This window comes from Prolixibacteraceae bacterium (genome assembly GCA_019856515.1).
GTDB lineage: Bacteria > Bacteroidota > Bacteroidia > Bacteroidales > Prolixibacteraceae > Halosquirtibacter > Halosquirtibacter xylanolyticus.
The window spans coordinates 2,076,171-2,306,856 of sequence record CP082230.1 but is presented as its reverse complement, the minus strand read 5'-3'; the positions used below and the strand labels follow the sequence as shown (position 1 = coordinate 2,306,856).

The window sequence follows — 230,686 nt, the reverse complement described above, 5'->3', positions numbered from 1 at the left end:
ACACAACTCCTATATTATGGGATGATGCTTTTGAGAAAGGAATTCATAATCCAGATTACTTAATTCAGTGGTGGAGATTTGGTTTGATTGCTTGGTGGAAGACATTGGAGATGCCTATGGATCAAAAGCTGTTGAAGCTCGATCAACCATTTATACTATCTCCTGGTAACTATACTTATTTTGATATGTCGAACACACCAAAAGACCCTGGAGCACGTTGGGGAGGGGCTATTTCTGTTGCTCAAATATATGCATGGGAGCCACTGCTTGATCTAACCAACTATGATCCATCAAAGAGAAGTTTAGTGAAGGGAATTATTTGTGCTGTATGGAGTGAGAAAATCCGAAATATGGATACGTTTGAAGAGCGTGTTTACCCACGATTGGCGGTGATGAGTGAGAAGTGTTGGGCGACAGATGGTAATACTAATGATAAGTTATCATGGGAAGATTATCGTGATCATGTGTTGTCGAAGCAGTTGAAGCGTTATGACGTGATTGGTGTTAACTATTGGAGTAAAGGAGCACCTGATAAACTGAAGCAGTTAAAGTCAGCCAAGAAAGTAGGAAAGAAATAGATGGTTGCTGGATACTAACTGGCTATTAAATTGTGATATGAGCTATGTTTTTGTGTTTTAGGTTGTTTGTGCTTCGTTGAAGAGTGTGGCTGTAGGTAAAACGATGCTTCTATTCTTTGCTTTGTCAAAACAAAACATCTTCACAAGATCTTATTGTTCGTCTTAAAATTCAATTGGTATTCATCGTATTGATGGCTATAAGAGATAGTGGATAGTCATTTTAAGTTGATATTTTATTGCAGAGAAGAGTGTGAGATATCATTCTTCTTTGCACATTTGTAGTCCTCCATTGAGGATGGAATAGTGTAAAAATAGATTGAGTACATATAAATAGAAAAAACTATCTAGTAGATGATGAAGGATATAATTTTAGATCATCTTAAGCAATCAAAGGTGCCAAGTTCGATTGCTTCTATGTTATCGAGCATTGGTAATGTTGAAGAGGTTAGAACTAAGAGTGTGATTGTTGAGATCGGAGCGATGTGTAACCGTATCTTCTTTGTTCTTGAGGGAGGTTTAGTATCACAATATTTGACCGAAAGTGGCAGTTATAAGACCGTGAATTTCTATCTCGGCAATCTTCAGTCATTTGTAACTATTCCTAACTCTTATTTTTTACATGAGAAATCATCTTTCCGGTTGAAGGCGATAACACAATCGCAAGTTGTTTCCTTCGAAAAAGAGGTGTTAGATCAATTGGTTGCTGAATCATCGGAGTTTAGGGATTGGTATCAGAAAAAGATTATCCATACCCTTGTTGAGGAGTATTCTTCTAAGTCAAACATCATTACGATGAGTAGTAAAGAGATGTATCAGTACTTGTTGCGTGAACAACCTGAAGTGATAAGAAGTGTTCCATCAACTTATATTGCTCAGTATTTAGGAATATCACGCGAGCATTTAAGTAGAATGAGAAAAGAAATTGGTTGAAGGTGTTTTGTTAGCATTTATCACACTTTTTGATTTGTGTACCCTGTACTTTTGAATTGTTGTTTTATTAAAAAGATAAGTATATGGGAAATACAAAGAAAATATTCTTGGACTATGATATCCAAAAAGGGACACACCGATCGGCAGAGGAGGAGTGGTCTATCCACAATACACTTTCGCCTAATTTTACGGAGTGGCACTATTGGACTTGTATCATGGAAGGCAGTAATGGAGATCGCTTTTTCTTCTTCTTTTGTGATTTCAATATGGATAGTGATGTGATGAAAGGGTATATCCAAGAACTTGATCCGAGTTTCGATCCTCCAGAAGATCAGTTGGTGTTTATGGGACAGACTTTATTGTCTAATTATAGTCGTGATCACTATTTTAGTGATGTAGATATTGCTATTATGGACCCTAAAGATGCCTTTGATAAAACCAACAATACCAAACACTTCAAGAGTAATCGATATCAAGCCGAGTTGACTTATAAGGATGGACAAGTGGTGATAAAAGCCAAAGGTCCAAATTATGATGTTGAGTTATTTGCTACTGGGGCCGATAAGGTGATGTGGGCTAAAGATAATTTAGGTAAAGAGGGCTTTATAAGACAAGGAGCGGAGGATGATAGAAGTTTCTACTACTCATTGCCTGATCTACCTTTCCATGGTAAATTATCATACACCATTGATGGCGAATCCCTGTCTACTGAGGTGACAGGTCGTGGATGGATTGATAAGCAGTGGGGTGACTTTAGAACGAAAGCATGGGAGTGGTCGTCTATGCGCTTTGCTGATGGAGATCGTATCAACCTATATAATTTTGAAGGGGGATATCAAGTGGGTACCTACCAAAAGCATAATGGAGAGTGTGAATATTTCGATAACTTCACCGTTTTTCAAAAAGGTTATGCTAAGACTCCAGATAATGTGTGGTTTTCGCATGGATGGGAGTACGAACTTCCTGTCAAAGGTAAAGTTTATTGTGTGGAACCGTTAAGTGATAAGAATATTATGATTGCTCCAGGTAACTCTTTCTTTGAAGGTCTAGGTAAGTTGATGGATAAAGAGGGAAATCAAGTGGGATGGTGTGTCAACGAATCTATGGATGTAAGGGTGATGGAGAATGAGCCAGGAGGAAGATTTCAGAATAATAAACCATAGTGTGCTGCATGTGTTAACGACGTGTAGTTTCATTGGATCGATCTAATTATAGTCTTCATTAATACACATATAATCCTTATGTTGCCTAAGAATATTAGCAACATATTAATTGCCATTTTCTTTAGGATCAGATAACTCTGGCCTTAGAAAATGGCTTTGTTTTATTATTATGATTTTTCTCTATGGAGTCATAATTAAATGAGTCTTTATCTTACTTATAGGCAACACCTAAGTATCTTTTAAAATGATTTTTAGCTATGTTTAGGACCTTAGTACATGACAAAAAATAAGAGAAGGAGGTAATAATTGTGAGCTAAAATAAAAACTCGGATATTTAGAGATGTCATCCTCCTTCAGGGCTTGTTCATAAAATTTATACGGCAATGAACTTGTTTGTTTTTCTCTTAATTTATTTAGATTATTGTCTTTATTTATTCTCGTTAATCCACTGCATGTGAACAATATAATGATAGACATCGATTTTTGTATTCCATGGTTTAGGGACTTGAAATTATCTTCTCCAAAATTGACATCTCTTATTCGATTCATTACTTCGATTTTCCAATGATTCCTTATGCCCCTGCAATTTCAGCTATATCTCCATTATAATTCGTGATATAATATCGTAACTCATTACTGTGTTTACCGGTACTCATAGTACAACTTGACCTTGTTACTTTAATCATCTTACAGATGCCGCTTTTTGATCATCTTGGATGTAGCATCTCTGTATTATAGTGTAGATTTCATAATCTCTTTGATCTATTCTACCATGAGATTTATCGATTTCAGACAACACATCATCGGTAATAAGATGTTGTGAAGTATGTACTAAATATTCTTTCAGATGCTTCTGATTTGCTTTTATCTGTGTCAAATAAAAACGATTATTTTGTTCGATGTCAGATAATAATCCAGCAGAGTTATGCATGGCATTCAGACTAATTATCGCGGTATTCGGCATCTCCTTTATAGCCCCCTTGATAACCTCTTCTTTACTCTTTTTTGTTCCATCATAGTAACCTAAAAGTTGTTGTTTCTTTGTCAAGTGAGATAAAGCATAAACAATGCTCAGCCCTCTAGTGTTTTTTGCATTTAAATCAATGCTTCCTCTTAATTCTTTTCCATCAACAGCATACCATTCAGACGAATCCTGTTTACTCGTATGTATTGATGAGAAGAAGTTGAGATCTAACGAAGACAAGATTCTAGATAGTTGAACTCGACTAATACAATCATCAATATCCTTCTGAACAAACACATATATTCTCGTAGTTACGTACCATAATTACGATGAATCTTACTCATGTTTAGATGGCCATAGCTTCTCAAAATAGAGATCACTAGAAGTATCATTACAAAGTTTAACTCATGCATACGTCCAGAGTTACTTCTTGTATCATTAAGATTTATTTGTAGGTCGTGGTAAATTTAGTCTAATTCTGTCGTTTGAAAGGTCGTCATTCATGCTTTATATCTGTTTTTAGTAATCCTAATATAATATGAATTAGCAACCTTTTATTATGTCTGTATTTTATTAACATGTCCTGATTAATGTATTAAATTTTTGTTATGTATTTAGCAATATTATGATCTTTAATGGTTTGATTACGCACTATTAAATGGATGTTTTAAGAATGAATTAGATGTTTGTTCGCTGTCTTTATTAGAATGATTTATTGTTTTTTGACAACCTATGCAAATAGAGTGCAGTAGAGTATTATATCTTAGAAGACTGAAATGTGTTGATATAAAGTTGTATATGTGAATTTGTGATAATATATCAACTGAAATATGTTTTATTTTGTAAATGTATTTTCATTTTTATTATTATTAAATGTTGTTTTTTGTGATAAAAACAATAAATTCGTAACAATGACAATGATATATAAATTATGTAATATTTGTCTTAGGGTAGTGCATGTCTTGAGTCTATGTTTATTGTTATGTTTGATAATATCACGATAGTTATTGGATGTACCATGTTATATGATTTTGTTCATGATTGGATTAAATCTAAAAATCAGGATGTCTTTTTTATTAAATAGAGGGTTTCTATTTAATTGTGAGTAAATAAAATATCTAATACCAAGTGTCAATATTATAAGTGTAATGACAGTGTAACGTCAATAGATTATTTAATATAGTTTAGTTATATAGTCACGTCTTATTAATGTTTACTTTAATAGTAGTTTCAAAGAATATAAATTAAGTAATAGTTATGGCAATTAATTTATCAAAAGGACAAAGAGTTTCTTTAGACAAAGGGTTAAAGAGTATTTCAGTTGGTTTGGGTTGGGATCCTAATCAAGCTACTGGAGATGATTTTGATCTTGATGCATCAACATTTATGTTAGGAGCATCTGGAAAAATACCAACAGAAGAATATTTTGTATTCTATAATAATAGATTTTCTCCTGATGGATCGGTTGAAGGTGCCGAAGACGACACTACTGGTGGTGCCTCTGATGGTGATGATGATGAAGAGATTAAGGTTGATTTGACTAAGGTGAGTAGTGAAATAACAGAGATAGTATTTGTTGTTACGATTCACGACCACATAGCTAGAAAACAGAATTTTGGACAAGTAGGAAATTCGTATATCCGTATTGTTGATAATAATACGAATGAAGAGATTATGAAGTATGAGCTGGATGAAGATTTTTCAACAGAAGCATCAGTTGAATTTGGTCGACTTTATCGTCGAGGTGCAGAGTGGAAATTTGAAGCAATGGGACGAGGGTATGAGACTGGATTACAGTTTTTTGTAGATAAATATGTTTAGGTCTAATTAGATGTCTTTATTTAATAATTGAATGATATAACTCTTTGGAATAGACTCTTAAATTATGACTTAACAATGTTATTTGTAGTGAGTTGTAACGATATAAAAGATTCATATAATTAATATGTGTGCAAATTCATATTGTTATACGGATAATTATTTTCTATTCCATGGTTCTAAACGTGTTTAATGAATAATTCAGTGTCACTTTAATATTTTATACATATGGCAATAAATTTAGTAAAAGGTCAAAAAATTGATCTTAGAAAGAAAGATACAGGAACAGTATTATCTCAAGTTTGTGTTGGACTTAATTGGGGTGTAATCGAAAAAGAGGTCGAAGTAAGAGAAGGTGGATTTCTTGGTTTTGGAGGTACTCCTGTAATGAAGAAAAAAGTGATAGAGGTTGATCTTGACGCAAGTTGTTTGATGTTGAATTCAAATAAAGAAATCTTAGATGTTGTCTATTATGGACAACTAAAATCAACTGTTGGTGGGGTTACACACAGTGGAGACGATTTGACTGGAGATCTTGATGGTGATGATGGATTAGATAATGAAATCATCACAGTAGATTTTAAGAAAGTTCCTGCTCATGTTGACCAGATTATCTTTTTCTTAAACAGTTACAAGAAGCAAGATTTTGCTGATATTCCTTTCGCTACCATTCGTCTTTATGAGGGAACACCAGATAGAGTAAATACTATACATGCGATATACGATGTTGCTAATGGAAAAGAATTTGCTGGTAAGATTTCTATGGTTATGGGGAAATTCTATCGTAGAAATGGAGAGTGGAAATTTAGTGCTATTGGAGATCCAACCACTGATAGAGATCTAAAACAGACAATAACTACGATATTGACGAAATACGCATAATTAAAATATATGTCTGTGTACATTAAAAGAGTCGATTCTTGAAGATAAAGTTATTGATCTCAGCGATGCGATTAATGGAAATGTAAACCATTATTCATGGGTCGAGATATATGCGTGGGCTTTGTGACTCTCTTTTAGAATATACATAAAGTTCAGGTGAAATTTATCTATAAGAGTTGGCTTCGCTATTAGATACGATTAAACTAATGGCTGTGTCGGTACCTTAGAGTTTAAACTTTTGGTTGCATTATAAGGCTAAAACAAAGGTTTACCAAAAAGTGTAAAATCAGTTAATTAAATAGTTATGAGACGACTTCCAGTTTATTTACTTATTGATGTGTCGTATTCTATGGATGGAGAGCCATTAAGGGCAGTTCAACATGGGGTAGAAACATTGTCGTCAAGGTTATGTCGTAATCCACATGCCTTAGAGACAGCCTATTTAAGTGTCCTTACTTTTGCTAACGATGTACAAGTCGATGTTGAGTTGACCGAATTAGCATTGTTTCAATCTCCTACTTTAAAGACACGTGGAATGACGTCTTTAGGGTTAGGATTAAAAGAATTAAGTCTTCAGATTAAAAATGAGGTTAAGTTGTCAACAAGGGACCAAAAGGGGGATTGGAAACCTCTTATCTTTATTATGACAGATGGATCTCCAACAGATGATTGGAAGCGAGGACTTGTCGATTTTAAACAAGTAAGCAGTGGTGTGGTCGTTGCTTGTGCTGCAGGAGAGGGAGCAAATATTGATGTGTTAAAAGAGATAACTCCAAATGTAGTTAAACTCACCACGTTAGATGAAGGCACCATTGGAGAGTTCTTCAAATGGGTCTCATCTTCAATCGAAGTTTCAAGTACAAAAATTGAGACCACAGGAGAGGAAATGAATGACTTATTTGAATTACCACCACCGCCACAGGGTATTGATCTTGTTAAACATTAATTTAAAATGAGGAAGTTACCAGTATATTTGTTATTAGATGTTTCCGGCTCTATGTTTGGAGAACCGTTGGATGCCGTTAAAAGTGGAGTAAATATGATGGTCTCTACTCTTAGACAAGATCCGTATGCATTGGAAACTGCACATATAAGTGTGATAACATTTAATCATAGTGCAGAACAAGTAGTGCCACTAACGGAGCTTGTTATGTTTCAAGAACCAATGTTGACGGCAAGTGGTCAAACTTCATTTGGTGAAGCATTGACTCTGTTGAGTGACTGTGTAAAAGGGGATGTAAAGAAGACTACATCAAGTCAGAAAGGAGATTGGAAGCCATTAGTGTTTATTATGACTGATGGTTTACCAACCGATGATTGGCATAAAGGGTTGAAACGATTCCAAGAGCAGACATATGGAATGGTGGTAGCTTGTGCAGCAGGAGAACATGCTGATACTACTATTTTGAAGCAGGTAACTAATAATGTGGTCTCCATTGATAAAGCTGATACTGCATCTATTCAAGCTTTTTTTAAGTGGGTTTCTACTTCCATATCTGTTAGTAGTATGAGGGTTGAGAATGAGAGCAACGAGACCACTACTATTCTTGAACTACCGCCACCACCAGATGAGGTTAATATTGTTTTATAATTTTTATATCAATACTACTTTGAAATAAATAATAGCTGTTCGGTATAACCTATCCTCATTTCAAAATAGTATTGGTATTCGTGGGGAAATATCTCCTATCGGAGAAAAGAGAAATGATTAAACGAATTTCGAGGTATAATATAAGATGAGAAGATTACCAGTTTATTTATTGCTAGATACCTCTGGATCTATGACAGGTGAACCTATCCAGTCAGTAAATGTCGGGCTACAGTCTTTAATGACTTCATTGAGATCTGATCCCCATGCGTTAGATACAGTCTACATTAGTATCATTACTTTTGATAAAGAAGTACATGAGTTTTTGCCATTGACTGAACTTTCGTCAGTACAACTAGAGGAGGTTACATGTCCTAAATCAGGGCCAACATTTTTAGGCGAAGCACTCGAGATGGTGTTGAATAAGATGAAAAGAGAAGTGATTCTTTCTTCTAATGAACAGAAGGGAGATTGGATGCCTTTATTATTTATTATGACTGATGGAAAGCCATCTGATTTGATGAAGTTTAAAGAGATGGCTACCGAAATGCGGGCTGCTAATTTTGGAAGTATAATTGCTTGTGGTGCTGGTCCAAAGGCAAAGGAGGAGTATTTAAGAATGATAACTGATAACATAACTATGTTGGACCATATGGATAGTGCATCATTTGAGGCTTATTTCAGGTGGGTTTCAGAAGTTGTGAATCAGGGAAGTAAAAGTGCTGGTGTTTCAGAGGAGCTCATGTTACCACCTGCACCACCTGAATTAAATATTGTAATTTAATTATATTTTCTAGTATGAGGAAGCTACCTGTATTTTTTCTAGTAGACTTATCAGAGTCTATGATAGGTGAACCAATTGATTTGGTTTATAAAGGGATGGAGAGGCTATTGCGTAGTTTAAAGAAGAATCCCTATGCGTTAGAGACTGTTTGGATTGAAGTGATCGGTTTTGCTGGTAAAGGAAAGATTTTGGAGCCATATGAAGAACTACCGCTCTATTATCCACCAGATTTCCCTATTGGTGGTGGTACTTCTTTAGGAGCTGGATTAGACCTTTTGATGCAAGAGATTGATTGCCATGTAAAAAGAAGTACTTATCAGTCAAAAGGAGATTGGAAGCCTTTGGTGTTCCTATTTACTGATGGTCAACCGACAGATGATTATAAGATTTCGTTATCTAAATGGCAGGAGTTCTATAAAAATAGATGCCACACATTGGTAGCGACTCTCGGTAAGTCTGTATCAAATGAACTTCTTAGCCCCTTAGCTGATCAAGCTATTTTGTTAGATGGAGAACAGGATAAATGTTTCGAAAGTTATTTTAAATGGTTAACTGATTCGATTATCAATTCTAGTATTCAGGTCTCAGAAGGTATCGAGCCTAAAACAAATGTTGATAATATAGGACAGGGACTATCTAAAATAGATTTGAGTAAACATGACCATGAAGATGCCATTATTGATGACAACTATACAGTCATTTTAGGTGCATGCCAAAAGACAGAAGAGAAGTATTTGATTAAATACAAGCGAGGTGTTGAGATTCTAGATGGAGACGTTGACTCCTTCGATAAGGTATATCGCCTAAATGGAGTTCATCGTCTTGACTATGATAGTTATAAAGCATTATCAGGATCTGCTTCAAAAAGTAGTTTAGATACGAAGTATCTACGAGGTCTTCCTTCCTGTCCATATTGTTATAGTGCTCATGCATTTGCAATGTGTCAATGTGGTGGTGTCTTTTGTGTGGATACCGATACCGAGGAACAGAAATGTGCATGGTGTGGAACAATTGCAGTCTATGGAGTGTCAGAAGAGAGTTTTAAAGTTGATAGACGACAAGGTTAATGGAAAAAAGTGATTTATTAAATAGTCTCTGTCTTGAGATCCAAAATATAGAATCAGATCTTACAGTTATGCAAGATCAAATGAATTCCATGACTTCAAAGCTTGGAGGAATAAAAAAGGTATTTACACTGATAAAAGAGGAAGACGAAAGAATGGCTAAAGAGATTACAAAGGATTCCAAAAAGGTTATACAGTTGAAAAACGGTAAAGCAAATATGCCTTATAAAGAAATTGTTGATCTTGAGGCATTCGGTATTCCCAAAGATGCATTAATTGATTTTAATGGTATCCCACAATTGTCATGGAATAAAGATGATACCTGTTTTGAAGGTGACTTAATATTGCCAGGAGATTATAAAGGGACTTTAATTTATCAAGAGAATTTGAATAGCCGAGAGTTTACTCGTGATGTTCATATCCTTATTAATGCAGATCCGAGAACTTTGTGGGTTGATAAAGATCCACCTTTAGAAGGTCCATATTATAAAACCAATAAAGATTACTTGTCCAAGATTTTTAATAATCGAAGATTATTAGGTGCTTCTGTACGTGGGAAATCACATGCACAACGAGGAACGTTTAGAGATGATGATTTTAGTATTCAAACATGGGATAATGGATGGATATTACAGGTTGTTAGTGATGGTGCTGGATCGGCTATATATAGTAGAGAGGGATCACGAATGGCTTGTCAGTCTGTGGTTGACAATATCTCCACTGACGAAAATAGGGAGAAGATCCAGAGAATAGAAGATCTGATTGTGTCATTGAATTCTCCAATAGAATCTAATATTCAAAGAGAAAATGATGGGATTGATCTGAATAGGAGATCAGAAATTTGTTCTGATCAAAGTATGGTAGTTGAAAATACACTTGCAAAAGATTCTATTGATCAGTCTATTATATCAGAATTTGTAGCTGATCAGTATGATATAGTGGAAGGCGCACTTGTGGAAGGTGATACTGATCAAACAGAGGTAATAAAAGATACACTTACTGAAGATTATATTAGTCAAAATAAGATTGCGGTTGATCTACCTGAAGAGACTATCGTAGATACTGAGGAAATAAAACGTAAGAAGTTGTCTACTCTTATTCATGAATTGACTGTTCAAGCAGCTTTCAGTTCATTAAAAAAAATTGAAACATTCGCAAAAGAAAATAATAAGACTACAATAAAGAATTTTTCGTCAACATTATTGTTTACCCTGAGTAAAGAATTTGATTTTGGAACTGCAGTAATTAGTTTCTCTATTGGTGACGGTGCAATTGGAGTGGTGACAGAAAAAGAAGGAAAACTTTTAATGAAACCTGACGGAGGAGAATACTCAGGACAGACTTATTTTATTACTAGTAAAGAGTTATTTCAGAATAAGGATATCTATGATCGTTCTAAGTTTTGGTTGTTTAAAGATCGTGTGAAATCACTAATGTTGATGACAGATGGTATTTCTGATCCTAAGTTTGGAACAGAAAAAAACTTAGAGGACTCAAATTATTGGATGAAGTTATGGGGTGAATTAGAGCCCGTAATAAAGCAAGATCCACTAAATAAAGAGGATGTATTTGAGTGGTTAGAATTCTACGAAGTAGGAGAATATGATGATCGAACGCTAGTAATTCTATATTAACATGTCAATAAAATCAACATTAAGCCATAAAGGAATAAAGATTGAATGGGAGGATAAAATCATTGGTTCTGGAACCATGAAAGATGTCTATTTTAGCCCTGATAAGAGTTATGTGGTAGGATTTTTTAGATCAAAGCTAGATGCAAGTTCTAAAGATAGATTAGAAGCGATTGTAGGAGTTTATAAGGATAAGATTATAGATGGTCCTCATGGAGAGTATTGGTCAAAGTTGTTATGTTGGCCTTATGACATTGTGGAGTATAATGGAAAAACTGGAATTGTTGTTCCCGCATATCGAAAGGAGTTTTTCTTTAAATATGGTTCTTTTAATAATGACCTATTAGGTATCAAAGGACAGGAAAAGAATGGTAAATGGTTTGCTTCTGCAAAAAATCAAAATAGATTTCTTCATGAGAATGAGAAAGGTGATTTACTTAGTTATCTAAGAATATCGATTCTTTTAAGTCGATCAATGAAGCGATTACATGCCGCAGGATTAGCCCATTCGGATCTCTCATATAATAATGTTTTAATTGATCCTGAGGGAAAGAACGCTTGTATTATTGATATTGATGGCTTGGTTGTTCCAGGAAAGTATGCACCAGATGTTATTGGAACGCCCGATTTCGTAGCACCAGAAGTGATCATGACAAAAATGCTTGCTATCGATAATCCTAATCGAAAACTCCCAACTATATTGACTGATAGATATGCATTATCAGTATTGATATATATGTATCTGTTGTTTAGACACCCACTAAAAGGTGGAAAAATTAATGATCCTGATCCCTCGAAGGATGATGAACTTTCTATGGGAGCAAAGGCTCTATTTATTGAACATCATACTGATCGAAGTAATCGACCAAATCTTAATGATGTTCATCCAGCAGAATTACCTTATATCGATGTTAATAAGTTACCTTATACTATTCTTGGAGATTATCTAAAAGAGTTATTTGATAGAGCATTTATTGATGGAATACACCATCCCAATAAACGTCCTACTGCAGATGAATGGGAAGCAGCGTTGGTGAAAACAGTAGATCTATTACAGCCATGTCATAATCCCAAATGTAGTCATAAATGGTTTGTGTTTGATAATAAGATGTCGCCGCGATGTCCTTATTGTAATACATCTTATACTGAAGCGTTGCCTATCCTTAATTTCTTTTCAACACGAGAGAAAGGAAAATTTCTTAATGACAATGCAAGATTAATGGTGTATCATAACCAATATTTATATAGGTGGCATACCAATAGGTTGGTTCATCCCAATGAAAGATTAACAGATGAAGATAAGCAGCCTGTAGGTTATTTTGTAAAACATCAAGGAAAGTGGGTTTTAGTAAACCAAAGTCTACCAGAATTATATGATGTAACAAACAAGATAGTAATACCTATTGGAAAGCATGTGGTATTAGAAGACAACAACCAGTTGTTGTTAGAGAAGAGCAATGGTGGAAGGTTAGCACATATTCAAATGGTAAATAATTAGAATGTTATGATTAAAATAGGGTTGTTTTTATTGATTATAGGGTTATTCTTTTATCAAAAAGTAAGTTCGCATGCGAACCTATTAGATAGTCCATATGATAAGATTTATAAGGTTCTTGATACAGTTTTTGATTTATTGACTAGACCCTTTATGAATATAAATCCAATAAATATAGGAAGAGGTGTGAAATTAGATGTTGCTCCGTTTATTGTTCTAATTATTTTATTGGGTTTTATGATATTGGTATCTAGAGGATACATGAATTACACAAGATTTTAAACTAAGTTAATATAAAAAGGTATGATTGAATCAATTTTTGATAATTGGATTGGTGGATTTTCTTTGATGATAATAATGTCTGTTGTCATTGCAAAAGCGTGTGATATATTTGAACTTGCAGCCGATTATTTGGGTCGTAACATGGCTGATGGAGTAAAAGGAGCTACGATAAATGCTATCGGATCTTCTATGCCTGAGATGTTAACAACTGTCTTTTTCTTGATTTTTTACACTAAAACAGATATTGCGGAAGGTTTTGCTGCATCAGTAGGAGGAGATACTGGGTCTGCGATATTTAATAGCATTGTTATTCCAATGCTTGTAATTGGGATGGTCATTTCAACTATTGTAGGAGTAAAGGGTGTTAAGGTTGCGAAGAAAGTTATCTTAAGAGATGGTTTGTTTCTAATCGGTGCAGAAATCTTGCTTTTGGTATTATTATCGAGTGACTATATTACAATGTGGCATGGATGGGCTTTTACGGTTTTCTATATTGTCTATTTGACTTATACATTGATGTCTATGAGTAAAGAAGAGATGAATGGAGATGGAGAAGAAGAGGAGGAAGACGATGAAGAAGAAGGAGATTCATGGTATGAAAAATTCCTATTTAAAACAGATAAGGAACGTACAGTTAAGGCATGGTTCCTATTGTTGTTTGCGACAAGTTTTATTGCTTTAGGTTCTGCTGGATTAGTAAAAGGGACAGAGTTTATTGCTTCAGATTTTGGAATTAATCCATTGTTTATTTCTTTTATCCTTGTCGCAGCAGCGAGTAGTGTTCCCGATACGATAATATCTTTGAAAGATGCTAAAAAAGGGAATTATGATGATGCACTCTCTAATGTATTAGGTTCAAATATATTCGATATAACTATCAGTATGGGATTGCCTTTGGCTATATACCTTATGATTACTGGAACACCAATACCATTTAAGGATGCTGGTGCAACATTAATCGATATACGAATAATGCTTCTTGTTGTAACGATAATAACTATGTTGGTTTTTTATGTTTGTAAAGAACTGAAATGGAAACAGGTAACTATATTGGCTACGATATACTTCTTTTTTATTGTATATTCGCTTTCAGCTGGAGCTTATCTAGAGGGAGTGCATAATCCTCTTTCAGATACTGCAGGAGCTTTTATTGAGTTTCTTAATAAATCAGGTGGAATTGCAGAGGCACTACGTAACATAGCGAATAGTATTACTGGAGGATGGCATTAGTATCATGCATTAGTTGTATTATTAATACTACTTAATAAAATATCGATTTATTTCACCATAAATTGTTATAAAATATTATTCTGTTGAGGTCTATCATCTTCTCGTTTTTATTGATTCGGGAAAGATAGACCTTTTCTTATTGAATAAAGTGACACTACTGTGTGAAATAATTTCCATAGTTCAGTTTTTATTCTATTTCTCATATCTTTTTTTTGGGGAGTAATAAGAGTGGTAGTATAAAGAATATGGCGATTATGGAGAAGATCAGTCCTCCTATGGTTCCCAAGGCAAAAGAGTACCAAAAGGCTTCGTCTTTTTGAAACAGAAGAAATGGAACCAATCCGAGTACTGTGGATAGTATGGTTAAAAGGATGGGAGATATTTTATAATGCACGGCTTTCATGTAGTGCTGGGTTGTATTTTGTATTGGAGTCTTTCGTTGGAAGCTATTAAAGTCGTTGACAATGTATAGTGCTGCATTGACAGCAATACCACATAGCATGATAAAGGATGCATAACCTCCATAGTCGCATGGGAACTCAAGGGTTCCAAACATAAAGAATACTCCAGTGAAGCTTAGTGGGAGCACCATCAATATTTGTAATGGTTGTTTGATGGATTCGAGAAGGGTGGCACAGATGATAAAGATAATAAATAGCGCTATCGCAAGCCATAGTAGTACATTATCCTTTTCGTACCATCGGTCATGATAGTATTTGAAGTCTACAGAGAATCCCATAGGCATTTCACGTCGTAGAAGAGACATCTCGTTCTCTATCACTCGTTCCATCGTTTTGTCACTTCCCTTAAAAGAGAAGTTAATGAATAGGAGGTACTGCTGCTCTTTTTTAAGGATAGGAAAGACAATATTTCCTTCCTCCATATGTGCTAACTCTTTTAAATAGGTCGTACGAAAAGCGCCATCTACTTGCTGGTGCATAAGGTCCCACATGGAGTAGTTCTGGTATTGGTCAGAGAACATTTCTATATGGTTGGTTGATAACCATGGTGAGATGAGATAGATATTCTCGGTACGTGTATGTTCTACCATCGCCTTGTAGAGTTGAGATGGCGAGATTCCATTCTGTTGAAGTTTCGCTGTATTGATCTTTAGTTTCCTTCCCTCTTTAAGTACCACTCCCCATCCTGTCTCTCCTTTGATCTCTGGGGCTTGTACTCTTGATTGCTTCAGCAGCTGTGCTTGAAGTTTTTGTGCATAGCGATAGAGCTTTTCATAGTCGTAGCCATGTAACTCTAACACTTGGTCATCTATTTTTCCTGAGCGAGCATTGTAGTATGCTTTTCCTACCCCAAAGATATTCCAATCGACACCACCTGTTACGACTCCAAATATATCCATATCCCTTTTGACTTCGAAAGGGAGGGCGCTTCTCTCCCCTTTGGGAGTGAAATAGATCTCTATTTGAAACTCATCGGGGTTGTATAGGGTGGTGATGAATTTACGTATCTCATGATATTTGGCGAGATGTTGTTCTATTCGACGAGCGATTTGATCTAACTGTTCGAAGGTGCCACCTTCGCGATTCTTGCATATAACCATGAGTTTGGTCTCTTCCATTTTGCGATCGCCTTGAGAACTATTGATGGCTTCATGAAACTGATATAGCGTTCCGCCAACTCGTGCTTCGATGGTGTTACGGTGGCGTTTATAGTAATCGCTTCCAATAGTAAAATCGAACAGTGGTTTAAGGGGATGGTTTTCGTCGATCTCTTCTGGGATAAGGTATAGCGGAATGCCGAAAGCCCATACCATGAGTAGTAGTGGTATGGCACGATAGCGACGCATCCAGTATAAAAGCCATAGGTAACGATGACTCCATCGAATTTGACGTCGTTGTTTGCCCATCTTCTTGGCTTTGGGTCTCTCTTTGAGGGGAAAGCGATGCATCAATGCAGGGATGAGATATAGGGCAATCAACAGCGAAAGAGATAGATGGATGATCACCACCCAAGCAAAGTCTTTGAGGATTAACTGTAGCTGTTCTGACTGAAAGAATACTACCGATAAGGCACCAATTGTGGTTAGAGTGGCTGCTAGGATTGCCCAAAATACTCTTATCCCTCCTTTGTGTCTTAGGTGGTCGATCATTACAATGGTGTTGTCAATCACCATTCCTAAAGAGATGGTAAGCCCTGCTAATGCATACATATGCACTTCAATGTTGAAGAGCCAATAGAGCCCAATGGCAATGAATATGTTGACTAGTAGCGTAATGATCACATATACCACATACCTGCCACTACGGGTGACCCATAAGACGAAGAGAAGAAGTAGGACCAGAGAGAGAAGGGTGCGATAGATCATCGTGGTGATCGCTACTTTTAAGGGTTTGGCTGCATTATGTGTTATTTCGAGTTCCCATCCTTGTGGTAGTTGTTGGCTTAAAAAAGACACTTTATTGAAGATGTGTTTGGCTAGGTCTAGTTGGTTGACTCCCTCTTCAGGAAGGATATTAAAGGATAGCACCTGTTTGCCATCGACTCGGATGATCTGTTGCTTCTGCTTGGGTGTTTGATAGATGTCGGCCACCTCTTTGAGCATAATAGTTTGTCTATTGGGAAGAAGTAGGGGTAGGTTTTCCAATGCATTATGAGCACTGTTTTTAGCATGTAACCAGACCTGTAGCGTCTGATGGTCTTTGGTCTCTATGGTTCCTATTTGGTTACTCTGTAAGTGGGTTTGTATGGCCTTCCTAATATCCTTGGGTTGTATGTCTAATAGTCTGCATTTATGGCTATTGAAAACGATATTCCACTGCTGCTGTTCTTTTCCATATGTGTTCACGGATTGTACGCCAGTGATCATTCCTATTTGTGGAATGACACGCTTTTCGAGATAGTAAACCATCTTCTCTATGGGGGCTTGTGCTTTGAGTTGATAACGAACGATAGGGTCGCTCTGTTTCATTCCCCCAATATAGAGGTTTGGAAATGAAACCCCTGAGGGAAGGGTGTGGTAGATACGTCGAATCACTGATAGGGCTTCGAATTGGAACATCTCTAGATCGGTTCCCTTTTTAAGTGACAAGGTGATATAACCTCCTCCTTCTTGCGTTCTTGATGAGATCTTCTTTACTCCATGTAAGGTGGCCAACCCAGACTCCAGTTTAGAGGTTACTTCTGTTTCGATTGATTTAGCGGTGGCATTGGCCCAATAGAAAGATACGGAGACTCTCTTCGAGGTTCTTGACGGATTAAGACGTAGGTCGATTTTGCTGCTTAATACCAATCCTAGTAAAGCCGCAATCCCAAAGAGGAGTATGATGGAGAAATTTGATCGTATCTTCATGTTACTTTTGTGTCGAGTGTCCTTTGGATGTAAAGGTTAATGTGGTACGTTGAAGCTTGGTCATGCCTACAAAAAGAAGCGGAACGATAAAGAGGCTCACTAGGGTACCTAAGGTCATTCCCCCTATCACTGCGAGAGCTAATGGTATCTGTAGGTCGTTTCCAATGCCATCACCAAAAAGGAATGGGGTCATCGCTAAGATGGTGGTGAGACTGGTCATTACAATGGATTTAAAACGACGTTGTCCTCCCACTAATAGTGCTTTGTATAGTGACATCTTTTGTTGGATCATCAATTGCTGTATGGTGTCAATTTTAAGGATGGAGTCGTTGATGATAATTCCACTCATCACCACCATTCCAATCAGAGACATCAGGTTGATGGATTGTCCAAAGAGTTTTAACATAAGCATCACTCCAAAGAGATCGATAGGGACTTCTAACAAGACGATGAAAGGCAGAAGGAACGACTCGAACTGAATGGACATAATAAGATAGAGAAGGAGTAAGGATACGATGAAAACCCCCATTAGCTCTTTTACCATCGCTTCTCTTTCCCATATATCTCCGCCATAAACGAGCTCTACCTGATCAACTTCGTCTACTATTTTATGAAGAGATAAGATGCGTTTGTCGGCCTCTTTTGAGTTTGCTACATCGTAGATATCTAGCGGATAATACGTTCCTATGGTTCCTCCTTCGATATGTTTGAGACGCTTTGTCGGCACAAGTTTTGCAAACTGAGATAGGGCTACCTTATCGCCATTGGCATTGGGTACTTCTATCTGTGTTAGAAAGTTTGATGCATGTTGGACAGGGCTCTTTACTACGATAGGCAGTCGTGTGACCCCATCGGTAAGGTGTAAGATTGTCTCTTGTCCTAAACTTCTTTTTAATACTTTGGCTACTGCTTCGGGTGATATTTGCCATGCATTCATCTTTGGTGTCTCTATCTCTATTTGGTAGATCTCTTTCATAGATAGGTCAGGAATGGAGTCTATTGCGTTCGATTGACGTAGCTTTTCCCATAGCTTCTGTAATGGAGCTACTTGTGCCATGTCATCCAGCAGAAATTGCGCCTGTAGTGGTGCTTTCTGCTTTCCCATAAAGAGGGTGAGGAAGTTTTCTGAAGCGCTGAAAGTGATGTTTGCTTCTGGGTGTTGTTTAAAGATTTTCTGTTGAATATGGGCCTCTATCTCTCTTAACTGGTCGCTGTTCTCTGCCGAAAGATAGATCATGGCATCTCCTACCTCTGTCTGGTCGCCTTGGAACATGACGAAATCCTGTGTGCCTAAATAGCCTACTGACATGGTCGGTTTGGGGGTGAGGTTGTCTAGAAGTGCGTGGACACGTAGTCGATTCTCTTTAAGGGTAATGGGACGGTTCCATGATATTTTTACCCCTATCTCGTTTTGAGAAATGGTGGGCATCACCTGTTTTGGAAGTGTTCGAGCCATCCATAGTGCTGCAACCATCATGAGGAAAGAGAGGGCTGTCATCCTTCTGCTGTGACGTAAACAGTAGACCATCCCCTTCTCATAAAGATGAATAAGGTGTTTGACCCATCGGTTCTCTGTAAAGTCGACCTGTTGCTTCCGAATGAATGTGATGCGATAGGCCATGGGGAGAAAGGTGACGGATACCAAGAGGGAGACTCCTAGCCCGATGGTGATGGCCATGGCTTGATCGTAGAATAGTGCGCCTGATATTCCACTGAGGAAGATGAGAGGGATGAAAACAGCACAGGTGGTCAGAGCAGAGCTCAGCATGGGTTTAAACACTTCGGATGCCCCTTCGATACAAGCATGGTCTAATGAGGTTCCTCGCTCTCGATGTTGGGTGATGTTGTCCATCACGATGATGGCATTATCAATCATCATCCCTACCCCTAATATTAGTCCCGAGATGGAGATCAGGTTCATGGTGATTCCTAGAAAATAGAAGCCCATAAAGCAGATGATAAGGCTCACGGGAATGGTGAGGGTCATCAGTAGGGATACACGGTAGTCTTTCATAAAGAAAAACATGATAAGGATCGCTAGTAGGGCTCCAATAAATAGACTCTGTTTTAAGTTATCAATGGCAAATGCCAAGAGGGTGGTCTGATCCCTGGTGATGGTAAACGAGAGTTCTGGATATCCTTTTTGTAAATCGACGATTACTTCGTTTAGAGCCGTTTTAAGGTCCTCAAATCTTGCTTCGGACTTCTGGATCACTGCAAGTGATATTGCGCTTCTATGCCCCTCTATTACCTCTCCCTGATGTGGTTTCATCTCTTCCTTGATGTTGACTAGCCTAGTGAGGGGTATCGATCGACCTCCTTGGGTAAACATCAGTTGGTTAAGATCTTCAGGCGTTTGGATGCTACCATTATAGTTGATATAGAACTCATAAGCTCCATCTACTACTCTGAGATCGTTGCAACGTATCTGCGATTGACGCATGAACTGTTCTAATGCTTCGATGGTAATATGGTGTGCTGTCAGTGCTTTATGGTTGGGCCGTATGGTGATTTGTGAGGTGATCATTCCCGTGTGGTCTATCATCGCCACTTCGGGGATCTGCTCTAAACGACGAAGTACGACGGCTTGGGTAAATTTAGATAGGTTGAGGAAGGTCTGATTATCTTCTCCTTTTTTGGATGTGATCTGTATATAGCATGTTGGCAGGTCTGTAACACTGGCTTTCATCACCTGTGGACGCTCCATCTCTTTGGGAAGAGAGGAGAGGGTACGATCAATCTTTTCATGGGTGGCGATAAAGGCCCTGTCAATATCCGTCCCGTAGTAGAAGCGTAACGATAGTACAGCAGAGCCATCCCGACTATCACTGTGGATCTCTTTCAAATGGGGTAGTTGCATTAGGCTACTCCTTAAGGGACTAGTGGCTTGTTGCTCTATGACCGAGGCACTTACATTGGGCTGGTTTACTCGCACCGTAATTTGTGGAATATGCACTTTGGGAAGCATGGCTATGGGGAGCTTGAGAAATGCAACGATCCCAAGTATGGTCAGCGATAGGAATATCATCCCTATAGCGATGGGACGACGTACGATTTCTTTATGCATAAGAAGTGGTGTGTGGCTATTGTTTTAATTCAATGACTTTCTCTAATACGATGTCAGAGTGATGGGCAAGGTTAACACAATTAGAGACAATGAGTGAGTCGCCCTGTTCAACGCCTTTGGAGATGTTGAGGGAGTTGGCATTCTCTCCGATGATATCAATATATTTCCAATGGGCTTCGGGGCCCTTCTTGATGAATACAATACGTTTGCCACCACGGCGAAGTACGGCCTCTTTGGGAAGGACAATCTGGTTTGGTATCGTGTGGTATACCTCTACCATGGCATGCATCCCATCCATGATAGTCTGGTTGTTTTGTGGCATTATTTCCCCCGTTAAAGAGATAAAGCCATAAGTGTCTACTTTAGGGGTAATATGGAGTAACTTCCCATGTAAGGTGTCTTGTGTTGATAGCATCACCACATGAAGGGCATCTCCTTTATGAAGTTTCGGGAGGTCACTTTCGAGGATCTTAAAGGTCACCTCGTATGCTTTGTTTGGGATATATTCGAACATCTTTGTGCCCATCTCGACCTCTTGGAGGTTGGGGCTTATCTCTTGAGATATCTGTCCGTCGAATGGGGCACGGATTTGTAGTGACTCTTTTTCTCTTCGACATATATCAAACTGCTTCTGGGCTTCCAAAAGTCCTACTTGTAGTGCGATAGAGTGTCTCTGGGCTTCCAATGTTTGAGCCTCGTCTTTCATCCCCACCAATCCCATCATCTTGTTTTTATACTCCAGACTACATCGGTCTACTTGCAGTTTTGCTTTGTCATAACGATCGATGGCCTGTGGACTTGTTATTTCTGCGATGATAGCCCCTTTGCTTATGGTGGAGCCAATGGTTTGATGGTAGTGAATCGTTCCTTTCGAGGGCGCTGAAATGGTGATCTTCTCAGATGCATATACGACACCTTGGTAAGAGAAAGTCTCATGAAATGATTGCCTTTTTAGAATGGTTACATCCACAGGCACTGCCACTTCTCTTTCAACCTCTTGGGATGTCGTATTCATGTTCACGCTTTGTTTGTCTCTACATCCAATAAGTCCCAATAGGGTAATCATGAGTAAGGTGTATCGCTTCATAGTGCTTATGGTTTATATCATTATTGGGATCGAATGTATAGAGTATCTGGAGCAGATGCGCCACTATGTTTAATCAGACATCTCTTTTGTAACTTCGATTGATCTTCTCTGGTTATGGTCAAAGTAATGGTGGCTCTTTGGTGGGGAACCACTGGCTTTGTATCCCATTGAGGATCTACACATCCACATGAAGAGATCAAACGATAGATACGAATAGGTGTCCTCCCTCTGTTTTCTAATAAGAGCTCTATTTGGAACTTATTAGAGAGCTTCTCCGTGGGAATACTTATGGTTTGACTCGATCCTATATATCCTGAAAATGTTCCTCCCGAGTCTATGGGCGTCGGAGAAGAACATTGTGTTAATAAATATATAAAAAATATGCTAACTATCCATCTCATAAGGCAGATATTGTATCGATAATGGCATTATAACGAGTGATACAGTCAGGGTCTAATAGCGGATCTCCCGTCATAACGATCTTATTGCTCGGATCAACAAGGAATACACGCTTAGACTCATCGGGAGTAAAGAGTTGATTACTCTCTTCAAATATAAAGTTCCGATCCCATACCAGTTCACCTTCTACCTTCACTTGAGCATACATCTTGTTCCTAAAATAGAGTGAATCACCTGGTTGAATATTTAAGATATGAATCACATCCATCTTATCAATCCCATGAAGTCTACTAAAAAGCTTCTGGTCTACAAGGTTTAGTTTGCCATATATACATTTAGGACAAGTCGCATCATGAATGGTAATCATACGATATTTGCCCTTCTGTAAGCTGTCAGGAATATCACGTATCACCATTTGATTGAAGATCAATTTCAGCTCTTTGTCGAAATGAATCTGTTTACCAATAAAAGGATCTTTGGGTTTATGATGGCAAGAAATCAAGATCGTGCAAAAGGTCCTTAGAAGGAGAATATATTTGGTAGGTTTCATTGTTGTTAATTATAGATGTATAGTTGTGAAAGCAATGTCATTTTTACGTCTGTATAATAGGATTCTTTTTTTATCAGGAAGAGGAATTGCATTATAGAAATTTGAAGATGTTTTTAATGTCTTTATGTAATTACCGTTCATATCTAAGCATAAAAGTTGATTGAACCCAACTTCTTCAATTATACCTCTACTATTTTTCATATAACCATCTCCATAAAAGGATGGAATAAATAATTTATTATTTATTCCAATTGGTCGTCCATAGTATCTTTTGTGTTTGTTTTTTTTCAATTTCACCTCTCCTTGGATATGTTTTATTAAATTTCCTTTAATGTCATATATAGAAACAAGGTTATAATTGAAGTAAGTAATAATTATTCTGTTCTTATATGATGCAAAATAACATTGTAATTTATTGTTGTCTATCTCATTGGGTAGAGAGATCATTTTCTTATAAGTTCCTGTGTAAAGATTTCCTTTGTTTATATTTACTTCAAAATTTGAACTTGACCCTATTCTAGCTTGTACTCCTACATATAGTGAATCAGAAAGCATCCTGTAGAAATATGGATAATCTTTGATGTCTTTTTGATGTAGAAGTTCTAATGGTAAGTAGTTTTGATTTTTTATAGCCTTGACAACATCATAATAGTACACAATGTTTTTGCTGTGATCTTGCATTATAAACCCATGTTTGTATGGAATGACTTTATAGTAATACGATATCTCTCCAGGGCCTTCTCCTTTTTTTCCTGTTGCACCGAGTTTCTTGAAGTTATTTATATCATAGATTAATAATCCATTGTCCGTACATTCAGTATCGTTAATAATAAGGTATTTATCATGCAAATTGTTTATAAGATAGGTGTTTCCTATCTGCTCCTTATTAAGAGGTTTAACAGGTGTCTCTTTCATTATAGATATTTTGTTCTTAAGTTGATTAAGATAAATTACCCGTTCGTTCTTTTTACAACTTGTATAAACAAAAAAAAGTGTAATAATAAAAAGAAAGGTTTTACTATTCTTCATAGAATTGGTTTATTATTTAATGTTAGAGAGAATATGAAGGCTAGATTGTTTTAAATAAATATTGATAATACGTAGAACAACCTAGTCATATACTATTTTATTCGGCCTCAATCCCTACACGAATGCCGCCACATTCGCATGCTCCAGGATCATGGTGACATCCATTTGGACATCGTGTGTTATGAATTTCATCACCCGGTCCTGCAATTGCATTTACATAGCCAAAGATTCCTCCTGTTGCAAGGATACAAATCAATAATAATTTTTTCATATTGGCTATTTTGTGATTAATAATATAACATTAAATGTTAAGATATGTTTTCCGTTGTTTATGTGCAAGTTTTGTGTGTTTTATTTGGACTGGAATTATTTTGTATGGGTTGATTCTAAATGATTAAGTTCCTGTTTTGTATATGCCTATTGCTTTAATTTTGTTGATTTGTTTTATTGTGTAATATCCTTAAATTGTTTTATTGTGTGGGCTGTTTCCTCAGAATATATAGGTTTGTATAATCGATTGTGGTAAATGGCATTTCACTTTTGTATATACAGAATAGATGAGGTAATGTATACTTTTAGGACAAGTCGCATCATGAATGGTGATGATACGATATTTGCCCTTCTGTAAGCTGTCAGGAATATCACGTATCACCAATTGATTGAAGATCAGCTTTAGCTCTTTGTCGAAATGAATCTGTTTACCAATAAAAGGATCCTTGGGTTTATGATGGCAAGAGATGGCGATCGTGCAAAACGTCCATAGAAAGAGTATAAACTTGGTAGGTTTCATAGTTGTAAATTATAGGTTAGCGTAGTCGATAGTAGTGAATGGAGTATTACTCTTAGGGCTATATAGAAGCAACTGGTGTTTGGTTGGTAGAATAGTGCATAACTCAAAATATTCTTTAGTCTCAAATGTGTTGATGTAGTTTCCATCGATGTCAAAATGAAGAATTTTATTATATCCTTTGAAATCCCATCTACCTCTTTTGTCTTTAAACTTGGATACTTCAGGGTTATATGGGATATAGATATCCTTGCCATCCGTTTGTGCAAAGCTAAAATGCGTTTTCTTCCTGTCCTTTGTTATTTTATGAGAGCCATAAATCTGTTTGATCTCCTTGCCTTGGGTATCATATATTGAAAAAAGATGATAGTAATGGTAGTTTAAGAATATTCTATTATTACTGGCAGAGAAGAAATACTGAACATTATGATTGTCTATTTCTTCTGGAATCGTTATAATATTATTGATAGAGTCATTAAATAGATTCCCTTTTCCGATCGTTATTTCATAAGGGGGGCTCTCATAATTATTTAACTGATATTTAACACGTGAATTCAAGCGACAAATGCAACTTTTCTATCAAGTTTTAGCTTATTATACATTTCAATAGGCTTATGATATCCATATCTCTTACGAGGTCTATTATTAAGCTTAGCTTGTATCCAGTCTATTTCCTTTTGTGTTAAGTTCTCAAAAGAGCTTCCTTTAGGTATATACTGTCTAATCAATCCATTTAGATTCTCATTTGCACCTCTTTCCCAAGAATGATATGGATGAGCAAAGTAGAAGTCCACCTTTAGTGATTCTGCAATATGCTTATGCTCATAGAACTCTCTTCCATTATCAGATGTAATGGTGTGTATTAGATCTTTAAAGGGGGTTAATACATCAATAGTTTGCTTTGCAAGAGCTTTGGCATTCTTTCCATTTAATAACCTTATCCAGCACAGCCCTGTAGACCTGTCGTTAATAGTGAGAATTGCCCCTTTCCGGTTCTTTCCAATAATTGTGTCTATTTCTAAGTCTCCAAAGCGTTGTTTCTCTTCCACAATTTTAGGACGCTGGTCTATACTTACGCGACCTTCCATTTTGCCCCGAAATTCGTTCTTTGCACCTCTTCTGGAGTATTTCTTATGTTTGCGTCTCAATGACTTATAAATCTCTCCACCTGCAATCTTATCCTCCCAGATATAGGTGTATATCGTTTCATGTGACACACAAGAAATCCCTTTTAATTTACTTCTGCCATTAATCTGTTCTGGACTCAAGCCTTTCTCCAAGTAATGTTTAATATAGTCTTTCATCGCTCCATCTAATACAATCTGCTTTCGCTTGTTACGATGTCTTTCTCTACATAAAGCTTCTGCATAGATCGCACAATAACATCCAGTTTCTGGATTACTATTCCTTTTTACTTCCCTACTTATTACTGACTTGTTTTTGTTGATTGCAGAGCCTATCGATTCGAAACTAGCTCCTGTTGCAAGCATCAATTCAATTAAGTATCTTTGTTTTATTACGAGTTGTCCCATTTGCATTATTTCTTGGAGGATTTATCTGTAAATATTTGATGGACAAACTTAGTATAAAGGAGGAGAAATCCTCCTTTTTGTTTCTTCAATATTTACACACAAATAACACTCATAGTTATAATATTGTGTTGCATTTATGATTTGAATGCAAGACATATTACATTGTAATTCTTATACTAAAAAAGTGATCTTTATAAATATGAACTACAAGAATATCACTAACGATTCATTATTTGATGACGTTTTTAGGCTAGAGAAGCTTCAAGAAATGGGAGATCCTTTATATCGTTTAAATCAGGTTATCGATTGGGAGTTATTTCTCCCCATCTTAGAAAAGGTATATGAAAAAGATCGCAAAAGTAATGCTGGTGCTCCAGCTTACTGTCCTATTATGATGTTTAAGATTTTGATACTACAATGCTATTATAATCTTAGTGATTTTCAAACAGAATATCAGATTATTGATAGGCATTCATTTAGTCAATTCTTAGGTTTAGTTCGGAGTAGTTCTATACCAGACGAAAAAACAATTTGGCGATTTAGAGAAAGACTTTCAGTTCTAGATTTAGAAAGAGAACTTTTTGAACAGTTTCATCATGTATTAAATAATGAGGGTTTGCTTGTTTCTGAAGGTAAAATTGTTGATGCTAGTTTTGTGGAAGTTCCAAGACAAAGAAATAGCAAAAAAGAGAATGAATATATCAAAGAAAACAACTGTGCTCCAAAGGAATGGCATTCAAATAAGAATAAACTTCGTCAGAAAGATGTAAATGCACGTTGGGCGAAAAAACGTAATGAAAAACATTTTGGCTATAAGAATCATATCAAAATAGACAGTGATAGTAAATTGATTACAGATTATACTTCTTCAAGTGCTGAAGTTCATGACTCAAAAGCATTAGATTTACTCATTGGAGATGATACAGATCAAGATTGTAAATTCTATGCTGATAGTGCTTATACAGGAGAACGATGTGATAAGCTTATAGACGAAAGTAAAATGGAGAATAATGTAAATGAGAAAGGAGTAAGAAATAAACCTTTAACTGACCAGCAAAAGGAAAATAATAAAGAAAAATCAAAAACAAGAGCAAGAGTTGAGCACGTGTTTGGTTTTATGGAAAATAGTATGGGAAATTTGCAAATGAAGTGTATTGGATTTGAAAGATCAAGTACAATTATTGGGCTAATTAACCTCACATACAACTTGTTGGCTCTTTCCGAAACTTAGTGGGTATGCTACATGTTTAATTTCTATATAATAACTTCTAAAATAAGACATCATGTACGATTTATTAGCCTCAGCCTTACATATTGAATCTCCCTATTTTATTGATGGTATTAACTTAGACAAGGAATCCCAACGTTTAGATGTTTATATCGATTTTAAGAGAGGTTCTCGTTTTAGTCACAATGGAGAGGATAACCTACAGGTGCATGATACACGAAAGAAAACATGGCAGCATTTAAGCTTCTTTGAGTATAAGTGTTATTTAACTGCACGTGTTCCCCGTGTTATAAAGGGAGATGGTAATGTTGCTATTCTTGATATGCCTTGGGAAGGTGAACTACCTGGTTTTACACTGTTGTTTGAAGCATTATTAATGTCCTTAATTTCTTATATGCCAGTTCATCAGGTTGCACAAATGACAGGTGTTTATGATGATAAGCTATGGAAGTTGGCAACTTTGTATGTCGATACAGCAAAGGCCGAAGAAGACCATTCTGATATTGAGATGATAGGGGTTGATGAGACTTCTTGTAAAAAAGGGCATAATTATGTTACTTTGTTTGTAGACCTAAAAGAACGCAAGACAGTACATGTTACTGAAGGAAAAGGGGCAGAAACTATTGCTTCTTTTTGTAAGGTTATTCCACATTATCACGACCAAAATAAAGTGATCAAATCAAGTAAAATAAGTCATGTCAGTTGTGATATGTCTCCTTCATTCATTAGTGGCATAGCAACACACCTTCCAGATGCTTCCATTACATTTGACAAGTTTCATATTATGAAGATAATCAATGAAGCAGTAGATAAGGTTAGACGATCTGAAGCAAAAGATGAAGAGTGTCTAAAGGGGAACAGGTATTTATTCTTAAAGAACAAGACAAACTTCACCTTAAAGCAACAGCAAGCCTTTAAGGATCTTTCTATATCAAACAGTAAATTAAAGAGTTTCAGAGCACTCCGAATACGTGAAAGCTTTCAGGATATTTACACATACGCTAACACGGCAGAAGAGTTTGTGTGCTTATTAAAACAATGGTATTATTGGGCAACTCACTCTAGGATGGAGCCTATCATCAAGGCTGCCAATACAATTAAAAGACATTGGGATGGCGTTGTGCAATGGATGGAAACAAAGATAAATAATGGAATATTAGAAGGTCTTAATTCTGTGGTTCAAACAGTAAAAAGAAGAGCTAAAGGATTTAGGGACACTAAAAATTTCATCACAATGATATATCTTGTTACGGGTAAATTAGATTTTAGAAAGGTGAATAAGCATTGTTCTTTTTAATATGATTACCCATCAAATCTTGGAAAGAGCCAACTTGTTTAGGTATGAACAAATTATAAGATTAAAGTTAATGGTAAAATAACTGTGTCTACACTTTAAATACTGAAATGTAATACACTGATTATCAATAATTAAAAATACACACTATTATATGTGAGGTTTCCCAAATTTACCGAACATATAGGATCAAACAAAAAAACTAATTTTGAGAGGTTCCCATAAGTACTATTGGACGTAGCCTTCATAATAACACCGATATAATTGCTTTCATTTAGCATCTTGTAATGAAAAGGGAATATCTTTTTGTTTGTATACTGCGTTATTTCTTGAGGAAGATAGTGTTTTTCCTCAATTGCGTTATTAATGTCATAGTAGTAATAGAGACGTTTACTATTGTCTTGCATAATAAAACCATTTTCATATGGAACGGTTAAACTATAAAAAGAAATCTCTCCAGGTCCTTCTCCTAGTTTTCCTGTGACTCCTAGTGGTTTAAAGTTATCGATGTTATAGATATACAACCCCTTATCTCGTGCATCTATATCTGTAATAACAAGGTATTTGTCTTTTATATTGTCAATAAAAAAAGGATGCCCTAAAGGTTCTTTGTTTAATACCTCGACTGGAGTTTGTTTCACATTTATAACTTTTTGTTCAATATCACAAAGGTAAAGTGTGATGTTGTCATTGTTTGAATTGCAGGAGATTAGAATAAGCAAAAATAGGAGTGATAGATATTTCATAATCCTAAAGATGTGGTTTAAGATATTTGTATTTGATTAATGATTATAGATTAGTATAATCTATAGTGGTAAATGGTGTTTCACTTTTAGGACTATACAGAAGTAGTTGATGCTTGGTTGGAAGAATGGTGCATATTTTAAAATATCCTTCGGTTTCCAAAGTGTTGATATAATTGCCATTGATATCGAAGTGAAGAATTTTATTATATCCTCGGGTTCTTATCCGGCCTCTTTTGTCTTTGTATTTAGAATCGTCTAGGTTAAACGGAATGTAGATATCTTTACCATCCGTTTGAGGAATACTGAAATAGTTTTTCATTATATTCTTAGAAATATTATTATTTCCATAAATGTGTTTAGGGGGGCTCTCATAATTATTTAACTGATATTTAACATATTACATTGTAATTCTTATACTAAAAAAGTGATCTTTATAAATATGAACTACAAGAATATCACTAACGATTCATTATTTGATGACGTTTTTAGGCTAGAGAAGCTTCAAGAAATGGGAGATCCTTTATATCGTTTAAATCAGGTTATCGATTGGGAGTTATTTCTCCCCATCTTAGAAAAGGTATATGAAAAAGATCGCAAAAGTAATGCTGGTGCTCCAGCTTACTGTCCTATTATGATGTTTAAGATTTTGATACTACAACGCTATTATAATCTTAGTGATTTTCAAACAGAATATCAGATTATTGATAGGCATTCATTTAGTCAATTCTTAGGTTTAGTTCGGAGTAGTTCTATACCAGACGAAAAAACAATTTGGCGATTTAGAGAAAGACTTTCAGTTCTAGATTTAGAAAGAGAACTTTTTGAACAGTTTCATCATGTATTAAATAATGAGGGTTTGCTTGTTTCTGAAGGTAAAATTGTTGATGCTAGTTTTGTGGAAGTTCCAAGACAAAGAAATAGCAAAAAAGAGAATGAATATATCAAAGAAAACAACTGTGCTCCAAAGGAATGGCATTCAAATAAGAATAAACTTCGTCAGAAAGATGTAAATGCACGTTGGGCGAAAAAACGTAATGAAAAACATTTTGGCTATAAGAATCATATCAAAATAGACAGTGATAGTAAATTGATTACAGATTATACTTCTTCAAGTGCTGAAGTTCATGACTCAAAAGCATTAGATTTACTCATTGGAGATGATACAGATCAAGATTGTAAATTCTATGCTGATAGTGCTTATACAGGAGAACGATGTGATAAGCTTATAGACGAAAGTAAAATGGAGAATAATGTAAATGAGAAAGGAGTAAGAAATAAACCTTTAACTGACCAGCAAAAGGAAAATAATAAAGAAAAATCAAAAACAAGAGCAAGAGTTGAGCATGTGTTTGGTTTTATGGAAAATAGTATGGGAAATTTGCAAATGAGGTGTATTGGATTTGAAAGATCAAGTACAATTATTGGGCTAATCAACCTCACATACAACTTGTTTAGGTATGAACAAATTATAAGATTAAAGTTAATGGTAAAATAACTGTGTCTACACTTTAAATAATGAAATGTAATGCACTGATTATCAATAATTAAAAATACACACTATTATATGTGAGGTTTCTCAAATTTACCGAACATATAGGATCAAACAAAAAAACTAATTTTGAGAGGTTCCCTTTAATGATTTCCCCATGATTATTATATACGGAAAAAATATTATAGTGTTGGTAGCTCATCATTATTCTGTTTTTGCTTGCAGTGAAAAAATATTGCAAGTTGTGATTATCTACGTTTTTTGGTAAATCAATAAGATGTTCTATCGAATCGTTAAATATGTTTCCTTTGGCAATTTCTATTTCAAAGGTGCTTTGAGAAGTAATGGTTGCAACTGCTCCTATATAATCACTGTCATTTGTCATTTTTAGAGTAAATGGGAAATGCTTTTTATTAGGATATTTTGTTACCTCAGTTGGGAGATAATCTGATTCTATTTTAATCTGTGGAATATTAAAATAATAGAATAGATGTTTACTGCCATCTTTCATTAAAAAACCATCCTTATATGCTATTGGATTAAGGTAATATGATATTTCACCTGGTCCTTCTCCAAGTTTTCCTGTCCTATCAATAAGATTAAAGTTATTAATGTCATATATATATAATCCTTTATCCGCAGCTTCAACATCTTTGATTACAAGATATCTATTGTCAATATTCTTAATAGAAAAAGGATGTCCTAAAGGTTCTTTGTTTAATACCTCGACAGGAGCTTGTTTCACAGTAATAATGTCTTGTTCAATATCACAAAGGTAAAGTGTGATGTTGTCATTGTTCGAATTGCAGGAGATTAGAATAAGCAAAAATAGGAGTGATAGATATTTCATAATCATAAAGATGAGGTTTAAGATATTTGTATTTGATTAATGATTATAGATTAGTATAATCTATAGTGGTAAATGGTGTTTCACTTTTAGAACTATACAGAAGTAGTTGATGCTTGGTTGGAAGAATAGTGCATAACTCAAAATATTCTTTAGTCTCCAGTGTGTTGATGTAGTTTCCATCGATGTCAAAATGAAGAATTTTATTATATCCTTTGGAATCCCATCTACCTCTTTTGTCTTTAAACATGGATACTTCAGGGTTATATGGGATATAGATATCCTTGCCATCCGTTTGAGCAAAACTAAAATGCGTTTTCTTCCTATCCTTTGTTATTTTATGAGAGCCATAAATCTGTTTGATCTCCTTGCCTTGGGTATCATATATTGAAAAAAGATGATAGTAATGGTAGTTTAAAAATATACGATTGTTACTAGCAGAAAAGAAGAACTGTAAGTTATGATTGTCTATCTCTTTTGGGATATCTATAAGATTTTTTATTGAGTCATTAAATATATTTCCCTCTGCCACTTCAATTTCATATGTGCTATTTGAGGTAATGTGCCCTATCATTCCAACGTATGTACTATCAGAAGTCATCTTAAAATAAAATGGGAATAGCTTTGTATTGATAAACTTTGTTACGCTATAGGGAAGATATTCTAGGTTGTCTTTTATTTTTGTGATATCATAGTAATAGTATTGATACTTACCACTATCTTTCATCAAGAAGCCATTTTTATATTCACATGGTTGGTGGTAATATGAAATCTCACCAGGTCCTTCTCCTAGTTTTCCTGTGACTCCTAGTGGTTTAAAGTTATCGATGTTATAGATATACAACCCCTTATCTCGTGCATCTATATCTGTAATAACAAGGTATTTGTCTTTTATATTGTTAATAAAAAAAGGATGTCCTAAAGGTTCTTTGTTTAATACCTCGACAGGAGTTTGTTTCACAGTAATAATGTCTTGTTCAATATCACAAAGGTAAAGTGTGATGTTGTCTTTGTTCGAATTGCAGGAGATTAGAATAAGCAAAAATAGGAGTGATAGATATTTCATAATCCTAAAGATGTGGTTTAAGATATTTGTATTTGATTAATAATTATAGATTAGTATAATCTATAGTGGTAAATGGCATTTCACTTTTAGGACTATACAGAAGTAACTGATGCTTGGTTGGAAGAATGGTGCATAACTCAAAATATTCTTTAGTCTCCAGTGTGTTGATGTAGTTTCCATCGATGTCAAAATGAAGAATTTTATTATATCCTTTGAAATCCCATCTACCTCTTTTGTCTTTAATCATGGATACTTCAGGGTTATATGGGATATAGATATCCTTGCCATCCGTTTGTGCAAAGCTAAAATGCGTTTTCTTCCTGTCCTTTGTTATTTTATGAGAGCCATAAATCTGTTTGATCTCCTTGCCTTGGGTATCATATATTGAAAAAAGATGATAGTAATGGTAATTTAAGAATATTCTATTATTACTGGCAGAAAAGAAGAACTGTAAGTTATGATTGTCTATCTCTTGTGGGATATCTATAAGATGTTTTATAGAGTCATTAAATATATTTCCCTCTGCCACTTCAATTTCATATGTGCTATATGAGGTGATATGCCCTACCATTCCAACGTATGTACTATCAGATATCATGCTATAATGAAATGGAAATAACTTCTTATTTCTATACTTTGTTATTTCTTCAGGAAGATAGTTATTATTACGAATCGCTTTGTTTAAATCGTAATAATAGTATAGTAACTTGCTGTTATCCTGCATTATAATGCCGTTCTTGTATGGTGTCAATTCACTATAAAATGATATCTCTCCAGGTCCTTCGCCTAATTTGCCTGTGACTCCTAAGGGTTTTAAACTATTAATGTCATATATATATAATCCCTTATCTCGACTAGCCATATCTGTAATGAGAATATATTTGTCTTTGATATTGTCAATAAAAAAAGGATGTCCTAAAGGTTCGTTGTTAAGAATATCAACAGGCGTTTGTTTTACAGTAACAATGTCTTGTTCAATATCACACAGGTAAACAATATCCTCTACCTTGCTAGTTGAGCAAGATATGATTGATAAGGAAAATAGTAATAATAGATAGTGCTTCATAATTTATTTGTAGTGTGTTTATTGATTTAGTTTTCTTTTATTTAGGGATCATGAGAAGTGGTCAAATATTATAGATGTAGATTGTTTGTATAAATATGTAGTATCTATTCAAACAACTTTCAAAGTTTTGTCTTTTGTTATTCAAATTATTCCTGAGTCCATATCGACAAGTGTCAAAATGCATTTTATCTAGAATTAGGTAAAACTAGTGTCGATTGTTAATTCCAGTGTAATTTATATTTCGTAAACAAAAAACATTCTTCGGAATGGATTCATTTCTACTTATTCGCCATAAACAAAACCTTTCTCAGGCATTGTTAGAAGAGTGCTGCTATATGAAATCGTTGTTGGTACATACTCTTCATATGGACGTTCCTCTCCTCACATACACGATCCACTACTTGTTAGACAACCATTTTCACAATTATCATAATGCACCTCATCACCAGGTCCTGCAATTGCATTTACATATCCAAAAACTTCTCCTGTTGTAAGAATGCAAAGCAATAGTTATTTTTTCATTTAAGTTATTGATTAATTAACAAAAGTTAATTAATGTAAATGTATCGATTTGTATTGATTGATGCAATAGTTTGATGTGGAATTTTGTTCTAAAGTTGTGTTTTGATAGTTGAAATGGTGTAAAATGAATCAATTTATTATTGAGTGTTCAAGAGTACAAAACTTATTTGTTTCTAATTATAGCTTAGTGTAATCTATAGTGGTAAATGGCATTTCACTTTTGGCCATACTAAAGCAGTTGATGCTTGGTAGGATGAGTGGTGCATAGCTCAAGATATTCATTGGTCTCCAGTGGGTTGATGTTGTTACCATCGAAGTCAAAATGAAGAATTTAATGGCTCTTTCCGATATTTGGTGGATAACCATATGGCGTTGCAACCTAATCATCAATACAACGCTATATTCTCCAATCAAATTACGATAAACAGACCATCATTTATTGTAGGTATAATTTTTTTGACCCCGTAGCGATAATGTTTTCATCAAAAACAACATGACCACATATCATGATGGTTTCATAACGCTTTGGCATCTCCAAACTGATAGCATGACAATAGAATATTCATCTATTTAACATTTTTGATGAAGGAACTATCAATGAAGTATCCTTGAAGTATCAACAAACTACGAAGGAAACCCTATCTAAAATGTCGGTTATTTCTTAAAGTAGAAGCACTTTTCCGATCCAAGTTATCATAAGAACCGTAAACTACCTTAATGGGGTAATTCATGGTCTTTATGCCCCCCTTAGGAACACGCAGCTTCTGCTCGTCAACAGAATCTATTGCAATCACACTCCTGTATTCTCAATGCCACATATCGCCTTCACCAAAACAGCTAACATAGAAGAATTTAGATGCCTATGAAATCAGTGCTATGATTGGACAAGATATTCAAGATTGAAGAAGATAACGAATCATTCAAATATTATCCTAAAGGATACAACCTGCGAGATGATGACGTCTTAGATAAATAGAGATTCCTAAAGAACTCATTAAAGCCAGCTTCTCCTGAATAACATGCTACTATTCCATGCTTTTTCTTGGATATCATTCCAAGTACACTCGAAATTCCCTCACCCAAAATGGGAAATCGATGAATGAACTTCGAGTGAACTTTGAATGAACTTCGAGCCATCTCAGGAGAAAGGCAGGAGCAAGTAGCTTGTTGTTCAGAGCAAGGTGAGTTTCCATTATTGAGTAACATGCCGGTACATATGGTTGCAAAACTTATTGGTATAATATGATATGATGATCAATTATGGCCCTAAGTGTGTTGAAAAGACAGGGGCAACGGAAGATTATCAATGAGGCAGTAGATCGCCTAAGAGGTGAAGAGTCCAAAGACGAAGGATGTCTTAAAGGGCATCGATACTTATTCTTGAAGAACAAGAATAACTTTACACAAAAACAGCAACAGAATCTTAAGTGTCTTACGATATCAAATAGTAAGCTGAGAAGCTTTAGAGCTCTTCGTATAAAGGAAAACTGACAATTTTATCACAGTGATATACTTAGTTACGGACACGTTAGATTTTCGAAAGGTGAATAAGCATTGTTCTATTTAATATGGTTACCCACCAAATCTCGGAAAGAGCCAATTTTATTATATCCTTTGGAATTTGTTTTGTGTCATTGCCACGTTTTTTTTATTTAAATAGAGCTATGCAAGTATGCAATAGAAACTGCTTCCTCCAAATAGAGGATATGTATTCATCATCACAATGAGACAACATTCATACATATCTACATATCATGCTTTACAAAATCACACCTTATGGTATGTCGTTTCAAAGGAGTTCGTAATATGCGACCTTTTGTCCATAGTCTTTTTCTGAGTGTTTTGTTGAAAATTCACTCCCACAGAGCAGGAGTGATTGATTCATAGATTATAGAGAAAATTCAGTGGTAGTAAATGGATTGTCACTATTGGCTCTGTAGAGTATTATCTCTTTCTTGTTTGGAAGAACCACATATTGATCAAACGCATGGTCTGTTTTTAGTGTTTTATGGTAAGCTCCATTTTTATCGAAACAGAGGATTGTGTTGTAACCTTCATACTGCATTTTACCCATCTTATTCTTTTTATATATTGCAGCGGTTTGATGATCGACAAACAGATCGTTTGGAGTAAATTGAGCATGACGAAAATAGCAATGTGTTTCTCTTTTCTTCAGTGTCTTCTCTCCTTTGATAGTACGAATAAGCTCTCCGTTGGTATTGTATATTGCCAAGAAGTCATAAGGCGTGTAAGCAACACTAATTCGATCATCTCCTTTTTCGACATAACACAGGAGTTTCGATGGGTCCATGGATGTCTGGATGCCACTAATCTCGTTATAGTGAGGAGTAAAGATGTCACATCTCTCTTTGGTTATATCACCTTTTACTAAGTTAACCTCTAAAGCACCTTGCACTGTTTCGGACATACCTAACTGTGTGCCTATATACTGATCACCTTCTGTGATACGAAGTGAGGATAAGAACGTTTTCAATGGGCCATAGGTTACTGGTAGATAGTTACTATCTGCGATGGCCTCTTTTACATCGTAATAGTAGATCACCTTTTTGGCATAGTCTGTCATTAAAAAACCGTCATTAAAGGGAATCAGCTCACTATAGTTTGATATCTCTTGAGGTCCTTCCCCTTTTATTCCTGTTTGCCCTAAAACGGTGAAATTCTCTATGTCAAGAATTTGTATTCCACGATCGGTTGCAGCCCTATCAACCAATATTAGATACTTTGAGTTGATGAGTTTCATTTGATATAGTCTAGTTATATCGATATCGTTCAATGTCTTGTTTGGAATAGATTTAATCTCTACCAATTTGATTTCGACATCATTTAGAGCGTAGTTTTTAGTTAATACCTTTTTGTTCGTACAGCTCGTAATTACTGTCATTACAATAGCAGCCAATAGTAGTTTACTTTTCATCATTGGAATTGGAATTAAGCTTGTTTGTACATGTGAATATATGTCAATTATTGTGCCATATTTCTATGTTTTAAACCTCTTTCAATTACGAAAGACTTAAATAAAAAAGAGGCCAACATAAAGTGGCCTCTTCCGATGATTAGTATGTTGACTTTGTCAACTATAAATTATTTTAATGTCGTCCCAATCTTTTGACTGTACTGCGGGTTTACTTTTAGGATAATACTCTTCTCTTTCATGAATTTTAATGCCTTCTGTTGGTGGCTATTGAGTTTATTATCATGACCAGCATTGGCCACAGCCCATATTTGGTGGATATATTCATTTACCGCAGTAATTTTATCATATTTACCTCCCTCTTCTTTATTTTGTGTTTCGGTTTCATATGTTCCTGCAGTAATATCCGCGTCCATTGCTTCTCGTAACAGTTTTCCTTTGGTGAATTTAAAACTATCGTCAGATCGACTAAGTGCTTCTGTCATCGTATGGTATGTCTCTTCCCATAGCGCATTGAAAGGTTCTGGTCTCCATGTTGAAGATGAGAGTTTGTCAAATGTCCACCCTTTTCCTGTATAAGAGGCTAAATAAGACCATTTGTCTGTCTGCATGCTCATGGTATAGTATTTACTCTCTACAAATCTTGATCTAGATATTTTATTTACGAAGTTTTCTGATCCAATACAAAAAAGCATATGAGTTTTCAGTGCCTCAGATAGTTCATTTTTATCACTATCAATCACCCCGTCTTCATCTTGATCAAGGTAATTGCTGAACAGTTTTATTGTATGTTCCCATATCTCTTTGGAACTAGCACCTTCTGAATTTGTAGGCGTCTCATTACTTGCTACAATGTAGAAGCCATTGATTTCATGTATATAACTACATGTCTGTTTCAGATATTCATCTAGGTTTTTTGCCGATGAGGTATCATCACTCTTCTTACACCCTGTAGTGAATGCAAGGAGAAGTACAAATGTTAATAATTTTGTATTCATCCGTTGTAATTTAAAAAGGTTTAAGAATTAATGGTTGTTATACTATAGTTAGTCTTAAGATGACTGTGGATAATTACATGGTAAGGCGTAAAAATGTCAATTGTTAACTAATGTAGTCTTTTTGAAAAGGTGAGATATCAACATCGAATGATTACGATAGACCTAAATGGAGGGATTCTTCTTAAAGATTAACTTTTTAGAGAAGAGGAAGTTGATGGCATAAAAAAGGGTTTCTGTTTGAAACAGAAACCCTTCGTAGCGAGAGGCGGGCTTGAACCGCCGACCTCAGGATTATGAATCCTGCGCTCTAACCAGCTGAGCTACCTCGCCATTGCGGATGCAAATATATCTCTTTTTTTATTTCTGACAATAGTTCACATGAAAAAAGTCAGATTAAAATAGAAAGAGTTGTTTTAATGAAGTGTGATTAAGATATTTATTAGTTCAAAGAAATAACATGTTACATAAAGCGTCAGTTTATGTGTAACTTTTGCCTTATTTTTTTAAGTTTACCGAAAATGAAGAAAACAATCTTTGCTTAATTTTATAGAGCGTAACTTAAACTAAAATTTATGACAATACAAAACCTTAGAGAGAAGATCGTTTTAGAGTACCCTATCAAGGCTTCTTTAACCTCACTTTACTATTCACTATCCAATCCATCTGGGTTAGAGAGTTGGTTTGCTGATCGTGTGGATGGATATGATGACTATTTTATGTTCTATTGGGATGGAGATCAACAACGTGCCGATAATATTGAAATAGAGTCAAATGAATTTATTCGTTGGCAATGGAATGATAGAGAGGGGGATGACGAATATTTAGAGTTTCGACTAGTTCGTGAAGAAGTTGGAGGTGGAATGCTTTTAGTGGTTACTGATTTTGTGGATAATGACGAAATTGAGGATGCTACTTTGTTGTGGAATGAACAGGTAAAAATGTTGAAACGCAAACTAGGGTGTTCTTAAAGTCGTATTGCTTCGCTTTTTCTTTAAAATATTGATAACTTTGTGTGTCATTTCCTTCATAATTGAAGGAAGTGACTGATGATAAGAGTGCATATTTTTTAGATTAAAGGATATTTAATGAAGCGATTACACCGTTATTTGTTGCAAGAGTTCGTAGGGCCATTTGTAATGACCTTCTTTATCTGCTCTTTTGTATTGTTCATGCAGTTTATGTGGAGATACCTAGAGGATATTGTTGGGAAAGGACTAGAGTGGCCTGTCTTAGTTGAGATTGTGACATATATATTTCTTAGTATGGTTCCCATGTCATTACCATTGGCCATGCTGATTGCCTCGATTATGACCCTTGGCAATATGGGAGAGAGAAATGAACTGTTGGCCATGAAAGCTGCAGGTATTTCTCAAATCAATATCTTCAAACCTCTCATTCTTATATCGATAGTTATATCTATTGGAGCCTTCTCCTTCAGTAATTATGCACTTCCTGTTGTCAATCGTAAGCTATCTATTCTTCTCTATAGTGTCAAACAGACCAAACCAGAGCTATTGGTGAAGCCAGGTGCATTTACCAACAATATTCCGGGGTATCGTATTAAAGTAAAGGATAAGAGAGAGAATGGAGCCCTGATTGATGTGATGATCTATGATCACTCCAAGAGAGGTGGAAATGTAAATATTACTTTAGCTGACTCAGCCTATATGGGGCTCACTGAAGATAAGCTCAATATGCGATTGACGCTTTTTAATGGAGAGACTTACGAAGAGAAGAAGCCTGAAAGCCGAAAGGATAGAGAGAATAAGCCATTTACTACCATGAAGTTTGCTAAGCAGACCTATTTGATTCCTCTGGATGGAATGCAATTTCAGCGTAAAGATGAGAACTTATTCAAGAACAGCTACCACTCTTTGCCGATGGATAAGTTGGAATATATGGCCGACTCCATTTATATTAAGGCCAACGACTGGGCACGAGACAAAACCGTTCGTCTCAACCTTATATCTCCCTTAGTTCGTAGTTTGGCTTATGTAAACTATCCAGATACCGTGAAACTGCGGGTAGATAAACCTGTGTTTCAATTGGATTCTGTATTAGTTAACGATAGCATATTGAATAGAGCAGAGCTAAGAGTACAGAAGATGGTGATGAATAGAGCGATAGAAGATGTACGTTCGAATCAACGTTCACTATTACGCTCACAAGAAGAGATTACAGGGATGAAAGTGTTAGGGAATAAGTATATTATTCAGTGGCACAACAAGATTGTGCTCTCTGTAGCATGTCTACTATTCTTCTTAATCGGTGCCCCACTAGGGTCGATCATCCGAAAAGGAGGAATGGGACTTCCACTAGTCATATCCATTATTCTATTTATTATCTATTATATCATTGGTACAACACTTAAAAAAGCTGCACAGGCAGGGAATATGCCTATATGGGAGGCGATGTGGTTGAGCACATTCATCTATTTGCCAGCAGGTTTATTGTTAACCTATGTTTCAGCGAATGATTCTTCACGTTTTAATTTTTCGTTGATATTTAAGCCAATCATAAACATATTTAAGAAACGGGTGTTAAAGTCTAAGAAAACATCTGAAGATTCAAAAGAAGCGTAAGAGTTGTCTATAATCAAACAGATATGCCCTATCGTTTGGATAGAGTAAAAGGCTGTTTGAACCATTAAATATTGCGTCGTAAAATGACGTCTATCGTAAAAAAGAGTGAAGTAATGAGTGAAGCTAAAACAGATAATATGAACCCTCAAGGGGGAGTGTTAAATACCATAGAGGAAGCATTACAAGACATCCGAGATGGTAAACTAGTCATCGTAGTAGATGATGAGGATCGCGAAAACGAAGGGGACTTCATTGGGGCAGCAGATAAGATTACCCCAGAGATGGTTAATTTCATGGCAACACATGGTCGTGGATTAATCTGTGTCTCTCTTACTGAAGAGCGTTGTGAGGAGTTAGAGTTAGAGATGATGGTAGGAAAAAATTCATCTCATTACGATACGCCTTTTACGATCTCTGTGGATAAGATTGGAGATGGTTGTACTACGGGTATTTCTGCTCATGATAGAGCAAAAACCATTCAGGCACTTGTAGATCCAAAGACGGACCCGGCTGTATTGGGGCGACCAGGTCATATCTTTCCTTTAAGAGCGAAAGAGCGTGGTGTGTTAAGACGAAGCGGACATACGGAAGCTTCATGTGACCTAGCTCGTTTGGCAGGCCTTTATCCTTCGGGTGTATTGGTTGAGATCATGAACGAGGACGGTTCGATGGCGCGCCTTCCGCAACTACTGGAAATTAGTAAGAAGTTCAATATAAAGATTATCTCTATCGAAGATCTTATCTCTTATCGTCTAGAGCGTGAGAGTTTGATCGAAAGAGGTGATGAGGTACAGATGCCAACCAAAGATGGTCATTTCCGCCTCATTCCATTCCGCCAAAAATCTAATGGTGTCGAGCATATCGCTTTGATCAAAGGAGAGTGGGACGAGAAAGAGCCAGTCCTTGTACGTGTACATTCATCATGTGCTACAGGCGATATTTTTGGATCTATGCGTTGTGAATGTGGAGAACAGCTTCACAAAGCCATGGCTATGATCGAAGAAGAAGGTAAAGGAGCCGTTGTCTATATGCAACAAGAGGGGCGTGGTATCGGTCTGATGAACAAGATCAAAGCTTATAAACTTCAAGAAGAGGGCTTAGATACTGTAGATGCCAATGTTCATCTAGGTTTCGATCCTGACGAAAGAGATTATGGTGTAGGAGCACAAATCCTACGTAGTTTAGGAGTGAAGAATATGCGTTTGATGACCAACAACCCAATTAAGCGTGTAGGCTTAGAGGGATACGGTTTGAAGGTGCAGGAGACGGTATCTATTGAAATAGAGCCTAACGAATTCAATGCCTTCTACATGCAGACTAAAAAAGACCGTATGGGGCACGTGCTCGAAAAGGTCGAGCCTAAAGAGAAGAAATAGTTCACCGAAAATAATAGAAAGGCATCTCTTCGGAAATGCCTTTTTTCACTTTAAACGAATAGACTATGCTATTTGATGATAAGCCTTTACAAGATCCTTTGGTCGAAGGAGTCGATTACTACAAGAGTGAGCATGGATATCGTGTTATGACAGAGACTTTTTTAATCAAGAAAGGATACTGTTGTGGTAATGGATGTAAACATTGTCCATATGATCCCACGGCGACCAAAGGAAATATGAATCTTCGTGACGATCTTAAAGGTCAGAATCAATAGTGTTTAAAGAAATAAGTATAGCGATGAATGCAAAAGATATAAGAATTGTTTTTATGGGTACGCCTGGCTTCGCCGTAGAGAGCTTAAAAGCTTTGGTCGAAGGGGGTTACAATGTGGTTGCTGTGGTTACAGTCCCTGATAAACCTGCCGGTAGAGGACAGAAAGTACGCATGTCCGAGGTGAAGCAATATGCCGTAGAGCAAGGGCTTCCAACCCTTCAGCCCGAAAAGCTTAAAGAGCCAACATTTGTTGAAGAACTTGCTTCTTATAAAGCCGACCTACAGATTGTTGTTGCCTTCAGAATGTTACCTGAGATCGTGTGGAACATGCCTGCAATGGGAACATTTAATCTACATGGATCACTGCTACCAAACTACCGTGGTGCTGCTCCATTAAACTGGGCGATTATCAACGGGGACAAACAGACAGGAGTAACCACTTTCTTGTTGAAGCATCAAATCGATACAGGGAACCTTCTTTTCCAAGAGGCCATCGATATCGATCTGTATGATAACATTGGGACCATCCATGATAAGCTCATGGTGATCGGAGCAAACCTTGTTTGTAAGACCGTAGATGCATTGGCCGAAGGGAATGTTACACCTATCGATCAAGATAAATTGATTGCAGAAGGTGCGGTGTCACATCATGCTCCTAAGATATTTAAAGCCGATTGTCAAGTCAATTCAGATCTATCGGTGATGGACTTCCACAATAAGGTAAGAGGTCTATCTCCTTATCCAGCAGCTTGGATTGAGATGACTGATGGCGAGAAGAAGCATACCGCAAAGCTTTTTGCTACAAAACCTTCTATCGAACCACATCACGACACTGTCGGTACGGTAGTGATAGACAAGGATATGCTACGTGTGGCATTGAAAGATGGATATGTATGGTTCGAAGAGATGCAGCTTGCAGGAAAGAAACGTATGAAAACATCCCAGTTTATCAATGGTTTCCGTATTGAGAATCAATTGATGCTATCTTAGTAGTAATACCCATTGGTATAACATAAAAGTTATAGGCGAATTATTACATGAAATGATATGTAGACAAAAGGGCAAATGTTTCAAACATTTGCCCTTTTACTTGCGATATAAGATCTCAGAGTTATCTTTTGGGTGCTTTTCCTCTAAGATAGACTGTATCTCCTACATTAGGTTGACGACCACTTCGCATACGGTTGCGTCTATAAAGTGCTTTTAGACGAATTCCATACTGCTGTGCAATATCATGCATATTCTCGCCCTCTTTCACCGTATGGGTATCGAATCCTTTGGCTGCCTTTCCTTTCTTTCTCTCTAGATAGATATTTCTGTTAGCCTTAGGTCTATCGGATTTATGTACATCATTATAATTGTATATCTCCCAATCTTTCAAACCGTATTTCTGTGCCAACGATAGGTAAGTATCCCCTTCAACAGCTACGATCACACGACTCTTATTGTTCTCCACAATACGGTTCTTATTGCCGATAGTGAACTTAAACGACCCCGAACCTTTGTCGAAAGGCGAAGGCTTATGACTATTGAACTCTTTCTGATAGAACTGGTCGTATTGTGCTAAATTATTCTCCTCGATAATCTTTATCAGTAGCTTAGGGTAATGAGGATTGGTTGCATATCCAGCTTTCTTTAGCCCTTTAGCCCATTTTTTATAATCGGTAATCTTATGCGTATATAGATTTTGGTAACGCTTGGATTGAAGAAAAACAGAGTGGTCTTTATAAGAGTGCTCTACACTCTTATATTTACGAAAACACTCATTCCTTTTATCATCATCTAAGCGTAGAGAAGGTCCTTTCCATGAGGAGTGACATTTCACACCAAAGTGATTCTTTCCCACTACAGCCAAATAACTGTTTCCATCTCCAGACTCTAGAATTCCTTGTGCCAATGTGATACTTGCAGGGATATGATAGAGGTTCATCTCCTTAATCGCAATTTCACGATACGTTTCAATATACTCTTTACGAGTCAATTTACGTTTTGGTTTAAAGTTCTTGCTCTTATCAGCCCAAGCCTGATGGAATGAACCCATTAAAAGGCATAAAGTGAAAAATAATAGGGATAATCTTCTCATCTTTTGATCAATATATGAATGAAAATCTGTTGTTGTCGCTCCTTAAAGAGTCATAATTGTATTGGGATAAAGTATCAATATCCATACCAATCATCTATTTAAAGGTTAAAAATAAAGAGAAATAATTATAAAAGTCAATCTTTTCATAATTATTCTTTTCAATTCTATTCCCCTTAGGTAGTCTCTTTTGTTTCATAACAGGGGGTGTTTGTGTGTCTAATGAAAATAAGCGATTAGAGGGATTCATCTATTATACCATCTGTTATACTTCGCTTTCACCAACAAAGATCAATCTTGAGTAAGGCTACGATCTTCTCTTCGGCTTCGCATAAAGAAGATATCTACTAAATATTAAAACTTCTCCATCAACAGTCGTTGGATCTAGTGCTATACAGATAGAAAGGGATCGGTGGAAACAAAAAAAGAAGACCCTTCGTCGAATCTTCTTTTCTTATCCCAATTGCTACAACTATCACTGTGCAATATAAGGTGATACTTGCGCTGCTCCTTGGGTTATAAAATTGGTGATATCCACTCCCGCTATATCTTTGTAATATAGTGTTGAACTACCTTTACCTTGTCCTGTGATCTTCTCAATGGCATAGACGTTCGCCGATGAAGTTCCATTTAATTGGATATCCACAACTCTTGATTGTGCTGCTATGGCATCAATCGTCGTACTTCCGTCTGCTTCGAAAAGACATTGGTTCATAAAGTATGTCACATAGATTTTATCTCCTTCTACTTTCCAAGAGCCATCTTCAAGTGTCACACTTGTTCCAACATAGGTGTATCTATTATCGACAAGTAAGGTCGTCTCATTTACTCTTGTACCTCTCTGAGAGGAGAAGGTTTGTGGCTCTGTCAGTACTTCAGAATAAGTAGTTATTGTAAGCTCCGAACCACCTTTGGTCTTACACATCAAATTCGCTACTTCTATATTTTTAAGAGTGAGACTGCTGTGACCCTCTGTCACGACGATGAGACCTGGTTGCTTTAGCTCTCCATCAAAAACAGCTGTCTGATCTGATTTCAATTTAATCTCCGAGATATTTACAGGTGTACTCACTGTAATATGAATTTGATCTTTTAGGCTAATCTCTTTTGATGCTTTTAGTGTTAATGTTCCATCTTTGGAAACTACAGACACCTCAGCTTTTAGATTATCTGGAGCCTCCACCATCACTTTATATGTGGACGTGGATGATTTCTTCTGATTACCATTGACAAAATCGATATTCAATGGACCATCGACCAATATATTCTGATAATCCGCTACGTAGTAAGTCGTATCAGGAGTTGTGTCATTATCAGAACTACATGAGAAAAAAAGAGCCATAGTGGCTGCTATTGCTGTACTTTTTAAAATTGCTTCTACCATTATTACTTCAATTTGAATATTAAATTGTGATAGAGGATAATGGTGTACTACTAGGTTGGATTGTTGCAGTAGCAAATATATGACACTTGATATAATATTAGACTTTTTAAATGTTAAATAATTATGAATATGTATGTGTCTTAATTTTGTATATTACATGAATGGAGTGTTTTTAGTTCAACTACCCTAATGGTGTGAACGAATATCTTTCGTGGTGTGGCATTGAAAATGCCTTGGAGGGTTTTATGAAAAGAAAAAAGACCACCCTTAATAAAAAGGGCAGCCTTTAAGTAAATAAAAAACAATTAGAATCTTATTCGGATCATTTATTTAGAAACAATTTCTACTTCATTTTCTAAAAATGAAGATAAGTGCATCACTTTCTTCTCTACACCATTATACATAAGGCCTCCATTAATCTGCATGATACATCCAGGACAATCCGTAATTACGATGTCAGCTTGGGTCTCCTCAATGTGCTCAATCTTCTTATTTAAGATACCATTAGAAATTGGTGCGAAATCAAGAGAGTATGTTCCTCCGAACCCACAACAAACATTAGTGTCTGTAAGAGGCTTGAATTGCTTTCCTAAAATATTCTTAAGTAGTCCCTCTGCACTATAATCCATCGATCTTGTATTATGACAAGGTGTATGGTAAGTTACAGTACGACCGCCTTTAACTTTAAATTTCAAATTCAGTTGCTCTAAGAATTGTCCCATCTGCATCAACTTATCGCCAATCTGTTTAGATAATTTATAGCGATCAGGATCTTCTCTGGTGAAATCCAAGAACTCGTGCTTGATAGCACCACCACAAGTAGGGCAAACCACCAAGAATGCATCATAATCAGCAGGAGATTTCATCTCATCTAAATTCTGCTCGATCATCTTTCTTGCATCCTCTGGATCACCAGCAGCAATAGCTGGTACACCACAACATACCGAACGCGATGGGATATCTACTTGAACTCCATGCTTATGCAATAATCTTGTCATGGCCATACCAATCTCTGGATAGAAATACTCTACCGCACATCCAGGATAGAAGAACACCTTCTTCTTTGGGTTTGCCAATGGCTTGATCTCGTTCTGATACATCTTCGTGAACGATTTCTTCGAAAGGGCAGGGAAATGACGGAAGTCTTTCTCCCCGTTCAACAATGGAACCGAAGCAATAACCTTCTCTTTGTTGAACTTATTTGTCTTGGTCATTGGGAACTGGAATGTAGACCCTAAACCAACCAAGCTCTTCATCGTGTCAGGCTTAGCCACAACACTCTTGAAAACCTTCTTCTTAACACTGTTAATACCATATTTCTGTCCCACTACCATCTTCAGGTTCGAAATCATCTTCTGCAAGTCGATTCCTGATGGACAGTTAAATGAACATGCACGACAACCGATACACATCTTCAAGATATCTTTTGCATCGGCATCCCCTTGGTAAAGAGCCGTTAGAATCAGTCCAATAGATCCGATATAACGGTCACCATATACGTGTCCTCCAACCATCTCATATGCTGGACAGATGTTTGCACAACTACCACAACGGATACACTTCAATGCCTCCTTAAACTCAGGATGCTCAAAGAAAGCCAAACGTCCATTATCTAGGAATACGTAGTGGGTCTCTTTCGTTCCTGATTCATTCTTATGAGAAGGATTTTGTCCTTTAATCCATGTTACATACGATGTGATATTCTGTCCTGTCGCACTCTTTGGAAGCACCTTAACGATATCCATCGCTTCAGAGAAGTTATCACAAAGCTTTTCATACCCAACCAAAACAATATGTACTGGAGGAACTGTCGAAGATAGTCTTGCATTTCCTTCGTTGGTTACCAATCCAATAGTACCGGTCTCTGCAACTGCGATATTCGCACCAGTCATACCAACACCAGCAGTGAAATAATCATCACGTAGGTATTGACGTGCAATCTCCACCATCCCTTTGATATCATCTGGATCTACAGGCTTACCTGTATATTCAGAGAATAGTTTCGCTACCTGCTGACGTGTCTTATGAATTGCTGGCATCACCATATGCGATGGATGCTCATTACCGATTTGAAGAATCCACTCCCCAAGATCAGTCTCAATAGGGTTCAATCCTTTTGCCTCTAAACGGTGGTTTAATTGGATCTCCTCCGATGTCATTGACTTACTCTTCACCATCGACTTGGCATTGTGCTTCTTCATCACCTCAGCAATGTAGTTACACGCATCTTCCCCAGTTCTAGCTTGGTAAACAGTAGCGCCACTCTTTTCGACATTCTCTTTAAAGCGGTGGAACTGCTCCATCACCTTATTTATATCTCTGTCTTTAAGGTCGTATACACGCTTTCTTAGCGCTTCGAAGTCTAGATCTTTGTATACGTTAGCCTTTGATTGTTTGTACGATGATGCGAAATTCTTAAGATTTGCATGTAGGACATCATCTTTGATTTTGGTACGGATTTTATCATGGATGCTCATGGTAGAAAGTTTTTATAGGTCTGAAACAATGAAGATAGTAAGTTCTCTTGGGCCGTGTGCGCCAACAGTCAACACACGCTCGATGTCTGCCGTACGGCTAGGACCCGAAATGAATGCGATATAACCACCCTGATTTTTGGTGTTCTCTGCCATGAAATCAACAATATCATGACTACATTCTACGATGCTCGACGCCTTGACAATCACATACAGATGCTCCGCTACACAGGTTGCTGTACGAACTTGTTCATTGCTACATTCCAATACTACCGTACCTGTATCGGCGATGGCATGATTTACTTCAACCAAAGCTTCATCAACCCCCTCTTTACCGATATAATGTTGATCGTATTGTTGTAGTATCTCTGATGAGATAAATTTAAAGTTGTGTGCTTCTTTTTCTGAAAGAAGTTGCTCCTTGCTTATAACCTTAACAGCAGCAGTTACGGCAATAGCCGACTGTGTGAAACGGTCAATAATGGAATTTCCTTTACTTGTCATGATATAATTCCCCCATTATTTCGTTAGTCAAAAAATGCCTCGCTTCGTAGAATTCCCCCCCTACATTGAAACGATGATTTAGTGATGTTTTATGTGTTCTAATTTCTACTTGCGATTTATGCAAATATTTTGATAAAAAATAAATGTTGCACAATATGTTTTTCTCTTTATGTTTGTAAGTATCTGAAAAACAGTGTGGTGTATTTGTGTGTTTCGCTCTTGTTTATTATTAGTCTAAGAACTGTTTTAGATAAAGGGAAGATAATCGTGTTATAAAATATGCTCGACAACATGTTTTAGCCTTTCATCGCCTTAGTCTTTCAATGTTTTTAGAGTTAGATTAAGATTTAACTAAAATAAGAAGAACTTCAATACAAAACATATTTTAACTGATAGCGAGTGTTTATAAATCTGTTTTTCTCTTTCCAACCTACACTTTAATCACTCTATTCTATTTTATTTTATGATCATTTTAATCTCGATTCTACTTTAAGTATGGGATACCTCCCCCTTTCCTTTGACTCACCTTCGACCTTCCTTCGACTCTCCTTCGACTCTCCTTCGACTTTTGCTCATATATTGTTCACATATTGGTCATATATCGCTCACCCTTCCTCCACATTTAGTGTGACAAAACCATAACCAATATATGACCATTGGATATGCAATATGTGACCAATAGTCGAAGGAGAGTCGAAGGAGGGTCGAAGATGGGGCCTGTCAAGGTCGGAGAGTGGTATTTTTTGCTGTCCATTTAATGGATGGTGTAGTGCTTTTGTAACCTTTTGTTTGTGGAGAATGTTTTTTGTCTAAACAGCGTGGTGCATGATAGTGTCGGGATAAACTCTACTGGTATGTTTATCCCGACACTATTGGCAAGAGACTGCATAAGTTTGTTTCACAGAAGTATGCCTCTCTACTATTTGTCATTTTGGTATAATTATCCTCTCTTGTTATGATTTGATCATAACATATCTTTATTGATGATACCTTTGGCTTGGAAGGCTGCAAAGGTTATCTTTTTTCGATCGGTAGAAAAGTTTTTGATATCGTAACGATCATCTGGAGATACATTCACGGCAAAAAAGTAGGTGTTATCCGTGGTTTTTAGTCGCCCTACAAACCAACCGTTATTATGGTTGTTATCTATTGACCAACCTGTTTTTCCACTAAGCACAATCTCTTCGTTCTTTTGCATCACCATAATCTGCCTCACTAATGATTGTGATCGAGAAGAGAAAGGAAGTTGGCTGTCGTAAAGCTTTCTCAAAAGAGCAATTTGTTGAAACGGCGTGATTCTTGATTTTCCGTTAAGCCAAAAATGATCAATGGTCGATTCGTTGATATCCATTTTCCCATAATGTGCCTCTTTCACGTAGTGGTTCATTCGTTCTACGCCAATTTCTCTTGCGATCTTTTGATAGCATGGTACGCATGAATATTTAAATGCGTCACGAAATAGAAGGTCTTGTTCCCATACTTTAAGATATCGCTTTTCTCCATCCCACTTTATCACAGTGCTGTCATTTCTCACCACACCTGTCTCAAAAGCGATCAGTGAGTTGATTATTTTGAAAGTTGATGCAGGTAATTGCCCTTTTTTTGCTTTAACAAAATCATTAGAATAAAACAGATCCTTGTCTGTGTCGTAGATCAAGATAGCACCATCTAGATTAGCCAATGTGATAATCTCTTTAAATGCATCTACAGTTTCCCATCGATGTGTTGTCATGTTCGAGTAGATCTCTCTCTTCACACTGCAATTGGTAAAGGTTATGATGGTAATAATAATCGTTACGAATCGTTTCATTCTAATATAACATTGAAATTTTTAATCTAGATCCATTAAATGAGGTGCATCTATCTATACAAAACACACTCCATGCGTGCAAAGTTCATGCAGCTTAGCTTGGTGTAACTCCTTTTCTATTATAATGTTTGGATGGTGTCCATTTGATAAATAGCTCTTTAATGGTAACTATTTTGGTTGTAACGGTTCTCTCCAAAATTGTTTCCACCAAACCCCTCATCATCATAACTGTTCCGACTACTGGAATGGGAAGACGACTCTTCGTCTTTCTCAATAAGTATTGGTAGAAATGGTAGGGTAAAGAGTAGGGTAAATAGGATTGGAGCAAACATCCAACAGAGCCACGACGATAGTAGTAGTAGTAGGATCATCGATACTCGAATGACAATACCTAATCGTGAGGCAGTTGTCGCTGCCATCTGGTGTTCAAAATAATCGACTAGGAAATCACGAAAGCGTGCATATAAGAATAGTATGATAAGGAAAGCAAACAGCGCTATCAACAGACGAATTAATGGGTGGAACACATCAATTAGATTCATGAATTTGATGGTGGAGATAAATCCCAGATATAGACACATGGCCACCAACTCGACCTCCAAGAATCGTGTGATACTTACTCTAATCTTTGTGAATATCTGTTTGATCATATCCGCTACTTATATCTAATCTTATGATATTACGAAATTACAATTTTTATTGTAAAAAGAGGATAGAGATTAATTGTAAATGTGACTGATTGGAAAATAATTGAAGAGATGTAAACAGTTAGATCGTCTATCTTATTAAATTGTTTTATATGTTTTACTGGTGTGTAAATCATTGGTGTATAGTGTTTTAGTTTTGTGTGGATGATCGGCCTATATAGGTGAACAATGTCATGTTAGATATTGTTGGGGGTATATGAAATATTAATATCTAGCTATATGGTACAATCAAAAAAAATTATAGGTGGGGTAATGGTTTTATCTTCCCTTATATTGGGTTCGTGTGGTGGTAGACAAACAAAGACATCAGAAACTGTACGTCCAAATATTCTACTTCTCGTTGGGGATGATATGGGTTTCTCTGATATCGGCCCTTTTGGTAGTGAGGTAAATACTCCACAATTGAATACATTGGCTGAACAAGGAATAAAATTCACAAATTTTCATGCCACGCCCGTTTGTTCAGTCTCAAGATCTCAAATCTTAACAGGGTGTAATAATATTGAGGTTGGTCTAGGAGCATTTGATTATACAGTGTATCCTCCAGCAGAAGGTAAAAAAGGATATGAGGGATACTTGACACGTAATACCGTGACAATAGCAGAGTTGTTAAGAGATGCTGGTTATCACACCTATACTGTAGGAAAATGGCATTTAGGTGGGGTGCATGGTGGAGGACATGGTCCACACGAATGGGGATTTGAAAGATCATATGGAATATATGTTGGAGGTTCAAACCATTGGAATCAGCAAGTAATGCTTCCTGATGCTAAAGATCCAGAAACTGCATCATATATTTCGAAAGGCAAAATACCTCCAATTGCCGAGGAGAAGTTTTTTGAGGATGGAAAATCGGTTGTTCGTCCAAATGGTGTTTATTCAAATATTCTTTATACAGGTAAAATGTTAGAGTATTTGAAGAGTAATGAGTTGGATAATAAGCCTTTCTTTGCATATGTAGCATTCACAACAGCCCACCTTCCTATTCAGGCTCCTCAAGATAAGATTGACAAGTATTATAGCTTCTATTTAAGAACTGGATATGAAAACCTTAAGAAAAAACGATTCGAGATGCTGAAAAAACATGGTGTAATATCGTATGATACACCATATCCAGATCCTGCATTGAATCCTTTGTTAAAAAGATGGAAAGATCTTCCTGAACATACTAAGAAGATACAGGCTCGTATTATGGCTACCTATTCGGCGATGATTGAAGATCAGGATGAGTCAATAGGTCGACTTATCGATTATCTGAAAGCCAGTGGGAAATATGATAATACTTTGATTGTTTATATTACGGACAATGGTCCTGAGGGAACAGATTTGAGAGGAGTATTGAGTAATCCTTTAATGAAAGCATGGGTTGAGAAGAACTATAGTTCTAATTTAGATGATGTTGGGAAAGGGAATACTAACTGGCAAATAGGAATGAATTGGGCAAATGTAGCCACTGGAACACTTCAATGGTGGAAGGCTTTTGTTGCTGAAGGAGGAATACGTGTGCCAATGATTATTAAGCAACCAAAATGGGACACCCCACTTCGTAAAAATGAAGCTACAGCTAAGATGTCATCAATCAAAGATATTCCAATCACCATATTGGACTATGCGGGAGTAGAGGTTCCAAAGACAATGTATAAAGATCGAAAGATTGTAGCGCCAACGGGCGTGTCTATGAGAGGATTTTTAGAGAAGAAGAGAGATTATGTGAGAAGTGATGAAGAGTGGGTTGCTTTTGAATTGTTTGGAAATATGTATGTGATGAAGAGTAATATGAAAGCACGCATGATAAGAAAAGGAATGTGGGGAGATGGGCAATGGCATCTTTATAATATTGAAAAAGATCCCGGTGAGACAACTCCTTTGGAAGAGCAATACCCCGAGATGCTTGATGAGCTTAAGGCAATATATGCGTCTTATGCAAAACAACATGATATCATTTCGGTGGAGCAAGATTGGAATCCGTGGAGCGCATTAGGTCATTAAGTGAAAAACATTATCAGTTAAGGTCCTCTTTTAGATCATAGAGTGTTATTGTAAAGTCATCTTTACTATCATTGGGAGATTTGTCATTTCTTTTTGATAGTAGAGGTGACTTTTTTATTGTTTATTCATTGTTTATTCATAAAATGGGTGTTTTATGCAGTTTTTACAGAATAAAGTGGCATATTTGATGAATAAGCCAGAAGGTGGATGAATGGATATTCATTGTGACGATGCTTTTGGTGAAAGTGTAAACAAAACCTCATGACTTCATGTTGTTAGTTTAGGGCGTTAAAGTCTTGACATGGATGAGGTGTTTGATAATTGGATAGGAACCACTAGATACGATAGATATGAAACTTTGGGATAAAGGGGGGCAAGTGGATGCCCAGATAGAGAATTTTACGGTTGGGATGGATAGAGAGTTAGACCATCAATTGGCCAAATATGATGTGTTGGGATCTATTGCCCATATCACGATGTTAGAGTCTATCGATCTGTTGGAAAAAGAGGAGCTTCTTCTTTTGGTGGAGGAGTTGCGTCGTATATATCACGAGATAGAGGAGGGTAATTTTAAGATAGAGGAGGGCGTTGAGGATGTTCACTCTCAGGTGGAGCTTATTTTGACGGAGCGTTTAGGCGATCTAGGGAAGAAGATTCATAGTGGTCGTTCGAGGAATGATCAAGTGTTGGTGGATTTGAAGTTGTTCTTTAGGGATAAGATACGTGAAGTGGTAGGGGATGTTGTGGAGTTGTTCTTAAGCTTGATGAAGCGTGCGGATAAGCATAAGGGGGTTTTGATTCCTGGATATACGCATCTGCAGGTGGCGATGCCTTCGTCTTTTGGTCTTTGGTTTGGTGCGTATGCTGAGAGTTTGATTGATGATGTGATCTCTTTGCAGTCGGCCTATAAGATTTCGAATCAGAATCCTCTGGGTAGTGCTGCGGGCTATGGTTCGTCGTTTCCATTGAATCGTCAGATGACTACCGACCTACTTCGTTTTGAGTCGATGAACTATAATGTGGTGTATGCACAGATGGGAAGAGGTCGTGTGGAGAAGAATGTGGCTTTCGGATTGGCTAATGTGGCTTCGACATTGTCGAAGATGGCGATGGATGTCTGTCTGTATATGAGTCAAAACTTTGATTTTCTGACCCTACCCGATGCTTTGACTACAGGGTCGAGTATTATGCCTCATAAGAAGAATCCGGATGTTTTTGAACTGTTGCGTTCTCATTGTAATCGTATTCAAGGGTTGCCAAACCAGATTACATTGATGATGAATAATTTGCCTAGTGGCTATTTTAGAGATCTACAATTGATTAAAGAGGAGATTCTGCCTGCTATCGACGACTTGCAAGAGTGTATTCATATTGCGCAGTATGCAATTGATAATTTGAAGATCAAAGATCATATTATTGAAGATCCGAAGTATCGTTTGGTGTTTAGCGTGGAGGAGGTAAATAAGCGTGTGTTAGATGGCGTGCCTTTTAGGGATGCATATAAGCAGGTGGGGCAAGAGATCGAAGCTGGACAGTTTGAGACTGATTTGCAGGTTCACCATACCCATGAGGGAAGTATCGGTAATTTATGTCTAGCCCAAGTGAAGTTAAAGATGCAACATATGATTGATCAGTTCAACTTTGAGAAGCTCGATGAGATGAAAGAGGATCTGATTGGGGAGTAAATAGTAATGTTGTTTATTGTTGGCCTTCATATATAGCCACGGATTCCCACTGATCTGGTTGATGCGCACAGGATGGGACAACCGCTGGGAACGCCGAGCTCCAGCTCGGCATCGTGTGTCAACCTACTATAGGGCAATATGCTCGTGATGCAATCTGTCTATGCTGCAACATTCCCTGAAAGGGAAATAGAACATAGCCCAGTGCGAAGCGCTGGGTATAGGTAATATAATTACAAGGAGGGCTGTAAGTCCGACCCCATCATTTTGTCAACATAGTACGCAGATGAATACTAAGGTTGTCGCTCTCTTGTGGCACGATGCCGAGCTGGAGCTCGGCGTTCCCAGCGGTTGAGGTATCCCTCTCGTGCCAATTCATTGGCACAAACTAAGCCGTATTGGATGTATAATGGATGACGCGTATGAAATATACCACGAAGGATAATATAGCCACGGATTGGATGGATTCCCACGGATATGATTGAAGTGCAAGAATGGGACAACCGCTGGGAACGCCGAGCTCCAGCTCGGCATCGTGTGTCAACCCTACTATAGGGCAATATGCTCGTGATGCAACCTACGCAGATAAATACTAAGGTTGTGGCTCTCTTGTGGCCCGATGCCGAGCAGGAGCTCGGCGTTCCCAGCGGTTGAGGTATCCCTCTCGTGCCAATGAATTGGCACAAACTAAGCCGTATTGGATGTGGATAGTAAGTAGTTTGCCGACGTTGAGAATGTGGTTTGCGTATTGATAGTATTAAGATAGTGAGTAGGGAACACCCTACTTGAGCTTGATTTTATGTGTCAATATTCAGAAGTTCGAATGCTATAAATTCTTTTTTTGTTTGGTGCTTTAGAAGATGGCTTTATGGTATTGGGTTATTTTACTCCACTGAAGGTTATAGTAGAATTCTGGGTAATAAGTGTTTGGGTCTACAGGGATATAGCAGTTAATACCATGTAGGTTATCAAGCGAAAGGTTCTCTTGGAACTTATCTGTATGGTCATGGAAGAGGATAAAGGAAGAGAGAGTTGACTTCATCTGAGTTGCAGCTTTTGTTCCGTAGTTCTTCTCTATCATATCGATTAGATCATAACAGTCCGCTTGTTTATGAAGTTTTTGGACATTTGCTGCTTTGACTTTCGTGTTTGGATGGTTGGTTATGATTTGTTGCATGGCAGTTTGAACCATATTGATGTTATTAAGATTATATAGTGCAATGCTTGCTGATTGCATCTTTCCCTCTTTTTGTTTGTAGTGTTTGATGTAAGTTTTACAAACCTCTTTCAATCGTTTCTCTACTGTTTGTTGTGTGTTGAGAAGGATAGGTAGTATCTTTTGGTAAGGCATTCCCGTGGTTAGAATGTCTGTAGGAGAAGCGATGAGGTAATCGGTATTGTTTTGTAGTTCTGAAGCCACTTCTACGCTTCCCATCAAGCAGGCATCGAAAAGAATATATTTAAATTTGGTTGGCAATGCTGTTGCGAGATCATGGATCTCCATAGTAGATTGCTTGTCCACACCAAATGATTTGGTTTTGGGTTTTGGGGCAGGAAACCAAGAGGTGCCATGTGACCATAAGATCAATCCATACTGCTGGGATGGATATCTCTCGATCACCTCTTTGAGTACCTGATGGAGGGTATGGCTATCCGCCGAGTTTTGATCGGGATATTGTTTAACTACTTGTCGGTGGATAGCCGTACCATTCTTTTTGTTGAGCTCCATAAGGTAGGAGCTTTTATCCCCCTTATCCATAAAAACGACCACCTTCTGATCCTCCTTTATGCCTTCTACCATATCATATACATTCAACAGCGCATTGCCTTTGAGGTCATTATCTGCTGCCATATAGATCACTAATGTCTCGCTGGATTGTGGGGTAAGGCTATCTGATTGCTTGCAGCTGAAGCATATAAAAGCTAGGATAACAGGTAGGAGGTGTTTCATCTTTGTTTTAATTAAATATTTTTAAGAAGAATAGATGTCTCAAAATGGTAATGAGGTATTTATTTCCTATTACTTTTTGAGTGCATTGTACAGTTTATTGTTTGTCCTTTTTATAATATAATTTCATGTCAGTTCTGTAAACAGCCCTAGGGTCTTCGAGATTCGTGAGTTCGGCAGTCATGTCTACTATAATTGTGTCATTTTTGAATTGAATTGAATTAAAGGTGTCACTCTTATTTCCTTTTGTTGTAATGTTTGTCTTAAAAAGAAGGCTTTGATCTTTAGATCGATTGCATTCTTTACTATTTATATTCCAATATTCATAATTTAGAGTAACATTATTTGGGTATTCGATATGGTCGACAACAGCTTTAGGTATTTTATAAGTAAAAAATGTATTGCCACTATTGTAAATAAAAAGTTTAAACTGAGGAGAACTGGAATCGAAGCCTAATCCGTATCCTGAAGATTCAAATTCCGTAAGAAGATCTTCAAATTTTCCATTCTTATTAATATCGATTTTTTCTGAAGACTCCCATGCTACCATCTTGTAGTCCCCAAGAATATAGTTTGGTATATTATTTAGATCTTCATTTGTTTTACAAGAGGTGAAAAGAATTAAACAACCAATTATTTTAAATAAATATTTCATAAGTAATAAGTTTTAAAAAAGTAGAACAATTGAAGTTGTGTTCAATTGTTCTAACTGTTATTATTTTAGTCCATATATCTGGATGGGTTATCATTACATGCAGGAGGCTCTTCACCTGGAGCAACTAAAACCATTGGCCTACCATTAGGAGAGCACATTCCGTTGTTTGGATTGGCAAAAGGAGATCCTGGATTTGTGAACCCTGGAGGTAGATTAATTTTAGGTTTATTACTAGTGATTGTTGTCGAGCTTTTGCGATTATTGTTGCTGGTTGAGGATTTAGTTTTTGGTTTCTGATTTGTTGCCATTGGTGCAATTGCAACTTTTAATTCAGTTCCAAACGCAAGATGTTTAATAGGGTAATATCTTTTTCCGTCTGATGTTTCTATTGGTGCTTCTTTAGGATTCATTAATATTACTTCATCATGAAAGTATAGATCCTTATACCCTACATAGTCCGATTTATCTGTTGAATATATCTTTGTGGAAGTTGAAGTTTGTCTTGTATTTTCATTAGAATATGCTGCACTTAGGTTTACAGACCCTACCATATCCACAGACTCTTCCTTACCCGGAGACCCTACCTTACCCGCAGCGGTTACAGAAAATTTGTTTGTCGTTGTGTAAGTTGATTTTATTTCTCTTTCAATTCTATCACCACTATCTTCTTCATAGATATTAATATTAATGTTCTTAGATTCAGTAAATGGGTCCCAATAGTCTAACCTGTTTGCTAATCCCATTTTGACCCATTTGGGCTTAATGTACTCCATCTTTACAGTGTAATATTCTCTACTGCTTCGGAATAAACCTGGGGTTAATCTGTCAATATGAACATGTGAAATGTCGAATGCATCTCTTATATCTATAGCGTAAACTTCACTCGCTACTGTACTTACTTTTCCTCCTTTAAGCTTTCCTATCTCAAATCGAAATTCATATACGCCACCTTTCCATAAACGGTCATAAAGATCTTGTCCCCTAAACTTTTCGCCTCTTACAACGATCCTGTCACTTGTGCCTACACCTGTATCATTCATTCCATTTATAGATGGATCATTATTTTCTTTTGTATGCATTGAAAAGGCTTTTAATCCAGCTTTTGTGATTTGTATTGCATAAATACGTTCTCGAATTTTAGTATTTAAATCTTTATGCTCAAAAAAACGATGGTCCTTATCTAGATTGTAGTACATATACTCTCGATGGCTTAGACCATCTACATTTTCATTGTATGCTTTGATAAGTCTAGGGTCAATATCACTTTCTTCTAGATAGAAATAAGGATTATACGCAGTCCAATGTTTATTATCTTTGTAAGTTGGTTCTACCCAAACTCTAGATTTTGTTGAGGTATTTAGTGTTGGGTCAAATTGTCCATATTTAAAATCATATCTGGCTTCAGAAGACTTTGTGGCTGGAGATTTTAAAATAACTCTATCGCTGTTTTTTACAATAAGCACAGGAAAAATAGGTATCTCTTTATGAGGAATATAACTAACTGAATCTCCATTGCTAAAAACAGAGTTACTTAGATTTCCTATATCTGGAATTACTCCAATGTTATTATCAGAGATATTCCATTTTTCTGCACTCATTCCACCTACAAATTCAAGATTTGGGAGTAGAATATTGATTAGTGGAGCACTTTTTTCGATTTGATCCAGTGAGTTTACATCTTCTGCATATACATCCAAAGCTTGTTTGAAGGTGATCCCCTCTTTTACTTCTTGATTCTTTACTTTACCATAAAGAATATCATAGTCACAATCGAACTGTTTCAGTGCTTCTTTTTGGATGAAGCTTCTTACTGCTTCATCGTTGTACACTGCTTTTGAAAGAATCTGAGCGAATTTTGTTTGTGCTTCGCTCTGTGAAATAGTAGGCAAGATTTCAAAAGCACTTGCATCTACCGTATTACTTGTTGCATCCAAGGCTTCTTGTTGGCATGACATCATACCCCCCCCTAATACAATAAGTGAAATGATTAATTTTTTCATTGTAAAAATAGTTAATATTTGTCTTGTAATATTAAGCTATATATAATTGTGTTGTGTTGTTTATTTATAAATTAACATTTGATTTTTCATATGCTAATAGGTGCTTAATTGTCGTATTTATTATTTTGATTCGGTAATATTGGGCTATTGCTTGTGGTAATTATTCGTTTTTATGAATTTTGCTATGTCATTTTGAGGTTTATAGCGTGTTTATGTTTTAAATTGAATTTAAAAAGATGTATATGTTTATTGTTTCGTAGGGGTGTGTTCAGAGGTAGATTATATGTAGTCTTTCTTATTTAATAGTTTTTAACACTGTTTTTGCTCTTAAAGTGAAGGGGGATAGAAATATAGCCACGGATTGGACGGATTCCCACGGATATGATTGAAGTGCAAGAATGGGACAACTGCTGGGAACGCAGCGCTCCAGCTCGGCATCGTGTGTCAACTCTACTATGGCGCAATATGCTCGTGATGCAATCTGTCTATGCTGCAACATTCCCTGAAAGGGAAATAGAACATAGCCCAGTGCGAAGCGCTGGGTATAGGTAATATAATTACAAGGAGGGCTGTAAGTCCGACCCCATCATTTTGTCAACATAGTATGCAGGTGAATACTAAGGTTGTGGCTCTCTTGTGGCACGATGCCGAGCAGGAGCTCGGCGTTCCCAGCGGTTGAGGTATCCCTTTCGTGCCAATGAATTGGCACAAACTAAGCCGTATTGGATGTGGAATGGATGACGCGTATGAAATATACCACGAAGGGAAATATAGCCACGGATTAGACGGATTATCACTGATCTGGTTGAAGTGCAAGAATGGGACAACCGCTGGGAACGCCGAGCTCCAGCTCGGCATCGTGTGTCAACCCTACTATCGAGCAACATGCTCGTGATGCAATCTGTCTATGCTGCAACATTCCCTGAAAGGGAAATAGAACTTAGCCCAGTGCGAAGCGCTGGGTATAGGTAATATAATTACAAGGAGGGCTGTAAGTCCGACCCCATCATTTTGTCAACATAGTACGCAGATGAATACTATGGTTGTGGCTCTCTTGTGGTACGATGCCGAGCAGGATCTCGGCGTTCCCATCGGTTTAGGTATCCCTTTCGTGCCAATAAATTGGCACAAACTAAGCCGTATTGTGTAAAATGAGGTTTTTAATGGAGGCCAATGATTGTATAAACGATAAGGTAGGAGTGCTTTGTTATTTTATACTGTTTGGGATAACCACTTGTTGATAAACAGATCCCCCTGTTCGGTCATCATTGACTCGGGATGAAATTGGACTCCTGTGATGGCAAAGGTGTGGTGTTCGATGGCCATGATACGTCCTGTTGGGTCGGCGGCTGTGATGTGTAGTGGCATGGCTTCTGGGATGGAATCGATAAACCATGAGTGGTAAAGTCCGACAATAGATGGACTTGGTAGGGATAGTTTGGGATGGGTGGTGCTGTCCCATATTATTTCTCGCTGTTGTCCGTGGACTACCTGTTTTAGTTGAGACAGTTTTGCCCCATAGAAGGCTCCGATGGCTTGATGTCCTAGACATACTCCTAGGATAACTTTGGTATCTTCAAATGCTTCTAGTATTTCGAACATCATGGGATGGTCTTTCGGAAGACTTGGGCCAGGAGAGAAGATAATATGACTAAATGGAGCCACGTCGTCGAGGGTCACATCTTTATGTGATATAACGATAACCTCTTCTGTTTGGATCTCGGCTTCTTCTACAAGTTGTCTGAGATTATATGTAAACGAATCGTCGTTGTCAATAATTAGCACACGCACCATCTATAGTTTCTTTTTCTTTGTTTGGATACAAAAATAGGAAAAGGGAAGATAGGATGAAAAACCTTTGGAGGTAAATTCACTCGGTTGTCTGAGAAGTGGATATAGAAAAGGTTGTCTTATCGAAATAAGACAACCTAAGAATAAAGAAAGTGAGGTAAGTTTTTGTTTACCTCTAAGTAAAATATAATAATTATTGAATGGTCTTGATAAAGTCATTGATACTCTTTGCAAATAGGGCTGGTTCATGAAACATCATATAGTGTCCAGATGCTGGAAATACGATATTTGTGATCTGATTTGCATCTACGACCCCTTCTACCTCTTTCTTTTGAGAAGCAGAAACTGCAAAGTCATACTTTCCCCATAGGGTAAGTATAGGCTTGGCAAATGCAGATACTTTCTGTGTGTTGTCTGTTTTAAGTATTTCGTTGAATAGTACTGAGTTGCTTAGGTATCCTCTTTGGTTAATAGCAAAGTCTTTGTGGTTATCTACCTTGATTAACACTTCAGGGATGTATTGTGTTACTTGGTAAGCAAGTGCGTTGGCATTGGTTTTGTTTGATTTGATTTGAGAGATCACTGTTTCCCAGTATTTGGTGTTCTCTTTTTTTGCCACACGAGTTTCTGCCTCTTTTAATACGTCAGCTTTGGTTTGTTCCATCAATGTTGTTCCATTGGTTACACCCCCAGCATCGATCCATGCAACAATTTTGTCTTTATGAGCTGCATCTTTTAGGTAAGAAGAAGTTAGCATTCCTCCCCAACTGTGTCCTAATAGAACAATTTTTTTACCTGGATAACGATCCTTTAATTGGTCGATCACTTTGTCTAGATCGTCAACATATTGTGCAATGGTAAAGTGTTTTTTGTCATCAGATCCTTTGGATGCACCTGAGGCTCTTTGTTGCCAATAGGCTACCATATGGTTTTTTTCGATGGCTTTGAATCCATCTCCTCCTTTGTATGTGCGGAAGTCTAAAACGTCAGATCCAGGGCCTCCGTGAACAGGTAGAAGGATGAAGTCGGAGTTCTCTTTTCCATGAATCCATACAGGCATGGTTTCAGCAGCATTCGTCACTTCGAATGTGGCTTTTGGGTATACTTTCTCAGCCGTTTTGTCTCCGCCCCCACATGCAACAAGCAGTGTGAGTGATATGATAGATAGTAAATAGCTAATCTTTTTCATTGTCGTCTATTTTGATATTTTAAATTAGAGAAACACTCTTCGATGCATGGAGTGTTATGGTTCTTTGTCTTAATAAGTCTGTTTTTGTTCGGAATGATTACATGTGGTTGAAAAAATGTGGAATGAGATGGTTGTTTGTTCTGGAAAGAGTATGATATAATCGGTATTGTTCGGGAGACGAAATGTGCTGTTGTTTGGAGCGTGTGATCTTTTGTTTGTTTAGATAAAAAGGTCTAATTTCGTGATGAAATGAAATTGTTATTTTGTTGGAGATATCATGTTTTTTATGATTGTTTATAATTCTCATCAATATTGAATTGGTCCATTAACCATGAATACAGATCTTATAGATAAGATGAATCGCCTGGGTGCGAGTAGAACGCCTTTTTTCTTTATGATAGACTATAAGGGGGAAGCGGGGGAGGTAACTCCATTGGATGCATTGGATCAAACTTCTGTTAAGTTTGATTTTAATGGCGTGAGCAATGGAACCTCGAAGCAAGAGCCTCTTGATGTTGTCTTGAATGCTAGCCCCGCATCGTTAGCTTCGTTTTCTAAGGCTTTTACTGTTGTGAGAGATGGCCTTCTGTATGGCGACTCGTTTTTGACTAATCTGACTATGAAGAGCCCCATAACACTTTCGGTGGATTTGGAGCGTCTGTATCATGGTGTACAGGCAAAGTATCGGTTGTTTGTAGCGAATAGGTTCCTCTGTTTCTCGCCAGAGAAATTTGTGGAGATACGAGGTCAGAAGATCTCCTCTTTTCCGATGAAAGGAACTATTGATGCTACCATTCCACATGCGGAAGAGATCATTATGAATGATGAGAAAGAGAGGTCGGAACATTTTACAATTGTCGACTTGATACGTAACGATCTAAGTAGTGTGGCAGATCATGTGAGAGTGAAGAAGTTTCGTTATGTGGATCGTGTGAAGACGCAAAATGGAGCTCTGCTACAAGTGAGTTCGCATATCGAAGGGGAGTTGCCCGAAGATTATCATGCCCATCTGGGGGATATCTTTAATAAGCTATTGCCTGCAGGTTCGATTACTGGAGCACCTAAGAAAAAGACCTGTGAAATTATTGCTGAAGCGGAACCCTCGGAGAGAGGGTTTTATACTGGAGTTGCTGGAGTATATGATGGAGCGCATCTTGACTCAATGGTGATGATACGTTTTATTGCACAGGAGGAGGATCGCTACTTTTTTCATAGTGGTGGTGGTGTGACTGCAATGAGTGATATGGAGGGAGAGTATGACGAATTAATAAAGAAGATATATGTGCCAATTTATTGAGACGATGTCTTTGAGTAATGGAGTGGTGGAGTATGTCGAATCTCATCAAGCACGTCTAGATCGTACGATGCATCACTTCTATCCTGCCTATCGTATTGATCTTTTGGATGTGTTGTCTTCTGTTGATTTGCCCAAGGATGGAGTGTATCGATTGACTGTCGCGTATGCAGAAAAGGTGGTCTCTATACAGTGGGTTCCGTATCAAATAAGAGATATCGAACGTTTTGTCTGTGTTGAGGCTGGTGAGATCATGTATGATTTTAAGTATAGAAATCGTGATGATTTTCAGCGTATCTCTGCTTTGTTAGGTGCGAATGAGGAGGCCGTGATTGTTCAAAACGGTATGGTGACCGATACTACTTATACCAATCTTGTTTTTTATAGAGATGGGGTATGGTGGACACCTAAGCAGTGTTTGTTGAAGGGAACACAGAGGCAGAGACTCTTAGATGATGGGGTGATTCACGAGACGGATATACCCGTTGCCTCGTTATCGCACTATACCCACTTTCGTATTATTAATGCGATGATGGGGTGGGAGAGTGCTCCTATGTATACTATTGATTTGATTCGAGTGTAGGTTGGATCTATTTTTGAGGGGATAACGTGTTTTTGTATCCGTTGATCTGAACGGATGTCTTGTGCTATTTAAATGGTTGAACCTCGCATGTTCTATTTGAGATATATTCAATAGAGACTACTCAAGGACGATCTCTTTTACAATCTCTGCTTTTAGATGGTTGTTTATGTTGCGCATGATGTGGTTGCGCATCATGTAGATGTCGTGTTTGATGATGGAACTGTCGACTTTGATGTGAAGCACTCCGCTCTTCATATATAGCTTTTGTGTGCGTTCCATGATGTTGGGTCCCATGATTTTTTGCCATGCCGCCAGTGCTTCTACTTCTTTTAGTTTGTCATTTAGAGGAGATCTCTCTAAATATTTCTCCAATACTTTACCAATGGGCTGGGGTGGATATTTGCGGTATTTCATGCTTTGGGATCGATTTCGGAAACTTCTCCTTGGTTTAACTGGAATATTTTATATTCGGCACCTTTACGATGAAAAATTTGATCAATATGCTCACGGTTGGTGTCAGAGATGAATATCTGTCCGAAATCATCTTTCGAAACTAGATCGATGATCTGTTCAACACGTTGGGCATCTAATTTATCAAAAATATCATCCAATACCAAGATTGGTGTTGCTTGGCTTAAATGTTTCATGAAATCGAATTGGGCAAACTTAAGAGAGATCAAGAAACTTTTGTTCTGTCCTTGTGAACCTATCTTTTTCATTAGATAGTCGCCTAGTTTTAGTTCTAAATCGTCTTTGTGTGGTCCCATAGTGGTGTAGCCCATCGCCAAATCTTTTTGACGACTCTCTTTTAAGAGCTGTTCGTATGGCGTGTGGTGCATTGACGATTTATATACTAAGTCTACTTGCTCTTGGCCTTTGCATATAAATTGGTAGTGCTGTTGGAAGATCGGAAGAAAGGTGTCGATGAAACTTGCCCTTGATTCGTAAATTCGCGTTCCGTAGTGAATGAGCTGTTGGTCGTATATAATTAGTGTCTCTTCGTCGAAATAGCGTTCGCTGGCAAATTGTTTCAATAGCTGATTGCGTTGAAGTAGTGTGCGATTGTAGGCAATTAGATCTTGAAGGAATGCTTTGTTGTACTGTGAGATGACTCCATCCATGAATTTACGACGAGCTTCACTACCTCCTTGGATCAGGTTTTGATCGGATGGTGAGATGATCACCAGTGGGAACAAACCGATGTGTTCGGAAAGCTTTTGATACTCTTTGTCGTCGCGTTTGAACTTCTTCTTTTGTCCTGATTTGTAACCACAGTAAAGGACCTCTTCTTCGCCATTTCGATCGTAAGCTCCCTGTAGCATGAAGAAGGCTTCATCGTGCTTTACGTTCTGCTTGTCAGAACTAGAGAAGTAGCTTTTGCAAAAAGAGAGGTAGTATATCGTGTCCAATATGTTGGTCTTACCCATCCCATTGTTTCCAATAAAACAGTTGAATTTGGCAGAGAAATCCAAGTCGGTTTGACCGATATTTTTGTAGTTAATTACAGAAAGATTCTTGAGATGCATGGGGTGTCTGATCCTTATTTCCTATTTTTACTTGCATAATTGCAAACAAAAGTATTAATTTTATAGCTGTGGAACCTAAATTAATGGTATTATTTGAGAGGATAGATTCTTTTTTTTCTTCAAAAAACATGCTACTTGTGAGATAATCACAATGAAATGTAGGTGTTTTTTATTGAAAAAAAATTATTTTTGCCTTTAATACAAAAGTAAGTTAACGCAAAATAGAATAATAAAATATAATATGAGCAAGCACGATCAAACGGATCAGGTGGATGAGAAATTTCACGAGATTGAAGAGAGCCTAAACTCTGCCGAAGTTTTTATGGAAAAGAATAGCAAGAAATTGACTATGGGCTTTGGAGCCTTATTTCTTCTTGCTGTAGTGATTATCGGATATTTCAAATACTATAAAGCACCTCGTGAAGAGAAAGCACGTGTTGAGGTATTTGTAGCACAAAATAACTTTGAGCGTGATTCATTCGATATTGCATTGAATGGCGATGGCAGTGGTAATAGTGGTTTCCTTGATATCATTGATAACTATGGTGGAACACCAACTGCAAATATGGCAAACTATTATGCTGGTATCTCTTATTTACAATTAGGTAAATATGAAGATGCGATCAAATATTTGTCAGATTTCTCTACGGATGATCGTATGCTTAAGCCTATCGCTATTGGAGCACAGGGAGATGCATATGCTCAATTGGATAATACAACTAAAGCTGTTGAAATGTATGTGAAAGCAGCTAATAGTGTGAAGAACGATATGACCACACCACTTTATCTTTTCAAAGCGGCTAAGCTTAGCGAAATGAATGGAGATAAAGCAAACGCGGTGAAGTATCTTGAGATTGTTAAGAAAGACTATCCTAAGAGTAACGAAGCACGTGTGGTAAATAAATATATCGAGCGTTTGAAATAATAGAGTTTTTACTCTCTTTTAAATAAAGAAAATCCTTCCCGTCGGAAGGATTTTTTTTATTTTTGTATATCACTATTATTAATTATCATGGCTACAAAAAACTTATCAGAGTACGATTTTGATGCAGTACCTGCTGCAAAAGGAATGAAAATAGGGCTAGTGGTAGCAGAATGGAACTACCATATCACCGGTAATATGGCGCAAGGAGCAAAAGACACTTTGGTGAAACATGGTGTTGCAGAGGAAGATGTGATAGTGAAGCATGTTCCAGGAACTTTTGAGTTGCCATTGGGAGGTCAGTGGATGGCTGAATATACAGATGTGGATGCTATTGTGCTGATCGGATGTGTAATTCAAGGTCAGACACGGCATTTTGACTTTGTGTGTGATGGTGCGACTAAAGGTGCTACAGATCTAAATCTTAAATATAATAAACCATTTATTTTTTGTGTATTGACCGATAATACGGAACAGCAGAGCTTAGATCGTTCTGGAGGTAGATTGGGTAATAAAGGAGATGAAGCGGCTATTGCTGCTATTAAAATGGTGGATCTAAAAAGACAGTTCTAATACCATATCGATCTCTATTCTACGTTGATAATTTTGTGTGGATTCGTTGGGATCTATTCTTTGTCATGTAGTGTATATAAATTGAACAAGAAGGAGTTTTCATTTTGTAATGGATGCTCCTTTTTTTATGCCTAAGTGTGAAGGTGTTGTTATGAAAATATAATACTATTTTGTGTTATACAAATTATGTCAAATGATATTTTAAGGATATGGATTGTGCTGCGTGATGTTGTTGTTTGATGGATTTTTTATTTGTGATTTTGTTTGGTTAATGTTTGTTTTAGAGGTGATTAATAGTTAAATTAGGATTCAGATTTAATTAATCGCCTTAGATATGCAACGCTTTTCCCTTACAAGAGTTATTCTTTTGATTGTTTCGCTGTGCTTTTATTGGAGTTCTTTTGGTTTCAATGAATTTAGTTTCCAAGAGATGCTTTCTGATACTGTTGTGTGTGTGAATTGTGGTGATAATGATGATTTTGATGGAGATGGAGTTCTCAATAAAACGGACTTAGATGATGATAACGATGGTATATTAGATGAATACGAATCGTTTGAAGAGATTAAAACTTTTAATAATGGGGGCTTTGAAGAATATTCCGTAAGCCCTAGGAATCTTGCTTTTATTCATGTTGGTGAGGGGGATAATGGGTTGGGATGGCAAACTACCGATAGCAAGAACGAGATTGAGGCATGGAGTAGTGGTTATGAGCGGGTAAATGCTTTTGAGGGAGATAAATTTGTAGAGCTAAATGCCAATAGTGCTTCTCGGTTGTTTCAAGTATTTAAGGTTAAGCCAGGGGAGTTGATTTATTATAGGGTGTCGCATAGAGCTAGAAGATATAATTGGAGACAATCGAAGGAGGATGTCATGGATATTTATATCTTTTCTGATGATCCTACTGATCCTGATAGCCCTAACAGGAAAGTTGATCCTGGAGTTGAACCAATTCGTACTGTTAGTACAACAGATAAATGGCATACATATACTGGACATTATCGTGTTCCAGAAAATACATCCTATGTACAGCTTGGGTTTATGGCGCGATCAACTGCATCAGGAAATGCCTCTGTGGGTAACTTTATCGATGATGTCGCTTTTTATAGGGAGCCAGATTCTGATGGGGATGGTTATCCAGATAGATTAGATCGAGATGCAGATGGAGATAAATGTTGGGACTGTAAAGAGTTAGGGTTTGTCGATTCTGATAATGATGGTGTCCCTGATGAGGGTAGGCCAATTGATGTTGATACTGAAGGTCGATTGATGATTTATGATGGGTGGTTTAATTGGCATCTTTTTGATTATTCAGTAAGTAGATTAAGGCCACAGGTTGATGTAGCTGTGGCGACAGAATTAGACTGTTTTAAGAAGTATGCAGTCAAAGATTTGGTGAGTTATAATGCGCTATATTGTGATGACTATCATTTTACTCCGGATTCAATCTCTAATAACGACTTTTCAAATGACGGTTGTGTAAACCATCCGGAAAAAAAGGTGACTGTTTCAAGGATACTACCCTGTGGTAGAGAGTTTTCAATTCCTTTTAATCTATTATTGTATTTGAGAGATTGTGTGCCTCCAGATTTTCGTGTGACAAACTATGAGAAGCTTGATCTTTGTCATGCTGTAGGGGAAGGTTTAGATGTTAATCCTGGTGATTATGTTACGGGATTACATGATAATTGTGACCAAAATAGTCGTCTTGAATCTGTACTTCGTGTGGTAGATAAGAAGAGTAATGCTATTGAAATATTTCACCCTTCTGATGATGGTAAATATCATCTGAAAGTTGAAGAACGAGACCGAAATAAAGATTATGATTTCTATTTAAGTTTTATTGATTCTAGTGGTAATGGTTCAGAGTTTAAAAAGATCTGTTGGTATCATGTGGTTGCACCTTTAAAACCATTAATGATAAAGTGGAAGTGAGAATGATCATGTATAATTAATTGGTAAAATGTGTTATGTTAATTATGTAAATTATTACTTTTGTGCAATAATGTCGTACATAAAATATTTATACGATGAATCGTACAACTACTATCTCACTACTCTTTACATTTTACATTCTTTGTTGTACTTCTGTTGTATTGGCACAGGTGGCCGGATCACAGGATTACGATAATGACGGAGTTATTAACTCCATTGACTTAGACGATGATAACGACGGTATTCTTGATGAATTTGAGGATATGTGTGGTTTAGAAACCTTCAGAAATGGAGATTTCGAGAATTATCGTGGTGTTGTTCCTAATAATAATTGGAGAGCGATAAGAGAAAATATTGCCTTGTATCAATGGCAGACTACTGCTAGTGACCATATGATAGAGGTTTGGGACAATGGTTTTACGGGAGTTCCTTCGTATGACGGAGAGACTTTTGTTGAGTTAAATGCAAATCAAAGTTCTAGACTTTTTCAAGTCTTTGCTGTTCGTCCGGGAGAGTTACTAACATGGAAAGTGGCACATAGAGGGCGTTCGGGGATAGATTGGATGAATATCTATATATATCCAGAGTCAAATCCTAATCGACCAACAAAAGGACGCTTGCCGTCTTCTGCAATACAGAGAAGTGTCTCTACTGGAAAAAATGGATGGAGTTTGTATGAGGGAACATATCAGGTTCCTAAAGGTGTTTCAAATATCCAATTAGGTTTTGAGTCGATAAGTACTGCAGGTAGAGATAATACGGTTGGTAACTTTATTGACGGTGTAGGTTTCTTTCGTGAATGTGATACAGATAAGGATGGATTGCCTGATCGATTAGATAATGATTCAGATAATGATGGATGTAATGATGTAATTGAGGCTGGCTATCCCGATCCTGATAATGACGGTATGCCTGGACGAGGATCACAATCTGTTGATGCTAAAGGTCGTTTGAGGAATCATGATTATTCAAGAGATAATTTGACGCCTAATATTGATTTGCCGGCATTAAGCTATGATATGGTTAATAAAACGGGTTTGGATGTTCGTTGGATTACATCTAATCGTCAGACTTATGGCGATTGTGAGAATATTGAGGCATCTCCGGATGTGATCCACTTCAATGCTAATGAGTGTGGAACGGTAAGAAAGAGCGTTACGCTTACTCGTATCCTGTCTAATGGTGCAAGATTTGAAAGAAATGCCACTTTAACTTTCAATATAAGAGATCGAATAAAGCCTGATGTGCAATTAAAGACAACACACAATTTCAAAGTCTTCGATAAATGTGATACTGAAGTTCCCTCAACTCCTTTGAATCTTCAAAGAATGCTTCAGTATGCTAGAGATAACTTTACCACTTCTAATCGTCTGACATATTGGATTCAATTACAGTCTTTAGATTATTTGATAATAAAGAACTGGACAAATATTAATGCATCTAATTGGACTGTGGATGCAAATTGGAATAACTATCGTATCTATTTAAAGGTTCAAGATGAAGCAGGCAATGATTCAAGGTCGTTGTACTATGGTACAGTCCGAATCTACCGTGCTCCAGATAGTGTTACGATAAGTGAATTAAAGTAATATGTTAAAGATGTTTAAGTTTAAAACTATATTAACATAAATAATGGTTTATGTCGTTATAAGTGAAGTATTAACGTAGTTTATCTTTCACTTATTAAAATGAACCAAAAAGGCTTAAAAAGATTAAGAGATTTTTTGGTTATTGTTGGACTTATTATTTCGGTAATAAGTGGACCACCGGCAATGGCTAAAAAGGCGAGAAAGGAGTATCCATCTGTGTTCAATTGGGGAGCAGTGAAACATGGACGAGATTCGCTAACTTATAGCGTAGATAATTGTTGTCCCCAATTTTTAAATAATAAGATTGTTATCCCTGTCACTCTGATGGCTATGGGAGGGTATATGTGGACGCAACGTAATCAGGTAAAGACGATGCGCGATACATATTTGAATGGATATTCGTACCATATTGATGATTACATGCAGTATGTACCAGGTGTTTTGGTATATGGACTGAATGCTGTCGGAGTTAAGGGACACCACACGGTAAGTAGGGCATCATTATCATTAGGGATGAGTTTAGTGATCATGGGGGCTACAGTGAATATATTGAAATATTCTGTAGCTGAACCACGCCCAGATGGGTCAGCAAACAACTCTTTTCCATCAGGACATACTGCTATGGCTTTTACTATGGCGACATTCCTTCATAAAGAGTATGGAGTATATCGAAGTCCTATTTATAGTATGGTGGGATTTGCTTTGGCTGGTGCTACAGGGATATACCGTGTGTTGAATAATAAACATTGGGTGTCTGATGTGATGTTTGGAGCTGGTATTGGTATCTTGAGTACTGAAGCTGGATATGCGCTTACACAATGTATGATGGGGGACAAAGGAACACGTTCTATAGAGAACCGTAAGACGACACGTTATAGAACCGATAAGCCTCATTTTACGAGGATATATATTGGTCGAACGATGCCTCTTGGAGATCTTAGTGATCAATATTCTCCTGAAATACATGCTAGTCATGGTGTTGAATTTGGAATGAAGGCGGGCTACTTTATTACCCCACACTGGGGTATTGGAGGAGAGATCAATGCAACATCATTCTGGACACATGCAAGGAAGGATTTGCTTAATGCTAGTCCTGGTTTAATGGGTAGTGCTTCTGCTTTGATTGGACCTGCATATAGTACTATGGTAGGGAATTATTGGCGTGTAGATGCCGATTTACTTGGAGGATATTGGTTGGGAGCCAAGAACAAGATTACTTCACTTGATCCAGATGCATCTGTAAATGGAGTACCGTTAACTGTTACTTGGACTCCTAAGTCATCATTTACATGCAGTACTTCGTTTGCTATACACCGGATGCTTGGTTCAAATTTTGGTATTGGAGCATACGGACGTTATGCGATTGCGCAACCCACTTTTTCAATGGAATATAATCATCCAGTAGATGACCCTGATGAGATAGGAGATTTTAACTGGCAACAGTGGAGTGTTGGTTTATCTCTGACAGGTTATTTGTGGTAATGGCAGTTTAGTCTATCAACATAAATATATAAAAGTGTCAATATGTCATTGTCTGATGAGACAATGTATGTTTTGGCACTTTTTTACGTCTAAAATGTCGTGTTTCATTTTTGGCACAACATTTGATTTGACCCTATGCAGAGTTTTTAATAGAAAAAATCGTATAACTATATATTATTCGCACTATGCAAGGAAAAATTGGAGTTACTAGCGAGAATTTATTCCCGATTATTAAGAAGTTCTTATACTCGGATCATGATATCTTTTTAAGAGAGATTGTATCCAATGCTGTGGATGCTACACAGAAACTAAAAACATTGGCTTCTGTTGGACAGTATAATGGAAATACAGAAAATCTTAAAGTTCGTGTGTCTATCGACAAAGAGGCACAGACATTGACTATTTCAGATAATGGTATTGGACTTACTTCCGAGGAGATGGATAAGTATCTTAATCAGATCGCTTTCTCTGGAGCAACCGAGTTCTTAGAAAAATATAAAGATGATGCCAATGCAATTATTGGACACTTTGGATTAGGTTTCTATTCATCTTTTATGGTTTCATCGAAAGTAGATGTAATTTCTCTTTCTCACAAAGAGGGTTCAACTGCAGCTAAATGGAGCTGTTCTGGATCTCCTGAGTATACTATAGAAGATACAACGAGAGCTGGTGTAGGTACGGATGTCGTGATGCATATCAACGAAGAGTCGAAAGAGTTCTTAGAAGAGGCACGTATACAGAACCTACTTGATAAATATTGTAAATTCCTTCCAATAGAGATTGTTTTTGGAGAGAAGAAAGAGTGGAAAGATGGTAAAGAGGAGTCTACTGGAGAAGAGAATGTCATTAATGACACACATCCTGCTTGGACAAAGAAACCTGCCGACCTAAAAGAAGAGGACTATACCAAGTTTTATCGTCAGCTATATCCAATGGGGGAGGATCCAATGTTCCATATCCATTTGAATGTAGACTACCCATTTAATTTAACAGGTGTTCTTTATTTCCCACGTTTAAAAAATAACGTAGAGATTCAAAAGAATAAGATTCAGTTGTACTGTAACCAAGTATTCGTTACAGACCATGTTGAAGGAATTGTTCCAGAGTTCTTGACTCTACTTCATGGGGTGATTGATTCTCCAGATATTCCATTGAACGTATCACGTTCTTACCTTCAGAGTGACTCTAATGTAAAGAAGATTTCTAGTCATATTACTAAGAAAGTAGCAGATCGTTTACATGAAATCTTCAAGAACCAAAGAGAAGACTTCGAAGCGAAATGGGATGATTTGAAGATTTTCATTGAGTATGGAATGTTGAGTGAAGAGAAGTTCTATGATAGAGCAATGAAATTCTATTTGTTAAAGAATACGGATGGAAAAGCATTCACATGGGAAGAGTATGAGAATATCATCAAAGAGAACCAAACAGATAAGGATAATAAGATGGTTTACCTGTATGCTACAGATCAAACAGAGCAATACTCATTCATTGAAGCTGCCAAAGCCAAAGGATATGATGTATTGTTGATGGACGATATGTTAGCTACACATATGTTGAACAAATTAGAGCAGAAGTTTCCTGAAAAACGATTTGTTCGTGTTGATTCGAATGTAGCTGATAAACTCATCGAGAAAGAGAATGAAAATAAGCAAGAGCTTACGGCTGAGGAGAAAGGTGAATTAAGCCCTATCTTTGAAGTGGTTACTCCATCAGAACAAGGTGACTTTATGATCGATTTTGAAGATCTAGGGGAAGATGCTCAACCGATGGTTATCACACAAAATGAGTTTATGCGTCGTATGAAAGATATGTCATCTATGCAGCCAGGCATGAATATGTATGGTGATATGACTGATCGTTATAATCTTGTTGTAAATATTGCTCACCCGTTAGTGAAGCAGGTGTTCGAACAAAAAGATAGTATACTAGGGGCTGATCTAGAGAGATTTGCTGCTGAGATACAGAGTAAAAAATCAGAGGTAGAGAGTCTTAATAAGCTGAAAGAAGGTAAGAAAGAGGAGGAAGTATCTCAAGAAGAGAAAGACCAAATGACGGAATTAAACAACGATCTATCTAAGTTAGAACAAGATCGTCGTATTAAGCTTCAATCGTTCGGTAAAGACTCTGCTCTAGCTAAACAACTTGTTGACTTAGCACTTCTAGCGAACAACATGTTAAAAGGAAAAGCACTTAATGAATTTGTTCAACGAAGTGTACGAATGATTAAGTAAGCTTCGATATAAGATTTCTATTTAAGAGGTATAATAAAGGGGGGAGGCTATGTCTCTCCCTTTTTTGTTTTTTTTATCTTTTTTACCCCTTGGTCACTTTCTTCGGCTTCTAACTCTCCATTTTATTCTGTAGATTCGTTACATTCTTCCAGTCCCTTGGAAAACATACATTAATCATTATAATTATGAAAGTAAGAATCGCTTCCTTCATGTTAGCTTTGCTGGGTGTCACTTTTTTTATACCTAAAGCAAAGGCAAACATAATTAAAACAAGTAGTCGTATTATGACCTATAATATTCGCTACGATAACCCTAACGATGGAGAACAGTCGTGGAGCCACCGCAAAGACGGTATATTAGCCCTTATAAAATACCATGATCCACAAATACTTTGTGTGCAAGAAGCACTAAACAGTCAAGTAAAAGATCTTAAGTCTGGGCTTGATCACTACGGTTTTGTTGGGGTTGGGCGTGATGACGGTCAAGAGAATGGCGAATATGCTGGTATCTTCTACGATAAAGACAAATATAGCCGGGTGGAGGATGGACACTTTTGGTTGTCTGCCACATCGAATAAAGCATCTATAGGATGGGATGCTGCTTGTATTCGTATCTGTACATGGGTAAAACTCCGTGATAAGATGACACGAAAGCTTCTTGTTGTTTTCAATACACATTTCGATCATGTAGGTAAAAAAGCACAGAGTGAATCGGCGAAACTAATTGTAAGCAAAATCAGAGAACTTACCGAACAAGGTAAATATAGCTACGTGCTTACAGGGGACTTTAATATGGAGCCTCAGGCGAACGCAATACAATATTTGTCAAAGAAGTATGACGATGCAAAGAAAGTCTCTTATACTAAGCCATATGGCCCTAATGGGACTTTTAATCGTTTCGATTTCAATCATCCTCTGGATAGCCGTATCGACTATATTTTTGTCAAAGAAGGATTAGAAGTCGAACACTATGCAGTTCTATCAGATTCCAAAGATCTTCACTACTATTCAGATCATCTGCCCGTAGTTATTGATTTACGTTACTAAATAGTCATATTATATTTGGATTGAACTATAGCGTATCATGACTATGTCATATTGAAATTATACACAAAAATAGAGGTGTTATTTTCATATGATAATATGTTTCAGGTCGTTGTAGGTGAGGTGTGATGATGTAAAATAGATCTTTAATTGGAATAATAAAGACATAACAAAGGGGTGCCGATATGGTACCCCTTTGTTTTTAGCAGTGAATCTATATACAATATTACCGTTTCATCCCCCACTGATCAAAAAGCGTCTGTGCTGCCGATCTTAGATCATATGCTATCTTGGGATTATCTGAAATACGACTCTTGTCCTGATAGTACCCCATAACCTTTTTACGCAAAGTAGGTGTGTCAAGATTTAGTGCAAGAATAGTGTTGAATAGATGACAAAACTGATATTGATTGCCATCGATATCAAAAAGATGTATCAATGCATCCATACTCTCTTTTTCATAACCAAGAGGGTAGAGAGCCTCAATCGCTGCTACCTTTACATCAAAGCTTGGATCTTTTAGTAAAGTCAAAGCCTTTGTGGTAATCTTCTTGTCATCTCGTTTGTTAAATATCATTCCGTTTAATCCCCAGTATCTTATTGAAGGATTACTCGCATTAAACATTCTTAGTAATTTATCATTTCTGACATTAGGGGTCATCGCCTTTTCTGCTGCCGTAATAATTTCCTTATTCTTTATATTTCGAACATAATCATAACCATCACAATTTTCATTATAAGACATCAACTCCCCTTCAGGTATAAATCCAGTATCATGGGTTCTGATCATCCATTCGTGATTCACTTTTCTCATACGCTTAAGCACCTCTTGATATTGTGGGTTATCAGCCAAATTGTCTACTTCCCAAGGGTCTCTCTCCACATCATAAAGCTCTTCTATTGGACGAGGTTCCCAGAAGGCAGATTGTACTTTGTTACATCTTCCAGCCAAATATTCTCTCTCCCAAGAGCGTGTCGATGGTGCCTTCCATAGATAGTTTAAGTGTTGTCCAGAAATTTTGTATGGCATAAAATTACGAATGTAACGATATCTCTTATCTCTCACAGCACGAACTAAGTCATACTTCTCATCCATACGTCCTCGATACATATGAACATACGTTTTGGGTTTTAAAGCACCCTTTCCCATAAACGCTTTCCCTTGCATATAATTAGGGATCTTAACGCCACATAAAGAGAGCATTGTTGGTGCTAGATCCACAAAACTCACTAATCTATCCGTATGTTTTCCAACACCCCAGGGGTTTAGATGTGCATACTTTGGAGGGAAATAGGCAATCATTGGCACCTTTGTTCCTGTCTCATACAAGAAACGTTTTGAACGTGGCAACACACCTCCGTGGTCCGAATAGTATATTACTATGGTATTATCTGCTTCTCCATCTTTCTCTAGTTCAGCCAATATCTCGCCGACCTGTCTATCCATCTCGGTGATCTTATCATAGAATTGGGCCCAGTCATGACGAACAGCTTTGGTGTCTGGATGATATGGTGGGACCACCATCTTCTTAGGATCATGTTGTAGTTTCTCCATAGGTATTGAGTCGTGAATACAACTCTCATGGCTAACCACCAAATTCTTTATATGAAAGAAAGGTTGTCCTTTTGCTCTATTACGATAGGATGCTTTAGGTGACGAATCATTCCACACTCTTAGTTCATTCGAGGTGTTATAATCTTCTTTCTTATTATTAGTGCAGTAGTACCCCTCCTTACGAAGGTAGATAGGGAACCCTTTCACGAAAAGAGGCATGGGATGGTTACTTCTCATATGTTCCGTCCCCATTGAAGTCGAGTACATTCCCGTAATGATTGTATTACGTGCAGGTGCACACACAGGAGCATTAGCAAAAGCATTATTAAAAATAACACCCTTTGACGCCAAACGATCTAAGTTAGGAGTCGTTGCATTCTTATCCCCATAACAGCCTAAATAAGCGCTATTATCCTCACTCGTAATCCAGAGTATATTAGGTTGTTCCTTCTTATTGTCTTTTTTCTTAGATGTACAAGAAAAAAGAGTCATCACACCTGTAATAATCATTACAGAGGCCTTGATCTGTTTAAAATGTCTCATTGATTTAGTCGTATTATAGGTTTTTCAATTGGTAGAGAATCTCGTAATTAGAGAGATTCTCGTATATGAACGGTGGTTGGAATCGTTGTGCGCCCTTTAACATCGTTGACGATATAACTAGCCGCGACAGTACCCATTTTTTCGAAATCAGTACTAATCACAGTGATGCCGTTGCCAATAAATTGTTTCATGGGGGTTTCGTTATAGGATACGACTCCTACATCTTCTCCTAAAACAAATTTCTTCTCTTTAGCAATCGATAATAATGTAGCCAGATCGATATCTTCAAAAACAATATAAGCCGTATTTGCTTCTAATTTAAACTGGTGCATATCATTGGTCTCTTCAAAATGTAAACCATGTTGGTTGCAGAAGAGCTTAATATGATTAACAGTCTCATATGGGTGGTAGGTATAGCTAGGATAGATACAATGAATGGCCTTATATTTTGCAAATAGGTGTTTAATCTCCTGCATACATTGAGATGCAGATACCCCAAAATCTTGATTCAAAACATTACTTGTATGACCTGTTTGTGTATCCCAATCAATGAACGTTAACTTGTTCGAATCCAACTGAGAGGTTATAGTCCTTACACTCGGATGGTCAAAATTCATAATCACATATTTACTATATTGACCTGCTGCATTCGAGATGATAGTTTCAAAAGTATCAATATTATAGTGATGAAAATGAACATCGACAATATAGTCACTTGGTAGAGACTTAATAATCGCACCATAAAGCACCTCTTTATATGCTTTAAATGTATCCAAAAATAGAAATACACGCTTTTGCTCTTTTGCTACAAAATAGCCTTTATTCGGAATCGACTCGATTACACCTCGATCTTTTAACTCTGCATAAGCCTTAAAAACCGTATCTCTAGACAACGAAGAACTCTTAATAATGCTATTCACCGATGGCAGAGCATCTCCCGCTTTTAACTCTCCTGATTGGATGGCAGACGCAACAGCATGAACCAGTTGTTTGTATCTTAAGATTGTAGAATTGGGGTCTAATGTAAAATTAAAATCACTCATTGTTATCTCATTTTATTTATGGATTAATGCAAATTTAGAATAATCTTCAATAAGAACAGATTATCTTGTCGATATTTTGAAGACCCAGAAATAAATAATATAGTTGTGTAACAGTGTATTTCAACGTATATACAACAAAAAAGAGGGCATAATGATTATGCCCTCCCAAACAACATTAATTGTTTCGTTTTAGTGTATAATTAATTTGCTTTTGTCTATAACTTGCGAAGATTTCATTATTGTGATATTGTAAATACCTACATTTAAATCATTCGTGTTTATAACAAATCGATTGCTGGTAATTTGTTGTTGACTTATTATCTTACCATCCATCGTTGAAATCTGTAAAATCATTGATGGTTCTACATCAAAGTTTAAATGTGCATTGCATATATCACCTTGCTTTACCGGATTCGGGTAGATGCTTAGAACCTGACCTTTAGCTGTGTTATTCTGACCGAATTCTATTTTTAACGGATTAGTCAATGACCCAACAACTTTGTCATTTTCATAAGAAATGGTCTGTTCTGAAAGATATGTCTTTCCTGTGATTTGATCCGTTAGTTCAAAGATAACATTACTAACTTGATTGTCATCAGCCTTTAGCATATAGAACTGGTACTTACTAGTCAATTCGTCTTTGATGTCAAAGAAGTTACGCCCAATAATTTTTCCATCTATTATTGCATCCACAATATAATCATCTGAGTTAAGTAATTTCCCATTTAGATAACTTTGCCCCACAACTGTCATCGTATTTCTAACATTAGATTGGATAACTTCTTCAGATGTAATAGATGCAGACTTGGTCATTGCAATGGTTTCATCAAGTAAATTAGAGTCATATATCTCGTATCCTTTTCCTGGTTCAATCATCGTTACACTACCTCTCCAAGATGATTTGTCCGTTCTTAAAGACGAAAAATCATCTTCATGTCTAATAACCACACCACCTAATAAAGGACTTTTGTTAATAGCATCTTCAATACTCATACTATTAACTTTATGTACTGCCACCCAGTTAAATAGAGTGTTATCATATGATGATGTTGACAAAGCATACGATTCATTATTTATAGCTCCCTGAACTTGAATAATATCATTGTTAGGAACATATATCTTATAAGCCTTATCTGGACTTATTGTGTATACTTGTCCAGACCATGAATCCAGGTCTGCACTATAAGTACTAAAACCATCATTGATATGTTTAATTTGTGCTCCATCTTGTGTGATATCACCTAAAACATAAGGCAATTGAAGATTCGATGGAGTAACATTAAACGATACAAAGTTCCATCCACTATACAATCTAATATATTGGATTGCTTGGTCTGCATGTAAAACGATAGGGGTATCCGCGCTTCCTAGTAAACTATTGTCATTAAATGTTTCAGTCTCCTTCGCGGTGTACATTATACCTTCGGAATCGTCCCACATTTGGAATGTTATTGTGCCTCCGTTCTGTACATCAGACTCTACGGTGATATAAGAACAGTATTCATTAGCATTCGTATCATAGTATAATGAAGAGCTTCCAACTACCTGTCCATCTATATAAGCTGTAACATAGTCTCGTTCATCCTCTGATAGAGGTATATTTGCTGTATTCGACGGAGTAAACTGTGAAAAGATGTGCATCTGATACGCTTTAGATTCAGCAGTAACCATCTCTGGTCTATCTGATTTTACGATTAAACGTAAGTCGATACTTTTATTATAGCTCTTGTCATTCTCATCAATTTGTACTGTAATGATACCTGTAAGAATCCCTGATGGGATGTTGCTATCAATATCAAATTGAATAGGGAAATTTCCATTGGCACCTACAACACCTTCTGAAATAATTGGTGTAATATATTTACTCAAGGAGTTTGCAATAACCTTAAACGATGCACTTTCTGAACTATTATTAATTAAGACTGGAGTTAGACTTGCCTGTTCATTTTTAATGATAATTGCAACGAGACTATTTTCTTTCCACCTAACAAGAGATCTGTCAAGTGTAATGTCAAAGCTTTTATCATCCGTTAGTAGGTGTCCATTTATATCAGAGATATTTCCTGATTGAGCTGTTATTCTGTATGAAAACCCTTCATATTGATCAGCATTTGGAATCGTTAAATAAGCTCTATTTTGAATGATATCAGCATCTTCATACGATGTGTTGATAACGGTAGATTTGTCGTAACTTAGTTTTTCCACTTTGAATTGTGCAGAAGCTAGCTCTTTCGTGAAAGTAACCTCCATTAGTGGATCTCTTAGCCATCCATTGTCGACATTTGTCCCTACAATCACAAACTCATTGTGATCAATAACGCCTGGTACCACATTCGAGTAGTTTCTTATTTTTAGATCATTGCAATAAGTCGCAGCCCTCAATAGATAATTACCACCATCTAATGTGCTTACATCTACAGAGATGTGTTTTCTAGGGAAATCACCAATGGCATCTCCCATATAGGTCTTTAGACTACTCCAGTTGTTGTCACCAACTTTCTTATATTCAATTTCAATATAGCTCATCTCCTGTGAATTAGGATCAAACCCCGTCAATGTAATTGGAATCTGATTGTCCACATAACTGTTCACAATCCAATTGTCTGCTGGAGATTCTATATAGATAGGATCACAGTTCGACTCCCAACTTGCTGTAAGTTCTACACTCGAAGCATCAGGGGTTGATTTGCCTAGTTCGGACATAATAGAGGCGCGAAGATCTTCTGTTTTGTAAACATCAGTCATGCAGTTCGGTGTTGCAACCAACTTAATATCTAACGATCTTGTGTTTGGTCCAGGAATAACCTCTACTGTAACATCTTTGGTCTCCCCAAAAGGAATATCTATTGAATATGTATTTGCCAATCCAAATACTTTTTTTCCACCAACTTTTATTGTCGCACCTGAATCTTGACCTTCTAGTACGTTTATAGAATAAATACGCCCCTCCTCACTTTGGCTATCGTTATTTAACCTCACAGTGTATACAGCACTCTTTCCTTCTGGAAGGTTAGCAAGAGCAACATCTCCAAGTGCACTCATTTTTATTCGGTCTCTAGCTTGAGTAAATGGTTCGTTTGGACAGCTACTCGTACCTGATACCGTTTGGAATACATAGGTCTTATATTTAGGATCTTCGGTTACATTGATCGTGAAATAGTCACCAGCACTACTGTCTCCAAGGTGGAATCCTGTTGTAAGGTTCTCTACTTTGGTGTTTAGCTCATTGGTTTCTTTTGAACTATCATTGACATATAGGGCATTGACTTCTATTTTCGCAAGGTCCATTAATGGGTTTACTCCTGTGAATAGAGCACCAACTTTGGTTTCAACTTCCCAGTGGTATGCCGAATTCCTAGTCGTAGAAGTACTTTTATCTCTAGAATAGTCGTAGTTGTTCCCTCCACTGAATGTAAGATTCGAAATACTACTTTCATTTTCACCTAATGCTTCTCCACCAACAAAGATACGTCTTTGATTGTCAGATATCACTTTTGTCCAGTTTGCTTTAGATGCAGTGAATATCCCTTCGTTAGTAATTAACTTACTCTCTTGGTCAGTGATGCTTAGGTTTTGACTTACTTTCTCTTTCAACTGAGCAATGTTCTCTAGCATTGCATCTAGTGCCGGGATAACTTTGGTCTTCACATGATATACACTAAGAATATATCTTGTTTTGAACCCTGGCGATACAGTAAAACTATTTTCGGTAGTCGGCTCGTTTACGCCATCGTAACCAAGTCTTTTACTTTTAGAGTAAACAAAGTTAAGGGCTGAACCAATGATAACGTCTGCATCTTCCCCTGTACCTGTTAGGTCATTTGTTGTAGAGATAGATTCATTGAAGGTCGTAGTATAGATATCTTCATTTTCAGTGATGAACCCTTCCTTGTGTGCAATATCGGCCTGAACACCAATACCTATATTCATCACTGGAGTTGGTATCGCGAATTGGAATAGGTTATGACTGTCGATGCCGTTAAGATTTGCACCCTTAAATACAGTACCAGTAGTAAGGCTCATCCCTTTTTGAATGAAGGCGTAACTTTCGTCTCCAGGAGGGTCATGGAGGATGAATTCAGGTAATGCTAGTTCATTTGTAATGAATGTCGGTTCTAGTACTTTTTCTCCCAATATCAGACTCCATTTTTCCGTAGAGATAACATCCTCATAGTCTTTAATAATAGCTGTAAGACTAACATTCTTTTGATAACCATGAGGCTCATCCCATGGTCCGTTGATATTTGCGTTCCCAGCTGTTATGGTGTAATTATATGTGCCATCTAAAATGGTATATTCCTTTTGTTGCTTGTCTGAGATAACATCATTAACCAATAGTTTCGCTTCTTCAACACCACACTGGTGAGCCATGATACGGTAATAATCATACTTCTCATTCAGTTTTACTTTTACGTTATATTCTTCCCCTTGCTCCATGGTGAAGATATCTTCATTGAAGGTCTCTCCTTCAAATTGAACTTGGTGTGAACCTGCTGGGGTGTCCCATGCTGTCGATTCTAGAGTCATAACAATTTCTTGACGATATCTAAAATCAGCTCTTACAGCAAGCGTATCAGTGATCTCCTCTCTTACTCTTGTCTCACCTGTTTTCTCATTGATAACATCTACACTCTGCACTTTTACTGTATCGCGTTGCGTTAAATCAATGTCAATTTCATTAAACGAATCAATAATATTTTGTTTTACACTATTGAAATTGTCTAAATCTAATTGAGTAGCACCACTATTAGTGATCCTAAGATCTACCACTTTAGCTTTATAATAGGTTGCAGGAAGATTAAAGACAGCAGTCCCACTATTATCAATGGTGACAGTTTGTTCTCCACATATATTTCCCAATGCATCTGCCCTTAACAGCTGTACATCTACTTCATCAGCAATAGGATTCTCACAACCACTCAAAACCGATAGTGTCAGCTCATCTGTCTGCTGATCATGGAAAATAAATGGATTGTCATCGTTATTGGTATCTTTAGCAAGATCTAGGTCAATCACTTGATCAAATTGGTGGTTCTTGTAATTTATACCAATGGTATTCTTTAAACTTGGATTAGGAGCCTGAATGATATATTCAAAAGATCCATCCGCTTTAGTTTGTGTATCAGTCTTCTCGCCATTAAATTCAACAAAAGCTCCTTCTATAGGACACCCATCTACCATAACTCGTCCATACACAGGTAAAGATGAGTAGTCTTGAAATAAAATATCATCCTGTTTATTGTCTTCAATAGATAAAGTCCTAGTAACTGTAATGGGGCTAATATTTGAGTCTTTTTTATCTGTTGAAATAATAAACTCAGTTTCTTCGTTATAATAGACCTCATCAACATAGAAATACCCTTCTTTATCTGTATCTACAACTTTAGCAACATCTAAATTATATAAGTTGTCTCCTGGCAAATAAATGAAAGATGCTGTACCTTTCGCTTTATATCTTACCGAAAGTCCTTTATCGCCAATCTTGTTGATATAGTTTGCTTGTATATGGTGAAACCCTGCAGTTAAGTGAATAACCTTCGTAGGGGATCCAGTATAAATAGTTCCCACAGTGACCTCTACTCCATCAATTTTTAATACAGCGGCATCATCAATATATCCAAAACCAAAGTAATATTCCCCTTCTTCTTCTATCAATAACCATGATTCCAGTATTGCACCTTGTGCAGATGAACCTATTATACTTGAGTTAAAAGAGGTTATTACTCCTTCTGATGAAGGTGTCAAACCATCAAGTGTCCTCGCTTTAGCAACGAGGTCTCCACTTACACTCCCAATGTTAGTATATTTCCTATATTTCACAGTATTAGGTATACCTGTCATAATTTTGACTGGTACTCCAGGTACCCCTTTTTCACTTTCGGCAATCTTAACGTGACCACTCAATACTCCATTGGGATTAATAACGCCACTTGAACTTAGTACTTGTTTCTCTGTTAGGTCATTCATCGCTCGTATTCGGAGATCATAAGGATTTCCTGGGACCATATTGAATGTAGGAGTCCAATCATATTGATCTGTTGTTGCAGATAGCTCTTCAACAAGCGACCAACTTGTGGCTCCTTCTGGCTTATACTCAAGTCGTATTATATTATGATTTGATGTGTAATTTACATCCCATTTTAAGGACATTGAAGTACGTCGTGTGTCTACTTCAAAATTATCGATCATACCTTCCACTACTATTTCCTGACTTACCCATGAGGAAGTACTTGAAGGACAACTGTTAAATCTTGTATTTCCATTTGTACCATTCGTTTGACTATATCCTCCAGGAAAATGAGTGCAGACTTCATATTTATAACGAGCAGATGGTCTAATATCTCTTGAATCTGTATAACTTGTAGTACCTCCATTAAGTTCAATGGTTGATGTCGACCCACTATTAAGATCCGTACGTTTTATTTTAATTTTGTACTTATCTGTGGGAACATCAGTTGCATTACTCCACCTGACTAAAATAGTATTGTTGCTCTTTTGAAATAGAAGTGCAAAGTTGTACGGTTCTTTTAACGGAGCTGTTCTCATTCCGATGGATTTCATACTCCATGTCGCACAATGTCCGTAATCGGCTTTGTATTTACCTCCAATAGATATCCCTCCATTAGGGTATACTTTTACTCTTACAGTTCTTTCTCCCCAACCATTTTCTAATGGTCCTACTTCATACCAATTACTATTGAACGCTTGTAATGGTTGATTTTTTAAATTACCGCATTCATAAAAACGACTTGATAGCTCCATTTTATAAACAATCTCATAGTCATTGTGAGATTCTAATCTCGTTAAATTGACAGGGTGAGATTGGGAATAACTTTGAGCTAATGATGTTATAGGGTAGATAAAATACCCAATAACAAACAATGAGGCTCGCATTAAAAGCATGAACCTCTTAAATGATAGACATTTTTGCATAATTTACAATTTTAGTTGATTCGTTCAACTATTAGTTTTAGTGAACATTCTTAACAACCTCTTGACATTTTATTGCAAGTATATCCTTGGGGGAAAGAGATACTAATTTCGTAATAAAACGTGTCAATAACTTTCAAAATGTTATTAAAAATAGGAACGCAAGCTAATTATTGTATTTATATCAAATATTGCATATGTTAACTATTGTGATTGTGTATCAACGATTGTTAGTGTTGTTTGCATAGTGCAAATATCTTGTAATGCAATGATAATGGGAGGGGTTCCTGTTATAAAATAGATGGTTTGTATATAATCTGTGGCTTGTATGAATTAACATAATATATGGTTGCCTCTATATATTATAATATTTGTTTGATATTTTATGTGTAAATAAGTGAATTTTATACTCTATTATTAAGAGTTATATGAGATGAAATATGAGGATCTATGTGTCAAATGATCACATAAAGGTATTGGTAATATGTTAATCTGAAAGTGTGTGGTAGTTTATTGTTGGGATGTGAATACGTTGATGTGGATTTTATAGTAATAAAACAGAGGAAGTGATATTCATGAAAAGAATATAAAATAGATATGTCTATGCGGTGTACAAAACAAAGAGCTACCATTTTTGCAAATGATAGCTCTTAAGAAAAATGTATCTCTCTTTGTTTTTATGCTACTTAGTCTCGTTTACTCTTTTTTTTTGTGTAATCATAGCATGTGCAGCAGCCAATCTTGCAATAGGGACACGATAAGGTGAACAACTTACATAGTCCATTCCTACTGTGTTACAGAACATCACCGAACTTGGTTCTCCACCATGTTCTCCACAAATACCTACCTTTAAGTTTGGTTTAGTACTGCGTCCTTTCTCTGTTCCCATACGAACCAATTGACCTACACCTTCTTGATCAAGCACTTCAAAAGGATCATTCTTCAAAAGACCTTTCTCTAAATATATCGGTAAGAACTTACTTACATCATCTCTTGAATACCCAAAAGTCATCTGAGTTAAGTCGTTCGTTCCAAATGAGAAGAAATCAGCCACTTCAGCCACTTTATCAGCTGTAAGTGCCGCACGAGGAATTTCAATCATCGTACCGACCTGATAGTCGACCTCCATTCCACTCTCTTCAAACACCTTCTTTGCAGTAGCATGAATGATGTCTACCTGCATCTCAAGCTCCTTGACCGTACCAATAAGAGGTACCATTATTTCAGGACGAGCATCCACTCCCTCCTTCTTCAGCTGAATGGTAGCCTCAATAATTGCGCGCGCTTGCATCTCTGTAATCTCAGGATAAGTATTACCCAAACGGCAACCTCTATGTCCCAACATCGGATTAAACTCTTCCAAATTATGTATTGTATTCTGGATCTCTTCCATGGTAATACCTAACTCTTCCGAAAGCTCTCTCTGCTGTGCCTCTTGGTGAGGAACAAACTCATGTAGAGGTGGGTCCAGTAGACGGATAGTCACTCCATACCCCTCCATGGCTTTAAGAATTCCTTCAAAATCCTCTCTCTGGAAAGGAAGCAACTTATTGAGAGCCTTACAGCGACCCTCTACATCTTTTGCTAAGATCATCTCACGCATCACCTTAATACGCTCCCCATCAAAAAACATATGCTCCGTACGACATAATCCAATTCCTTGTGCGCCAAAATCTCTTGCTATCTGTGCATCCCTTGGGCTATCGGCATTGGTTCTCACCTTCATCTCCGAATACTTATCTGACATTGCCATTAAGCGAGCGAAATTGCCATCCACAGTAGGAGCCTTGGTAGCCACCATACCTTTATAAACTAAACCAGTCGATCCATCGATAGAGATCCACTCTCCCTCTTTCATTTCACAACCTTCTGCTTTAAAGCTACGATTCTTATAGTTGATATGAATATCTCCTGCTCCCGAAATACAACACTTCCCCATACCTCTTGCCACTACAGCCGCATGCGATGTCATACCTCCTCTAGCAGTCAAGATACCTTGTGCCAAATGCATCCCTTCTAAATCCTCTGGAGATGTTTCTATACGTACTAAGATCGCTTTCTCATATTTCGCAACCTCATCAGCAAAGAAAACCACCTGACCTGTAGCAGCACCTGGTGAAGCTGGTAGACCTTTACCTATTTGTTCAGCTTTCGCCACCGCCTCTTGTTTAAACACAGGGTGAAGCAGCTCATCTAGTTTTGCTGGATCCACGGACATGACAGCCTCTTTCTCTGTGATCTTTCCTTCGTCCATCAAATCCAATGCGATCTTCACCATTGCTGGTCCTGTTCGCTTACCATTTCTTGTCTGAAGAATCCACAGTTTACCCTCTTGAATAGTAAACTCTAAATCTTGCATATCACAATAATGGTCTTCCAAACGCTGTTGAACAGCATCCAGTTCATTGTAAATCTTCGGCATAGCCTCTTCTAGCGAAGGGTATTGGCTTGCACGTGTTGCTTCGTCAACCTCTTGTAACTCTGCCCAACGTTGCGATCCAATCTTAGTGATCTGTTGTGGTGTACGTGTTCCTGCTACCACATCTTCTCCTTGAGCATTTACCAAATACTCTCCATTAAACAGGTTCTCTCCAGTTGCTGCATCACGAGTAAATGCCACCCCTGTTGCAGAGTTATCTCCCATATTACCGAATACCATCGCTTGGATATTTACCGCTGTACCCCATTCAGCAGGGAACTGATGTAAACGACGATAAAGAATGGCTCTATCGTTCATCCAACTTTTAAATACAGCCTCAATAGCACCCTTAAGTTGCTGCCATGGATCGGTAGGGAAATGTTCACCTAAACGTTGATAAATAGCCTCTTTAAAAGCAGTCACCAAAGCCTTTAGGTCGTCTGTCGTAAGATCGTTATCACACGACACTTGTTTCTCCTCTTTCTTTGCCTCTATAATCTCTTCAAAAGGATCGATATCCTCTTTCGATTCAGGCTTTAATCCCATTACCACATCTCCATACATTTGTATGAATCGACGGTATGAATCCCAAGCAAAACGTTCGTTTCCTGTCTTCTTTGCAAGACCTTCAACGGCTTGATCATTTAATCCTAAGTTAAGGATTGTGTCCATCATTCCTGGCATAGATACTCTTGCGCCTGATCGTACTGACACAAGACAAGGGTTCTCTTTATCGCCAAAGATGGTGTGTGTTAGTTGTTCTATATGGTGGATTGATTTCTCAAGATCACTCCAAATCATCTGCATGGTCTCTTCGGAGCCTCTCTCCGTAAAAAGCGTACATACATCTGTTGTGATCGTTACCCCTGGTGGAACAGGAACTCCGATTCGGTTCATTTCAGCGAGATTCGCACCTTTTCCACCTAAAAGGTCTCGCATGCTGGCTTTGCCCTCAGCCTCTCCATTTCCGAATGTATAAAAGAATTTTTTCATAACTCAAAGGGTTTTTAGACGACCCTCAGCTCAGCCACCGCGCACACTTATCACCAGTAATTATTCCTCATTGGGCTTTTGAGTTGGATCGCTTGGATTATTTAGTTTTATAAAATTACAATGCTTTAATAATAATAGGCTCTCTTTTAATGTGTTGTTAAATAGGTTTTTATATGTTTTTTAGCTACAAAATATTAGAAAATATTTCATATCTTAAGACAACTATTGCCTATCAACAATGCAAGAGGATCTCAATCCTCTTGCACTATTAATCATAGTTTATATCTCTGTAAAGTCTTCTTTGGGGGCATTACAAATTGGACACACCCACTCTCCACTGAGCTCATCAAAGGTGTGTTCGTGTTCTGGATCGTCTTCGTCATAGATATACCCACACACTTCACAACGCATCTTACGGCCACTAGCTTTTTTCTCCTCTTGCTCTTTTGCCGCCTCTTCCATCTTTTTCTTCTTCTCTGGATCAATATGGGTCGGTGAATTCTTAGGTGAGAAACCATGCTTCATCTTCTGATACATATCATAAGTCAGTGGCGATACTTCCGTATTCGAAAGAGCATAGTCTTCAATCGATCCGATAAACATGATATGTGTTCCAATATCTATTGCTTTATCCACATGACACAAAAACCATGCACAACAGTTCTCCGTCACAATAGGAACACCATTCTCGATGGTATGTTCCACCTTGTCAAACTTATCAATCACATCGCTATGATTATAACCATAAGTGGTAATCTGTTCTGGACTCAATGCTTCTGTCATCACCGAAATAGCAAATCTCTGACTCTCCTTTATCTGACGTGTGGTGTCATTGTCCTTGTTACTACAAACGGCAAATAGTGGAGGATATGCCGAAACTTGAAAAACACAATTAGCCAAATAGGCCGATTTCTTCGTGTCATACGACGACGAAACAATATATATACCGTAAGAGGGCTTCATATAAGCCTCTACTATCTGGCTCTCTTGGTCTTTGGGGAGTGCACTTAGCTTCTTCCAACTCATAAGGCTGCAAATTTTAATAATGTGGATCTATCATTATAAAAACAATTAACCCTATCGTTAAGTTCACCTCATCCACGTTTTTTATTGGAATTATTGGAACTTATTGTAATCTCCTCCATCGAGCAATGAAAATGATACTATTCATCTTACGTTTATTACTATAATCGAACACGCTTCTCATATTTATGGATACAATTCAATGATTTCGTATATATAATAGTATGAGCAGATATTGTACATTTATTGAAATGAGTCTCAATATGTGCATTGTGTGTTTTGGTAATAACATATTGATATATAGTGTTTAAGGTTCTTGTTTCTTATCTGCACCTCAGAAATATAAGACATATGTGAAAGTCTAATATCATCTATTTTAAGGTTAATATATTGGCTTGTGATATATCTATTAAAAATCGATATATATCTGAACATCCCTAGATTCTTTATATCATACATTTGCAGTAGAGAGATTTCTATATCGCTTTATAGATTGTTTTAGTAAACCTCGATGGTGGGAGTAATCACATAAGCTAGAGCAGATAACTTAATGTAACAACAAAACGAAAGTTTATCTCATCCATCTAAATGGTTTACTTATTTCAACTTTTAGTTGATTGAGATTATATGTTTTTATTGGTGCTTGTAAGGGTTTTATTGCTCTTCTTGCATGAGTCGTCCTTTTAGTGTTCGCTAATTGGATATGGTTTTTTTAGTTAAGTTTAGAAGTAGTCACCGTATATCTCAGGATATACGGTGATTTTAAAATGATTGATTTAGCGACCGAACCCAATACCCAAAAGATCCTATATTATAGAGTTCAAATTGGTATAACACACCCGCAACAACAATATGAGAAACAAAATAATAATAGTTGTCTTTATTCTTTTTCATGTGACGCTATACGCTAACGCCCAAAAGAGCACAAGAGTATTCTATGTGCAGCTAGAGAAAGGAAAAGAAATTGCAGCTCACCCTATAAAGGAGTACCCTCAAAAAACATTTCAGGAGAAACCATTAAGATTAACCTATATCCTGACATAGAGATGCAGACCATACAAGGTATGGGGGCATCTTTTAATGAGATTGGAGGAGTAGCCATAATGTCTCTTTTAAAGAGTAAGCAGTGAAAATGTGCACCAAAGCAGTTGTCCCTCCGAATTCAGTAGTAGTGTTGGAGATAAATAAGTGATGTTGTTTTCTCTTTATAGATCGATGAAATAGCGTTATGAGGGGATTATGAATAACACTATTTGTATGGTAATATTGATCTGTATCATAGATTGACAAGGCTATTTCGAAAGAGATAGCCTTATTTCGTATACTATCAATGGGAATACCGTGGTCTCTCAACATAAAATCTATCACTATGAACGAGTGAATAGAGCACTTCTGGCCACGGCTATTTTCATCGTATTGTTATCTGTACTATGACCTGTCTTTGTTCAATGAGCACTTTGTGGTGCCCAAAAGAAAAGTTGTTATTAAATAAGAATATAATATATAGTTTTTTTTGTGGCGTTCTTTTTCGAATGGGGGATGATCCACTAAAAAACATGAACTAATCGAGAGCCATAAATGTGTCTTGAATTGGTGTTGTAATAACTTAAATATTAAGTTAAAGTGTGTGTGTTGAGATGTCTATAAAAAAGCTTTTGTCATCCATAATGACCAAACTCATAATAAATAAATATACATTCAGTATTGATGTATAAATCTTATGTTATATAATATAGTAACGACTTTGTAACGATGGTTTTTCTTAAAAAAAATACCACAAAATATAAACCTTTTTCTGCTTCAAACTGCAATAATTATAAGAGTATTAAAATGAGTGCATATCGTGTCAAATATTAATCAAATGTGTTATGATAAGTACTATTTGTATTACTGAATTGTATTTAGATGTTAAATATTGTGGTCGATTAATAACAATAGAATTATAATGGGCAGGTCTCAAATTATGTGCTATTAATACTCCTGTATCATGGGCCGTTATGATAGATGTAGGGATAAGGATATCGTAACCAATCATTCTTGATCAAGGGGGTAGCATAAGAGATCTGTGCGTAACAAAATGAACAACTTATGAGTTTAAACACAAAAGAATTGAATTGTAGAGCCTATTTTCTACTCCTCTTCCTCTGCGTAATGCTGATTCCAGCAATCGGAAAGGGACAATCAACAAAGTATGTCTCACCAACAGGAAATGATGTTGCAGGAGCTGGAACAAAAACCAACCCTTTCAAAACAATCAAGTATGCTATTAATAATGCAGACAGCAAAGTAGGCAGTGGTGATACATTGTTTATCATGGGAGGAAACTATCATGAAGAGCTTTTAATCGAGAATATTACTTCATCAGAAGCTGCACCTTTGGTCATTAAAAATTACCAAAACCAAGAAGTGATCATCGATGGTTCTGTTCCAGTGGAACAAGTAGCTGACGGGGCTTGGGAAAAGCATGATGGTGAAATCTATCGCATCAAGCTAACTAAAGATACATGGCAAATTTTTGTTGATCGTAAATGGACTATGTTGGCTCGTTGGCCTAACGGTTTATTTAGTGACGATCAAGCATGGAACCGTGATAATTGGGCGAGGGGAGTTCCAAAAACGGCTTCTATTAAGTCCGAAATGGTTGGGGGTAAATCTGTAAGAACAGGAACTGAGTATATCGATCCAGCAACGGCACACCAACTTTCGGATCTTCCATTCGATATCAAAGGTGCCATGGGGGTTCTAAATATCTGTAATTTCTTTACGTATGCACGTGAGATTACCAGCCATAAAACAGGAGACAATTTCTTCGAATATGATGCTAATAGCTATAAATGGATACAGAATGTTGCCTTAAAACCTGTTCATCACTACCTTTTCTTTGATTCTAAATATGAATTTATTGATCAACCAGGAGAGTGGTACTACGACCCAACGACCAAATACCTTTATCTTTGGGCTCCTGATGGTGGTGTTCCAACAAACGTTTCTGTACGTACAATAAACACAGCATTAACAATAAAAGAGTCCTCACACGTAAAGATCGAAGGGGTTAACTTCTTCTCTGCGGGTGTCTATGCTTTAAAGACTCCTAACGTAACGATCGAAAACTGTACTTTCAATTACCCTTGCTTCAACCAACGTACATTGAAAAAAATGGGCGAAGAAAATGGAATCTATTTCAATCGTTGTGATCATGCTTCAGTAGTTAATTGTGAAATTGCTTACACTGATGGTTTGGCAACGAAATTCCTTTGGAGTAAACACTGTAAGATGGAGAACTGTCTTCTTCATGACTTAGACTACTCTGCTGCACATCATTTGGGAAATTCAGGGTTTGTATGGTTCAAAAGAAGTCCAAATGCCATCTTCCGTAGAAACGAAGTATACAGAACAGGTCCTTCAGAAGGGGTAATGATCGATGCAAACACGCTTGTTGAATTAAATAAAATTCATGATATACACCCACTACAACACGATGGTGCGATGGTTCACATGATGAAAGGTGGAATCAACAATGACGTAAGAAACAATTGGTTCTACAACAACACCAAGCGTAGTATTCGTATGCAAGACGGTGCAAGAGATAAACTAGAAAGAGGACAGGGGCCTGGATTGGTTCGCAACAATGTGACCTTTAATATTAAAGAAGATCTTTCTATGATCTTAAAAGGGGATGAGAAAACTGTTTATAATAATCTAAGTCTTACTCGAATTTGGTTTGCTGATAAATCGAAACTGACGCCTGAGGTTTCAGGTATCCATCTACACTCTAAAAGTGCAAACAACGCTTCGAATGGTGGAATTGATGCCAGGGGTGGTGATCATAAAGCTAATTGGGATGGAGCTATCGCTGGTGGTGTATCTGATGTAAAAGCACAGGTGTGTGATTGGGATAACTTTGATTTTAGACCTCGTTTAGATGGCGATTTTCTCGATACTGGATTAGATGTTAGTGAGGAGTTGAAGAAGATCAACCCCAAGTATAAGTTCTCATTCAATGGATTCAAACCAGATATCGGAGCATATGAGTGGGGAGACGAGAACTACTGGATTGCAGGTCGTCAACTCAAGCAGACTTCAACTCCAATTCCTGCCGACAAAGGAAACACAAACCATACAACGGTTGACCTAATGTGGTTAAAAGGATACAAATCCACGGTTACGGATATCTACTTTGGAAACTCACAGGCTAGTGTTGCTGCTGCAAATGTTTCATCGTCTTCATACAAAGGTCGTGTGGATAACAACATGTATCATCCAAGAAATCTAGTAAAAGGACAAACCTACTACTGGAGAGCTGATGGTGTAGTGGATGGTAAAATTGTCAAAGGAGAAGTGTGGAGCTTTACTGCAGGCGAAAATGCCAATATTGCGAAAAATGCTTTGTCTGTAACAGTAACAGAAGTGGTGGATGCAGGCCATGTGTTAGAAGGAGTGAAAGTTACAGTGGCCAACATATCTACTTATACCGATATACTTGGTAAAGGAAATATCACCAACCTTGAAGACAATCAGTATGTTGTATCCCTAAGCAAAGACGGGTATAAAACAAAAACAATCACACTAAATATTCATGAAAACAAAGTGATTCGTGAGTCTCTAGAAAAAGATACATCAGCAGATGCTCATGATGCCCTTGTAGATCATTCCGTAAGAATATATCCTATCCCAGCAAACGATTTTATCCATATTCAAGTGCCAGCTAGAGGTGTGGTATACCAGATCATCTCTTCTCATGGAATGGTGGTTTCTGAAGGTAAAATTATCGACACATTTACAAGAGCCGATATCTCATCTTTGGCTTCGGGAAGCTATATCATGAGATTAAAACATGAAGATGGAACAAGTGTGACAAAACATTTCTTGAAAAAGTAAAAATATACGGAATCGATGAAGATATACTGTACTAAACACACTCGCAGTAACGATTCAAATCAATCCGTTCAAACCGAAAACTAACCCTATTAAAGAGAGTTTTAGTTCCTATGATTTCTTTAGGTCAATAGTCCATATTAGCGTGTTCCACGATATAATATGACTATTGGCCTTGTTTTTAGTTTATGCTCTTGAAATGGCATAACTTCTATTTCACATGAGATGTTCGAATCGGAAGCACCATAAGCTTCTATCTCCAAAACATCCAACATCTTTATTCTATCGAATATTACTCTTCCACCGTCTTTAAAAGATCTAATGTGGCGGCATAAAGCGAATCATTTTTCAAAAAGTTTACCTCTTTATTACGCACAATCTGAATTGCTATATTTACCGTATCTGTCAAGGCAACACCCATCACAGGTTTCGAATAAAATTCCATCACATTGGGACGATCCCCTGCTTGATGACTCGTAAAGTAGTTAGACAAACCATCTTTGGTTGCAAAACTCACCCCATACTGCTCAATCACCAAATCATCAGGAAAAGTCTCACGATTGACCGCCTCTACACGTACCATCAAGGACAATACAGACTTCCCATCTTCGCCTACCTCTGCCCACATGTCACTATCCATCTTCAGATGGTATCCTAAAATACTATCCTCCGCCAGCGAATCACATGGACATAAATGTTGCTGTATTTTACACTGTGATAGCAGGATGCCCACGGCCACTATTGCCATCAAAACAATTTTTTTTCTCATATTATGATAGTTTTATTTCACCCACACGCGTTGGGGCAACGCGACCCTGGTCTAACATCCCATAGAGCTTTTTACACCCCTTACACAGATCTTCATACATTCGCTCAGCCACCAGCACCCTTCGACCTTCATACAGCCCTAAGTGATGCATCCCCTCTTCCAGTTCACTCTCGGAGATTAAAATCAACTCCCTGCTCGGAACAAACGAATGGGTTAACTGATTACGAAATTTCAAGAAAAACCAGTGATCCTTATTGATCGCCTTATAACGATCACCCATCAACCAATTAAGCCCCTTCGAAAAACGTTTTGCCGACTGTCCAGTCGCCTTCATCGGTTTCTTATCCAAGAAGGCACCAAGCGTCTCGATGGCTTGCCCCATCAATACAAAAGAGAAAAAAGTAAACCCCTCTCTCTGCATCCTACCGATCTCCTTTACAAAGAGATGGTCTACAAAAGCTTTCTGTTTAGCGATCATCTCGCCCTTTTCATCTGCTACCATTGAATTCATTTTGTTCCAATAACAAAGATAAAAACAAATACCAAAACCCTTCCCTCCACATTTCGCTTTCTAGTTCTTCTTGATCATAAAAAAACAAAACCTTTTGCATCATAATCAAACCTATCTCCTTCGACTTTCCTCCGTACCTCCTCCGTATCTCCTTCGACTATTGCTCACTCACCCCATATCTAATGCACACATATTAGTGACCCTTTTTCCACATATAGTGCGAACGAGATATAACCAATATATGACTAATATGTGAGCAATATATGAACAAAAGACGGATGAAGGTCGAAGCAGCGTCGAAGGAGAGTCGATATATCCCCATAGAAATGTTTGCGATACATATGATTTAACTCCCCTGATTTTGAGGTTGGAAGTGTTGTTTTATAATGCTGATTGTATGGGTTTTATGTTGTTTGGTCGAAATATGAATAAATAGACGCGAGCATCGCGTTATTCCTTTGTCTCTACGTGGCATTGGTATTGACTGATAGAGGTTGTTATGTGGGATTGATATTTACTAACGTAATGATTGCTGTTGTAACTCCTATGCGCTGAAGGTGCTACATTTTTGGGGGAACTGTATTGTGGCATGATAATTTGGAACATACACGTGTGTTTGTTATCTTTAGGTCGTGAAACATAGTAAGAGTGAAATAACGAAGGAGCTGTTGATACGATCAGCTTTGGATGTGCTTTGTCGTACATCTTATAAGGGAGCCAAATTGCAAGATGTTGCAAATGAGGTTGGGCTTTCTAGAGGGGCTATATATTGGAATTTCAAGAATAAGATCGATCTATACGATCAAGTATTGACACATTTTTTTGAAATTGATTCTTTTAAACATTTGTTGAATGACAGAGCGTTACCTGTAGTGGAGACCATCACTAATGTTGTACATCTTCTTTTGATTGATGAGGTCGAGACGAACCATAAATCGGCTTTGATGTATAATGCATTGGTGGTAGAGAAGCCCCTAGAGATTCAACCTATTATTGATCGTGTCGATAATGCTTTTAAGAAGATGTTTGATAGTCATAAGGCTTTGTTACGACACGGAATGGCTACTGGAGAGCTTCGGTCGAATATTAATGTGGAGTTAGAGACACGATCCTTTTATAGTTTTATTTGGGGGTATTATACCAGCAAAGATCGTTTCTTTGATGGACAAAATAAAGAGGACGTTTGTTCCTTTGTAATGGATAAATTCGTGCTACAACTACTGTAGTATGTTTTTTTATGCCTTATAACATACACTTGTGTATGTTATAAGTGGTGGTGACACGGATTAATATTATATCTTTGAGGCGATCACTTGAGTGACTTTTATTAACTCTATGCTGATCAATATATTTATGGACTCATATTTTTTTATCTTATTACATACACATGTGTATGTTTAGGGTGATAAGCGGCTTCTATAATATCGTGGCATGCCATTTTATTAAAGCAAAGGTCGTAAATTGATAATAGAAGATATTATCTCTAGTGGGTGAGGTATATTTTTTTGAAAGATTACATACACATGTGTATGTTGTTTTGTGGGGATTCTGTTTTGTGGATGCTATTAGACTTTTGGTTGTACCGATTGAAAGTCTTGTATAAGGTTTGTCATGGGAGTTTTTATCTTATTACATACACATGTGTATGTTTATGAGTGTTATTATATAATTTAATGAAGAGAGAGTATGGATTCAAACAGTCACTTAAAGAATAAGATTTCGAGGAGAGATGCCATTAAGTTTGGCTCCTTCACAGCTGCTATGGCAACGTTGTCAGCAGCAATAGCCCCTAGACATACAGTTGCCCAAACCTTGACGGATCCGGATATGGATAGCGAAGAGAACGAAATTCCTAAGGTTTCTGTGATAAAGCATAAAACGATTGATGATATCATGCGTATTGATCCAAATATGGAGCGATTTGATCAATTTAATACTGCTTTCAATAAATGCATGTTGGATGGTTTTAATATGATTCGATTAAAGGCAGATGATAATACTGATCTACGCCATACTTTTGCATCTTTAGGCTCAGAAACTACTGAGTCAGAAGTAAAGAAGCCAGGGCATACAGATATTGACTTGGCTTTTGATGCAGGAGCGGGTGGCGTTGAGAGTTTTACAGGCTCTGGAATGTCTCGTCAGTGTTCTAATGAAAGTGGTCCTTCCATTCCGATGCCTGATGGATCTTTGTTGCCTTTATCATTATATAAGCAACATGGTTCTAATCCAAACGAATTTAAGAAATCTCCTCATGAGTATAAGTTTGAGACTCCTGAGGATGCATCTTATGCAATAAAGAAAGCCGCGAAGCTTTATGGTGCCGATTTGGTGGGAATTGCCCCTTTTGAGGAGCGTTGGTTATACAAAACGGAGGTTCATGTACCGATGGACCTGGATGGTAATCCTATTGAGTCTCATGTAAATCCATTTCGAAAAGTGCAGTTCGATTTTAAGCCAAAGTCGGTGATTGTATTGGCTTTTGAGATGGATTATGAAGCATATAAGGTCCAGCCTTCTGCTATTGGTGCTGCTGCTACCACTATGGGATATTCACAGATGATGGAGACAAGTGTACGGATGGCTCATATGATTCGACGACTAGGTTATAATACAGTACATGCTGGTAATGCTGTGGGGATAAGTGTTCCTTTGGCAATTCAAGCAGGTCTGGGAGAATCATCTCGTATGGGACTGCTGGTTACGGAAGAGTATGGTCCTCGCGTCCGTTTGGCTAAAGTCTATACCGATCTAGAGATCGCACTGGATGAACCGAAAACATTTGGAGTAAAGGAGTTCTGTGAAATCTGTCAGAAGTGTGCAGATTCGTGTCCGAGTAAGGCTATCTCTAAGTCGGATAAAACGACAGATCCAGATAATCTGCCAATGAATGATTGTAACGGTCTTGGTGTTGACAAGTGGTATAATGACCACCAAAAATGCCTGTCTTTCTGGGGAGTGAATAAGGGGGAATGCGGGGTTTGTATCTCTGTATGTCCATATAATAAGATTGATATGTGGCATCACGATGCTGCCAAGGTAATTACAAAGATTCCAGGATTAAGAAGAATGGCCCGATCGTTTGATGAGGTGTTTGGATATGGAAAAGCTGGAAGTGAGAAGTTAATGAAGTCATATTGGAAAAGGAGGATATAATTATGAATATAGATCTATTACTATTGGTGTTCTTTATATTGGGTTTTTTATCCTGTTTAGGAATCATACAGATATTAAAGTTCAAGAGTAAATATCAATTTAAACTCCCAGCACTTCTGTTGATCTTTGGAGGGCTATCCTTATTGGTTTTTGCTATTGCATGGGCTGTAAGTTCATTAATTGAATATGAAAATCAAGCTGCTGGTGTAGGAATGTTGATTTTTGGAGGTAGTGCTTTGATCTGTTTCTCTATTGCAACAAAGTTTATGACCAAGAAGCGTGTGGGAGTAACGGATGCGCAACGTGTAAAGTAGATTGCTATCTAGTACTCATTTCATGATTTAAATTGGTATAGATAGAGAGAAGGTGTATGTGTTTTATGCTCAGAGTCTCGGTATCCCTCTCTCTAAAATGTTTTGAAAGAATGAAAAATATGAAAGAAAATAGGTGGGGTAGATATGTAAAGGTGGTTCCTATCTTATGTCTGGTCGTTCTATATGTGGCAGGACTGTTACGTGATGAACGAAAGATGAAACGAGTGGTGTTGGATCGCTATCCTGTATTAGAAAGAATCGAACCTGTATTGACAGAACCTTTGACCTATAAGATAGAAGGATCTGACGATAAAAAGGCTAGCTATATGGTCTTCTCCACAGGCTTAGGTTGGGGAGGTCCTTTCGTATTTATGGTAGAGATCAGGGTAGATCGTAAGATCTCTAATTTTGAACTCTTAGATCATAGTGAAACGCCTTCTTATATACTGAAATTGGAGAAGTATCACTTTTTTGATCAGTTTGTGAATCAACCTGCGAATGCTGCGATGATCTTGGGTACAGATGTGGATGCTGTTACTGGTGCAACTGTATCCTCTACGGGGTTCACAAATGCCATACGTAAGGCTTCTCATCAAGTATCTACTACACTTTTGGGGGTTGAAGGTATCCAGCATGATAGAACTATTCCATTTGGGATGAAAGAGCTGGTGATATTGATTCTGTTTGTGATGACCTGGATAGGCAGTTTATTACGTTGGAGTAAATTAAGATACGTCACCCTGTTGGGTGGGTTGGTATTTCTTGGTTTTGCCTACAATTTTCCATTTAGTATCTCCCATTTTACATCTATATTTTTAGGCTACATTCCTGCTCTAGCAACCAATTTCACGTGGTGGTTGGTGGTTGGTGGCGCTTTACTATTTATCATCGTCTCAGGAAAGAACCTCTACTGTGCTTGGATATGCCCTTTTGGTGCCATGCAAGAGGTTATTTCGATGATTAGTGGTTTTAAACTGCCTGTCCACCCTTGGATCAAGAAACATAGCAGTACAATTCTTTATGGCCTCACCTTCGTGTCGGTGGGGACAATGCTCTACTTTAGAAACACATCTAGTGGTAACTATGAACCTTTTGCTGCGCTATTCAAACTAGATGGGTATGGATTCATCTGGTTTATTCTGCCACTAATGCTTTTTAGTTCCTTCTTCTGGAAACGTTTCTACTGTAGATATTTTTGTCCTGCAGGTGCGGTGCTTACCCTGTCCAATCGACTGCGTAATTTTATAAAAGGTAAAACGAAGAGTACGTTTAAATGTAAATCAGTATGTCACAAAAAGAGATGAAAAAAGGAGTTGTTTCTATGGTGATATATACCATCGGAGTGATAATTATACTATTGCAGATCATTGGATTCTGGATAAATACAGTAGATAAAATGGGATAGTATACTTAAAGGTGGGCATTCGTGCCTGCCTTTTTTGATGTCAAAGTGTCGTCGCTTGGTATAAATATGAAAAAATAGACGCGAGCATCTCGTCTAATTACGATGTCGGTAGTTGGTGTTTTTCTGAATTAGAATGTTGATGTGTTGTATACCAAGTACATTATAACATGAACGATATACTTGTTTTCTTGTAAGCTAGATAGAACAATAATGAAAGGCAACTTGTTTCCATGATAAAATATATTGATGAACTGAAAAAATAGATATTATGGGGTAATACTGTTATTATTGATTGCGGGAATGGGATACAGGGTTGGACGAGCATATGTTGGAATTAGTGTGCGAGAGCATAGTCGACTTGTAAATATCATATCTTTTGTACTATCATTTTTATTAGCTTTTCTTCTATACGATTATTATAAAACAGGAGGTTTTGTAGAGTGTATACTCATGTGTTTCGTCTTAGGGGTTGTGTTATCTTTTTTTACCTCAAGGAATAGAGACCAAAAGAGGGTAAAGCGATCGCTTTTACGTGGTGCATTATTAGGAATAGTCTCTGCTATCACTCTTTGGTTGATTCTGTTTATGTCTCATATCTTTCATGATGAAATTTATTTCACTGAATTTATGTTTAACTTGACTGTTTGGGGTGTAGCTGTATCATTGATATCTATTGGGGTCAAATTTATACAGCAGAAAAAGAGTGAGATTGATTGGTTTTACTGTTTTTTGCCTGTAGCATTCGTGCTCTTATTTGGTATTTTTAGTTATTATTTTCGTTTTGAGGAAGAGCTCACGATTAAAGAAATGTTTGGTTCTTTTGAGTTGTTACCTGTAAGCTTGAGAGAGCATTTCCCAATTGTCGATAAAGGTCTTTGGAACTTTATTCTTCCACATATCACTTTGTGTGTTGCATGGGTTACTTTCTGGGCTTTTTGGGCGCAGTTACAAGCCAATAAGAGAGCAAGTTTAGCGGAGCAGAAGACACATTTGCAGACTACCTTTTATAAGATGCTGGATGTGCATCGTGAGAACTTACAGAACTTCTCTTTTTTACATTGCCATTCAGTAAAACGTATTAACGGATTGGAAGCGATTCCATATGTTATCAGACAGATTGGAGAGATACAGAAGTGTTTTGATAAACTGTTTAAGATCGAAAGTAAAGACTCAAGTGTGGAACCAAATAATATGACATTTCTTTTGGCCTATGATGCAGTATTTCGTTCCTATCAATTAGGGCTTTATGACGATATGGATATTGAACAACTATCGAAGGATGCGCGTAACGCAAACATAAAAAGAGATCCTGATGATCGATTTTATACCAATAGTTTAATGGTACCGATATCCCTTTTTAGAAGTGATGTTTATGAGCATGATATCTGTCGATATTATATGGATGTAAAAAAGCATTTATGTAGTCTTTCTAAACGTTTTAATTCGCTAAGAACATTGTGTCGATTGCGTGATGGTTATAAATCATCGTTGTCTAAACATAGCATAGCTTTTAAAGAAAGTTGTAATCGAGAAGTAGTGCCATATCGTAAGCACAAAAAATGTATTTATCACTTGTGTGATACAATCTCTGAAATCCGATTTCTTGTTTGGCAAATAAAGAATAAGTGTGAATTTTCAATGTACTTTATGTATCTCTTTAAGATTATTCGTTTCATTGATTCGTCAGATATATTGGATGCTAAAGAGAAAGAAAAATATGTTGATATGCTTCGTACCCAATTATCGCCCAACGAGCAGATGTTGATCTTCTTAAATTGGTATGCAGGAGCTCTATTTTATATGACTAACGATGATAATGCAGACTATCCTAAAAATTACGGGTATGCATGGGAGCGTTTGTCGAAGTATGAAAAGGATATAACGTATGAGAAATATATATATCACTTCTTTTCAAAATATAAGATCCTTAGTCATATGAGTTATCATGGTAATTGTCAGGATATTGTAAAAAATATAAAGACGAGACATGATAAAACGAATCCGATATGGAAAAAAATAGATTCCCTAAAGGTTTTTAAATAGACGTGTTGTTATACTTATTTCATGATTTAATCCTTTTGTCAATCTCCTGTCTCTTTATCTTATGGGGCATCACACTGGGAACGCTGAGCTCCGCTCGGCATCATGGGACAGGAGAGTGTGAACGTTAACGCTCCCCACCTTGTTGAGGCACGATGCCGAGCGGAGCTCGGCGTTCCCAGCGTGTTGTGGCTCTCTTGTCTCTTTATCTCATGGGGCATCACACTGGGAACGCTGAGCTCCGCTCGGCATCATGGGGCAGGAGAGTGTGAACTTTAACGCTCCCCACCTTGTTGAGGCACGATGGCGAGCGGAGCTCGGCGTTCCCAGCGGTTGATGCTCTCCTGTAGCAATGTTCCCAGTGGTTGTGGCTTCGTTAGCAGGGTGTTATTTGCGTTGGCGGCCGAAGAGGAAGCACATGACGTAGGCGAGGTATTCGGTGAATTTGTTGAGGGTGGGGGATGGGAGTTCTAGTTTGTGACCGAAGAGACAGGTGAAGAGGATGATAAGGATGACGATTTCGTGGATGTTGCGATCGAGGAAGCCTGTGGTTTCAGTTTGGTTGGCTTGGTCGTTGCGATGGCGAGCGTCTTGTTTGTCGGCAGTGGAGGTGTTGTTGATGATACGATTGGTGATGTGACGTGCTGTTTTTGAAAGATGCTTGATATTTTTCATGATATTGTTTGTTTTGGGTTGATGCTCATGGAATTTAGCCACGGATTTTAAAAGAACCGCTAAGGCGCAAAGGCACGAAGGGTTGAGGTGCACGGGAAATATGGCCACGGATTGGACGGATTAGACGGATAGCCACAGATTTTAAAAGAACCGCTAAGACACGAAGGGTTGATGTGCAAGGTGAAAGGAACTACTAAGACACTAAGGCATGAAGGGTTGAGGTGAAGGGTTTGTGACATGGTATGATGTTTTTAAATGCAAGGAGACGTGGCTCCTTGCTTCTGGTTGGACTTAGAGTGTGTGGATGATCTCCTGCACGTTGTAGTTCGGACAGCTCTTGTTCTTGTTGAAGTGGTTGTGCGGATATATGGCACTCTTCGGGATGTCGTACTCTTTCATTAGCCTGATCAGTAGGTTGCGTAGGCTGTTGAACTGATAAGGTGTGAATTTGTGTCGACCGCTAAGGCAGATGCCTATGGAGTCGCGGTTGTGTCCAGCGCAGTGGGCACCATACATAGCAGGACTTCTTCCCCAACGTACTCTACCATTTTTTGTAATGAAATAGTGGTAGCCTATGTCTTTCCAACCTCTTTCGAGATGCCATCGTCTAACGACTTGTATGTCGTCGTGTTCTGCGATATCACTGTCGGAACAGTGTAGGATAATTTTGTTAATCTTCCTCATGGGGATATGAATAAATTAAAATGAATAGATGTGGTTTCTCTTAAGTAGGAACCATCGTTCTTTTTCGCTATGTAGGGACCATCTTTATAGTGGAGCCGTACGTTAGGTAACCGCTGTGAGGGAATGTTGACTTTTAGGTCGTGTAATTGAATACTCAACAGGGTCATGTCGTATGCCGTTTTGCGATAGCGATAGTATTGCATTAGCGATACGTGCAGCGCTTTGGCATAGTAGTTGGCCGGAATACGAAAGTGGCGAGTGGCAAAGATAGGTCCATAGGTAGGGTGTATTTTGCAGTGTGCCAGTACTTTCTTTCGTAGTTTGGGTGTCTGTCCTTGTATGTTTTCTCGGATCTCTCTGAAGATGGAGATATGAAAGAGCAAAGCGGTGATGGCGATGATCTTGAAGTCGGTAATCTGGTAGTGTGGTCTCCAGTGGAGATGGCCTTTGCAGTATACCAGATAGGGGTCGAGGATCTGTTGTTCGCGCAAGACGATGAAGCATTTGGCCTCGGAGCGGTGGTGTTTGATGAAGCATGTTCGACGAAGTTCATCCACACGACGTATTAGGGTGCTATGAGAGATCTTTAGGGTGGACATGCAGTAGTGGCATGTTGGGGTGTCGAGTCGAAAGATTTGAAGCGACTGCAAAAGGTAGTAGAGCTGCAATGCAGGAAGCAGGTTCTTTCGATAGGCATATTCGATCAGTGCGATGGATATGGTCTTTGGGTTTTTCATGGGTTATATTTTTTGTTTGATGTGTATCACGTAAAGTTCGTGTCGATGGCATTCCAATGGGGAGTGGGGGATCGATCGAAAGGATCAGATCCTAAAGCGCCCTTCTCGCTAGTAGTATCCATTCGATAGACCGATTGGATACAACACTCCGCTCTAGAGGGTGGGAGACGAAATCCCACTGTTGCGTTTTTCCGACGAACATCTACGACGGTTCGTTGTGATGTCTACGATAGTTTTCGAGTAGTATGTTCTCTACATCGCTCTCTTTGAAAAGGATTTTTCCTTTGAGAACAGTATAGGGGATGGATCCATCGAGTCGCATTCCTTGTAGTTTGCGATGGGATATATGGAGCCTGTTCATCACTTCTTGTGCATCGATCCAGTGGATCGTATTGCTGGTCGGTTTCTGTTTGCTAGCTTTCAGACGATGGGTGGCCTCGATGAGCTGGATGGTGATATGCATCATGTGATCTAGCTTATGGAGGATCTCTCGAAGCAGTTGCTCGATACTCCGTCTTTTGGCCGAGGCTTGACGCTCTTTTTCTCTCTCTTTTCGGGTTGTCATGGATCTTTTTCTTTCTCTTTTTTGTTTGATACAAAGGTATATGTGACGGATGAGGGGATGAAGATATGACAGACGGGATTCCCGTCTGTTGAAGTGGTGTTAGAGAGAATGAGTTGTGCTGAGTGGCAACGATTTGAATCGTAAAAAAATGAAATTATTTGAATGATTCCCGTCTGTATGAGAGAGGCAACCGCTGGGAACGCTGAGCTCCGCTCGGCATCGTGTGACAATACCCCATGGAGAATACTTATGTTGTGGCTCTCCTGTGGTACGATGTGATGGGACAACCGCTGGGAACGCTGAGCTCCGCTCGGCATCGTGGGGCAATACCCCGTGGAGAATACTTATGTTGTGGCTCTCCTGCTTCTTCACCTTATGGGGCATCACGCTGGGAACGCTGAGCTCTGCTCGGCATCGTGGGGCAATACCCCATGGAGAATACTTATGTTGATGCTCTCTTGGCTTTCAACCTTATGTGGCATCACACTGGGAACGCTGAGCTCCGCTCGGCATCGTGGGACAATACTCCATGGAGAATACTTGTGTTGTGGCTCTCCTGTAATACGATGCCGAGCGGAGCTCGGCGTTCCCAGCGGTTGATGCTCTCTTGCCGCTCGGCATCGTGCGACAATACCCCATGGAGAATACTTATGTTGTGGCTCTCCTGCAATACGATGCCGAGCTGGAGCTCAGCGTTCCCAGTGGTTGATGCTCTCTTGGCTCTCGGCATTGTGCGACAATACCTCATGGAGGGATGTGGAGTGGATCGCAAGTAGTGTGCCGACGTTGAGAATGTGGTTTGCGTATTGATAGTATTAAGATAGTGAGTAGGGAACACCCTACTTGAGCTTGATTTTATGTGTCAATATTCAGAAGTTCGAATGCTATAAATTCTTTTTTTGTTTGGTGCTTTAGAAGATGGCTTTATGGTATTGGGTTATTTTACTCCACTGAAGGTTATAGTAGAATTCTGGGTAATAAGTGTTTGGGTCTACAGGGATATAGCAGTTAATACCATGTAGGTTATCAAGCGAAAGGTTCTCTTGGAACTTATCTGTATGGTCATGGAAGAGGATAAAGGAAGAGAGAGTTGACTTCATCTGAGTTGCAGCTTTTGTTCCGTAGTTCTTCTCTATCATATCGATTAGATCATAACAGTCCGCTTGTTTATGAAGTTTTTGGACATTTGCTGCTTTGACTTTCGTGTTTGGATGGTTGGTTATGATTTGTTGCATGGCAGTTTGAACCATATTGATGTTATTAAGATTATATAGTGCAATGCTTGCTGATTGCATCTTTCCCTCTTTTTGTTTGTAGTGTTTGATGTAAGTTTTACAAACCTCTTTCAATCGTTTCTCTACAGTTTGTTGCGTGTTGAGAAGGATAGGTAGTATCTTTTGGTAAGGCATTCCCGTGGTTAGAATATCTGTAGGAGAAGCTATGAGGTAATCGGTATTGTTTTGTAGTTCTGATGTTACCTCTACACTTCCCATCAAACAGGCATCGAAAAGGATATATTTAAATTTGGTTGGCAATGCCGATGCGAGATCATGGATCTCCATCGTAGATTGCTTGTCTACACCGAATGATTTGGTCTTCGGTTTCGGCGCAGGAAACCAAGACGTTCCATGTGACCATAATATCAATCCATACTGCTGGGATGGATATCTCTCGATTACCTCTTTAAGTACCTGATGGAGGGTATGGCTATCCGCCGAGTTTTGATCGGGATATTGTTTAACTACTTGTCGGTGGATAGACGTACCATTCTTTTTGTTGAGCTCCATAAGGTATGAGCTTTTGTCTCCTTTATCCATAAAAACGACCACCTTCTGATCCTCCTTTATGCCTTCTACCATATCATACACATTCAACAGCGCATTGCCTTTTAGATCATTATCCGCTGCCATATAGATCACTAATGTCTCGCTGGCTTGTGGTTTAAGGCTTTCTGATTGCTTGCAGCTGAAGCATATAGTAGCAATGAGGATAAATAGGAGGTGTTTCATTTTTGTATATGATTAATTAATTATTGAGAACTAGTCTATATCTCCAGGTTCCAGCTTAACTGTTTTAGCTACTTCTATTACTTTAGTGTAGTCGTCTCCCAAATCTTTGTAGATAAGTGTTATGGGGATAAAATCCGCTCTGTCTTTTTCTTGATTGTAGTAGTAGGAGTAGATCGTAATAAAAACTATACTATTTTTACAGGTAATCTCATAAATAGATCCATATTTGTTCTGACTTGCCTCTTTCTGACCAATGCGTTTAAAACTCAGTTTGGTTTTGTCAGCGTAATCGTAGTTAAGATCAGAACTTGCTGTGGTATACCACCTTCTGAATGTTGGGAGATATGAAGAACTCGATACTGGGTGTATATCTTCTAATTGCCCTGGAGATGTAAATGAGAAAGTGAAGTAGTCAGAGGAGTTTGTCCCATCAGAACCTGTAGAGATAGTTAAAAAGTTTACATTCTCGTTTACGTCAAAATTTTGATTGAGATCTCCGGTTGTATATTCGGTATACATATCTTCGATCTTTCCATCTCGATTGTTGTCAGACATATAATGACCATGTTGTATTCCAACTAATTTGTATTTTCCAAGTACAGACAAAGGCATTTTAGGAGTTATAAACTCTTTTTCCTTAGAACAGGAGAATAGTGTGATAAATAGTATCAGTAGTAAGTTTATTTTTTTCATAAATAGATTGTTTAATTGTACGATTGACCTTAAATCAATCGTACAATGGTGTATTTAAATGATTCTATAGTTCATACATTGATGGATCATCATCGTATTCATAAGGATTGTCGTCCGTAATTGACATTGGCCTATGATTAGGAGAATATCTACCACTATTTGGTTGTGGGAAACGAGATCCTTGGTTGGTTAACCTTGATGGTAACGTTGAGCTAGAGTTTGAACCACTTTTTGTTTTAGGGCGTTTGTTTGCTCCACCCATCTGAGGGTTATTGGTGTCTCTGGGTTTTACAACTACTTCAATATCACCTACGTTAACAGCATTGATTGGGTAGTATGTGTAGCCTTCTTTTTGTACTGGTTTGTGATCAGGACTTGAATGGATAACGTTATCTCCAAAAGGTAATTCTCCATCTCCTAAATGATCATCATTATCTTTGTGAACAAAAGAAACTGTTACTTTGTGGTTGGTTGTTTGACTATTGGATATTTTACTTGAAATAGATCCTTCTAAACCTATGTCTCCTACTTTTCCAGTTCCTTTGATGCCTATATTGAATTCGGAACTGTTTACTGTTGTAAAACTATATTGGTTGCTATAAGTTGTTTGAGTTCCGCGATCTTCCTCATAAGCTATAACTTTCATTGTTGTTGCTTCATTTAAAAGGTTCCAATATGTTAGCTTAAATGGTGCTCCTGTTTTACTGGTCGGATATACCCACCTTGCTTCAATTGATTCTATGTTTGCAGTATAATATTCTCTTGAATGATACCAAAATGAGGGATCAAGTCCTTCAATTTTTACCGACCTAATGGCATATACCTCTTCTATGGGTTTTGTAAATACTATTCTCGTTGGGTTTGATCCAGTTGCTGTTGCCTTTGAGGTCATTATCCGCTGCCATATAGATTACTAATGTCTCGCTGGCTTGTGGTTTAAGGCTTTCTGATTGCTTGCAGCTGAAGCATATAGTAGCAATGAGGATAAATAGGAGGTGTTTCATTTTTGTATATGATTAATTAATTATTGAGAACTAGTCTATATCTCCAGGTTCCAGCTTAACTGTTTTAGCTACTTCTATTACTTTAGTGTAGTCGTCTCCCAAATGTTTGTAGATAAGTGTTATGGGTATCAGATCCGCTCTGTCTTTTTCTTGATTGTAGTAGTAGGAGTAGATCGTAATAAAAACTATACTATTTTTACAGGTAATCTCATAAATAGATCCATATTTGTTCTGACTTGCCTCTTTTTGACCAATGCGTTTAAAACTCAGTTTGGTTTTGTCAGCGTAATCGTAGTTAAGATCAGAACTTGCTGTGGTATACCACAGTCTGAATACAGGGAGATATGAAGGACTTGATACTGGGTGTATATCTTCTAATTGCCCTGGAGATGTAAATGAGAAAGTGAAGTAGTCGTCAGAGAATTTTGTCCCATCATAATCTTGAGAGATACTTAAAAAGTTTACACTCTCGTTTACGCGAAACAGATTGAAGGGTCCGGTTGTATATTCGGTATACATATCTTCGATCTTTCCATCTCGATTGTTGTCTGACATATGAGGATCATTTTGTATTCCAACTAATTTGTAGAATCCAAATAAGGACCCAGGCATTTTAGGAGTTATAAACTCTTTTTCCTTAGAACAGGAGAATAGTGTGATAAATAGGATAAATAGTACGTTTAATTTTTTCATTGTAAAAATAGTTAATATTTGTCTTGTAATATTATGTTATTCATAATTGTGTTGTGTTGTTTATTCATAAATTAATATTTGTTGTTTTAAGGTGCTAATAAGCGGTTAATTGTAGTATTTATCGATTTGATTCGGTATTATTGGGCTATTGCTTGTAGCAATTATTTGTTTTTATGAATTTTTCTGTGTCATTTTTTAAGATTTATCAAGTGTTTATGTTTTAAATTGAATTTTAAATGACATATATGTTTATTGTTTCGTAGGTGTGTGTGTTCAGAGGTGGATCATATGTAGTCTTTCTTATTTAACATTTTTAATACTATTGTTGCTCTTAAAGTGAAGGGGATAGAAATATAGCCACGGATTGGACGGATTCCCACGGATATGATTGAAGTGCAAGAATGGGACAACGGCTGGGAACGCTGAGCTCCGCTCGGCATCGTGCGACAATATCCCATGGAGAATACTTGTGTTGTGGCTCTCTTGTAATACGATGCCGAGCGGAGCTCAGCGTTCCCAGTGGTTGTTGCTCTCTTGGCTCTCGGCATCGTGGGGCAATACCCCGTGGAGAATACCCATGTTGTCACTCTCCTGCAATACGATGCCGAGCGGAGCTCAGCGTTCCCAGCGGTTGATGCTCTCCTGTGGCAATGTTCCCAGTGGTTGATGCTATTTGATGGTTTCGCTTTCTTCGAGGATTTGATCGCAGATATTTTCAAATAGTTTTTTGCGCTCTCTGGTTGGACTTTTACATCCGTTTATCTGCGTAGGTGTGAAGAAGTACGATTTGTTTTTTGTTGTTGGTGTGCTTTCGTCTACATATTTGAAATTGGAGCATATCTTTTCCCAGTATCCTTTGGCCTCGGTGTGAATGATATGTTTCTCTTTGAGGGTGATAATGAACGTTTTTAGGTCTTTGCATGATCCTGTCCATATGATTGGTTTTTGTAGTTTCTGCTCGCTGAAAAGGTTTTTTAGTTGGAGGAATGTTGGCTTGGCAAGCTGATTGTTCTTAAGATCGTCTTGCAGTCTGCTGAAATGGTTGTAATTGATTTTCCGTAACATGAGAAAGGGGATTGTAATTTTCACCTCTTTGGGTTTAGTTTGTTCTACAACATGTTCCTCTTTTTTGCTCTGTTTTTGTAATTTCTTTATTTTTTTGAAGAAGGACTGATTGAACTTACGAATAGATATGATCAATGCATGATCTCTACTGGTAAAGATCTTATATTGGGTGATACTACAAAGTATCACAAGGTTGGATTTGATGTTTCTAAACCACTCTCTACTGTATGTTTGACTGTAGTATCTCAATCTATATATGTGGTCTTGTATGGCTTGATTCAGGTCGGATTGAAGTTGTTGGTTGATCAATTGAATGAGTTTATAGGGGTCTTGATTTTTAGATAGCTCTTGGTTTAATGTGTCTAAAATAGCTTGGGTGTTTCGTAATGACTGTTCATGACTCAGAGTCAACAAGAGTGTGTATCTCCAGAAGATTACAGGGGTGTGGAATAACTCCTTTTTGTTCATTACCAGCTCAAATAGTTTTTTGAGCCGTATATACAGAGGATGGAGTATTATTAATCCTTGGTATATAGGGTTGTTGGAGCAGCATTCGTAGAGTTGAATGAGTTGGTAATATCTTCGTAGGTGTTGTATGTCGTTATCGTTTGAAAGTAGATACCGTATCTCGAAAATAAAGTGAACCTCACCTCCTTTGGGTTTGGCAAAAAGATAGACAAGGTTTACCTCTTTGAAGAGGCAACAAAGGATCTCTTGTTTTATCTCTTCACGATGATTTCTCAATATCTCATTGGGATCTCCATCTTCGTTAAGAAGCATCTCTTTGAAGTCTTGAATTGCACTCTCTCTTTCGTGAGCTTCGATGCTGTTCATATACTCTTTTAACTCATTTCTGGAGAGTTTATGAATGGGGATCTCAGGAATCTTGACTTGATTTGATCTCGTTAGAAGGGTGTTAATTTTAGTTTTATGGTTCATAAGAGGTTTTACAATCTGCTCCATAAACATGCTATTTTAAAATTATTATTCTATTCAAACAAAGAGATAGGGATAAGGGTTGAAATAAATCGGTCCTTTGTGGATGGTTGGTGTCTTTGGAGGAGTTTGCATAAGACTAGAGTGGCTGCTTCTATGTGGGTGAGCTTTTCTCGTATGCTGTTCTAGATGAAATGTCATTATGTCCGTGTTCCTGTTTTCGATGAGATCTTTGAATCGGATGAAATAGGACGGTATCGCTTGGATATAAAAAAAGCACCGTAGATTATATAATCTACAGTGCTTTAAGAAGTGCTATTGTATTGTCAATAAGTGATTCTATTTGCCTAGAGCTACGGCTAGACCAAGATATAATCCTTTATTTTTGACTTTGCTGTCATCATTATTGATGTTTGTTAATCCAAAATTGTATCCAATATATGGTTCGAAGCTTCCAATTTTGATTGAAGCTCCTAACTTAACTCCGAAATCAAAGGCTTTTATATTATCCGTATTGTCCGATCCAATATTTAAATCCTTTGATTCTCCTGCTTCTTTTAATTTTCCTGAAAGACAGATACTTGCTGTAGGCTCTACAAAAAGATACAACCCATCATTATTTGATGAAAGATTCGCAATCTTAACACTAACATTTAGTGGAATATCTAAATAGTTTAGTTTAAATTCTGCTGTGTTATTGTTATTTATAGCTCTTTGTAGTTCATTGGAAAGTTCTAATTTTCCTCCTCTTTGAACAAATACTAGTCCTGGTTGTAGCCTGATATTGTTGAGATACACATTATACGTTGCTCCTAAATGGAATCCTGTACGATTTTTGCTTTCTAGCCCATTTACTTCATTTGATAATTGGCTAAAGTTAACACCACCTTTTATGCTGAAGTGGTTGTTGTTTTGTGCTTTTACTTGGATTGAAAGAACTAATAGACATGTAAGAGTTAAAAGTGTTGTTAAATTTTTCATCTTTTTTAAATAGATTGATTATTGTTTGTTGTTGATTACCTAAATGATCGCTCATCTAATTGTTTGACAAATATAAAATAAGATTATAAATATTACTAATTATTGTTATGTTCTCTTGTTTGCTCTGCAAATACAATGCAGTTCAAACTATTTTTTATCTTCTTAGTTCTAATAATTCTGTATGTGTGTAAATGTTAATAAATGAAATAGATGCATATTAGAGTATAGTATGGAATGATACTTTAATACAAGTTTCTTTTAAATTAAAAAATGTTATTGTCTATAAGACATCAAAATCAATGGAGAGAGTACAAGGTTAAGCGTGAATTTCATCTCAGCAGATTTTGTAGGGGATTCTAAATAAGGTTTGGACGGTACTATACCCTTATATATACTATTAACATTTTTGGTAAGTTTATTTAGTCTAAATAGTGGTTTTGGAGATAAAAAAAGAGATGCTGTGAGGACATCTCTTTTGGTGTTTTAGGATGATTTTTCGTGTCGTTTTTCGTAGATGAGAAAGCCTGCAAGTCCAATGAGGAATGAGATGACGATGTGGATGAGGTTTTTCAGGTCATCGAGCCGTCGTTGTTGGCCTTTAAGTTCGGCATGGATACGACTTTCGAGGGCCTCTATTTTAAATGTTAGTAGAGGTGGAAGTGTGTAGCTCGCTTCTTGTGTTTGGTGTTTGCTCTTCTCTGTTTGTGCATGTAGTTGAAATGTGAGTAAGGGTTGGTTGTGGATTTGCTGTGGGTAAAGTCCTAAACAGCAACACAGCATGATAATTTTTTTCATAACAGTCTGTTTTTTGTGATTTAAATGAACGTGCTATTATTGAAACGTTTGGAGGATGGTGCAAGTTGCCTTTTAAGGGGGTGCAAAATCGCGTAAAACCACGCAAAACCATGCAAAATCACGCAGGCATAAACGATAGGCTTGTTTGGGGGTTGTTTTTCTGATAAGTTTGATTTGAAGTTTAGTAATAATCTAATTAAAAAGATGTTATGGGTAGTATTAGAAAAGGTGTTTTAGGCGGTTTTAATGGTAAAGTGGGAAGTGTTATTGGCTCTAGATGGAAGGGGAACTATTTCATGAGATCGTTGCCAGATATGCCAAAGAGTAAGAAAGTTTCGATGAAAGCATTGCAACATCGAGCATGTTTTAAGCAGACGTCACGTTTTATCTCGAAAGCACGCCGATTGGTTGAGATTGGCTTTTTTCCTGAGAAGGATGCACAGACGGTTTATAATGCTGCGTTTGAATCGAATCATGGTTGTTTCCAGTATCAGGATGATCATGTGGAGGTGGATTATTCCTCGTTGAAGTTGTCGAATGGGGCCTTGTGTCAGATGGGCGATTTTACTTTAGATTTGAAAGAGGATGGTTTGTTGGAGATTACTTGGTCTGATGTGGAGTTGGATCGCATGGATGAAGAACCACTGTATGTCCATCTGCTTATTTGTCGTGATGATATGAAGTATATGCGATCGTATGTGAGTTTGGCAAAGGCGACAGAGCTTTCGGCCGAGTTGATGATCACATCGCAGATGGCGGGACATAAGTTGCATGTATATGCATTTTATGGTTTGCGTCGTTCTACGACCTTAGCAACTATTTCTGATACAACTTATTGTATGTTGCAGGCTTAGTGCTTGTGTTTTTCTTTAATGATCTATTGGGGGGCTTCTATTGGGCGCCTCCCAATATAGATGATGTTTGTACTCTTCTAAAGACAAGTGATATTCTTTAAAATGCATTGATATGGCACGAATGAAAGGTAATCTGATAAGTGGATTGGTGGGAAATGTGGTTCTTTACCACAGGAACAATGTTCAAATGGTTCGATCACGTCCAGATTGTAGTTCTCGGACTGCCACGCCGAAACAGCTGGAGCAGCGAAAGCGAATGGTTTTATGTAATGCGTTTTTGTGTTGTTTTAAGGAGGTAATCCGTATTTCGTATAGGCGAGGAGTTCGTATCGGACAGGCTTTTAACCAAGCTCGGTCGCATGTTATTAAAGAGGCAATTTTTGGGGAGTATCCAGCTCTTTATGTCGATTATTCGAAGGTGAGGATGTCCAAGGAGTTAAAGAGTCAGATGGTTCTTGGAGATGTGGTTTATGATGGGGTGCATTTGAAGATTGATGTGAATGTTACTCATCGCTTCTTACGCAAGGGGTATTTGGTGGTGTTGCGATATGGGATAGATAGTGGTGACTGTTCGACTATGCAGAAGTTACGTTGTAGGGCTAAAGGTGTTTTTGAGGGGATGCAGTCGTACTGTTTTTCATGGGCGCAACCAGTGGAAGGAAAGGAGGTAAGCTTCTGGGCAATGGTTTATGATCCAGTGAAGAATGTGTTTTATGGTAGTGTCTATTTTTCGTGTATGGTTGGTCCTTGGAAGCAGAGTTAATAAAGGTGATTGTTAGCCTCTATTTTATTGTATTGCGATCATTTATTGTATATATATATTGAAGGTAAACCAATTATGAATCAAAGTCGTTCATTTTATTTTAATGATATGTCCTGGACAAGAAGTTAAGTATATTGACGTAGTTTATTCTATACTTTATTCTCAGGCTTACATTTAAACAAGGACGTCTAACCATTGTCGTAAAAATCAGAACTAAGATCCACAATTGGTTTGGATTAAGCGGGACTATAACTATCCTCTCTACCTGCTATTTATTCACTGTTAATTTTTTCGAAACACATAATAGATTTAATAGAAGAGTAGGTAGAAACTGAATATGGTACCAGATAGGTGACCATTATCTGTAAGATTTGTTTTGAACTAAGCGTGTTGTTTACGATGTCGGTTCCATGGTTAATGAGACCGAGAATCGTTCCAACGATAATCGATAACTTAATTGCTGTAGATACTACCTGTTTTGAGATGATCAGCCTCGATATTTTGATCCTTTTTGTTTTAGACATTTATAAAGAAATTTCGATGATTCATATGTAATACCCGTTACATCTATTGATGAGCAAAATCCTCACGTTTTATGTTGTTTATGGTTCGTAAAAAATATCACTGAAGGGAACGGCTATGTTGTCACTCCCTACCTTGTTAAACAAAATATATTTGCAACTCTTTGTCACTCATTTTAAGATGCTACTTGGTATATGAAGGTACCCCTTCATTGTTATTCTGTTCTTTGATTTCTTGTGATTTAAAATCAAACCACCATTTCTTTTCTGTTCGGGCTTTACCATATCCCATAAGATCATCGCCCCACACGATAAGACGGTTGAAGATGGGCAATGTTCTTATGGTCCACCTAGCAAGATCGTGGATGAACCCTTTGTCCTTGTTGAATGGGCATACTTTAATGCAGTTCCCACAACTAGATCCGTTTGGGTTAGACAGACGAAATTTGGTACAAGTGTCATAATCGAAACTGTATTTCTTGTAGCCATTGTATAGAATCTTTTCGTCAGATTTCGAAATAGATTGAGACGGACATTCAATGGCACATTTTTTACATACTTTACAGAATTTCTGTACCCCAAACTCAATGGGTTTATCTACTTGCATCTGCATGTTGGTAAGAACGACAGATGCTTTGAATCGACTGCCGAGAGAAGGATTAATTACAATTCCATATCTTCCCATTTCACCTATTCCTGCACGTTCTAATAGAGGTGCGACGACTACTTGGTAGTCCATTAGGTTATTGTCTTTGGCTTCGAAGCCTAGACCGTTAATATATTTTGACATTGCCTCAGCTGTAAATGCAGCTTTAGAGTAGGACATGTAGCTCTGGGCAGCAGAGATCCAATCTTTTCCGTTTGAAGCGTCAAGGGTGTCGTAGTCTTGGTCGACAACGATACATATGGCATATTTGTATTTTTTTTCAACAGGGTTGCCCTCTTTGTCATGACTGTAATAGGCATAATCAGGTATTTCACAGATTCCGACTAAGTCAGCACCCATAAAATTTCCATAGCTCTTAATGTGTCGTGAAACTACTGCTATGTCTTGGTGTATCGGTTGAGGCACCGCATTGGGATCTTTACTGCGATCCATCATCATTGGAGGAACAGGAGTTGTTTTGTCGGTTGTTGCATCTTTTGCATTGGGTTTTTTCCCTTTCATGCCTGGAAACATTCCTTGTTTAAAGAAGTAGCTAATAATAGACATATCGAGTGAGGACTTCTCTTTGGTTCTGAAGTCGCTCAGTTTTTCTCCATAGTCGCCTCTGAAAGCTTTGTTAAACCCTGTTTCTCTTTCATCATAACGCTTTATCTCACCAACTATTTCCGTAGTGGGAGTGTCAACTACTCTGTAGTTGGTGGTTGAATATTTACCAATAGGAGCCTTGCCTGTTAGTATTTTTGATAATGCCTCTCCTTTACCCATATGATTATACTCTGGTTTTTCCTTAAATTGATATATGCAAAGTAAGGGTAGGTGGGGGAGTTGGGAAAGGTCAATGAATGTTTAAAAAAGGTGAATGTGTAACCGAGGTTGTATTGTGTGTCGTGTTTGTTGTCTTTAATTTGGTGTATATTAATGGTTTTGTGTACCTGGTACTGGTGTTAAAGTAAGAAGTTGAAACTCGATGGTTTCTATGATATATTAATTTGTAATCTTCGGAGAAACTCATTTGGAGTGGTTCCGGTTTGTTTATTAAAGTATTTTCGGAAATTGGTAGGGTCTTCGAATCCTAGTTCAAAACTTATCTCTTTAACGCTATAGGTGGATAGTACTAGATGTCTTTTGGCCTCTAAAATGACATAGTCATCAATGAGTCGTTTTGCTGTTCTGTTGCACATAAACTTGCAGATGTCGTTGAGGTGTTTATAGGAGATATTGAGTTGAATGGCATAATCTTTGGCATTTCGACTCTTTTGATAGTTTGCTTCGACAAGTTTCTGGAATTTATAGAATAACTCTTGGTTTCGGTGATACTGAATATCTTCGTCTTTCTCTTCTACTAGATTAAGAAGGAAGTAGGATAGAAGTGCCCCAACTTGGTTTGTGATGAGATTGGATTTCGAGTCTAAGCCAGCTTGTATCCATGAGATAATTTCAATGTTCTCTTTGGGAAGTGTATAGATGAGCTTTTGATCTAGATATTCGTATAGAAATGGTATCTTTTTGATGGTCGATTGGGTAAAGTGTCTCTGTAGAAACTCTTCGGAAAAGATCATAAGATGTCCATGATAGACAGACTCTTTATCAAAAGCGTGTACTTGACCTTTGGTGATGATAAGTATCTCACCTGTTTTTACCCTATTTGACTTGAAGTCGACCCAGTGGTTCACCTCTCCTTTAGTGATGACAAGTATGGCGAAGAAATCGATATGATGGTATTCATAGAGTAGGTCTTTGTTGTTGTGACCACTATTGCTGTCAACAGGGATTTGAGGATCCAAATCTAGAAATTTAAACCCTTTGCTATTGGATGATTGTGAGTATTGGTATTTTATTCTTGGTATGCGCATATAAATGAGATGCTTTATTGTATGGAACACAAATATATGATTAAAGTTTTATTGCAACTGTTTATGTTTGGTGGTTATAATATTGAAAGGTTAATTGTTCGCTGGAAATTAATCTTATTATAAATAACTATTTCTAGTATTATTTTCTTTGTTATGTTTGAAAATAATAGTTTAATTTGTTAATTAAATATAATATACTGAGCTATGAAAAAGATACTATTTATATGTGTTTGCTTGTCTGCAATGCTATGTTCTAGTTGTGCAACAATATTTACTGCGAGTAGTCAAAGATTGACATTCGATACTGAAGGGGTTAAGAATGTTATGATATATGATCAAAATGGGTCTAAATTAGGTAAGACCGATGAAGAGGGTATTTTAGAGGTAAATGTTCACAAAGAGCTTACTTCTCCAGTTTTTACTGCTAAAGCAGAAGGTTATGAGCGTGAACGTTTTAAGTTGAATGGCGGTTTTAATGGAGTAGCAGCAATTAACTTGTTGTTTTGGCCTGGTTTTATTGTAGATCTTGCTACTGGACAGATTTGTAATTATAAGCAAACGAATTATATCCTAGAGATGGAAAAAAAAGAGAACTAATGTGTTTATAAAACCATATTGGTCTTTGAAGTGTCGGTACTTTGTAGCGATCTATGAATGTATTGATTATATGAAAAGGAGTAGAAAATATAAAGGTTTTTCTACTCCTTTTTTTGTGCGAATGTGTGATTTAGATGAAGAAGGTGTATTGATTTAAAGTATTATTAGTAAGTGTAAAACATTGAAAATTAAGATATGAAAAATGGTATTTGTATTCTTTTAGGTTTTTTATTTTTATCGAGCTGTTCTACAATTTTGACTTCGCGAAAACAGACAATTACATTCTATTCAAATGGAGACAAGAATGTACGACTGTTTGATGAAAAAGGGAAAGAGGTGGGGCAAACTAATAAGGATGGTTTTGTCTCAGTCAAGGTGCGTAAGAAGTTAGCTTCTCCAATTTATACTGCTATTACGAGTGATTGTCGACATCGAAAGATTGAATTACAGAGTCGGTTTAATGCCGTTAGCTATTTGAATATACTGTTTCTTCCTGGTTTTATTGTGGATATCTCAACAGGGAAATTATGTCGGTATAAGAAAAAAAGCTACGTGATAGACGTTAGGTAATACAATATATTTTTATGGACATAGAAATAAAAAAGGGCTGCCTTTTGAAGGACAGCCCTTGACTAATAATAGATGAGGGTGATTAATGGATGATCAATTTTTGAACTCCAATAATGCGGTCATTTTGTTTTATCGTAACATGATATATTCCTGGCAGTAGTTTATTTGTACTTACCACAAGACGATGGTTGGATGTTCTTTCTCGATATTGCACGGCTCCTAACATATTGCTTATTTCAATTGTGATATCCCCAATGACTTGATTAGAGACATAGATGTTGAAATCTTGCTGTTGCTTTACAGGGTTCGGATATATACGAATAGACTGTGATTCGTCGGTTTCATTGCTGTTGCCAAACTGTAGTTTGTATGGCTTTTGAATGGTTCCAATGATCTGGTCATCTTTGTATGAAACAGTCTGTTTGGCAGTGTATGTTTGTCCTGTTTGATGATCGATAAGATTAAATTCGATCTGGTTAAGAGGATTCTCTGCAGCCTTAAGCATGTAGAATTGGTATGCTTGGGTTAAAGGATCTTGAACGTTGTTGTAGTTACGCCCGATCACTTGCCCATTTAGTTTGGCTTCTACGGTATACTCGTTGGCATTGATCTTCTCACCATTAAGATAGCTCTCACCAATGAAGGTCATTGTATTATTTACATTTGGCTCTACTACCGGTTCATCAAATGTCATTGCAGACTTGGTGTTTACCGTTGGTGTCTCTTCAATAACCTCAGAAAGTTGATTAGGATCGTATAGTTCATATCCTTTGCCTGGTTCTACCAATTTGATTGTTCCTCCCCAAGCTGATTTGTCTTGGTTCAATATTGAGAACTGTAGGTTGTGTCGTAGAACTACATTTTGTGCTAACGGTACTCTGTCAATAGCCGTTTGAATATCTGTTGCCTCTTTGCTATGTACTGCGATCCAATTGTATTGTTTGTTGTTGTAGCTTTCGGCATAGAGAGGATACTCATCACTGCGTATGGTTCCCTGTACTTTTAGCACATCTTCGTAAGGTACGTATAGCTTATATGCTAGGTCGACATTGATGTTTTTCAATGCACCTCCCCATGATTTGTTCTTTGCATCATAAGCACTAAACCCTTCGTTGATGTGTTTGATCTGGGCATCGGCTTGTTGTAGTGAGCTCAACACGTTCTGTATTGCACTGTTTTCAGGCACGACATTGAATGAGATGAAGTTCCATCCACTCTTCAAGCTAATGTACTGTTCGGCTTTTGCTGTATGAAGCACTTTAGGTGTTTCGAGTGTTCCAACCAGCGTGTTTTGTTTGAAGGTATTTGTCTCCGTTGCTACATACATCATGTTTTGAGAGTTGTCCCACATCTTATAGCTAACCTGCTTGTTCTCATTATCCGACTCTACGGTGATGTATGCACGGTAACCTTGGGTTTTGGTGTCGTAGAATATTGGAGACACTCCTGCTATCTCATTATCGATATAGGCTACAATGAAGTCCTGCTCGTCTGTTGATAATGGAATGTTAGCATCCGATGAGGTTGTGAACTGAGCTACAACATGCATCTGATATTGTTTAGGCTCCGGTTGTCTAACAATCGGCTTTAATGATTTTACGATTAACTCCACTTGAAGCTCTTTGCTGTAGCTTTGACCATTCTCTTCGATAATCACCGTTACTTCTCCTTTAAATCGACCTAAAGGCAGGTTGTCAAGAGAGTTGATCTCGAATGCGACAGGAAATACTCCATTGGCTGGGATAATCCCGTCTGGAACTATCGGCGAAATAAATGTTGAGAGGGTGTTGGCTACGACTCTAAATGGGACATCATTCGCTCCATTGTTGATTAGTTTTGCTGCGATTTGACATGTCTCTCCTTTGACAATCATGACCACTTGGTTGTTCTGTTGCCATTTGGCTAGCGAACGGTCTAAGATAATATCAAAGCTTTTGTCGTTAAATAGCATCTCTCCTGTTTCGTCATAAGTGGAGCCAGATACGGCTGTAATACGGTAGTGAGATCCTTCGTAAAGGTCTGCATCTTTAATAGGTACGATGGCATTATAGCCTTGTACAACAGCATCGGCATAGTAAGTCTCGTAGACCTCTGTCTTTGTTTTGTTGATTCTTTCTATACGGAATTGTGCTTGTGATGGCTCTTTAGAGAAGGATACAGTCATGTTTGATGTGCGTAACCATCCGCTCTCAACGTTTGATCCTGTTACAACAAAAGCGTTATGATCTATGGTTCCTCTTACTACATTTGAGTAGTTACGAACGTTAAGGTTGTTACAATAGCTGCTCGCGCGTAGGTAGTATTTCCCTGCAGTCATATTGCTTACGTTTACAGATATGTGTTTGGTTGGAAAATCTCCTATGTCCGCTTTATTGTACTTCTTTAGTTCGTGCCATTGTTGATCTCCGACCTTGCGATATTGGACCTCTATGTATGATACCTCTTTAGAGTTTGGATCAAAACCTTTTAGAGTGATCGGTAGCGAATTGTCTATGGTGGTGTTTACCACCCAATTGTCTGCTGGTGATGCTATCTGTATTGGATCGCAATCGGACTCCCATGAAATGTTAAGACCTACTTTCGATACATCTGAAGGAACTTTATCTAGTTCGGCATCAATGCTTGCACGTATGTCTTCTGTAATATATACGTTGGACATGCAGTCTGGTGTTGCCACTAAATCAACATTGAGAGAACGAGTTTCAGGACCAGGGATAATTTCTACCGTAAGATCGGTGGTCTCATTGGAAGGGAGGTATACAGAGTAACGGTTGCCAAGGCCAAATATCTTCTTCCCTCCAATCTTCACTGTGGCTCCTGATTCTTGACCTGTAAGTGTATTTATTGAGTAGATTCGCCCCTCCTCACTTTGGCTGTCATTCTCTAATCTTACACGGAATATTGCACTTTTCCCTTTTGGTAGATTATTCAGTATAGGCTTGGATACCATGGTCATTTTGACGCGATCACGTGCTTGTGTGTTCGGCTCATTAGGACAACTACTTGTTCCAGATACGGTTTGGAAGACATAGGTTTTGTATTGAGGATCTTCTGTTACGTTAAGCGTAAAGTAATCTCCTGCACTACTGTCGCCAAGATGGAAACCTGTAGTAAGGTTCTCGACTTTTGTGTTTAGTGTATTTGTATCTGTCGATTGGTCGTTTACGTAAGCTGCGTGCACTTCGATCTTAGCTAAGTCCATGAGTGGGTTAACTCCTGTAAATAGTGCCCCTGCTTTGGTGGTTACTTCCCAATGGTAGTTTGAATTTCTAGTTGTTGTGGTACTCTTATCTTTAGTATAATCGTAATTGTTTCCACCACTGAAAGTTAAATTGGATATTGAACTTTCCTGTTCTCCCAAGGCATCTCCTCCAGTAAATATTCGTCTTTTATTGTCTGATAATACTTTTGCCCAATTTTTCTTAGAAGCAGTGAAGATTCCTTCATTATTAACAAGGTTTTGCTCTTTTTTTGTTAATACCTGTTTCGTTATTACTTTTTGCTTAAGTTTTGTGATGTTTTCAAGCATGGCGTCTAATGCAGGCATGATTTTGGTTTTAACATGATATACGCTAAGTACATACCTTGTTTTAAACCCAGGTGCTACGGTGAAACTATTGTCTTTTGTTGGTTCTTTTTGACCATCGTAGCTTAATTTTATGCTTTTTGAGTAGACAAAGTTTAGGGCCGAACCAATAATGACATCTGCATCTTCTCCTGTTCCTGTAAGGTCATTTGTAGTAGAGATTGACTCGTTGAAGGTCGTTGTATATATGTCTTCATTTTCTTTAATGAATCCTTGCTTGTTGTTTACATCTACTTGTACTCCAATACCTATATTCATTACCGGTGTCGGAATGGCGAATTGGAATAAGTTATGGCTATCTACACCATGTAAATTTGCCCCTTTAAATACTGTACCAGTGGTGATGCTCATTCCTTTTTGAATGAATGCATAACTTTCGTCTCCAGGAGGATCATGAAGGATAAATTCAGGTAGGGCCAATTGATTCGTAATGAATGTCGGTTCGAGTACCTTATCTCCAAGGATCATACTCCATTTGTCGGTTGAGATTGCTTCCTTATAGTCCTTGATCACTGCTGTTACCATAAGGTTCTTCTGATAGCCGTGTGGTTTGTTCCATGGGCCTCTAATATTTGCATTCCCTGCTCTTACTTTGTATTCGTAGGTTCCGTCAAGGATGGTTTTTACAGATTTGTTGCGATCAGAAATATTGTCATTAATGGTGATTTTTGCTTCATCTACACCACATTGGTGCTTCATTAATCGGTAGTAGTCGTACTTCTCGTTTAATTTAAACTTCACGTTGTACTCTTCTCCTTGTTGCATGGTGAAGATCTCTTCATCGAATGTTTCGCCTTCATACTCGACTTGATGAACACCTGCCTTTTTACTCCATGCTGATCCTTCGATGTCTAGATCTATCTTCTGTCTGAATCGGAATGCTGCTTTTATCAGCTTTATGTCTGTAACTTTTTCTGTTGTCTTTGTTTCTCCCGTCTTTTCGTTAATGACTTTTGTATCCTTGATTTTGATCGTATCACGTTGTCCAAGATCAATATTGATCTCTCTGAATGATGCTATTATATTCTCTTTGACATCGTTGAACTCCTTTTTTATCTGTTCGTTTGCATTCTGGTTAGTGATACGCATGTCTACTACCTTAATATTGTAGGTTGTGGCAGGTAGCTTAAGTTTTTTCTTTCCCGTATTATTTAACGTGATAATACGGCTGTAACAAGACTCTCCATTATCGTTGATCTTGGTTAATAGAACATCTACTTGATCTGCGATAGGACTTTCGCATCCAGATAGAACCGATAGATCTAATGTGTCAGTTTGAATGTCATGGAAAATAAATGGATTGGCGGAATTTTTGGCATCATTGACAAGGTCGACCTGTATTGTTTTGTCGAATTTATGTCCTTTGAAGAATATTCCTAACTCATTCTTCTTGATTGGGTCAGGGCTTTGGATAACATATTCAAAAGATCCATCATCTTTGGTTATAGTACTTTCTTTGCTGTCATTGAATACGACTTGTGCTTTGGAAATTGGACAGTTTCCAATTTTTACTATACCGTGTACAGGAATAGAAGAGTGGTCCTGAAAACGCACATTGTCCTGTTTGTGGTCGTTGATAGAAAGCGTACGTGTAATGGTGTCTGGACGGATGTCTGAATCCTTCTTAAGTGGTATGATATAGAATTTGGCCTCTTCTCCATAATATACTTCGTCTAAATAGAAGTATCCCTCTTCATCGGTTGATGTGTTTTTTATTAGTCCCTGCTCTTTATATAGCACTTCGGATGGAACCTGTTGCTTTGTAATCGTGGAACTTGAGTAGCTTAGGTTAAGTCCTAGGTCTCCTATTCCTTGTATATAGTTAAGCTGTATCTTATGGAATCCTTTTTTGAGGTGGGTATTAACGTTTCGTTCCGATTCATTATATATTACACAAAGTTTCTCAATATTATCAATAGATAATATCGCACAGTCATCTGCATTAAGAAAGAATCTATAGTCATCTTCTTTGTCAATATAAATCCAGCAATCGAAAACAATACCGAAATTACTACTATTATCCTTTATGTTAAGATTGAATGTTTCAGTTAGACCTTGCTTGATTAATGTTTGATTAGATGTTAATTGCCTTGTAATATTCGGCATCAATGAAGGTAAGTATGTTATCGGTAAATTATAGTATCGGTATTTGATTTGTTTGTTCTCACCCGAAATAATCTTTAATGGAATGTTAGGTACTCCTTTTTCACTGTCTGCAATTTTAATATGCCCACTAAGTACACCGTTTGGAGATATATATCCTCTGCTATAAATGGACTGTATCGGAGTCATTTCTTTCATAGCTATGACACGAATATCGTATACTTTACCTGGCGTTAATGAGAAACGAGGAGTCCATTGGTACATATTAGTAGTGGCAGACAACTCTTTAACTAGATTCCATTGTTCGTTGCTATCCTTATATTCTAAACAGATATGATCGTGGAAGACAGTACTGTTTATTTTCCATTTAATAGCAATAGACGCTCGCTTTGTATCTACCTCTATGTTTTCAATGATATTAGGAAGTGTAATTTCTTTTTCTATTATAATAGATGTTCTTGAAGGACAGTCTTTAAATAGGTCTGTTTTGTGTCCACCAGGAAAATGTGTACATATTTCATATTTAAATCTTGCAGCTGGTCGAATATTACGTGTGTCTATATAGGATGTTATTCCTCCATCCACTACTACTTCACTAATTGTGTTATTGGCAAGATCTGTTCTTTTTATCTTTGTTTTATATTTATCTGATGGTACATTGGTTGCATTTGACCATTTTACGATGATCCTTTTTTGATCTTCTTCGTACATCATGCCAAGGTTGTATGGATTCTTAAGAGGTGCTGCTTGAAGTAATTTTACAGCTCTGCTCCAATGGTCACAGTTCAATAGTGTCGATCGTGAGTTAAAGGTTCCTCCAAGATATGCCCCCGCTCCTGGATATGCACTTACTGTTACTGTTCGTACACTCCAATCGTCATGATCTTCTTGTAAGTTTATCCATTTATTACCAATTCTTTGATTTGGACGATTTGCTTTCCATCTTACTCCCCCACAGAGAGGAAATGGTTTGGTGAGTATCATTTGATACTTAATATTATAATCATTTCCTGTATCTAATTGTTTTACTTGTACAGGATAATTTACTGTGTAGGATTGTGCTTGTCCATTTTTGGGACACAAGTTCATTAGTAGTAAACAAGTTAGTAGCCATAAGAGACAACTGCCCATGTTTATTGATGAATTTTTTTTCATATAGATATTATTTAATTATCACGACACCTTCGTGGAAGTTGATTTGTTTATAATGCGACTAAGCAGTAACAATCTATATGAGTCTTATTTATAATAAACAATTTTCTTTAAGCTTAGATTACCCTAGTCGGGAAGGTCATTTACTTCTTGTTTTTTTTATAAAAGAGCATAGTAACCCCTGTTTCCCTTCATTATGTTGTTTAAATGAACAGAGATTATTTAGTTTATAGATAGTTAATGAGTTAGTACTAGTTAGTGTGTGATGTTGAGTTGTAAAATTATATATTAATTATAATTTGTTGTTATGGACTGAATGCTTTATTTGCTCTCTGATAATAAAGTTAAGTGTCGTTGGATTATTTTGGTAGACTGATATATGTTTTTATTCGAATTGATCATATTTTTGGCTATACTATTTGATGTCATATCTTTAATTAGATAGATTGAGTATTAGTGGTTTATGGTTTGTTTTTTAGGTCTGGGGAGTTGTTTTACTTGTTAAAAGATGTTTTGTTATGAGCTAGTTCTTATTTTTAATTATAGTTGTTTTTTATGATAAATCTTTTATCATGGACGTCTACAGACAATTATAGATCTTAAAATAATTAATGTTAAAATAGGTCTATATTTTGTCTTTTTATTTGTTCTTTAACAATGTCATTTTCAATAAGAGTGTCGATACTTTTGTAAATATTTGTGCTTGTATTTTAATGTAAAAGTGTCTATGTTCTATTGAAATAGATTTGAGATTAAACTTTTAATTCAATTTGATTGTTTATAATTAGCTGTTGATATGAGTAGACACATCTACGGTGTAGTATCAATAATATTTATGTCCCTATTGGTATTATTGATATTTTTTTAACCAATAAAACGGGATCTATTTGTTATTTTTGGAGTGTTAGAGATAAGAAGATAAGATTTTTAAAAATATAAAATTCACTATTATGAGCGAAACGAATACAACTTCAATAGAAAGAGTAAAGTGTCTTATTGTTGGTTCAGGACCTGCAGGATATACGGCAGCTATTTATGCCGCAAGAGCTAACATGAGTCCTGTATTGTATGAAGGTTTGCAGCCTGGAGGCCAGTTGACTACAACAACAGAGGTGGAGAATTTTCCTGGTTATCCTGAGGGAGTTACAGGACCTGTATTAATGGAAGATATTAAAAAACAGGCTACTCGTTTTGGTGCGGATATGCGTTGGGGAATCGTGACAGATGTGACTTTCGAGGGAGATATTCATAAGGTGGTAGTTGATGGTGCTACAACGATTGAGGCAGAGACTGTTATTATTGCAACTGGAGCTTCAGCGAAGTATCTTGGTTTAGATGATGAGAAGAAGTATGCAGGTTCTGGAGTGTCTGCTTGTGCAACTTGTGATGGGTTTTTCTATAGAGGAAAAGATGTCGCTGTTGTTGGTGGTGGAGATACTGCACTAGAAGAGGCAATGTATTTGGCAAACTTATGTCGTAAAGTCTACTTAATTGTTCGTCGTGATGAGCTTAGAGCTTCTAAGGTAATGCAGGACCGTCTTGAGAGAACTAAGAATATTGAAGTACTTTGGAAACATCAGACGTTAGGACTTACTGGCGATGGTGTAGTGGAAGGCGCTGTTCTTGTTAAGAATAAAGGCGAAGAGAATGAAGAGAAGGTAGAGATTAAGATTGATGGATTCTTCTTGGCTATCGGACATAACCCTAATTCTGAAGTCTTCAAGAAGTATATTAATACAGATGAAGTCGGATATGTTCTGACAGAAGGAGTAACTTCTAAAACAAATGTGCCAGGTGTGTTTGCTTGTGGTGATGTGATGGATAATAGCTACCGTCAGGCAATTACTGCAGCAGGTTCTGGGTGTAAGGCAGCATTGGATGCAGAGCGTTATTTGGCAGAAAAAGTATAATTTTATTAATAAAATTAGATCTAGAGGTTACCTAAATAAGAGGTGGCCTCTTTTTTTACATGCCTAAAAAATCCTTAAGATAACTCCAGATCAAAACCCTAATTCCATCTCTTTATAAAAGTTGTTCTTTCTGTGATAGAGGCTCAAAGACCTTGATAGAAATCGTCTTAGAGTGTACTAATTTAGATGCTACCTAATTACTGTTTAAGAGAAATGTTTTTCATGTTTTTATAGATATAGTCAGAGAAAATGTCAGTATTTGATACATCACGGCTACCCTAATTTATGAGGATGATACATGTACTATGTAATGGCATAAATTGACGACGTATTCATTATGCTTAGTATTTCAAGTATATTTAGTCTTGAACAATATAGTGTACAATTGGCTGTCTGTGAGGCTTATGCTTATTCCAATGCCGTATTCTCTCCTTTATCCTTATTCTGGCTTGACTTAAATAAGAACTACTCTATTTACGATGTGAAAGTTTACAGGGAGGATATAAAGGTGTAAGATAATTGTCTCTTGATGGCATTCAATTTCGAATTGCCATTAAGGTATATAATGAAGAGAGTATCTATATAGGTTTTCTCCGTAGTTTGTTGATACTTCAAAGATACTTGCTTCATCAAAACTGTTAAATAGATGGATATTGTATGGTGAAAATATCTTTAGACTTTTTTTATACTCATGTCAATCTATGAATGAATATATACATATTCCTATTTGTTCTCTAAAATTATTAGAGAGAGAGGAATCTCAATATTATTAAATTCAATAGATATTTTAAAATAGACAAGCTCTTTTTTATTGAATTAAAGTACATGCGTCAATGTTTAATATCGAATAGATCTGTTTTAACACATTATTCTTTTGTTCTAGTATCCTCCTCCTAACCATCTTTTTAGCTTTAAAGTGGAATGATTGGTTTTAAGCAGTCATCTAGTTGTACGATTGCAATTAATTTGACTTGAAAAGTTACTTACTTTTGTGTAGAAACAAAAAAAGAGGCTATCCAAGGATAGTCTCTTTTTTAGGTATATGTATAGCAATTCGTCTGTTTAAAGAACGTTTGCCATTTGTGTCTTAGAGTATTTTCCGTCCTCTAGCTTTTTCTTCACTTCAGAGAATGCTTTAATAGTGTATTCAACATCTTCTAATGTGTGCATTGCAGTAGGAATAAGCCTCAATAACAACTGTCCTTTAGGAATAACAGGGTATACTACGATAGAACAGAAAAGATTGTAATTCTCACGAAGATCCATTACAACATTCGTTCCTTCTGGTACACTACCTGAAAGGTATACTGGTGTTACTGGGGAATTTGTAATTCCTAAGTCGAAACCAGCTTCACGTAATCCACCTTGAAGTGCATTAACAATATTCCAAAGGTTTTCTCTAAGAGACGTTTCATTACGAAGCAGTTCAAGACGCTTTAATGACCCCATTACCATTGGCATTGGAAGTGATTTAGCGAAAGTCTGACTTCTCATATTGTAACGAAGGTAGTCACATACTTCTTCTTCACATGCAACAAAAGCACCGATTCCAGCCATCGACTTCGCAAAAGTACCAAAATATAGATCGATGTCTTTCATTACACCGAAATGTTCTCCTGCACCTGCACCAGTTGATCCCATTGTACCGAAACCGTGAGCGTCATCAACCAAAAGGCGGAATTTATATTCGTTTTTCAGTGCAACGATCTCGTCTAGCTTACCAAGGTCTCCTGCCATTCCGAATACACCTTCAGTAATAACAAGAATACCACCACCAGTTTTCTCCGCTAGTCTAGTAGCATGAGTCAACTGCTTTTTAAGGCTATCCATGTCATTATGTTGATAAACGTAACGTTTACCCATATGAAGACGTACACCATCTAGAATACAAGCATGAGACTCTGCGTCGTAAACGATCACATCGTTTCTACTGACAACTGCATCAATGATCGAAACCATTCCTTGGTAACCAAAGTTTAACAAGAATGCATCTGGTTTTCCTACGAAATCAGCAAGTTGCTTTTCTAGCTCTTCGTGTTTGCTTGTCTGGCCTGACATCATTCTAGCTCCCATTGGATAAGCCATACCATAATCTGCTGCCGCTTCAGCATCTGCTTTGCGAACTTCAGGATGATTTGCTAATCCAATGTAGTTATTCAAACTCCAAGTTAAAACTTCTTTTCCTCGGAATTTCATACGAGGTCCAATCTCTCCCTCTAGTTTAGGGAAAGAAAAGTAACCATGAGCCTGCTTCTGATACTGGCCAATATTACCTTTGTCGGTTTTTATTTTTTCAAAAATATCCACGATCGTATCAGTTTAAATTTAAACAGTGCAAAAGTAATCTTTTTTGAATGGAAACCAAATGATACAAGTAAGTGAAATAGAACCTCTATTATCGGAATTGAAGCGATTAACGTTTTAATGTTAAGCTCTAATTTTTTAAATAATCCTTTTATGATGGGCTATAATAGCTTTTTAAGATGAATAAGTGTTGCCATATAACCCCATTAAATTGACTTTCAGTTGTGGTATAATAAAAATGTCATAAAATGAATTATTTGTATTTTAACCCCTGATGAGTTTATTATTTAAGCAGTGTGGATTGTTCTATTTTGATACATGTGTGTGGCAACTATCAAGTGTCGGACAATTGTTGTGAGTCTTTTGTTCTTCATGTTTAATTTGAGAAAAAGTCTTATTTATACTCTTTGTTGTGATCTGTCTTTGTTGTGATCTGTTCGGATAGTTTCGACCTTGCGATTGTTTTATACAAGTGGTAGTCTGAGCTGTGTCGGTGATTTAATATGTCAGCAGTCAACTCTCTTTGTTTTATGAGAATTTATCCCATTTACCGTTTCTGAGATGTTCTGAAGAGAAGATGTCTAAAGTGTCATGTTTATCTTTTGTAATCAAATGTATTATCTCTTACTAAGGATATTGTATTGATGATCTTTACTGATGTTGTTATTGACAAAAAGAGAGATGCTGCAATAATATTTCAGTATATAGCCTCAGGACTGTAATAAGTGAGGGAAAGAAATGAATCTTGTTATTGATCAATCCTAAATTAAGGGTTGAGTTTAGGGTATACGGTTATATCTGAAGTTTTATGTATTTTTAAATGAAAGGGAAGTGATGTCATAAATTTATAAAGCTGATGTGTTACACGTAGTTAGTTGATCTGCGTTTTATTGTTCATTGATTCTAGCGTTGTCTGTTCGGTTCGATATACACTGTTGTGAATGATCAGCCTATAACCTGATCAAATGTTAACGGTTTAGTTAAAGTCTTCTTTAACGTATATTAATCTTTCCATAGTTCTATTTTTTTTGTTAGTTTTCGTTGATTTTCTGTTTTTTGCACAAAAACAATGGAAGTTTAAGAAGTAATTTTTATGAAATAATATATCTTTGCAAAATGAATCGTATTTTTCGTTTTTTATTGGTCGCGTTTTCGGTGGTTATTATAACCTCCTGTGGAGAATATCAGAAGGTACTTAAAAGTACTGATTATGAGTATAAGTACAAGAAAGCTAAGGAGTATTATGAGAAAAAACAGTATGCTAAGTCAGTAACTCTGTTTGAAGAAGTGGCTCCTATTTTTAGTGGTACAAGTAAAGCCGCTGAGGCTTACTATTATTATGCGAAAAGTTATCTTGGACAAAAAGATTATTACTCTGCAGCGATGTATTTTCGTTCTATTTTAGAGAAATATCCTAGATCGGAATATGCTGAGGAGTGTCAATACCTTGTAGGGTATTGTTTCTATCAGTTGTCACCATACGTGCGATTAGATCAGTCAGATACAGATATGGCTATAAGTGCATTGACGCGCTATACTATGCTTTATCCAGACACAGAGAAGGCGAAAGAGGCGGATCATATGATTAAGAAACTTAACGACAAACTTACCTATAAAGCTTATCTAAATGCAACGTTGTATTATGATCTAGAGGATTTCAAGGCGGCGGTTGTTTCATTAAAAGAGTGTCTTCGAGAGTATCCAAACTCAAAATATACCGAAGATTTAATGTACAAGCTGTTTCGTGCTAAATACCTATTGGGGCGTAACAGTGTAGATGAGAAGAAACGCAAGCGTTTAAATAGTGCAATGGATGAGTATTATCGTTATGTGGATGCTTTCCCAGAGAGCAAACACCGTAAGGACGTAGACCGATCTTTTGCACATATCAAAAAGATGTTGAACCTAAAAGAAGAAGATTTAAATATCAAATAACGTCATGGTAGATTACAAAAAGACTAAGGCTGCGCAAACTACAGTTGCACGTGACTTAGAATTATTAGGAGACAAAACGGGAAATATTTACGAAAGTATTGCCATCATCGGTAAAAGAGCCAATCAAGTTGGAGCCGAGTTGAAGGACGAATTGAATCAAAAGCTTCAAGAGTTTGCATCGGTAACGGACAATCTAGAAGAGGTTTTTGAGAACCGTGAGCAGATTGAGATTTCTAAGTATTACGAAAGACTTCCTAAGGCATCTTTGATTGCATATCAAGAGTTCTTGGATGATGAGGTTTACTATCGTAACCCTGCAAAAGAGAACAAAGAAGCATAAATTTTAACATTCCACAAATATCGATTTCATGCAATTGCAAGGGAAAAATATTATTGTAGGAATCACAGGTAGTATCGCAGCTTATAAGGCTGCGACTCTTGTTCGTGGGCTAGTGAAAGAGGGGGCAGAAGTGGTAGTCGTAATGACACCTTCTGCCAAAGAGTTTATCACTCCAGTAACCATGTCTACTTTATCAGGAAAGCCTGTGGTTAGTGAGTTTTTCGACTCCAAAGATGGTAAATGGCATAGTCATGTTTCTCTTGGAATGTGGGCAGATTTGATGTTAATAGCACCAGCATCTGCTTCTACAATGGGGAAAATGGCCAATGGGATTGCAGATACTCATCTGGTCACGACATATATGTCGGCGAAATGTCCAGTAATGGTAGCACCTGCGATGGACTTAGATATGTACAGACATCCAGCCAATGAGCGTAACATGCGTACCTTAGAGTCGTATGGTAACATTCTTATAGAGCCTGCCTCTGGCGAGCTAGCCAGTGGATTAATTGGCAAAGGTCGTATGGAAGAGCCAGAAGTGATCGTATCTCATGTGATCGACTACTTTAAAAAAAAAGAAGTCTCGTAGGAAAGAAAGTGATGTTAACGGCTGGACCAACACATGAAAAGATTGATCCTGTACGTTTCATTGGCAACTACTCTTCTGGAAAGATGGGATATGCCATTGCCGAAGAGTTGGCAGAGAGAGGTGCAGAAGTAACTCTCATCTCTGGTCCAACCCAACTGCATGTCACACATCCTTCTATTCATAAGATCTCCGTTGAATCAGCCAAAGAGATGTATGCTGCATCGATGGAACATTTTGATACTATGGACGCTGCCATTATGGCTGCAGCTGTAGCTGATTATGCTCCAGAGAACTATGCATCACAGAAGCTCAAGCGAGATGGTGAAGATCTGATTTTACGTCTTGTTCCCAATCCTGACATCGCTGCATCTTTAGGTGCCATCAAAGAGAAGCAGATATTGGTCGGCTTTGCTTTGGAGACACAGCATGCAGAAGCGAATGCAAGGAAGAAGATAGAGAAAAAGAATCTCGACTTCGTCGTGTTGAACTCATTGGAGAATAAAGGTGCTGGATTTCAGACCGACACCAATATCATATCGATACTACATCGTAATGGAGAGCAGCAAGATTACCCATTAAAGAGTAAACGAGCTGTTGCAGTAGATATCGTTGATTATTTAGAGAAATCGTTGTAGTATTTAACTACTAGATTAACATAGTATCAAAGGAGAGAATACAATCCCGTATTCTCTCTTTTTGCGTTATACTAAAACCGTAATTACTGCGTTTTGATCTTAGTGAATACAAAACAGATGTTCTCTTTTAGAAAGAATAACTATGATGCGAAAATATTGGTTGTGTATCTCTCTGTTCCTCATGGTTCAGATGATGGCGATATCACAAGAGCTACGATGTAGTGTTAGTGTTACAGGTTCGGGGGTTGAAGGAGTAAATCCGGAGGTCTTCAGTGAGATGCAAAAGCAGATCTCTGAATTTATCAATAATACCCGTTGGTCACAAGATCGCTATCGTATGGAAGAGCGTATTGTGTGTAATATGACCATACAAATTACGAGTCAATATTCCGATGATGGATATCGTGGTACCATTCAAGTACAATCTCGTCGTCCTGCTTTCAACTCAAGTTATGAGTCGACCATGTTAAATCTAAAGGACAAAGACTTTGACGTCCGTTTCGATCAATACAAGCAGATAGAGTTCTCACAAAACAGTAGTGGTGACAACCTATCAAATATCTTAGCATATTACGTTTATATCGTATTAGGATTTGATTATGACACCTTCTCTCCAATGGGTGGACAGCCCTATTTCGAGAAAGCATCAGAGATTGTCAACCGTTCACAGAACATCCAGATGAAAGGATGGAAATCATTCGAAAACGACTACAACCGTTACTGGCTTGTAAACAACGTGATGAACTCATCCTATAGTGACTTCCGTACGCTTGTATACGAATACTATCGCAACGGTTTAGACCTTATGTCGGACAAACTAGAGATGGGACAAGAGAATATTGTAGAGAGCTTAAAGAACCTCCAGAAAGTCAATCGTGCTCGTTCTGGGCTATATATTGTTCGTGTCTTCTGTGATGCCCATCGTAACGAAATCGTATCCATTCTTCAGGGAATGACCAGCTCAAAAAAGAACACCGCCTTTCAAATAATGATGGAGTGTGACCCTTCAAATAGTGCAGTTTACGAGAAAGCGATGCAAACTCAATAGCATTTGTATTGGAAAAGATGCAGTGGATTGCCCCTTTTTTAATATTTTTGGGTTCTACTATAGTTATAAAATAAGCTATGCTCAAACATCTTTCTATATCAAACTACGCAATTATCTCTGATCTTTCGTTAGATCTAGAGAAAGGGTTTAGTATCATTACCGGTGAAACTGGTGCTGGTAAATCCATTATTCTAGGAGCTCTTTCCATTCTTATGGGTGCCCGAACAGAGGCCTCCGTTTTAAAGAATAAGGAGAAAAAATGTATCATTGAGGCGCAATTTGATATAGAGGCTTATGGGTTAGAGTCGCTGTTCGAATCCTACGATCTTGATTGGGATGCGACAACATACATCCGTAGAGAGATTACGCCCAAAGGCAAATCGCGTGCATTTATCAATGACAGCCCAGCGAGCGTAAAGATTCTTAAAGAGATCTCCAGTGCATTGATTGATATCCATGCACAGAACGAAGCGTTGAAGATGCATGAGAAGTCGTTTCAATATGAGATACTCGATGCCTCTCTACCCAATCGTGACCTACTGAACAACTATACGTCCTTATACCATCGATGGGGAAGTTTGACACGTCAACTACAGGAGAAAGAGCAAGCCTACCTAAAAGCTTGTGCCGATTTCGACTACTATCAATTTCAAGTAAACCAGTTAGCTGAGGCCAATCTACAAGAAGACGAACAGGATAGTTTAGAGCAGCGTAGAGATGCCATGGAGCATGCAGAATCTATACATGCCGCACTCTATCAGACCTCACAAGGATTGAATGTCGATGAGGTGGGAGTGACACCCCGTTTAAAAGAGATATACCAAACACTACAGCGTGTCGCCGACCACTCCAAGGAGGTAAAAGAGCTCAGCGATCGTCTTGAGAGTGCATGGTATGAGCTTCGTGATATCTCCAACGAAGCCGAAGCACTTGCTTCAAACTATATATACAACCCTGTGGAGTTGGAAGAGATCAACCAGCGTCTGGATACGATCTACACCCTTCAGCAGAAACATCGTGTCAATACCATCGCAGAGTTACTGCAGATAGAGAGTGAGTATGCCGATCAGATCGGTTCCGTTTCGCATATGGAACAAGAGATAGAGTCCTTAAAAGACGAACTCCATCAAATCACTGACCAGCTAACCGAAACAGCCAACCTACTATCCGAGGCACGTTCTAATGTATTAGGAGATATCGAATCTTACATTCAACATATCTTGCTCGACCTTGGAATGCCTAATGCCTCTTTCAAGATACAGCTCGACACGACAGAGAAGTTCAATCGTTGGGGTAATAATGAGATAGAATATCTACTTGCGGCCAACAAGAATCAAATCTTAGAGCCTATCCACAAAGTCGCTTCTGGTGGTGAGGTATCTCGTGTTATGTTAGCCCTAAAGTCACTATTGGTTCAGAAGAAATCCCTTCCAACCATGATCTTTGACGAGATTGACACGGGTATTTCAGGAGATATTGCGCGTAAGATGGGGCTACTTTTAAAAGAGATGGGAACCAACATGCAAGTGATCAACATCACCCATCTACCACAAGTTGCAGCCTTAGGTGATAACCACTTCTTTGTCTACAAATCCGATTCTGAGAGTGAGACAAACTCTCATATCCGCAAACTAACTCTCGAAGAGCGTCTTCATGAAGTGGCAAAAATGCTTAGTGGAGAGACCATCACCGACGCTGCACTAAAGAATGCCAAAGAGTTGATGAACGATCAAATAATGTAGCTACTTTATGATCATAATCTATGAATTATTGTGAATATATCGTCTCTGTATGATATGGAGATACCTCACAGCGTCGTGTAAATAGATCGATCCACAATAATTCATAGACCGCTATAACCCCATTCTGATATAAGGGATCATCTCCAGTGATCTTAAAAGCTTATATGCCCTCTCGTGTACCTCTTCAATGGTTATTCCTACCCCATTATCCCACCCCCATCAAATCTTTCGTTTACAATAATGGTCATTTCATCTCTTAATTCGGTCAGTTGATTGTTTTCATAACAAAAAGAAGTGCTTATGTTTATAATTTAGCAAAGCATTTAAATCAAATGAGAGAATGAAGAAGTTAATAATAATGTTCGCGCTTTGTCTCGTGTCAATGACTAATAGTTTTGCACAAGAGAAGCATTATGGAGTAAGGTTAGGTTACAACGGAACCCATCTACAGGATAATGGTGACAAAGTAGGTAGTGCTGAAAACAACTATTTTATCAGCATGTACAAAGACTCTAAAATCATGCCTTTCCTATTTTTAAATAGTGGTTTAGAGTACACTAAGTATGGTGGTGATGTATTAAACCAAAGTTATGAATTACACTATGTTGGTATACCTCTAGGACTTAAAGTGAAGTTTGGTCCTCTATTTGTAGTAGGTGGAGCAGCCTTTAATGTGAAAGTTTCCGAAAAGAACAATCCATATAGTAGTAGCTCTAAATGGTACGACACCAATGCTTTCGCACAAGCTGGATTAGAGATCCTATTCCTAACCATCGATGCGAAGTACACTTGGGGTCTAACCGATGTACAGAACAACATTACCAACAACGGTCTCCAAGTCGGAGTCGGTGTACGTTTCTAGTATCTTCCCAATAGATATACATATATTTTTCGTAGGAGTGTTACCCTTGGTCCGGTAGCACTCTTTTTGTTTTTTATATAGATCTCTTATGATGATATAATTTAATGAAGGATAGACGATATATAACCCAAAGATATAGCCCACTTCTCGATTAAACAGATGAAACTATCCATCGCTACCCCATACTGATTTTACATTTCAATTCTCAATTTGTATAATTGATTCCCCTATTATGCCACTCTAGAACTTTTTTATATCAAGTATCAACGCTATTAGATACATTTGTGTTGAGATATCTAAATCGTTAGTACATTTCTTAGGAGTGTTACCTTTGGTCCGGTGACACTCCTTTGCTTTTTACTCCCTTTTACCCCCCATGTTACTTTATCCTGTCAACGTATTTCTTGATCTCATCTCTCCATTTAGCACTCATTTCATTGATCGTTTGGGATAACTGATTTCCCTTTTTGGTCACTTCACTTTCCTTTTATTAAAGGAGAGTCCATCATGGTATACATTTGTGAAAGATATCATTACAATCAATTATTGAAATCATGATCTATTGCCACATCAAAACAGTTATTCGATCACATAAAGCAGTAGACCTAAGTGAAGTTATAAAGATGAAGAAACTATTAAGTCTCATAATGATGGTCAGTATATCTGTCACATCTGGATATACTAAGAGAAAAGTAGAGATCGGTATTGTAGCCGATCAATCTAACTACAACCATTTTATTGAAGAGATCAAATCTGAGATATCGCAAATATCTGCCGATGCCTTTGATATTCATTTCTCTAACATAAGGTACAATCAATCTAACAAAGAGAGTGCTTGTAAGATATATGATCAAGCCGTTCAACAAAGTGATATTGTCATTGCGTTGGGAATGTACAACATGATGATGTTGACGGACAACAAGAGTTTTATGAAGCCCACCATCATGTCTGGAAACATCAACCTAGACTTTGTAAAAGATCTAGACCAGCTCAATAACCATAAAATTAAGAATGTAAATTGTCTTTTTAGCTCCTACTCTTATCGTAAAGATTTGGCTAGTTTATACACCCTAAACCACTTTAAGAAATTGGCTATTATTGTCGATAAAGATAACGAAGGAGTACTTCCTTTAGAAGACATTTTCACCCCACTACTTGAATCGTTTGATGCTGAATATAAGATTCATCGTGTGGGGCTATCTGATCTCGACCCTTTAGATTACGATGAGTATGATGCCATCTATTTTGCATCCACTAGTACATTCGAACGAAAGAACTTCAAAGAGTTCATTCAAGAGATGAACAAATCCCAAAAGGTGACCTTCATCTCTCAACAAAACACCAATTACAAACAGGGGGTATTGGCTACCATGCAATCTGAGAAGAACGAACTGCTATATGCTCGTCAACTAGCAATGAATGTTGTCTCTGTGATAGAAGGGAAGCCGGCCGAGGAGTTACCCCACCTACTCCTTCAACCCCAGAAACTACATATCAATATCCCTACGGCAAAAGCCATTGGGTTTCCGCTATCATTTGTAATGCTTGGTGAGGTTGTTTTTACCGACAACCCTGTCACAAGCCATCTGATAGAGCCCCTTACCTTAGCCAGCTCTTTAAGAACTGTGCTTACCGACAATCAGCTACTTTTAGCCAAGTCCAAGTCGGTAGCCATCTCTCAGATGGAAGTGAAAGAGGCCAAAAGAGATTACCTGCCAGACGTAAAAGTAGAAGCCTCAGGAACCTATTTAGACCCAGAGATAGCTAAAGCTTCGTTTGGACAGAAAGCAGAGATGACCACCGACATCTCATTAGAACTATCTCAAGTGATCTACTCCTATGATGCCAGCAAAAACATCCAAATAAAGAAGCACCTAGCGAAAGCTGAAAAGTTCAATTTTACCGTATCACAGATTGATATGCTATACCAAGTGACTGGTAGCTATCTCAATGCATTGATGCTTCAAGAGAAACTTCAGATTGCTTACCAAGACCTTCAGCTCACAGAACAACATCTAGAGGTCGCCAACCAGAAATATATCCTTGGTCAATCGAGCAAGTCTGATGTATATCGACTAGAGAACCAAAAGATAGGTCAAGTGCAACAGATTATCACCAACAATGCCCAACTACAAGAGGTTATCCAAGGACTCAATGTACAGATGAACAGAGAGGTCACTGATTCGATCACTCTGTCCACTAATCTTCTGGACTTATCTCATATCAAATCACAATACTATCCAATAAATCGTCGCCTAGTATCTGTGGATAAGAGCCACGATTTAAAAACGAATTTGGTGAGTTATGTATGGGAAAACACCCCATCATTAAGATCAATACAGAGCCAACGTATGGCCCTAAACGAGAAGATGAAGATCTATGGCAAAGGCAAGTGGATACCCACTGTCAGCGCCTATGGAACCTATAGTAATACCGTCCTTCGTGAAGGTGAAGGCGCATCCATCTCCCTTCCAGCAGGCTTCTCTGCAATGCCAACGGAGATGTATCAAATGGGGGTGAAATTAAGCTATCCCATTTTTAATCAAAATAAACGCACTGTAAAGAAAAAGATAACAAACGTAGAGCTACAACAGATGGAATCACAAGAGTCATACGAAAAGAAGATGTTAGAACAGAGTATCTCCTCTAGCATTTTGACATTGAAAGGTGAACTACAGAAGATTGAGCTTGCCGACTCCAATGTAGAGATTAGTGAAAGATCATTGAATATGATCCAAGAGAATTACGCACAAGGGCAGTGTGCGCTTATCGAGGTGATTGATGCACAAAATAGTTACATTAAATCCAAACACCAAAGCATCATTGCCAAGCTTGATTACTACAAAACGCTAATGGAAGTAGAGAAGGCTACAGGATACTTCTTCTCTCTTCATACAGCCGAAATGAATGAAAACTTTCTATCACAACTATAATTTATTGATGAATAAGATGATTCGATTACAATCCATATCCACCATTATTATTTCTCTCTTTTGTCTGTACACGCTGTCGGCATGTTCAGAGAAAAAACAACCAAAGAAAACAACCTATCGTCCTGTGGCATACATCACAGTGCAGCCTTCCAAGCAGAATAGTTTGGACTACTATTCGGGGAACATTAAAGCTGCCAATGGGGTGGCACTGAGCTTTCGTAAAACAGGCACAGTCAACAAAGTGCATGTTAAAGTTGGCGATAGCGTGAAACAGGGCGAAATGCTAATGTCCCTTGACCACACAAAAACAGCGCTCTCTATAGAGAAAGCAACGACACAGAAAGAGAGTCTTTTGGCGCAGATGAACATCCAAAAGTCAAATTTCCAAAGAATCGAAAACCTCTATGCCAAAGATCTCATTGCATTGAACGATTACGAAGTGGCTAAGAACAATTTGACCAGAGCCAATGCCGACTACATCACGGCTTGTCGAGAACATGAGTTGCTACAAGAAGAGCTAGAGTACGAACGTATCTATGCCCCTCAATCTGGTGTGATTGCAGAAGTGCTTGTCGAGAAGAACGAAACCGTTACCTCAGGAACCACTATGGTTAAAATGAATGTAGGCAATGCCTTGGAGGTGATGGTAAATCTACCCGATCAGATGATCAACCAAGTGAAAAAAGGCAACCACTATAAGATGAATATCCCTGCCATCGATGCCAACCATCTTGATGGGGTCGTGACAGAGGTTGCTCCCAATGTCAACCAATCCACAGGACTATATGCTGTGACCATACAGTTGATCTCTCCGATATCAAATATTCGTGAAGGAATGGTTGCTAAAGTACTGATAAGCCCCACTAACAATGATAAAAATGCATTGCGTGTACCGATGACCTGCTTGATTGAAGAGGCTTCAAAACATTTCGTATTCGTACTCAATCCAGTGAATGATAGTTTGGCAGTGGCAGAATTTCGTCATGTTACTATAGGCAAAAACAGCAGTAGTGGGATGATCATCCTTAAAGGACTTAAAAAAGGCGATCGTATTGCTACGGCAGGACTACAGACATTAATGGATAAACAGAAAGTACTGATAAAATAGAGCCACGAACAATGAATATAACAGAGTTTTCAATCAAGAAGAGCCGCATCGTGATGTCTATTCTCATGATGGTTCTGATCACAGGAGCAATAAGTTATAGCTCACTCTCTCGAGATAGCATGCCTCCATATACCGTTCGTGTAGCATCTATTGTCTCCTCGTTTCCGGGGGCTTCTCCACAAAGAGTGGAGAATCTGGTGACAGATAAGATCGAAGAGGTTGCACTCGAACTACCCGAATTAAAGAAGGTGACAAGCACCTCGCGAATGGGGCTTTCAGTGGTTAATGTAGAGCTAAAGATGGATGTCTCTCCCAATAAACTACAAGATGTATGGGATCGTCTGCGCTTGAAACTTGAAGCACTAAATTCTCTACCATCGGGAGTGAAACCTAACCTTCAGGATGAAGGCATTGGCGAAGTATTTGGTATTGTCATGGGACTCACCAGTGATGGTTTCGAATACGACCAGATGAAAGAGGTAGCTGAAGAGATCAAAAACGAACTGATCATGCTCGATGGCGCTGCCAAAGTGGAGATCAATGGAATTCAGAAACAACAAATACTGATTGAATATGACAATGCAAAACTACAACGTTTAGGCATCTCTCAAGAGACACTCAAGCAGCAGATTGCCTCCACAAATATCCTTGCTAGTGGTGGGATGATACATGTCGATAAACACCGTGTAGTACTCGAACCTTCAGGAAACTTCGATGACCTTGAAGGGCTTCGTAGTCTACTTATTCCCGTTGGTAAAGAGGGGGGAATGCTATACCTGCGTGACATCGCCAAAATCAAAAAGAGCTATGTCGACCCTTCACGCCAAATGGTCTTTGTCAATGGCGACAAAGCATTGACCCTACATGTCTCTTTAAAAGATGGTGCCAACATCATCGCATTGGGACAGTCTGTCGACCAGTTTGTCAACGATTATATCGATGGGCTCCCTATTGGTTATAACCTTGAGCGTGTCTCCTCTTTAGATCAATATATAGATCTAAAGATCGACAACTTCGTATCCAACCTGGTGCAATCCATCTTGATTGTATTTGCAGTGATGCTTATATTTTTGGGTTTACGAATGGGATTAATCATCGCAAGTTTGATACCTATTGTGACTATCGCCACCATCTTTATCATGGGAATGTTGGATATTGGAATCAATCAAATATCTCTAGCAGCCCTGATTATGGCACTAGGAATGATGGTGGATAATGGAATTGTGGTTGCCGAATCGATAATGGTGAAAGTGGATCAAGGTGAGAAGATTGCCAGAGCGGCGATCCTCTCTTGTAGTGAATTGGTCATTCCGCTACTTATTTCCACCCTGACCACCTCCGTTGCTTTTTCGTCATTCTATCTTGCAAAATCGGTCATGGGAGACATCATGGGGCCACTATTTGTGGTGATCTCTATCTCATTGATCGCCTCGTGGTTTGTTTCGTTAAGTGTCATCACCTTCTTCTGTGTGGTATTTCATCGTGAGGCGAAAGCAACCCGATGGAGCAAGACCTTAGATCGTATGTTCGACCAAATGAAGCAGAAATACTATGGCATCATTGGTGCCGCACTACGACATAAGAAGAGTGTTTTGTTGGCCACTGTTGTCACCTTTATGATGGCACTGATCTTATTCTCAAAGCTCTCTTTTGTCTTCTTTCCCGATAGCGATAGAAATATGATCACACTCGATCTACAACTTCCCGAAGGGATGAGGGTAGGAGAGACCGAAAAGGTGATTCACCAGATCGAGGACTACATCGATTCAACCCTGTTAACAAAAGAGGTAGAACAAAGAGGTGTCACCGCCTATAGTAGTTATATTGGAGAAGGACCATCATCTTACGATTTAGGTTATACTGCCGATGAACCAAATAGCAATTACGCCCATATGTTGATCAATACCACCTCGTTTTTAGCCAACCGTCACGTCATTGAGATGCTGGATAAATACTGTATCCGTGCCTTTCCCGATGCACAGATCAAGGTTCGAATGTTAGGTGGGGGTGGAGGTGGAACACCCATAGAGATAAAAGTGAAAGGAAAAGATCCAGAACAGTTATCTCGTATATCGTCTGCCATAAAAACCAAGCTAAACAACATCAATGGAACCAAAACGATTAAAGATGATTGGGGACGCAAAAGCCTAAAATATGTCGTTCATGTAAGGTCCGACAAAGCACTAGAGGCCAAAATATCTAATGAGAATATCGCCAATGCACTCAACAGTACTCTGGTAGGTTACAATGTAGGGGAGTTTCGCGAACAGTCCAATAGCTATCCTATTGACTTAAGAGAAGAGGATGGAAACCACAAACTGGTAGACGAATTGAAAACCATTTTGGTCTTTTCATCCCAAACAGGAAAACCCGTTCCTCTAGAGCAAGTTGCTGAGATGGTACCTGTATGGGAGTACCCCAAAATCACACGTGAGAACACCAAGCGTACCATAACCATCTCCTCAGAGCTAACCTTTGATGGAAATGCTGCTCAGATCATGGCACAGATGAAACCATGGATCCAACAACAGTCCAAAACATGGCCTCGTGGCTATAGCTACAGTGTAGGAGGAGAAGAAGAGAATTCGGCAGAAAATATGATGGCTGTAGCCAAATACATCCCATTCTCTTTCTTCTGTATCCTATTGCTACTGATGTTGCAGTTCAACTCAATAAGAAAAATGACCATGGTGGTGGCAACGATTCCTCTTGGAGTAATCGGGATGGTAGCTGGACTTTTTGTCTTTAATAACCCATTCGGTTTTATGGCATTCCTTGGCATGATATCGCTCGCTGGTATTGTCATTAACAACGCTATTGTGCTGGTCGATAGGATAGACTTCGAGTTAGACGCCGACCCAAAAAGTCGCGTGGAAGCCGTGATAGAAGCGTGTGTTCAACGCTTTCGTCCCATTATCCTATCCACTCTAACCACCGTGATGGGATTAATTCCGCTATATCTTAATGGAGGTGAGATTTGGCAGCCTATGGCAATTACAATTATGGTAGGTTTGTTATTTGGAACAGTGATTACCTTGGTGTTTATTCCCGTAGTGTACTGTTCATTATATAAGATTAATTAGATTTCCAACACAACAACGATAGAGAGATAGTGTCCTTGATTACCTACAAGGACCGTCTCTTTTTTCTTTTTTGCAACCAAGTCAAAGTGTTGAAATTCAGTAGTGATGGAGAGATGTTATACCCGTTGTATTTATTAAACCAATAGGTATGAAGAGCCATTATGCCAATTCTGTTTATTAACCCGATTGGCTGTGAATGATCAGATAAGTGACCTCTTTTCGTTTCACCTTGTCTGCTCTTCGTGAAGAGAGATATCAAAAAGGAGAGAGCCATGTTACGATCTTTGGACCTTAACAAAATAACATATATACCAAATATTAAACCATTCATATCATGACCCAAATAGTCTAATTCGCCCCTCCTTCGTGTTTCCTTCGTGTTTCCTTCGTACCACCTTCGACTATTGTTCATATATTGGTCACATATTGTTCATATATCCGTCACACCTCCTTCACATTTGTAGTGACAAAACCATCACCAATATATGCACAATGGATAAGTAATATGTGACCAATAGTCGAAGGTGGTACGAAGGAAACACGAAGGAGAGTCGAAGGAGGGGTTTGTCAGGGATAGAGATGGGGGTGTTTTTGAGAGGGGTAGTGTAAATTAAACTCTGTCTGGGATCATTAACCTCTGTCATGTTTAATGGGGATGATTTGTAGTGGCTATTGAAGGAAAAAGGTCTCTTCTCCTGTTGATAAACAGAAAGATAGATTATCTTTGTTATAGTAAATAAAATTTGATCAAAGTGAGAAAGTTTACCAATAATATAATTAGTCGTAGAACAATATGGGGCACCTCCATTCTATTCTCTTTGTACATTAATATCCAAGCAAGTCTGTCGTTCTTTTCCGAGAGTTCAAAAGACGGGATTCCTTTTTTTGAGTCTTTGCACTTTTTCGATTGGCTTATAGGTATAGTGATGATGTTTGGTCTTTCGTGGACTATTCTTATATACAACCTCTATGTGGTGCCTCGAATGACAATCAAGAGGAGATGTGGTAAAGAGTTAATGTCGGTTGGTGGTAGTTTAGTGCTGATGATCTTGATTCTTATTTTTCATCTGTATTTGTCAAAACTCTTTGATCTTAGACATTTTAAGGAGTTGAATAAGTTTGCTCTTTTCTTTGGTTGGAGTGTGGTCACCTTTATGTTGGTGCTCATATCTCGATCGTTACTATACCACCAAGAGAGGGAAGAGGCTAGATATGAGAGAGAGATGTTGAGAAATGAGAAGTTAAAGAGCGAATTGAATGAGCTGAAGAGTTTTATGAACCCTCACTTTCTATTCAATTCGTTAAACACACTAAACGCATTGATATCTATCGATTCAGAGAAGGCGGTGCTATTCTCTTCACACCTTTCACGTCTTTATCGTTATATTCTTCAAAGTAAAGATAAGGAGTTGGTTACGATTGAGGATGAACTGTTTTTTATAGAGAGTTATGAGAAGCTGTTGCAGATTCGCTTCTCAGATTACTTTAGTATTGATGTGACCTATTCAGATGCATTCAAGGAGGTCGAATTGCCCGTGTTGGCGTTACAGACATTGGTAGAGAATGCAGTGAAGCATAATGAGATTTCGAAAGACTATCCATTGGTGGTTAAGATCTATTTAGAGGATGATTATCTTGTGGTATCCCATGTCCTAAGAGAGCGTAGGGTTATCAGTAATAGTATGGGGAATGGTATCTCTAGTTTATCGAAAAGATGCAAAATTATCTTGAATAGAGATATTATTATAGAGAAGAATAGTAACTTCACTGTTAAAGTACCAACTATAAGTGATTAAGATATGCGAGTATTAATTATTGAGGACGAATGGGGTGCACAAGAGCTGCTCAAACGTTTGCTTCTAGAGTATAATCCTGATTGGATTGTGGCTGATGTGGTTGATTCTGTTCGTGGTGCCATTAGCTATTTAGATGATTCTCCTTCTTTGGATTTGATCTTTATGGATGTGCATCTATCGGATGGTATTTCGTTTGAGATATTTGATCATGTTGAGGTGGATATTCCGATTATCTTTATTACGGCCTATGATCAATATGCGATCAAGGCATTTAAACATAATGGCGTAGACTATATCCTGAAACCACTTATTCGTGAGGAGTTGTTTCAGGCTTTAGATAAGGTTAATCAGAACCACAATAAGTTGGTGACCGATGATATTGTGTCTAAGGTGGTGCAAGAGCTTAATGAAACAAATAAGAGTTATCGTAAGTCATTCTTGATTCAATCGAAAGACAGTCTTATTCCTGTGATGATTGAAGATGTAATGGCTTTCTATGTGGATATGGGGGTTGTTAAATGTTATACCAGAGATCATGTCAAATATGTTTTGCCATTAACACTGGATCAAATAGAGAAAGAGATTGATCCAGCGGTGTTCTTCCGAGTGAGTCGTCAATATATACTCAATATGGACTCCATTCAACAGATGAAAATCTACTTTAATGGAAAGCTGAAACTACATACCGTTTGTGAATTTGAGGAGGAGATCATTGTTAGCAAACAGAAAGCATCGATGTTGAAGAAGTGGTTTAGTAGTTGATTAGGGTATCTGTTTTTAGTGGTAATTGATGCTGTTGTGAAAGATACGTTTGTACTAACCGTTGATAAATAAGTGTTACGAATCATATGAGGATGAGATGGTTTTATAAAGGGTGTTTGTTATATTTACCATAGTTTAAATAACATACAACTTATAAAACAAACAAATCTTCACTATGAAAGTAAAAGGTTATGCTTATGCATTGGCGCTCTTATGTTCTTTAGGTAGCATAAATGTATATGCGAAAAAAAAACAGAAAGAACGGACTCCTAATGTGATTTTTATCTTAGCAGACGACCTCGGTTATGGGGATGTCGGTTATAATGGACAGTCCAAGTTTCCTACTCCCAATATTGATAAGTTAGTTTCGAAAGGAATGGTCTTTACCCAGCACTATTCGGGTTCTACTGTGTGTGCTCCTTCTCGTTCGGCTCTCTTGACTGGATTTCACACAGGACATACACCGATACGTGGAAATGCCGAAGTTAAGCCAGAAGGTCAGAAGCCGATGCCAGCAGAAAGCTATACCATGGGGGAGTTGTTTCAGGAGCATGGTTATGTGACCAGTATCTTTGGAAAGTGGGGATTAGGTTATCCTGGTTCTGAAGGGACGCCAGCAAAACAAGGTTTTGACTATTTTTATGGTTATAATTGTCAACGATTGGCTCACAACTATTTCCCTGATCACTTATGGGAGAACGATAAAAAGGTGATGTTACCTCGAAATAATGGAGGAGAGATGGTGGATTATGCCGTCGATATTATCCATAATCAAGCAATCTCTTTTATTGGAAAGCATAAGGATGAGCCTTTCTTTATGTACTATGCTACGCCTCTTCCACACGCAGAACTTATCATGCCAGAGGAGTATATCGAACCTTTTAAAGGTAAATATCTACCAGAGAAACAATATAAAGGAGTTGATTCGGGGCCATATTTTAATAATGGTGGCTATCGATCGCAGAAGAATTGTCATGCTACGTTTGCAGCGATGGTGTCGTTATTGGATACGCAGGTTGGCGAGATCATGGCTGAAGTGAAGAAGCATGGGCTTGAAGAGAATACTATTATTGTGTTTACCTCTGATAATGGTCCCCACAAAGAGGGCGGAGCTGATCCTCGTTATTTTGATAGTAATGGCCCGTATAAAGGGTTTAAGCGTGATCTTTATGAGGGGGGTATCCATGTGCCGATGGCAGTAGTTTGGGATGGACATATCGCATCAAATTCTACATCAGATCATACTTCTGCCTTTTGGGATTTCATGCCTACGTTTACCGATATGTTGCATTCGAAGGACCATGAGAAGTATGATGGACTTTCGATTTGGCCTTCATTGATGGGCAGAGGAAAACAGAAGAAGCATAATCATCTTTATTGGGAATTTCATGCTATGGGTGGACGTATTGCACTTCGTCAAGGCGATTGGAAATTGGTGATCTATAATGTGAAAGATGAGACCAAGCGCAAGGTGGCTCTTTACGACTTAAAGAGTGATCCTTATGAACAACTCGACCTATCGTCAGATAATTCGAAAAGGGTATCGAAGATGTTAAAGCTGGTGAAGCAGTCGCATCGTGATAGTGAGATGTTCCCAATGGACTGTCCCTACTTTTAGTCGAACGATTAAGAGGTGATAACTCCTGTAAGCTCTAATACTTCTCATGGCTCAATTGTGAAATATAAAAGAAAGTGGTATGTGTTTTATCACACGCAAGATTTATCTAATCTAGGTTATAAGAGGTCTGTTTGTTTCGATGAAATAAAGATTGATAGACATGGAGATCTCATTAAGCTGGTGATTTAGGTTCGTTTCACATAGATAGAGATGAAGAGTATCGTGTTGATGATCGTTACACGGTATTGCGAAAGACGGAAGTATTGTATCCATTGTCCCCAATTCTTGTGGTTGTGGAAAGGATCATACAAACTTACTGTACATTTTTGGTTTATGATAGATAAAGCACTCCCATATTGTTCAAAAGGGAGTGCTTTCTTTTTGGGTATATGAGTCAATATGCTACATTCGTAATGTAGGTATCAACCAATATTCTAATAATTTATGATAGTCAGGCGAGGTGAAATATTGCAGCGCATTACGCTATTATAGATGAGATGCCGACTATATTTTGAAAGGATCTATACGTTGAGGTAAACCTATTCTACTAGGACTAAGCATCAAATGGAACCATCATTCTCTTTATGGGAGGTATGGGTATAGATCATTTTGATATATGGTGGGTATGATCTAAACTGTAAAGACAGATGAACAGATTCACGCTATTATTATTTATCATGGCAATAGGAGCTTCTATCTCTATTGCACAAACAAAGGGACATCCGAGACTTTTTTTTCAAGAGGATGAAGTAGCATCACTACGAGATGCACGATTGTCAACCCATAAAGAGGAGTGGGCTTCTCTGTTGAAAGAGAGTGAACGATTGGTGAAACATGTGGACTTCTCTAATCCTCAAACCAAACATCTACATGGGGAAGCGGAGAAGCTTGCTGGTGTAGCATTGGTGAATAGTCTTGATCCTTCGTTGAAGTATAAGAAGTATATTAAGAAGAGTATTCTTCAGTTTTGTGGTTGGAAAGAGTGGCAGATGTGGATCGATAAGAGAGCGAAAGCTCCTGCCAATGATCTGGCTATAGGACAATATTTGGTAGCTATATGTGCTGCTTATGATATTCAACACGATCTTTTTAGTGACAAACAACAGAGATATATTGATCATCAGTTGATCGAAATTGCAGATCGTTTTTGTGAGGAGTATAGCCGTTTTCATACTGAACGTTTTGATATCATGAACTGTAATCATGGTACGAATGCTTACGCTGGTTTAAATGCGGTTCGTAATACGGTTGATCATCTATCTATTGAGATGGCACAAAAATGGGATCGGATTCTAGATCATAAGTATAATCGCTTGGTCTCTGTGATGAATGACCAGATGTCTGATGGGGCTTCTGATGAAGGGGCGACATACTATATGTTCCAGTTAAAGACCTACCTGCAGTGGTTTGAGATAATTCGTAATGCAAAATATCATAATGACCATCAGCCTTATAGTGATTTGGCATGGTTTCGTAATACCTCCACTTATGGTATCTATTCGATTCTTCCAGGGGGAGAGGATAATTTTGGGGGATTGGCTCGTTATGCAGATTGTAACCCAAATTTCTGGGGGGACCCAAAGTGTACCTACCCATTGCTTGCCAAGAGATTAAATGATCCTATTGCGAAATGGATGGCTAATGAAGTCGATGTGAACCATAGTGAGACATGGAGAGATGAGAGTGGAAAGAACGTCTCTAACGGTAAGAAATATGATTTTTGGAGATATATATGGAAGGATACAAAAACATCGCCTGTGGAGCTTAAAACGCTAAAGCAGTGGCATATGTTTGAGGACCTTGGGATCTTTGCTTGGCGATCATCATGGGATAATGATGCGTCCTATTTTACTTCGAAATCAGGACAGCACTACCAAGGGCATGCCCAACCAGATGATGGACAGTTTATGTTGCATAAAGCAGGGGTGCCATATATTGTGGATTTGGGATATTCTAATCCAAAGTCAACCAATGAGCATAATGTGTTGATGATTGATGGCAAAGGGCAAATCGGAGATGGTGAGAATTGGCCTAACTTTGGATCTTTTCCTCATAATCAATCCAATTGGGGAAGTACGCCATATTTGATGGCTACTGATAGTCGTATGGAAGGTGCAGCAAACTTTTTTCAGGTGGTGATGAACCCAACAGGAATGTATGCTAACCCAAAGCTGAAGCAGTGGCATCGTGAGTTTGTGTATGTTGGGGATTTCTATATTTTACGTGATCATGTGGCATTAAATGAAGAGGGGGAGATGTCGTTTTTGTTACACTCTTATGTGAGTCAACCAGGAACAGATGATACCTATGACTATACGTCTAATAGGTCAAAGAACCCATTTCATAGAGTGGAAAAGCATCAATGGACTTTGGTTCCAATGACCTCTTCTTGTGAAGCTATGCAGCTGTATGATTTGTCGGAAGAGGAGTGGAATCACTCTCTAGAGGCTTCGTGGTTGTATGATAACTATGAGCGTAAAAAAGATGGTGTAGGATATGTACAACTTGGATATCATCTCTCTTCTAAACGAAGAGGTAAAGAGGCTACATCGACTTTTGTATTTGGTTTCGATAATGAGATAAAAGGGCTCTCTTTTGAGAAGATAAAAGGGGGTGTTTCGATTCAGCGAGATGGTGCTTTAGTTGGGAAAGTCCAATGGGAAAGTGATGGAGAGATGACAGGGTATTATCAGAGTAGAGAGGCGACCTATTATTTCTTTAGAGATGCAAGAGATTATGATTTGGGAGGTGTGTTGTGGTCGGCTTCTAATCGATTGAGTGGGGTGTTGATCCAAAAGAATGGGGTTTGGAATACGGAACTTCACTCTAATACTCCAAACCATATTCAGACTTCTACTAGAGGATTTGCGGATGCTTGTAGTGCAACTAATTTTGTAAAGCGTCCTCTGAATAATTGTGTAAATGGCTTGGGTGCAGAACCAAAGGTAGAGACCCGAATGGTCGCGTCAAAGCATACACTTATTCATCTTCCTCGTAAAGGGAGTTATAGCTCATTTGTGGCAAAATAGTGTTGTTAAAGTGTTATTATTGCGATGCTTCGCCCCATCTCTTTGAAGAGTTGGGGCGTTTTTAGTATATCGGGCATGTTAATAAGTTCGCAGAGTGTAAGTTGCGAAAAGTTTAGAGTTAATTGAAACCGTTGTATACCAGAGTACGTATGGTGGTGTGAGAGGCAGGGAGAGTATTCCCCCTACCTACTCGATTTCTATCTTGTTCCAATATTGATAATGTTGGCATTTTATTGAGAACAGTGTGTTTTTGAATAAATATTTTAAATTTGTTGCTATGGCAAATAAAGAATTGGTAATAAATAACCCTACGATGAACCTTGAGCAAAAGACAATAAGATTGCTCGGTTGTGTTGCTCAAGAGTTTCAAGCTAAATATATCAAAGCGTTAGCACCATTAGGTTTATCTCCATTGCAAACAAATATTTTACATGTGTTAGATTATGGACCCAAAGAGGGATTAACCGTAAATCAAATAAAGAAGCTTCAAATTGAAGAGAGTCCCAATATTTCTCGTGCATTAAATAAACTTATGGATAAAGGGTTTATTATAAAGAATCGTAATAGTCCAGATCAAAGGGTGGTTCAGATTCAGATTACAGAAGATGGTCGGGTGCTTCATGAAAAAGCTGATGAGTTAACAGCATCTCTATTACAACTTGATCTTTCAGAGAATGAGATGGAGACCTTATATGGTATCTTGAGAAGACTATAAGTTCTAGGTAATAGCCTTTCTGGTCTTAACTTATCACCGTTTGTTATTTACTCTTATTTGCCTCAAGATAGCTCTTTTAAAATACCAAAACAGATTGTAGTCCACCTTAATCTTTCCTGATTCTACGTGGGTGTGTGTGATGTCTTCATTTCTGTTTTACAGAATTATTTCTTCAAAATATTATTTCACTATTCACATCTTCTTGTGGTAGTCGTATTTTCCCTATATCAAAGAAGTAGTATTGTTTTATTGTTCGTTTTTTCCTGCTATTCGTTAGAGATTTCCCTGTGATTAAAGGTTATATTCCCACTGTTTGTGCTTGCTGCTATAGAATATAATGATCCTAAATTTAGGATCGTTTAAAAATGTAATTGGGCCTTATTTCAATACACTCTTTTTTATGCATTGTATGTGCAGTTGTTAAATCAACTCTGTCAATGTCATTGTATGTTAATTAATATTTATTTACATTTGCACGCTGTTTACATAAAATTAACATTGTATTTATAGGTGTTAAGTATTTGTCTTAGTGTAATCTAGTTTGTTTGGCTATTTATATTATTGTAATTATAGGTAGTACTTTTCTAATTAAATGTTCTCTATCTAAAGAGAAGAGTGTTATTGTACTAAAAAATAGATAAATATATGAAAAAAAATCTCTACGTTTTACTATTTATTTTGTCCCAAACTTTGTCTGGTTGGTCACAGGATATAAGCCAATTTCGGTATGAACATACAAATATTAAATTAGAAGATGGCTCGATTCATAAAGGAATTAAAATATATGGGTATAATGGAGAATACCCTCAGGAAGAATTTCGTTTTCCTGATGAGATTGATGGTATTCCTGTATTAAAAATATGGCAATTTGGAAATAGCCAGATAAAGGGTCGATTAATTCTTCCCAAACATCTTTTATCTATTGGCGAGAGTGCTTTTCAGATATGTGATCAATTGATTGGTGAGATTATTATACCAGAATCCGTTGTGGAGATTGGTGAAAAGGCATTCGAAGGTTGCAGAGGTTTTACTGGTCCACTTAATCTTCCTAAAAAGTTAAAATATTTAGGTGCTAATGCTTTCTCTGATTGTAGTAAAATTGTTGGACCGTTATATATTCCTGCTTCTGTCAAAGAGATTCCAGATAATGCCTTTACATGGTGTCGAGGTTTAAAAGGAGATCTTATTATACCTGAAGGAATAACGAGCATTGGAGATAATGCCTTCTCTCAATGTGAATCTTTGAATGGGACATTATCCATTCCCTCGACTGTTAAAAAAATCGGAGTAAATGCATTCGGTGGTTGTAGGAATATTACGGGAGATTTGGTCATCCCTAATGGAGTAAAAACAGTTGAGAGTTCTACATTTAATCATTGTGGCTTTGATGGACAATTGCATATTCCAGAAAGTGTTACATCCATCGGTCAACGAGCTTTTTACGAGTGTAATAACCTTATTGGTGCATTAACACTACCTTCAAATTTAGCTACTTTAAAAGAGGCCGCTTTTTTTAATTGTACAAATCTTAATGGGGCATTAACTATTCCTTCGACATTAGTAACATTACCAAAGCGGGCTTTTGAGAATTGTAATAATCTTATTGGTGATATTGTATTGCCAGAAGGGATAAGCACGATTCCAGAGCGTTGTTTTTATAATTGTCGTAATCTCTCTGGAGTACTACGTCTTCCGAGTAGTGTGAAGGTTGTAGAAAAAGAGTCATTTACTGCAAATAATTATAATAAGATTGTTTTTTCAAATCAACTGGAGAGTATTGGGGCTAATGCTTTTAAAAGATGTCACAATGTGACAGGATCTATAGATTTTCCAAAAACACTTAAAGTTATTGGTTATAGTGCTTTCGAGTTGTGTGAAAATATATCGGGAAATCTAATATTCCCTCCTTTACTTGAAGTTATTGGAAGTAATGCCTTTAAAGGCTGTCCAAAATTGGTGGGAGATATAACAATAGGCAAGAATGTAAAGACGCTTGGTTCTAATATATTTAATTCGTGTACGGGATTAACAGGGATTTTTACATTGGAAAGTTCTGCCTCTATGCCTATCACTACGATGCTCTTGAAATCGAATTTTAGTGAAATTAATATTCCTAATGGAGTAGTGAGCTTAGATAATGGAAGTGCGTTACCTCCTTTTAATATAAATAAATATTACAATCATATCTTACCTACAGATTTTCCTTTTTCGGTGAAGAAAGTGACATTAGGAAAAGATCTACGTTCGCTTTCAGGTAGCTTTTTTCAAGGATTTTATAATATTGAAGAGGTTGTATGTAACTCTACTATCCCTCCTACCATTACAGAAGCCTGTTTTGAACCTAAAGTCTTTTCTGATGCATCTCTTAAGACGTCATTGCCTGCGAAATACAAATCGGCAGATGGATGGAAGAAATTTAGTAACCTTAATTATAATGCTTCAGCTATCGATTGGGGGTATAAAGTATTTGTATATGAGGATGAAAAAGTTCGTGAAGAAGGTTTGATGGTTACTGGATACTGGGGGGATTTTGATGAAGATGCATTTGTTATTCCTACTTCTATTGATGGAAAGAAAGTGATTGCAATTGGAGCAGATGCATTTAAAGAAGACGGTGCTCATAAAATGAAAGGAGAGCTTGTCATTCCTGAAGGAATACGTGTGATTGGATCCTCTGCCTTTAAGAGTTGTACTAACCTTAGTGTACCACCTCGATTTCCTTCCACCTTATCAATTATTGAAGCGAGTGCATTTGAAGGCTGTAGTGGTTTATCGGGAGGTATTACTTTCCCATCGAATCTAAAAAAGATTGGTAATGCTGCGTTTAAAAACTGTAGTGGATTGGATCAAAATATTGTATTTGCAGATGAGGCCAAATTACAGTCAATTGGAGATAGTGCTTTTGAGTCGTGTTCTAATATTACAGGAGGGATTTCTATTCCTATAAATGTAGCCACAATTGGAAAGTTTGCATTTGCTCATTGTCGTAATTTAGATGGAGTATTAGAATTTAAGAAGGGGACGAAATTAAATAAAGCTGAGGACTTTGTTTTTTATGGTTGTGAGAAGTTAAAGCGAGTTAAAGGAGAAGAAGATTCTAGACTATACAATATTGGTGCTTTTGCCTTTGGAGGATGTAGTCAATTAGAGTTTGATTTCACTTTAGCTCATAGAGCCTTTAACATTGGTCCTGGAGCATTCTATGGGTGTCGGAATATGTATGGAAAAATGCGCTTGCTAAAGAAAAATCAACACGTTGGTTTAGGCGCATTTGTAGGTTGTACTAAGATGACGTCGGTGAGCCTTGGGGATTATGGTTATCCCAGTGGACCTATGGTATTAACCGCAGGAACACGAAAGGAAATGCTAGAGCTAATCCAAACCATTGGGGTGGATATGAATGATGACTCTTATGAATTAGTGAAGAGGTGTGCTTCTCAAAAAGGGATCTTGGATAGTGGATTAAAAAAGGTAACAAAGATAGTCTATTTTAATCAAATATCTGGGGCCTTATTTGCTGGATGTAACGACATTACTCAAGTGTTTTGCTCTTTCTCTAAGCCTCCAATCATTTCTAAAGATCTATTTGAACAGTCTGTTTATGATCAGGCCGAATTGCTTGTGTGCGATGTGAAATATTATCAGGAGTCAGAGGGATGGAGTCAGTTTAAAAATATCCTACCAGATCCATCTAAGTGGAGTACTGCACCATTTGTATATGATCATGGAGATATTCATGAAGAGGGGATCATGATTACATCATATAATGGATTAGATTTATCTAAAAGTATCGTAATACCCTCAGAAATTAATGGAAAGAAGGTGTTAAAGCTCAAAAAGGGAATGATCAGATACTATCATGCTCAGGGAGCTCTAATTCTTCCCAAAGGTTTAAGAGTTATTGATAACAATGTCTTTAATGATGCATGGATAACCGGTGATTTGGTTATCCCATCAAGTGTTGTAAGTATTGGAGATAAAGCTTTCTTCTCATGTAATCGTTTGGATGGTCAATTGATTTTTGAAGAAGGATCAAAATTAGAGACTATTGGAAAGAATGCATTCACAAGCTGTAGATTTAAAGGAGACCTACGTATCCCTGCATCTGTGAAATCACTGGGCGAAGGATCTTTTGATTGGTGTTATGATCTCGATGGTTCACTATATTTAGAGGAAGGAATACAGATTAAAGCCATACCTAACAATTGTTTTAATGGTTGTAAAAAGTTAAAGGGTAATCTAAATTTTCCTGAGACATTAATTAAAATTGGTGACAATGCATTTAGTGGTTGTGAAGCGATAACGGGAGAAATTACTATCCCAAGTACGGTTCAGTATATTGGGACAAGTGCATTTGAATCTTGTCGTGGATTAACCGGGAGTATCGAATTGCCAAGTTCGATAAAGAGTATTGAATCTAGTGTTTTTAAAGGATGTAGTGGTTTAAGTGGAGCACTCTCTTTGAACAACAACATTACTAGTATTGGCGAAAGTGCATTCAGGGGATGTAGCGGTTTAAGTGGAACTCTCTCTTTGAACAACAACATTACCAGTATTGGTGAAAGTGCATTCAGGGGATGTAGCGGTTTAACCGAAAATGTAACTATTCCAAGCAAGATGGTTGAGATTGCACCTTATAGCTTTTATGGGTGTAGTGGCATCGAAGGACTAACAATTCCAGAGGGAGTAACTCAAATTGGTACAGCAGCCTTTTATGAATGTAGTAATATTCAAGGGGCGTTGAATATTCCATCGACGGTTAAAGAGATTGGAGATTATAGCTTTACTTCCTGTCAAAAGATCGATGCGATTCACTTTGATAAGAGTAGTACATTGGAGAGAATTGGGATGATGAGCTTTATGAAATGTAAGCAATTGAGTGGGGTAATATCTTTTCCAAATACAGTTGTAGAGATATCTTATGGCGCTTTTGCTGCGGATCCGTTGGTTAATGGTAAAATCGTGATGCCAACATCTATAAAGTATCTTGGTAATGGAGCATTTTCACAAACCAATATAAATATTTTTACTATACAGGATAATATAAAATCACTTGAGATTGGTGGTTCTGTAAAGTTGGAAGATATTGAACCTGAATTGACATATTTCAAAGAATATGATGAGTTGTCTCGCCATAAATCACAAACTTTACCCAAGTCATTAGAAAAGTTCGTTTTAGGTAAAAATATAGAATGGATAAAAGGAGATTTTTTCCTATATAGTTGTACAAATATCGATCACGTTGTATCGAGAAACACTACACCACCTAAGTTAAGTGAAGGGTTTTTCTATGATACAGTTACTAGAGATGCTTTGCTTTCTGTACCGACCATTGAAGAATACTCAACCGCAACGCCTTGGAAGAATTTCAGAAATATTAAACAAGAAGGATCTACTGATGATTGGCAAACTGTTCCCTACTCATTTAAAGTCGGTGAAAACACGATAACAGGTGTGAAGATAGTAGGTTATACCGGAGGTTATTCTGATGAAGAGTTTGTTATTCCAACAGTTATTGGTGGAGATATTGTGTATGCCATCGGAGACAACGCTTTCAAAGATAATCATCTAATGAAAGGACAGTTAACATTATCTTCTAAAATACGTGAAATTGGTAAGTATGCATTTCAAAACTGCAGTAATCTAAAGGGGAGCTTAAAGGTTCCTGATGACGTATTGCGAATAGATGATTACGCTTTTGCGGGTTGTTCTGGCTTCGTAGGGGAATTAGACTTGAACTATGAACTAGAATATCTTGGAACAGGAGCATTTATGGAATGTTCGAGCTTTAAAAATAATATTACTATTCCATACAAACTTACTGAGGTGAAAGATCTTACATTCTATGGTTGTAGAAATATTCGAGACCTTAGTTTTTCGAGTTCTAAAAACATAAAGAAGATTGGTGTCGAAGCATTTGCAGGTTGTGCTATTGAATTACAGAGTCATACTTTACCAGCATCTGTAACTCATATTAGATATGGAGCCTTTGCAAAATGTAAGTTCTACAATAACTTTACGCTACCTCAAAATGTAACTCATGTTGGTTTTGGTGCTTTCTCTAATACCACATTAAAGAACTTAACCTTTCCTGATGAGATAAAAGAGGTTCATTTTGAAGATAAGTCTTCTGCAGAAAGTTATTTCTCATCTTGCGAGTATAGTGATATTCTTTCAGGGCTGAAACTGCATCAAACGATCATGTCTGGTAAGAATACCTTCTCTGAAGAATTGGAAACGATCACTATCGGAGAGAATATTACCTCTATGGACAATGGAATCTTTGATGGATGTGAGAAGCTATTAAAGGTAACGAGCATGAATCCTACTCCTCCAAGAATAACGAAGGGGTTATTTGAAGTAAGTGTTTATCGTTTTACGACATTATTTGTAAATGATAAATCGGCCTATCGTAAAGCAAATGGTTGGAAAGAGTTTGCAAATGTGGTTAATATAGATGAGTTGTCGGAATGGGAAACTTCAAGTGTTTACGAAACCAATGGTGACGGTAATACTCAATTTGTAGGAATACAGATAGATGGATTCAATGGCAATTATGATATGGAGTCGTTTGCTATACCTACTATGATTGACGGGAGGAAAGTCGTTAGTATTGGACCTGATGCATTTAAATTCAAAGTAAACCTGATGGGAACGCTTCACTTTCCTCGTACTTTAAAGACGATACATAAAGGGGCTTTTGAAAGAAGTCAATTTATTGTAGGAGATCTTGATATTCCTGCGAGTGTTGAGATAATTGATGAGAGCGCATTTAAAGGTTGCTCAGGATTGAATGGAAGACTGATTTTTCAAGAAGGATCTCAATTAAAGAAGATTGGTAAAAGTGCATTCCAATCATGTTCGAGTTTAAAGGGAGATATAATTATTCCTAACGGGGTAAAGACGATGGAGGATATGGTCTTCGCAAGCTGCACTGCATTGGATGGCTCTTTAACTTTACCTACAGATGTGACTAAAATTGGTAATAGTACCTTCATGTATTGTGAAAACTTAAAGGGTGAGATCTTTATTGGATCTTCTGTAGAAGAAGTGGGGAATGGTTGTTTTGCAGATTGTAAGAATATTACTTCTGTGAAGTTTGTCGAGGATACGAAGCTAAAAACTATTGGTGCACTTGCATTCTCAGGGTGTGATAAGCTCGCAAAGCTACCAGAGATTCCAAATAGTGTAAAATTAATTCATGTTGGAGCATTTAGCTACTGTAGTCAATTAAGTGGTGAGTTAAAACTACCGACAAGTATTGAAGAGATCGGAAAAGCGGCATATATAGGTACAGGTTACAATAAGCTTGTTATTCCTGATGAGGTCAATGAGATAAAGATGAATAGTTCAAGCGATTTTATTAATCCGAATTCGTTCTCTAATGCGAAGTTGTTGGAGTATTACCCGAACTATATAAAATTATTGAAAGAAGAAGGATGTATGCCTTCATCACTTCAAGACATCCATATTGGTCGTTATGTTACAGCTTTAGGAGATGATATGTTCAAAGGTTGTAGTGAAATTCAAAAGATTACAGCCATTCCAGTTTCTGCTCCATCGATTTCATCTAAATACTTTGATGCTAAGGTGTATAATAATGCGGTGCTGCATAATTCTAATCCTATATCATATGATAGTGCTAAAGGATGGAAAGACTTCACAAAGAGTCATATGATAATGAATCTTAGCGATTGGGAATATGAGGACTATGTATATGAAAGTAATGGAATTCGCGAAGAAGGTATCATAATAAATGGTTATCATGGACCTTTAAATACTCAAGCTTTTGTAATACCTAGTCAAATTGATGATAAAACAGTTCTTGCTATTGGTGATGGCGCTTTTAGTGAAAAAGAGGCTCGTACCAATAAATCAACTACCAATAAACACCTCAAAGGGGTACTCGTTCTTCCGAGTAATATACGATCTATTGGAAGTGCTGCTTTCGAAAGATGTGAGGATCTTACTGGAGCGCTAAATATTCCAACTTCTGTCCATTCGATTGGAGCATACGCATTTTATAGTTGTATTGGTATTGATAAAGAGTTGAATTTTGGTAGGAGTCCACAGTTGTCTTTTATTGGTCCTTACGCCTTTTATTCATGTACTAACATGAAAGGTGGAATAACAATTCCTTCAGGCCTCACAGCAGTTGAGGAGGCTACGTTCTTTGATTGTCACAGTTTGGATGGTACTTTGCTTTTTGATTCTAAAACAAAAATAAAGCGTATTGGAGCTAGTGCATTCTTCAATTGTAAAAAGATCAAGACCCTTCAAATAGAGGATAATTCAGCGCTAGAAGTGATTGATATGTTCGCCTTTGCTAGTTGCTCTCAGATGAATATAGACCTGAAGTTTATACGTAATGCAAAGACAATTGAGAGTGGCGCATTTTATGATTGTAGTCAATTAAGGGGAGATCTAACTATTCCTAATACGATAGAAGCGCTTGGTTTCGGGACATTTAGTGGTTGTCCAGATCTGAAGAAAGTACAATTCGAAGAAGGACTGTCTTCATTCCATTTTATTAGAAATAGTGAGGTGAAGCTTCGTATAATGTCTGCTGTATTTAATGGAGCGAATCTGTCTTCAGTTATTGCGATTAGTAAGCTAAAACCCAATTACTATAATACGTTCTTTAAACTGAGTCACTCATTTAACACTGCGTTGGAAGAGATAATATTACCATCGACTTTAACTGAAGTACCTGATGAACTTTTTGCAGGTATTACGACACTAGATGAAGTTATTTGTGATGCAGTTACACCTCCTGTACTACACGAAAATAGTTTCAATATGTCCAATGTAGACAAGGTGAAATTAACCGTTCCAATGAGTAGTATTGGTGCCTACAAAGCGGATGTATTATGGTCTAAGTTTTTTATGGACAAGTCATCTGCAGTCATTTCATTATCCAAAACTAGTAGTGTGAATGTTTATACTAAAGATGGTAATATTCAGATTGATAATGATAATGGTCTACAGAAAGTTGAGGTGTATAATATGATGGGAGTAAAGCTAAGCGAAAAGAGTTGTAGATCGAATAGTCTCTCTATTCCTCTAAATGGATCTTCTATCTTATTAATCCGTCTAATATTCCAAGATGGATCGATCAAAGTGGTTAAGATATAAGTCATTGTTATAACATAAGGGAGTTCTTCATGATATTCTATTTTGAAGAACTCCATATTTCTTTAAAACATAATAGGTCATTTGACTCAAAAGATATTGAGGTATGGTTATTCTTATGTAATAGGTTCAGTTCTAGCCCTATTCTTTTTGAATCAACCTTATATAAATAAATAATAAATCTATGATGAAAAAACTCTACACTTTACTATTAATGATGTCCCTTGCCCTTTCAGGATGGGCGCAAGATCGAGGTGATCTCAAAGAAGATCCCTCAGGAATATCTCTCGGGATTCACTCTATCCCTCAATGGGAAACAGAACGCTATCAATATGATAAAGGAGATATCCATGTCCGTGGTATAAAACTAGTTCGTTATATTGGAAGTGATAACAGAGAAGGAATTAAGATTCCTTCAGAAGTTCCTGGTGGTACTGTCGTAGCTATCGGATCAAATGTATTTAAAGGTGTATCGATGTCAAAAGGTCCATTGCAATTACCTGAAGGACTAGGGGTAATTGAAGATGATGCATTTAATGGGTGCTATAATTTCACTGGCAGCATTGTGATCCCTTCATCAGTTCAAATTATCGGTAAGGGAGCTTTTGAGAGATGTACTGGTTTCGATGGGGTTCTTCATCTAGGTTTATACCATGACTTAAAGATTATTGGTAAGGGAGCTTTCAAAAACTGTACTGGATTAAAAGAAATTATAGATATGCCATTGGGGTTAACTAACATTGGCCCTGAAGCTTTCCAAGACTGTAGTGGTCTAAGAGGTGTTGTAAATATCCCTGGACGTGTCAAGAAGATCGAGCCTTATACTTTTGGGTATTGTTCTGCTTTGGAAGGTGTTCGTCTGGCTGAAGGAGTTAAAGAGATCCAAAAGAGTGCATTTCTTGGATGTTCGAATCTTTCAGGTTACTTATACGTTCCTTCTTCTATCACAGCTATTGGGGATGCTAGTTTCATGAATTGTGTAAGATTAGAAGGAATTACATTTGCTGACTTTTCACAAACAGCTTCTTTGGGACACCTTGCCTTTATAGGCTGTACATCGTTGGCTAAGATTAATAGTCTATCCAATAAGATTACAAAAATTGGGGCTGGATGTTTTGCCAGATGTAGCCAACTAACAAAGGATTTTGTATTCCCCAATGGGCTAAAAGAGTTAGGATATGGTGCTTTCTCAGAAACCGAAATTAAAAATTTCACCTTCCCTAATGGGGTGACCGATATCTCTTTTTTCACTAAAGAACAACTGGTAGAGACAATCTCACATCGAGGCGATCGCAACCATATTATTAGTACTAAATGTTATGTGGAGTTGTTGTCAAGTGGTCGTACATTCTGCTCGACACTAGATAATGTGACTTTTGGTGAAAACGTGACCTCTATTGAATCAGGTATGTTTAATCAGATCCAAAACATCGCTACTATCACAAGTAATAATCCTATAGTCCCAACGATTGAAAAAGCATGTTTCAATAAGGATATATACAGTAAGTCAAATGTGGTTGTAAAGGATGAAAAGGCTTATGCAGCAGCAACAGGATGGAAAGAGTTTGAGTCTCTTAAGAAGGTGGTAAAACCAGATGTGTGGCAAGTAGAGGCATATGAATACAACAAAGGATCTATCCACGAGAATGGGGTGAAAGTTGTTACATATAATGGTAGTTTTGACCTATCTAATCTTGTTATTCCAGACATGATTAATGGACAGAAGGTTTTAGCTATTGGCCAGAATCTATTTGCTTCGAATATAGAATTAAAAGGAGCAGTAACTCTTCCTACAACACTTCGTGTTATTGAAGACAATGCTTTTAGCGACTGTTCAAATATCTCGGGATCAATATCGATTCCAGCCTCAGTTATCTCGATTGGAAATGGTGCATTTACTGGATGTAGTAACAATAACTTCGTGATAGAAGCAGGTTCTAAACTCCAAGAGATTGGGGTAAAGGCTTTCCATCTGTGTAGTAGCATGACTGGTAATTTGATATTGCCACAAAGCCTTACAAAGATTGGTCAGCAGGCCTTCTTTGCTTGTAGTGGGTTAACAGGTAATCTAACTATCCCTGCAAGTGTTCACGAAATAGGAGCGTTGAGCTTTGCTTACTGCTCCTCTTTAGAAGGATCATTAACCCTGTCTGAGGGTGTAGAACAGATTAAGGATGGAGCATTCTTAGAGTGTAGTAGCTTATCTGGAACATTAACAATTCCATCGACTGTTCACCAAATCGAGACGGGTGCATTTATGGGTTGTTTTGGTTTAACCCGTCTAGAGTTTGCTTCATTATCCAATTTAACTCAAATAGGTCACATGGCTTTTGCTAGTTGTGGTCAATTGTCTGGTACATTCGATCTGCCAAATAGTGTCGCTAAGATCGGAGGAGCAGCTTTCTTCGGTTGTATGAACTTACCAGTGGATATCACTTTACCAACAGGAATTGAAGCTCTTGGTTTTGGTGCATTTGAGGCTACAAAGCTTAGCTCTGTAACAATTCCTGATGGTGTGACAAGACTTGAGTATATAGATAAATCTACGTTTGAGAAATCCTTAAATGAAAATATACTAGGAGATTTCTTTACACAAACACTTGTCTTTAAGAATTTAAGTGCTAAGATCAATACCTTCCCTATGATTATGGACAAAGTAATCATGGGTAGTGACCTTAACTCTTTAGACCTTGGTCTATTTAATAACTGTCCAAATATAAGAAAGATAGAGAGTCGTAACACTACCCCTCCAGCAATTCATAATGACTTTTTCTCTTCGCAGGTATATAGAGTAGCAAGCCTAACAGTTCCTACACCTAAGCAGTATGCCACAGCTAATGGTTGGAAGAGATTTGAGGCATTAAAGAGTGTCCTTCAAAATTCAAATTGGGAGACAGAGCCATATGTGTTTGACAATGGAACAACCCATGAAGAGGGGTTAAAAGTTACTGGATATAGTGGTAAACAAGTTACGGATGATTTTACCATTCCAAATACGATTAATGGGAAACCTGTATTGGCTATCGGTGATCTAGCTTTTAGCTATTCATCGAAGATAAAAGGACGATTGATACTCCCTAATCGTTTAAGGGTTATCGAAGATCAAGTTTTTAGTTCATGTCGTAATCTAACAGGAGACCTGACGATTCCAGCCACAGTGGTATCCATTGGTCTGTCTTCATTCAAAGATTGTACTGGATTATCAGGACAACTTATCTTTGAGAATGGATCACAGTTGAAAACGATTAAATACAAGGCCTTTAAAGGCTGTGCTAATATGACGGGGTCGATTAATCTACCGTCATCATTGGAAATAATCGCTCATGAAGCATTTCAAGACTGTATTGGCTTTACTGGTGATTTGACAATTCCTTCTGGAGTATCTAAGTTGGAGCCATATTCTTTCGGTTACTGTACTGGTTTAAATGGAACACTAACGATCTCTGAAGGCGTTGAGATAATCCAGAAGAGTGCATTTCTTGGAAGTACAAATTTAACAGGGACACTACATATTCCTGCCTCTATTACAGAGATTGGGGATGTCAGTTTCTTAAACTGTAAGAATATCACAGCTCTCACTTTTGCCGCAGGTTCTAAATTGACTAAAATTGGTCACATGAGCTTTGCAGGCTGCGCTAGTATTTCAGGAACTCTAGAGATCCCTACAGGAGTAACTGAGATCGGTGGTGGTGCTTACTCAGGTTGTAGTGCACTAGCCGATGAGGTCATCCTACCTAATACACTTCAGAAGCTAAGTTTCGGTGTTTTCCATGCAACGAATATTACCTCCTTAACGATTCCTGATGGAGTCAAAAGAGTGGAGTTCGTTGATAAAACGGTGGTGAAGTATTTGGTGGACAATAGAGGTGATAAAGGACATGTTACAGGTACTAATGAGTATAATGCACTCTTCAATCAAGACAGTTCGTTGCCGAACACATTGAAGAACGTTACATTTGGTAACAGCGTCGTTTCTATAGACACAGGGATCTTTGATGGTTGTACAAAAATCACCGCTATCACCTCTGCAAACCCTCTTCCTCCTAGGATTGAAGTTGCTCTGTTTACTTCAGATGTATATGCAAATGCGAAACTTGACGTTCCTAGTAAAATCACTTATGCTAAAGCGACAGGTTGGAGTGAATTTGCTTCATTGAAAACAGTGGTAACACCTTCCTTTGCTTGGAAGACGGAAGCTTATACTTATGATAATGGATCTATCCATGAAGAGGGATTAAAAATTACAGGTTTCACAGGAACTCTTCCTAATGATGGTCTAGCTATTCCAAACCAAATTAATGGTAAAGATGTCTTGGCAATTGGTGATAGGGCTTTCAGTGAGTCGGCCAAAAGGTCGAGTGGTGCAGCAGTTGCTAATGCACTTAAAGGAGAAGTGATATTCCCGAACAAACTACGAGTTATCGAAGATTTCGCTTTCGATAACTGTATCGAGATGACTGGAGCCATTAATATTCCTTCGACTGTAGCATCAATCGGTGCTTATGCATTTTGTCAATGTACAGGAATTAATGGGCCCCTTAATTTTGGAGACAATTCTGCTTTGACTTTGATCGATGATGAGGCTTTCCATGGTTGTACTAGATTGTCAGGAAGCTTAACTATTCCAGCAGGCGTGGAACGAGTTGGTGAATTTGCTTTCTCTCAATGTAAAGGATTAAATGGTGTACTTAGATTTGCCTCACCATCCAAAATTAAAACTATTGATAACTTCGCTTTCTACTACTGTCAGAACATCAGAGAATTGATTATAGGTGACCAGGCTCGATTAGAGACTGTTGGACTAGCTACATTTGCAGGCTGTTACAATATGGGTGGATTCGTTAGCTTCTTGAACCATATCAAAGTGGTTGGACCAGCTGCTTTCTACTCTTGTGGAGAACTTAGAGGAGATCTAGTCATTCCGAATACCATCAAGTCGATCGGCTTTGCAGCTTTTGCATCTTGTCCATACTTATCTGATGTAACTTTCCAAGAGGGCATCACATCTATCGACTACAAGACAAGAGCATATATGATTAATGAAGTAGATGATTATGGTATTGGATTTGGGGAGAAAGCTTACAAAGTACTAAAGTTCTGTGTTGGTCAGAAAACCACATTCTATGAGACAATGGGTACCCTCCATCTCCCTTCTACTCTTACTGAAGTACCGGCAGAGATATTCGATGGCTTATGGTCTATTGATCAGGTGATATGTGATGCCGTAACTCCTCCAACACTATACAATAATAGTTTTGATATGTCGATGGTGGGAGATATACTATTGACTGTACCTAATAGAGCCATTAGCGATTACAGAGCACACGCCCTATGGTCGCAGTTCAGAATGGGGAAGATCTCAACGGATGTCAATCTATCTACATCTGCTGATGTGAAAGCCTATGTGAAAGATGGTGTTATCCATATTGACAATGCGGATGACCTTAAGAGAGTAGAAGCGTTTAATATATTAGGAATAAAGCTTTACGAACATGAATGCAATAGCACTACGGTAGCTATTCCATGTAAAGAGACATCGCTGCTATTAATACGTCTTACCTTTAAAGATGGATCAGTACATGTCCTAAAACGTTAATCGGTTTATCTACGATTGGCAAACATACCAATTGAATGATGAAATAATTTAATTGGTATCACTGCTGATATAGATAAAAAATAAAGGTGTTCTTCCTCATATCGTGGGAAGAACACCTTCTTTTTTTACATCTTACCACAAATAAAATAGGTGATGTGAATAGGGCAGAAGTACTGAAATATTTACTCGAACCTTCCAATACTCCCCCCCAACCTTTATGAGGTTCATCGTGTTAATATCACAGAGAGTCTCTAAGTTAAATTTAGAATACCTCTATCTCAAAACACTTAAACTATAGCAATCCATCAATTCTAAATACTGCACAATAGTTGTTTGGTCTCTTATTCGGTACTGATAAAACCAACTTATCTTGCTTCTGCTTAAACTGGACTTTATGCCCTCCAAGCATCTTAATCGAACGGATTGCTTCTTTATCTTTTAATGACGCGAAACCCAAAGAAGGAATCTCGATATCACCTTCCGCTGGATTCAATACAAACATATAAAGGTGGTCTCCTTTGGTTGTAAAGCGTACTTCATCATTGCCATATGCTGGAGATGACTTCGTTCGTGCATTAAAATGTTCTTTCTTCTTGTTCTTTTTCAAATCAGCCAAATTAACTTCTCCAATCTGACCACCATCTTTAGAAACCATTCTGGTCGAACCCAGATTGTCTCCATATACACTCCATGGTTTACTGGCATAGATAGCCTCCTTATTGGTATGTATCCACTGTCCCACTTCATCAAGTATAAGTTTGTGTGATGGAGGAATTGTACCATCAGGATATAACTCTACATTCAACAAAAGATTACCATTTTTGCTGATAATATCCGCCATGTTCTCAATAACCGTTCTAGTATTATGACGAATTTCTTTATCTTCTTTGTAGAACCAAGAACCGAAAGTAAGCGTTCCTTGCCAAGGTACGCGAAGAATCTCATTGGTTCCACCTCGCTCTACATCTTTTACTGTCGCAGGTTCGTTACGAAACTTACCAGCAACAACAACATTAACCTTGCCACTCTTCTTCATGCTATTGTAGTAGAATCTACGACATAGTTCCTTTCCATAACTGTCATATGGAAACTCATGACCATCAAACCATAGCATGTCTACATCATATTTAGTGACCAACTCAGTATGGCGATCTAACCAATTTTGGTCCACTTTTTTGTGCCATGCTGGAGTTCGCTTTTCAGGTGGTACCCCATATAGATCTGCTGGATCTAATCCTTCCCACCATTTGCCTATACCATCCTCTTTGGTCATATACCCATCATAATGGACACCTTTCTTAGGACCACTTTTATCAGAACCAAACGCTGGTAACCACCACCTTTTGTAACGATCATCATGAGAACTTACACAATAAGGTATATGATATCTCTTTGCAGCCTTATTAAACTCTCCAATGATATCTCTGTGAGGCCCAACATTAACGGAGTTCCAAGGATGGTATGTTGAGGCGAAGTTATCGAAGTGATCATGATGACTCGATAACACCATTAAATATTTAGCCCCAATACTCTTAAAATATTTGGTTAATTTATTCGCATCAAGGTTTTCTGCCTTCCATGCATTGGCAACATCTTTGAATCCAACCTCAGAAGGGTGACCATAGGTCTTATTGTGATATGCATAAGCATTCTTTCCCCATTTTTCTCTACCAACATCCTCCTGATACATATGTCGTGCATACCATCCACCTCCTTTTGATGGTTGTGTTTGTGCACCCCAATGAAGCCAAATACCAAAGCGGGCCTCTGTAAACCATGTGGGAAATTCATAATTCTTCGTAACCTCTTCCCATGTTGGGTTTTCAGGAGTAGTTATTTTCTTTTTGCCATGTGTGATATGACCGAAAGCCATAAAACAAAGTGCAAGGACATAGGTTTGTAATCTACAATGTTTCATTTTTATTTACATTAGTTTGAATTTAAAATAGATTTAGTTACATTCATTTCAATCGATTGAAATGAATATGTGTAATTTAGAAATAAATTGAATAATAAACTATTATGAATAATATTTAATTTTAATCATCGACCATATATTGAAGTCGTACCAGGTGGAGAATAGAGGAGAAAAGATTTAAAAAATAAACCTTTCCCTAGACATCCAATGTGATATTGGGAATGTGAAACTCCTCTAGTATGATATTTATATGCATTGAATTTAAGGTATGTTGAATTGCATTGTATATGCTATTGATTGGGCGTTATGTGTTACGTATGTTATACTTTAAACTATAATATTGTCAACGAGAATTAAACCATAACAATAACAAAGAAGATAAACTATGAATAGGAAAAACTTGATATTGATTTCAGGTCTGCTAATGTTTTCTTTTGGTGCGATAGCCAAAAAGAAAAGTAAGCGTCCAAACATTCTTTTTATTATGTCAGACGACCATACTAGCCAAGCGATTGGTGCATACCATAGTCGTCTAGCCCCTCTAAACCCAACCCCAACGATTGATAGAATCGCTGAAGAGGGCATCCGTTTTGAGAATGCCTTCTGTACAAACTCGATCTGTACTCCTTCAAGAGCTTGTATTATTACAGGACAGTATAGTCAAACCAATGGTGCATTAGATCTAGGATCAAAGCTTCCCGTCGAAAGACAGTATCTCCCTTTAGAGATGAAAAAACTAGGGTACCAAACAGCAATTATTGGAAAATGGCACCTTCACACCAAGCCTGAGGCTTTTGATTATTACAATGTTCTCCCAGGACAAGGACGATATTTCGATCCTGTTCTTCAAGAGAAAGGATCAAATGATCGTGTGACTAGAGAAGAGTATGGAAAGAAAGGTTATAAGAATGAGTACATTGAAGGGCGAATTTATAAAGGACACTCTTCTGATGTTATCACCGATATCTCACTCGATTGGTTAGAGAACCAAAGAGATAAAAGTAAACCATTTCTACTACTGCATCACTTTAAAGCACCGCATGATCTATTCGAATTCAACCCTAAGTATAAGGACTACTTAGAAGACACCTTTATCCCTGAACCCTCTAGTCTCTATTACTGCCCTGATCATGGGTCTGTAGCAACACGTGGTGTGAATGATCAACTACGTGACACCATCGGTACGAGTGTAGGCCGTCGCAATATAATGCGTAATATGGGGCGACACATGAGAACTGATAAGTCATTATCTGATCTTGAGTATAAACACCAAGCGTACCAAGAGTATCTTAAACGTTACTTGAGATGTGTCAAAGGGGTAGATGATAATGTAAAACGTCTATTCGACTACTTGGAAAAGAACGATTTAATGGATAATACCATCATTATTTATACTGGGGACCAGGGGTTTAACTTGGGAGAACATGACTATATCGATAAGCGTTGGATCTACGAAGAGTCTATGAGAATGCCATTTATGGTACGTTATCCGAAAACAATCAAACCCAAAACAGTGACCGATGCGATCATCAATAACACTGACTTCGCCCCAACGATCATTGATATGGCAGGTGGTAAAGTTCCTAGCAAGATGCAAGGCCACAGCTTTAAGTCTATCCTAGAAACAGGAGAGGAGCCTAATGGATGGCAACAAGAAACTTATTATCGCTATTGGATGCATATGGCACACCATTGTAATCCAGCCCATTTTGGTATCCGAACAAAGCGTTATAAGCTGATTCTTTTTTATGGAAAAGATTACAAGAAAAGAAAAACAGGAAAAAAAGGTTTAAGTGCGATGCCTAAATATCAAACGCCAGTAGCATGGGAATTCTACGACCTGCAGAAAGATCCAGGCGAAATGGTTAATCGATATGATGACCCTAAATATGCTTCAGTTATCAAAGATCTAAAAGTCCGTCTGAAAAACAAACGTAAGGCACTTAATGAAGAGGATAACAACTATCCTGACCTTAAAAAGATTATTGAGGACAACTGGAACTTGTAATCATATAGAATAGTAATAGTACTTAAAGTAGTCGCTTTTAATAGCGACTACACAGGGACCATATACGGTAAATAATTATCGTTTATGGTCCCTATTATTTTGAAATAGAGTATTACTTTTATAACTGAAAAATGTTTCACTTTATACTATTATTCTGAAATAGAGTATTACTCTTGTAATCGATAATTATTTCATGATACACTATTGAAGAGTATTGTTTGTGGAGATGGATAATCAATAATGCATATAATATACAGAGATATGTTTAGTGACAGCACCATTATTTCTATTTAAAAAACGGTAAACGGTAGTGTAAAGACGGTGTAAAATAGACCTCTTAGCTACCTCCTCCGTACTTCCTTATACCTATCAGGGTATAAGTAGGTAGTTAAGAGGTCCCAAGTTGGTGTAGCAAAAAGGGGGGGATGAGAGCTTTAATTCTTACATCTTCTAAATCAACTCTTTCCATGTATACTAATTTAAGAAAATTTAGACAGAGTTAATTTTACACCGTCAAGCTTGTTATTACTATGATGATACTCTTGAATGAAGGGTAGATGGTATCGTGTGCATGGCTGTCGCTCGTTTGAGGGTAGATGGGGTATTATAGCTTATAAAAAAAGGGAAACAGATCAGAAGATCATTTCCCTTTTATTGGTGTGCCATGCATGTAAATTAACTAATCGGTGCAAGTCCGTAGTGGAGGTTTGTAGAGCCAACCACCTAGCAGAAGGCAAGGGTGCTTATCGTGAGGTATAACCTGAAGGAAGCCGTATGCAAAACTCTGATCCGAGGTATACGAATCTCATTAGGCGGTATATAACTGGATAAGCTTGCCAAACAAAGTGAAGTCCGAATTCTACACGGAGTTTATACCGTAGATGTGGCGGATAGATGGAGTGAAAGTTAATTTCCTTACCATGGGAGGTCTCACAGATGGATACAGTGTATTTTTTTCCTGTCCATTCACAAAAAGTTAACTGTGAGAAGTCAGCCGAGGTCATAGTACTGTATCCACTTTACAGGAAGGACTGAATCTTAAATTGTTCATAATACAGACTGTTACCTAATGAAGGGATCAATGCAGAAAATATCGGAAGATAGCTACTTGAGTGAAGGTAGAGCGGAACTCGATAATAACTCAAGAGCGCACACTTTCAATGGGATAACTGAAGCCATTATGAAAACGACCATTACAACAGATAATTTATTAGAACGAGTCCTAGAATCAGATAACCTAAATAAGGCTTATTTACAGGTTTATCGAAATAAAGGGAGTCATGGAGTTGATGAGATGCAGGTGGAATCCTTAAAAGATTATCTCAGATTTCATCGAAAAGTTTTAATAACAGAACTACGAAAAGGTAAGTGTTAACCCGATGGCGAATTATCATTATTTCATGCGGCATATTTGATCGGAGTTTTGAAGAGCAAAGCGTATGAATATGCTAATACGAGGAAAAAGTATTGGCGCATTTCATTTCAAAGAGTCCAATTCTACAAACGACTATAACGAATAAGAATTTGGAGAAGGCAGGCTATATTACGCTAAGTGATTATTATCAGAAAGTAAAGTCGTGATTTAGGGAGTCGCCGTATACGAGACCCGTACGTACGGTGGTGTGGGAGGTGTACTGGAAGATTAAATATCTTCCAGCCATCTACCCGATTTTTTAAACCGTACGGTTTAAATGGAATCTAAAAATTACAGAAGTTATGTTGTGTTGTACTTTTCAAGAGGCGTTAGAATTTAAAGCTTGCCTTAACACCATATCTTGGATTGTACCCTTTTTCGTAGCCAGCAAAGACGCCGAGAGAGCCAAATAAGAAGATGTTATTTAGACTATACCCTACTTCCACATAGTTTTCGTGAAGGCCACTCTTAAGATAATTTACAGAGATCGATTCTTTCATCAGTGTGTTGTTAAGATAGGGTAGATATTTTAATAGAATATATTGTGTTTCGTAGGAAACAAATGTGTTAAAGTACCACTCTTTTTCGTTTAGTGAATAGTCCTTTGGTATCATGAATCCAATGTTTGATGGATCAAATTGCGTGATAGAGAAAGGGACCCTTTGGGTACGGAAACTATTGAATTCAGAGAAATGAGATACGTCCCATAGTTTTCCTCCTGATACAGTATAGTTAAATGATGCATCATATCCTGTTTCAACCTGTTGTTTGATCTCCCCCCAAAGGTGCTTGTACTTGCTTTCTGTATCTAATGCATCGATAGCAATGTTCTGTTTGAATCCAACGGTGAATGTTGGATAGTTTGATCCTAAATGGCGTTTGCGCTTATCTTTTTTATCTAAACGATAGAACATTCTAGGTGTATAACTTAATTCTACAGTGTATCCACTTGCATCGGAGTCGGCTAGCATATCTGGTGTGATATCCCCATTTTCAGGGGTGTTAGAGTGATATGGATCATCTTTCTTGAAAAAAGAGTAGTCGGTGTTATTCTGCTGTTGTTTTCGAGACTCATATTTCAGACCCGCTTTAAACACCAAACCATTTGTGATATCTATCTGATTGTTTAAGCTGATGTAGTCAGATTGATAAAAACGACGATAATTGTCTTTGAAGAATAGGGCTGTGACTTCATCCACAAAAACATTCATTCCATCGTCTCCTTTAAAGTCACGTGTTACTGATCCAACGTCCCAAGAGAAGGTTCCTCTACGTCTCCAATTGTACTCTTTGGTTCCGTTCCAAGAGAACATCCAACTTTTGGACGAGAAACCATACCCCACTTTAAGTTTAGAATTTATTCTCTTGTAATCATTGTCGTATCTAAGACCTGTCCACAACATCCATCCGTTTACAGGATTGAAGAAGTTCTCTACTGTATTGGACACACCTGTAAAAGCAAACTGTACGCTATCATCTTTACTTTTGTAGATGTTGAGGTGAACTACTGATCCTAAGATTCTACCTACGACACCTGGTTCTTCATCTTTACTCTCTTTGTCATCGTCACTCTTTGTCGCTAATGCCAATGATTGTATAGAGTCTTGTTTCGCAACATATGTTTTCTGTTCAATAGATAGAGGAATCGATCGGTTCTGCTTCCAGAATTCATCTCCTTTTTTAGAAGCAAGTGTATCTACCTTGATGTGGTGGTTATCGACAACTTCAAGAGACGGTTTATCGCTTGTGCCATTCTCTTTTGCTCTCTCTTGTCGATCAATTTTATTTGATAGCTTTGAGATCCGTACAAGATCTCTACGAGATAGATCTTCTTTCATTAAAAGTTCGTCGAGCTTCTTTTGTTCTTTTGAGACCTGTTCATTCTCGGCTTTCTGTTGTGCGACTGCATCCTCTTGTGCTTGCATTTGAGCATAGTATTTCTCTAAGAGGTATGGTTGTTTTAGGTTGTTGTTTAGTTCAACACTATTATACTTTATAGAAGATACATAGTCAATCTTAAGCTTTGCGCCAAGGTATGAGATATCAAGATATATCTTGTTCTGGGTAGGCATATATGCCTCTTTTCCCATATCATTATATACTTGCTCCATTCTAAAGTCACCAATATTTTGTTTGCTCTTAAGGTTAACAGAATATACATTCCATGTGTTATCGAAGATGCATATCTCTCCAGAAAAGCACTGTTTGTTGTTGTTACGAGGAGTAATACGGATCTTGTTAACATTACGATCTCCCACGGTGAAGTAGCCTAGGTAGGCAAATTTATAGTAGGAGAATGCGCGTGGTGAAAGGGGGGATATCAGTCCGTTGGCATCCTCGTATATACTCATATTGAAGAACTCAATAGGGTCTACTGTGTCATCCATAAAATCTTTAGGTCCTACGAAATTAACTGCTTTAACTGTCTGTTCGTAGTGGTTTGGTTGGCTGAAATTCACATGACTCATGTTCTCTATAGAGAGAATGTCTCCCTCTTTGACTTTATTGCTTTCGTCGTCGCTATCGATCATCTTCTGAATAAGCCAAGGGATCTTATCGAACTTAATTGCACCTCTTAGATATACATCCGCATCGTATTTCTCGACCAATTTCTTGTAGTAAGAACTCATTACAATTGCATTCTTCATGATCGAAACAGCTGGATCCTCGCCACCAGAGTATACTCTGACCTCCTTGACCTGTACCTTCTGTTCTTTAAGGGTAACCTCTAGAATAGATGAGGTAGGAATGGTAATTTCGATCTCTTTGCTTCGGTATCCCATGTAGCTGAATACCAAATGGTATTTCCCCGTTGGGATATTGATTGAAAAATCACCATCCGCATTGGAGCTAGATCCTGTTTTGCTTTCTTTGATAAAAATCGAAGCATATGGAATACTTTTACCATCTGCTCCTGATACTTTTCCTTTTAGAGTATGCTCTTGTGCAAAGCTCGGAAAGGAGATAATAATGAAAAGTAGTAAGGATAAAATCTTTGTAATGTTCATAAGTGAGTTTTGGAATTATTTTATTATGGTTATAACATTCTGATATGACAACCATTTGTTTTCATTATTATTAGACGCCTATAGTGTGTAAATGTTACAAATGGGGTTTGAAAAAGATATTTATTCTTACAAATGTCTTTTTATGATATTATTATGTCTATGAATAAGTATCTTTATTGATATAAAATAGACCGTTAATTATTGTGGATCAAAGCGTAGTGTTACATTAGTAGTTCGAGACCTTCATAAGGTTATCGGCTATGTTTGTCGGGATAATAACAGGTATTCATGAAAATAATTATTGATGTAAAAAGAGTTCGATTTTATGAAAATATATTCTCTACAGTTGTTAAGAGCAATAGCTGCATGGATGATTGTTTATCATCATCTAATGCAGACCTTTTTTGATTTTAAGAGTGATAGTATATTGGGGTGGTTTTTTTCTAATAAAGGTAGTTTTGGTGTAGATGTCTTTTTTGTATTAAGTGGTGTCGTTATGTACCAATGTATACAAAATAGAAATTATAACGCAAGACAGTTCTTTGTAAAGCGTATCATGAGAATTGTTCCGGTTTACTGGTTTTACACTCTTCTTATTTCGCTGCTAATCTATATTCTACCGACAATCTTTGATTATACAAGTTTTGATATCATAAGTTTAATAAAGTCTTTACTGTTTATTCCCTTCGATAATCCATCAGGAATAGGTGTTTATCCTATTCTTACGGTAGGGTGGACCTTAAACTACGAATTCTTTTTTTATATGTTAATCGCTTTGGTATTGAGTATGTCCAATCGGAGGGTGGCATTGAAGGTAAGTATCTGTATGACCTTAATGCCAATACTTAGTTTCTTTTTACCTTCTCATCCTATTTGGATGTGGGTCATTAAGTCACCGTTATTATACCAATTTATTGTAGGTTTATGTATTGCCGATATGTATAAACGTTATGGTTGTTATATTAATGAGGTGAGTAGGTCCTTGAGACTAGTCATTTGCATAGTGTTATTGACTGGTAGTGGTTTATCTCTATTTATGCCTGAGATTAGTGGGGTTTCAAATCCGTACATCATTTTATCAACAAACACGGCAAGTGCATCTTTATTGGTTGGTATGTTTATGATTATGGAGGGATTATTGTCCTTTAGTGGGAAGATACCTAGTAGACTATTGAAATTAGGTGATATATCTTATTCGACTTATCTGTGTCATTCTATTATTGAATCTTTAGTGCTGTATGGCTTTATTGTCTTTGATATTAATATTGAAGACTACTTATTGACTGCTGTTTTGATAACAACTCTATTGGTATATTGGAGTAGTGTGTTATCATATCGATATATTGAAAGGGTATCTATTTCGATAGGTAAAATGATGGTCCATTAATAAAAAGCCTCTGTTTTTATGAGAAAAACAGAGGCTTTTATATATATCGTATCCCTTTGAAAGAGGGGGTTGATCTATTTGAATAACTTGCTTAGTTTATGGATGGCATGGGGTAAACAGAAGATAATAACACGATCATCTACCTGTACTTGTGTTGCTCCATTTGCAATAATCCCTTCGTTTGCACGAATGACTCCTCCAACACTTACCCCGTCAGGAAAGTGGATGTCTTTAAGAGGATTCTTTGTTATTCTAGCATGTGGTTTGGCAACAAATTCAAATACTTCTGCATCGGATGCCGTTAAACACTTCACGTGGGTCACCTCTGTATTCATCGTAAAACGATAGATATAACTTGCAGCAATACGTTTTTTATTGATTACTCCACCAATACCAATATTCTCAGCAAAGTCGAGATAGTCCATATTCTCTACCTCTGCCACTGTACGTTTTACTCCCATCTTTTTAGCCATCTGACATGATAGGATGTTGGTCTCGGCATTTCCTGTTACAGCAACAAAAGCATCTACCTTATCGATGCCTTCATCTTTGAGTAGGTCGAGGTCACGACCATCCCCATTAATCACCATAGCATCATCTAGTTTGGATGCGATCTTATGGCTTCGTTTCTTATCGGCTTCGATGATGGTCACCTTGAATTGGTCTTTCAATCGAAGGGCAGTTTTTACACCAATACGACTACCACCTAATATCATGATATTCTTGATATTGTATTTGTGTTTTCCTGCTCTTTTAAGGATCTCATCCACCTTATCTTTTTTAGAGATAAAGAAGACCAAGTCATTAAGAAGTATTTGATCACTTCCGGTAGGGATAATAGTTTCTCCATAGCGACTAATGGCAACCACACGGAAGTCGGACAGTGTTTCAGACATCTCTGCCAACGTTTGCCCAACGAACTCCCCACGTTCACGAATCTTGATACCAAAGAGAATAAGTTGTCCTGAAGAGAATTCCAGTACCTGTCTGGTGTTGGTGAGCTTGATGTACTCTACAATCTCTTTCGCTGCAAGATGTTCTGGGTAAATCAATTCGTCGATCCCCATACGGTCGAACTTCTCTTGATTGTGTTTAAACAGATACTCTTGGTTATCGATACGGGCAATCGTCTTCTTTGAACCTAAATCTTTTGCCAATTGACAAGCAATAAGGTTACGCTCTTCATAAGGAGTCACGGCAATAAAAAGGTCCGCTTGAGCAGCACCACTTTCACGTAGATCACGAATTGAAATAGCTGATCCTTCCACCGTCATCAAGTCAAGTGATGAGGCTAACATCGATAATTTTTCTTCGTCTTCATCTAAGACCACTATATCGTGGTTTTCGAAAGTGAGCATTTTGGCAAGGTGACTGCCGACCTCCCCTGCTCCTGCGATTACAATATTCATAGTAACTTTCCTAGTAATTAATTATAACAGTATGTACCGTTGTAGAGACAAATATATGCCTTTTCAGTTAATTTTCATGCGATGGCGGATTGAATCTTCTTTTGTCCGCTTTCGTTCACCTTCTGTTAACAACAGCTCCGTGGGCTTTAGTGTGATATCACCTTGGGATATGTCATCAAGAGCTTGTCTCTTCCAATTACCTTGCTTCTGTTGATATTCGAATAGTTGTGTATCTCTTGGATAGTGTCCATTTAGAAACAAAATATGATTGGAGAGATGGATAAATTCATTGTTCCGTAACTGTATACTATCTACTTCTAGTTGGGGCATGAGGTGCCACGGAGAGTGATAATATGCAAGGATAGGTTTTATTCTGTTTAAGTAATATGAATCATCTGGATGACGTTGGGATGGGGTGTACCACAATATGTTCTGCTTTTGGCTAACAAAGAGCACCCACTGTTCTGCTTTGTTGTTTCGCCATATGATATGAGGACCACTATATATGGGAACTGTTACTGCCCACCCGATAGAGATAAATAGCAGAGAGCATCTTGGATATTCTCTTATTATGGTTGAGCACAAGATGATTATAGTAATAGCTATCATGACAAAGGTAGCAGGGTAGAGGTACTGATTCGTGAAGCCATGAACTACGGTAGTATCAATATATTCGCATAGATCAAAAAATAGTGTGGTCACGAGATTGATAAATTTAGAGAGGTAGGTCACTACAATATCCACGGGGTGAAGAAGCAGTAGTAGGATACCTGTATATATCTCAATGGTGGCTATAGGGACTGCAATAAGGTTCCAAAACAGTGAGAGAGGATTCCATTGATGGAAATGATAAAGCACCAAAGGAAGCGTTGCAACTTGGGCAGCAAATGATGCATATATCAAGGTGAAGATATATCGTATGGTTTGCCGTTTAGGATAGTAGAGTGCTTCTAATTGAGGCGTAAGCCATAGAATGCCCAATACGGATACGATGGATAGTTGGAATGAGAGTGAGCTTATCCACTCAGGGACTACAATCAGTGTCCCGATAACGACCAAACTCCATATATGTAATGAGGATTGCTGTTTCGCAAAGAGAATATAGATAAACCCTATCGATAGCATGGTAATAGCACGATATAGTGATACACTGGCATGTATCGAGAGAATAAAGAGTAGCGAGATAAGCCATGCAATAATAAATGCTACTGCTCTTGTGCACCTAAAGAAAAGAAGAGGTGCTAATAGCATGGTAATGATTCCCAATAGAAGTGATAGATGCAGCCCTGACATCGCCAGAATATGTGCGATTCCAAGATGTTGGAATATGGAGACCATCTTGGAAGGTAGAGACGACCTTTGACCTAAGAGCAGTGCTTCATAAATTGCTTGTTGTGGCTGAGACAAACGATCGTCATGCCATACCGTTGACATATATTGTTTGATACTATTAAGTAGATAACTTGGTCTTTGCTCACCCTCTTCAACAGTAACAATCTCTGATGCATATGCTGTTGAGCTTATGCCTTGACTTCTTAGGTGGTTCGAATAGTCCCATAAATAGGATGGAACTTGATCTTCTGACTTAAAGAAATAGAGTTGTGCGGAAAGAAGGTCCCCTTGACAATAACGCTTAATGGTATCGGTATACATCAAAAACTGAACGACTTTTTTCTGTTTGTCTACCGACTGAACTTCATAAGCATGGTGATCTGTCGTTGCTCCTCTATCCTCCACGACGATCAGATGATGTCGTCCATTTGTCGCAGATTTACTCTGTAATTCTGAAGGATAATAAAAGATGCCGATAAACACCATAATGATTTGAAGAAGTGTATAAGAGATACGGAATTCATTTGGAGACCAATAGACAAAAAGAGCGAAGGAGAGCATGAGTATAAGATAGAAGATGACTCCTTGGGGATGGTATGCACTGATGCCTAGCCCTAAAATGAAGGCATAAGAAATGGGAAACAGAGGGGCTGGTTTATGCTGTATTCTGCTATGCATAGATCTATCTTTCGTCTCTATGGATGAGAACATATGAAATACAAAACTGTTTAAAATAGTTCTGTAACTTCGTTGATTGCTGTGTAAGTAATGATAAAAATAGATCTCAAAGGTATTGTATTGTACGTTAGTGTAAAGTGTTTATATACAGTGTTTATAGCGTTGTATGTAAAGATGTGTCGTGGACGAAATATCTGTTAAATGAATAATATTATCGGGTATGCAATTTAAAAAAGGCGTATTATTGTCTGGCTAAATAGATCAAATACTATAATATGACTATCACTTTACGAAATGCTCGTAATTACATATATTGTTTATGTTTATTCATCACCTGCTTTACTCCTAAACTCTCTCTCTCTCAGAATATCTCATTCAAGAAGATTGGTTTAGAAGATGGATTAAGTGAACTTTCTGGGCTATGTATCCACCAAGATCATCTTGGTCGTATGTGGTTTGGTACGCGAGATGGATTGAACTGTTGGGATGGCAGTAAGATGAAAACATTCTACCCTATCCTTGGGGACTCTACAACTATCTCAGGTCATAAAGTACTTGCATTGCGACAAACGGATAAATATTTGTGGGCATTGACTGGAACAACTGTGTCACGATTGGATTTAGAGACTCTTCAATTCAAGCGCTATCCTTTTGTTAATATCATGAATATTGGCACCTACAACGGCACGTTACTTCTTGCTACCACCCATGGTATATTGGTATACAATAAGCTTAGAAAGGTATTTGAGAAGTCTGCCGTATTAGCGAATATAGACGTCAAAGTTAGAACCTTCTATCAAGATAGAGATTACAACCTCTGGTTGGTCTCAAGCAACAAGAAACTAATTCGTGTTAGTGACGATCAGGAGGAGTATATTGATATCCCTATAGAAGGACGTTTGGAAGCCAACTCTATCTACGTGGATACAAATAAGTGTGTGTGGATTGCGACGAGATATCATGGTCTGTTGCAATATAATACGAAGACAAAGATGTTTCAGAAGATTGATCTCCACTCGTCTCCATTCCATCTAAACAGCATGAGTGTAAGAAGTGTGGTGGAAGACAGCGAAAAACGACTATGGATTGGAACCTTCAAAGGCCTTGTAGTGTTTGACCTGAAGAACAAGAGTACTAAAACAATCGATTCGAACAGAAAGGGCAGTCATCAGTTAAGTCATAATTCGATATATAGCATCTACTTGTCAAGAGACAACAATATATGGGTCGGAACATATTTTGGTGGAATTAACTATGGTCGTGTTGAAAACAAGGTCTTTAAACAGTATGAGATATCTAGCGATAGCAGTGACGACAGGTTTCAAGTGATGGGTGATATCGTAGAGGATAAAGATCATAACCTATGGATTGCCACAGAGGGGGCAGGCCTTCTGTTCTATGACACCCACAAGAAAGAGTTTGAACACTATCCCAGTGGCTTAGGTAATAAAGGTGTGGCTCGATCTAATATTAAATCTCTTCAGATTACAAATAACAACCAACTCTTGGTCGGAAACTATATGGGGGGCTTGAGTGTATTAGATATAAAGAAGAGACGTTTTAAACATTTTAATAAGACACAGTCCGACAAATTTCCTTTAACTGTATTTGATATCATTCCATATGACGGTACATACCTTTTGGCCACTGAGGGTGGGGTTATTCAATTTGATCCCAATAATGAGCAGTTTAAATCATATCCTTTTAAAAGTGATAAGAACCATTTGCTCAATGCAAAAGCAACAATGCTTTTTATCGATAGTTACGATATCCTTTGGGTTGCTGGCGCTAGAGGTCTCTTTGCATACGACCTATTCAATGGCGAATTGAGGAAATATTTTACGACAAACAACAAAGGGGTGAAAATTCGTGCTCTTGTAAATGAGATTGTCGAAGACCGTTACTCCAACCTGTGGGTGGCTACAGATGGGGTCGGATTATGTCTATATCATCGTAATCAAGACCGCTTTACGGTGTTTGACAGGAAGAATAATCAGCTTCCAAGTGACTTTGTTTATGGTATGGAGTTAACCAAAAAAGGTAATCTATGGATCTCTACAAGCAAGGGATTGTCTCTATTAGATATCAGCGATAGTATATTCTACAACTACACCGCCTCTTCAGGTTTGCCATTGAGAGAATTAAACTATAAATCACTACTATATACAAAAAATAGAGAGCTGTTTATTGGTGGAATAGATGGATTGATCTCGATCAACGAGACAGATCTATTGCAGAAGAATCAACATCTAAAAGTCAACCTCTCTAGTCTCTCTGTGAACAACAAAGAGGTACGTGCAAACGACGACTCCAAGATATTGTCTCGTGATATTGCAGTGGTAGATCGATTTACACTAGAGCCAGAACATACCGTCTTTACCATTGGTTTTACATCATTCAATTATAATAATGCACTAAATAACAAGTTCCAATACAAGCTCGAGGGGTTCGACCAAAAGTGGGTCAATGCAGAGTATATGACCACCGCAACCTATACCAATATTGATCCAGGGCAATATACATTCAAGGTACGCGCTACCGACGTAGCATATAACCCTATTACAGATACACGAGAAGTCGCAGTTGTCATACTCCCTCCTCTATCACAGACATGGGGAGCATACATGGTCTATGGCATCATCGTTTTACTGATTCTATTTATTCTCCATCGAATATATTTAAGTAGATTGAAGTTACAGTATCAGATCGATAAAGAGCGTGATGAAAAAGAGAATATTAAGACTTTAAATCAACATAAACTGCGTTTCTTTACCAATATTAGTCATGAGTTTATGACCCCTCTAACCATTATTCTATGCTCTTTAGAGTCGCTATATAAAGATAGAATGGTGAATGATAATCAGGATAACCAGTTAGATGCAGCCTATCGAAATGCCAAACGACTAAAGAATTTGAGTAGCGAACTATTAGATTTTAGGAAGATTGAACAAGGTCACCTAAAGCTTGCTATTAAAGAACAAAATATGGTTACCTCCATTTATCAAGTCTTCGAAAGTTTTCGTGTAGTTGCTAAAAACAAGAATATAACGTATCAATTAAACATTGATGTGCCTGAGTGTAATCTATATTACGATGAGGTACAGATGGACAAAGTGTTCTATAACTTGATCTCTAACGCCATCAAGCACGTAAAAGAATATAAAGGGGTGGTCTCAATTCACCTAAAGGAGTTTGAAGACAAGATTGCCATCACGGTTCAAGATAATGGGGAGGGGATTCCTGAAGCAGATATTGACAAGATATTCCACCGTTTCTATCATCATGAGTCAAAGTACACCCATGATACTTATTCTGGCATTGGTATAGGTTTGGCTTTGACACACAGCATTGTGAAAGCACATCACGGTACCATTAAATGCATGAATAATGAAAATAATGGAGCCTCTTTTACCATCTTCCTTGACAGAGGGTGTAACCACTTCGAAGATCATGAGATTACTGTTAAATCTAGGCCTGAAAGGTCTGCAATAGATCTTCCAATACCAATAAATATAGAGGAGGCAAAAACGATTCATAAACCCATGCGTTCAAACCTACCGTTACTCCTGATAGTGGATGATAATCCTGAGATACGTACTGCCGTAACCAACATCTTTATTGACAACTATAACGTGCGCACAGCAGATGATGGTACAAGTGGACTAGCCATGGCACTAGATCTACAACCTGACATTATTATATCTGATATCCTAATGCCTAAAATGTCGGGCTTCGAGATGACAGAGAAGTTAAAGCGTAATCTAAACACCAGCCATATTCCCATACTTCTATTAACCTGTCTCAATACCGATGAAGATCATATTGAAGCATTTAAGAAGGGGGCGGATACATATTGCACCAAACCTTTTGATGCAGAGATGCTAAAAGTACAGGTAAACAATCTCTTTGATAATAGGCGAAAAGTACAAGAGGGTATTAATGCCGACCCACAGGCGAGCTTAAAGAGTATCACAAGAAATATAGTGGATAGTGAATTCCTATCTAGAATGACAGATATCGTTGAGGCCAACCTATTGAACCAAAACTTTAATGTTGATGAGTTCGCTGCCGAGATGAAATTAGGTAGAACCATATTCTATCGCAAGGTTAAGTCTATCACTGGACAAACCCCTAATGAATACATCCTCACCATTCGATTAAAGAAAGCTGCGGATCTCATAGTGAACGATATCACGAAGAATGTTTCAGAGATATCATATGATACCGGTTTCAGCTCTCCACGATACTTCTCTATTGCCTTCAAGAAACACTTCGGAGTTTCTCCATCTAAATATGTTCGTTAACTCCGAAAATATAATTATTAAAAAGGAAGCGAAATTTATCGCTTCCTTTCGTCTTGAAGTTCTAAAGAGAGTATTAGTCTACTCGATTAAATAGTAGCGTGGCAATAAATCCATAGATTCCTGTTAGTAGGGTCCATAGAACATTCTCTTTTTTTCTACCACGGAATATGAAAAGCATAAGTAGAGCCAATGCAATATTCCCAAGTGCAACCCAATAGCTTCCAAAGTAGATTACAGGCCTTATAAAGGAGCTGTATGGGGATGTAAAGTCCACTGAAAAAGGGAAGACATATTGGGTGAAGTGTGCTTTGTTCGGGGCACTCTTCTCTATGTATTTATCTACAATGCTATAGTCTTGTGTCGATATTGCCCAATTCTCTCGTCCTTTTCTTGAGATCACACTGACATTCCAATATAGCGGATTGGCCATGATAGATAGTTGATTTGTCTCTAGGTCGAAAGGGGGTATTGGTAATCTTTGGAATGAATAGTTATCTGTTGTCAATGTAAATACCTCTCCATCTGATCCAAAAACAAAAGCATAGAAACTACGATCTGCGGGCTCTTGTGTTTCAATAAATTGAGGGCTTAGACCATCTGGTATTGTGATCTGTTTTACGAATGGCTTTCCGTTTACCATCTTTAGATGAAATAGTTGATTCTGTTGGTCTAAAATAAGGTACCCTTCTTCGTATGGTTTACGAGGATTTGGATTTCCTGCCAACTGGGTTGCTGGAAAACAGAACCCTTTTGCCTCTAAAGCCTTCTGGAACTTATCACTCTTGGTCCGATCCACATCTTTACTTGAGGGGCGTAGAAACTCTATCTTATCAGTGATTCGAAACATATCTCCAGGCATCTCTAAACGTACACGTCCAGAGATCGATTCAAATAAAGTATAGAGGGGGATATGTGGTCTATTCTTATCTTTAGGACTATAGTTGTAGTTGAATGTTTTCTCATTAATCACATCAGGAGTAATGGCATATCCATCAATCGTTTCAGGCATACGTCCATCCGCCAGTAGTTGTCTACAAAAAAATAGAGGCAATATACTATCAAACTCCATTTGGGTATACTCTTTCTTTGTATTGACATTCATTCGAATCAATCGCTCCTCCTTTTCATCAAAATTGATTTTACAGAAGGCATGATCAACGGAGCTATAGTAGGTGAAAACATTGCTTGGTGCCACATCGTAGATTAGATGATAGCTGTAGGGCATAGCCCACGAAAGAATAACGGTGGTAATGATAATCAGTAGATATTTTATATTCTTCATTGTTGTTCAAGTTGTGTATGTGTTATAGATTATCTTGTACTCCGGTTTTAAATCGATATACGGATAGAAAACCAAAACCTAATACGTATAGAGGAATACAGAAACAATATAGAAGGGCATTGGAATAAGCTCCTGGTACGGATGTCAGAAAGAAGAAGGGCAGTATGGCTCCTGTGATGATAAGGTTTAAGATTCGTCTCTTCCACGACGGCTCTAAACATATCCATGCACACAATCCATATCCTGCAAGTCCTGACAATAACCAAGGCAGATAGGTGATCAACGTGCTAGCTATAATCTGTATAGGAAATATCGTTTGTAAATAGCAAGTGAGCGTAACAACTTGGAATAGGAAGAATATGGTGAGACTGACATACCCAAATCCCAACATCGTCCAGATAATAGTACTCTCTTTCATTGGTAGATGAAGAGATAGTTTGATCCTTTTTTGTGTCATCTCAGGAACAAATTGTGCCAAAGCAAATACAACACCACAGAATAAAGGGAAGTATTTTAACTCACTAAATAGAAATTGATTCCTATTTACGATGACATCCCATAGATGCTCAAGCCCAGTAAATCGAATGGCTCTATCTACTTTTAAATACTCATACCCTAGAAGTAGAATGTAAGAACAAAACATGAATAGACTACCCCATTTCAACTTCTTCCACTCTTTTAATAATAGTGCTTTCTTCATCGCTAATATTTTCCTGTTAAACCAATAAATATCTCTTCTAGTGACAGCTTCCTTGATACTACATCATTCCTGTTGATACCGTTTTGTTGGAGTATTGTTGTGATCTGAGACGGGGTGTTAAAGGCGTAGAAATCGCTCTTATTGTTTCGTTCCGATGCACTATATATATTCTCTAGACCAGCCAATCGTTCTGCTCCCGAACCTGTAAAACTGAAATGGTGAAACTGTTCCATCAGCTCTTTGACTGGTTTTTGAAGTATGATTCTTCCATAATCCATAATCAAACAGTCGTCGATAAGACGTTCCATATCTTGAATAATATGGGAAGTCACAAAGACCGTCTTATTCTGGCTTCTTGCATACTCACTAAGATAGTCCACAAAGAGCATACGATAACCAGGGTCGAGTCCCATAGAAAAGTCATCTAGAATCAATAGTTCTGCATTCTGTGCAAGTATTAATCCTAGAGCGACTTGTGATTTTTGACCACACGACATCTTTGAGATCTTCTGTTTCGGACCAATTTGTAGAAGTTTCATAAGTTCATAATAGGCCGTCTTATCCCATTGTGGATAGTAGGCTGCATAGAACTTCTCTATCTCCTCAATATTCATGAAATTATACTGTACATGACCTTCGATGAGAAGCCCGACCTTTTGTTTGGTCATGGGAGTAAGTGCATCAGAGCGCTCTCCAAATATTCGACATTGACCAGAGGTGGGACGCAAATATCCGTTCATAATATTAATAGTCGTTGTTTTACCTGTCCCATTTTTTCCTAATAGTCCAAGTATACGACCTTTAGGTATCTCGAAATTAAGATTCTCATATATACACCTATCTCCATAATAATGGGTTAGGTTCTCACAAGTTACTATTGGCTCCATAATTAGTATCCTTTTTTAAAGCAGCATTCCAATAGCTGCTTGCCATACATTATTCGATTCATACTGTTTATACCATGATGTTTTGACCTTAGACTCAACAAACAAAAGATGTCTTTTTGTGATTGGAAAGTCCACCCTTAAGCGAAGGAAAACATCTAAACGTGAGGTACTCTCCGATAGGTATATTGGTTGCACCAACTCATTATATATTGTGGTATTGGTGTCATCGTTAGAGAGTTTATGTGTGATAGGGTGAAAATATTTCAACCCCGCATTAACCTTAAAGCTTTTTCTCCCTTTTGAGACCTCTAATCCCTCTTCCAGATGAAGTTGAAGACCAGATATCTCTTTACTGTTTTTATGTCGTGCCATCCATGCACTGTAGTCCATTTTATTGTAATTATAATAAATGCCCAAACGATGTAAGTGGGAGAGATGTGAACTGTTTTGGACCCATAGGACACTAGACTTAAGTTGTAAGTCTGTTTCACGATACCTCGGCATGGTATTGATAATCTCATCTATCGTATTGCGCTCATATTCTAGCCCAGTTTTTTGATAGTAATGGGTTGTTACTTTAAATATCCACTGGTCCAAACCACTATTTGTAGTGTAACCTAACACGCCATTGTAAATATTAGAGTGGTATGTGTTTACCAAGTGATTATTCTCTTCAAACAGAGATAAATTGCTTCTACCAAGCCCAACATTAAATAGCCATCCTGTTCCTGTGTAAGGCGATAATTGCATATAAACATTTGTTGTATTGACTTCATACGTATTTGCAATGCTCTTGCCTTCAGATATAATCTTATCATACCCTGAATCACTTTGCCCAAAGCCTTGTAAATAAAAGATCTTAGAGCTTGTTCCTGGTTTCATATGAATAATATTATGTGACTGTTCATATTGTTCCCAATGAACATAGGAAGCGACGACATATCTTGGCGAAACTTTCCATGACACTCCTCCTTTAAGCTGTAAATGCCATGTTAAACTCTTTGCTCTTGGGTCTAATTTCCTATTAGACTCACTGGCTAGATAGTTGGCTTGTAGTCCTACTCTCATCTTATGATATTGCCTACTCCAAGCACCATCAAAGCTATATTGTTCTATATAGGCTTTCCCCCCAATAGAATCTGCGACCACATATGGCCATACCAATGGATGATTCTCTACATTATTCCACTGAATGTCTCTTGTAATGCGGTTTCGATATATAGCACGTCCATAAACATTATGGTGCTTACTCTTTTTGAAGGAGAAAGCATCAAAACTTATGGTATTGCTTGCTCTGCCTAACATTGGGTCGTATATCTCACTGTTTTGTTGTAAGGTATTTCCAACCTTTACCTCCCCATAGGACTGATCATAGAACATATATGTTAGAGCTGGGTTCTCGAAGAAGTGATGAAGCAGTTGCTGTACTTGTATCTCTTGTTGTGATTGAATGGTCACATGCTTCTTCTGTGCATATCCCAATACCACAGAAAGAACAGTAAGCAGTGACAATATGAAGCGTTTCATCATAATGTGGTAAGTGTTGGCAATGGGAAAGGTATAAACCCCACATAAAGCGGGCATTATACCTTTCCTATCTTGAAATGAGATAAAGTATAACTATCCTATATTATTCTTGTTCTACCACACCTGGTGATGGTATTGCCGTGGCATGGAAGTCAAATGCCGAATCATTGGTATCCAAGAGAACCACACGATCCCCCTCTTTATGATCTACTTTACGTCTCACACTACTTCCATATCTCATGCCATCACCATCGCCACAGTGTGTCCATGATAGGTCCAAATCAGGAGCCAACGTCTTCCATTGGTATCCTGAAGGAGTACTTAGCTCTACAGCATCAATGATTGTAGTGTTTGCTATTTTCCATGTATCTTCATCCATCTGCATTTTAAAATCACCCATAACAAACATATGAGAATATTTAAATGGATTGCTCTTTGCGAAAGAGTCTGGAGTAACACTCTTGTCTAATCGACACAGTACATATGATTTATGGCCTCTATTATGTAGTGACCACATATAATTGGCATTAGCAGAAATAAGTTTTTCCAAATTAGGAACCTCTGGTACATCGACATCCACTGTTCCTGCATCATACCATTCGAAGTTTGATTTCGATAAGTTGAATGAGTTAGAGTTCTGTGTTTTATGATTTATGGCCACATTACTAATTAGTATTGTCTGCCCTGGTTTTACGGGATACTTTGTTCCATCTCCTGGAATACGATATAGATCAGAGATTAATGTTTCCGTCAGACGTGTATCAGGGCTAAATTGATTCAATGCATCATCAGTGGTCAGAGATGTTTGAGCCAAGCAAAGACCATCGGCATACAATGTTTTATCGCTGTTATTATAAAGCTCAAAGAAGGTGTCAGAATCATACTGATTACCATCTGCGGTACGTGTACCTGCAAAGAAGATTTCAGAGATAACAAATCCTGCGGTCTTACTGTAGATAAACAGAGGTAGTTCAACGGTAATCTTTCCTCCTTTTACTTCGACATTCTCTATACGTCCTCTTACTTGACTTGTTTTATCAACCTTCTTTTTACTTGCGTCAGAAGCGGTATAACCAACTTCTCCTTCTAAAAGAACATTGTAAAGTCCATCTTCCAAACTTAGTTTTGGTACAATGGTAGAGGTAAGCTCTTGAGTCGTTTTCTTCTTCGTATTTACATTCTCAAGTGTTAATTGTCCCGATTTAAACGTCACTTCCTTGTCTTCTAGTGTCTTGGGAAGCTCAATGGACATGTTTACATCTGAAACAGGAATGATCGTATCTTCGTCTTTTTGACAAGAGTATAAGAAAATGAAAGCCATTAATAAGGCTAGATTTTTTAATCTAAAGTTCATGATTTTTGAATTATATATTGATATTTAGTTCCATTCCAAAATATGGGGACCTCTTTCGAACCACCTTATAACCCGTATGGTTTGTATAACTAGGGGTATATCGGAGGATACGATTGATATAGAAAGAGAGTTCAATCATTTTGGATATGGTCTTTGAAACAGTAATATTAAAGTCGATCGCAATCGGAATCACATTCTCCACAAACAGCTCTGGATGTGGTTTACTATATAAAAAACGGAGCAATGGATCCGTGATATCTTGATTTGTGAATGGATGTTGTTGGCCTGTTTTATCTATGTAATAGGAGGGCTTCCCATCATTTGGTTCTGTCTGACGCTTCTCATACCACATACATTGCAGAATTGATGAGAAGATTAGCCCATACTTTTTGAGATGAGTATCACAACGTAAGTTCGTGTTAAACTGCTCATACCGCTGTCCTCTATCCCATTCATAATACCCTAAATATGGATATGGTTTATTACTAAATCTTTGTTCTGGATGTCTGTATTCAGCACTCGTAAGCGTATACTTCGAAACCATCCACGCACCATTAATAGATATTCGCGATGTAATAGGTTGTATATCTCCTAAGTCTAACTGATATTCAATCCCCCATTTATCTTCTTGTGTACCATTGACCGTTTGTGGATAAACATGAAAATTACTCATCTCCTTGTAGTCAAACATATCGACTGTCGGAGGAGTTTCTAGTGTAGATATATTTGGTCCTGACTCCGCATCATACAGTTTATAGTTTGTAATTTGATAATTACCAACCGATCGAAGGCCATCGGTCATCTTTTCAATATATCCTGTCACTTGAAGGTTCATATCCCCATACTCCCATCCTAGTCCAATCTCTACTTTCTTATTTCGATTAGCCATCATACTTACATTGGTAGGATCAATGATATCGGTCTTATAGTTAATCTGTCGCAAATGCTCTTGTTGTGAATAGTAGTTCAACTGTATCTGATCCATATAGATAAGATCAGGATAGAGTTGTGAAATAGATGGTAACTTCGTATGCCATCCAAAACCAGCATAGAGGGTGGTCTTTAAGCCTTTCCCTCGAATATTAATCGAAGGAAGATGTAGTGCGCTATTCATTCGAGGATCATAGTAGCTCTTTCCCGAAAGGTGATAGTGTTTTGACATCCCCAATGATCTTATCGATCGAATTCCGATACGTGTATCCAAACGTAACTTCCCAATATCCATAGTGAATTGATCCTCTACAAATAGAGATAATTTATTAGAAGAGGGTATGGTACTATAATCTCTTGGACGTCCACTGCTCGGATTCAACGGACGATTTATATCATAGATCTCTCCTCTACCTCGATTCTTACTGTAGTTCCAGGTCATCCCCATTAATAGCTTATGTTTAACCCCAAATATTGTACTGTGAAGGTTTATATCCATGTTACCATAGAGTGAAAGAGGATGATTGTCGTGGACATAATTCGATATATAGGATGTCGGAAGGTGTGAACTGTAAAATACACCACTATCTCGATTTATGAGCACAGGCATTCGTTCGCCATTGACCGCTTTTGTAATGTGCTGTTGTTGTTTGGTTGAGGAGATTCCATACTGTAACTGAAATGAGGAGAACCAACGACTCTTCGTGTGGCTTAAACTACTACTGCCGGAGAATGATATCTTATTATAATCATTTTCATAACTGCTTCCTGCGGCAATATCAACCTCTTCGTCTCTCTTTGAGGTATCGAAAGATCCAGTATAATCAATACTTGATTGATTTTTAATCATCCAATGGTTTGATTGATTCTGATACTGAAAACGCAACGATCCAATATATCGTTTGTAATTCACTTTAGGGTTTCGTGCATCTTGTTTATAATCTAATAGACTAAAGTTGCTATGAAGCGTACTCTTTGGAAATAGTGATACCCCTTTCCCTATAGATACCATCTTAGACGCAGGATTCGATTTTAGGCGTATCTTTAAAGGTGTTCTTTTATAATCTCTTTCAATCTTGACCACCCCACTCGTAACCTCACCATATCTTACCGACGGTATACCTCTAATAATCGTAATATTCTCCACTCCATCGGTAGGAATCAACCGTAAGTCCTGCCCTTTAGAGGATAGATCTAAATTTGACATATACTGATTTGAAGAGGCTGGTATATTTCCATCATTTGTTGAAGGCACACCATCAACAATAAAGGAGGTTCCAAACGAACTATTGTTATTATACCCCTTATTACTTGACGAAGACGACGAATTTGGCTCTCTCAGCCTGATCCACTTCGGACTCGATAAATTGTTGTTCTTCAATTGTCCTCCAGGAATAAGTTGTAAGACATCTGTAAAACTGGTCGGCTGAAGGTGTTGTAATGCACTCTGTCCAATATTTGAAGCCGTTCCATTTGCCTTCGACTCCCGTGAGATAACGGTTATTTCATCAATATTATAACTCATCGGTGTAAGCATAAAAAGGTGTCTCTTTTCGTTCCCTTTAAATAGTAACGTTGTGAATGCTAGCTTATGCCCCAATGATCTTATAACAACAGAATAGTTGCAATTGGATTTTAATGGTATTTGAAATAAACCTAACGAATCGGTAATAGAAAATAGATCTAGATCCTCAATCTCTACAAATGCAGATGCAATAGGTTGATGATCTGTTTCATCTATCACCTTACCATATAGGACACGAATATCCTGTCCTAATACTTTTGTAGAAGCAAGGAGCAATAAGATATATAGTAGAATAGAGCCTTTGGGATGATTCATTTCACAAACTTGAAATGCTATTAATCACATGGTTATAGCAACGATGGATATTTATGGCATTAATTTAGTTAGCGAAACTATAATATTGTATAGTAAACTGAAATCGTAAAAATTGATTAATTATTAAGTGAAAATCATCATAAATAGTGACACTATTTATTTTAAAGTATCAGAATCGAATTAGAATGTTTACAATAACTACATATTGTAACTAATTGTGAAAATAATCAGATGGTGCATCTAAATGTGTTCAAGCGATCATTCTATGCAAACCCTATGATGATTAAAATAAGATTTGTCATAGAAAGCCATGTGAATAGACCAAGAAGATTCGTAGCAATCGGCAAACCATAACCACATAAAAACTATTTTAACAAAGAAAAATATCTCTTGCTAAAAACAACATTTTTTATGGAATAGATAGCGAAAACTTACGAAACGAACGAAAATGTACAGCTCTAATGAGAAGGTACTATATTTTCTTAAAAAATACTACAGTAATATTATTTTAAAATCAATATAGATTAAGGTGTTAGGGCCTCTTTTGTGTTATTGTTCATGTTACTCTTTTTCTATGATGTTTAACTTTGCACTGTATTTAATGATTACCAATTAGTTTTGAATGGCTCTAGTTAATAACACTATGATTATCAGGCGTCAGCTGATCGCTAGACTGGCGCAACTTATTAGACAGAAAGAACTGGCTAAAACAATTGATCGTCTTCCTTTAGAAATGGCACCCCGTAATATGGAAGCGCAACGCAGGTGCTGTATCTTTAAAGAGCGTGCTATTGCACGATATAAGACCTTTCCTCTATTAGGTTTTGTTCCTAATGACGAGGATGATGAGTTGATTACCCTATCGCAGTTAGTAGACCAGGCTTGCCAAAGAGAAGAACCTTCAAAGAAGATTCTGACCGTAGTAGACGAAGCATGTAGTAACTGTGTGAAGGTGAATTATGTAGTGACCAATCTTTGTAAAGGGTGTGTCGCAAGTCCTTGCTATATGAACTGCCCTAAAAGTGCCATCCACTTCAACCGTAATGGCCAAGCAGAGATCGACCATGAGAAGTGTGTCAACTGTGGAATATGTCAAAAGGCATGTCCTTACCACTCTATCGTTTACGTTCCCGTTCCATGTGAAGAGTCGTGTCCTGTAGGGGCCATCACAAAAGATGAAAACGGTAACGAACGTATCGATGATGATAAGTGTATCTACTGTGGTAAATGTGTTAATGCTTGCCCTTTTGGTTCTATCTTCGAAATGTCTCATATTGTAGATGTTTTCGGTGCGATGGAGAAAGGGGAGAAAATCATTGCTCTTCCTGCACCTTCGATTATGGGGCAGTACAGAGAGCCAATGAGCAAGATTGTACCTGCACTTAAGAAATTAGGGTTCCATGATGTGGTTGAGGTTGCTGAAGGTGCTACCATTACAACCAATAATGAGTCGGTAGAGCTCCAAGAAAAACTGGAGGAGGGACAGCTTTTCATGACCACCTCTTGTTGCCCAAGTTACGTGCAAGCCGTAGAGAAGCATATGCCAGGAGTGAAGCCATTCGTATCCCATACGAAATCACCAATGTATTATGCCGCTGAAATCGCAAAAGAGCGTTATCCTGATGCTAAGCTAGTCTTCATCGGACCATGTATCGCAAAACGTAAAGAGGCACAACAGGATCCTAATATTGACTTTATCATGACCTTTGAAGAGATCGATGCATTCTTCGATGGTTTCGAAGTAAGAGTGTCTGATCAGGAGCCTATCAACCTTGAACGTATCGATAGAGAGAGTCGTAATTATGGACAATCTGGAGGTGTCGCTGCTGCGGTGTTAGCTCGCGATATCAAAGTCGATGTCAACGAAATGAAGATCAACGGTATCAACAAAAAGTCGATGGCGCTATTGAAAACATTTGCGAAAGGAAAAGCGACAGCAAACTTCATCGAAGTAATGGCTTGTGAAGGCGGTTGTGTTGGTGGACCATCTGCAAATGTAGATGTAACCAAAGGCCGTAAGCAGTTGGATGCTTCTATCAAACAGTGTTACACAGACTAAAGTAAATTCAGATCCTTATGGAGAGGTTGCTATGTTTAGCATGGTATAAAGCCATTGAAACAAAACAACCTATTCTACATATATCCATAGGGTAATACATCTATATATTATATCCTTTAAGAGGCGCCCAGTGCAGTAGCATAAGGCGTCTCTTTTTTTATGATCCTCCAAATACTGCATACTCCAAAATATCCCCCACCAAAGTATAATTTATCCCCCTCGAATAATATTGAAATAAGATCATGTAAAAGGATCGCCCAAAGATCGTAAATGGTTGGCGAAAGGATTGTAAATGAATTTACTACAGGATCAACTATTCCTTTTCATCTGAAGCCCAATCTTTGCCTCATAATACCATCATTTCGCCCCACGATATCCAACATATTGAACTGATATTTCAAACCAATATCACTTCTGTCCAATCCTTCTCTCACAACTCTCAAATACGTACCTCCTCCGACTCTCCTTCGCCCTTCCTTCGTACCACCTTCGACTATTGTTCATATATTGGTCACATATTGTTCATATATCCGTCACACCTCCTTCACATTTGTAGTGACAAAACCATCACCAATATATGCACAATGGATAAGTAATATGTGACCAATAGTCGAAGGTGGTACGAAGGAAACACGAAGGAGAGTCGAATAAGGTCACTTTAAGGTGTCTGATTAGGGGGTACAAAGAGATAAAATAGAGGTTAGAAGTAGAGTGATATAGATAACTAATACAGTTCTCTAATCATAATTATATGCTATTTTGTTTATATGTATTTAAAAATATTAATATAGTTGTAGTGTGTCTAATATGTTGTTTAATAGTTTGTTGAGTGGTTTGTTTGAGGTTATATTTGAAATAGTAGTGTCTATTTGTTTTGTGAATAGATGTAAATATACTACTTTAGTGTACTACTTTAGTGTACTACTTTAGTGTACTACTTAACTAATACACTAGATATGATACACGTGAAAAATGTCTGTTTTCAGTACAGATCCAAGGAGATGTTATTCTATCAGATGAATACCGTTTTAGAGAGAGGAAACATCTATGGTTTGCTAGGAGGAAATGGGGAAGGGAAGTCTACTTTATTGAAAATGATAGGAGGTTTTATTACTCCACAGAAGGGAGAGGTGTTAGTAAATGATTGGCACCCTTCAGAGAGAACTCCAGAGTTTCTTTCAAATGTTTACTATTTACCAGAAGACATATGGCTTCCAGATTTAACGTTGAAGAGGTATGTCGAGCTGTATAGTGTTTTTTATCCGAATTTTAATCATTCGAAGTTTGAGTCTTATATCAAACAGTTTGGGTTAGAAGGAGAGCTCGGTCGAAATTCTAAGGCTTTCTCTTATGGACAGAAGAAGAAATTTATGATCTCTTTTGCACTAGCAACAGAGTGTGAAGTGCTATTGATGGATGAGCCAACCAATGGGTTGGATGTTACATCTAAAACAACTTTCCGTCAGTTGATAACGATGGAAATAAGTGAAGATCGACTGATGGTCATTTCAACCCATCAGGTGAGAGATTTAATGCATCTGATGGACCCTATCATTATTCTAAAGGATGGTGAAGTGTGTTGTAACCATTCATTAGAAGAACTTGAGAAGATGTTCCATTTTAAGCACTACAGAACCAAGGAGTTGATGGAGCAGACACCTCTATTTATGATGCAAGGTTTGGGCGGTATTCAATGCATAGAACCTGCTTTAGAGACATCAGTTTCAGAGCCAATTGATTTGGAGTTTTTTTATAGTGCAATCAACTCAGATCAAAAAGAAGAATTAATTAAACTTATGAGATCATGAAACAAACCTTAAGCTTTAAACGTATTCTACACGCGTTACGACTAGATTTTCAACAAAATAAAAAGAAGTTATTTCTGGGAGTACTTATACTTACAGCTAGCTTTCTTGGTTTAATGGTCATATACTTAATTACTAAGATATCAATTAATGCTAACAGTCTTTCACTTTTTTTATTTGTTCAATTTGCTATAATATGGATAATGGGAGTTGCTTCTTTATCTTCCACAAGGTTTTCATGGTTCTCTACACCAAATCAAGCAGTTCATTATTTAAGTATTCCTATCAATAATATTGAAAGACTGATAGTTTCTGTAATAAACTCTTTATTGGTGTGTAGTGTGATACAAACGATTTCTTTTTGTTTTTATTTACTGTGTTATAAGCTCTTTCTTGCCCCGTATATAATACAAAAAGACATGTTGCCCTTTTTAGAAGGTATATATTATACACTTCCACTATTGTTAGCACTCTATTTTTCTATTCATGTGAAATATCTGCTAGGTAGTTTGGTGTTTAGATACAATGCCTTTCTAAAAACGACAGCCTTATTATTTGGAATCGTATGTTTGATCATTATGGTTCCCAATATCATTGCATTGGTAACAGACAGCACATTTAGTATGGTAATGCGTGAGTTTCTTGACTTCTATATTTTTAAACTCTTTAAGGTTCCATCTACTTATTCGTATTCCACTACATGGTTGTATCCTGTGATCTCACTTTGGATGATAATATACAACATTGGGTTATACTTTGTTATCTACTATAAAATTAAAGATATGGAGGTACGTTGATTATGCAGTTTGATAATAATAAACCCATCTATCTTCAGATATGTGATATGATCGAAGAAAATGTTATCGATGGTGTGTGGTTACCAAATAATCGTATTCCATCTGTTCGTCAATTTGCTGTTGATGTAGAGGTAAATCCGAATACCATCGCTAATGCGTTCTCTGAGCTTGTTGAACGTAAAGTTTTGTATAACAAGCGAGGCATTGGTTACTTCGTTTCAGAAGAAGCAAGAACAGTGATTCAGGCTAGAATGCGAGATGAATTCTATCAGAAAGAGTTAGATCAATTCTTTCTGCGCATGGAGCGTTGTGCCATTTCTTTTGAGGATGTAGTGAAATATTATTCTGAATATCAAAACAAAAAGAATTAAACCGATGAAAAAAAGTAATAAACTAATAGTGGGGTATGGGATTTTCACCTTTGTTTTTGTAGTTCTACTATTTCTACTTCCAAAATTCTTAAAGAATGAATTCCGTGGTATTTCCAAAGAAGAAATGGCCATGTTAGATATTGAACATGCTAAAATTGCTTATGTAAATGAACCTGCTTTAGATGTAATTGATGTTGACTCGTTACTAAAACAAAAACCTGTTCCTTTACATGAGAAAGTAGAAAGCTACAAAATCATCGACCTGGAGCGCACTCCCCAAAGTCGATTAGATGGCCAAACACAATACACCATTACTACTGACTATATCTATGCATATAATGCAATGGCACCTTATGTTATCGTTTTTACCGCCGAAGGCAAGTTTGTTCGCAGGATATGTAGATTCAATGATGGCGTAAAATTTGGTCTCATAAAGAGTGTTGTATTTGATAACGTTCGTAATGAATTGGTGGTTCTTTCAGACTGTTATTTATTTTATTTCACACCTAAAGGAGCATTAAAGGTCAAAAAGCAGTTACCTATTAATTTGAAGAAAATCTTTGTTAATGCTGGAGATATTTATGCTGTTACAACTGGGACACAGCCGGTTGAAAAGCTTCAAAATAAAATAGGAAATGCAATGATTAAGATGACACCTGCACTGAAAGTAAGTCATATTACGACGGTTAATAAGAGCAACCGCCGAGATTACAGAACACCGTTACAGGTATCACAAAATAGTCACCATAGAATAATTACAGGAGATTTCGGGTATGATTGCATCTTCTCTTATGATATGTCCAATGACAAAGTGAATAATAAATATCGCTTTAACTTTGGGGCAATAGGCATCTCCGATGATAACCGTAATGGTTATATGTTTAGTTCTTTTATGGAAAGTAATCAGTTACAATTACTGGAAATACGTAGATATATTAGGAGAAATTCTTACGACAGAAGACGGTTTATAAAAAAGCATGGAGATTTTATTTACTTAGACATGAAAGATACAGGTAAAAACCTTCCATTTGTATCGGAGTTTATTGGTGTAAAAGATAATATTTTAATTACAACAACATGGACCCACTATCGTAATGTAAAATCAGTATTTAGTCAAGAGATAAAAGAGCTTGTAAAAAAGACTGATGAGCACAATAAACAATTGGTATTTATGACATTAAAAGCTTTATGATTGTTCTAAGGAATACGTTTTATATTTAGAATTCAGGGGAGTGTTACATTAATGTACCCTCCCCTTTTGTAAGTACTTATATCAGTTTTTTTGAATCAAACTTTTAATGAATTTGACTTCTTCTTTTTTATAAGGAGTCCCATTTTCCTTTAAAATATCATGAAACCACAAATCTGGCTCTTTGATTAATGGTTTCTTCCAAGATCTCCACGGATAGATGGTTTGGGATTTTCCAGAAACAAACCCCCAGTTGTAGGCTGCAATATGGTATTTCTTGAAGATAGGTAGAATATCCTCAAAGGTTGATCCAACGGGGCGTGCCATATATTCGGTACATAGGAGTGGACGTCCTGATTTAGAGAGCTCTTTGACCATTTTCTCTGTAGAAGCTGCCTCTGCATAGCAGTGGAAACTGATAATGTCGGAGTGATTATATGCAAATTGATCGATGTCATTCATCTTCTCTATAGGCGTATGGATTGCTCTCCATATATCGATTGTCAATGGTTGAGTAGCATTGACTTCTCTAGCCCATTGGGTCACGTTTTTAAGTAGTGCGAGAGAGTGCTTGTCCTTATTTGGCACTTCGATATCGCCATAACTATCTTGGTTTGGATTGCCCGGTTCGTTGTATAGATCCCAAATGATCACTCGTTTGTCATCTTTGAAATGTGACATTACTCCCTGTACATAATCCTTAACTCTTCCCCATTGGCTTTTGTTTGATAAGATGCTTTTTCCTGGGCTTTGTACCCATCCAGCGTTATGCACATGAGGTGTGGGAGAAGGTTGTGTCCCTAACTTGGGGTTCGGGTTCCATACGTCGTCTAGAAGAACAAACATGATTTTAATATGATGTTTGTCGGCGATCTGTAGGAAAGTCTCCATCCTCTCTATGAAACCCGTGTTGTCCACTTCCCATGCTAGGTTATGAAGAAACACTCTCATGGTGTTGAATCCAATTTCGTTTGCCCATTGGAGCTCTTGGTCTATACGCTTGGGATCGAAAGATGCTTGTTGCCACATCTCAAGTTGATTCATGGCTGTGGAGGGAATATAGTTGGCACCGACAAGCCAATCGTACTTCTGTTGCCAATCATTGGCTTTTTCAATACTCCATCTGTGTGCTGTTTCTCCTGTTGTCTTGGGGGATTCTTTGATCGTGTTGTTTGTGTCATTAAATTTCCATCCAGCCAGAATGGCAATGATGCAGATGGCAACTATTAGTTTTGAGTTCGTTTTCATTTTCTATTATTTGGTTTAGTGTGTTATGGTATAACTTTTTACTATCATACCATGAATAGAATATGTGTCGTCCCAATTTAGTGATTCCAATAGTATTTTGTTTATGTAAAGAGGATGTTTTAGAAGTGTTTTACAACAAAATGGGGGATCACATGATTAAATGTAATCCCCCATAATCGGTTTACTATACCTTAAAAGTGAAATGGTATTCTTTCTTTCTACACTTAGTCTATTAGTTTAGTACGACCTTTTGTTTGAATGTTTTTCTGCCATGATGAACAAATATGATGTAGACTCCTCTTTCCCACGTTGAGAAATCTATTTGATCCTTATCTTTGTTTGGTTCCTTGTGCAGTAGGGACTGTCCATGTAAGTTGAAGACCTGAACCTTGTCTATCATTGAAGTACTCTCTATATATAGATAGTCCCTTGTTGGATTTGGTCCGATCTTAACTGTTGTTGCAATATCTCTTGATGATATACCTGTGGTTAGTTCGATATTTACTGGTACCGATATGTGCTTTTGAAGACTCTTTGCAATAATATTGAACAGTGAAGGTGTGGTCGATTTTACACTTTTTCTTAGTGTCAATATGCCATTGTCTATCTCATATGTAATTGATCTGTCGAGATTCTCAATTTCAAAAGAGAGGTTGTCTCCATCAGGGTCTTCGAAATACTCTTTTAAATCCAATATGTACTGATCGGTTTTAAATAGGATGCTTGGCAGTTCTTTCTTTAATATAGGGCCTTGATCGGAAGGACTAGAGCCGTTAAAGTTGTCGAAACAGAAGTAAGCTGGGGTGTTGGCTTGTCCCACTTTATTCACATCGCTAGAGATCATCTTGAATTCGATTCTATTCACTTTTCCCAAAGTAGATAGGTCCATCCATTCCCAACTCTCAACGATATAGTCTTTAGATGAGATGTTAGAACGGAAATCTGCAAGGTAGAACTCCGTCTCCCCTGTTTTGTTATTCTGTGAGTCATACCCTATGGCTACCAATTTGAACCAGTCTTGATCCGTTCCATCTGCTCCACCGAATTTTTTTGCGATGGCATCTCCCTGCTTCATGGAAGTAACGGCATAGGTATTGTTGGTCACATACATCCCTGTGATGACAGCTCCTTCTGGTTGTCCTGACACTTCGATTGCCTCTTTTGAGAAGGCATAGATGACCCCGTAATTGGTAGAGTTGTCTGCTCCTACACCAGTGATGGCGGTGTGTTGGTTCATTAACCCTCCAGCAACCTCTTTATCTATTTTGTTGGACACATTCAGCCCTGTCCATGTGAAGTATGCTTTATTGAAATATGACTTTGCGCCAAAGCCACTCTCAAACAGCTTGGTGTCTACTACTCCATTTATCATTCGTCCTCTCCAGAAGTCGTTCTCTTTTAGGTCGAAAGACTCGAAGTCCATGGTTCCAAGAGGTGCTGTTACCTCGATAATACATGATGTAACAGCCGTTGTTTTCTCTTGGTCTTTGACTGTAAAGAATATTTCATTAGAGTTATCCAAAGTGAGATCGTATTCGAATAGTCCTGTTCGATTGGTTTGTGCGATCCCGTTATATTCGACGGTGTATGGGGTATGTCCTCCAGAAACGTTCACTGTGACATGTGCTACCTCCCCTTTTGTTATTCTGGATGTTGTAATCTCTTCAACCGTTAGGGGAGCAGGAGATTGGTGGATGTCATCTATCGATAGTTTTGTTGTTTGTGCTTCGATATCAAAAGCGGTAATATTGTCATATTCGAGTAGGGAGATATAGCTCCATTTCTCCTCGGTGGAAGGTATCGTGACAATAGTAGGTGTTGTACCACTATAGATGGTCATGATTGTAGAAGCATTGCTCTGGATGTAGAAACCTTGAACAGTTATTCCTTTATCAGTATTGTTGAATAGGAAGTGGGCTGTCTCGTTGGCTTCTACTTCCGCAATGTGACCATGGGTGCCTTTAGATTCCTCTTTGATGGTGACATTGGTCGCTTCTACTGTTCCTGAAATGATCTTGTCATCTTGCATGGAGATATTTTCAAAGTCGGCTATCGATGTTGGTGCATATGGTGTATGTGCCTCTATTTGCTTCAATTCGGAAGCTTTATTCTGAAGATCTACAACCACTACATCGATGATGTAGTTCGTGTTTGGCTTAAGTTTTTCAACTACAATTTGGCTGGTTTTGTTGGCGGCGAGCCCTTTTGTGAAGATCGATGCATTGGTGGTGGCTTGTGCCATGATCTGCTCCGGGGTTAGAGAAGCCGTTTTATCTTGATAGATGTAACCATATGCTGTACCTGCTTTGTCTGAAACGATCTCGACAGTGAGTTCGTTATGGGATTCTGAAATGACTTTTGGATATCCCTCTCTAATCACTGGCGCTGTTTGAGATATCTCGATAAATTGATCCGCTCCTAGAGTGTATGGTACTGTTCGTTTGTCTCCATCGATATCCGTTAGAATATAGTCTACAACCTCACCTCTGTTTAGCTCTGTTTGGTGTGTCAGGTGAAGGTCTGTCTCTGAGATAAACGCAGCTGGTGATTTTATGTTGCCTGTAAATGCAGTGAGGTTATTTATCGCTGTGATCTCCTCGTATTTGTCATCTCCTATTTGTACCCCATTAGATGCATTCAGATTGTTCTTCACGACCTGAACTTGGTCTGCCGTAACGATCTTCTTGAAGGACATGGATTGTCCAATAAGAGAGATGATATTGTTGTAACGATAGGTCTGTGCCAGAGGATAGTCACCTTCTCTTCTACCTATCGATCCAATGCCTACTCCGCTATCGTTGGTTCCATAGATGTTTACTGTGTTGTAAGCGATGTCTATGTATCTGGATTGTCGTGTGATGTTCATCCCATAACTTTTGCCTGTTTTGGCATTGATAGCAATCATGTTGTTGTATACCAATATGGGGCTTTCTATGGTTCCTTCAGACTCTCTTACTTCAAAACCATAGCCATTTTTATCTAATTGAAGATCCACGGTATTATTGAATATTACCACCTGCCCTTTGGCACGATAGATATCCATTCCTTGGAATCCTGATTTAGTACTCTTGGTATTTTCGATATGGTTCGATTTGATTATCACATCTACTTGGTTGTTACAATAGATGGATTTAGATCCCTGATTCAAGAAGTGGTTCTTCTCAATAAGACAATCTCTCTGTTTGGGAAGTCTTACATATCCAGTGCCACCAATGTTTAGTGCAATATATCCTCCTTCAAAGTGGTTAGATGTGAATTGTAGATGGTCGTTATTCTTATTTGCTACATCTTCCGCTTTGGTCTTGAGTAAGTTGATGTCATTACGATATGAGGTGGCAATAGGTGCTTTAAATCGACAGTTGTCGAATGTGATATGTTGGCTATTATCATCGATAAGTACGAGTTGATCTAAGGCTGTATTTGAAGATTCAAAAGAGAGATGCTTTATGGTCACATATTTGCTGTGATGCACGATAAATAAGCTCTTGATATCCTCTGATGCCGTTTCATTTATGAATGTCACTTTGGTTGCATCCTCTGCTTCTGATTGAATAAGAAGGGTGTTGATTTTTGATGCACCTTGAATCGAAGGAATAGTGATGACCTCACTGTATTTACCCTCTTTTATATTGAATGTTGTTGCACCATCTATTCCTTTTGTTTTCAATGCGTTTAGTGCCTCGTTAAGGGTGTTGTAATCGCCTAAGTTTCCTACGGTGTAGTTTCCATGCATTCCACTCTCAATCGTGTTTATTTGAGCTGTATGGGCTGTAGGTGTGATGGTGCTACTCTTTAACCCTACTTCGGTGAAATTGGCATCAATATGATGACCGATTTCGGCTGTGGCAGCCAGATCATAAGTGAGCCATAGATGTATATCGGATTCTCTGTCGATGTCGATATTGGTATCGAAGTGAAATTCACCAGTGTTACTATCAATGGTAGATTCTCCAATAAGTTTTGCTTGACTTAAGTCTGGTTGATTATGGGATGCCCATAGCTTTGATTTTACAATATCTGTTGAGGTTGTAGTATTGCCGATATTACCTGTCACGTCTGTGATGGTCTCCGTATCTTTTTCTCCTCTAAAGTTTAAAGCAGAGTGAAGAACAACATAGTTCTCTTCTCCCTTTTTTACGAAACGATTCGGTGCTGGTGTCGTTTGTGCACTATGGAATGTAATCGGCGTAGGGGTGTATGTTTTTACTATGGCACGCCATCCACTTTTAGGCGTCGCATAGGTTGTTGATTTGAAATGTATGGTTAGTGCCCCATCTTTATTCATCGCCTTATCGATATGAGGGGTGTTCACCTTACTCTCATAGGTGGACAGCAGATCTTCTTCGGTGGCATTCTTGCCGTTGTATACCTTTATTTTATCAAACCCATAGTCGTCTAGATCTATTTCATTCCAGTCGACTCTTACGGATTGGCTCTCTTGTTCCGGGATAAAGGTAATCTGATGGTCTAATGCTTGACTATAATTACCTGTCTCTCCTCCGTCATCGAAGAATTGTGTTGGTTTCTCGCCGACAGTATAGGTGTCTATAGTGGATGAGAAGTTGATAAACCTTTTAAGGATGGTCTGAGCAAAATTATCATTGCCTTCGATCCCTATTGATTCTGATGCAATAGTAACTTGATCTATTTTTACATGGAGCGGTTGATTGTCTTCCGCACTGGAGTCGATATCGAAGGTAAACCAGAAGTAGTTGTTGCCTTCTGCCAGCTCTTGGTTGGATTGGAAGGTTTCAATATGATCTGTCGTATAGCTATGGATCAGGGTGGCCTCTTCAAAGTTGTCTCTGTTTGCAAGATAGTAGAGGTGAACCTTTTTAATGTTCTTTAGTGTGGAGACATCGTAGTTCAAGTTCCATGTGATATTGCCTGACGCTGGATTCGACTTTAATCCCGTTGTTTTAACCAACGCTTTAACTACTGGCATAGATTCTTGTCCTATTCCTATTTGGGTAGGATTTAGGTTATGCTGTATCACTTTTTCTGCATGGATGGGTTCATCTTTTACAGATTGAACGATGGCGTCCCACCCCTCTTTGGTATAGGAACTACTTCGTGTTTTTGCAATAAAGTGTACGGTTAGAGAGCCGTCATCGCTAGTGGAGGTGATGGCTTTTTCTGGCCCTGTAGTTCTATTGAGACTACTTAAGGTGAAAAGAGGAGTGGTCTTTGTTGCTCCGTCGTAGATTACAAAAACGGATTTCGTTCCGTAATATGCACTACTACTATAGTTCAGATCAAAGTCTTTAAAGGAGATTCTAACTTTCTCGCCTGCATTTTTAGGTACAAAGGTTACTGTCGTGTTGTCATCTGCCTTGTGCTTTTTATCTTTTCCACTGTCGGTAAAACGGATACTTTCAGTTCCGACATTCACGGTGTGTGAACCCGATTCAGGCATTGTAAAGTCTGTCGAAATATCAAACTCTTCATGTAGTGTTAATGGGGATTGGATTGTTCTAAAGTTAAGTTCTGTTAGTGACAGTGAGAACTTCTCATTGTTCTTGGCAGTTGGTTTGATGTCAGCAAGAATCCAAAAGTAGTTATCGCCTGAAGAGAGAGGAATATCTACATCTATCTGACCCGTTTGGCTTGTGAGTTCAATGGTCGAAATAGGTGCAATGTTTAGAGGACTCTTTTTTACTCCTGAAGTAACAAGATAGAGTCGAGATATGTTGTCTAGGACTTTATTATCGGCTAGTTTGAATGGTATAGAGGTAAGATGAAGTGGTGATGCCGTATGGCTGGTTATAACATGTATTCCTGTTAGGAGCACGTTGTTGTCTGCCGGTTTGAATAGCTTGTTTTCTGGAGCTATCCCTTTGATCGAAGCCACCGTCATTGTTTGTGCAGTCACCTCTTTAACAGTTGCTTCCCATCCTGATCTTGGTAGTGAAGTTTTTACTTTGAAATATATGGTTAATGCTCCACCTAAGCTCTCTGACTCAATAATTGGAGGCATCTTAGAGTATGTTCCAATAAGATTTTTAGGGTCCTTAGAGGCTCCTTTATATACTTCAAAGAGGTCGTTCTTACCTGTACTCGATGTGTTGAATATATCGAACTGATTGAATTCGATGGCGATGATCTTTTCTTTGTGTTTAGGTTGGAAAGTGACTGTGCCTTCAAAGTTTTCGCTATAGTTCTGGTCTACTCCACCATCATCAAAGAAGGATAGAGATTTGTCTACGCTGATAATCTTGTTACCAGAAGTGAGGTGGACCATATTCATCACTTGCCTTGCCTTGTAGCTTGCGTTGTTTTCAAACAGATATTCTGTTTTGTCCACTTCCACACTAAACGGGATCGCTTGAATTTCAGTTCCAAAGGCCAACTCTTGATGGATGTCCGCAGTGACCCATAAATAGTTTTTGCCTTTCTCTAGTTGCTGGTCAAATGTGATTTGTTGCTGGTTATCTTCAGTAATGATATGCTCTTTCCATAGTGTTTGATCCTTAAACTGGTCGGATCTTGTGTGGAATATCTTTAGCTTCTTCACCGCTTTATTGGGAGTGACTTTCAGTTGAAGAGTCTCAAGTGGTACCGTTCCTACTTCTCCTGTTAGATCGAGGTCAATTCTTGTGAGCAGTTGGTCTATACTTCCTCTTGCCATGGATGAATTTACAGGAGAACTGTAGTTTATCTCATTTAACTGGACGGGGGTTCCTGTTTTGATCGAGATATCATCCAAGTCAAGAGCTTGGTTTGCCTTGTGATGGAATGCGATAAATACTCTCTGTCCTTGATATTTTGACAGATCTAATAGGTAATCTTGGTATGTTCCTGTGGTCTTTTGGGTATGAATTATTTCGAACTCTTCAGGTTCATTGCCCGATGTAGAGATAGCTACTTCTATCTGACTGCCGTAAGTTTTTGCTGCATACTTCAGCAGGGCAGAGTTAGGGAGTTGAAGAGGGGGTGAGATCAACCAGTCGTCAGAAAGTGAATATCCATTGATACTTGCACATTTGGAGTTTGATACTCCAGAAAATAAGTTTCTTATCCACTGTTTTGCATCCTTGTCTATATTGATCGTTCTCCACCCTAGAGGAGGGAATTTCTTGGACTCAAACGCTTCTTTCCAAGGAAATAGCGTTACAGTCGGATCATCCATGGTGGTGAAGGTCAGCGTGGTTGATTCTGGGCTACTACCATAGCTGTTTTTAGCCGTAACTTTCCAATAGTATTGTTGATTGTAGTCTAGATCTTTTATTTTTAATTGTGAGGCAGTAACCTCTTTATTATCAAAAATATTATTTGCCTCTGTAGTTGTTCCTAGTGAGACCAAATAGTTCCCTGTAAAAGGGACTTTGTTCCATTTGAGTTCTGTCGTTATATCTATCTCTGTTTGTTCATGGACAGGAAGTGTGAGCTCTGGTGTGTTTGGGGCAACTTTAGGGATATGCTTTTGGGGAAGTGTTACATCATCAATAAATAGCTTGTAGTTGTTTGCTGATGTAGCGTGAATTGTAAGGTAGACCTGTTTGCCTATATATGAATCCAAGGAGTAGGTGTATTCTTGATAGTTCTGAGGAACGGCGTTTACCTCTTCTAGGATTGTCTTGAAGTTTGACCTGCTAGGGGATGCTTCTGTGATATAGACAGTAAAACTCTCTTTTGAAAAGCTGTATTGACTTTTTGCCCAAAAAGAGAAGGTACTGCCTTCCTTTACTTCTACCAAAGGGCAGACCAAGAAGTCATCATTGGTAACTCTTGATGAATTAATTGATATGGCATGATCTCCAGTATGTCCATTAGAGTCAATCTCCCATTGGGAGTCTCCTCCTCCATGGATGAGGGTCCAATTGTTTTGGGTTAAACAGTTGGGGTCTTCAAAACTCTCTAGATACTCTTGTGCATAGCTACTCAAAGAGATGCTTAGGAGGGTGAGTAATAAAAGTAGGTTTTTTTTCATGATTTTTGAATAAGAACTATGTTGATTTATCCTTTGAGAGGAAGGAGTGATCTTATTCAATAATAGGGAAAGTCGGTCACCATGCAATAGTCGTCTCTCTTCTATAATAATAGAAAGAGGTCTTCGAATAATGATTTAAAATAGTACCTGCCCTAATGCGATCACCCTAGCTCCCGAAGGTGTTTATAAATGCATTTTACCAATAGTGGCAGGTCTTCTGACTTAGCTACTCACAAAATATTCCCTTCCCAAGATCTCTCCCAGTGGGGTTATTGTTATTTTGTTTTAAACATAGCATTACAGCAGCGGGTACTGTTCTAGATTTACACTAGATTCCCATTTTAAATCAGTATAACTCTATCGAGATAGAGCTAATGATGATACCTACTAATTGTGTTTTTTGTAATAATGTGTACAAATGTATAAAATTGTTGCACTTATACAGTATGATGAATGTCTCTATTTTACAGTATTTTCATGATGTAATATTAAATAGGACCTCTATATCCTATTATTGAGGGTGTTCGTCGTTTTGGGATTGATTTATTTTAGATGCCTTTGTTGGGTTATATACAATATGCCTCTTCATTGATTGTAAATTATATGAGAAGAGGTAATGTGGGGCTGATATAAGTTGTTTTGTGCTAGTGACTTTATGAGTCGAGTTGTACTTCATTTTGAATTTATGGTTTAATGTTAAGTGATAGAATATATTTTGTTGATTTATTAAATCCATGATAATAAAAGTTAATTTGTCAGATAACTTTTTATACATTTGTGTCATCATTGGTTTCTCGATGGTAATTTATTACCTGAGAATTAAAAGGGAATACCGTTAGAATCGGTAACAGTTCCCGCTGCTGTGAATCCTGTTCGATTTAGATATCGATCAAGATTGCTAGAGACAGACCACTGTTCTATTTTGGAATGGGAAGGTTCTAGTGATTGGGATAAGTCAGAAGACCTGCCATTGTAATAAAGATTTCTACAGTCTGCGGAGAACAGGCGGAGGATCAGTACTTCACAATGAATTACGTTGGCGCGCGCACTTCAGTCAGGTCATTGCTACTGTAGAAAATAGATTTTTAATTATTAAGTAGCAAAGGCATACATTTCAATAACATGTCTACAATGGTTTGGTAAATGTATATTTATCTCACATGGGTAGGTATGTTGTAGGGATTTCATTGCTTATTGCTCTAAAATCATTTTTATAATTGAGCGATGAAAAAAATATACGCTTTCGTATTCTTACTGATGCTTGTCACTAACCTACAAGCACAAAATCGTTTTCAGCTTATTGAGAAACTTCAAGGGCAAAGAGAGAATATTGTCCCTACAGAGGCGAATAGTTCCTATCGTTTTTTTAATGGCTACCGTTCATTACAAACTCTGGATAACGTATCTTCAGTGTATGCTGTTGTCGAGGATCATGTCTATACATTTAAAGATGGAAAGGTGATCGGGTCATTGATCTCAGATGGTACAATCTCCTTTCAAAGTGATGTTTTAGAGGCACAAGCTTCTTATCCCTCGTTTTTGAAATATAGTTCTTCGAATAACTCTGTTTATTTAGGTTTTACTGTTTATGGAAATCAAGAAGACTATATCTATAAAGTGGATATTTCTACCGGAGAATGGACTCAAATCGCAAAGTTAGCATGTAACTTTGATCTTGAGATTTATGAGGATAAGATGTTTATATCTGGATTGGGTTATTCTGATTGGAATGGCATTGATGATACAAATAGTATCTGGATGTTACCGTTAGATGGCAGTGCTGCTCCTAAGAAAGTAATTGAGATTCCAGGTAATTCATGTGGTTTGGCTATTTCATCAAATGGTGCCATTGTTTGTGGATCATATGATCTTTCAAATAACGACTTTGGTCTATATATGTGGGAGTATTCGGACATCTCAACGAACTCACAGAAAGTATTAGGAATTGAAGATGGTATCTCTTTGGCAAATTTGGATCATGGCATGTATGATTGTGTTTTTGATAGTGATGATGTTCTATATTGGAATGTAAATAGTTATAGTGAACAATGTAGCGTTGTTCGATATGATTATTCATCACCTTCTAAATATCAGAAGATAATGGAGGCAAATGCAGGAACATGGTTTACAACACTTTCATCAACTTCATACAACGGTACAAATTCACTGTGGGTTTCATCTTTTGGTTCTACCCCTGTTTGTGTGGCGAAAAGTGATGATGATAGGATGTTGAAGCGTAGTATTTTAGATAGTTTTGAACCTAATTATCCAACGAAGTTAATCGAGTATTGTCCTGCACCAGGACAGTTTGTGAACACCTCCAGTTTTGGTCTAAAAAGTATTGCTGAGCTTACTTTAGGTAATCGTGTTGTTAATCCTTTTGGACGACGTCTGGTTACACTAGGAGCATGGGGTGGGTATATCGTCTATGGATTTGATAGCCCAATATTGAATCATAAGGATAACCCTTATGGTGTGGATTTTACAATTATTGGAAATCCATTCTCTGGAAGTTCTGAGCCTGGTATTGTTAAAGTCATGAAAGATGAAAATGGTAACGGTGTAGCGGATGATACATGGTATGAATTACGTGGGAGTGATCACTATTTGAATACAACAAAGAGGGACTACTCAGTTACTTATACCAATCCTGAAGGATTAGCTGATATCCCTTATGTCACATCTGATGGAGAGTCAGGGGTTGTTAAATATATGGTTATGTTTCATAAGCAAAATCATTATCCCGAAGCTAAGAATTTTCCAGATATATCTCAAGATCAATATACGTTAAAAGGAACACGTTTGAAATCACGTACCTCTATTAAATCTTATGTTGTGAATGCATCTTTTGACTATGGTTATGCGGATAATACTCCTTTTAATAAGTTGTCAAACAAGGCTTATATCCCCGATAACCCATATACTTTCGGAGTTCAAGAAGGTTTTGGAGGGGATGCATTTGATATAAATTGGGCTTATGATAAGAGTGGTAATCATGTTGTATTAGATCAGATAGATTTCGTATGTGTCTATAATGGAGTTCTACAACATGGAGCAGCATTGGGTGAAGTGTCTACTGAAGTTTCAGGTATATGTGCGACTAAGTCTGATCCCTCAATTGTGGGTGTGACGGACTGTATTGTAAGTAACCAGCCTGAGAATGTTGGTGCCTATCCTATCCAGAATAAAGGGGTGGTGTTTGTTGGTCAGAAGTTTCAATTTGAGGCATATGTACTAAGTCAAGGGGTTCCTAATACGAACCAAATATTGGAGTGGAGTAGTGATGACAATAGTATTGCAACGATTGATGATGCAGGTCTGTTGACTGGTGTTAAAGATGGGGAGGTAACTATTAGCTGTACATGGGCTGAGAACCGTGAAATTACAAGAGATTTTGTAATAAAGGTAACACCGAATAAAAGTACTCCAGTAATCGAAAAAGCAACAGCTTCAATTTATGTTTATCCTAATCCTACTGTTGAGGAGGTAAGGGTACATGGTGTTTCTCATGCTGAGATAACTGTTTATAGTAGTGTGGGTGGCGCTATTGGAAGAATCCATAATTATAACAGTGATCAAGTGATCTCAATGCAGCAAGTTCCAAGTGGTATCTACTTCTTAGTTGTGGAAGAGAATGGTACGAAAGAGACATTGAAGTTTATTAAGAAATAGTTTTTATATATCGGGGCTTTATCGTTTATAAAGCCCCTACTTTTATTTCTGTAATGAAGAAGATCAGAGGGTTATTGGTGTTGATGTTGTGGAGTTGTATATTGCTTGCTCAGAGTGAAGTGGATACTATCATCGTGACACAAGATGTTCCAGTCTATGCCAAGTATATTTTCAACGTAGAAGAGGCTGGTATGGTTAAGAGTAATGTGGACTCGACTGTGATGAGTAAAAATATCAGAAGCTCTTTATCGACACTACTGTCAGAAAATACGCCTATTTTTATTAAGACAAAAGGAAATGGGGCATTGGCTAGTGCTTCGTTTAGAGGTACTGCGGCTTCCCATACACAGGTTCGATGGAATGGGTTGAATATCAATTCGCCTATGACAGGAATGGTTGATTTTTCATTGATTCCAGTGTTCTTTGTAGATGCTGTCTCTTTAGAGCATGGAGGTGCTTCTATTGCTTCGCAGAGTGGTGGATTAGGAGGTGTCGTAAACCTAAACAATAAGGTGCAATGGAGTGATCCTTTTGAGGCAAGATATGTTCAATTTGTTGGAGACTACCATACATATCAGGAGTATGCTTCCATAGGTTTTGGGTCTAAGAAGGTGCAGTCTAAAACCCGTTTCTATCATAGTCAATCAAAGAATGATTATCCCTTTCTTAATCGACAAAACTTTGATCATATTGACCCCAATACTGGAGAGTTTATACACCCTGTGGATACCTATAAAAACGGAGAATATTTGAAGTATGGATTGATGCAAGAGTTGTATTGGCGACCTAGTGATAAGGATGTAGTATCTGCATGTTATTGGGGGCAGTATGCCGATCGAGGTATTCCCACAGTGATATCAAATGAAGGGCTTGAAGATACGAATGTCAATAACCAAATAGATAAAGTACATCGTGGGGTGGTTCAATGGAAGCACTATGGAGAGGATAGTAAGATCGAGGTTAAAACAGGAGGTTCACGAAAGCAGTTATTCTATACACTAAAAAACCAAGTGGGAGGCAATGGGGCTACCAATGCTATCGATTCGAAGAGTATCGCATATCAACTACAGAATAGTGTTACCTACTCAACGAAATTTCTAGAGAGCTTTTATTTTACGGGATCGGTTGATCTTAATAAGAGTTGGGTAGATACCTATGAAACGGTAAAGAAAACAGGTTATGTGGAAGATTTAGATGTGTTATCTGTCTATACTTCTCTGTCAAAATCGTTTGGTGAACGGCTAAATGTGACAGGACAGGTAAGAAACGAATGGCAAGATAATGTCTACTCCTCTCCAATATGGTTTGTGGGCTTTGATTTTAAGGTGAGCAAAGCATATGGTTTGATTGTTCATGGTAGTTTTTCGAAGAACTATCACCGTCCCACACTGAATGACCTTTATTGGCAGCCTGGAGGTAACCCAGACTTATTACCTGAAGATGGACATACCGCAGAATTTGGGTTGAAGGGGGTTTTAGGTGATGGTGATAATCATCTAAAATGGAGCATTACATCATACTATTCTGATATTGATAATTGGATCTTATGGATTCCTAGTTTTAAAGGATATTGGGAACCTCGGAATGTCAAGAATGTTATCTCAAAAGGGGTGGAGACTCAACTCCTTTGGAATAGGCATTGGGGTGATTTTAATCTCAAGATAAGAGGAGACTATGCTTATACTCGCTCAATTAATATGGAGAAGAGTGGTATTTGGGGCGATGAATCATATAAGAAACAACTGGTGTATATTCCTGTTCATTCAGCGAATTTGTGGTTTAGGTTCGACTACAAATGGATGAATATTTCCTATCAATATAACTATTTTAGTGAGAGGTTTACTACAACAAGTAATGAGCCTAATGTTCGTCAATGGCTCTATCCATATCATATGAATGAGTTAGATGTTGGGGCTTGTCTATATAAAAAAGGGGATCGTATGGTACAGGTTAAGTTAACCATATCGAATCTCTTTGATGAGGTATATCATTCCATTCTTTTTAGTCCTATGCCTGGTCGTAACTATGGTGTAACTATGATCTTAAATATCTAATTTTATGCAGAATATAAGTTTAATATGGTTTTTGATTTTGTTGTTTTGCTTCAATTCGTGTATGCAGGATGACCTCTTGTGGCAAAAAACACGAATGAATCATAACAGCCGTTCTGCCGGACTTTTCATTACAAATGAAGGGAATTTTATGTATGGTAATGCTTCGTTATCGTATTATGATATGGAGGATAAAAAGGAGCAGAATTTAGTGTTCTTTGAAACGAATGGATTTCCATTAGGGGATGTTGCACAATCTATGGCTATTCGAGATTCATTGGGGTATATTGTGATGAATAATAGCGGCAAGATATACGTTATTAATACCAATACATTTCAGTGTGTAGGAAAGATTACAGGACTTACTTCTCCTAGATATATTCACTTTATAGATGCACATAAGGCCTATGTGACAGATTTGTATGCAAAATCTATTGCTGTTATTGATCCATTGGGAGATTATGAGACAACAGGAGTTGTTGAGGGGAAAATATTGGGCAAGATTAATGTTAGTAATGAAGATACTGAGTTTTACCAACATCCAACAGAGCAGATGGTGCAATATAAGCAATTTGTCTTTACTAATTGTTGGAGTTATGATAATAAAATATTGGTGATTGACACGACTACGGATGAAGTAGTGGATGAGATAGAAGTGCTGAAACAGCCTACCTCCTTAGTTATGGATCGATTTAATCGTATCTGGACAATTACTGATGGTGGATATGAGGGATCTCCATATGGATATGAGCCTCCCGGACTTCAGTGTATTGATGCTGAGACAAGAAAAGTTTTGAAAACGTGGCGTTTTAATTTAGAAGATTGGCCCTCTGAAGTACAGTTAAATGGGACAAGAGATGTTATCTATTTTTTAAATAAACATATATATAGGATGCCTACCTCTTTAACTGTGGAGCCTGAATTATTTATTGAGAATCCAAAGGCGACGACCCAATATGGTGGTTTTTATGGGTTAACTGTCGACCCCGTTACTGGTGAGGTATATGTGGCTAATGCATTAGATTATCAGCAGCAGGGAGTAGTGTATCGGTTTGAAAAAAATGGTGCTCCTGTAGATACTTTCAAAGTGGGTATTATTCCTGGTGCTTTTTGTTTTAAGCCAGAACAAAATTGACCTCTTTCCTTTTGTTAAATCGTAATGGTTAAATTTAAGGTTAGTCCTTGATTGAAGATGAATGAAAGAAAAAAGCTGTCATCTCTGACAGCTTTTTTTATTTTAATTTTTGAATACTAGTTTGTTATCTTCTACATCGAGCAAGATCTTCTCGTTTGCTGTTACTCTATCTTCGAGTATCGCTTTTGATAACGGATTAAGTACGGATCTTTGGATCTCTCTCTTTATAGGTCTCGCTCCCATCTGTAGATCAAAGCCCGCTTCTGCTAGGTAAGCAACAGCTTCATCCGTAGCATTAAGCTCTACTCTATTTGCCATCAAACGATCCTGTAAGATGCTAAGTTGTAGTCTTACAATTTCCACAATATCTTTCTTGAATAGAGGCGTAAACATGATTACATCATCAATCCTGTTTAGAAATTCAGGTCGTACACTTTGTTTTAGTCTATCAAGCAGCTCTTTCTTCGTGGTTTCAATAACACCACTAATTTGCTCTTCAGATACTTTGGCAAAGTTCTCTTGGACGATATCTGAACCAATATTAGAGGTCATGATAATAATCGTGTTCTTAAAATTGACTACTCGACCTTTGTTATCCGTAAGCCTTCCGTCATCTAGAACCTGTAACAAGGTGTTAAAGACATCAGGGTGTGCTTTCTCAATTTCATCAAATAGGACGACTGAATAGGGCTTTCTTCTTACTGCCTCAGTTAGCTGTCCACCTTCATCATATCCAACATATCCTGGAGGAGATCCGATGAGTCTTGTGACAGAGAATTTCTCTTGATATTCGGACATATCTATTCGTGTCATCATATTCTCATCATCAAATAAAAAGTCTGCAAGGGCTTTGGCTAATTCTGTCTTACCGACTCCTGTCGATCCTAGGAATATAAATGAGCCTATTGGTTTTTTATCATCTTGTAGACCAGCTCTACTTCTTCTGATTGCATCAGAAACAGCTATAATCGCCTCCTCTTGTCCTACCACTCTTTCATGTAGGGCATCTTCTAAATGTAATAGTTTCTCTTTGTCACTCTTGAGCATTCTGGTTACAGGAATACCAGTCCATTTCGCTACTACATCTGCAATGTCCTCGGCATCCACCTCCTCTTTAATCATAGGAGACTCCTCTTGGTTCTCATGTACAATTGTTTCTAACTCACGCAGACGCTCTTCGGTCTCTTTGATCTTACCGTAACGAATCTCTGCAACAAGTTCGTAGTTAGATTGTCTCTCTGCAATGTCTGCTTGATTCTTTAGACTGTCTAACTCTAGTTTGCACTCTTGGATCTCATCAATGGTCTGCTTTTCACTCTTCCATTTTGCTTTTTGTGAGTTGAGTTGTTCCTGAAGATCCGCAATAAGCCTCTCAAGCTCTTGGAGTTTCTCTTCGTTATTCTCCCTTTTAATTGCTTCCTTTTCAATCTCAAGTTGCATTACCTTACGTTCCATCTCGTCAATCTCTTCTGGTACTGAGTTGATCTCTAAGCGTAATTTAGAGGCTGCCTCATCCATTAAGTCAATGGCCTTGTCTGGAAGAAAACGGTCGGTAATATACCGGTTTGAGAGCTCCACTGCAGCAATAACTGCTTCGTCTTTAATTCTTACCTTATGGTGTGTCTCATACTTCTCTTTGATTCCCCTAAGAATAGAGATGGCACTTTGTGTATCGGGTTCATTGACCATCACTGTTTGGAATCGTCGCTCTAGTGCTTTATCTTTTTCAAAATACTTTTGGTACTCATCTAATGTTGTGGCTCCGATAGATCGTAATTCACCTCTTGCTAATGCTGGTTTTAATATGTTGGCAGCATCCATTGCACCTTCTCCTTTTCCTGCTCCAACTAGGGTGTGTATTTCATCAATGAATAGTATGACTTCTCCTTCTGCTTGAATCACTTCATTGACTACAGACTTTAATCGTTCTTCAAATTCTCCTTTGTATTTGGCTCCAGCAACCAATGCACCCATATCCAAACTGAATATCTGTTTCGATTTTAGATTCTCAGGTACATCACCTCTTACGATTCGGTGTGCTAGTCCTTCGGCAATTGCTGTTTTACCTGTTCCTGGTTCCCCTAGCAGAATCGGATTGTTCTTTGTACGTCGACTTAGAATTTGTAGAATACGACGGATCTCCTCATCCCTACCAATAACGGGGTCTAGTTTACCGCTAAGTGCTTGCTGATTTAAATTAATCGCGAAACGCTGTAATGAGTTAAATTGATCTTCTGATGTTTGGCTATCTACACTTTTTCCTTTACGAAGTTCTTTGATTGCCATAATCAACTCCTTCTCTTTGACCCCTACGTCTTTTAGAAGAGTGGATACGTCACTTTTTATCCTGACCAGAGCTACCAGTAGATGCTCGACACTTACAAATTGATCGCCCATCTTTTGTGCTTGGCTCTGTGCCTCTACTAAAATAGAATTTGTTGTGTTAGAGGCCCTTACTTCTCCTCCTGATACAATCGGGTAACTCTCTATTATTTTATCTAGAAGAGTTGCTACTTGTTGTCCCGAAACATCAATCTTTTTAAAGATGTAGTTCGTGATATTTTCAGCACTTGTAAGTATACCTTTTAATAAATGTCCAGCCTCTAGTGCTGCATTCCCTTTACTATTAGCAACATTAAGACCATATGATATTGCCTCTTGTGCCTTGATTGTAAATTGATTTGTGTTCATATATATTGCTTTTTCTTTATTATTTTGTGTTCTATACATCAAAAGATGGACCAAAAGAATATATATGACATATTGGCTGTTTTAGCTGGGTTTAATAGTGACTAGTTGTCATTATTGCGTGGTTTTTACTTAAACAAATACAGGTTGTGAATTGTTCAATATCACAATTAAGCACAAAAAAAAGGGAAGATCTCTCTTCCCTTTTTAATCAAATATTAATCTATATCAACTATTGTATGAATGTGCTTACATAACTCTATATTTCGTTAACAATCTTTTATCTCAAAATGTGTTTGTAGTTATTGCGTACTAGATCTGGTAAGTACGATGCAATAAGATTAAGTGCTTTTTCATCGCTAATACCTTTAGGAGAAATAATTCTTTGGTTCTCCATCTGTTTTTGATCAATTACAGCATAGCTGATTTGCTCATTAACTTTAGCATTGCGAGTTTGAATTTCTCTTACACCAAATCCATTTTTGTTATTTACATATCTTACTTCAAAAAATTCACCACGAACAATATACTCTGTACCATTGTTGGTGAAGTTCTTTTCGATATGAACTCCTTTGTTAATATTTCCATAGTTGAGTTCCCATATGTTCAATGCATTCGTATCGATACTAGAAACCTCTTTTATGTGAAAATTATTCATGCTAACACTATTATCTAAATCATTCGCCTTTACCACGCTTACTGTAAACATGATTGCAATTAAAGCAACAAAGCGACCGAATTGTAAATTTAGATTTTTCATAACGTCCTGCTTTTCGAGTAATTAAAGACTCTGTTTAATGAATAAATGAATAAGTTTTTATCTGTTGTCAATCATCCTATTTGTTTGTGATTGACAATGCAAATCAAGACAAAAATGAAGTAGTTGCAAATATTAAAGATGTGCTAAAAGACATGTTTTTTTTATTATAAAAAAGCTTGTTTAATCAATTAAAAGATGTGACAGGTGTCATGTTTTACACCTTGGTATTTTAAATCTATGACTTTTGTCATTTTGAAATTTAGATGGTGGTTTTGCTTTTGAAATGTAAAAATTAACGTAAAGATTACATTGTGTAAGGTGTTGGTTTTCAGTGGTTGTTTTCGTTATGTAATAGTAATTGTAGAAAGAGTAGAAAAAGGATCAACTATGAAACATGGTTGCTTTCAATTTGTTATTGGAATTAATATTTTAATGAAAGAATGAAAATTGTCATCTGCAGATGCTGTTTTATAAAAGGGTCATTTAAAAGCATTAGAACTTATAGTTTAAAATCGATTTGATCATATTTGTTTCATTTCTATCAAATGAATAAAAAATGATCTTTTTGAGAAAATGATGTGATGTGTTTTATGTTTGGGGTAATTAAATTTGTTTTATGTGGTAAATGAACGCTATCTCTTGTATCACTTCGTCTAAATGAGGTTGTTAAGACTGAATTTTAGTGGGAATCATATTTATGAAGAGAGCTTGTAATCTAGAAATTACATCGATTTTATGTTGAAGTCATTCTTAGGATAATTCTTTATGTAAATTGTGGTTCTCACCTTTAATGAGATAAGAACCACATTAGATGATAATTTAGCTTTTTAGTTTCTTTAAATTAAAGGCTAATGATAATTGATAGAATCCAATAACAAACATAGCACACCCTAATGTGTAAACTAGTGTCATACTACCTACAGCTGGTTGATACAGGATTAATACACCTAAGACGAAAGTCAATAGACTTAGTATTACTAATGCTGTTTTTGATGATCCCTCAATATGTCTATCCTCAATTGCTTGGGCCCAACCCATTCCTGCTTTGAGAAGTAGAATAAATCCAAACATATATGGAAGTACTGCTGCCGTTGCAAATGGATGTACTGCTAGATATATACCTATCAATATATCAATAATACCCATGGTTAGTGTCCAGCCCCATCCTTCGATTCGGTTTGAAGAAGCAAAGATACACTCAATTACACCATTAATAATAAATCCATAACTAAATAGAATTACGATTGACATGTAACTTACATCTGGTTTATAGAAGATCATAAATCCGATCACGAAAAACAAAAGCCCCGATATTAATTTTAGATACCAATGATTGATATTCCATTTTAAATTGTTACGATCCATAATATCTCTTTTTAAGTTTGTAGATACTTAAACACATTGAAAATAAAATGGTTGAGTTTATTATTCGTTTTAACAATTAAGTTTAGGTCAACTTCTATAGATAGAGTCGCTATTGATATCTTAATTGATCATGAAATTGAAATATACTCGTACTCTTATTACTTTGAAATAATCTTCTTTATTGGTCTTTGTTATTAGGGGATATAAATTGAACACCGTTTAGACCGAGAGAGATTCTTTGATTCATCTGTTTACCTTTTAGAATTCATTATTCAACTATATTTGGTGTATTTTGAAGTCAACTAGACTTAATGCTGTAAATTAAAAATAGTGATGTAAGAAGGTGTATATATTGTTATTGATTCTATGATTTATTCGGATATTATTCTCATAAAACAGGAAATTATCATAGAATTGTTCCAAATAAAATTGTAGATTTAGGAAAATAAATAATATTAAAGTTGAAGTATTATGAGCGCTGAAATAAAAAACCTTGACCCTCAAATTATTTGGGAGCACTTTTACGATTTAACACAGATACCTAGACCATCTAAGCACGAAGATGCGATCCAAGATTTTATGGTTGCATTTGGAGAAAAGCTAGGGTTAGAAACATTAAAAGATGAAGTTGGGAATGTTTTAATTCGCAAAGCAGCGACTCCAGGTATGGAAGATCGAAAAGGGGTAATCCTTCAAGGTCACCTGGATATGGTGCCTCAAAAAAATAGTGATACATCCCATGATTTTACAAAAGATCCTATTGATGCTTTTGTTGATGGTGATTGGGTTACAGCAAATGGAACAACACTCGGAGCAGATAATGGAATTGGTGTTGCAGCAGCAATGGCTGTTCTTTCATCTAATGATCTAGTACATGGACCTGTCGAGGCATTGTTTACAGCAGAAGAAGAGACAGGAATGGCCGGTGCATTTGGTTTACAACCTAATTGGATCAAAGGAGACATTCTTTTAAATATGGATTCGGAAGACGAAGGTGAATTGTATGTTGGATGTGCAGGAGGTATTGATGCTTCTGTTGAATTTGAATACGATGAGATTGTTGTTCCTTCAGACTTAGTTTCTTTCCGATTGGCTGTAACAGGCTTAAAAGGTGGTCACTCTGGAATGGATATCATTCTTGGTTTAGCAAATGCAAACAAATTGATGGTTCGTTTCCTTCGTTATGCAACTCGTGAAATGGATGTTCGTCTTGCAAATATCGATGGTGGTAGTCTTAGAAATGCGATTCCTCGTGAAGCATTTGCAGAGATTGTAGTTCCTGCAGAACAAGTAGATGCATTAAAAGAGAAGGTTGCTGAATTCGAATCAATCTATATAGCTGAGTTCTGTAAGAAAGAACCAAACTTATCGTTCAAAGTAGATACATGTAACACTCCTGCTTCTTTGATGGATGAATATACACAAGACAACCTTATTGATGCAGTTTATTCATGCCCTAATGGTGTGATTCGCATGAGTGATGATATGGAAGGTTTAGTTGAGACATCATCAAACCTAGCTTCTGTTAAGTCAAATAAAGGTGTCGTTAAAGTTAATATGTTAATTCGTAGCTCTGTTGAGTCTGCTAAGATGGAATTGAGTGAAAGAATTGAAAGTCTTTTCCAGATGGCTGATGCTGAAGTTGTTCTTTCTGGTTCTTATCCAGGATGGAAGCCAAACTTGGACTCTCCAATCTTGAAAGAGATGCAAGAAGTATATAACAATAAATGGGGTAAAATTCCAGAGATCAGAGCTATTCATGCAGGATTAGAGTGTGGTCTGTTAGGTTCACAGTATCCTAATTGGGACATGATCTCATTTGGTCCTACTATTCGTTCTCCTCACTCTCCGGATGAGAAGGTTAATATTGAAACTGTAGCAAAGTTCTGGGAATATCTAAAAGAGACATTGAAGCATATTCCTGCGAAATAAATTGCTTGTTATAAATCATACGAAATGGGGTATACATGAAAGTGTATACCCTTTTTTATTTGTATACCACAGATTTTACTTTTAGATTTACTTCTTTAGAAATTGGTATGAAACAGTGAGGTCCCAAATTATATGAAAATTAAGAGCAGTATTATCAACTACATCAATACTTTCCTTTGTGTTCTAATCTTAAATCTACCGAATATCTTTTATGTTATTCTGTGCAATGAAACGACTACTAGTACACTGTTGAAGAGAATTGTTTTGTTAGTATTAGGTCTCTTATTTACCTCAATACCTCTTGTTCTATTTAAACCTAAAAGAGTCTTGGTCTGGATGGGACTTCTATTGCCAGTTACTTTAGGAGCTATACTTAACACGATTATTCTCCGAAGTCCCTTGAATATCAATATCATTTTAACTACCATAAATTCTAACCTATCGGAAGCGATGGAGTTAATCGGTTCGTCAAAGATGTTTATTATCCTTGCATTAATGTCTGTTTTAATCTACTGTTTATGTGTAATGAAAATAGATCGTAATTTTATTGTACATAAGAGAGCTCGATTTTATTTTATTCTATGCTTTATCTTGTTCTATACTGCACTTATGTTTCGTAATTATCGATTCACAAGTACTTTGACAAATAATCAGAGTGAGAGGATAAGTAAGGCTATTGAATTTCATCTTTTTAGGCTTAATAAGATATTTCCAACCAATATTCCATTAATCGGTATAGATATTATTGATTTCGTTCAACTTTCCTCTGATTATGAGGATGCGGTTAAAACATATCAATTTGATGTGGATGCTAGTAAGTCTAAGGATGTTGATCTTGTCTTTTTACTTGTAGGGGAATCAAGTCGTTATGATCATTGGAGGATTCATGGTTACCATCGAAACACTTCGCCTAATTTAGATACACTTTCAAACTTGATATCTTTCCATCACTGTATTGCTCCTGCAAACCTTACAAATGAGAGTGTTCCCCTTATGCTTACAATGGCTACAGTAGAAAATAAATGGGAACAGTTTAGATCTAAAACATTGGTGAGTTCATTTAAAAAAGCGGGATTTCGGACACATTGGTACTCCAATCAATATTATGGAGCGACAAGTATCATGAATAGATATAAGAATGAAGCAGAAGAACAATTTGTCACCCATACTCGAATTGAGTCAAGCAGTGAGTTCGATATTAATTTGGTGGAAATATTAGAGGAACACAAGTGTCATTTGTCCAAGGGAAAACATTTCGTCTTACTACACACTATGGGTAGTCATTTTCGATATAATAAACGTTATCCTTCTTCCTTTAATCAATTTAAGCCCACGATAGAGGAAAATATGGACGTTCTAAGTATTCAGAATAATAGAGATGAAATGATTAATAGTTACGATAATACAATACTCTATACCGATCATATTATCTATCAAATAATTTCAATACTAAAAAAATTAGATCGTTCATCATTGTTATTATATGTTCCAGACCACGGTGAGGCTCTAGGAGAGAATAATTCATTCTTTCATGGAAATACAATGCCCTTAAAGCAAGAGCTTCATGTGCCAATGTTTATGTGGTATTCCAGCCATTTTAAACAACGTAATCAAAGTCTATTAAATGAACTGGAGAGCAAAAAGAGAGAAGTGTTTCAGACTGACAGATTACCATTGCTCCTATGGGATATAGCAAAGATCCATACTCGTTTTAATACTATCGAATCATATCGTACAGCCTTCACTTCGTCTAACGAACAATTCTATGTTTTAGGAGATGGGGGAAAGAGGTTCGAGATAGACCAGAAGTTTGATATTGTAGAACCGTAAATTGATGGTGGTTAAGAAGCATTTTCTTTTTTGTAACAGTAGTGTAACCTAAGGCACCTCTCTTACCTGTAAAATTGCCTCCATTACGGATCTGATCTAACGCTTTAATTTTTACCTCTTTTAAATCAACTCTTTCCATGTATACTAATTTAATAAAATTTAGGCAGAGTTAATTTTACACCGTCATTGATTCCAATCTATTTGCATTGCCTTTACCCATATTTAACATAGATAATGAGTTGTTTTTTTCCTCTTCAATACAGTCTCAGAACGGCTATAATACGGTTCGAATACGGTGATGGTTCATACTTCATTCAATGTTCCTCCATAGTTCCTTCGAAGATTGGACCTTTTTTATGAAGCAGCTTCGAAGTAGGTTTGGACTAACCTCGTATTATCACCGTTTTTGAACTGTTCTTGAACCGTTCTTAATCCGTAGTAATACCCTGTTATATTGCTGTTTGTTTGCTGTTTGCTGTTTGTTAATTGTTAAATAGATTAATATACGAGCAAAATACAATGAATTCCCTTTTTAAATTATAGCATCTAAATATTGGACATGTCAAGTTATTGCTTAAAAACAACCTGATAAAGAGTCGAAAGAGTCAATATAATAATATGGTTTAATAATTTGTTCGGTTTCATATTCTAAATGATCCAATAAAATCATACTGTTACATTGTGTTTCTTGTTTTATACATTATATTTGTGATAGTATATTCGGGATGTAGCTCAGCCAGGTTAGAGTACACGTCTGGGGGGCGTGGGGTCGGAAGTTCGAATCTTCTCATCCCGACTATGTAAATTAAATGATTATCAGGTGTTTATGTGTTTCATGAACACTTTTTTTATGTCTTTGATCTACGATTTAAGACGTTTTTAGTAGCTTTGAGGGTGTTCAATAGTGCAAATTAAGTGCAAATTTATGGCTACAATTAACCTCATATTAGATACAAGAAGAATAAAAAAAGATGGGACTTATCCTATTAAACTTTTTATTCGACATAAAAAATCTATGGCCTACATCTCTACAAAATATTCTATCCCTGAAAAATATTGGGATCATGGTAGGATTAAACGTAATTGTCCAGGGATCGACAATATAAGAAGGTGTAATAATGATTTGTCTTCTCTTCTGAACGATGCTGACGATCACATGGATGATCTAGAGAAGAGAAGAAGGCTGGATCGAATGACATCAAAACAGATTGCTACCTACATTAAAAATGGAGGAGAAAAAGAGCTATCCGATATTGATTTTACTGCATATATACAGGAGTACATCCAGACAATTAAAAATGACAGTACCAAAGAAAAATATAAGTCTACTCTATCGACACTTAAACGATACTTACAGAGTGAACCTCTCTACTTTGATGATATTACAAAACCATGGTTAAATAGATTCAAAGAATGGCGATATGAACATTCGTCCGCCTCAACAACAAATATTGATCTACGTAATATTAGAGCTCTTTATAATCGTGCTATAGATGTGGATGAGATCATTGGCCAAGAACATTATCCATTTCGAAAGTTTGAATTTTTGGAGGCTACATCAAGAAATTTACGTTTACCTAAAGAGAAGATTATAGCAATTAGAGATTTCAATGCAAAGGATCCGAATGTAAACATGGCCAGAGACTTCTTTATGCTCTCTTTCTATTTGATTGGGATTAATAATTCCGATATCTACAGTATTGATAGGATAGATGATGGACGAATTGAATATGATCGACATAAGACGAATAAAAGATATTCTATCAAGGTAGAACCCGAGGCTTTAGGGATTATTGAAAGACAAAAAGGAAACCAACGTTTTCTAATCTACCAGGAACGATATGCAAATTTTAAGAATCTAACTAAAGCCATGAATAAATTTCTCAAGGTGATTGGTCAAGATGATAAAGTAAATGTTCCAAATTTGGTTATGTACCATGCTAGGCATAGTTGGGCAGGAATTGCAGCAAAGAAACCAATTGGTGCAGGAAAACCAATGATCGCACAAGCTTTAGGTCATGGAAAGAAAACGGTTACAGATAGCTATTTCGATTATGACTGGGAACTTGTGGATGATTTAAATAGGAAAGTATTAGATCAATTAGTGTAAAAAAAAGGAGAGGTATTAACTCTCCTTTAAGAATTCGTTTAGGACTATTTCATAATATTAATCAGATGCAAGTATAACGATATCTGAAAAGTATTAGAGATCAAATTATTATAAAGTGATTAATTGAAAGGTGTTATCCCTGCATTTTTAATCACCAAAGTTCCTTCATCTATGATTTCATCTATTTGTATAGCAGCATTGTTTCGAGAAATAGTGGTGTCCTCTTTCCAACAAGTGATTGCTACTTTCCACAATTTATTATCTAAATAAATCAAATCGTCATATAGATCTGGGTATTCCGTATTATCTTCATTTTCATATGCTATCTTGATTAAAGATAATGAAATTCCAGAAATCAATTGATGACCAATCTTCCTTATATTTCCACTATAATTATCGGCGATTGCATATTTGAATGGATCTCCTAGTCGTTGGCATTTAAATGCAGTTTTAACTAAAAATTCATACTTCATTCTTGGTTCATCCATAACCTTTATTTTACAATTATTTCGTACAATATTCGTTTAACAATAATTTATTCTTTGTGATTATTGTCATAGCTTTTCCAAAAGATAATCTTAATTATATAATCTCGAAATTGGCTGTGATTACCTCTCTTTTGTTTTTGTCTTTCTTCCTTGAACAGTTATTGACACTAACACGTTGGATAAACTCTTTTTGATACCATCCTTTCTCCTTTGTGAAGTTATCCAGGATCGGGGATGGATAACTACTTAAAATAAACTTCCCTTGAATGTTGGATAAAGTCTCCAGTAACAAAGTGTAATCCTCTAATGTGTAACCATCGTAGTGTCCACAGTCACTATTATAGTAAGGTGGATCACAATAGAAGAATGAATCTACACGATCACGGCTTTTAATAATTCGAATTGCGTCGGTCGATTCTATCTGTACTCTTGAAAGTCTCTCCTGGTACACTGATTGAAACCGTAGCTTCTGGTTATGCACTTTGGTCGATGTTGATGCTTTCTTAACATCATATCCCCACGCTCCATCTAACATAGATGAAAAGCTCTGGCTTGATAATACCCAAATGGACCAGGCTCTTTGTACCGATGTAAAGAGGTGAGGGTTTTTAAGGATTACTTGCGCATCATTATGTGATGTTCTTGAATGTAAAGAGGCATCCATCATTCCTTTTAGAGCTTCAAAATCTCTTTTCATTACCTCATAGAAGTTGATAAGCTCTCTATCACAATCATTGATTACCTCAACATTGGACGGTTCCTTTGCCCAAAATAGTGCACCTCCTCCAAAGAATGGCTCCGCATATAGATTATGTTCTGGTACTAATGGTAATAAGTGTTTTACTAATTTTTGTTTTCCTCCGTAATAAGTAATTGGTGGCTTCATCGAATTATTTCATCTGGTTAAAACTTGGTGAAAAATAGATCTGTACCTCTTCACCATATTATCTCCTCCTGTACAGATCTTTCCCAAGCTTTACCGCCGATGTGCTGCCTTGTGTAAACTGTTTCTTTTCTGCGTAATGTTCATTAATGAATTTGAAATTTAATTACCTCTTGGGCCTTCCAAAGAGAAAGGCAATAATCAATCCTAAGTATTCGGTTAGCTTCTTTACTGTGTCGTCTGCTATGCCGATATGAGCTGCAAAGATGACACAGACTAGAATAATAAGAATAACCAATTCATGGATATTCCTATCCAGCCAACCTTCTCCCTTGTTAAAACGTCTGGCGTCCTGTTTGTCTCCAGTAGCACTATTCTTGATAACCTTGGATGCGGTTTCTTTGACCGCATCCGCTACGTCTTTGATTCCTCCTTTCATAAATAAACGTCTTAAGAAAAACATAAGTTATGGGTTGAAAATATAGACTTGAGACCCTGTCTCTCTTACATCCAAATGCACCCAACAAACATGGTTCTCCAGACGAATAGGATAGGGGAGCTCTTCTTGTATTTCAAGGATAAGTTTTCGTACCTCATGCGCTTGCATGCCTTCCACATCAAAATCAATGCCTTGCCCTTGAGAATGTGCCGACATGTAAATTCGATCTTGCATCGTCGCACTTTTGACTAATTCACATTGATTACATCTTAGTCCCCTTTGTGAATAGCTGCCTCCTTGGTCCCAATTGTTCACATAAAAAGGACGATCAATTTTCTCTCTTAAGTATACCAAAGTTTCTAAGAGTCTTGGGTCAAAGAATGACCAGGCACGATCTCCATACTTGTGATATACCTCTGGGCAAACCAATTCTTTCAAACCAAAGTATTGCTTTACCCTCTGTTTAAGTTCTTTCATGCTCCTACATTTTGATTTATTTGAATTCTAGATACGGTCTTTTCTAAACGATCCAGCCTTTTCATTACTTGATGTGAATCGTTATTTGTTCGTTCTTCTCTCGCTTTATCCCTTGTCTCCAATACAGCAATGGTCTTTGATAGATCTTGAATGGCCACGCTTAACTGGTTAAGAGATACAGCGAATTCTTTATTGTGCTTTAGTTGGATATTGATCATCCACCCAAAGGCCCCAAGAAGTGCAGCAAAAGCAACTCCTATAAGTTGAATTCCTAGTTCCGACATGATGTTGTTTTTCTTAATATATAGACATGAAAAAAGCCACTCAAACAGTGGCTTCTTATTTATGCTTCTAAACTTGAAATAATGGATCTTGGAACAATGGGAGGGAAACCATCAAAGCACTTATTAATGAGTTTAAAGAACTCTTCTTTTTGTGATTCTTCCAATTCAAAGGCTTCATTGTTATAGATCTTTGAACCTATTTCATATACATCCGCACTTCCTTGTGTGTAGACGTAGTTACCCAAATGTTTCTCGATAAAATCGGGTTGCAATGAGTTCTCTTTAATGATGGCTTTGCGAAGGTCATTCCCTGCCAAATCCTGAATTTTAATGTCTTGTATTTTATTCATAATAGTGATAATTAGATGACTGTGTCAATAATAATAAACTCAAAGTATAGATGTTGAGCAGTTGATGCTACTTCTCTCATACTTAGATAGAATCCTGTTGTTGTTTTTCCTTGAATAGACCAAATAACATCATTGTCCTGCCATGCTGTTCCATCTTTGATATAAAATGATCCTAAAACAATATAGGATGTTGAAGTAACCCCCATGCCTGATATAGAAATCCATTTTCGAAAGTCTGGAGCTTCACAATCTCCAACATAAACACTTCTAGATCTTCGTGTTATTGTTATTCCATCTCTTAATTTTACTTCTGGTAAATAAGCTGTCCCACCGTTTATAAGAACACTTCCATATATTGAAAGTGCATGCCCTGATTTTGCAGCATCAATTCTCATTCCACCGTGGTCTCCTGTAAGGTAGAATGATAATCCATTACGATTGGCTCCCAGTGATAAGATTGTACGATCATTCTTGTAGAATTTTAAAAGGTTCCATTGTGAATCAAATTCCAATCGTGTTGATCCTGTTCCTGTTTTAAGATTACCAATGATATTAGCCCCTTGTGCTGTTAGTTGACCGTCTTGTGTAACAACAAACTTTCCATTTCCTAGATTAAAGCTCCCTGCAGTAATGTTTCCAAGTGCGGT

General features: G+C 37.5%; 152 protein-coding genes, 2 tRNA genes, 1 pseudogene and 2 riboswitches (2 of these 157 only partly in view). Of the genes and pseudogenes, 78 read left to right on the top strand and 77 right to left on the bottom strand.

What is annotated here, in order from left to right:
* The 3 genes from K5X82_08185 to K5X82_08175 form a co-directional block, all read left to right on the top strand.
* Positions 1-578 carry the final stretch of a beta-N-acetylhexosaminidase gene (locus K5X82_08185; protein ID QZT38868.1) on the top strand. It extends 1,051 nt beyond the left edge of the window, so 578 of the gene's 1,629 nt are visible here — the last part of the coding sequence; its start codon lies beyond the left edge, outside the window; the stop codon is at positions 576-578.
* 351 nt (positions 579-929) lie between these two features.
* The gene (locus K5X82_08180; GenBank protein QZT38867.1) at positions 930-1,508 is read left to right on the top strand and encodes a Crp/Fnr family transcriptional regulator; all 579 of its coding nucleotides are present in this window, start codon (positions 930-932) and stop codon (positions 1,506-1,508) included.
* 83 nt (positions 1,509-1,591) lie between these two features.
* Positions 1,592-2,671, top strand: coding sequence for a hypothetical protein (locus tag K5X82_08175; GenBank protein QZT38866.1), 1,080 nt, complete (start codon positions 1,592-1,594; stop codon positions 2,669-2,671).
* A 682-nt stretch (positions 2,672-3,353) separates the two neighbouring features.
* Here K5X82_08175 and K5X82_08170 read toward each other — a convergent pair.
* A complete protein-coding gene (locus K5X82_08170) occupies positions 3,354-3,932 on the bottom strand; it encodes a hypothetical protein (GenBank protein QZT38865.1) in 579 nt (192 codons plus the stop codon).
* A gap of 960 nt (positions 3,933-4,892) precedes the next feature.
* Between K5X82_08170 and K5X82_08165 the strand changes: the two genes are divergently transcribed.
* The 10 genes from K5X82_08165 to K5X82_08120 all read left to right on the top strand — a co-directional run bounded on the left by K5X82_08165 (position 4,893) and on the right by K5X82_08120 (position 14,409).
* Positions 4,893-5,456: a TerD family protein gene (locus K5X82_08165; protein QZT38864.1), complete on the top strand. Its 564-nt coding sequence runs from the start codon at positions 4,893-4,895 to the stop codon at positions 5,454-5,456.
* Positions 5,457-5,681: 225 nt separating this feature from the next.
* The gene (locus K5X82_08160; protein ID QZT38863.1) at positions 5,682-6,335 is read left to right on the top strand and encodes a TerD family protein; all 654 of its coding nucleotides are present in this window, start codon (positions 5,682-5,684) and stop codon (positions 6,333-6,335) included.
* A 304-nt stretch (positions 6,336-6,639) separates the two neighbouring features.
* The gene (locus K5X82_08155) at positions 6,640-7,281 is read left to right on the top strand and encodes a VWA domain-containing protein (GenBank protein QZT38862.1); all 642 of its coding nucleotides are present in this window, start codon (positions 6,640-6,642) and stop codon (positions 7,279-7,281) included.
* Positions 7,282-7,287: 6 nt separating this feature from the next.
* Complete coding sequence (locus K5X82_08150; GenBank protein ID QZT38861.1) at positions 7,288-7,926, top strand: VWA domain-containing protein; 639 nt, start codon at positions 7,288-7,290, stop codon at positions 7,924-7,926.
* 145 nt (positions 7,927-8,071) lie between these two features.
* Complete coding sequence (locus K5X82_08145; GenBank protein ID QZT38860.1) at positions 8,072-8,707, top strand: VWA domain-containing protein; 636 nt, start codon at positions 8,072-8,074, stop codon at positions 8,705-8,707.
* A gap of 14 nt (positions 8,708-8,721) precedes the next feature.
* Positions 8,722-9,774, top strand: coding sequence for a hypothetical protein (locus K5X82_08140; GenBank protein ID QZT38859.1), 1,053 nt, complete (start codon positions 8,722-8,724; stop codon positions 9,772-9,774).
* Positions 9,774-11,405 (top strand): protein phosphatase 2C domain-containing protein, encoded by a 1,632-nt coding sequence (locus K5X82_08135; protein QZT38858.1) that lies wholly within the window; start codon positions 9,774-9,776, stop codon positions 11,403-11,405. The genes K5X82_08140 and K5X82_08135 overlap by 1 nt, the downstream gene beginning before the upstream one ends.
* Before the next feature lies 1 nt (position 11,406).
* Positions 11,407-12,900 (top strand): hypothetical protein, encoded by a 1,494-nt coding sequence (locus K5X82_08130; GenBank protein ID QZT38857.1) that lies wholly within the window; start codon positions 11,407-11,409, stop codon positions 12,898-12,900.
* Between the two features lie 6 nt (positions 12,901-12,906).
* Entirely contained in the window at positions 12,907-13,179 is a 273-nt protein-coding gene (locus K5X82_08125) for a YggT family protein (protein ID QZT38856.1), read from the top strand.
* A 21-nt stretch (positions 13,180-13,200) separates the two neighbouring features.
* The gene (locus tag K5X82_08120) at positions 13,201-14,409 is read left to right on the top strand and encodes a hypothetical protein (protein QZT38855.1); all 1,209 of its coding nucleotides are present in this window, start codon (positions 13,201-13,203) and stop codon (positions 14,407-14,409) included.
* Between the two features lie 199 nt (positions 14,410-14,608).
* Here the strand turns inward: K5X82_08120 and K5X82_08115 are convergent, their stop codons facing one another.
* The 9 genes from K5X82_08115 to K5X82_08075 form a co-directional block, all read right to left on the bottom strand.
* A complete protein-coding gene (locus tag K5X82_08115; protein QZT38854.1) occupies positions 14,609-17,719 on the bottom strand; it encodes an efflux RND transporter permease subunit in 3,111 nt (1,036 codons plus the stop codon).
* 1 nt (position 17,720) lies between these two features.
* Positions 17,721-20,786, bottom strand: a complete 3,066-nt coding sequence (locus K5X82_08110) for an efflux RND transporter permease subunit (GenBank protein ID QZT38853.1) — start codon at positions 20,784-20,786, stop codon at positions 17,721-17,723.
* 16 nt (positions 20,787-20,802) lie between these two features.
* Entirely contained in the window at positions 20,803-21,873 is a 1,071-nt protein-coding gene (locus K5X82_08105) for an efflux RND transporter periplasmic adaptor subunit (GenBank protein QZT38852.1), read from the bottom strand.
* A 20-nt stretch (positions 21,874-21,893) separates the two neighbouring features.
* On the bottom strand, positions 21,894-22,274 hold the full coding sequence (locus tag K5X82_08100) for a DUF1573 domain-containing protein (GenBank protein ID QZT38851.1): 381 nt from the start codon (positions 22,272-22,274) through the stop codon (positions 21,894-21,896).
* Complete coding sequence (locus tag K5X82_08095) at positions 22,271-22,822, bottom strand: hypothetical protein (protein QZT38850.1); 552 nt, start codon at positions 22,820-22,822, stop codon at positions 22,271-22,273. Before K5X82_08095 ends, K5X82_08100 begins: the two co-directional genes overlap by 4 nt.
* 9 nt (positions 22,823-22,831) lie before the next feature.
* Entirely contained in the window at positions 22,832-23,851 is a 1,020-nt protein-coding gene (locus K5X82_08090; GenBank protein ID QZT38849.1) for a hypothetical protein, read from the bottom strand.
* A 97-nt stretch (positions 23,852-23,948) separates the two neighbouring features.
* Positions 23,949-24,122 carry a hypothetical protein gene (locus tag K5X82_08085; protein QZT38848.1) on the bottom strand — a complete coding sequence of 58 codons (174 nt, stop codon included), beginning with the start codon at positions 24,120-24,122 and terminating at the stop codon, positions 23,949-23,951.
* A gap of 528 nt (positions 24,123-24,650) precedes the next feature.
* Positions 24,651-25,196 (bottom strand): hypothetical protein, encoded by a 546-nt coding sequence (locus tag K5X82_08080; GenBank protein ID QZT38847.1) that lies wholly within the window; start codon positions 25,194-25,196, stop codon positions 24,651-24,653.
* Positions 25,193-26,170: an IS30 family transposase gene (locus K5X82_08075; protein ID QZT38846.1), complete on the bottom strand. Its 978-nt coding sequence runs from the start codon at positions 26,168-26,170 to the stop codon at positions 25,193-25,195. The genes K5X82_08080 and K5X82_08075 overlap by 4 nt, the downstream gene beginning before the upstream one ends.
* 199 nt (positions 26,171-26,369) lie before the next feature.
* Between K5X82_08075 and K5X82_08070 the strand changes: the two genes are divergently transcribed.
* Both K5X82_08070 and K5X82_08065 read left to right on the top strand, forming a co-directional pair.
* Entirely contained in the window at positions 26,370-27,401 is a 1,032-nt protein-coding gene (locus tag K5X82_08070; protein QZT38845.1) for an IS5 family transposase, read from the top strand.
* 52 nt (positions 27,402-27,453) lie between these two features.
* Positions 27,454-28,695, top strand: a complete 1,242-nt coding sequence (locus K5X82_08065; GenBank protein ID QZT38844.1) for an ISL3 family transposase — start codon at positions 27,454-27,456, stop codon at positions 28,693-28,695.
* A 131-nt stretch (positions 28,696-28,826) separates the two neighbouring features.
* Here the strand turns inward: K5X82_08065 and K5X82_08060 are convergent, their stop codons facing one another.
* Together K5X82_08060 and K5X82_08055 are read right to left on the bottom strand one after the other, a co-directional pair.
* A complete protein-coding gene (locus K5X82_08060; protein QZT38843.1) occupies positions 28,827-29,438 on the bottom strand; it encodes a hypothetical protein in 612 nt (203 codons plus the stop codon).
* Between the two features lie 43 nt (positions 29,439-29,481).
* Complete coding sequence (locus K5X82_08055) at positions 29,482-29,757, bottom strand: hypothetical protein (GenBank protein QZT38842.1); 276 nt, start codon at positions 29,755-29,757, stop codon at positions 29,482-29,484.
* A gap of 120 nt (positions 29,758-29,877) precedes the next feature.
* On the opposite strand from K5X82_08055, the gene K5X82_08050 reads away from it, so the two are divergent.
* The gene (locus K5X82_08050) at positions 29,878-30,933 is read left to right on the top strand and encodes an IS5 family transposase (protein QZT38841.1); all 1,056 of its coding nucleotides are present in this window, start codon (positions 29,878-29,880) and stop codon (positions 30,931-30,933) included.
* 49 nt (positions 30,934-30,982) lie between these two features.
* On the opposite strand, the gene K5X82_08045 is transcribed toward K5X82_08050, so the two are convergent.
* The 4 genes from K5X82_08045 to K5X82_08030 form a co-directional block, all read right to left on the bottom strand.
* A complete protein-coding gene (locus tag K5X82_08045) occupies positions 30,983-31,777 on the bottom strand; it encodes a hypothetical protein (GenBank protein QZT38840.1) in 795 nt (264 codons plus the stop codon).
* Positions 31,778-31,820: 43 nt separating this feature from the next.
* Positions 31,821-32,840, bottom strand: coding sequence for a hypothetical protein (locus tag K5X82_08040; protein ID QZT38839.1), 1,020 nt, complete (start codon positions 32,838-32,840; stop codon positions 31,821-31,823).
* 43 nt (positions 32,841-32,883) lie between these two features.
* Positions 32,884-33,906: a hypothetical protein gene (locus K5X82_08035; GenBank protein QZT38838.1), complete on the bottom strand. Its 1,023-nt coding sequence runs from the start codon at positions 33,904-33,906 to the stop codon at positions 32,884-32,886.
* Between the two features lie 1,449 nt (positions 33,907-35,355).
* On the bottom strand, positions 35,356-35,634 hold the full coding sequence (locus K5X82_08030) for a hypothetical protein (GenBank protein ID QZT38837.1): 279 nt from the start codon (positions 35,632-35,634) through the stop codon (positions 35,356-35,358).
* Between the two features lie 54 nt (positions 35,635-35,688).
* Here K5X82_08030 and K5X82_08025 point away from each other — a divergent pair, with 54 nt between their 5' ends.
* Positions 35,689-35,919 carry a transposase gene (locus K5X82_08025; GenBank protein ID QZT38836.1) on the top strand — a complete coding sequence of 77 codons (231 nt, stop codon included), beginning with the start codon at positions 35,689-35,691 and terminating at the stop codon, positions 35,917-35,919.
* A 397-nt stretch (positions 35,920-36,316) separates the two neighbouring features.
* Here K5X82_08025 and K5X82_08020 read toward each other — a convergent pair whose 3' ends face one another.
* The 3 genes from K5X82_08020 to K5X82_08010 form a co-directional block, all read right to left on the bottom strand.
* Entirely contained in the window at positions 36,317-37,366 is a 1,050-nt protein-coding gene (locus K5X82_08020) for a hypothetical protein (protein QZT38835.1), read from the bottom strand.
* Between the two features lie 164 nt (positions 37,367-37,530).
* Positions 37,531-38,358 carry a hypothetical protein gene (locus K5X82_08015; protein ID QZT38834.1) on the bottom strand — a complete coding sequence of 276 codons (828 nt, stop codon included), beginning with the start codon at positions 38,356-38,358 and terminating at the stop codon, positions 37,531-37,533.
* A gap of 256 nt (positions 38,359-38,614) precedes the next feature.
* Positions 38,615-38,688: transfer RNA gene (locus K5X82_08010), tRNA-Met, on the bottom strand.
* A gap of 242 nt (positions 38,689-38,930) precedes the next feature.
* On the opposite strand from K5X82_08010, the gene K5X82_08005 reads away from it, so the two are divergent.
* The 5 genes from K5X82_08005 to fmt all read left to right on the top strand — a co-directional run bounded on the left by K5X82_08005 (position 38,931) and on the right by fmt (position 43,580).
* Positions 38,931-39,326 carry an SRPBCC domain-containing protein gene (locus K5X82_08005; protein QZT38833.1) on the top strand — a complete coding sequence of 132 codons (396 nt, stop codon included), beginning with the start codon at positions 38,931-38,933 and terminating at the stop codon, positions 39,324-39,326.
* A 117-nt stretch (positions 39,327-39,443) separates the two neighbouring features.
* The gene (locus K5X82_08000; protein ID QZT38832.1) at positions 39,444-40,940 is read left to right on the top strand and encodes an LptF/LptG family permease; all 1,497 of its coding nucleotides are present in this window, start codon (positions 39,444-39,446) and stop codon (positions 40,938-40,940) included.
* A gap of 155 nt (positions 40,941-41,095) precedes the next feature.
* Positions 41,096-42,316 (top strand): bifunctional 3,4-dihydroxy-2-butanone-4-phosphate synthase/GTP cyclohydrolase II, encoded by a 1,221-nt coding sequence (locus K5X82_07995; GenBank protein QZT39101.1) that lies wholly within the window; start codon positions 41,096-41,098, stop codon positions 42,314-42,316.
* A gap of 65 nt (positions 42,317-42,381) precedes the next feature.
* A complete protein-coding gene (locus K5X82_07990; protein ID QZT38831.1) occupies positions 42,382-42,591 on the top strand; it encodes a hypothetical protein in 210 nt (69 codons plus the stop codon).
* A gap of 53 nt (positions 42,592-42,644) precedes the next feature.
* A complete protein-coding gene (fmt, locus tag K5X82_07985) occupies positions 42,645-43,580 on the top strand; it encodes a methionyl-tRNA formyltransferase (protein QZT39100.1) in 936 nt (311 codons plus the stop codon).
* 121 nt (positions 43,581-43,701) lie between these two features.
* Here fmt and K5X82_07980 read toward each other — a convergent pair whose 3' ends face one another.
* From K5X82_07980 to K5X82_07955, 6 genes are all read right to left on the bottom strand, one after another.
* Positions 43,702-44,673, bottom strand: a complete 972-nt coding sequence (locus tag K5X82_07980; GenBank protein ID QZT38830.1) for a glucosaminidase domain-containing protein — start codon at positions 44,671-44,673, stop codon at positions 43,702-43,704.
* Positions 44,674-45,145: 472 nt separating this feature from the next.
* On the bottom strand, positions 45,146-46,054 hold the full coding sequence (locus K5X82_07975) for a DUF2807 domain-containing protein (protein QZT38829.1): 909 nt from the start codon (positions 46,052-46,054) through the stop codon (positions 45,146-45,148).
* A 326-nt stretch (positions 46,055-46,380) separates the two neighbouring features.
* Positions 46,381-48,531: an LUD domain-containing protein gene (locus tag K5X82_07970; protein ID QZT38828.1), complete on the bottom strand. Its 2,151-nt coding sequence runs from the start codon at positions 48,529-48,531 to the stop codon at positions 46,381-46,383.
* A 12-nt stretch (positions 48,532-48,543) separates the two neighbouring features.
* Positions 48,544-49,032, bottom strand: coding sequence for an LUD domain-containing protein (locus tag K5X82_07965; GenBank protein ID QZT38827.1), 489 nt, complete (start codon positions 49,030-49,032; stop codon positions 48,544-48,546).
* A 964-nt stretch (positions 49,033-49,996) separates the two neighbouring features.
* Positions 49,997-50,842, bottom strand: a complete 846-nt coding sequence (gene blaOXA / locus K5X82_07960; GenBank protein QZT38826.1) for a class D beta-lactamase — start codon at positions 50,840-50,842, stop codon at positions 49,997-49,999.
* 158 nt (positions 50,843-51,000) lie between these two features.
* Positions 51,001-51,492, bottom strand: coding sequence for a hypothetical protein (locus tag K5X82_07955; GenBank protein ID QZT38825.1), 492 nt, complete (start codon positions 51,490-51,492; stop codon positions 51,001-51,003).
* Between the two features lie 276 nt (positions 51,493-51,768).
* On the opposite strand from K5X82_07955, the gene K5X82_07950 reads away from it, so the two are divergent.
* Both K5X82_07950 and argH read left to right on the top strand, forming a co-directional pair.
* Positions 51,769-53,538: a sulfatase-like hydrolase/transferase gene (locus tag K5X82_07950; protein ID QZT38824.1), complete on the top strand. Its 1,770-nt coding sequence runs from the start codon at positions 51,769-51,771 to the stop codon at positions 53,536-53,538.
* Positions 53,539-53,888: 350 nt separating this feature from the next.
* Positions 53,889-55,223, top strand: a complete 1,335-nt coding sequence (argH, locus tag K5X82_07945) for an argininosuccinate lyase (protein QZT38823.1) — start codon at positions 53,889-53,891, stop codon at positions 55,221-55,223.
* An 850-nt stretch (positions 55,224-56,073) separates the two neighbouring features.
* On the opposite strand, the gene K5X82_07940 is transcribed toward argH, so the two are convergent.
* From K5X82_07940 to K5X82_07920, 5 genes are all read right to left on the bottom strand, one after another.
* The gene (locus tag K5X82_07940; protein QZT38822.1) at positions 56,074-57,171 is read right to left on the bottom strand and encodes a hypothetical protein; all 1,098 of its coding nucleotides are present in this window, start codon (positions 57,169-57,171) and stop codon (positions 56,074-56,076) included.
* A 94-nt stretch (positions 57,172-57,265) separates the two neighbouring features.
* On the bottom strand, positions 57,266-57,823 hold the full coding sequence (locus K5X82_07935; GenBank protein ID QZT38821.1) for a hypothetical protein: 558 nt from the start codon (positions 57,821-57,823) through the stop codon (positions 57,266-57,268).
* A gap of 65 nt (positions 57,824-57,888) precedes the next feature.
* Positions 57,889-59,823 carry a hypothetical protein gene (locus K5X82_07930; protein QZT38820.1) on the bottom strand — a complete coding sequence of 645 codons (1,935 nt, stop codon included), beginning with the start codon at positions 59,821-59,823 and terminating at the stop codon, positions 57,889-57,891.
* Between the two features lie 1,212 nt (positions 59,824-61,035).
* Positions 61,036-61,617 (bottom strand): aminodeoxychorismate/anthranilate synthase component II, encoded by a 582-nt coding sequence (locus K5X82_07925; protein ID QZT38819.1) that lies wholly within the window; start codon positions 61,615-61,617, stop codon positions 61,036-61,038.
* A 190-nt stretch (positions 61,618-61,807) separates the two neighbouring features.
* Positions 61,808-62,803, bottom strand: coding sequence for an alpha/beta hydrolase (locus tag K5X82_07920; GenBank protein QZT38818.1), 996 nt, complete (start codon positions 62,801-62,803; stop codon positions 61,808-61,810).
* 331 nt (positions 62,804-63,134) lie between these two features.
* Here K5X82_07920 and K5X82_07915 point away from each other — a divergent pair, with 331 nt between their 5' ends.
* On the top strand, positions 63,135-64,100 hold the full coding sequence (locus K5X82_07915) for an aminodeoxychorismate synthase component I (GenBank protein ID QZT38817.1): 966 nt from the start codon (positions 63,135-63,137) through the stop codon (positions 64,098-64,100).
* Positions 64,084-64,680: an aminotransferase class IV gene (locus K5X82_07910; GenBank protein ID QZT38816.1), complete on the top strand. Its 597-nt coding sequence runs from the start codon at positions 64,084-64,086 to the stop codon at positions 64,678-64,680. Before K5X82_07915 ends, K5X82_07910 begins: the two co-directional genes overlap by 17 nt.
* Before the next feature lie 117 nt (positions 64,681-64,797).
* Here K5X82_07910 and K5X82_07905 read toward each other — a convergent pair whose 3' ends face one another.
* Positions 64,798-65,094 (bottom strand): DUF721 domain-containing protein, encoded by a 297-nt coding sequence (locus tag K5X82_07905; protein QZT38815.1) that lies wholly within the window; start codon positions 65,092-65,094, stop codon positions 64,798-64,800.
* Complete coding sequence (locus tag K5X82_07900) at positions 65,091-66,206, bottom strand: DNA replication/repair protein RecF (protein ID QZT38814.1); 1,116 nt, start codon at positions 66,204-66,206, stop codon at positions 65,091-65,093. Before K5X82_07900 ends, K5X82_07905 begins: the two co-directional genes overlap by 4 nt.
* A 241-nt stretch (positions 66,207-66,447) precedes the next feature.
* Here K5X82_07900 and K5X82_07895 point away from each other — a divergent pair, with 241 nt between their 5' ends.
* From K5X82_07895 to K5X82_07865, 7 genes are all read left to right on the top strand, one after another.
* Positions 66,448-67,131, top strand: a complete 684-nt coding sequence (locus K5X82_07895) for a tetratricopeptide repeat protein (GenBank protein QZT38813.1) — start codon at positions 66,448-66,450, stop codon at positions 67,129-67,131.
* Positions 67,132-67,218: 87 nt separating this feature from the next.
* Positions 67,219-67,701: a 6,7-dimethyl-8-ribityllumazine synthase gene (gene ribH, locus K5X82_07890; GenBank protein ID QZT38812.1), complete on the top strand. Its 483-nt coding sequence runs from the start codon at positions 67,219-67,221 to the stop codon at positions 67,699-67,701.
* A 334-nt stretch (positions 67,702-68,035) separates the two neighbouring features.
* Entirely contained in the window at positions 68,036-69,634 is a 1,599-nt protein-coding gene (locus tag K5X82_07885; GenBank protein ID QZT38811.1) for a hypothetical protein, read from the top strand.
* A 95-nt stretch (positions 69,635-69,729) separates the two neighbouring features.
* Positions 69,730-71,223, top strand: a complete 1,494-nt coding sequence (locus tag K5X82_07880) for a hypothetical protein (protein ID QZT38810.1) — start codon at positions 69,730-69,732, stop codon at positions 71,221-71,223.
* Between the two features lie 99 nt (positions 71,224-71,322).
* Positions 71,323-72,705 carry a phosphatase PAP2 family protein gene (locus K5X82_07875; GenBank protein ID QZT38809.1) on the top strand — a complete coding sequence of 461 codons (1,383 nt, stop codon included), beginning with the start codon at positions 71,323-71,325 and terminating at the stop codon, positions 72,703-72,705.
* A 185-nt stretch (positions 72,706-72,890) separates the two neighbouring features.
* Positions 72,891-74,939: a molecular chaperone HtpG gene (gene htpG / locus K5X82_07870; protein QZT38808.1), complete on the top strand. Its 2,049-nt coding sequence runs from the start codon at positions 72,891-72,893 to the stop codon at positions 74,937-74,939.
* 185 nt (positions 74,940-75,124) lie between these two features.
* Positions 75,125-75,985, top strand: coding sequence for an endonuclease/exonuclease/phosphatase family protein (locus tag K5X82_07865; protein QZT38807.1), 861 nt, complete (start codon positions 75,125-75,127; stop codon positions 75,983-75,985).
* A 223-nt stretch (positions 75,986-76,208) separates the two neighbouring features.
* On the opposite strand, the gene K5X82_07860 is transcribed toward K5X82_07865, so the two are convergent.
* The 5 genes from K5X82_07860 to K5X82_07840 form a co-directional block, all read right to left on the bottom strand.
* The gene (locus K5X82_07860; GenBank protein QZT38806.1) at positions 76,209-78,080 is read right to left on the bottom strand and encodes a sulfatase; all 1,872 of its coding nucleotides are present in this window, start codon (positions 78,078-78,080) and stop codon (positions 76,209-76,211) included.
* Between the two features lie 47 nt (positions 78,081-78,127).
* Positions 78,128-79,123: a GntR family transcriptional regulator gene (locus K5X82_07855; GenBank protein ID QZT38805.1), complete on the bottom strand. Its 996-nt coding sequence runs from the start codon at positions 79,121-79,123 to the stop codon at positions 78,128-78,130.
* 189 nt (positions 79,124-79,312) lie between these two features.
* Complete coding sequence (locus tag K5X82_07850; protein ID QZT38804.1) at positions 79,313-86,056, bottom strand: T9SS type A sorting domain-containing protein; 6,744 nt, start codon at positions 86,054-86,056, stop codon at positions 79,313-79,315.
* Positions 86,057-86,735: 679 nt separating this feature from the next.
* Positions 86,736-89,465, bottom strand: a complete 2,730-nt coding sequence (gene ppdK, locus K5X82_07845; protein ID QZT38803.1) for a pyruvate, phosphate dikinase — start codon at positions 89,463-89,465, stop codon at positions 86,736-86,738.
* Positions 89,466-89,744: 279 nt separating this feature from the next.
* Complete coding sequence (locus K5X82_07840) at positions 89,745-90,491, bottom strand: flavin reductase (protein ID QZT38802.1); 747 nt, start codon at positions 90,489-90,491, stop codon at positions 89,745-89,747.
* Positions 90,492-91,340: 849 nt separating this feature from the next.
* Here K5X82_07840 and K5X82_07835 point away from each other — a divergent pair.
* Both K5X82_07835 and K5X82_07830 read left to right on the top strand, forming a co-directional pair.
* Positions 91,341-91,532: a hypothetical protein gene (locus tag K5X82_07835; GenBank protein QZT38801.1), complete on the top strand. Its 192-nt coding sequence runs from the start codon at positions 91,341-91,343 to the stop codon at positions 91,530-91,532.
* Between the two features lie 1,044 nt (positions 91,533-92,576).
* A complete protein-coding gene (locus tag K5X82_07830; GenBank protein QZT38800.1) occupies positions 92,577-95,366 on the top strand; it encodes a right-handed parallel beta-helix repeat-containing protein in 2,790 nt (929 codons plus the stop codon).
* Positions 95,367-95,655: 289 nt separating this feature from the next.
* On the opposite strand, the gene K5X82_07825 is transcribed toward K5X82_07830, so the two are convergent.
* Complete coding sequence (locus K5X82_07825; GenBank protein QZT38799.1) at positions 95,656-96,132, bottom strand: hypothetical protein; 477 nt, start codon at positions 96,130-96,132, stop codon at positions 95,656-95,658.
* A 1-nt stretch (position 96,133) separates the two neighbouring features.
* On the bottom strand, positions 96,134-96,643 hold the full coding sequence (locus K5X82_07820) for a hypothetical protein (GenBank protein ID QZT38798.1): 510 nt from the start codon (positions 96,641-96,643) through the stop codon (positions 96,134-96,136).
* A gap of 632 nt (positions 96,644-97,275) precedes the next feature.
* Here K5X82_07820 and K5X82_07815 point away from each other — a divergent pair.
* The 5 genes from K5X82_07815 (at position 97,276) to K5X82_07795 (ending at position 103,561) form a co-directional block, all read left to right on the top strand.
* Entirely contained in the window at positions 97,276-97,869 is a 594-nt protein-coding gene (locus K5X82_07815) for a TetR/AcrR family transcriptional regulator (protein QZT38797.1), read from the top strand.
* Between the two features lie 460 nt (positions 97,870-98,329).
* Positions 98,330-99,799: a reductive dehalogenase gene (locus K5X82_07810; GenBank protein QZT38796.1), complete on the top strand. Its 1,470-nt coding sequence runs from the start codon at positions 98,330-98,332 to the stop codon at positions 99,797-99,799.
* A gap of 2 nt (positions 99,800-99,801) precedes the next feature.
* A complete protein-coding gene (locus K5X82_07805; protein ID QZT38795.1) occupies positions 99,802-100,113 on the top strand; it encodes a hypothetical protein in 312 nt (103 codons plus the stop codon).
* A gap of 119 nt (positions 100,114-100,232) precedes the next feature.
* Positions 100,233-101,417 (top strand): 4Fe-4S binding protein, encoded by a 1,185-nt coding sequence (locus K5X82_07800; GenBank protein ID QZT38794.1) that lies wholly within the window; start codon positions 100,233-100,235, stop codon positions 101,415-101,417.
* A 401-nt stretch (positions 101,418-101,818) separates the two neighbouring features.
* Positions 101,819-103,561, top strand: coding sequence for a hypothetical protein (locus tag K5X82_07795; GenBank protein QZT38793.1), 1,743 nt, complete (start codon positions 101,819-101,821; stop codon positions 103,559-103,561).
* 384 nt (positions 103,562-103,945) lie between these two features.
* On the opposite strand, the gene K5X82_07790 is transcribed toward K5X82_07795, so the two are convergent.
* From K5X82_07790 to K5X82_07740, 11 genes are all read right to left on the bottom strand, one after another.
* Positions 103,946-104,233 carry a hypothetical protein gene (locus K5X82_07790; GenBank protein ID QZT38792.1) on the bottom strand — a complete coding sequence of 96 codons (288 nt, stop codon included), beginning with the start codon at positions 104,231-104,233 and terminating at the stop codon, positions 103,946-103,948.
* A gap of 291 nt (positions 104,234-104,524) precedes the next feature.
* The gene (locus K5X82_07785) at positions 104,525-104,917 is read right to left on the bottom strand and encodes an N-acetylmuramoyl-L-alanine amidase (protein QZT38791.1); all 393 of its coding nucleotides are present in this window, start codon (positions 104,915-104,917) and stop codon (positions 104,525-104,527) included.
* Positions 104,914-105,654, bottom strand: coding sequence for a hypothetical protein (locus K5X82_07780; protein ID QZT38790.1), 741 nt, complete (start codon positions 105,652-105,654; stop codon positions 104,914-104,916). Before K5X82_07780 ends, K5X82_07785 begins: the two co-directional genes overlap by 4 nt.
* A 202-nt stretch (positions 105,655-105,856) precedes the next feature.
* Positions 105,857-106,219: a helix-turn-helix domain-containing protein gene (locus K5X82_07775; GenBank protein ID QZT38789.1), complete on the bottom strand. Its 363-nt coding sequence runs from the start codon at positions 106,217-106,219 to the stop codon at positions 105,857-105,859.
* A 911-nt stretch (positions 106,220-107,130) separates the two neighbouring features.
* Complete coding sequence (locus K5X82_07770; protein QZT38788.1) at positions 107,131-108,228, bottom strand: hypothetical protein; 1,098 nt, start codon at positions 108,226-108,228, stop codon at positions 107,131-107,133.
* Between the two features lie 30 nt (positions 108,229-108,258).
* Positions 108,259-108,921: a hypothetical protein gene (locus K5X82_07765; protein QZT38787.1), complete on the bottom strand. Its 663-nt coding sequence runs from the start codon at positions 108,919-108,921 to the stop codon at positions 108,259-108,261.
* 64 nt (positions 108,922-108,985) lie between these two features.
* Positions 108,986-109,813 carry a hypothetical protein gene (locus tag K5X82_07760; GenBank protein QZT38786.1) on the bottom strand — a complete coding sequence of 276 codons (828 nt, stop codon included), beginning with the start codon at positions 109,811-109,813 and terminating at the stop codon, positions 108,986-108,988.
* A 142-nt stretch (positions 109,814-109,955) separates the two neighbouring features.
* Positions 109,956-110,618 carry a hypothetical protein gene (locus K5X82_07755; GenBank protein ID QZT38785.1) on the bottom strand — a complete coding sequence of 221 codons (663 nt, stop codon included), beginning with the start codon at positions 110,616-110,618 and terminating at the stop codon, positions 109,956-109,958.
* Positions 110,619-111,287: 669 nt separating this feature from the next.
* On the bottom strand, positions 111,288-112,646 hold the full coding sequence (locus K5X82_07750) for a hypothetical protein (GenBank protein ID QZT38784.1): 1,359 nt from the start codon (positions 112,644-112,646) through the stop codon (positions 111,288-111,290).
* A gap of 312 nt (positions 112,647-112,958) precedes the next feature.
* Positions 112,959-113,600, bottom strand: coding sequence for a PorT family protein (locus K5X82_07745; protein ID QZT38783.1), 642 nt, complete (start codon positions 113,598-113,600; stop codon positions 112,959-112,961).
* Positions 113,601-114,083: 483 nt separating this feature from the next.
* Complete coding sequence (locus K5X82_07740) at positions 114,084-114,395, bottom strand: hypothetical protein (protein ID QZT38782.1); 312 nt, start codon at positions 114,393-114,395, stop codon at positions 114,084-114,086.
* 209 nt (positions 114,396-114,604) lie between these two features.
* On the opposite strand from K5X82_07740, the gene K5X82_07735 reads away from it, so the two are divergent.
* Together K5X82_07735 and K5X82_07730 are read left to right on the top strand one after the other, a co-directional pair.
* Entirely contained in the window at positions 114,605-115,249 is a 645-nt protein-coding gene (locus K5X82_07735) for a DUF6266 family protein (GenBank protein QZT38781.1), read from the top strand.
* A 112-nt stretch (positions 115,250-115,361) separates the two neighbouring features.
* A complete protein-coding gene (locus K5X82_07730) occupies positions 115,362-116,012 on the top strand; it encodes a DUF6266 family protein (GenBank protein ID QZT38780.1) in 651 nt (216 codons plus the stop codon).
* A gap of 272 nt (positions 116,013-116,284) precedes the next feature.
* On the opposite strand, the gene nrtS is transcribed toward K5X82_07730, so the two are convergent.
* From nrtS to K5X82_07715, 3 genes are all read right to left on the bottom strand, one after another.
* The gene (gene nrtS / locus K5X82_07725; protein QZT38779.1) at positions 116,285-116,536 is read right to left on the bottom strand and encodes a nitrate/nitrite transporter NrtS; all 252 of its coding nucleotides are present in this window, start codon (positions 116,534-116,536) and stop codon (positions 116,285-116,287) included.
* A 181-nt stretch (positions 116,537-116,717) separates the two neighbouring features.
* Positions 116,718-117,965 carry a reductive dehalogenase gene (locus K5X82_07720; protein QZT38778.1) on the bottom strand — a complete coding sequence of 416 codons (1,248 nt, stop codon included), beginning with the start codon at positions 117,963-117,965 and terminating at the stop codon, positions 116,718-116,720.
* Positions 117,966-118,174: 209 nt separating this feature from the next.
* Positions 118,175-119,053, bottom strand: coding sequence for an AraC family transcriptional regulator (locus K5X82_07715; protein QZT38777.1), 879 nt, complete (start codon positions 119,051-119,053; stop codon positions 118,175-118,177).
* Between the two features lie 204 nt (positions 119,054-119,257).
* Here K5X82_07715 and K5X82_07710 point away from each other — a divergent pair, with 204 nt between their 5' ends.
* Both K5X82_07710 and K5X82_07705 read left to right on the top strand, forming a co-directional pair.
* A complete protein-coding gene (locus K5X82_07710) occupies positions 119,258-119,650 on the top strand; it encodes a hypothetical protein (GenBank protein ID QZT38776.1) in 393 nt (130 codons plus the stop codon).
* Positions 119,651-119,845: 195 nt separating this feature from the next.
* Positions 119,846-120,220: a hypothetical protein gene (locus tag K5X82_07705; GenBank protein QZT38775.1), complete on the top strand. Its 375-nt coding sequence runs from the start codon at positions 119,846-119,848 to the stop codon at positions 120,218-120,220.
* Positions 120,221-120,302: 82 nt separating this feature from the next.
* Here K5X82_07705 and K5X82_07700 read toward each other — a convergent pair whose 3' ends face one another.
* Positions 120,303-127,064, bottom strand: a complete 6,762-nt coding sequence (locus K5X82_07700; protein ID QZT38774.1) for a T9SS type A sorting domain-containing protein — start codon at positions 127,062-127,064, stop codon at positions 120,303-120,305.
* Between the two features lie 947 nt (positions 127,065-128,011).
* Between K5X82_07700 and trxB the strand changes: the two genes are divergently transcribed.
* Both trxB and K5X82_07690 read left to right on the top strand, forming a co-directional pair.
* A complete protein-coding gene (gene trxB, locus K5X82_07695; protein ID QZT38773.1) occupies positions 128,012-128,971 on the top strand; it encodes a thioredoxin-disulfide reductase in 960 nt (319 codons plus the stop codon).
* 337 nt (positions 128,972-129,308) lie between these two features.
* Entirely contained in the window at positions 129,309-129,485 is a 177-nt protein-coding gene (locus K5X82_07690) for a hypothetical protein (GenBank protein QZT38772.1), read from the top strand.
* Positions 129,486-130,033: 548 nt separating this feature from the next.
* Here K5X82_07690 and K5X82_07685 read toward each other — a convergent pair.
* A complete protein-coding gene (locus K5X82_07685) occupies positions 130,034-131,278 on the bottom strand; it encodes an aminotransferase class I/II-fold pyridoxal phosphate-dependent enzyme (protein QZT38771.1) in 1,245 nt (414 codons plus the stop codon).
* Between the two features lie 1,113 nt (positions 131,279-132,391).
* On the opposite strand from K5X82_07685, the gene bamD reads away from it, so the two are divergent.
* From bamD to K5X82_07605, 16 genes and pseudogenes are all read left to right on the top strand, one after another.
* On the top strand, positions 132,392-133,210 hold the full coding sequence (gene bamD, locus K5X82_07680; protein QZT38770.1) for an outer membrane protein assembly factor BamD: 819 nt from the start codon (positions 132,392-132,394) through the stop codon (positions 133,208-133,210).
* Positions 133,211-133,214: 4 nt separating this feature from the next.
* On the top strand, positions 133,215-133,550 hold the full coding sequence (locus K5X82_07675) for a DNA-directed RNA polymerase subunit omega (protein ID QZT38769.1): 336 nt from the start codon (positions 133,215-133,217) through the stop codon (positions 133,548-133,550).
* Positions 133,551-133,578: 28 nt separating this feature from the next.
* Positions 133,579-134,774 (top strand): annotated as a pseudogene (gene coaBC, locus K5X82_07670) (bifunctional phosphopantothenoylcysteine decarboxylase/phosphopantothenate--cysteine ligase CoaBC).
* A gap of 142 nt (positions 134,775-134,916) precedes the next feature.
* Positions 134,917-135,822 (top strand): DUF4835 family protein, encoded by a 906-nt coding sequence (locus K5X82_07665; GenBank protein ID QZT38768.1) that lies wholly within the window; start codon positions 134,917-134,919, stop codon positions 135,820-135,822.
* A 77-nt stretch (positions 135,823-135,899) separates the two neighbouring features.
* Positions 135,900-137,564 (top strand): DNA repair protein RecN, encoded by a 1,665-nt coding sequence (gene recN, locus K5X82_07660; GenBank protein ID QZT38767.1) that lies wholly within the window; start codon positions 135,900-135,902, stop codon positions 137,562-137,564.
* 340 nt (positions 137,565-137,904) lie between these two features.
* Positions 137,905-138,426, top strand: coding sequence for a PorT family protein (locus K5X82_07655; protein ID QZT38766.1), 522 nt, complete (start codon positions 137,905-137,907; stop codon positions 138,424-138,426).
* A 554-nt stretch (positions 138,427-138,980) separates the two neighbouring features.
* Entirely contained in the window at positions 138,981-141,359 is a 2,379-nt protein-coding gene (locus tag K5X82_07650; protein ID QZT38765.1) for a TolC family protein, read from the top strand.
* Entirely contained in the window at positions 141,334-142,467 is a 1,134-nt protein-coding gene (locus K5X82_07645) for an efflux RND transporter periplasmic adaptor subunit (protein QZT38764.1), read from the top strand. Before K5X82_07650 ends, K5X82_07645 begins: the two co-directional genes overlap by 26 nt.
* Positions 142,468-142,478: 11 nt before the next feature.
* Complete coding sequence (locus K5X82_07640) at positions 142,479-145,550, top strand: efflux RND transporter permease subunit (GenBank protein QZT38763.1); 3,072 nt, start codon at positions 142,479-142,481, stop codon at positions 145,548-145,550.
* A gap of 752 nt (positions 145,551-146,302) precedes the next feature.
* Positions 146,303-147,346: a histidine kinase gene (locus K5X82_07635; GenBank protein ID QZT38762.1), complete on the top strand. Its 1,044-nt coding sequence runs from the start codon at positions 146,303-146,305 to the stop codon at positions 147,344-147,346.
* A 3-nt stretch (positions 147,347-147,349) separates the two neighbouring features.
* Positions 147,350-148,108: a LytTR family DNA-binding domain-containing protein gene (locus tag K5X82_07630; GenBank protein ID QZT38761.1), complete on the top strand. Its 759-nt coding sequence runs from the start codon at positions 147,350-147,352 to the stop codon at positions 148,106-148,108.
* Positions 148,109-148,283: 175 nt separating this feature from the next.
* A complete protein-coding gene (locus K5X82_07625; protein QZT38760.1) occupies positions 148,284-149,726 on the top strand; it encodes an arylsulfatase in 1,443 nt (480 codons plus the stop codon).
* A 647-nt stretch (positions 149,727-150,373) separates the two neighbouring features.
* The gene (locus tag K5X82_07620) at positions 150,374-152,755 is read left to right on the top strand and encodes a heparinase II/III-family protein (GenBank protein ID QZT38759.1); all 2,382 of its coding nucleotides are present in this window, start codon (positions 150,374-150,376) and stop codon (positions 152,753-152,755) included.
* Positions 152,756-153,032: 277 nt separating this feature from the next.
* Positions 153,033-153,470: a MarR family transcriptional regulator gene (locus tag K5X82_07615; GenBank protein QZT38758.1), complete on the top strand. Its 438-nt coding sequence runs from the start codon at positions 153,033-153,035 to the stop codon at positions 153,468-153,470.
* A gap of 645 nt (positions 153,471-154,115) precedes the next feature.
* Positions 154,116-162,605 carry a leucine-rich repeat domain-containing protein gene (locus K5X82_07610; protein QZT38757.1) on the top strand — a complete coding sequence of 2,830 codons (8,490 nt, stop codon included), beginning with the start codon at positions 154,116-154,118 and terminating at the stop codon, positions 162,603-162,605.
* Between the two features lie 181 nt (positions 162,606-162,786).
* Complete coding sequence (locus K5X82_07605; protein ID QZT38756.1) at positions 162,787-168,198, top strand: leucine-rich repeat domain-containing protein; 5,412 nt, start codon at positions 162,787-162,789, stop codon at positions 168,196-168,198.
* 292 nt (positions 168,199-168,490) lie between these two features.
* On the opposite strand, the gene K5X82_07600 is transcribed toward K5X82_07605, so the two are convergent.
* Positions 168,491-170,116: an alpha-L-fucosidase gene (locus tag K5X82_07600; protein ID QZT38755.1), complete on the bottom strand. Its 1,626-nt coding sequence runs from the start codon at positions 170,114-170,116 to the stop codon at positions 168,491-168,493.
* A 385-nt stretch (positions 170,117-170,501) separates the two neighbouring features.
* Between K5X82_07600 and K5X82_07595 the strand changes: the two genes are divergently transcribed.
* Positions 170,502-172,124, top strand: coding sequence for a sulfatase (locus K5X82_07595; protein ID QZT38754.1), 1,623 nt, complete (start codon positions 170,502-170,504; stop codon positions 172,122-172,124).
* Between the two features lie 1,081 nt (positions 172,125-173,205).
* Entirely contained in the window at positions 173,206-173,499 is a 294-nt protein-coding gene (locus K5X82_07590; GenBank protein QZT38753.1) for a hypothetical protein, read from the top strand.
* 368 nt (positions 173,500-173,867) lie between these two features.
* Here K5X82_07590 and K5X82_07585 read toward each other — a convergent pair whose 3' ends face one another.
* Positions 173,868-176,546: a DUF5686 and carboxypeptidase regulatory-like domain-containing protein gene (locus K5X82_07585; protein QZT38752.1), complete on the bottom strand. Its 2,679-nt coding sequence runs from the start codon at positions 176,544-176,546 to the stop codon at positions 173,868-173,870.
* A gap of 325 nt (positions 176,547-176,871) precedes the next feature.
* Here K5X82_07585 and K5X82_07580 point away from each other — a divergent pair, with 325 nt between their 5' ends.
* Complete coding sequence (locus K5X82_07580; protein ID QZT38751.1) at positions 176,872-177,933, top strand: acyltransferase; 1,062 nt, start codon at positions 176,872-176,874, stop codon at positions 177,931-177,933.
* Between the two features lie 74 nt (positions 177,934-178,007).
* Here the strand turns inward: K5X82_07580 and trkA are convergent, their stop codons facing one another.
* Together trkA and K5X82_07570 are read right to left on the bottom strand one after the other, a co-directional pair.
* On the bottom strand, positions 178,008-179,342 hold the full coding sequence (gene trkA / locus K5X82_07575; protein QZT38750.1) for a Trk system potassium transporter TrkA: 1,335 nt from the start codon (positions 179,340-179,342) through the stop codon (positions 178,008-178,010).
* Positions 179,343-179,405: 63 nt separating this feature from the next.
* The gene (locus K5X82_07570; protein QZT38749.1) at positions 179,406-181,352 is read right to left on the bottom strand and encodes a ComEC/Rec2 family competence protein; all 1,947 of its coding nucleotides are present in this window, start codon (positions 181,350-181,352) and stop codon (positions 179,406-179,408) included.
* A gap of 275 nt (positions 181,353-181,627) precedes the next feature.
* On the opposite strand from K5X82_07570, the gene K5X82_07565 reads away from it, so the two are divergent.
* The gene (locus K5X82_07565) at positions 181,628-185,656 is read left to right on the top strand and encodes a response regulator (GenBank protein QZT38748.1); all 4,029 of its coding nucleotides are present in this window, start codon (positions 181,628-181,630) and stop codon (positions 185,654-185,656) included.
* Between the two features lie 73 nt (positions 185,657-185,729).
* On the opposite strand, the gene K5X82_07560 is transcribed toward K5X82_07565, so the two are convergent.
* The 6 genes from K5X82_07560 to K5X82_07535 all read right to left on the bottom strand — a co-directional run bounded on the left by K5X82_07560 (position 185,730) and on the right by K5X82_07535 (position 194,176).
* Positions 185,730-186,938 carry a DUF4857 domain-containing protein gene (locus K5X82_07560; protein QZT38747.1) on the bottom strand — a complete coding sequence of 403 codons (1,209 nt, stop codon included), beginning with the start codon at positions 186,936-186,938 and terminating at the stop codon, positions 185,730-185,732.
* Between the two features lie 22 nt (positions 186,939-186,960).
* Positions 186,961-187,638 carry a hypothetical protein gene (locus K5X82_07555; protein ID QZT38746.1) on the bottom strand — a complete coding sequence of 226 codons (678 nt, stop codon included), beginning with the start codon at positions 187,636-187,638 and terminating at the stop codon, positions 186,961-186,963.
* Between the two features lie 2 nt (positions 187,639-187,640).
* On the bottom strand, positions 187,641-188,525 hold the full coding sequence (locus K5X82_07550) for an ABC transporter ATP-binding protein (GenBank protein ID QZT38745.1): 885 nt from the start codon (positions 188,523-188,525) through the stop codon (positions 187,641-187,643).
* 15 nt (positions 188,526-188,540) lie between these two features.
* Complete coding sequence (locus tag K5X82_07545) at positions 188,541-190,055, bottom strand: hypothetical protein (GenBank protein QZT38744.1); 1,515 nt, start codon at positions 190,053-190,055, stop codon at positions 188,541-188,543.
* Between the two features lie 100 nt (positions 190,056-190,155).
* Complete coding sequence (locus K5X82_07540) at positions 190,156-191,406, bottom strand: DUF4876 domain-containing protein (protein ID QZT38743.1); 1,251 nt, start codon at positions 191,404-191,406, stop codon at positions 190,156-190,158.
* A gap of 10 nt (positions 191,407-191,416) precedes the next feature.
* Entirely contained in the window at positions 191,417-194,176 is a 2,760-nt protein-coding gene (locus tag K5X82_07535) for a TonB-dependent receptor (GenBank protein ID QZT38742.1), read from the bottom strand.
* Between the two features lie 622 nt (positions 194,177-194,798).
* Here K5X82_07535 and K5X82_07530 point away from each other — a divergent pair.
* The 5 genes from K5X82_07530 (at position 194,799) to K5X82_07510 (ending at position 200,400) form a co-directional block, all read left to right on the top strand.
* Complete coding sequence (locus K5X82_07530) at positions 194,799-196,235, top strand: monomeric [FeFe] hydrogenase (GenBank protein ID QZT38741.1); 1,437 nt, start codon at positions 194,799-194,801, stop codon at positions 196,233-196,235.
* A gap of 956 nt (positions 196,236-197,191) precedes the next feature.
* Complete coding sequence (locus K5X82_07525) at positions 197,192-198,043, top strand: ABC transporter ATP-binding protein (GenBank protein QZT38740.1); 852 nt, start codon at positions 197,192-197,194, stop codon at positions 198,041-198,043.
* A gap of 416 nt (positions 198,044-198,459) precedes the next feature.
* Positions 198,460-198,837, top strand: a complete 378-nt coding sequence (locus tag K5X82_07520) for a hypothetical protein (protein QZT38739.1) — start codon at positions 198,460-198,462, stop codon at positions 198,835-198,837.
* Between the two features lie 2 nt (positions 198,838-198,839).
* The gene (locus tag K5X82_07515) at positions 198,840-199,208 is read left to right on the top strand and encodes a GntR family transcriptional regulator (protein ID QZT38738.1); all 369 of its coding nucleotides are present in this window, start codon (positions 198,840-198,842) and stop codon (positions 199,206-199,208) included.
* 4 nt (positions 199,209-199,212) lie between these two features.
* Positions 199,213-200,400 (top strand): hypothetical protein, encoded by a 1,188-nt coding sequence (locus K5X82_07510; GenBank protein QZT38737.1) that lies wholly within the window; start codon positions 199,213-199,215, stop codon positions 200,398-200,400.
* Positions 200,401-200,481: 81 nt separating this feature from the next.
* On the opposite strand, the gene K5X82_07505 is transcribed toward K5X82_07510, so the two are convergent.
* Positions 200,482-201,645, bottom strand: coding sequence for a cellulase family glycosylhydrolase (locus tag K5X82_07505; protein ID QZT38736.1), 1,164 nt, complete (start codon positions 201,643-201,645; stop codon positions 200,482-200,484).
* A gap of 232 nt (positions 201,646-201,877) precedes the next feature.
* Positions 201,878-209,575, bottom strand: a complete 7,698-nt coding sequence (locus K5X82_07500) for a DUF4465 domain-containing protein (protein ID QZT38735.1) — start codon at positions 209,573-209,575, stop codon at positions 201,878-201,880.
* Between the two features lie 189 nt (positions 209,576-209,764).
* Positions 209,765-209,978, bottom strand: a riboswitch (cobalamin riboswitch).
* Positions 209,979-210,345: 367 nt separating this feature from the next.
* A riboswitch (cobalamin riboswitch) is annotated at positions 210,346-210,562 on the top strand.
* A 237-nt stretch (positions 210,563-210,799) separates the two neighbouring features.
* On the opposite strand from K5X82_07500, the gene K5X82_07495 reads away from it, so the two are divergent.
* From K5X82_07495 to K5X82_07485, 3 genes are read left to right on the top strand one after another with little or no spacing between them, the layout of a single operon-like run.
* On the top strand, positions 210,800-213,247 hold the full coding sequence (locus tag K5X82_07495) for a T9SS type A sorting domain-containing protein (GenBank protein QZT38734.1): 2,448 nt from the start codon (positions 210,800-210,802) through the stop codon (positions 213,245-213,247).
* A gap of 53 nt (positions 213,248-213,300) precedes the next feature.
* Positions 213,301-215,301 carry a TonB-dependent receptor plug domain-containing protein gene (locus tag K5X82_07490; protein ID QZT38733.1) on the top strand — a complete coding sequence of 667 codons (2,001 nt, stop codon included), beginning with the start codon at positions 213,301-213,303 and terminating at the stop codon, positions 215,299-215,301.
* A 4-nt stretch (positions 215,302-215,305) separates the two neighbouring features.
* Positions 215,306-216,433: a YncE family protein gene (locus tag K5X82_07485; GenBank protein ID QZT38732.1), complete on the top strand. Its 1,128-nt coding sequence runs from the start codon at positions 215,306-215,308 to the stop codon at positions 216,431-216,433.
* Between the two features lie 102 nt (positions 216,434-216,535).
* Here K5X82_07485 and clpB read toward each other — a convergent pair whose 3' ends face one another.
* From clpB to K5X82_07470, 3 genes are all read right to left on the bottom strand, one after another.
* Positions 216,536-219,124: an ATP-dependent chaperone ClpB gene (clpB, locus tag K5X82_07480; protein QZT38731.1), complete on the bottom strand. Its 2,589-nt coding sequence runs from the start codon at positions 219,122-219,124 to the stop codon at positions 216,536-216,538.
* A gap of 277 nt (positions 219,125-219,401) precedes the next feature.
* Positions 219,402-219,881: a hypothetical protein gene (locus K5X82_07475; GenBank protein ID QZT38730.1), complete on the bottom strand. Its 480-nt coding sequence runs from the start codon at positions 219,879-219,881 to the stop codon at positions 219,402-219,404.
* A gap of 819 nt (positions 219,882-220,700) precedes the next feature.
* Positions 220,701-221,246: a DUF308 domain-containing protein gene (locus K5X82_07470; protein QZT38729.1), complete on the bottom strand. Its 546-nt coding sequence runs from the start codon at positions 221,244-221,246 to the stop codon at positions 220,701-220,703.
* Between the two features lie 471 nt (positions 221,247-221,717).
* Here K5X82_07470 and K5X82_07465 point away from each other — a divergent pair, with 471 nt between their 5' ends.
* From K5X82_07465 to K5X82_07450, 4 genes are all read left to right on the top strand, one after another.
* Positions 221,718-223,178, top strand: a complete 1,461-nt coding sequence (locus K5X82_07465) for an aminoacyl-histidine dipeptidase (protein QZT38728.1) — start codon at positions 221,718-221,720, stop codon at positions 223,176-223,178.
* 132 nt (positions 223,179-223,310) lie between these two features.
* Positions 223,311-225,008 (top strand): phosphoethanolamine transferase, encoded by a 1,698-nt coding sequence (locus tag K5X82_07460; GenBank protein QZT38727.1) that lies wholly within the window; start codon positions 223,311-223,313, stop codon positions 225,006-225,008.
* Positions 225,009-225,729: 721 nt separating this feature from the next.
* A tRNA-Pro gene (locus K5X82_07455) sits at positions 225,730-225,804 on the top strand.
* 129 nt (positions 225,805-225,933) lie between these two features.
* Positions 225,934-227,118 (top strand): site-specific integrase, encoded by a 1,185-nt coding sequence (locus K5X82_07450; GenBank protein ID QZT38726.1) that lies wholly within the window; start codon positions 225,934-225,936, stop codon positions 227,116-227,118.
* A 119-nt stretch (positions 227,119-227,237) separates the two neighbouring features.
* Here K5X82_07450 and K5X82_07445 read toward each other — a convergent pair whose 3' ends face one another.
* From K5X82_07445 to K5X82_07415, 7 genes are all read right to left on the bottom strand, one after another.
* Positions 227,238-227,606, bottom strand: a complete 369-nt coding sequence (locus K5X82_07445) for a hypothetical protein (protein QZT38725.1) — start codon at positions 227,604-227,606, stop codon at positions 227,238-227,240.
* Between the two features lie 94 nt (positions 227,607-227,700).
* On the bottom strand, positions 227,701-228,492 hold the full coding sequence (locus K5X82_07440) for a DNA adenine methylase (protein QZT38724.1): 792 nt from the start codon (positions 228,490-228,492) through the stop codon (positions 227,701-227,703).
* A gap of 163 nt (positions 228,493-228,655) precedes the next feature.
* Positions 228,656-228,928: a hypothetical protein gene (locus tag K5X82_07435; protein ID QZT38723.1), complete on the bottom strand. Its 273-nt coding sequence runs from the start codon at positions 228,926-228,928 to the stop codon at positions 228,656-228,658.
* Positions 228,929-228,955: 27 nt separating this feature from the next.
* Positions 228,956-229,405, bottom strand: a complete 450-nt coding sequence (locus tag K5X82_07430; GenBank protein QZT38722.1) for a hypothetical protein — start codon at positions 229,403-229,405, stop codon at positions 228,956-228,958.
* Positions 229,402-229,689, bottom strand: a complete 288-nt coding sequence (locus tag K5X82_07425; protein QZT38721.1) for a hypothetical protein — start codon at positions 229,687-229,689, stop codon at positions 229,402-229,404. Before K5X82_07425 ends, K5X82_07430 begins: the two co-directional genes overlap by 4 nt.
* Before the next feature lie 59 nt (positions 229,690-229,748).
* Positions 229,749-230,039 (bottom strand): hypothetical protein, encoded by a 291-nt coding sequence (locus K5X82_07420; GenBank protein QZT38720.1) that lies wholly within the window; start codon positions 230,037-230,039, stop codon positions 229,749-229,751.
* A gap of 11 nt (positions 230,040-230,050) precedes the next feature.
* Positions 230,051-230,686: the end of a hypothetical protein gene (locus tag K5X82_07415; protein QZT38719.1), read on the bottom strand. The gene runs 2,478 nt beyond the window's last position; 636 of the gene's 3,114 nt are visible here — the last part of the coding sequence; its start codon lies off the right edge, out of view; it ends in the stop codon at positions 230,051-230,053.

Coding starts and splice junctions, on each gene's coding strand:
- K5X82_08090 (QZT38849.1), bottom strand. CDS start 23,851: ATGAAGAATAGTAAAACCTTTCTTTTTATTATTACACTTTTTTTTGTT.
- K5X82_08135 (QZT38858.1), top strand. CDS start 9,774: ATGGAAAAAAGTGATTTATTAAATAGTCTCTGTCTTGAGATCCAAAAT.
- K5X82_07525 (QZT38740.1), top strand. CDS start 197,192: ATGATACACGTGAAAAATGTCTGTTTTCAGTACAGATCCAAGGAGATG.
- K5X82_07425 (QZT38721.1), bottom strand. CDS start 229,689: ATGTCGGAACTAGGAATTCAACTTATAGGAGTTGCTTTTGCTGCACTT.
- K5X82_08075 (QZT38846.1), bottom strand. CDS start 26,170: ATGGGACAACTCGTAATAAAACAAAGATACTTAATTGAATTGATGCTT.
- K5X82_08005 (QZT38833.1), top strand. CDS start 38,931: ATGACAATACAAAACCTTAGAGAGAAGATCGTTTTAGAGTACCCTATC.
- K5X82_07630 (QZT38761.1), top strand. CDS start 147,350: ATGCGAGTATTAATTATTGAGGACGAATGGGGTGCACAAGAGCTGCTC.
- K5X82_07840 (QZT38802.1), bottom strand. CDS start 90,491: ATGAGTTGGAAGAAGCTAAGTGCACTCCCCAAAGACCAAGAGAGCCAG.
- K5X82_07600 (QZT38755.1), bottom strand. CDS start 170,116: ATGAAACATTGTAGATTACAAACCTATGTCCTTGCACTTTGTTTTATG.
- K5X82_07675 (QZT38769.1), top strand. CDS start 133,215: ATGGTAGATTACAAAAAGACTAAGGCTGCGCAAACTACAGTTGCACGT.
- K5X82_08175 (QZT38866.1), top strand. CDS start 1,592: ATGGGAAATACAAAGAAAATATTCTTGGACTATGATATCCAAAAAGGG.
- ribH (QZT38812.1), top strand. CDS start 67,219: ATGGCTACAAAAAACTTATCAGAGTACGATTTTGATGCAGTACCTGCT.
- K5X82_07935 (QZT38821.1), bottom strand. CDS start 57,823: ATGAAATATTTATTTAAAATAATTGGTTGTTTAATTCTTTTCACCTCT.
- K5X82_08160 (QZT38863.1), top strand. CDS start 5,682: ATGGCAATAAATTTAGTAAAAGGTCAAAAAATTGATCTTAGAAAGAAA.
- K5X82_07920 (QZT38818.1), bottom strand. CDS start 62,803: ATGAAAAAGATTAGCTATTTACTATCTATCATATCACTCACACTGCTT.
- K5X82_07785 (QZT38791.1), bottom strand. CDS start 104,917: ATGAGGAAGATTAACAAAATTATCCTACACTGTTCCGACAGTGATATC.
- K5X82_07765 (QZT38787.1), bottom strand. CDS start 108,921: ATGAAAAAAATAAACTTACTACTGATACTATTTATCACACTATTCTCC.
- K5X82_07720 (QZT38778.1), bottom strand. CDS start 117,965: ATGGGTAAAGGAGAGGCATTATCAAAAATACTAACAGGCAAGGCTCCT.
- K5X82_07620 (QZT38759.1), top strand. CDS start 150,374: ATGAACAGATTCACGCTATTATTATTTATCATGGCAATAGGAGCTTCT.
- blaOXA (QZT38826.1), bottom strand. CDS start 50,842: ATGAAACGATTCGTAACGATTATTATTACCATCATAACCTTTACCAAT.
- K5X82_07830 (QZT38800.1), top strand. CDS start 92,577: ATGAGTTTAAACACAAAAGAATTGAATTGTAGAGCCTATTTTCTACTC.
- K5X82_07585 (QZT38752.1), bottom strand. CDS start 176,546: ATGAACATTACAAAGATTTTATCCTTACTACTTTTCATTATTATCTCC.
- K5X82_07825 (QZT38799.1), bottom strand. CDS start 96,132: ATGAGAAAAAAAATTGTTTTGATGGCAATAGTGGCCGTGGGCATCCTG.
- K5X82_07605 (QZT38756.1), top strand. CDS start 162,787: ATGATGAAAAAACTCTACACTTTACTATTAATGATGTCCCTTGCCCTT.
- K5X82_07555 (QZT38746.1), bottom strand. CDS start 187,638: ATGAAGAAAGCACTATTATTAAAAGAGTGGAAGAAGTTGAAATGGGGT.
- K5X82_07950 (QZT38824.1), top strand. CDS start 51,769: ATGGTACAATCAAAAAAAATTATAGGTGGGGTAATGGTTTTATCTTCC.
- K5X82_07915 (QZT38817.1), top strand. CDS start 63,135: ATGAATACAGATCTTATAGATAAGATGAATCGCCTGGGTGCGAGTAGA.
- K5X82_07450 (QZT38726.1), top strand. CDS start 225,934: ATGGCTACAATTAACCTCATATTAGATACAAGAAGAATAAAAAAAGAT.
- K5X82_07905 (QZT38815.1), bottom strand. CDS start 65,094: ATGAAATACCGCAAATATCCACCCCAGCCCATTGGTAAAGTATTGGAG.
- K5X82_07850 (QZT38804.1), bottom strand. CDS start 86,056: ATGCAAAAATGTCTATCATTTAAGAGGTTCATGCTTTTAATGCGAGCC.
- K5X82_08150 (QZT38861.1), top strand. CDS start 7,288: ATGAGGAAGTTACCAGTATATTTGTTATTAGATGTTTCCGGCTCTATG.
- K5X82_07710 (QZT38776.1), top strand. CDS start 119,258: ATGAAAAAGATACTATTTATATGTGTTTGCTTGTCTGCAATGCTATGT.
- K5X82_08100 (QZT38851.1), bottom strand. CDS start 22,274: ATGAGATGGATAGTTAGCATATTTTTTATATATTTATTAACACAATGT.
- K5X82_08060 (QZT38843.1), bottom strand. CDS start 29,438: ATGAAATATCTATCACTCCTATTTTTGCTTATTCTAATCTCCTGCAAT.
- K5X82_07880 (QZT38810.1), top strand. CDS start 69,730: ATGAATCGTACAACTACTATCTCACTACTCTTTACATTTTACATTCTT.
- K5X82_08040 (QZT38839.1), bottom strand. CDS start 32,840: ATGAAATATCTATCACTCCTATTTTTGCTTATTCTAATCTCCTGCAAT.
- K5X82_08095 (QZT38850.1), bottom strand. CDS start 22,822: ATGAAACCTACCAAATATATTCTCCTTCTAAGGACCTTTTGCACGATC.
- K5X82_07885 (QZT38811.1), top strand. CDS start 68,036: ATGCAACGCTTTTCCCTTACAAGAGTTATTCTTTTGATTGTTTCGCTG.
- K5X82_07820 (QZT38798.1), bottom strand. CDS start 96,643: ATGAATTCAATGGTAGCAGATGAAAAGGGCGAGATGATCGCTAAACAG.
- K5X82_08025 (QZT38836.1), top strand. CDS start 35,689: ATGGCCCTAAGTGTGTTGAAAAGACAGGGGCAACGGAAGATTATCAAT.
- K5X82_07500 (QZT38735.1), bottom strand. CDS start 209,575: ATGAAAAAAAACCTACTTTTATTACTCACCCTCCTAAGCATCTCTTTG.
- K5X82_07875 (QZT38809.1), top strand. CDS start 71,323: ATGAACCAAAAAGGCTTAAAAAGATTAAGAGATTTTTTGGTTATTGTT.
- K5X82_07755 (QZT38785.1), bottom strand. CDS start 110,618: ATGAAAAAATTAAACGTACTATTTATCCTATTTATCACACTATTCTCC.
- K5X82_07925 (QZT38819.1), bottom strand. CDS start 61,617: ATGGTGCGTGTGCTAATTATTGACAACGACGATTCGTTTACATATAAT.
- K5X82_07535 (QZT38742.1), bottom strand. CDS start 194,176: ATGAATCATCCCAAAGGCTCTATTCTACTATATATCTTATTGCTCCTT.
- K5X82_07810 (QZT38796.1), top strand. CDS start 98,330: ATGGATTCAAACAGTCACTTAAAGAATAAGATTTCGAGGAGAGATGCC.
- K5X82_08020 (QZT38835.1), bottom strand. CDS start 37,366: ATGATGAAAAGTAAACTACTATTGGCTGCTATTGTAATGACAGTAATT.
- nrtS (QZT38779.1), bottom strand. CDS start 116,536: ATGTCTAAAACAAAAAGGATCAAAATATCGAGGCTGATCATCTCAAAA.
- K5X82_07530 (QZT38741.1), top strand. CDS start 194,799: ATGGCTCTAGTTAATAACACTATGATTATCAGGCGTCAGCTGATCGCT.
- K5X82_07490 (QZT38733.1), top strand. CDS start 213,301: ATGAAGAAGATCAGAGGGTTATTGGTGTTGATGTTGTGGAGTTGTATA.
- K5X82_07545 (QZT38744.1), bottom strand. CDS start 190,055: ATGATGAAACGCTTCATATTGTCACTGCTTACTGTTCTTTCTGTGGTA.
- K5X82_07745 (QZT38783.1), bottom strand. CDS start 113,600: ATGAAAAATTTAACAACACTTTTAACTCTTACATGTCTATTAGTTCTT.
- K5X82_07420 (QZT38720.1), bottom strand. CDS start 230,039: ATGAATAAAATACAAGACATTAAAATTCAGGATTTGGCAGGGAATGAC.
- K5X82_08050 (QZT38841.1), top strand. CDS start 29,878: ATGAACTACAAGAATATCACTAACGATTCATTATTTGATGACGTTTTT.
- K5X82_08045 (QZT38840.1), bottom strand. CDS start 31,777: ATGAAATATCTATCACTCCTATTTTTGCTTATTCTAATCTCCTGCAAT.
- K5X82_07700 (QZT38774.1), bottom strand. CDS start 127,064: ATGAAAAAAAATTCATCAATAAACATGGGCAGTTGTCTCTTATGGCTA.
- K5X82_08070 (QZT38845.1), top strand. CDS start 26,370: ATGAACTACAAGAATATCACTAACGATTCATTATTTGATGACGTTTTT.
- K5X82_07570 (QZT38749.1), bottom strand. CDS start 181,352: ATGCATAGCAGAATACAGCATAAACCAGCCCCTCTGTTTCCCATTTCT.
- K5X82_07855 (QZT38805.1), bottom strand. CDS start 79,123: ATGAGTGATTTTAATTTTACATTAGACCCCAATTCTACAATCTTAAGA.
- K5X82_07540 (QZT38743.1), bottom strand. CDS start 191,406: ATGAACTTTAGATTAAAAAATCTAGCCTTATTAATGGCTTTCATTTTC.
- K5X82_08145 (QZT38860.1), top strand. CDS start 8,072: ATGAGAAGATTACCAGTTTATTTATTGCTAGATACCTCTGGATCTATG.
- K5X82_07980 (QZT38830.1), bottom strand. CDS start 44,673: ATGAGAAGATTATCCCTATTATTTTTCACTTTATGCCTTTTAATGGGT.
- K5X82_07440 (QZT38724.1), bottom strand. CDS start 228,492: ATGAAGCCACCAATTACTTATTACGGAGGAAAACAAAAATTAGTAAAA.
- K5X82_08065 (QZT38844.1), top strand. CDS start 27,454: ATGTACGATTTATTAGCCTCAGCCTTACATATTGAATCTCCCTATTTT.
- K5X82_07860 (QZT38806.1), bottom strand. CDS start 78,080: ATGAGACATTTTAAACAGATCAAGGCCTCTGTAATGATTATTACAGGT.
- K5X82_07805 (QZT38795.1), top strand. CDS start 99,802: ATGAATATAGATCTATTACTATTGGTGTTCTTTATATTGGGTTTTTTA.
- K5X82_07975 (QZT38829.1), bottom strand. CDS start 46,054: ATGGTAGAAGCAATTTTAAAAAGTACAGCAATAGCAGCCACTATGGCT.
- K5X82_08180 (QZT38867.1), top strand. CDS start 930: ATGATGAAGGATATAATTTTAGATCATCTTAAGCAATCAAAGGTGCCA.
- K5X82_07955 (QZT38825.1), bottom strand. CDS start 51,492: ATGATCAAACAGATATTCACAAAGATTAGAGTAAGTATCACACGATTC.
- argH (QZT38823.1), top strand. CDS start 53,889: ATGAAACTTTGGGATAAAGGGGGGCAAGTGGATGCCCAGATAGAGAAT.
- K5X82_07865 (QZT38807.1), top strand. CDS start 75,125: ATGAAAGTAAGAATCGCTTCCTTCATGTTAGCTTTGCTGGGTGTCACT.
- K5X82_08115 (QZT38854.1), bottom strand. CDS start 17,719: ATGAAGATACGATCAAATTTCTCCATCATACTCCTCTTTGGGATTGCG.
- K5X82_07900 (QZT38814.1), bottom strand. CDS start 66,206: ATGCATCTCAAGAATCTTTCTGTAATTAACTACAAAAATATCGGTCAA.
- bamD (QZT38770.1), top strand. CDS start 132,392: ATGAATCGTATTTTTCGTTTTTTATTGGTCGCGTTTTCGGTGGTTATT.
- K5X82_07645 (QZT38764.1), top strand. CDS start 141,334: ATGAAAACTTTCTATCACAACTATAATTTATTGATGAATAAGATGATT.
- K5X82_08130 (QZT38857.1), top strand. CDS start 11,407: ATGTCAATAAAATCAACATTAAGCCATAAAGGAATAAAGATTGAATGG.
- K5X82_07735 (QZT38781.1), top strand. CDS start 114,605: ATGGGTAGTATTAGAAAAGGTGTTTTAGGCGGTTTTAATGGTAAAGTG.
- K5X82_07780 (QZT38790.1), bottom strand. CDS start 105,654: ATGAAAAACCCAAAGACCATATCCATCGCACTGATCGAATATGCCTAT.
- K5X82_07475 (QZT38730.1), bottom strand. CDS start 219,881: ATGAAAAATCTAAATTTACAATTCGGTCGCTTTGTTGCTTTAATTGCA.
- K5X82_07615 (QZT38758.1), top strand. CDS start 153,033: ATGGCAAATAAAGAATTGGTAATAAATAACCCTACGATGAACCTTGAG.
- ppdK (QZT38803.1), bottom strand. CDS start 89,465: ATGAAAAAATTCTTTTATACATTCGGAAATGGAGAGGCTGAGGGCAAA.
- K5X82_07465 (QZT38728.1), top strand. CDS start 221,718: ATGAGCGCTGAAATAAAAAACCTTGACCCTCAAATTATTTGGGAGCAC.
- K5X82_07595 (QZT38754.1), top strand. CDS start 170,502: ATGAATAGGAAAAACTTGATATTGATTTCAGGTCTGCTAATGTTTTCT.
- K5X82_07790 (QZT38792.1), bottom strand. CDS start 104,233: ATGAAAAATATCAAGCATCTTTCAAAAACAGCACGTCACATCACCAAT.
- K5X82_07610 (QZT38757.1), top strand. CDS start 154,116: ATGAAAAAAAATCTCTACGTTTTACTATTTATTTTGTCCCAAACTTTG.
- K5X82_07740 (QZT38782.1), bottom strand. CDS start 114,395: ATGAAAAAAATTATCATGCTGTGTTGCTGTTTAGGACTTTACCCACAG.
- K5X82_08085 (QZT38848.1), bottom strand. CDS start 24,122: ATGAAAAAATTATTATTGATTTGTATCCTTGCAACAGGAGGAATCTTT.
- K5X82_07565 (QZT38748.1), top strand. CDS start 181,628: ATGACTATCACTTTACGAAATGCTCGTAATTACATATATTGTTTATGT.
- K5X82_07970 (QZT38828.1), bottom strand. CDS start 48,531: ATGAGCATCCATGATAAAATCCGTACCAAAATCAAAGATGATGTCCTA.
- K5X82_07495 (QZT38734.1), top strand. CDS start 210,800: ATGAAAAAAATATACGCTTTCGTATTCTTACTGATGCTTGTCACTAAC.
- K5X82_07910 (QZT38816.1), top strand. CDS start 64,084: ATGTGCCAATTTATTGAGACGATGTCTTTGAGTAATGGAGTGGTGGAG.
- K5X82_07625 (QZT38760.1), top strand. CDS start 148,284: ATGAAAGTAAAAGGTTATGCTTATGCATTGGCGCTCTTATGTTCTTTA.
- K5X82_08120 (QZT38855.1), top strand. CDS start 13,201: ATGATTGAATCAATTTTTGATAATTGGATTGGTGGATTTTCTTTGATG.
- K5X82_07705 (QZT38775.1), top strand. CDS start 119,846: ATGAAAAATGGTATTTGTATTCTTTTAGGTTTTTTATTTTTATCGAGC.
- K5X82_07505 (QZT38736.1), bottom strand. CDS start 201,645: ATGAAAACGAACTCAAAACTAATAGTTGCCATCTGCATCATTGCCATT.
- K5X82_08165 (QZT38864.1), top strand. CDS start 4,893: ATGGCAATTAATTTATCAAAAGGACAAAGAGTTTCTTTAGACAAAGGG.
- K5X82_07990 (QZT38831.1), top strand. CDS start 42,382: ATGCTATTTGATGATAAGCCTTTACAAGATCCTTTGGTCGAAGGAGTC.
- K5X82_08015 (QZT38834.1), bottom strand. CDS start 38,358: ATGAATACAAAATTATTAACATTTGTACTTCTCCTTGCATTCACTACA.
- K5X82_07690 (QZT38772.1), top strand. CDS start 129,309: ATGCTTAGTATTTCAAGTATATTTAGTCTTGAACAATATAGTGTACAA.
- K5X82_07795 (QZT38793.1), top strand. CDS start 101,819: ATGGGATACAGGGTTGGACGAGCATATGTTGGAATTAGTGTGCGAGAG.
- clpB (QZT38731.1), bottom strand. CDS start 219,124: ATGAACACAAATCAATTTACAATCAAGGCACAAGAGGCAATATCATAT.
- K5X82_08110 (QZT38853.1), bottom strand. CDS start 20,786: ATGCATAAAGAAATCGTACGTCGTCCCATCGCTATAGGGATGATATTC.
- K5X82_07590 (QZT38753.1), top strand. CDS start 173,206: ATGCAGAAAATATCGGAAGATAGCTACTTGAGTGAAGGTAGAGCGGAA.
- K5X82_08125 (QZT38856.1), top strand. CDS start 12,907: ATGATTAAAATAGGGTTGTTTTTATTGATTATAGGGTTATTCTTTTAT.
- K5X82_07520 (QZT38739.1), top strand. CDS start 198,460: ATGTTGCCCTTTTTAGAAGGTATATATTATACACTTCCACTATTGTTA.
- K5X82_07580 (QZT38751.1), top strand. CDS start 176,872: ATGAAAATATATTCTCTACAGTTGTTAAGAGCAATAGCTGCATGGATG.
- K5X82_07930 (QZT38820.1), bottom strand. CDS start 59,823: ATGAAAAAATTAATCATTTCACTTATTGTATTAGGGGGGGGTATGATG.
- K5X82_07650 (QZT38765.1), top strand. CDS start 138,981: ATGATCTATTGCCACATCAAAACAGTTATTCGATCACATAAAGCAGTA.
- K5X82_07430 (QZT38722.1), bottom strand. CDS start 229,405: ATGAAAGAACTTAAACAGAGGGTAAAGCAATACTTTGGTTTGAAAGAA.
- trxB (QZT38773.1), top strand. CDS start 128,012: ATGAGCGAAACGAATACAACTTCAATAGAAAGAGTAAAGTGTCTTATT.
- K5X82_08030 (QZT38837.1), bottom strand. CDS start 35,634: ATGTTACTCAATAATGGAAACTCACCTTGCTCTGAACAACAAGCTACT.
- K5X82_07895 (QZT38813.1), top strand. CDS start 66,448: ATGAGCAAGCACGATCAAACGGATCAGGTGGATGAGAAATTTCACGAG.
- K5X82_08055 (QZT38842.1), bottom strand. CDS start 29,757: ATGAAAAACTATTTCAGTATTCCTCAAACGGATGGTAAAGATATCTAC.
- K5X82_07510 (QZT38737.1), top strand. CDS start 199,213: ATGAAAAAAAGTAATAAACTAATAGTGGGGTATGGGATTTTCACCTTT.
- K5X82_07560 (QZT38747.1), bottom strand. CDS start 186,938: ATGAAGAATATAAAATATCTACTGATTATCATTACCACCGTTATTCTT.
- K5X82_07730 (QZT38780.1), top strand. CDS start 115,362: ATGGCACGAATGAAAGGTAATCTGATAAGTGGATTGGTGGGAAATGTG.
- K5X82_07750 (QZT38784.1), bottom strand. CDS start 112,646: ATGGAGCAGATTGTAAAACCTCTTATGAACCATAAAACTAAAATTAAC.
- K5X82_07715 (QZT38777.1), bottom strand. CDS start 119,053: ATGCGCATACCAAGAATAAAATACCAATACTCACAATCATCCAATAGC.
- K5X82_07775 (QZT38789.1), bottom strand. CDS start 106,219: ATGACAACCCGAAAAGAGAGAGAAAAAGAGCGTCAAGCCTCGGCCAAA.
- K5X82_07940 (QZT38822.1), bottom strand. CDS start 57,171: ATGAAACACCTCCTACCTGTTATCCTAGCTTTTATATGCTTCAGCTGC.
- K5X82_07460 (QZT38727.1), top strand. CDS start 223,311: ATGAAAATTAAGAGCAGTATTATCAACTACATCAATACTTTCCTTTGT.
- K5X82_07665 (QZT38768.1), top strand. CDS start 134,917: ATGATGCGAAAATATTGGTTGTGTATCTCTCTGTTCCTCATGGTTCAG.
- K5X82_08000 (QZT38832.1), top strand. CDS start 39,444: ATGAAGCGATTACACCGTTATTTGTTGCAAGAGTTCGTAGGGCCATTT.
- K5X82_07485 (QZT38732.1), top strand. CDS start 215,306: ATGCAGAATATAAGTTTAATATGGTTTTTGATTTTGTTGTTTTGCTTC.
- trkA (QZT38750.1), bottom strand. CDS start 179,342: ATGAATATTGTAATCGCAGGAGCAGGGGAGGTCGGCAGTCACCTTGCC.
- K5X82_07770 (QZT38788.1), bottom strand. CDS start 108,228: ATGAAACACCTCCTATTTATCCTCATTGCTACTATATGCTTCAGCTGC.
- K5X82_08140 (QZT38859.1), top strand. CDS start 8,722: ATGAGGAAGCTACCTGTATTTTTTCTAGTAGACTTATCAGAGTCTATG.
- K5X82_07835 (QZT38801.1), top strand. CDS start 91,341: ATGAGAAACAAAATAATAATAGTTGTCTTTATTCTTTTTCATGTGACG.
- recN (QZT38767.1), top strand. CDS start 135,900: ATGCTCAAACATCTTTCTATATCAAACTACGCAATTATCTCTGATCTT.
- K5X82_08105 (QZT38852.1), bottom strand. CDS start 21,873: ATGAAGCGATACACCTTACTCATGATTACCCTATTGGGACTTATTGGA.
- K5X82_08155 (QZT38862.1), top strand. CDS start 6,640: ATGAGACGACTTCCAGTTTATTTACTTATTGATGTGTCGTATTCTATG.
- K5X82_07640 (QZT38763.1), top strand. CDS start 142,479: ATGAATATAACAGAGTTTTCAATCAAGAAGAGCCGCATCGTGATGTCT.
- K5X82_08035 (QZT38838.1), bottom strand. CDS start 33,906: ATGAAGCACTATCTATTATTACTATTTTCCTTATCAATCATATCTTGC.
- K5X82_07445 (QZT38725.1), bottom strand. CDS start 227,606: ATGGATGAACCAAGAATGAAGTATGAATTTTTAGTTAAAACTGCATTT.
- K5X82_07470 (QZT38729.1), bottom strand. CDS start 221,246: ATGGATCGTAACAATTTAAAATGGAATATCAATCATTGGTATCTAAAA.
- K5X82_07760 (QZT38786.1), bottom strand. CDS start 109,813: ATGACCTCAAAGGCAACAGCAACTGGATCAAACCCAACGAGAATAGTA.
- K5X82_07435 (QZT38723.1), bottom strand. CDS start 228,928: ATGAAAGGAGGAATCAAAGACGTAGCGGATGCGGTCAAAGAAACCGCA.
- fmt (QZT39100.1), top strand. CDS start 42,645: ATGGGTACGCCTGGCTTCGCCGTAGAGAGCTTAAAAGCTTTGGTCGAA.
- K5X82_07515 (QZT38738.1), top strand. CDS start 198,840: ATGCAGTTTGATAATAATAAACCCATCTATCTTCAGATATGTGATATG.
- K5X82_07965 (QZT38827.1), bottom strand. CDS start 49,032: ATGACAAGTAAAGGAAATTCCATTATTGACCGTTTCACACAGTCGGCT.
- K5X82_07550 (QZT38745.1), bottom strand. CDS start 188,525: ATGGAGCCAATAGTAACTTGTGAGAACCTAACCCATTATTATGGAGAT.
- htpG (QZT38808.1), top strand. CDS start 72,891: ATGCAAGGAAAAATTGGAGTTACTAGCGAGAATTTATTCCCGATTATT.
- K5X82_07800 (QZT38794.1), top strand. CDS start 100,233: ATGAAAGAAAATAGGTGGGGTAGATATGTAAAGGTGGTTCCTATCTTA.
- K5X82_07655 (QZT38766.1), top strand. CDS start 137,905: ATGAAGAAGTTAATAATAATGTTCGCGCTTTGTCTCGTGTCAATGACT.